We start from the raw sequence: 199,196 nt of genomic DNA, 5'->3' as shown, positions 1-199,196 counted from the left end.
GCCCGGGCCCGGCGGGCCGGCGTGGGGCGGGGTGCTAGGAGGCCACCGGGCCGGCCGGAACCCCCCCCCCGGCCCCCGGCCGCCGTCACGTACGGGCTCAGCGCCGCCCGGAGCGCCGGTCGCCCGAGCCGCCGTTGCCGCCACCGGTCAGGCCCGCCCGGCGCAGCGCGTCCGCCATGGCGCTGTTGGCCGGCACACCGCCGCCGGAGCCACCCCGGTCGCCACCGCGCCGGTCCTGCCCGCCGCGGCCGCCCTGGCCGCCTTGGCCGCCTTGGCCGCCGCCCTGACCGCCCTGACCGCCGCGCCGCTCCTGGCGCGGCGGGCGGGCCTGCCGGTCGCCACGGTCCCCGCGATCCCCGCGGTCGCCGCCGCGCTCGCGCCCGACCTCGTCGTCCAGCCGCAGGGTGAGCCCGATCCGCTTGCGCGGCACGTCCACCGTGAGCACCCGGACCTTGACGATGTCGCCGGGCTTGACCACCTCGCGCGGGTCCTTGACGAAGTTCTTCGACAGCGCCGAGACGTGCACCAGCCCGTCCTGGTGGACGCCCACGTCCACGAACGCGCCGAAGGCGGCGACGTTGGTGACCACGCCCTCCAGCACCATGCCGACCTCCAGGTCGCCGATCTTGTCGACGCCCTCCTTGAAGGTCGCGGTGCGGAAGGCCGGACGCGGGTCGCGGCCCGGCTTGTCCAGCTCGCCGAGGATGTCGGTGACGGTCGGGACGCCGAAGGTGTCGTCGGCGAAGTCCGCCGGGCGCAGCGCGCGCAGCCGCCCGCCGTTGCCGATCAGCTCGCGCAGCTCCCCGCCGGTCGCGGCGAGGATGCGGCGCACCACCGGGTAGGCCTCGGGGTGCACGCTGGAGGCGTCCAGCGGGTCGTCGCCGCCGGGGATGCGCAGGAAGCCGGCGCACTGCTCGAAGGCCTTGGGGCCGAGCCTGGAGACGTCCTTGAGCTGCCTGCGGGTGCGGAACGGGCCGTTGGCGTCGCGGTGCGCCACGATGTTGTCGGCCAGCGTGCCGGTGACCCCGGAGACCCGGGTGAGCAGCGGCGCCGAGGCGGTGTTGACGTCCACGCCGACGGCGTTGACGCAGTCCTCGACCACGGCGTCCAGCGAGCGGGAGAGCTTCACCTCGCTCAGGTCGTGCTGGTACTGGCCGACGCCGATCGACTTGGGGTCGATCTTGACCAGCTCGGCCAGCGGGTCCTGGAGCCGGCGGGCGATCGAGACCGCGCCGCGGATCGAGACGTCCAGGTCCGGCAGTTCCTGCGAGGCGAACGCGGAGGCCGAGTAGACCGAGGCGCCGGCCTCGCTGACCATCGCCTTGGTGAGCTTCAGCTCGGGGTGGCGCGCGATCAGGTCCTCGGCGAGCTTGTCGGTCTCCCTGGAGGCGGTGCCGTTGCCGATCGCGACCAGGTCGACGTCGTGCTTCTTCGCCAGCGCGGCCAGGGTGGCCAGCGCCGCGTCCCACTTGTTGGCGGGCTGGTGCGGGTAGATCGTGTCGTACGCGACGACCTTGCCGGTGGCGTCCACCACCGCGACCTTCACCCCGGTGCGGAAGCCCGGGTCCAGGCCCATGGTGGCGCGGGTGCCGGCCGGGGCGGCCAGCAGCAGGTCGCGCAGGTTGGCGGCGAAGACCCGCACCGCCTCCTCCTCGGCCTCGACGCGCAGCCGGGAGCGCAGGTCGATGCCGAGCCGGACCAGGACGCGGGTGCGCCAGGCCCAGCGGACCGTGTCGCCCAGCCACTTGTCGGCCGGGCGGCCGTGGTCGGCGATGCCGAAGCGGGCGGCGATCCGCTGCTCGTAGTCGCTCTCGCCGGGCAGGTCGCCCTCGGACTCGCCCTCGTACGGGGAGAGTTCGAGGTCGAGCACCTCCTCCTTCTCGCCGCGCAGCATCGCCAGGATGCGGTGCGAGGGGAGCCTGGTGTACGGCTCGGCGAAGTCGAAGTAGTCGGCGAACTTGGCGCCGTCGCCCTCCTTGCCGTCGCGCACCCTGGCGACCAGCCGGCCGCGGGTCCACATCCGCTCGCGCAGCGAGCCGACCAGGTCGGCGTCCTCCCCGAAGCGCTCGACCAGGATCGCCCTGGCGCCCTCCAGGGCGGCGGGACCGTCCGCGACCGACTCGTTCAGGTACTGCGCGGCCAGCGCGGCCGGGTCCTGGGACGGGTCGGCGAGCAGCGTGTCGGCCAGCGGCTCCAGCCCGGCCTCGCGGGCGATCTGCGCCTTGGTGCGCCGCTTCGGCTTGAACGGGAGGTAGATGTCCTCCAGGCGGGCCTTGGAGTCGGCCGCGAGCACCCGGGCGCGCAGCACGTCGTCCAGCTTGCCCTGGGAGTCGATCGACTCCAGGACGGCCGCCCTGCGCTCCTCCAGCTCGCGCAGGTAGCGCAGCCGTTCCTCCAGGCCGCGCAGCTGGGTGTCGTCGAGGGAGCCGGTGACCTCCTTGCGGTAGCGGGCCACGAAGGGGACGGTCGCACCGCCGTCGAGCAGGTCGACGGCAGCCTTCACCTGCCCCTCGCGGACGCCCAGTTCCTCGGCGATCTTGCGCTCGATCGCCTGCTGGGCCTGCCTGGCCGCCTGTTCGACTGGCGTGGTCACGAAGCCGGTCACCTTCTCCTTCAGTGCTTTCGCCGTACGCCCTGCATTCTGGCAGGTGCCGGGGACGGCGCCCGGCCGCCCCGGGTGCGGCCGGGCGTGGCGTGCCGCCCCCGCACCGCGCCCTCACCGCCCCGTCGCACCGCCGTCGACCGTGACCGCCAACGTGCTGCGCTTCGGCAGGGGCGGCACCATCGGGGTGCGGATCACCTTCGGCCGACCGTCCGCACGGGTGCCGCGCCCGCCGCCAACGCCCTTCGGAATCCGACCGGTTCGGGAATCCGGCTGAACGGGAACGACCGGAGCTGTACGCTGCCGGGCATGTGCGCTGCCCCCCGGATGCACCCCGACGGACCGGTGGTCGACGCGGCCCTCGTACGGCGGTTGATCTCCGCCCAGTTCCCGCGGTGGGAGCGCCTCCCGGTCACCCGGGTCTCCGCCGACGGGACGGACAACGCGATGTTCCGGCTCGGACCCGAACTCGCCGTCCGGCTGCCCCTGGTGGAGTGGGCCGCCGGAGGCCTGCGGCGGGAGCAGCAGTGGCTGCCCCGGCTGGCACCGGGGCTGCCGCGGCCGGTCCCGGCCCCGCTCGCGGTCGGCCGGCCCGCCGCCGGCTACCCGTGGGAGTGGTCGGTGCTGCACTGGCTGGACGGCGCCAACCCGGTGGCCGGCTCGCTTGCCGCGCCCGAGGGCCTGGCCCGCGACCTCGCCGGCTTCGTCAACGCCCTGCGCGCCGCCGACCCGGCCGGTGCCCCGGCCGGCCAGCGCGGCATCCCGCTCGCCTCCCGGGACGGCGCCACCCGCGCGGCCATCGCCCAGCTCTCCGGCGCGATCAACACGGCGGCCGCGACCGCCCTGTGGGACAAGGCCCTCCGGCTGCCCGGGTACGCCGGCCCGCCGGTCTGGATGCACGGCGACCTCACCCCCGGCAACCTGCTGCTCGCCCGCTCCGGCCGGCTCGCCGCCGTCCTCGACTTCGCCCTGATGGGCGTCGGCGACCCGACCGCCGACCTGATCGCCGCCTGGAACCTGCTGCCCGCCACCGCCCGTCCGGCCTTCCGCGCCGCCCTGCGCGCGGACGACGCCACCTGGGCCCGCGGCCGCGCCTGGGCGTTCTCCCTCGCTTTGGTGACGATCCCGTACTACCGCCACACCGACCAGGCCCTGACCGCCAACGCCCGTCACGTCGTCCGCGAGGTCCTGGCCGACCGCAGCGTGTAGGACGCACCCGGCGCACCCGACCCGGTCAGAAACCTGCCCCGGTCAAGGTCCGCTGTTAGCCTGGATGCCATGACCGGACTGCGTGAGCTCAAGAAGGAGCGGACCCGGCGGGCCATCTCCGAGGCGGCCATCGCGCTGTTCCTGGAGCACGGCTTCGACCGGGTGTCGGTGGCGGACGTCGCGGCGGCCGCCGAGGTCTCCAAGCCGACGCTGTTCTCCTACTTCCCCAGCAAGGAGGACCTGGTCGTCCACCGCTTCGCCGACCACCAGGAACAGGCCGCCGGGGTCGTCCGCACCCGGCTGCCCGGGGAGCAGGTGCTCGACGCGCTGCTGCGGGACTTCCTGGACGGCCTCGGCCGGCGCGACCCGGTCACCGGCCTCAACGACCACCCCGCGGTGCTCGCCTTCACCGGCCTGGTCCACGGCACCCCGAGCCTGGCCGCCCGGGTCGGCGAGTACGTGGCCCGCGCCGAGCGGTCACTGGCCGAGGCACTGCGCGAGACCCCCGGCCTCCCCGGGCCGCGGGACCTCACCGCGGCGCTGCTCGCCGCCCAGGTCACCGCCACCCAGCGGGTCCTGGCCCTGCACAACTGGCGCCGCATCCAGGACGGCCGCACCGCAGACGACCTGTACGACGAGGCCGCCGGGGACGCCACCCGCGCCTTCGGCCTGCTCGCCCACGGCTACGGGGCGCCCGCCCTTGACTCCGCTGGCTAGAGTGCGCGCATGACGACGCGTCACCACTCCTTCGATGCCCTGCACAACTTCCGCGACCTGGGCGGCTATCCGGCCGCCGGCGGACGGTCCGTCCGGTGGGGGCTGCTCTACCGCTCCGACTCGCTCGGCAAGATCGGCTCCCCCGCCGACCTCGACCGGCTCCGGGCACTGGGGATACGGACGGTGATCGACCTCCGCTACCCCTGGGAGATCGCCGCCAAGGGCCGGGTGCCCGACTTCGAGGGCCTGGAGTACCACAACCTCTCGATCGAGCACCGCCCGTACGACCAGGCCGAGATCGACCCGGAGCTCGACCCCTGGCGCTACCTCGCCGACCGCTTCGCCGAGGTCGCCGAGGACGGGGTGAAGGAGATCCGCCAGGTGCTGGACGTGATCACCGCCGCCGAGGCCCCGGTGGTCTTCCACTGCGCCTCCGGCAAGGACCGCACCGGGCTGATCGGCGCCCTGCTGCACACCCTGCTCGGCGTCGGTGAGGACGACCTCGCCGCCGACTTCGCCCTCACCGAACTCGCCACCGCGCACCTCGTCGCCGACTGGCACGCCGCCCACCCCGGCCGCACCCTGCGCTGGCCCGGCTACGGGCGCGCCCCGGAGGCCGTCATCCGGCTCACCCTCGCCGGCCTCGCCGAACGTCACGGCTCGGTCGAGGCCTACCTCACCGGCACCCTCGGCATCGACCGCGCGCAGACCGACGCCCTGCGCGCCCGCCTGCTGACCGACTGAGCCGAACGCGCTCCGGTGCGCGACAGGCCCGGTGGCCCCGGGGCGGTCACGGACGCCGCGTTCCGCGGCCTGGAGCGCGAACAGGCCGCGGAGACACCCTGTTGGCCGGCCACCAGGACCCGGGCGCGCGGATCGGCAGGGGCCGGATCGCGGTCCGGGAGCTGCCGGTGCACCGCATCGAGGAGTCCGCCCGCCACGCCGACCCGCTGCGCGCGTGCCTCGACGGCCGGGTAGGGCAGTAGCCCAGGAGCTAACGCCGGCGGGAGCCCCGGGCCGGGCGGCTGCCGCCCCTGGCGGAGCGGGGCCCGGCCCCGGCGGCCGGCGCCGGGGCGGTCTCGGGCCAGTGCGCGGGCCGGGTGAGGCCGGCCGGGAGGCGGGTGGTGGCGTCGCCGCGGGCCGCGTTGAGCTGGGCCTGGGTGAGGAACAGGGCCGTGGTGAGGTCCGCTCCGGCCAGGTTGGCGTCCCGCAGGTCGGCGCCGACCAGGTCGGCGAGGCGCAGGTCCGCGCCGGAGAGGTCGGCCGCGACGAGCAGGGCGCCGCGCAGGTTGGCCCCGTGCAGGTCGGCGCCGCGCAGGCGGGCCCCGAAGAGGTCGGCGCCGCGGTGCTCCCGACGCCGCGGGGCGGCGGCGCGGACCAGTTCGGAGGCGCGCAGCAGCAGGTCGCTGATCCGCTGCCGGTGGGCCGGCACGTCGACGGCGAGGACCTCCTCGGGCGTGCCGCCGGCCAGCCGGTCGGTCTCCGCCAGCGCCTGCCGCAGCTCGTCGTGGACGGGACGGGCGGGGTCGAAGGTGAGCGCCTCGGTGAGGTACCGGAGCAGTTCGTGCAGCTGCCGCACGATCGGGAAGACGTCGAACACCGCCCCGGCGTTCTCCGGCTCCTCGCGCCAGCTGCGGCCGCCGAAGGTCACCTGGGAGACCCGCTGGCCGGCGCCGAAGCAGTCGTAGACGGTGCAGCCCTGGAAGCCGCGGTCGCGCAGCTGCGCGTGGATGCCGCAGCCGAAGTCGGCCTGGAGGTTGTGGCAGGGCTTGCCGGCCATCTTGTTCATGGCGAAGTCGGAGCCGGCGGCGAACGGCAGGGCGACGCAGCAGAGCCCGAAGCAGCTGCCGCAGTCGGCCCGGAGCTCGGTCGGCGCGGCCGCCGTGGGGTCCTGCGGCGACTCGGTCTCGCGCACGTTCCGGGATCCTTCCAGCAGCTGGGCGCCGGGCGGCGCCGTGGACCCGGGAATCCTACTGGGCAGACGGCCTTCCATGTCGGTAAGATACGAAAGGCTATTGAGACCATTACATGCGGGGGTGGGCGACATGCGGGACCCGGACACCAGGGAACTGGTCCGGAGCTGGATCGCGGGCTGGGCGGCCTCGCGCGGCTCCGCCGAGCCGGTGGACCAGCCCTGGGGCTGGAGCATCGACGTCGGCGCGCAGGGCCGCGAGGTGGGCCGGCACGTACTGCCGGAGCCGACCGAGGCGGAGGTCCGCAAGCTCGGCGAGAGCGTCACCGCGCCGACCACCTGGCTGAAGCTGTTCGCCGAGGACGCGACCGTGCGGCCCTGGCTGGACGAGCGGTGGCGCCTGGACGAACCGGGCTTCCTGATGACCGGCCCGGTCACCGCCGAACGGCCCCGGCCGCCCGCCGGGTACACCGTGACCACCTGGAGCCGGGGCGGGGTGATCAAGACCCTCGTGCGCAGCGACGCCGGGCACCTGGCCGCGAGCGGCCAGGCCGGTCTGGCCGGTCTGGCCGGAACCGACCCCGGAACCGGCCCGGTGATCGTGCCGGACCAGATCGGCACCGTCGCCGAGCACCGCCGCCGCGGCCTGGGCGCGCTGGTGATGCGCACCCTGCTGGCCGCCGGGCACGAGGCCGGGGCCCGTACCGGCATCCTGGTCGGCACGACGGACGGCCAGGCCCTCTACCACGCGATGGACTGGACCACCCACGCGCCGATGGCGAGCCTGGTCCTGGCGCCGGAACCACGACGGGCGTAGCTACCCGTAGGGCAGCAGCTCCGGCCGCTTCGCCGGGCGGCCGTCGCCGGAGGAGCGGCCGGTGAGGCGGCGGCCGACCCACGGGCCGACGTGGGCGCCCAGCCAGCGGGCGTCCTCGCGCAGCTTCTCGGCCCGGCCGGGCGGGGCGGCGGCGGGCAGCGGGGCGCGCCAGTCGAAGGCCGCGGGGCGGCCGAGCGCCTCCAGCACGCCCTCGGCGACCCGGCGGTGCCCCTCGGGAGAGAGGTGCAGGCGGTCCTCGGCCCACAGCCGGCGGTCGTCGAAGCAGGGGGCGGAGAACAGGTCGACCACGGCGAACCCGTCCTGCCGGCCCAGCTCCTGGACGAAGGCCTTCATCCGCAGGATGGCGGGCAGCAGCCGGGCACCGCCCGCCATGCGGCGGGTGGGGTCGGTGCTGGTGAACAGCACGACGGTGGCCCCGCCGGCCCGCAGTCCGGTGGCGCAGCGGCCGAGCAGCCGCTCGACCCGCTCGATGTCGCAGCCGGGGCGCAGCACGTCGTTGAGGCCGCCTGCCAGGGTGACCAGCTCGGCGCCCATCGCGGCGGCGGGGGCGAGCTGTTCGTCGTGGATCTGGCCGATGAGCTTGCCACGGACGGCGAGGTTGGCGTACCGGAAGTCCCCGTCGGAGCGGTCACCGGCCAGCGCCTCGGCGACCCGGTCCGCCCAGCCCCGGTAGTGGCCGTCGGGCAGCAGGTCGTCGCACATGCCTTCGGTGAAGGAGTCCCCGACGGCGACGTAGCTGCGGTAGGTGGTGGGCACGGGCTGGCCTCCGCTCTCCTGAGTCCGCTGAGTCCACTGAGTCCGCTCTGCGGTCCGACGATCGTACGTGCGGGCCCGGGCGGGACGGCGCCTGACCCCGGCGCTCATCGCACGTCCACTGTTCGTTTATCGGTCCGCGCCACTCTGGGGGCACGGGGCGGCGGTCGGCGACGGGGGCCTTGCCGCCGCCCCGCCCACCGGGCACGCCCGCGGCCGTCAGCCGGCCACGGCCGCCGGCTCCTCCGCCTTCCCCGGCGTGAACCAGTGCTCGCGCACGGCGTCGGTCGGCCGCTGCTCGCCGAGCGCGGCCAGGCCCCACTCCCCCAACGCCTCGATGACCGGCCGCAGTTCACGGCCGCGCGCGGTCAGTTCGTAGACCGTCGCGTTGGCGGGCCGCTCCAGCCGTCGGCGGGTGGCCAGCCCGTCGCCCTCCAGCTGCTTGAGCCGGGCGGCCAGGATGTCGGTGGAGACTCCGGGCAGGTCGGCGTGCAGGTCGGTGTAGCGGCGCGGGCCACCGAGGAGCTCACGGACGATCAGGAGGCTCCAGCGCTCCCCCACCGCGTCCAGGGCGCGGGCGACGGCGCAGTACTGGTCGTAGCTTCGGCGTGACATGTGGATCAGCATAGCCAAGAGGTTGGACTTTCCAAGTACACACTTGGTAGAACAAAGCTGAACCAACGGCGCGGTGGTGACGGTCGGGAGGCCGCAGGTGGAGTTTCGGCAGTCCAGCAAGCTCAATGGCGTGTGCTACGAGATCCGGGGCCCGGTGGTCGACCAGGCCAACGCACTGGAGGAGGCCGGGCACAGCGTGCTGCGGCTGAACACCGGCAACCCGGCCCCGTTCGGCTTCGAGGCGCCCGAGGAGATCATCCAGGACATCATCCGCAACCTGCCCAAGGCGCACGGCTACAGCGACTCGCGCGGCATCCTGCCGGCCCGCCGCGCGGTGGTGCAGTACTACCAGCAGCGCGGGGTCCAGGGCGTCACCGTCAACGACGTCTACCTCGGCAACGGCGTCTCCGAGCTGATCCAGATGGCCGTCACCGCGCTGGTGGACGACGGCGACGAGGTGCTCGTCCCGATGCCCGACTACCCGCTCTGGACGGCCGTGGTCCGGCTGGCCGGCGGCAAGGCCGTGCACTACCTGTGCGACGAGGGGGCCGACTGGTACCCGGACCTGGACGACATCGCCGCCAAGATCACCGCCCGCACCAAGGCGATCGTCGTCATCAACCCCAACAACCCCACCGGCGCGGTCTACCCGAAGGAACTGCTGGAGGGCATCCTCGACCTGGCCCGCCGCCACCGGCTGATGGTGCTGGCCGACGAGATCTACGACAAGATCCTCTACGACGGCACCGAGCACCACTGCCTGGCCGCACTCGCCGACGACGTGCTCACCCTCACCTTCAACGGCCTCTCCAAGGCCTACCGGGTGGCCGGCTTCCGCAGCGGCTGGCTGGTCGTCTCCGGCCCCACCCAGCACGCCGGCGACTACCTGGAGGGCCTGACCATGCTCTCCGGCATGCGGCTGTGCCCCAACGTGCCCGCCCAGTACGCCGTGCAGGCGGCGCTCGGCGGCCACCAGTCCATCGCCGACCTGGTGCTGCCCTCCGGCCGGCTCACCGAGCAGCGCGACATCGCGGTCAAGGCGCTCAACGAGATCCCCGGCGTCAGCTGCGTCAAGCCCAAGGGCGCGCTGTACGCCTTCGCCAGGCTGGACCCGGCGGTGCACCGGATCGTCGACGACGAGCGGTTCGTGCTGGACCTGCTGCTGCGCGAGAAGATCCACGTCGTCCAGGGCACCGGCTTCAACTGGCCCCGCCCGGACCACTTCCGCTTCGTCACGCTGCCCCGCGCCGACGACCTGGAGACGGCCGTCAACCGGATCGGCCGCTTCCTGGCGACGTACCGGCAGGACTGAACGCGCCGGTGCCCCGGCGTCGGAGGTCCGACGCCGGGGCACCTGGGGCGCTGGGACACCTGGGGCACCGTCACGGGCGCGCGCCCCCCGTCGCGCTCCGGCGCCGTGGGGACGAGCGGGGACGAGCGGGGACTACCAGCCCCAGCCGCCGCCCTGGCCGTCGTCGTCCCGGTCCGAGTCCCAGCCCTCGCCGACCTTGCGCAGGATCGTGTAGTTGTCGATCTGCGTGCCGTCCTCGGCCAGCGCGGTGACCTTCATGACCGACTTCTGGCCCAGGTGCTTCGGGGTGACGTCGACCTTGATGAAGGAGTAGCCGGTGTAGCGCACCCGCGACCACTGGATGGTCTCGGGGGTCTTCACCCGGCCCTTGCTCCAGTAGTAGGTCTTGACCTCGTCCTGGTGGTTCTCGTGCCCCTCGTAGGTGTCCGGCACGTCGAACTTGTACAGGCTGCGGCCGGCCGCGCCCGCGGTGACGTAGACCACGCCGTCCTTGGCCGGCTCGATGGTGGCGCCGCTCGGCACCTGCTTCGAGACCTTGTTGCCGAGGATCGCGTCGGTGCGCTCGTAGATGTGGTTGTGGCCGTTGATGACCAGGTCCACCCGGTACTTCTCGAACAGCGGCACCCAGGCCTCGCGGACACCGCCCTCGGAGGCGTGCGCGACGGTGGTGGAGAAGGCGCAGTGGTGGAAGAACACGACGACGAAGTCGACGGTCTCGTCGTTGCGGAGGTCCTTGAGGGTGCGCTCCAGCCACTTGGTCTGCTTGTTCGCCGAGATGCCCAGGTTGGCCGGGATCTCGTAGGAGACGTCGTTGGCGTCCAGCGAGATGACACCGACGTTCTTGTAGCGGAACGTGTAGACGCCGGGGACCTTGCGCGGGTCCGGGCCGTTGTCCGGCAGGAAGAAGCGGGAGTTCTCGCCGCCGTAGCCGTTCGGCGAGTACCAGGCCTCGATGTCGTGGTTGCCGTACGCGACCATCCACGGGATGTCGGCGGCGACCGTCTCGGTCTGCACCAGGAAGTCGTCCCAGGTCTTCGCGTTGAAGACGGACTTGTCCGGGTCGGTGCCGGAACCGGCCGGGTCGGCGTAGCAGATGTCGCCGGCGTGCAGGTGGAAGGCAGGCTTCTGGGCCTTGATCACGTTGTCGTTGCCGGCCGCGTGCGCGCTGACGCCCTGGTCGCCGAAGGCGGTGAAGGTGAACGGCTCGTACACCTTGCCCCAGCGGTGGTCGCGGGAGGGCGCGGTGCGGAAGGTGTGCAGGGTGGAGATCTGCTGCTGGGAGGCCGGGTCGAAGCCCTCGTGGCCGACACCGTAGTAGTAGGTGGTGTCGGGGCGCAGGTCCTCCAGCGCCACGTGCAGGTAGTACTGGTCCACCGGCTGGCTGCTCGGGGTCAGCGCCGGGGTGTGCAGGGCCCGGACCTCGGCCTGGACCTTGTGGCCCAGCTCCCACGGCGTCGTGCCGAAGCGCAGGAACGGCTTCTTGACCGGGGCCGGGACCTGCCAGGAGACGCGGAACTGGGTGTCCGGCTCGGGGCCGAACTGGAGGTGACGGCCGATCGGCGCCACCAGCGAACCGTCGATGCCACTGGTCGTGCCACCGGTCAGCAGCTGCGGGCCGGCCGGGGCGGCGAAGGCCGTCCCGTTGCCCAGCGCGCCACCGACGGCGACGGCGCCGACGGTCACCGCACCGGCGCGCAGCATCCGGCGGCGGGAGAAACGGGCCCGCAGGTACTCGTGCTGCTCGGCCATGCTCATGCGGTCGGCAAGCTTGGCCGGCACGCCCATGTTGGGGATATCCATGCGCGGGACTCTGTCAGCGGCGCGTGGATCGCGCACGGACGCGGGGTGAACGCGTCGCAGCGTACCCCCCATTCGAACGCAATTGTTCGACCATGGTTCGGTAAAGGACGTGTCCGCACGGCCTCGACGCCGCATCATGACCCCCGTGAGCCCCTCGCCCTGAGCGGGCCTCGGCCGGCCGCCGGGCCCTGGAGGGGGCAGCCGCCGAGCCAGGGAGGGGCAGCCGCCGGGCCCTGGAGGGGTCAGCCGGAGGGCTCGTCCCACTGGGCCGTGGACCGGTTGCCGGTGCCGTCGCAGGTGCGGCAGATCTCGTCCCGGTAGGCGTGCTTGGCACCGATCGCGTCCACCCGGTAGCGCACGTACACCCCGGTGCCGTCGCAGAGGAAGCAGTTGCCGCCCCCGCCGCCCACCTCGGTGGTGCCGGTGCCCTGGCAGGTCCGGCAGCTGAGGCCGGCGGTCCGGCCGGTGCCCGCGCAGATGCGGCAGACCGTCGTCATCGGCTCTCTCCCTCGCGCGGAAATCCCGGCGCCGGCCGGGGACCGCCCGGCGCCACCGGTCATGGTAGTGGTGAAGCCCGCCGGACAGGCGCGGGTAGATACGATCTGACGATCAGTCAGTAGCCTCGGGAGTGCCGGCTCACTCGGGCAGCCCCTCGCGGACCCGGCGGGAGACCGAGATCAGCTGGAGGTCGAGCAGCCCCGGCGGATCGGCGAGGCCGGGACCGCCCGCCCGCACCCAGGCGGCGATGTCGTCGATCATCTCGTCCATCAGCACGAAGCCCAGCCAGACCGGCCGGCCGCCCGCCGCCCGGCCCTCGGCGGAGGGGCCGACCACCACCACGTTGGACTGGGTGCACACGTCCAGGCACTTGACCGCCCGGACCCGGCCCGCCGGGCCGACCGCCGTCCGCAGCCGCTCGTACTGGCCCGCGTGGTCCACCCCGGGGTGCTTCGCCTCGGTGCCGCAGCAGCAGCCCCGGCAGACCGTCACGGTCACGGGGGCGCCGGCGCCCCGCGCGCGCTCGCGGACACCGTCGCGGTCTCGGCGGCTCATCGGATTCCTGACCCCTCCTGGCCGGCGGCACCCTGCGCACCGGCCTCCGCACTGTACCCGTCACCCCTGAGCCGCCCCGGCCGAGGGTCGGATCCCACGTGCCGAAGCCCTCAACAGGAACCCGTCCTTCCCCTAGGATGCGCACGGTTCCGCAGCGCTACGGGGGGCGGCACGACCGGAGGAGGGCCGGTCGGACGCCGGAGCGGAGGAGCCAGGGCCATCGGCCCCGGTGGCGGCGGCCCGGCCGCGGCCGACGCCGGGGCACGGGTCCAGCAGGTGCCGATCTCGCGGACAGGGGGGGAATCCGTGGTCACCGAAACAGCGCCGGGCGGGGCCGTGACCGGACCGGTCTCGATCTACGAGGGGAACAGCATCGAGGAGCTCCGCCACGTGGTGGGCGGACGGCTCGCGCCGCACCGGCTGACGGTGCTGGGCGAGCAGCGGCTCCCGGGACGGTTCCGCTCGTTCCACGAGGGCCCGGTGGCCCTCTACGACCTCGGCTACGGGGCGCCGGTGCGCCTGCGGACCGGGGACCTGCCGGACTTCTACAACGTCATCCTGCCGTACTCGGGGGGCGGCCTGGTCGTCACCAACGGCACCGAGCTGCCGTCCGCGCTGTCCGTGGCCGGGCCGGGCGACCAGGTCACCATGGAGTGGGACGCCGAGGCCCTGAACGGGGCGCTGGCGATGTCCAGGGAGGCCGTGGAACAGGCGCTCGCCGTCCGGCTGGGCGACCTGCCGCAGGAGCCGCTGCGCTTCGACCCGGTCCTCGACCCGGCCGATCCCGCCGTCCGGTCCTGGATCGAACTGGCCGACGCCTTCCGCGCGTTCACCGTCTCGGCGCTCGGCCGCCGGTCCCGCCTCGGCCTCCAGCACTTCGAGCGGCTGCTGGTCGACGGGCTGCTGGACGCCCAGCCCCACTCACTGGGCCGGCCGGCGGACGGCCGTGGCTCCGCGCTGCTGCCGAGCGCCCTGCGCCGGGCCGCCGACTACTGCGCCGAGCACGCCGGCGAGCCGCTCTCGGTCGCCGACATCGCCCTGGCCGCCCGGGTCAGCCTGCGCGCCCTGCGGGAGGGCTTCCGGCGCCACCTGGACACCACGCCGCTGGCCTACCTGCGGCGCGTCCGGCTCGACCGCGCCCACCACGACCTGCTCGCCATCGCCGACGGCCGGGCCCTCGGCACGGTGACCGAGGTCGCCTGCCGCTGGGGCTTCACCCACCTCGGCCGGTTCAGCGCGGACTACCGCCGCGCGTACGGGCAGCCGCCCTCGCAGACCCTCGGCCGCGGCGCCTGACCGGTCCGGGGCGGTCCTGGGCGGTCCGGGGCCGGCGCGATCCGGGGTTGGTCAGGCGCCGGGGCGCGGGCTATCCGGAATGCTGCGGCGAAGCCGTCGGGAAGTGGATAGCCGCACCCGGGGCGTCCCGGGCAGGCTGGCTTCCGACCGTGCCGGTGCGCCCCGCACGGGGGAGGGGGCGCACCGGGTCGCGGGACCACGCGCACCCTTCCCCGCACGCCCCCCGCGCGGCGCTACCCGACCGCCCGCGCCGCCGCCCGCCCCGCCGTACGCCCCGAGAACAGGCAGCCGCCCAGGAACGTCCCCTCCAGCGAGCGGTACCCGTGCACGCCCCCGCCGCCGAAGCCGGCCGCCTCACCGGCCGCGTACACCCCCGCCAGCACCTCGCCGTCCGGCCGCAGCACCCGGGAGGACAGGTCCGTCTCCAGGCCGCCCAGCGACTTGCGGGTCAGGATGTTAAGCCGGACGGCGATCAGCGGGGCGGCGGCCGGGTCGAGCAGGCGGTGCGGGGCGGCGGTGCGCACCAGCCGGTCGCCGAGGTGGCGGCGGGCGCCGTGGATCGCGGTGACCTGGAGGTCCTTGGCGAAGGGGTTGGCCAGCTGCCGGTCGCGGTCCCCGACGGTGCGGCGCAGCCGGTCCGGGTCGATCAGCGGCTCGCGGGTCCTGGCGTTCATGCCCCGGGCGAGGTCGGCGAGGTTGCCCGCGACCACGAAGTCCCGCCCGTGCCGCAGGTGGCCCCGGACGGGTGCGGGGGCGCCGGGCAGCGCGCGGCCGAGCACGCCGCGCACCGACTTCCCGGTGAGGTCCGGGTTCTGCTCGGAGCCGGAGAGGGTGAACTCCTTCTCGATGATGCGCTGGTTGAGCACGAACCAGGTGTACGGGTACCCGGTGGACATGATGTGTTCGAGCGTCCCGAGGGTGTCGAAGCCGGGGAACAGCGGGGCGGGCAGCCGACTGCCGCGCGCGTCCAGCCAGAGCGAGGAGGGGCCCGGCAGGATGCGGATGCCGTGCCGGGCCCAGATCGGGTCCCAGTTCTCGATGCCCTCGGTGTAGTGCCACATCCGGTCGCCGTTGACCAGGCTGGCCCCGGCCCGGCCGGCGACGTCCAGCATCAGCCCGTCCACGTGCGCGGGCACCCCGGAGAGCAGCTTGGCGGGCGGCGTGCCGAGCCGGGCCGGCCAGGCCTTGCGGACCAGGTCGTGGTTGCCGCCGATGCCGCCGGAGGTCACGATCACGGCCTGGGCGCGCAGTTCGAAGCTCCCGGCCGGCTCGCGCGAGCTGGCCTCGCCCCGGCCCGCCGGGCTGGGCACCAGCACCTCGCCGGTGACGGTGTCGACGGCGCCCGCGGTGGCGGACAGCCCGGTGACCCGGTGCCGGAAGCGCAGGTCCACCAGCCCGCGCGCGGCGGCGGCGCGGACCCGCCGCACGAAGGGCGCCAGCAGCCCGGGCCCGGTGCCCCAGGTGATGTGGAAGCGCGGCACCGAGTTGCCGGGCCCGTCGGCGAGGAGGCCGCCGCGCTCCGCCCAGCCGACCACCGGGAAGAAGCGCACGCCCATGCCGTGCAGCCAGGAGCGCTTCTCCCCCGCCGCGAATTCCACGTACGCCTCGGCCCAGCGGCGCGGCCAGGCGTCCTCGGGGCGGTCGAAGCCGGCCGTGCCGAGCCAGTCCTGCCAGGCGAGGGCGTGCGAGTCGCGGATGCGCGTCCGGCGCTGCTCGGGCGAGTCGACCAGGAAGAGGCCGCCGAAGGACCAGTGCGCCTGGCCGCCGAAGGAGGCCGCCGGCTCCTGGTCGAGCAGGATCACCCGGCGTCCCGCGTCGGCGAGTTCGGCGGTGGCGGCGAGGCCCGCGAGGCCCGCTCCGATGACGATGACGTCGGCGTCCAGGGCCATGCGCAGTCCTCCGTCGCGGCTCGCGGTGGCGGCACGCTCCGGGGCGTGGCCGTCGCTGTGCGCCCGATACTGCGGCCCGCGGTGACGTCCGGTCAACCGCCCGGTGACGAGCGCCGGGACGAATTCCGCTCCGGGCCGTTTCGGAATTGTCTCCGGCGCTCGTGCGATACCCGGCGGAGCGGAATGCGAATTTCCGTCGCGGCCGTCTGACGGAATATCGGCGATTTCCGCGCGAACCATGGACGGCCGGGAAACCTCGCAGTAACTTACCTGCGAGTAGCTGTGGCCCGGCTCGGCACGACCCCCACCCGTCGTTTCTCTCCCCCAGGAGGAACCGTGCTCCGCCCTGCCCGGAAATCCCGGCACCTCCGGAATTCCACCGCGCTCGCCGCGGTCGCCCTCGGTGCCGCGCTCGCCCTCACTTCCACCGCCGCCCGGGCCGCCGCCCAGGCGCCGGGGCACTACGTGGCGCTCGGCGACTCCTACGCCGCCGGCGCCGGGGTGCCCGGCCAGTCGGCCGGCCTGTGCCTGCGCTCCGACCGCAACTACGGCCACCTGGTCGCCGCCGCCCTCAAGGCCGGCGCGTACCGCGACGTCACCTGCTCCGCGGCCAAGATCAAGGCGATGACGCAGCCCCAGTACGACGCCTTCATCCGGGTCAACGACCCCCAGCTGGACGCGGTGACCGCCGACACCGACCTGGTCACCCTCGGGATCGGCGGCAACGACCTGGCGGCCAGTGACCTCGGCCTCGGCGAGCTGGTCGCCACCTGCGTCGCCGGCGCCGTCGTCAACCCGCTCGGCACACCCTGCAAGGACGTCTACCACCACGGCTACTGGGACTGGAGCAGCATGTCCTGGCGGTACGGCAACGACGACCTGGCCGAGCGGATCCGCACCACCGTCGCCCCGCAGCTCGCCGACACCCTCCGGCGCATCCACGCCAAGGCCCCCGGGGCCAGGGTGCTGCTGGTCGGCTACCCGTCCGTACTGCCCGCCGACGGCTCGCGGTGCGTGCTGCGCCAGCCGGTGACCCCGGGCGACGTCGAGTACCTGCACGGCGTGCTGGACGGGCTGAACGCCGCCCTGAAGTCCACCGCGGCCGCGAACGGGGCGACGTACGTGGACACCGCGACGCCGACGCTCGGGCACGACGTCTGCTCGGACGACCGCTGGATCGAGGGCGCGCTGCCGGGCTCGCCCGCCGTGCCGTTCCACCCGAACGCGACCGGCGAGCGGGCGATGGCGCAGGCGGTGCTCGCCGCGCTGAAGTAGCCCGCCCGGCCTCGGGAAGCGCCGAGGGGCCGGCGACCCGGTCACCGGCCCCTCGGTAACGCGCCGCGCGCTACTCGGACTTCGAGTGCGCCGAACCGGCGGCCAGCCCGGCCGACCACTTCTCCTCGACGTTGCCGAGCTTCCAGAACGCGATCGCCGCGGCCCAGGCGAGCACGAACAGCCCGACGATGGCGTAGCCGACGAAGTTGAGGTCCAGCTCGCCGATCCAGGCGACCGGCCCGCTGGTGATGTCCAGTTTCTCGCCGAGCAGCCCGATCAGCTCGATCGAGCCGATCACCAGCGCGACCAGTACCGACAGCCCGGTGACGGTCAGGTTGTAGTAGATCTTGCGGACCGGCTTGGAGAACGCCCACTCGTACGCGAAGTTCATGAACGAGCCGTCGATGGTGTCCAGCAGGCTCATCCCGGCCGCGAACAGGATCGGCAGGGTGAGCAGCGCGTACCAGGGCAGCGAGAAGGCCGCCGCGCCGCCCGCCAGGACCAGCAGGGACACCTCGGTGGCGGTGTCGAAGCCGAGGCCGAACAGCAGGCCCACCGGGTACATGTGCCAGGGCTTGGTGACGGCCCTGGTGACCCGGCCGAGGACGCGGTTCATCAGCCCTCGCCGCTCCAGCTGGCGCTCCAGCTCCGCCTCGTCGTAGTCGCCCTGGCGCATCCGCCGGAAGACCTTGAGGATGCCGTTGAAGGCGCCCAGGTTGATCAGGCCGAGCAGCAGCAGGAAGGTGCCGGAGACGGCGACGCCGATCAGACCGGTCATCTCGTGCAGCGTCGAGTCGTCCGACTCCACCTGGCCGGCCAGCGAGCGGATGCCCAGGGCCAGCAGCGCGCAGAGGCCGAAGACGATCGAGGAGTGCCCGAGCGAGAACCAGAAGCCGACGGACAGCGGCCGCTTGCCCTGGCCCATCAGCTTGCGGGTGGTGTTGTCGATGGCGGCGATGTGGTCGGCGTCGAAGGCGTGCCGCATGCCGAGGGTGTAGGCGGTCAGGCCCATGCCCGCGCCGAACACCTGGCCGCCGACGTCGTAGTGCTCGGGCTCGACCACGGCGAGCAGCGTGAACCAGCCGATGACGTGCAGAGCGAGAATGAAGCCGCCCATTCCGGCCAGGCGGATCCACTCCTCACGGGTGAGCCGGTCGCGCCAGCGGGGGGCGGTCATCGTCGTGTCCTTTCGGTCGGGCGGGTCGGAGCTGGGCCATCTTTCCGCCTGGACGCGCGCAGTTGCAAGTCATGCGCAATTACGAATTCGACTCCCCCCGCTCACGGAGATCGTCACGACCCTTACAAGGCTTCGTAACCTCCGAGGACTTTCACCGTTCGCTCTACGCGCGGATACTCCCGTTCTACGCGCGAAAACCGGGCCCTGCCCCCCAACTCCCCACGGAGGAACGGCACATGACGATCCGCATTCGAACCGCCGCGGCCCTGGCCGGTACGGCGCTGCTCACGGCCGGTCTCACCACCCCCGCCGCCACGGCCGCACCCGCCGCCACCGCCCCCGCCACCAGGGCCGCCGCGGCCGGCGCCACCCCGCACCGGGTGCTGTTCGACAACAGCAAGGCCGAGACCGCGGGCAACGCCGACTGGATCATCAGCACCAGCCAGCCCGACCCGCTGGCCCAGAACGCCGGTCCCACCACCGAGAAGAGCTGGACGGGCGCCCTCTCCGCCTGGGGCGTCGCCCTCCAGAAGACCGGCCAGTACAGCCTGAAGACCCTTCCGGCCGGCTCCACCATCAGCTACGGCACCGGCGCCGCGCTCGACCTCGCCAACTTCGACACCTTCGTGATCCCGGAGCCCAACATCCGGTTCAGCGCGGGCGAGAAGACCGCGATCATGAAGTTCGTCCAGAACGGCGGCGGGCTCTTCCTGGTCTCCGACCACGTCAACAGCGACCGCAACAACGACGGCTGGGACTCCCCGAAGATCATCAACGACCTGCTGACCAGCAACGGGGTGAACAACAACGACCCGTTCGGCTTCTCGGTCGACCTGCTCAACATCACCACCGACAACCCGCGCGCGGCCGACGCCCCGGCCGACCCGGTGCTGCACGGCCCCTTCGGCACCGTCACCGGCTCCATCCTGCGCAACGGCACCACCTTCACCCTCAAGCCCGCCGACAACCCGAACGTCAAGGGCCTGGTCTACCGGACCGGCTACAGCGGCAGCACCGGCGCGTTCTTCGTCACCAGCACCTTCGGCTCCGGGCGGGTCGCGATCTGGGGCGACAGCTCCCCGATCGACGACGGCACCGGCCAGTCCGGCAACACCCTGTTCAACGGCTGGGACGACCCGGCGGGCACCGACGCCGCCCTCGCCCTCAACGCCACCGCCTGGCTGAGCAAGGCCTGACCGGCCCGGCGGGGTCCTCTCACCGGGGCCCCGCCTGCCGGGCCCGCCCGCCGGGGTCCCGCTCGTCGGGGTCCCGCTCACCAGGCCAAGGGCCGCTCCCTCCCCTAGGGTCGGAATACCGACGCCCCGGGACCGATGGGAGCGGCCATGCCGTCCTACGCCTTCCACACCACCCGCGAGGACCTGCGCATCCCGCTGCCCGACGGCACCCTGCTGGCCGCCCGGCTGTGGCGCCCGGTCGGCGACGAGCCCGCCCCCACCCTGCTGGAGTACTCCGGCGGCCGGCTCACCGACCGCACCGCCGCCGAGGACGCCCGCCGGCACCCCTGGTACGCGGGCCACGGCTACGCCACCGTCCGGGTCGACACCCGCGGGCACGGCAACTCCGAGGGCACCCCCGGCGAGCCCGGCGGCGAACAGGAGCTGGCCGACGGCGCCGCCGTGGTCGACTGGCTCGCCCACCGCCCCTGGAGCAACGGCCGGCTCGGCCTGCTCGGTGTCGGTCCGGCCGGCACCACGGCGCTGCGGGTCGCCGCCCGGGCCCCGGCCACCGTCGGCGCCGTGGTCACCGCCTGCCCCGAGGGCGGCCACCGGCTCGGCGGGGCCGTGCTCGCCGCCGACCTGCACACCAGGCTCACCGTCCTGGTCGCCGATGCCGCCCTGCCGCCGGACCCGCGGCACGTCGGCGACGCCTGGCGGGCCGCCTGGCTGGCCCGGCTGGAGGCACTCGCCCCGCCCGTCGACGCCTGGCTCGCGGCCGGCGAGAGCACCGTCCCGGTGTCCGTGCCCGCCCTCGTGGTGGCCGGCTGGGGCGACCCGTCCTGCTCCTTCGTGCTGCGACTGCTCGCCGAGTCCCCCACCGCCCGCGCCCTGATCGGCCCCTGGCCGCACGGACTGCCCGAGGCCGCCCTGCCCGACACCCTGCGCTGGTGGGACCACTGGCTGCGCGGCGCCGACACCGGCGCCCTCAAGGAGCCCGCCCTGCGCAGCTGGATCAGCACCCGGTGGACCGGCGACGAGGCCTGGCCCTCCCCCGACGTCCGCGAGATCCACTACGGCCTGGACGGACCGCTGCGCACCGCGGGCACCGCCTCCGACGACCGGTACGTCCGGGTCCGTTCCCCGCAGCACACCGGTCTCGACGCCGGCGCCTACGTCCCGCACGGCCGCCCCGCCGACCAGCCGCCCGACCAGCGCGAGGAGGACGGCCGCTCGGTCTGTTTCGACTCCCAGCCGCTGCCCGAACCGGTCGAGCTGCTCGGCGTCCCGAGCGTACGGCTGCGGCTGCGGCCCGGCCCCGAGGACGGGGCGTCCGCCCAGGTGGCGGTGCGGCTGTGCGCGGTCGGCCCGGACGGCACCTCGGAACTGGTCACCCGGGGCGTCCTGGTCACCGAGGGGCCGGACGCCGAGGTCGAACTCGCCGCCTGCGCGGTCACCGTCCCGGCCGGGCACCGGCTGCGGCTCGCCCTCTCCTCGGTCTACTGGCCGTGGCTGTGGCCCCCGGCCGAGGACACCGGGTACGGGGTCGACCCGTCCCGCTCCACACTGAGCCTGCCGGTGCGCCACCTCGCCGCCGACGTCGGCTCCCCGCCCGTCACCTTCGAGCCGCCGACGCTGCCCGAACCGCTCGCCGTCCACCTCACCGAGCCGCTCACCGCCAGGCCCGAGCACCTCACCGTGCACGACCTCGGCCGCCACGAGTGGCGCACCGAACTCTCCCCCGCCACCGACGGCACCCGCACCCACCCCGACGGCCTGGTCCGCGACGAGCACGCCGTCACCGCCTACCGCGTCCTCAGCGGCGCCCCGCTCAGCGCCCAGGCCCGCACCGACCACACCGTCCGGCTGGAGCGCCCGGACATCGGCTGGGACGTCACCGTCCAGACCCGCACCCAACTGCGCTGCGACGCCGGGCACTTCATCAGCGTCGTCCAACTGCGGGCGCTGGAGGCGGGGTCGGAGGTCTTCACCAGGGAGTGGCAGCACCGGCTGCCCAGGGAGCGCTCCTGAACCACCCCCGGGCACCGTTCGCTCCCCGCACGGGGAGCGAACGGTGGGGAAGCTCAGGCACCCCGATGGACCACCCCGCCCCGGACACCCGGGTCGGCGACGTCGACGCCGACGCCGACCCGCCGGGCCGTCGTCGGTCAGTCGCGTGCGGACGCGGCGGCGAACTCCGCCGCCACCCGGTCACGAATGTGCTCGATGGTGCGCCGCAGCTCCCCGCTGTGGACGCTGGGATTGCGGAATCCACGCCCGTTCCCCCATCGGTGCGGCAGGTAGCCGCCGCCACAGACGTTCAGCACCGGGCACTCCAGGCAGTCCGCCGGCAGGAGTTCCGCGCTGCGCAGCCCCTGGCTGAAGAGCCTGGTCGAACGCAACTCGTCGATGCTGTTCCGGGTGACGTTCAGGCCCATCTGCGTCATGCCGTTGCTACAGACGCGGAGCACGTCGAGGGGCTCCAGACTGCCGTCCGCCTCCACCACCACCTCGGCGATGGACTGCAGACCGATGGCGTCGATCCGGGGGGTGGACCCGAGCAGCATTTCGATGACCGTGGCGAACCAGCGGATCTTGATGTCCGGGTTCATCGCATCGAGCCAGGCGTCGAACAGCTCGATGTAGTAGCGGCTGAGCGCCCCGGCCGGCCACGGTGGCCTCATGTCGTGATGATGGTCGGGCCAGAGGAAGTCCATGTTCCGCACACCCAGCTCTGCCAGGTGGGAGAAGATCCGGGTGCCCGGGTAGTCCGGATTGGCGACCGTCAGCGTCCCCCACGGCAGCCCCCGGGGGTCGGCGGCCAGAAGCTCGATGGCCTGGCGCACCTTCCGGTAGGAGCCACGGCCCGCGTGGTTCACTCGAAATTGATCGTGCCAGGCCTCGGGCCCGTCGATGCTGATCCCGATCGACACCTTGTGCTCGGCGAAGATGTCCAGCCAGTCCCCGTCCAGCTCGGTGCCGTTCGTCTGCACGGACAGCGTCGCCAGCGGGCCGCCGCTCGCCCTGCGGGCCACCTCGTCCAGGAACCACGCCATCCAGCGCTTGCCGACCAGGGTCGGCTCGCCCCCGTGCAGTGCCAGCCCGACGTAGGGCAGATCGTTGCTACGGGCGTACTCGAAGATCCGATCCAGCGCCGCGCCGGCGACGGCCTTGCTCATCACCTTCGGGCGCGACTCGTACGTGGTGTCGCCGAGGTTGTAGACATAGCAGTAGGTGCAGTTCAGGTTGCAGGCACCGGCGATCTTGATGATGAAGGTCGAGGAAGGCGTCCCGGGCTCGGTAGTGCCGGTGGACGGGCCCGGGACGACTTCCTCACCCCGTGTGCTGTCGACAGATGTCATCACTGTCCGTCACATCGACAGGCTGAACGACACCTTGATGTGACTGATCGCCGCCAGTTGTTCGGGCCGGTTCTTCAAGTCCGCGAGGACCTGTCGCACCACTGGATTCAGCTTTGACGCGTCCAGTTCATCGATGTTCGCCAGCGTCCGGTCGGCGGTGAACTGGGTGGTGTCCTTGTCTGCCATTGCGCACCTCTTTCGGTCGGATTGTCGGCCACTCCGCAGCCAACATCCCTGATGTTCGCAGGCGGAGCATCCATCGACATTCGTACGTGCTCCAAACGGCTGAGGAGCGGACAGCGGACGGGCCACCCAGCCCAGGTCCCGTCGGGCGCCCAGCCTCAACGCAACACCCGCCTGCCGCCTTGCGGGCCGCTCGAGCTCCGACCCCAACCCCGGCCGACAGCGGGCCGAACGCGGCGGCCGGCACAGGACCCCGACCGCGGATCGCCTACTTCGCCCTCGACGGCACCGACCACGCCGACCACAATGAGCAGGGCATCATGATCCGCCGCTACATCATCCGGCGGAACAAACACGCCACCGACAGCCGCCCACGCGTGGTCGTCCACAGGGCCGACGTTGCCCGGCGCGGCACTATGTGGTCGCGGCGGCCGGCGGGCCGAGCCGTGCGCGCAGGGCCGCGCGGGCCCGGGCGACGCCGCCGGAGGTGGCGGTCGCGCCGGTGCCGACGGCGACGGTTCTCGTGCCGAGGCCCGCGCAGGCGCGGCAGATGCCGGGGCGGGGTACCGGGTCGTGGCAGCGGCCGCATTCGGCGTACGGGGCCGGTGGGGGCTGCGCGGCCGGCCGTTCCGGTGGCAGTTTGCGTTGCAGGCGGTCCCGGAGGATCGCGGCGGGGGAGTGCATCGGCCGGGGCAGTCCGGGGAGCAGGGCGTGGGCCAACTCGGCTTCGCCGCATCCTCGTTGCAGCCAGCGGGTGACGAGTGGTGCCAGTGCCCGGGCCTCGGCGTCGCCGAGGCGCAGGCGGGGTTCGGACCGGATCACCCGGAACAGCACGGCCACGGCGGACCTGGTCTGTTCATCAGGTTCACCCCGTTCATCCGGTCCATCCGGTTCACACTGTTCATCCGGGAGGGTGGTTTCTTTCCCCGGGTCCTTTACGGGAGGGGTGACAGGGCGGCCGGTGCCCCCTGCGCCGAAGTCCGGGGGGTGGACAGCCGGTTTGGGCTGCGGGGTGTCGAAGACGTGGGCCTCGGAACGGAGCGTCCCGTCGGGCATCCGGACCGTGTCGACCCGGTAGTACCCGGCGTCCTTCAGTTCTTTGAGTGCCCGTCGGACGGCACCGCGCCCCTGCGGGCTGCTGTCCGCCATCTGCCGCCCGTCCTCACGGCGCCCGTCGGGGCGCGAGAGGAGGTCGGCGAGCAGTCCGCGGGCGGTGTAGGAGAGCCGACGGTCCTGCAACAGGCCGTTCGGAAGGACGGTGAACGCGCGCGTCTGCGCGCTACGATGAATCCGCATCTGGAGGCTGTACTCCTGGTGCCCGACCCCGGGGTGTTCCAGCACCGCCGGGGTCTCCTGTGTTCTGTTGACGATGCGGAAAGTAGCACATCGACTACGAAGAGTGTGAACCGTTCGAGCGTGAAGCCCAGAACCTCGAATGAAGTGCGCCCCACCCCCTGCATGGAAAGTCGGCCCCGCCGACTTCTCACGCACATCACCGCGCCCGGCGGCCCCGGCCAGTAGTGGCCGGGGCCGCCGAAACCCCCGTTCCGACCGGGCTCGTGTGCGAACACACGAGCCCGGCCCGTTCCGCAAGAGCCGGTGAACAACGCAGCGTGCGACAACCCGTCCGGCGACTGCTCGCCGCAGAAGTCGAGATCGGAGAGCGAGTTCCATGCCCCCGCCACCAGCAGGGGCGCGGAGCGGAGCACGCTACTCAACTCAAGGACGGGCGCGCTCGATCGCGTCGAAGATGTCCGCATCGGTCTCCTGCTGCCAGGACGGCAGATCGGTCCGGTCGGCGACATAGCCTGCTTTCGGCTCGCCCGGGCAGTGCTTCGACACACCGGCGATCCACCGCTTCGCGGAAGATCCGCCCGTCGGACGACATGCGTTGACGATTCGTCAGGCAGCGCTGTCAAGCACCGAAATCTGCTGACGCAGGGCCGATGCCTGATCATCGGTCACGAGCGGAACCAGCGGATGTCGGCAGCGTCACGCAAGATAGACCTCCTGCCACTCCAGGGACGTCATGGTCAGCGCGGCCTCGGCGAGGGCGTGGGCCGACTCGGTCTTGAGACTGCCGAGACTGCTGTCAATCCACGGCTGGACGTTCTGGTAGCCCTGCTCGCGGTACTCCACGGCCTGGATCAGGCACTCCAGCTTGTCCGCGTCGTGGGCGACGGTGACTTCCAAGTTCGCGGCGTTCTCGTACTCCTCCACCAGGGCCTGGAGTCCGGCAACGACGGCCGGGTGAGCGGCGCTGACCTGGTCGGCGGTCACCCGCTCGTTCGACGCGGCGGTGAGGTAGCGCCGGCTGATGTGCGGGATGTCGCCGACCCGGGTCTCCTGGGTGTCATGGAAGAGGCACAGCAGGGCGACCTTGGCCGGGTCGGCACCCTCCATCATCGCGAGCACCGCACCGATGATGCCCGTCCGGAACGAGTGCTCCGCGACCGACTCGGGATCCTTGACGCCGGCGATCCACCAGCCCTGGCGCTTCGCCCGCTTGAGCATGCCCGCTTCGAACAGGTAGCTCGCGGTGCCCCTCGCCTGCTTGTCGTCCGTCATGGCTGCCCTTCGCTGCTGGATCGGTTGTCGCTGTAGCCGCCTACCCGAAGACCCGTAGTGCGCAACTCCAACTCTCGACGGGACTGTCGTGAAAGACCGTCACCATCAAGCAGGGTTAAGGCTCGTAAGGCCAGGGCACGGGCTGTACGGGGGTCCGCGTCGGCCAGGCCGCGCCGAGTGAGCATGAGTGCCTTGATCGAATGGACGTACACGGCGGAGTGTGGTGAGGCGCTACGCCTCCGGCGGCAGACTGTAGCGGCTCAGGACATCGTCAGCCGTGGACCTGTCCAACAGGCGCAGCTCCCAGGGCCCGGTGTTGACCTCGAACTCCTTGCCGAAGCCGACCCACTTGCCGGTCATGCGGCGCCCGGTGGGATCGACCAGCAGCTGAAGAGCGCCGTGGTACCTGGCCCCCTGGTAGTAGCCGGCCTGCGCGGTCTGCTCCACCCACGAGCCCGTCACGACGTTCCGGTCGACGGTCAGGTCGAACGACAGCGGTGAATCAGGATTGGACGACGCGCCGGGGAGGGACCGGCCGGTGATCCGGTTCCCGCTCTGGGACAGCACGACGTGATGCAGTCCGGTGTACGTGTTCTCCCGGCTGCTGCTGAAGAACTCGTAGTGGCTGATCCAGACCCCCGAGCAGTCCTCACCAAGGAGAGCGAGCGCGGCCTGCTGCACGGGCACGCCCGGTTCATCGCCGGTCATGTCACGGCCTCCCGGATGAGGCGGAGCCCGGGGCGCTCGCGAACCGCCGTCCGCCCGCCATGGGGCGGGCGCGTTCGAGGAGTCCGCGCACGTGGGGGTTGCGGCGGTGCGGCCGGGTCGCGGCGATCATCGAGCGGAAGCGGTCGTCGGCCCGGCCGGACTGGATCGCCGGGTAGTCGTCCAGGGCCAGGTGCCAGTTCTGGACGGCCTCCTCCAGCCGACCGGCTTCGAGCTGCCATTCGGCGAGCATCGAGCGGTGGCGCACGCGGGCCCGGCGATAGACCGCGGGTCTGATCTTCGCGGAGTGCTGGAGCGCGCGGATCGCACCATTGCGGTCGCCGAACTCGTAGTTGACCTGGGCGATGTGGTACGACAGCGTGGCGGGGTCGTAGGAGCCGTGAGCCTTGGTCTTGGACTCGGCCTGCTCCATGGCGACTTCGGTCGCGCGCAGCATGGCGAGGGCTCCGGTCTTGTCCCCGGTCTGGGCGAGGGCATGGGCCTGTTGGCCGGCGAGGAAGGCTCTCATGCGGGGGCCTGCCTGCGGGGAGGCGGACGAGGCTGCGTCCGCGAGCCGCAGGGCGGTGCTGCCGTGGCCGAGGTCGATGGCCTGGACGCTCATGCCGCGCAGGGTGGTGCAGTACGTGAGGTGGTCACCCGCGTGCCCGGCCAGTTCCAGGGCCTTCAGGTAGTACCGCTGGGCCAGCGCATCGTGGCGTTCGTCCACGGCCATGTAGCCGGTCAGGTAGCAGTGGTCGGCGGCGGCTGACAGCATCGCCTTGTGGACTTCCTCGCCGGCGTCCGCCCGCAGGTACGGGACGATCGTGTTGACCAGGAACGAGGCAGCCATCGGGCGCGCCATCCGGCCGCCGAACTGATCGTCCAGCTCGCTGATCCGCCCGGTCATCGCTGCGACCGCCTGAACCTCCGCCATGCCGATCCGCAGATGCGGGTCGGTTCGCAGTCTCTCGAAGCGGCCCATCAGATCGGGCCAGCCCGGAATGGTGAGGGCCACCGAATACAGGCCTGCCGTGAGGACTCCGCGCCGGGATGGGTCCATGTCGAGACTCCCCAGGTCGATCAGCCCTGACACGGTATCCGTCGACTGGTCGGCGGCGGTAGGCATCTCACGGAATCCGGCCTCGAAGGCGCTGATCGGCCGCCTGAGCCTCCGCGCCAGCGTCTCCAGGACCACCGGCAGGGCCCTCGTGGAGGGCGAGGTGCCGCCGAGCCAGTGGGAGACCGCCGAGGCGTCGTACTTGAGCCGCTGCCCGGTCTCGGTGCCGGTCCGGTTGACGGCCCGTGCCAACTCGCCGTTCCCCCAGGCGGCTTCGGTCATGAGCGAGGCTAGCTTGAGGTTCGGTGCACGGTCGGTTCGCACGACAGTTCCCCCTTGCGGATGGGTTTCAAGGGTTTCAACGTCCTGGCTCGCCTCGACCATAGCCGACCACAGGGCAAGTCTGTTGACTGTTCGTCATCGGTCGATCACCAGCAGTGGTGCGGCCGGCCCCCTCTCCTTTCGCCTTCAAGGTGCTCCCCCATGCTCACTTTCCGCGGCCCCCGCATGTTCGTCGCGCGTCTCGATTCGCGAGCCGAATCCGCGCCCCTCGCCCGCTACTTGCTCCGGGCCTACCTCTCCGGCCTGCCCTCCGGGGAGGACTATCGCGACACCGCCGAACTCCTCCTGAGCGAGCTCTTCGCCAACGCCGTCCAGCACTCCGACACGCCCGACGACCGGCGCATCGAGATCCGCTTCGACCTCGCCGACTCCCTCCTGCGCCTCGAAGTCCACGACGCCGACACCGCCCTCCCCGCCCTCCGAACCCCCACCCCCGACGACGAGCACGGGCGCGGGCTCCGCCTCGTCGACGAACTCGCCGAGCGCTGGGGCTGCACCTCCCGCCCCTGCGGCATCGGCAAGTTCGTCTGGGCCATCATCGCCCCCGCCACCGCCTGAAAGCCCCCCGATGAACCTCACCACCGTCGCCCGCCACGCCCTCACCCGCGGCCACACCCCCGCCGCCACCTACGCCCTCCTCGCCAAGCGCTCCGGCAAGCCGCTGCCCTCCGCCCGCGCGGTCTGCCTCGCCCTCACCATCCCCCTCGCCGAAACCACCCGCCGCCTCACCGAATGCCACGACGCCCTCCTCACCAACCCCCGCCCCGGCACCGAAGCCGACACCGGCGAAGTCCTCGAAGCCCTCGGCGTCTTCGACGTCCCCAAGTCCCTCACCCCCACCGAACTCGCCATCGTCGAACTCCTCCTCACCGCCATCGAGGCCCACGGCAGCCTCCGCCCCGGCCACCACCACGGCCTCAATCGCTGGTTCACCACCGGCAACCTCACCACCGCCTACCTCTCCCTCACCACCACCCACCCCCTCCCCCGCACCGGCAACCCCGCCCGGTACTGGACCACCCTCACCACCGCCGGCGAACTCCTCGCCACCACCCCCAACCCCGACCCCCGCATCACCTACGCCCTCACCCACTGCCGCACCCAAACCACCACCCAGCGCCAGAAGTCGGACCCGCCGACTTCCCACGCAGGTCACCCCGAGGGCAGCGGTGGCCGTTCCCGCGGTGACCGCCACCGATGATGAGGGTCGGTTCCGTGTGCGGCCTTGCAGCAGCCCGTCCACCGTCTGCGCAGGAAGTCGATGGGGCCGACTTCCCACGCAGAAAGGTGCTGCGGGCAAATTCCGTCGCCGCTTCGGCCCAGCCGAAGCGGCGACGGGACAACGGAAACAGTGAGTGTGGGCGGGCCCGCCGGTTCTCACCCGTTTCCGGCTCCCGCACGGCACGAAGGACCGGGAGATTCCCCCGTTCCGCGCAGGAAGTCGGCCGGCCCGACTTCCTGCGCGGGCGGCGGGGTGACCGGTGCCCCAGGCCGCCGGAGCTTTGGCCTGGGGCGGGCTCGCGTGCTCGCACACGAGCCCGCCCGGCACTGTCACCACTGTCCCGGTCGGTACGGCAACCGCAACAGCTCTTGGCAGCCACGCCCGGGACCGCCGAGCGGCAGGTCGAGGCCGCTCGTCCCCGTACCCGGGAGGCGGCGCTCCAGCGAGTGCGGTTGCGGTACTAGCCTGCGGTGGTGACCGGAACCGAACTGGATGAGTTGATCGTGGCTGACCGCGCGGCGCTGCGCGCGTGGCTGCTGGACAACCACACCGCCTCTCCTGGCGTGTGGCTCGCCCTGACCAGGAAGGGCGGCTCCGTCACCACGCTGACCTGGCAGCAGGCGGTCGACGAGGGACTGTGCTTCGGCTGGATCGACGGGCAGGCCCGCAAACGCGACGAGGAGAGCTCCTGGAGGCGGTTCACCCCGCGCCGGCCCCGCAGCGTCTGGTCCCGACGCAACGTCGCCAACGTGGCCCGGTTGGAGGCGGCCGGCCTGATGCTGCCCGCCGGCCGCGCCGCGGTGGACGCCGCGAAGGCCGACGGGCGGTGGACGGCCGCCTATGCGCCGCCGTCGGAAGCGGAGGTGCCGGCCGACCTGCTGGCAGCGATCGCCGCAGACCCAGCGGCGCAGGCGATGTTCGAGGTGCTCACCAGGACCAACCGCTTCGCCCTCATCAACCGGGTCAATGCCGTCAAGCGGGCCGAGACGCGCACCCGGAAGATCGCCGAGTGCGTGGCGATGCTGGTCCGGCACGAGACGATCCACCCGCAGCGAGCCAGGCCGGCGGACCCGCCGACGTCGTGACCGGGCGTCTGCCGGTGCGCGGTCAGCCGTATCGTTCGACGAACGCGTTGCCGATCGAGGCCAGGTGGTCCCGGACACCCGGAGGGCCGGTCACCTCCAGCCATTCGACCAGCCCGGAGAGTTCGCCGGCGAGCAGGTACTCGTTGTGGCCGCGGATCACGACCTCGATGCGGCCGTCGGTCGTGGCACCTCCCACGTCGAGCCGGGCTCCGAGCGCCATCCGGAGGATGCCTATCCCGTGGGGCGTGCACACCGCCTGGATCTCCAGGGGCGTTCGCCTGCGGTCGACCTCGTCGGCGATCTCGCGCCAGCTCTCGGCGAGGTCGAAGTCCTCGGGTCGGTGCACGGGATCGCCGGTCGGATCGGCGGCCGACACGCGGTCGATCCGGAAGGTCCGCCGACCGGCCTCGGTGCCGGAGACGAGGTACCACGACGGGCCTTTGGCGACGATGCCCAGCGGGTGGGTTCTCTCGGTTTCGGCGCCGTTGCGGTCGACATAGCCGAGCCGCACCCGGACGCCGCGGATCACCGCGTCCTGGAGTTCGTCGAGGAAGCGGGGCGGCCGGTGCTCGATCCGGTCCGACCCCCATCGGCGCGGGTCCGTGACCAACGCCCCCGCCGCTGCCTCGGCCTGCACCCGGAAGGGCTCCGGCAGGGCGTGGACGAGCTTGCGCAGAGCCGCTTTCACGGTCGGCGTCGCGGCCGAGGCCGGTCCGGCGACCAGGAACAGGGCGCGGGCCTCGCTCGCGGTCAGCCCGGACAGGTCGGTGCGGGCGCCGCCCACGAGGCGCCAGCCGCCGCCTCGGCCCTGCACGGAGTACACGGGCACCCCGGCCATGGCCAGGGCGTCGAGGTCGCGGCGGGCGGTGCGCTCGGAGACCTCCAGTTCCTGGGCGACCTCCGCCGCTGTGACCTGCTGGCGCCGTTGCAGCAGGAGGAGGACGGCCACCAGCCGGTCGGTTCGCATGCGACGACACTCGCGGCTCCGGGCCGGGCCGGTAGTCGGTTGACCGGCCGGCGGAGCGTGCCCGTGATCGAGTGGCCCGGCCCGCTACGCGTGCTCGGCCAGGACCTCGGCGATCACCTGGCGGGCGATCGCGGTCATCCTCGGGTCGCTGTCCCGGTAGTAGGCCACCTCCAGCAGCGCGATGGACAGGGCCCAGCCGCGGGCGCGGTCCCAGGCGGCGGCGTCGGGGGCGGCGGCCTCCCTGAAGGCCTCGCGGGCGGCGGCGGGCAGGACGTACCAGGCGGGGATCAGATCGACGGCCGGCTCGCCGAGGCCCGAGCAGCCGAAGTCGATGACGGCGCCGAGGCGGCCGTCCGGGGACACCAGGAGGTTGCCCGGCTGGAGGTCGCCGTGCAGCCACACCGGCGGGCCGGTGGGCGCGGGGGCGGCCAGGGCGTGCTCCCAGGCGGCGGTCGCGGCGGGGGCGTCGACCAGGTCCGGCACGGCCGCGATCGCCTTCCTGGTCCGGGCGTCGCGGTCCGCCAGCGACTCGCTGCGGTAGGCGGCGGGGGCGCCGGCCGGGTCGATCCCGCGCAGGGCGGTCACGAAGCCCGCCAGGTCCCCGGCCAGCAGCCCGGGCTCGGCGATCCGCCCGGTGACCGGGGTGGTGCCGTCCAGCCAGCGCAGCACCGACCACGGCCAGGGGCAGCCGTCGACCGGCCCGCCCACGGCCAGCGGGACCGGCACCGGGACCGGCAGCCGCGGGGCCAGGCTGCGCAGCCAGCGGTCCTCCTTGGCGATCTCCTCGACCACCCCCGGGATGCGCGGGACGCGCACCACCAGCTCCGTGCCGAGCCGGTACATCGCGTTGCTGGTCCCGGTCGGCTCCACCGGCGCGACCGGCAGCCCGGCCCACTGCGGGAAGTGCTCGGCGACCATCCGGCGCACCAGCGCCTCGTCGATGTCCAGCTCGTCGGGGTGCAGCTTGCGGGAGGAGGCCATGGAGCCCGACCCTGCCACCGGCGGACCGGCCCCGGCAAACGAATTGCGGGGCCGCTACCCCCGGGCGGTCGCGCCCGCGGCGATCAGCCCGGGCAGCTCCCGCATGTCGTCGAAGACCACGGTGCCCGGCCCGGCCAGCCGTTCCGCCGGGGTGATCCCGCCCGCGTAGCCGAGCGAGCGCATCCCGGCGGCGCGGGCGGCCTCGACGCCGGGCCGGCTGTCCTCGACCACCACGCAGGCGGCCGGGTCGACGCCCATCGAGCGCGCGGCGTGCAGGAAGAGGTCCGGCGCGGGCTTGCCGCGGCCGACCTCGGTGGCGCTGAAGATCCGTCCGGCGAAGCGGTCGTGGAGGCCGGTGCGGCCCAGGGTGTGGCGCATCTTCTCGTGGGTGCCGCTGGAGGCCACGCAGGTGGGCAGGGTGATCGCGGCCAGCGCCTCGGGCAGGCCGTCCACCGGGGTCAGCCCGGCGTCCACGGCCTCGGCGTGCAGTTCACGGAAGCGCCGGTCCCACACCGTGGCGGTCTCCTCGCCGAGCCGCTCGGCCACCAGCGCCTGGCAGGCCGCCTCGGAGCGCCCGACGAACCGCTCGACCGCCTCCGCCTCGGTCAGCGGCCAGCCGTACTCCTCGCCCAGCCGCACCAGCACCCGGACGGCGATCACCTCGCTGTCCACCAGGACGCCGTCGCAGTCGAATATCACCAGTTCAAGGGGCTTGATCATCCGGCCAGCATACGACCGGCCCACGGGCACCGCACCAACACCCGTACGACATACGGGTGTTGGTGCGGCATCACCGGCTCAGCCGGTCTGGATGGAGGTGTCGTCGATCACGAAGCTGGTCTGGAGCGAGGCGTCCTCGGTCCCGGCGAACTTCAGGGTGACCGTCTGGCCCGCGTAGGCCGACAGGTCGAAGGTCCGCTGCTGGTAGCCGGCCGCGGCGTCCACGTTGGAGTACGTCTTCAGCGCGGTGCCGTTCACCGTCACGGCCAGCTTGTCGTACGCCGTGCTGCCCGACTCCGCGGTGTCGATGTGCAGCCAGAAGCTCAGCGTCGCCGTGCAGCCCGCCGGGATGCTCACCGTCTGCGACAGCGAGTCCGAGTGCGTGGAACCGTAGCCGTTCAGCCACGCCTTCCACGAACCACCGTGCGCCGCCTGCGAGGTGCTGTTGTCCACCACACCGCTGGAAGTCGTCCACGGCGAGGCCGTGCCCGACTCGAAGCCCGCGTTGCCCAGCAGCTGCGCCGGCGTGCAGCCGCCGCCACCGGTCGAGACGGCCCAGGCGAACGTGGTGGAGGCCGACTTGCCCGCGGCGTCCGTCACGGTGACGGTGACGTTGGAGCTGCCCGCGGCGGAGACGGTGCCGGCGATGACGCCGGTGGAGGAGTTGATCGACAGCCCGGCGGGCAGCCCGGTGGCCGTGTAGGACAGCGGGGCGGTGCCACCGGACGCGTTGATCTGGAGGTTGACCGCGCCGCCGACGGCGGTGGACTGGTTGCCCGGGTTGGTCACCGAGACGGTGCCGCTGCCGGCCGGCTTGGTCAGCAGGCAGCCGGACACGTTGAGGTCGATCGCCCGGCTGGAGTTCAGGCAGGTGGTGAACCAGTACGTCTCCTCACCGTAACTCTGGCCCTTGTAGGCCTTGGTGGTGCCGTCGGCGGCCACCTCGCACGGGTTGTTGAGGGTGCACATGGCGCCGTCGTCGTTGCCGGTGTTGTTGATGCCGACGATCCGCCCGCTGGCGGAGTCGACGATCGGCGAGCCGGAGGTGCCGTGCGTGGTGTTGCAGCCGGAGCTGTAGCGCAGCGAGTCGTGCCAGGTCCACTCGTCCTCGCGCAGGGTCGGCACGAAGCCGTTGACGGAGCAGTTCCAGACCTGCTTCCAGTACGACGAGGGTATGTACATCGCCGCGCCGTCGGCCGGGTGGGTGTCGCTGATGGTCAGCGCGGTGACGCCGTACTTGGAACTGATCGACCCGTAGGTGTCGGTGAGCTGGTAGAGCGCGACGTCGGTGCCGGTCATGGTGGCGTAGAGCAGCTTGTCGGCCTGGACGGTGCCCAGGCCGGTGCCCGCGCCGTTCAGCAGGGTGCCGCTGCGGCTGGCACTGGCGTTCTGGATGACCTGGCCGGCCGGGGGCATGGTCGGCAGGCAGTGCCCGTTGGTGAGCATCAGCGCCCGGTCCCCGGCCACCGAGGCGGGGTAACGGACCAGCGAGGCCGAGCAGTTGCTCAGGGCGATGGTGGCGTTCAGGTCCGCCGCCTGGACGGCCTGCGCGGGAGCGGCGGCGAAGGCCAGCCCGCCCGCGACGACGGCACTCGTACCGGCCACCGCGACAAGTCTCTTGAACATGGCTCTCCTTGTGGGGGATCGCGGGGTGTACGACTGGTCGTCGACGCCCGCGCCGCACGAAAGTGCCATGACCACTTCAAAGGGGTCAACCATTGTGACCGAACTCGCCACCACCGGTCGGCCGCCGTGCCGTCCGGCGGCAACCACCTGTCCCGGTATGCCCGTTACGGGCGGGCGCGGTGGCACTCCGCGGTGCCGGCCGTGCCCGCCCGCGGGACCGCCTGTGGAACCCGCCCACGGGGCCGCCGGACGCTACGGCTGCGGGAAGGTGTTCGGGTCCACGTCGTTGGTCTTGGCGTTCCCGTCGGCCACCGGCTGGAGGGTGATCTCCCAGGAGGTCGCCGTCCTGCCGGTCTCGAACGCGAAGGTGTCCTCGAACTTGGTGAAGTGGCAGTCCTTGGTGAAGCCCTTGGCCTCGGAGTCCCAGTCCGCGCCCCCGGAGACGAAGACCTCGTACGTCCCGTCCTCCACGCCCTCGACATCGGCCTTCTGCCCCTTGGCGACGAACACCGAGTGCACCGCCTTGCCGTTCAGCGCGAGCGACACCACCGCGTCCGCCTTGCCACCGTTGTCGACCTTGAACACGCCCTCGCCGCGCAGCTTCCCCTTGCGGACCATGCTGCCGTTGTCCAGCGAGCGGTTCTGCTGCTGGGGCAGCTGCGGGGCGGCGAAGGTGGTCTGGTAGCCGGCCGTGGTCATCTTGGTGAGGGCCGCCGACACCGCCGACAGCCCCTGGGAGGCGCCCAGTTCGGCCTCGGCCGAGCTCAGCGCGCAGACCTCGTGGAACTTGATGCCGCTGCGGACCTTGCCCGCGTCGGCGGCGAGCGAGGTCAGCGCCGCCACCAGCTCGGTCTGCGCCGCCGAGACCGCGGGCGGCTCGTCCGCCTTGCCCAGCGCCTTGGCGGCGCCCTGCGCGCTGGTCGCGATGCCGCCGAGCACGGTGTCCAGATCGGTCAGGCTCTTGGCGCCCGCCACCTGGGCGAGCGCGGTGGTGACCGGGTCGACGTTCGCGCTGAGCACCGGGCCGTACGGCGCCCGGGTGGGCGTCGGCGTCGGGCTCGGCGTCGCGGACGTCCGCACCGAGACCGGCGTCCCCGGCACGGACGAGCCGCCCGCCGAACCGCCGCCCCCGCCACCGGAACAGGCCGCCAGCACCAGCGCCGAACCGACGGCCAGACCGGCCTTCCCGACGAACCCGTCGGACCCCGTGAACCTCATGCCCCACCCCCGGAATGCGGACTGCGCGCCCACCGCGCACACACGCGGCGTCACATGGTCCCGAGCACGGACGGCACCGTCAACCCGATACCCGGCGGTCACCCCCCAGGGGCCCTCAGGAGCGCCCCCGAAGGTCAACTACGATCAGGCCCGTGCTCAGTCTCACCGGACTCCCCCTCCAGATCATCACCTCGGTCCTCGCGATCGCCGTCTTCGCCGCCACCATGTGGCTCTGGCCGCGGTTCGGCGGGAAGGGCTGGAAGTCCTGGCTGGGCCGGATCGGCGCCTTCCTGGCCACCCAGCTCTCGGTGCTCGCCGCGATGGGCCTGATCGCCAACAGCTACTTCGGCTTCTACAGCTCCTGGACCGACCTGCTCGGCACCAGCGGCGGGCTCGGCACGGTGGTCGACCACCAGCCCAACGCCTCCGGGGTGTCCGTCACCGGCGAGCAGAAGTTCTACTCCTCCCAGGGCTCCGACCCGGAGCGCTCCGGCCTGATCCAGAAGGTCGACGTCAAAGGAGCCGGCAGCGGCCTGACCACCGAGGCGTACGTCTACCTGCCGCCGCAGTACTTCCAGCCGGACTACGCCAGGCAGCGCTTCCCGATGGCCCTGGTGCTCACCGGCTACCCGGGCACCCCGGAGAAGCTGATCTCGCTGATGCAGTACCCGGCGTCCACGCTGGACGCGATCGAGCAGAAGAAGCTGCCGCCGACCATCCTGGTGATGACCCGCCCCACCCTGGTCAACGACCGGGACACCGAGTGCGTGGACGTGCCGAACGGCCCCCAGGTGGAGACCTTCTTCACCAGCGACCTGCCCAAGGCCCTCGCCACCACCTACCGGATCGGCACCGACCCGGCCAACCGCGCGGTGATCGGCAACTCCACCGGCGGCTACTGCGCGCTCAAGTTCGCGCTGCGCAAGCCCGACTCCTACCGCGCGGCGGTCGCCCTCTCCGGCTACTACAGCGCGGCGCAGGACGTGACCACCGGCGACCTGTTCGGCGGCAACGCCCGGCTGAAGCAGGAGAACGACCTGCTGTGGCGACTGAAGAACCAGCCGGCGGCCCCCGTCTCGCTGCTGCTGACCACCGCGCACGACGAGAACAACTACGACGAGACCAAGGCCATGGTCGCCGCCTTCAAGGCCCCCACCAGGATGTCCACCATCACCCTGGACACCGCCGGCCACAACTTCCACACCTGGACCAGGGAGATCCCCCCGGCGCTGGAATGGCTGGGCAAGCAGATCACCATGCCGCCGTCCGTGTGACACCCGGCAGATCACACCCGGCTCACAGCCCCGTCTCACGGTTCTCTCAGCCGCGCCACCCACCGTGTGGCGCATGACCACGAGCAGCTACTCCCCTCCGGCCGGCGAACCGTGGCCCGAGGCCGCGAACTACCCGCCGCCGGAGGTGCCACGACCGGAGCGGGGCCGGCCGGCCCCGGCGCCGCTCTTCCCCGAGCAGGCCCCGCCGCCCGCCGGACCCAAGGGACCGGCCTCCTGGTCCGGCCGGCTGCGCACCCTCCCGGCCCGCACCTGGCGCGGGCGCCCGGACGACCCCCGCTGGGTGCGCCCGGCCCTGCTGGCCCTGCTGGCCACGACCGCCGTCCTCTACCTGTGGGGCCTGAGCGCCTCCGGCTGGGCCAACTCCTTCTACTCCGCCGCCGTCCAGGCCGGCTCCCGGAGCTGGAAGGCCTTCTTCTTCGGCTCCTCGGACGCCGCGAACTTCATCACCGTCGACAAGCCCCCGGCCGCCCTGTGGCCGATGGCGCTCTCGGTACGGATCTTCGGCCTCTCCTCCTGGTCGGTGCTGGCCCCGCAGGCGCTGATGGGCGCGGCCACCGTCGGCGTGCTGTACGCGACGGTGCGCCGCCGCTTCTTCCCGCTCGGCGGCCTGCTGGCGGGCGCCGCGCTGGCGCTCACCCCGGTCGCGGCGCTGATGTTCCGCTTCAACAACCCGGACGCGCTGCTGGTGCTGCTGCTGACCCTGGCCGCGTACGGGCTGGTGCGGGCGGTCGAGGCGGCGGGCACCCGGTGGCTGGTGTTCACCGGGGTGATGTTCGGCCTCGCCTTCCTCACCAAGACCCTCCAGGCCTTCCTGGTGCTGCCCGCCTTCGCGGCGATCTACCTGGTCGCCGCGCCCACCGGCCTGTGGCGGCGGGTGCGGCAGCTGCTGCTCGCGGGCGCGGCGATGGTCGTGGCCGGCGGCTGGTGGGTGGCGGTCGTCGAGCTGCTGCCCGCCTCGGCCCGCCCGTACGTCGGCGGCTCGCAGGACAACAGCTTCCTGTCGCTCACCTTCGGCTACAACGGCCTCGGCCGGATCAACGGTGACGAGACCGGCAGCGTGGGCGGCGGCCGGATGCCGGCCGGGCTGGACGCCCCGGGCGGCGCGATGCCCGGCGGCGGCCGCGGCTGGGGCACGACCGGGCTGACCCGGATGTTCGGCACCGACATCGGCGGGCAGATCGCCTGGCTGCTGCCGGCCGCGCTGATCCTGCTGCTGGTCGGCCTCTGGGCGACCCGCCGCCACGCCCGCACCGACACCGCCCGCACGGCGTTCCTGGTCTGGGGCGGCTGGCTGCTCTCCACCGGGCTGATCTTCAGCTTCATGTCCGGGATCTTCCACCAGTACTACACGGTGGCGCTGGCCCCGGCCGTCGCGGCGCTGGTCGGCATGGGCGTGGACGGGCTGTGGCGGGCCCGCCATCGGCTGCCCTGGGCGCCGGTGCTGGCCGGGACGCTCGCGGTGACGGCGGTCTGGGCGTTCGTGCTGCTCGGCCGCAGTTCGGGCTTCGTGCCGTGGCTGCGCTGGGCCGTGCTGGCCGGCGGGCTCGCGGCGGCGGCCGTGCTGGCGGCCGGGCCGTTCCTCGGCCGGGCCTCCGGCCGGACCGGCGCGCGGATCGCCTCGGTGGCGGGCCTGGTGGGCCTGGCGGCGGCACTCGGCGGTCCCGCGGCGTACGCGGTGGACACCGTGAACACCCCGCACACCGGCTCGATCGTGACCGCCGGGCCCGGCGTGCAGGGGGCGTTCGGGCCGGGCGGCGCGGGGCACAAGGGCGGCCAGGGCCTGCCGGGCGCCGGGCGCAACAACGGCAACGGGCACTGGGCCGGCGGCCAGGGCGGCAAGAGCGCCCAGAGCGGCAGGCAGGGCTTCCCCGGCGCGCAGGGCTTCCAGGGTGGCCAGGGCTTCCCCGGCGGCCAGGACGGTGGCCAGGCCTTCCCCGGCGACGGCACGGGCGACGGCACGGGCAACGACTCCGGCGGGCAGGCCCCCCAGGGCACGGACGGCGGCCCGCCCCCCGGCGGCATGGGCGGCCTGCTCGACGGCCCCCGGGTGACCGACGAGGTCGCCGCCCTGCTGAAGGAGAACGCCGGCCACTACACCTGGGCGGCCGCCGCGATCGGCGCGCAGACCGCCGCCGGCTACCAACTCGCCACCGGTGAACCGGTGATGGCCCTCGGCGGCTTCAACGGGACCGACCCCTCGCTGACCCTGGACGGCTTCCGGAAGTACGTCGAGGAGGGCAAGGTGCACTGGTTCATCGGCGGCGGCAACCGCGGCTTCGGCGGCGCCCCGAACGGTGGCTCGAACAGTGGCTCGAGCAGCGGGGAGAGCCGCGGCGGCGACGGCAGGCAGGGCAGCGAGTCCGCGCAGATCGAGTCCTGGGTGGCCGCCCACTTCACCGCGAAGACGATCGGCTCCACCAGCTTCTACGATCTGACGGCCCCCACCTCCTGACCGCGACCCCGAAGGGGGCGTGCCGCGTTCGCGCGGCACGCCCCCTCGTCCGTACCCGGCCCCCTCGTCCGTACCCCGCCCCGCTCAGTCGGACGGGCAGCGCGCCCCGGCCGCCGGGAGCCGCCCGTCCACCAGGTAGGCGGCCACCGCGTCCCGGACGCAGCCGCTCTTGTCGTACGCGGTGTGCCCGTCGCCCTCCCGGGTGAGCAGCACCCCGTGCTCCAGCCCGCCGGCCAGCCGCTGCGCCCAGGCGTACGGGGTGACCGGGTCGCCGGTGGAGCCGATCACCAGGAGCGGCGCGCTGCCCGGCGCCCGGATCGGCTGCGGCTGCTCCGGCGAGCGGTACGGCCAGCGGCGGCAGTCCGGGTCGAGCAGGGTGCCCACCGGGTCGTGTCCGCTGACCAGCGGGGCGCGGGCGGCGAGTTCGGCGAGGGCCGTCCGCAGTTCCGGCTCGGTGGGCGGCGGCGGGCCGTCCGCGCAGGAGACGGCGGCGTAGGCGTCGGCGGGGGTCCGGTAGCTGCCGTCCTCGCCGCGGCCGTCGGCACCGTCGGCGAGGGCCAGCAGGTCCTCGGCCTCGCCGCGGGCGACGGCCGGTTCGAGGGCCTCGCGCAGCCGGGGCCAGGAGCGGTGGCCGTCGGCGAGCACGTCCAGGACGGCGTCCCAGCCGAGCGCGGCGGTGAGGGCGCGGCCGTCGGCGGCGCGCAGCGGGTGGTCGCGCAGGCCGTCGAGGAAGCGGGCGAGGCGCTGCGGGGCGGCGGCCGGGTCGGTGCCGAGCGGGCAGGTGCCCTCGCCGTCGGTGGCGCAGTCGGCGGCGAAGTCCCGGAGTCCCGCTTCGGCGGCGGCGGCCTGTTCGACGCCGAGCCCGGCCACGGCGGCGCCGTGGTCGACGGCGCCGTCGAGGACGAGCCGGCCGGTGCGCTCGGGGAACTCCTCGGCGTAGCGCGCGCCGAGGTGGGTGCCGTAGGAGAAGCCGAGGAAGTCCAGCCTGCGCTCGCCGAGGGCGCCGCGCAGCACGTCGAGGTCGCGGGCGGTGTCGCGGGTGCCGAGGTGCGGGAGCAGGTCGGCGTGCCGGGCCCGGCAGGCCTCGGCGAGGGTGCTGCCGCGGTCGTAGCCGAGGTCGTCGGTGGCGTCCCACTCGTCGCGGGTGCGGTCGTCCAGGCAGTGGACGGGGGTGGTGTCCCCGGCGCCGCGCGGGTCGAAGCCGACCAGGTCGAACCGCTCGTGCAGCGGCCCCTGGTAGCTCTGCCAGCCCCACCTGACCATGCCGACACCGGAGTTGCCGGGGCCGCCCGGGTTGAGCAGCAGGGCGCCCATCCGCAGCTGCGGGTCGGCGGCGGGCACCCGGGCGAGGGCGACGTCGACGGTGCGGCCGCCCGGGTCGGCGTAGTCCAGCGGGACCTTGAGGCCGGCACACTGCACCACGGTCTGGTCCGGGTCGGCGCCGCCCTCGTCGGGGCAGGGCCGCCAGTCGATCCGCTGGTCGTAGAGCGCGCGCAGGGCCGGGGCCGCGGTGGCGGCGACCCGCTCGTCCAGCGGCGGCCGGGCGGCCGGGCCGCCGCCCGTGCAGCCGCTCGGCAGGGCGAGGGCGAGGGCGGCGGCGAGGGCGGGCAGGACGCGTCCCGTCGGCCTCCTCGACCGGCGGGGGCGAGGCGGCCTGGCCGGCCGGGGAGAGCGGGAAGGGCGGGAGATCATCGGGGCCACCACCCACGAATACCACCCGCCCTCCGCACGGAGCACACCGCATCCACTCCTCGCGGAGCGGAGTTGACGATTCGTCAGCCGCCGCACTGCTGGAGCATGGCCTTCTTGTCGGCCTCGGTGACGGGCAGCTGGTACTTCAGCGAGACCTGGGCGAAGCGCACCGCGTAGGAGCAGCGGATCTCGGTGTTGGCGGGCAGCCAGGTGGCCGGGCCCGAGTCGCCCTTGGAGGCGTTCTGCGAGCCGTCGGCGGGGATCAGGTTGAGCGGGTCGTTGGCGATCTGGACGCGCTTGGCCTTCTCCCACTTGCTGGCGCCCATCTGCCAGTCGTAGGAGAGCGGCATCACGTGGTCGATCTGGATCTTGCTCGCCTGCTGCTTGGTCCACTGGACGGACTTGCCGGTGTACGGGTCCCAGATGGTCATCGCGGTGACGGTGCAGTCCGAGCCGTCCTTGTGCTCGACGGCCGTGCCGTCCCTGGCGAGCAGGTCGTTGCGGGTGTCGCACTTGTTGCCGCCGAACGGGACGCCGTCGACGTTGTCCGTCCAGGCGGGGCCGAACTCGTTGCGGTCGTAGCCGTCCTTGGTGCCGACGGCGGCGGTGGCGACCTTCGCGATGACGTCCCGGCCGGCCTTCTGCTCCTCGGGGGTGGCCAGCGGGGCCAGGCCCGGCTTGGTGCCGTCCGGATTCTGGAGCGGGCTGGTGCCCCCGGCCGGGGCGGCGGTGCCGCCGCCGGGCTTGGGGTCGGTCGACTTGTGGTCGCGGCCGCCGAGCAGCCAGCCGACCAGCGCGAGCGCGCATATCAGGAACACGGTTGCGGCGGACAGTGTGGTGCGGCGGGCGGCCACGGGGAACTCCTGGAGTCAGGGGCGGGTTGACGGCGAACCAGCAGATCAGCCGCCCCGAGAGCAGGTCAAGCCGACGCCACGTGATGTCCCGGAGCATGTCGAAGCTCACACCCGCTCACACCGGCTCAGGCACCGCTCCGCGCCCCGCTCCCGGCCGCTCCCGGCCGCTCCTGCCGGGCGGCCGGGACCCGCGGCTCGACGTCGGACGGTGCGCGGCCCGGCCCCGACCGGGCAGGCTGGCCCCATGGAGACCGCACCGATCCCCGCCGAACCGGACCAGCCAGGCCCGGCCGCCGCCCGAGCCGCCTCCCCTGCCTCCGGACAGGCCTCCGGACCGGCCGCCGGACCGCCCGCCGCCCTGGTCCTCGCCGCCGGGGGCGGGCGGCGCCTCGGCGGGCGGCCCAAGGCACTGATCCGGTACGGGGGGCGCCCGCTGGTGGAGCACGCGGCGGCGGTGGCCCGGGCCGGCGGCTGCGCGGACGTCACGGTGGTGCTGGGCGCGCAGGCCGGGCGGGTGCGGGCCAGCGCCCACCTGCCGGGCTGCCGGCTGGTCGGCAATCCGGACTGGGCCCAGGGCATGGGCTCCTCGCTGCGGGCCGGCCTGGTCGCGCTGGCGCCGCGCACCCCGGCGGTGCTGGTGATGCTGGTCGACACCCCCGGCGTCACCCCGGCCGCGGTGGCCCGGCTGCTGGCCGCCCACCGGGCGGGCGCCGAACTGGCCGCGGCGGCCTACGGCGGGCGGCGCGGACACCCGGTGCTGATCGGCGCCCGGCACTTCGCCGAGGCGGCGGCGGGCGCCCGGGGCGACGCCGGGGCCCGCGCCCTGCTGGCGGCGCACGCGGCGGAGCTCGTCCTGGTCGAGTGCGCCGACGTCGCCGCCCCGGACGACCTCGACACCCCCGCCGACCTGGCCCGCTGGTCCGCCGGGTGAACACCCCGGCCGGGCCCGCCGATCATCCCCCTCGGGAAGGATTCCGCCCCTACCCGGGTGGTCAGGAGCCCCTGATCCGTCCCTGAGGATTGCCTCATTCCGCGCCCCGCGCCGGACATTTCGGGGAGCATGGGAATCGCCCCACCCACCGACACCGACGGACGGAGCCCGCGATGGCCGGACTGCCCGACGACTTCACCGGACACGACCCCACGCGGCCGGGGCCGGGCGGTGGCGCCCGGGCGATCCGCTGTCCCGCCTGCCGCCGGGAGCACCTCTACGAGCCGCCTTCCCTGCCCTGTCCCTGCGGCGCCTCGCTCAAGGTGCCGCTGTTGCGGGGCGGGGTGCCGGTGCAGGTGCGCTTCCGGTCCTGGGAGGACTCCTGGCTGAGCATGCGCTGTCCGCACTGCGGCCGCTCCGACCAGTGGCCGCAGCCCGAGTTCACCTGCAACTGCGGCGCCACCGTCCGGCTGCCGGTGGACCGCACCACCCGCCTGGGCACCGGCACCGCCGCCCCGCTCGCCGCCCCCGGCCCGCAGCCCGCCCGCCCGTACCCGGCCCACCCCCTGAACACCTCGGCCCCGGCCCCGGTCCCGCCCGCGCCTCCGTCCGCCGGCCGGCCCCGCCCGTTCCGCCACCGCGCGCCGTTCCGCCCGCACCCGGTGCGCACCTCGCAGGACGCGGTGTTCACCGCCGCCCGCTACCTGGAGTGGCTCGGCTTCGACGACCTGGAGCTGACCGAGGCCCAGGAGCGCGACGGGGTCACCCTGCTGGGCGGCCGGATGGTCGCCCAGGTGGACACCTGGACCGAGCCCGCCGACGTGAAGTCGGTCGAGTGCCTCTGGCTCCAGACCCTGCACACCGAGGAGATGGCCGCCGCGATGTTCACCCTCGCGGGTTATTCGCACCAGGCCACCGTGCGCGGCGAACAGCTGCTGGTCGCCCTGTTCAGCCTGGACCTGGCGGGTGTGCCGCAGCCCGCGAACGGCGCCGCCGAGGCCCTGATGGAGACCGGCTGGACCTCCTGACCGAGCGGGCCGCTCCCCCCGCGGCCCCTGGGTCCTCCTCTCGCGCCCCTCTAGATCATTTCTCCCGCGAAAGCAACAACCTTCGCTCGTGATCTGGTGCACAAGCTCCCCCCCGTGTTGAATTGCCGCCACAGCGCGGGCCTTTCGCCCTGCCGTCGTCCTGCGTACGGGTCGTGACGGCAGGGCCTCAGGGGCAGGTCCGCGTCCATGCCGGATGGCGCACACAAGGAGGTGGCGTTGTCGGAGCACGGATGGGACCCGGGCACACCGGACGGGCGGGCGGCAGCGGAGGAGCCGGGGGACACCGTGTGGCGGCTGAGGTCCAGGGCGTGCTGGCAGGAGGCCGCCGAACTGCTGCGACCGACCGCCGAGCACGATCCGGACGCGGCCCTCGGACGGGCCGAACTCCTCATCGAACAGTGCCTTTTCACCGCCGCGAACTGGACCCAGGCGGAGGGGGCGCTGCGCCTGGCGGAGGCGCTGGCCTCCGGCACCGAGCAGCGCGCGGCCGCCGCCTGCGCCCGCGGCTTCCTCGCGTACGTGGCGAGCGTGCTCGGCCCGCGGGACCGGCTGGACGAGGCACAGGCCGCGCTGGGCCGCACCTCGGCCCTGCTGCCGCCGGACGCCCCGGGCCGCCCACTGCTGGACTTCCGGCGCGGGCTGGTCGCCGAGAACCTGCTGCGCGACCGCGGCGCCGCCTGGATCGCCTACCGCCGGGCGCACGAGGGCGCCGGAGAGCGCGGGGACGAACTGCTGCGCTCGTACACCTGGCGGCACCTGGCCGCGCTGGCGCTCGCCCGAGGGGACCGGGGGAACGCCAGGGAGGGCTTCGACGCCTCACTGCGGCTGCGCGAGCAACTCGGCTTCACGGTGGGGGTGGCGCCGGCCCTCGCGGCGCTCGCCGAGGTGTCCGAGCCGCCCGAGGCCGCACGGCTTCGGGCCGAGGCGTCCCGACTGGTGGCCGCCCTGGGCGGGGTGCCGGTCTGGCTCGCGCGCCAGCTGAGCGCCACCCGCGCGCCGGGGCCTCCCCCGGACGGGCGCATCGCGAGCGAGACCGGGGGTGCGATCAGCTAAGGTGAGGCTAACCTGGCCGGGGGGAGCAGTACCCCGGCCGGGTCGCCTTGCCGTTACCCGGGCACCGCCATGCCCCGGTCCGGCCGCGCCCGGCGCGCCACCACCGCCGCGCACCGCCGGGCGGACCATGGGCGCCCCGGTCGACCCGATGGGGCCGCCCATGACCGCGAGCAGCACCCGGCCCGGCCCCGCGCCGCGCTCCCCCCGCACCACCGGGGCGCGCACCCCCGTCCCCGCGCCGGTCTCCACCGCCCCGGGCGCCCCCTCGTACCGCCGACTCGCCGGGCTCACCCCCGTCCTGACGGTGCGCTGCGCCCCACCCGGACGCGGCGGCGGCCGGCTGACCGCCGCCGACCTCGCCACCCGCCCGGGGGCGGTGCGCGAGCTGATCGCCCACGACGCCCGGCAGGGCCTCGCCCGCTACGGGCAGCCGCTGCGCCCGGACGTCGCGGCCGGCTTCGGGCTGCACCGCTTCGTCTGGCCGGTCTCGCTGCTGTTCACCCTGCCGTGGTTCCTGGAGCGCCGCGTCCCGCTGCTCGCCCTCGGGGACGTCGCGCTGCGCCGGCGCCCGGAGGCGGTCGAACTGACCGTCCGCCCGACGGAGTTCGCCTGTCTGCCGGACGACCCGGCGGCCGGCTCCGCGGCGGCCGGGCCGGTACCGGACGAGGAGGCGCTGGCCGCCGCCCTGCGCTCGGCGCTGGGCGGGTTCCTGGCCCCGGTGCTCACCGCCTTCGGCCCGGAGGCGCGGCGCGGACCCCGGGTGCTGTGGGCGATGGCCACCGACGCCGTGGTGGAGGGGCTCTGGTACGCGGGCGGGCTGCTCGGGGAGCAGGAGCGGGCACGCACCGAACTGTCCGCGCTGCTGGCGCCCGGCGATCCGCTCGCCCCGGCCCCCGCGCCCGCGCCGGGCGCCCGCCCCGCTCCGGCCCCCGCCCCCTTCACGCCGGGCGCCGGCTTCGCGCCCCCGGCGCCCGGGGACGGCCGCGCGCCGAGCCCGGACCGCTCCCGGGCCAGCTGCTGCCTCGTCTACACCGCGGACCCGGAGGACATGTGCGGAGGCTGCCCGCGCGTCACGCGACGTTGACGAAAGTCCGTACGAATTCAGGTCCGAAAAGCCCGTGATTCCGGGAAGAACCCGCCGCTCATTCCTACGACCATGCGATTTCAGTCGGGTCGGAAATCCCTCTCCTCAGCGCATTGGCGACGAATCCGCCATTCGCCCGCCCGAAATCCGCCATGATGGTCCCCGCCGTCACGACGCAGGAAATCGACGCAGGAGAGCGAGGCCGGTTCCGGCGATGAAATTGTCCGACATACCGCTCGGATGGGCGATCACCGCGGTCGTGGGGCTGCTGGTCAGCGCGCTTCTGCCGACCCTGCTCCGCAGCCGGGGGTCCGCCTCCTCCACCGCAGGACCGGATTCCTGGGAACGTTCCGAGGAACGGCGCCGCCGCAAGGAATCCCTGTACGGCGGCGCCTCCTACACCCTGTTGTTCTGCTGCGCCGGCGTCGCCGCCGCGCTCTCCTTCCACGGCCTGGTCGGCTTCGGCGTGCAGAACCTCGGCCTCTCCGGCGGCTGGGAGTACCTCGTCCCGTTCGGGCTCGACGGCGCCGCGATGTTCTGCTCGGTGCTCGCCGTCCGCGAGGCCAGCCACGGCGACGCGGCGCTCGGCTCCCGGCTGCTGGTCTGGCTCTTCGCCGGCGCCTCGGCCTGGTTCAACTGGGTGCACGCCCCGCGCGGCCTGGCCCACGCCGGCGCCCCGCAGTTCTTCTCCGGCATGTCCCTCTCGGCGGCCATCCTGTTCGACCGGGCGCTCAAGCAGACCCGCCGGGCCGCGCTGCGCGAACAGGGGCTGGTGCCGCGTCCGCTGCCGCAGATCCGCATCGTCCGCTGGCTGCGCGCCCCGCGCGAGACCTACGCGGCCTGGTCGCTGATGCTGCTGGAGAACGTCCGCAGCCTGGACGAGGCGGTGGACGAGGTCCGCGAGGACAAGCGGGAGCGCATCGACGAGAAGCAGCGCCGCAAGCTGGCCGGGCGCCGTGAACGGGCCGAGATCCGGGCGATCAACCGCTCCCACAGCGCCTGGCGGCGCGGCGGCGGATCGGCGCGGCAGCTCGGGTCAGGCTCGGAGTCCGCGATAGCCGCCGGCGTCGAGCCGGCCGGCGTCGAGCGGACCGGGAAGGAACGGGGCCCGGCGGAGCGGGCCGCCGCCGAACGGGTGGTCGCCGAACGGGTCCCCGGCGAGCGTTCCGGGGCCGGAGGCCCCGCCGCGCCGCGCGGGGTGGCACCGGCCGAGGGCGCGGCCGTCCAGCCCGGCCTGCCGGCCCGTCCGGAGCGGCGCACCATCGACCTCACCATGGAGGAGGACACCGTCACGCTGCCCCGGCTGGACTCGCTGGAGCGCAAGCTGAAGGACCTTGAGCAGCAGTTCGGCTGATCCCCTCCCCCGGCCTGCGCCCCGCCGCCCCGACACCCCGCAGCGGCCGGCCGGGCACTCGGGGCGGGGCTCGGGCTGCCGGGCCCTACACGCCTCAGGCCGCCGTCCCCGTCCCGCTGAGTTCGAACCACATCCGCTTGCCGGAGCCGCGCGGTTCCACGCCCCAGGAGTCCGCGAGCGCCTCGACCAGCATCAGCCCGCGCCCGGAGGAGGCCTGCTCCCCCGGCGTCCTGCGGGTCGGCCAGAGGTCCGACTCGTCCTCCACCTCGACCCGCAGCCTGGCCCGGCCGCCGGCCGCCTCCGGCTCCCGGTAGAGCCGGGCGGTGAACATGGCGTCCCGGTCGGTGTGCCGGATGGCGTTGGTGACCAGTTCGGAGGAGAGCAGCTCGGCGGTGTCGATGAACTCGGCGACGCCCCAGCGGCGCAGCGCGTCGCGCAGCTCCGCCCTGACCTCGGCGACCCGCGCCAGGTCGGCCTGGCCGATCCGGCGGCGCAGCTGCTGGGCGGCGAGCCCACCGGCCGGGCCGTCCCAGCGCAGGAGCAGCAGCGCTATGTCGTCCTCGCGCTCGCTGGAGTCGGCGGCCTGGGAGGCGATCCGTTCGGCCAGCTCCTCCAGCGGGTCGCGGGCGGCCTCCTTCGCGTCCGGCAGCGGGCGGGCGAGCGTCCGGGTGAGCCTGGCGATGCCCTCGTCCAGGTCCATGCCGCGCGCCTCGACCAGGCCGTCGGTACAGAGCACCACGGTCTCGCCCGGGTCCAGGCTGAACCGGGTGACCCGGTACTCCTGGTCCGGGTAGATGCCCAGCGGCAGCCCGCCGGCCACCGGCACCACGGTGGCGGTGCCGTCCGCGCGGCGCACCACCGGGTCGAGGTGGCCGGCCCGGACCGCGTAGATCACGCCGTAGTCCACGTTGACCTCGGCGTAGGTGCAGGTCGCGAAGTGGTCGGTGTCCAGGTCGGCGAGGAAGCGGGAGGCGCGGGCCATCACGGCGGCGGGCGGGTGGCCCTCGGCCGCGTAGGCGCGCAGCGCGATCCGCAGCTGGCCCATGATCCCGGCGGCGTGCACGTCGTGGCCCTGGACGTCGCCGATCACCAGGCCGACGTGCCCGCCGGGCAGCGGCACCACGTCGTACCAGTCGCCGCCGATCTGGAGGCCGGAGCCGGCCGCGAGGTAGCGCACGGCGGTGGTCACGCCCGGGACGGAGGGGACGGTGCGCGGCAGCATCACCCGCTGGAGGCTCGCCGCGAGTTCGTGCTCGGCGTCGTGCAGCCGGGCCCTGGCCAGCGACTGGGCGACCAGCCCGCCCAGCGTGGACAGCAGGGTGCGCTCGTCCGCGTCCAGCTCGCGCTCGTCGTCGAAGCTGACCACACAGACGCCGATCGCCCTGCCGCTGGCCACCAGCGGCAGGTACGCCCACGAGCCCCGGCCGGTGCGGCTGGTCTGCTCCCACACCTCGGGATAGCCGTCCCGGAACTCCTCGCGGGTCGAGACGAACACCGGCGTGCGGTGCCGCAGCGCCTCGGCGGCCGGGTGGCCGGACGGCAGCACGGTGCGGTCCCAGACCGCCAGCGAGCCGGTGCGGTAGCCGGAGGCACCCAGGATCTGCGTCCGTCCGGCCTCGAAGGAGGCCAGCAGCAGGCCGTCCGGCGGCAGCCCGGGCAGCGGCAGCTCGGTGAACACCCTGGCCACGTCACGCACGGTGACGGCTTCGGAGAGGGCGCGCGCCGCCTCCTTGATGAACCGGGAGCGCTCCTCGCGCAGCATGGCCATCCGGTCGGCGTGGTCCCGCTTGTGCAGCTCGACGGTGGCGTCCCAGACGAACCCGACCATCCGGGAGGCCCGGCCGAAGGCGTCGGCCAGCACCCGGCCGCGGAAGCGCACCGCGCGCATGGCGCCGCTCGCCCCGATGGTGCGGTAGTAGGCGCCGCACTGGCCCAGCTCGGCCACCGCGCGCTCGACCCGGCGGCGCACCACCGGTGCGTCCTCTGGGTGCAGCAGGGCCAGGAAGGAGGCGGCGGTGCGGTCGAAGCGGCCCTGGCTCAGGACGTCCAGCCCGATGATCGCGCAGGCCCGGTGATCGCCCTCCAGGACGTCGCGGCGGATGTCCCAGTCGAAGGAGCCGATGCCGTTGGCGGCCATCGCGGGCTCCAGCCAGTCCGGCATGGTGTCCGCTGAGGAGGGCGGCAGTCCGCCCGACAGCACGGGCGCCAGCCGGGCGGCGGCGAGGCTCGGCGAGGGGCGCACCGGGGAGCCGCGGCGCGAGGACTGGGCGGGCGGCCTGGCCCGGCCGGTGCCCGAGGTGGTCGGTCCGACGGCGGGCTGCCCCTGGATCCGCGGCTCCAGGGCGCCCGGCTGCTCGGCGACGCGCGGCTCGGCGGTTCTCGGCCCGGCGGTGCGCGGTCGGGCGGTTCTCGGCTGGGCGGTTCGCGGATCCACGGTGCGCGGCTCGACGGCGGGCGACGCGCCGGGCGGAAGCGCCGGCCCCGGCGACTCGGGCTCAGTGGGCATGCTGCTCCTGCCGCTGCCGTGGCGGACCGCGCCGACCGTCCGGACGGGCCGCGAGGCGGTGTGATGGGTCGTGCTGGATAGGACGGTGCGACGAACGGTGGCCAGTCGAGGTTCGGTCTCCCCGCTGCTTCCCGCACGTGGACACACATTCCCACCATCCTGGCCAATGTTCGGCCGAGCGGCAATGGCAACGGGCCGGAAATCTTCCGTTCCGCCTTCTGTTCAGGGCATCCTTCGACAGCGAATCAATCGACGGCGAACAATCCTACGGCCCTGGCGACGGCGCCGAGCGGCGGCCCCGCGGCGGTACCGGGCTCAGGGCAGGGCGAGTTCGAACCAGGTGACCTTGCCCTCGCCGCGCAGCTGCACGCCCCAGGAGTCCGCGAGCGCCTCCACCAGCAGCAGGCCGCGCCCCGAGGTCGCGTACTCGCCAGCCGGATCGCGGCGGCGCCCCGGCAGCCTGCTGGCGCCGTCCTGCACCTCGATGCGCAGCCGGTGGTCCGAGCCGAGCACCGCGTCGAAGACGGCGCCCTTTCCGGTGTGCAGCAGCGCGTTGGTGACCAGCTCGGAGGAGAGCAGCTCGGCGGTGTCGGACAGCTCCGACACCCCCCAGTGGCTCAGCGCCGAACGCAGCCGCCGCCGGACCGAGCCCACCTCGGCCAGGTCCGCCGGATCGAGTGTGAGGTGCAGCCGCCGGTGCAAGGCACAACCCGGAGCCGGCGCGCCCGGCAGGGCCGTCCCGGTGGTACCGGCCGGCCCTTTGACCGGCCCGGACCGGTAGGCGTCGCCGGAACTCGTCCGCTGCCGCGGGAATCGCGACTGACCGTCCATCAACACATGCCCCCGCCCTGGAATCCGGGCCCCCGCCTCCGGATCCCCCGCCGGTCGGGTGGCCCCCTCGTTGCTGACCACTCATCCTCATGCCCAGTTGACGGCGTTTGCAACAGTGTGCGTCCGATCACGTGGGGTGAAAGGGGCACGGGGTGGTTCGCGTGATCCAACTGCTCGCGCCGGACAGGTTTGCGAAGCGCAGAGGCCGCATTCGAGGAAGCCCCCGCCCGATCCCGCGCACACCCGGCGCCCGTACGGACCGTGCGCCCGGCCACGCGCCCCCCGGCCCGCTCCGCCGCGCGCCGGGCCCGGGCACCGGTTCACGGGGCCCGTCCCTCCCCCTCCTCCCTCCCGGCGCTTCGCTCCCATCCGGCCCCCTTTCTCGCTCCCGCCTCGCCCGTCCCCCGCCCGGCGGGCCTCACCCCCGCCCCCCGCCCGGCGAGCCGAACCTCCGCGGAGCGGCAACGCTGGACAGGGCGGCCCGGTGCGGGTTCAATGACCCGAGATGTTTGAACGGCGTTCTAACATCGCCCGAGCCGACCCCCTCCCGGCGACCGCGAGCGAGGAACCGTGCGACTGACCCCCACCGAGCGGGACCGGCTGCTGATCTTCACGGCAGCCGAACTGGCCCGCGCCCGCCGCGCCCGGGGCGTGCGCCTCAACATCCCCGAGGCCACCGCCCTGATCGCGGACACCGTCTGCGAGGCCGCCCGCGACGGCCTGCGACTGGCCGAGGCCATCGAGGCCGGCCGCTCCGTGCTGACCGCCGACGACGTGCTGCCCGGCGTGGCGGACGTGGTCACCGACGTCCAGGTCGAGGCCGTCTTCGAGGACGGCACCCGCCTCGCCGTCGTCGACGACCCGTTCAGGGGCGCCGGCTCGCTCGGCGACGAGGCCCCCGGCAGCGCGCTGCCCGGCGCCGGCACCGGCTACGACCCGGTCGAGGAGACGCTGCTGCTCCCCGTCCACAACACCTCGGGGGTGCCGATCTCGGTCACCTCGCACTTCCACTTCTTCGAGGCCAACCCCCGCCTCGCCTTCGACCGGGCCGCCGCCTACGGCACCCACCTGGCCGTCCCGGCCGGCTCCTCGGTGCGCTTCGACCCGGGCGCCACCGTCGAGGTCGGCCTGGTCCCGATCGGCGGCCGGCGGGTCGCGATCGGTTTCGCGGGGCTCGTGGACGGCCCCCTGGACGCGCCCGGCGCGAAGGAGGCCGCCCTCGCGAAGGCCCGCGCGACCGGCTACCTGACCGGCTTCGACGACTCGGAGGCGCCCTCGTGACGGCGATCTCTCCCCACGACTACATCTCCGTCCACGGCCCGCGCGCCGGGGACCGCGTCCGGCTCGGCGACAGCGGACTGATCGTCCGCGTGGAGTCCGACTCCCAGGCACCCGGCGACGAGTTCCTGGCCGGCTTCGGCAAGACCGCCCGCGACGGCCTGCACCTCAAGCCCGCCGCCGTCCGGGACACCTGCGACGTGGTGATCAGCAACGTGCTGGTGATCGACGCGGTCCAGGGCATCCGCAAGACCTCGATCGGCCTGATCGGCGGCCGGATCGCCTCGATCGGGCGGGCCGGCAACCCGGACACCCTGGACGGCGTGGACGTGGTCGTCGGCACCGGCACCACGATCGTCTCCGGCGAGGGCATGATCGCCACCGCCGGTGCCATCGACACCCACGTCCACCTGCTCTCGCCGCGGATCATGGAGGCCTCGCTGGCCTCCGGCGTCACCACGATCATCGGCCAGGAGTTCGGCCCGGTCTGGGGCGTCGGCGTGAACTCGCCCTGGGCGCTGCGCCACGCCTTCAACGCCTTCGACGCCTGGCCCGTCAACATCGGCTTCCTGGGCCGCGGTTCGTCCTCCGACGAGGCCCCGCTGATCGAGGCGCTGGCCGAGGGCGGCGCGTCCGGCTTCAAGGTGCACGAGGACATGGGCGCGCACACCCGGGCACTGGACACCGCGCTGCGGGTCGCCGAGGAGTACGACGTCCAGGTCGCCCTGCACACCGACGGCCTGAACGAGTGCCTGTCGGTCGAGGACACCCTCAAGGTGCTGGACGGGCGCACCATCCACGCCTTCCACATCGAGGGCTGCGGCGGCGGACACGTCCCCAACGTGCTGAAGATGGCGGGCGTGCCGAACGTCATCGGCTCCTCCACCAACCCGACGCTGCCGTTCGGCCGGGACGCGCTCGGCGAGCACTTCGGCATGATCGTCTCCGCGCACGGCCTCAAGACCGACCTGCCCGGCGACGCCGCGATGGCCCGCGACCGGATCCGCGCCGGCACGATGGGCGCCGAGGACGTGCTGCACGACCTCGGGGTCATCGGCATCACCTCCTCCGACGCCCAGGGCATGGGCCGGGCCGGCGAGACCGTGCGCCGCACCTTCGCCATGGCCGGGAAGATGAAGGCCGAACTCGGCCCGCTCGACGGCACCGGCTCGTACGGGACGACGGAGGGCGGCGACGACAACGAGCGCGTGCTGCGCTACATCGCGAAGCTCACCGTCAACCCGGCCATCGCGCACGGCCTCGCGCACGAGGTCGGCTCGATCGAGATCGGCAAGCTCGCCGACATCGTGCTCTGGCGCCCGGACCACTTCGGCGCCAAGCCGCAGCTGGTCCTCAAGGCCGGGTTCCCCGCGTACGGGGTGGTCGGCGACCCCAACGCCTCCACCGACCGCTGCGAACCGCTCGTCCTCGGCCCGCAGTTCGGCGCCCACGGCGCGACCGCCGCCGACATCTCGGTGGCCTTCGTCGCCCAGGCCGCCGCCGACGGCGCCTACCTCGACCGGGCCGCCGACGCGCTGCCCACCCGCCGCCGCCGGGTCGGCGTGCGGAACACCCGCGGCATCGGGCCGCGGGACATGGTGCGCAACGCCCGCGTCGGCCACGTCGAGGTCACCGAGACCGGACTGGTCTCGCTGGACGGCTCGCCGCTTCGCTCCGAACCCGCCGACAGTGTCTCGCTCAGCCGCCTCTACTTCCTCTGACCCCCTCTGACCTCCTCTGACCTTCCAGGGACTCGATGATGACCACCCCCACGCCCGCCTCGCTCGGCTACCGGATGCCCGCCGAGTGGCACCCCCACGACCGCACCTGGATGGCGTTCCCCACCGCCAACCCCACCTTCGACGGCCCCGAGCAGCTGCACGCCGCCCGCCGGGCCTGGGCCGCCGTCGCCGACACCATCGCCGGGTACGAGCCGGTGACGCTGATCGTCAACACCGGCGAGACGGAGCAGGCCCGCGGGTACGTCTCCGAGCGGGTCGAGATCGTCGAGCGCCCGCTGAACGACGCGTGGATGCGCGACATCGGCCCGTCCTTCCTGATCGACGGCAAGGGCTCGCTGGCCGCCACCGACTGGATCTTCAACGGCTGGGGCGCACAGTCCTGGGCCCGCTGGGACAAGGACCAGCACATCGCCGAGCACATCGGCGAGCTGACGAAGGTCCAGCGCTTCGCCTCCCGGCTGATCAACGAGGGCGGCGGCATCCACGTCGACGGCGAGGGCACGGTGCTGGTCACCGAGACCGTCCAGCTCGGCGAGGGCCGCAACGCGGACTGGACCAGGGAGGAGGTCGAGGCCGAGCTGCACGCCTTCCTCGGCACCACCAAGGCGATCTGGCTGCCGCGCGGACTCACCCGCGACTACGACGAGTTCGGCACCCGCGGGCACATCGACATCGTCGCCTCCTTCGTCCGCCCCGGCGTCGTGGTCGCCCACGTCCAGCCCGACCCCGCGCACCCGGACCACGAGGTCTGCCGGGAGCTGGTGGCCGTCCTGCGCGCCTCGACGGACGCCCTGGGCCGGCCGCTGGAGGTCATCGAACTGCCCGCCCCCACCGTCCTGCTGGACGAGGACGGCGAGCCGGTCGACTACTCCTACATCAACCACTACGTGGCCAACGGCGCGGTGATCCTCTGCGCCTTCGACGACCCGCGCGACCAGGAGGCCGCCGCGATCCTCGCCGACGCCTACCCGGGCCGCACCGTCGAACTCGTGGACGCCCGTGAGATCTTCGCCAACGGCGGCGGCATCCACTGCATCACCCAGCAGCAGCCGACGGCGTAGGGCCTCAGCAGGTCAGGCACCCTGACCTGCATGAATGACAAAAAGGACATGGCAATTACTGGCAATAGCTGGCAGGATCTGGTAGCTGTCACTCAAGATCATCTCCCATTCCCTCCCAGTTGATCTTGAATGCCGGAGTCGGGTCGTCGTGCGACTTGGGGGCGCCCCGTTCGACCCGACCCCGGCGGACTGTGGCGACGGATCTCGTCTCCCCCGCCACCCCCACCCCCCGATAGAGGCGGAAGCCGCGACGGGCGCCAGGCGACTCGCCTGGCGCCCGTCCGTGTCGGTCGATCAGCCCCAGGTGGAGTCCGCCAGCGTGGCGTCCGGCTCCGGCGTAGGAGTCGGGCTCGGAGCAACGACGCCCCATGTCGAGTCGGCCTGGGTGGACTGCACCGACCGACCCCACGTCGAGTCGGCCTGGGTGGATGTGGCAGCGCCGGCGCCCAGCACGGCAACGAGAGCCGCAGCCGCTCCCGCGACCCCGAGTGCTCGCTTCATGGCAACCTCCTGTCGACGGCAGTGCGACGCCGCCGAGGTGATGAGTGGTGTGCGACCAGCCTCCCCTCTGTACAGCCTTCAATCAAGCCATCTACGCTGCGATTTGTTACATCTGCCATTTCTCGCAGGAGCGACATTGAGCGGCACCGCCCTCTCCGGCTACGCAGCCGACAGCACTCTCAGCAGCGAAGCCCGCGAGCTGTATGTCCTGCTCGCCATCTCCGAGGGGATCGCCCCCGATCCGACCGCCCCGGTGCTGAACGAGTTGCTCACCTACGGCCTCATCACACCGCACCCTGACGCCCCGACCGGCGGCCGCTTCCTCGTCCTGAACCCGGCTCACGCGGCAACGCGGCGCCAGGCCGAGCTGTACAGAGCCGCCCGCGACGCCATCAGCGCAGCCGAGGCACTTCCGGACTCGCTCCGCGACCTCTCGATCTCCTACCGCAGCACCGAACGTCCGCGGGTTGGGGCTGTCGAATACCTGGAGGGCACGCAGGCCATCAACGCCAGGGTCTCCGAGATCATCGCGGACGCCACTCAAGAGCTGCTGACCGCCCAGCCGCACGGGCCTAGGCCCCGGGCGCGACTCGATATCTCCCGACACCGAGACCTCGACGCCATCCGGCGCGGCGTCTCCATGCGCACGCTCTACCGAGCCACGGTGAGAGCCGATGAAATCACCGCGTACTGGACCTCACAGATGACTGCGGCCGGCGGCCACGTCCGTACGCTCGACGGCGGGTTCGCTCGGGCCATCATCGTCGACCGACGATGGGCGGTCATCGACGATCCGGGGGCCGCACCACATCAACTGCGGGCGGTGCTTGTGGAGGACCGGTCCGTCGCCGCCTTCGCCGCCGCCCAGTTCGATCGCGACTGGGCGGCGGCGATGCCGTGGACCGGCGAGGAGCCGCGGACCGGCGAGCGGGCACTGACCGACCTACAGATCTCAATCTGCCAGCTGCTGGCAACCGGCCAGGACCAACGACAGATCGCCCGGGAAGTGGAGGTCAGCCACCGTACGGTGACGCACCAGATCGCGCAGATCAAGGAAATCGCGGGGGCCGGATCGATCTTCCAGCTCGCGGTGTGGTGGGAACGCCGCACACGCGCGCTTCAGGACTAACTGCCGCCCTTGGCGGGTGGACGGTGTCGCGCGACTCGGAGCGTGATGGCGTGGATTGCCGCGTTCGCCGCGTGCACCTCGGCGGCCTGCTCCGGGGTGCCGTTCGGATGGCGCCCGTGTCGGGCCAGTATCTGGGCCGCCTCCAGGATGTCGCGTGCGGCCAACTCCAGGTCGAACGGCTGCGTCAGGCTCCAGCCCGGCGGCGGCTTAGCGCTCATTGTGTACTCCCGGTTCAGGCCCCCCGGGCTGCGGTGGGTCGATTATATCGAACTGGTATACGATAAATGGCGGTGTATCGGTACAGACTTTTGATCATGGACCGGCCAGCGTCAAGGGGTGCCGGCTCCGTACACTCCCGATGACCAGCAGATCCGTGACCGGCGAGACGTAGGGGCGCGGATCCTATCGCTCAGGCGACAGGCCGACCTCACACAGGAGCGGCTCGGCGAGCGCGCAGGGCTGGACCGGCGGACCGTCGGCCGCATCGAGAACGGCCTCGTACCGGCCACCATCGACCAGCTGAGCGCGATCGCGCGGACCATCGGTGTCCCCCTCCGTCGCCTGTTCTGGGACGAGTAGGCCGGCCGCACCGCCGTACGGCCGGCCAGGTTCCTACCGCCCCTCGCGTTCGAGGCGGGCGGCCTCCAGGTTCGCGTTGTTCGCGTGCGTGATCGGCCGGTGGGCGCTCTCACCGCGGTCGTGCAGCTCGTGCGCCCAGTCCGTGTGGGCCTCAGCCGCGGCACGGTGCCGCTCGCTCAGCGGGGCAGGGTCGTCGGCCATGGGTGGCTCCGTTCGTCAGTGCTGATCAGAGGGGTGGGTGGGCCTACCGGCCGGGCCCGAACGTGCCGACGGGTGACGTCGGTCCGAGGCGCTCGTTCACGGCGCACGCCGGGCAGAGCATCCGGGAGGTGGTCGAGACGTCCTCGGTCGAGGCGAGGTCCTCCACCCCTCCGAATCGCGACCGGGTCCCAGCCGCACTGCCGCACCCGAGGCAGGCCCGCGTGGCCCTCGCGTGCCGGTAGCACTCCCGGCAGTGCAGCATCGTTGGGGTCTCGGCGAGGATCATGACCGGCTCGCCGATGCGCAGGTGCGGGCACGTGCTCACCGCGCCGTCACGCCACGCGCGGATCAGGGCGAGGCTGGCCGCCCACGCCCATTCCGGGGTGTCGTCCGCGGGGGGCCTGGGCGTCGTGCTGTCGAGCAGCCGCAGCCAGTCCCGCTGGGCAGCGCGGGCCTGGTCGAGGGCCGCAGCAAGCCCCGCGCGCTCGGCGTCGCTGAGGTCGGTCACCGGGGGCCCTCCTGCCTGTGGCGGCTGCGGATGCCGTCCGCCCGCACGCCCGTGCACCCGATGTGGTCGCGGATGCTGTCCGAGTGGCTGTTCAGCGTGGCCGCGTAGGTGCCGCGGCCCCACTTCCCACACACCACGCAGTACCCGCTGCACTCGTCCCGCAGCGGTCCCGGCTTGGCGCTCACGTCGCCGGGTCCTGTTCCCCCAGGCCGTGCTCGGCGTCCCACTTCCGCTGCGACCGGTCGAGCATGTCCCGCACACCAGCGACGGCATCCTGCCAGGCGTCGCTCTGCGGGTTGAACCGCGGCTTGTCGGTGCCGTCGTGCTCGTACATCAGGCCTCCTGGGCGGTGCAGCTTGGGTGCGCGACCACAGGCCAACCCAGCGGGGCGCCGGACGTGGAGGTGTACGCGTGACCAGCTGGGGACAGCGGCGCCTCGTGCCGACCGCAGACGATGCAGGCCTCCGCGCGCCGCTGCTGGTCGGTGTAGTCGGCACCCAGGGTGGTCTTCCCGAGCCAGAGTTGGCGGGACAGCAACGCCTGTTGCAGGTACTCCTCGACGTCGATCCTGCGGGCAGCGGTGTCGAGGTAGCGCTGTCCCATGAGGAGAACGATCGTGCCGCCCCTCCGCGCGAAGTCCGCCCAGCCCTCATCGGCGGCCAGCCGGAGAGCGCCGTCTACGTGCGGCAGCAGCACGAGGGCGTCCGGGCCGTCGAGAACGATGCGGATCCCGGGCGACGGGAGTGGAAGCTCGGGCGCGGACAGGCCGGCGCGCGTGGCGATCGGCCGCAGTCCGGGTGCGTCGGCGCGCGCCGGGGTGATCAGCATGAACGACACGAGCCCGTCGGGTGTCGCGTCGATCCACGTCCAGGCCGCTAACGACAGCGGAACCGTACGATCGGTGGCCGTCAACACGGGCCCCCTCCTAGGTTGCTGGGACTACCATCACCACCAAGAGTCGACCCGTGATCACCTGACCGTAAGCGCTGGAGGGGTGGCACAGGGTGGCACTTCCGCACGAGGTGGCAGACGAGGGTAGGACAGGACCATGACGACGATGCGGACGCCGAACACCCGGCTCACCGACTGGCAGGCCCGGACGGGCCTGAGCAACGCCGAACTCGCGCGGCGCGTCAAATCCGCAGCTCAACACGCTGGGCACCAGCAGATCGCACCCGATGCAACCGCCGTGCGCCGCTGGCGTGAGGGCAACCAGCCGCGCCGACCGCTCCCAGGGATCATCGCGGACGTCATCTCCGACGCACTCGGATACCGGGTCACATCGTACGAATTGGGACTCGGCGAGAGCCCGGCCGAGGACCGCTCGCTCCTTTACTCCCGCAGCTACGAGGTTACGGTGGAAACCGTCTCTGACCTGGGGAGAGCAGACGTGGACCGCCGCCGATTCCTTGCCGCCGCACCGTTCGCAGCCGTCGCCGCCACCGGACCATCCAGGGACTGGCTCCTCGCCACCCTCGACCAGGAACCCGAACCTGGCCCCCGAGTCCGCCTTGAGGACGTCACCGCCGTCAAAAACATGTTCGGTGAGTTCCAGAAGATCGACATCTTCCAGGGCGGAGGATCCGGCCGGCTGATCCTCGCCGCCTACATGAACATCCACGTCTACCCCCTCCTCCGCCGCCCGCAGGCCGACGATGTCCGCCGAGCCCTGTGCGAAGCGGCCGCCGAACAGACCTACCTCCTCGGGTGGATGGCCTACGACAACGGCGAGCACGGCACCGCCCAGCGCTACCTCATCCAGTCGCTCCGCCTCGCCCAGGAGTCCGCCAACGTGCCGCTCGGCGCGCACGTTCTGGCGGGGATGGCCGACCAAGCCACCCTCCTTGGGCACCCCGAAGAGGGGCTCCGCCTGGCCCAGTCCGGCCGTCACGGTCTCCGCGGCTCCTCCGCCGCCGCCCTGGCTGACCTGTGGGCGCTCGAAGGTCGCGCGCTCGCGACCATGGGCGACAAGGCTGGTGCCACCCGGGCCGTCGCCGAGTCCGAGGCAGCCGCCGAGCGCATCCACGCCGACGGCGAACCGGAGTGGGCTCTGTTCATCGACCCGGCTTACCTGCACGGCGAGCACGCCATGACCCTGCGGGACGTCGGCGACCACGCCGGAGCGGCCGAGCACGCCAAGAGGAGCATCGACCACGCCCGCTCACAGAGCCGGGCCCGCCGCGGTGCACTCTCCCAGGCCGCGCTCGCTACCACACACCTCCAGCGGCGTGACCTCGAACAGGCCCACGCCGCCGGCCTGCGAACGCTCTCCCTCGCCGGCAAGGTCAAGAGCAGCCGCGCCGTCGAAGCCGTTGCCGACCTACAGCGGCGGATGGAGCCGTTCGGCGGGCGCCTGGTTGCCGACTTCGCCGAGCGGGCCCGCGCACTGACTGCCGCCTGACCTGCATCGTCCGATGCCGGTCGTACGATGACGGCATGGCTGACGTCGAGATCCCCGCGGACCTGCTCCCCCTCCACATCGCCGCCCTGCGTGCCGACCGGGCGATGACGACGGCACGGGAGTCCGGAGGCGACGTCGAGGCCGCGCGCGAGCACTACCTCGCCGCCGCGGCGGTCCTTGAACGCCACCCCTTCTGGGAGGACGCCAGGCGGGCCGGCTACCGGCAGGCCGTCTGGCAGCGGTCCCTCGACGCCGCGAAGACCGCACTCGATGGTGACGACTGAGCTACTGTCAGTGCGCATGGAAGACCTCACATGCGGCCGCTGCGGCCGGACCGCCCCCGACAACCTGACCGGCGCCGACGCCGACGGCTGGAACTCCCGATGGGAGGCAGGGCGGATGGTCGAGCTGATCTGCCCCGGCTGCCAGAACCCCCTCGACGCGGCCGAGGCCGAGGCCAACGACGCCGAGCTGGCCGTCGCCCGCCAGGACGGTGGCCAATTCGTCGCCGACCCCGTGATCTGCATGACCGGCACCGTCACCGCCCCCGACGTCATCCTCTACGGCGAGGCTCACCTCCGGCGCATCATCCAGAGCGGCCGCGCCGAACCCATCCCCATCATTGAGCACCTGCCCGCCGACACCCGCTGCGTGCCCACTGCGGGCGGCGTCATCATCCACCAGGCGTGAACGCCATGGAGACGACCGTCGAGTTGCACGGCGGCCCGCTCGACGGCGAGCACGCCGTCGTAGACCTGGACGACCCGGACCCTGGGACCGCCCTGCCCAGCCCCCGCGGGCTGTACCCCGGCGGCCGGTCCTGGTACGCGCCCGACCCGGCCGGCGTGTGGCGCTGGATGCACGACAGCCCCTGAACCGCCTACCGGCCGGGCCCGGTCGCCCGGGCCGTCTCCGCCATCAGGATGTCCACCAGGGCGCATACCCCGGCCTCGGTGCCGTCGTGCATCGCAACCTCGATCGCGGCGTGGACACGCGCCCGCACGTCGGGCGTGAGGCCGCTGGCCCCGGTCGCCAGGCGGCCGAGGTGCATGGCCATGGTCGGGGTCAGGGCCGGCGCCGAGTGTGCCAGGCCGAGCGGCAGCACGACGGCAGTCGCATCGTCGCGGTACCCGCCGGAGTCCGCCGTGGCCGCAGCCACCAGGGCATCAGCCAGTGCCTGGGGGTCGAGGCCCTGGTGTTCGCGGACCAGGGCCTCGACCCTCTCGGCCGGGACCTGATCGTGGACACCGTCAGTGGTGAGGACCAGCAGCCCGCCGGCGGGCACTCCGACGTAGGGAGCGGTCGCAGGGGTGGCCCGGCCGAGCGTCACCCCGACGGAGTCGGCGAGCGCCGAGACCGGCACCTCGCCTGCGGCCAGGGCGGCCCGACTCAGGTAGGCAGCGAGGTTGTGGTCGGTCGTCAGCTGCGCGAGTTCGGTGCCGTCCCAGCGGTAGGCCCGGCAGTCGCCCGCCCACACCAGCTCGGCGCCGCTGCCATCGGCCCGGGTCACGGCGAGGACGCCGACCGCGTCCGGGTGGCCAGGGTCCGCCAGTAGCAGCCCTGCGGACAGCAGCCCGGCCAGGGCTCCACGGCCGGCGCCGACCCGCGCGGCGGTCTCCGCGAGCATCGGCGCCAGGCGCACGATGTCGTCGGCGTGGCCCATCCCGTCCACCAGGGCGGCGGCGGTCCGACCGGTGGCGTCGGAGGTGTAGGTGGCGGCGGCGTCAGCGATGGGGCCAGCGGTGCCCTCACGTCGGGCGATCCCGATGGTGATGGTGGTCATGCCCACATGATGGCCGCTCCGGAACCCCGCCGGGCCGGAACGCCGAATGCCCCCGCCCTCCCGAAGGAGAGCGGGGGCGTGGTGCAGTACTACCGGGCGAGCATCTGGGCCAGCGCGCCGCCGCCGGTGCCGAGCACCACAGCCGCACCCACAGCCATCCACACCCGCACCTCAAGGCTTCGGATCCGCTGCTCGTGGTCGGCCACAGCCTGGCGATCCTCGACCCGGTCGTCGATGATCCGGTCGAGCTTGCCCTCCATCCGGATCTGGCCGTCGGCGATCCGTCGTACCTCCTCCAGCGTCTGGGCGGGGCTGATGTACACCCCGGCGTCCGGGGGCGGGCTGGTCACTGCCGCTGCCGGGTGATCAGGGCGGCGCTGTTCGGGTCACCCACGAACGATGCCACCGCGCTCTTCAGCACGGTCAGCGCGGCCGGCAGCGCCGCCACCCCCGCCGCCTTCAGCGCGCTGATCGACGTCAGGTCGAACCCGTCCGCCAGCAGCAGGCCGAGGAACGCCACCGCGTACGTGGCGACCGTGCGCTCGACCAGGTCGATGATGAGCTTCCGCATGGTCAGGACTCCTTCGAGGTGGTGGTCAGGTGCACGGTCACGGAGCTGATCGCCTGCTCGATCCGGGCCACCAGGTCGTCCACGTCAACGGGGCCGCCGGCCGCGACCTGCTGCGCGAGCGCGGTGATCGCCGCGGACTGGGCCGCCACCTGGCCGCTCAGCGCGGCGAGCTGGGCGCCGGCCGTCTTCGCACCGTTCAGCGCCTCGCCGATCGTCGGCCGGTACCCGTCGGGCAGCACCGCGTAGTCCGGCATCGGCGTGGCCAGCAGCAGACCGGGCAGGTCGGCCCGGAGTTGGTCGAGCTGGGCGCCGGCGGTCTTCGCGCCGTTCAGCAACTCGGCCACGGTCGGCACGTAGCCGGTCGGCAGCGTCGCCAACGGCACCCGGGTGGCGAGCAGTTCGTCGGGGGTCATGTCGTCCTCCTGGACGGGGGTAGGGGCCGGTGCCGGGTCGGCCCCGGTCCAGCGGTACGAGGTCTGGGCGCGGCCACCGCGCGGGTCGCGAGGGTCGGTGGTCGGGGGGCAGACGCCGTCCGGGAAGCGCGGGGCGAAGTAGCCGACCACCCTGGCGGATCGACGCGAAGTGGCGTGCGACCAGACGCCGTTGCCCTGCCCCGCGTCCGTGGAGCCGGCCCGGACCGAGTTGCCGCCCTTGGTGTAGACGGTGTCCGCGTCGAACCCGACGACGATCTCGGTGTGCGAGCCGTTGCCGAAGTTCACCCAGGCGCCCACGCTGGGGTACTGACTGAACTGGCCGCGACGCTGAGCCCAGGCGGTGAACGCGCTGACGTTGTCGAACCGCGGGACGACCCCGGCGAGCCCGACGTCGTCGTACATGCACCAGTCCCAGATGACACACCAGGCGACACCGTTCTCTCCGAACCGGCGTCCCCACGGGTTGTCGTTGTCGTAGCCGTCGCGGGCGTTCCAGCCCTCGTACACGCCCTCGGGCACGCCCATGACGTGGTCGACCAGGCGCTTCCACTGCGCGGTCATGCGGCCTCCTAGGTGAGCGGGACGTCGGTCGACGTGCAGGTCACGGCGTACGAGGTGTAGTGGCGCATGGCCACCTGGTAGCCGGCCGCGGCCAGCGCCGCGCCGACCTGCTGCGGGTGGCGCAGGCCCCCGGTGTAGGTGCCGGTCCGGTGCGGCCAACCCGGGATGTCCTCGTCCGACGAGAGGCCGTAGATGGTCCACTCGCCCGGGTCCGCGGACACCCGCTGGACAGCCAGCAGCCACAGCTCGACCGGGATCTGCGGCTGGCCGGACGAGGACGCGGAGGGCTGGCCGGCGCGGCCGGCGAGGAACTCTGCGACGGCGAACGGCGTCATCCGCTCGGCGAGCTGGACCGGGTCGTCGGCCCGGACGGTGTTGACGAAGCGCACGGTGGGGTCTCCTAGTCGGTGGCGCGGATGAGCTGGACCTGGGCGCCGACGCTGCCCGCACCGGACGTGCGGACGGCCTCGATTGCGATGAGGTACTGGGTGCCGATCGGCGCGGAGGCGGGCAGGGGCGCGGTGACGTCCAGGAGCGTCCCGGCCGGGACCGCCGCGCCGAGCTGGACGCCGTTGACAGTGACCCGGACCTGGCCGGTGGTGCCGGAAGCGACGGTCGTGGCCGCCATGACCCGGACCCCGCGCTTCCAGGCGACGTTGTAGCAGCGGGCCACCGGCGCGTACGAGGTGCTGCTGGTCTGCGGCCACCGGGTCGTGTCCGTGTCCTGCGGGGCGAGCAGCCCGTCCGCAGCCGCCATGTCCGGCTGCTGGGCCCGTAGTTGGGCCAGGGCGGTCTTCAGGTCGGCGACCTGTTCGGCCAGCCACGAGGCGCCGCGGGGCAGTTGGTCGAGGCGGATGCTCACTGGTCCTCCAGCAGGATCGGGGACACACGGTCCGTGGACGGGTTCAGCTCCCACGCGTACGCGCGGGCGACGACCTCGACGCCGGCCGGGTGCCGCGGCGACGCGGCGACCGCGAGGCGCACGCTGTCGCCGAGCCCCCAGTCGGACCCGACCCGGGGCGCGCGGGACGCGACCGCGGTGAGCGTCCAGGACTTGCTGCCGGTGCCCATCAGCGCCAGGGCCTCGGCGGCGTGCCGTTCCAGCTGGGAGGTGTCGGTGACGCCCTGGGCGGGGCTGAAGCGGCTCTCCCACAGCGGCCAGCCACTGCTGATGAGGTCGGTCGCGGTGTGGGTGCTGCTGGTCGCCCGCACCCCGTCCGCCCGGTCGCCGCGGGCGATCACCGAAGTGGCGCCGCGACCGCGCTCGTAGGACTCGGTCAGGACGTAGTCGGCGACGGAGCCCGGCATGTCGAACACGGCCTCCGGAGACGGGCTGACGACGCCGATGGTCGGCCGGATCCGCAGCACCAGCTGCACGCGAGTCTGCGCGGCGTCCGCCCACACCGTGTCGACCGTCCACTCGGGACCGTCCCGCATCGCGGCGATCTCCTGCAGGTACGAGAGGATCGTCCGGTCGTCGGCATCCGCGACCGCGTAGTCGATCAGGGTGCCGGACGCGGTGGTGTCGAGGACGACCGGCGGGCCGCCGGTCAGCGCCGGCGCGGCCACGGCGGCCATCACGGCGACCTGGTCGGTCGCGGTGGCCGTGTAGTCGCCGGGGTAGCGGCCGTCCAGGTAGCACTCGGGCGTGGCCGCGGCGAGCTGGACCACGGGCCCGGACCCGCCCGCCCTGGGTTTCGGCAGGCCCGTCCACACCGGTACGCCGGTGGCGGTGTCGACGGCGACGAGCATGGTGCGACCCGGGTCGGTCGCCGCTTCCCAGTCGGGCGGCGCGCCGTCGAGCGCCAGGTCGAGGCTGCTGGAAGTCCCGGCGCCGAGGCGCCGGGACAGTGCCTGCGTCGGCCGCAGGGATCGGAGTTCCTCGGCGACCGCCCCCGAGCGCAGGTCACACCCGAGCCACGTCAGCTCGACCGGGCTCACGACGCGGCCTCGTAGGTGATCGACCAGTGCAGCCGGGTGTTGGAACTGGCGCCGACCGGGACGGTGTTGGAGACGCCCCCGCTGGACTGGGCGTTCGCGGTGGTCTTGACCAGGAAACCGAGCACGTACGAGCCGTTGGTGATCTGGCTCAGGCCGACATACTCGTTGTCGCCCGCGTTGACGTAGTCGCATGTCCCGACGTTCAGGATACCGTTGGCTGCGGCCTGGACGGGGACGCTCATCGACCAGAGGCCGGTGCCGCCGTTCGACGTGCTGCCGAGTTGGAGGCTGCCCATCCAGGTGATCATCCGGCCCACCCGTGTCCAGCGGGAGACCAACGTGCCGTTGCCCAGCGTCGGGTTGGTGGTCTGCGCGGTCCACGCCGGAGTGAAGCTGGTGAAGTCCCCCTGTGCGGCCCAGCTCGTGCCGTTCCAGTACTCGGGCACGTTGCGGACCGTGTTGTACCGGGCCTGGCCGACGTGGACACCGGGCAGCGCGAGGTCCGCCGCCGACGAGACGGGCAGGATGCCGCCCGGTGCCACAGTGATCTGCCGGATCGTGCTGGAGACCGTGGCCGACCCGGCGCCGCCGCCCGTGGTCGGCGGGACGGTGATGGTGGCGAGCGGGATGTAGACCTCGGTCGCGCCCGGGATTGGGACGGCCGGCGTGGCCGACGGCGCCCCGGTCAGCAGTACGGTGTCGGCCCGGCGCAGACCGGAGGCGTCGACCGCGGTGTCCCACACCCGCAGGTACACCAGGTCGATGCGGCTGAACGTTGCGTGGGCGGAGGTCAGCGTGCCGGGGCTGCTGGCGGGCAGCTGGGCCCGGTACAGGCCCTGTCCGGCCCGCCACAGGACCGCGGTGCCCGCGCTGACGTTGACGGTCAGGCTGGCAATGGTGACGGTGAGCCCCGGGTCGCCGGGCCGGATGCCGGGCCGGGCGCCGAGGGAAGTGCCGTCGCTCATCGCGAGCGCGAGGTCCATCTTGCGGAGCTCGGTCTCGTCGTAGCTCAACCCGGGGAGCCAGAGGGGGTCGGTGGGCATAGTGGCTCCTCACATCCAGGCGCTGCGGGCGGTGGCGGTCAACAGGGCGGCCGGGTCGGACCCCGGCGAGTTCCACGAGACGGTGACGGTCTGCCGGGGCGGGATCTCGGGCCACCGGCCGGACACGTACCGGCGCCTGGACACGGTCCCGTTGAGGAGCGCGGTGTGGGCGTCGGTGTCGATGACGAGGACGTCGCCGGCCCCGAGCGTGTCGCTGTAGGCGAGCTGACGGACCTCGCCGGTCGGGTACTGCACGAGCAGGTTGAAGCCGGGCACCGGCCCGACGACGGTGAACACCGGCCGGGAGGCGATGCTGCCGGCGTTGGTCAGCGTGATGCTGCCGGCGCTGCTGCCCGCCGCGATGACGAGCGGCAGCGTGATGGGCAGCGTCAGCCCGCCCGTGGAGACCGGCAGGCCGGTGGACTGCTGCTGCAGCACGGTCGCGTACCGCCGCGGGTCGGCGGCGGTCAGCAGCAGGGAGTACCGTGCGACGCGGTCGGTCTCGTAGCGCACCAACGGCTTGCCGCTCCGCCGGACCGTGACTTGCTTGGGGATGGTCTCCGCCACGGTGAGCACGGTGTCGGTCAGGCTGGCCGCCGCGAGCAGCTGCTCGACGGCGGCATCCAGCGTGGCCAGGTCCGGCGCGGTGATCGTGCCGGCCACCGTGATCGCCCGCTCGCCTAGGTACGTCGGCCCGGCCCAACTGCCGTGGTCGGCTTCGCGATTGGAGTACTGGCCGCGGGTCTCGGGCCCGGACCAGCCATCCAGGCCGTCCGAGGCCACCGTCCACGCCACCCCCGCCCCGTCTGCCGCCCCCAGCTGCAGCGTGCCGAGCGTGACCTGGCGGCCGAGCACCAGCCCCGGAGGGTATCCGGCCATCAGCGCCCCTCCTCTCAAGTGACGAACTCCATGTGCCGCTGTAGGTCGGCGAGTTGCTCGCCGAGGGACTGCCGGGCGCCGTAGAGGGTGACGTGGGTCGTGCGGTGCACCCCACCACCCGTACCGGCGGCCGCTGGCGGTGCCAGCGACCGGGCCGGGATCAGCTCGGACGCCGTCGGCCGCAGCGGGATCAACTGCTGGTCGAACATGCCGGCCACCTGGGAGAGGATCCGCATGGACCGGTTCCGCTTCGCTGCGGCGAGCGGGATGTAGGCCTCGCCGCCCGTCTCCGGCTCCGCCCACAGGCGCATCGCCCCCGGCGGCGCAATCTGGGCGACGTGCCGCTCCGACCCGGCGGCGAACGCCGTGATCCCGCCGCCGGCGAACCGGTTGACGCCGCCGTTCGCCCAGCCGACCGGCTGGTGCCGGTCCGCGTACTCGCGGTCGTAGCCGACGTTGACGGTGACGGTGCGGCCCTGGATGCCGTTGATGGCCTGCTGGATCTTGGCGGTCCCGTTGATCGCGTCGTTCGACGGGACCGTGACCCGGACGTCCTTGCCGCCGGGCAGCACGTCGACCGTGTACCCGATGGCCCGCAGGTCCTGGATCGCCTCGGCGGACGGCGCCTTGATCGTGATGGACTTCCCGGGCGGGACGTCCTCGACTTTGCGCTTCACCTCCTGGAGGTCCGCGATGGTCTGGAGCGCGCCTGGGTCGGTCACCCGGGTCGTCACCGCCGGGGGCACGGCCGCGTACGCGGCGGTCAGCGACTCGATCTGCTGCTGCGTGAACCCCGCCTGCGTCATGACCCGCTTGAGGGCTTCGACGTCCTGGCCGAACACCGCGATCGCCTGCTCACTCGACCCGGTCTGCTCCATGACGGCCTTGGCGTGCGCCTGCGCGGCCGCTGCGGCGTCCAGGATCGCCGCCTTGTTCGCCCTGCCCTTCTCGCTGTGGATGTCGAGTTCGGTGCCGCCCTCCTTGACCTTGTCCTTCAGGTCAGCGAGTGCGCTCTGCATGCCGATCGCCGCCTTCGCGGCCGAGATGTTCTTGCCGTTCAGCGTGTCCAGGCTGTCGGTCAACTTCTCGACGGCGGTGCGGGTGTCGGCGATGTCCGCCGCGGTGGTCTTCGCCGCGCCGCCCAGGTTTTTGGTGGAGTTCGCGGCGCCGCCCGCGGCCTCGGCCTCGCGCTTGGCGGCCTCCACCGATCCGGAGATCTCCGGGGTCAGGCCGCTGAGCGCGCCCTTGACGTTGTTCAGGGACTTGATCCACTCGGCTTCGCCGTGCGCGCCGTCCAGGGCCGCGCCCTCGACGCCCTCCACCTGGCGCAGGTAGCCCTCGAGGACGCCGTTGACCCGGGTGGTGGCGTCGGCGCTGCCGAGGATCGCCTCCGTCAGGTCCTGCGTGCTGATGCCGAGGTCCTTGGCGGCCTTGAGGGCCCCGGTCGTCTCCAACTTATGGGCCAGCCAGGCGCGCACGTTCGCGCCGATGGCGTTGGAGTCGGCCTGGACTGCCTCGGTCAGGCCCTGGACCTCCTCCTTCGCGCTGACCGAGCTGAGGCCGAACACGGCCAGGGCGGCGGACGCGAGGCTCAGTACGGCCCCCCAGGGGCCCAGGAGCCAGGTGAACCGGGACACCGCGCCGGCGACGCGGGGCATCGTCACGGACAGGTCGATCAGCGACGCCTTGAACGCGCTGATCTTCGGCAGGACCAGCATCAGGCCGCCCGCGAGGAGCGCCAGTGCGCCGCCGATCCCGAACAGGGCCACCGAGGAGGTCTGAAGCCAACCAGGCAGGCTGGACCAGGCGTTGACCATGCGGGTGATCCACTGGACCATGTCGCGCAGGACCTCGTTGGCCGCCGTGCCACCCTGGATCAGCGCGACCTCCAGAGCACCCCGAAGCTGTTCCAGGTCCCCGGACAGGTTGTCCATCTGGACCGCAGCCATGCGGCTCGCGGCCCCCTGGTCGTTGACGGCGGTGCGGTAGCGGTCCACTCCGTCGGCGCCGAGCTCGTAGAGGATGGTCGCCGCGCGCACCGAGTCGGAGCCGAAGATCGTCGCCATCGCCGCGTTGCGAGCCTCGGGCGTCAGGTTCGAGAAGCTGCTCTTCAGGTTGCCGGCGAGCTTGGTCAGGCCGACGAAGTTCCCGGCCGCGTCGTATGCACTGAAGCCGAGCTGGTTCATGATGCCGCGGGCCTCGTCGGACTGCGGGACCAGGCGCTGGAGCATCGTCTTGAGAGAGGTACCGGCGTCCGAGCCGATGAGCGCCCTGTCAGCGAAGGCGCTGAGCACGCCGACGGTGTCCTCGAGGGAGAGTCCGGTCTGCTGGGCGAGGAGACCGCCCATGCGCAGGGACTCGCCGAGCCCGTGCACGTCGGCCGCCGACTTATTTGCGCCGGCGGCGAGGACGTCGGCGATGTGCGACACGTCGGCGCCCTTGAGCTTGAACGTGTTCATCGCCTGGGCCGAGATCGTCGCGGCCTCGGCGAGGTCCAACTGCCCTGCTGCGGCGAGTGAAAGGGACCCCTTCAACGCGCCGCTCAGGATGTCGTCCACGGAAACGCCCGCCTTGGCCAACTCGGCTTCGGCCTGGGCGGCTTCGGAGGCGCTGAACGCGGTGTCGCGCCCGGCGATGAGCGCCGCCTCGCGCAGCTGATTCATCTGCTGCTCGGTCGCGTCCGCCACCGCGGCCACACCCGACATCGCCTTCTCGAAGCGCGCGGCGGTGACGACGGCGGCCGCGAACATGCCCAGCATCAGCAAGCCGGCCGTGCGGACACCGCCGAAGACCTTCTCGGCCCGGTCCGCCGAGGATGCGGCGCGCGTGAACGCGCCGGCCTGCTGCGAGGAAGCGGCGGCCGAGGCGGTGGTCGCCGAGGCCATCGCCGCCTCCTGGACCACGACGGCCTCGGCAGCGGCCAGCCGCATCGCCAGCGACCCGCGGATGCCGGCGGCCGATGCGGCGGTCGCCTCGGACATGCGGGTCTCCGCGGCGGCCACCGTGGTCGCGGTGGCCTGCGCCGAGGTGGCCATCTCACCCATCGCGCGGGTGGAGATCGTGGCGGCCGACGCGAACGTCGCCGGGACCTGCTCGGCGGCGGCGGCCAGGCGCCCCACGCTGACGGTGGTGGCGGCCATGGCCTCCTGGGTGGCCCGCCCGGACGCGCGCGCCACGGCGGCCGTCCGCTCGAAGGACGCCTGCTCGGCCCCGGCGGCCCGCTGAAAGGCGTTCTGCTGCTCGGTGGCCGAGGCAGTCGCTGCCTGGGCGACCCGCCGGAAGTCCTGCTCGGACTGGGCAGTGGCCCGGCGCGCGGCCGAGTTGTCCACGCCCAGACGGACGGTGACGCTACGGTCGACCACGGCGGTCCTCCTTCCGGTGGACGTGGACGTGGACGCCCGCGGTGTCCCCGCCGTCCTGCTGGAAGCGGGCGCTGGTCGTGGCGGCGGTGGTGCAGGCGTGGCAGCGGATCAGCTCGGCGGAGTACTGGTCTTCCGTGTCGGGGCTGGTGGCCTCCCCGACCGGCTGGCCGCAGCCGCGACAGGTCTCGTCCTCCACCGCGGCCAGGGCCAGGGCCCACGCCCGGTCGGCGTCGGTCCACAACGGCTCACCCGGGCCGGGCACCCGGCCGAGGAAGACGCTGCGGGGAACTCCCCACGCCCGGGCGGTCTCTAGCTCTCGCCGCCACGGCCCGCGACGGTCGCGGAGGCGAGCAGCGAGAAAGGGACGGCGCGCGCCACCTGGTTGTTCAGCTGCCACACGGCGTCGAGGAGCGCCTCCTGCTGGCCGAAGCTGAGCTTCTTGGCCAGCCGCCCGTACTGATCGACCGTCATGGCCGGATTCACGGCGCACGCCGCGACGGCGGCCGGGCCGAACGTCGCCGGGTCGAAGGCCTGGCCGTCGCCGCCCGGGTGGGCGGCCAGCAGGCTGGACCACTCCTCGTGCGGCAGGGCCCGCAGCCGGAACTCCACCAGGTGCTCGGCCATCTCGGCGCGCAGTTCCTCCATACGGGAGGCGATCGCCGTCCGGGAGCTGCCCGCGAGGGAGTCGCCGAACTGGGCGGCCGGGTCGGCGAGCTGCTGCTCCAGGGCCTCGTACTCGCCCTGCAGAGCGCCGGCCAGGCACAGCGGCACCGTGCTCTCGCGCAGCGTCGTGCCCTTGATGATGTCCTCGATGTCGGTCATCAGGCCACCAGCGCGTTCGTCGCGGGCTCCGAGGTGACGAACATCGGTGTGGTGAACTTCATGACCTCGTTGGCAGTGGTCGCCTTGTTCTGGCGCTCGCCGCACACCGTCGGGTAGACCTCGACCTGCTGGCCGACGGCCCACGCGGTGTCGTAGGGCAGCCCGCGGCGCACGACCATGAAACCGCGGGCGCCCTTCACGAAGGTGCCGTACGGCAGATCCTCGGCCGGGGTCGAACCCCGCTTGAGCACCAGCTCGTTGCCGAACTTCGTGCGGCCGGCCTCCTCGGTGTCGAAGGTGCTGGCGAGGCTGCCGGTGTCGACCGCGGCCGTCGTCGGATCGGTCTTCAGGCCGTCCGGCGTGATGCGCTGGGTGAGGTCCTGGGCCGCGGTCAGTTCGGCGACCGCGGGCGCGTTGATGTTGGCGATGGATACGGCCCAGGCCACGCGGACCTTGCCGTCGCCGATGAGGTCGGACACGAGCCCTCCCGGGGCGTGAGAATGCCCCGGCCGTCTCGGCGCGGGGCAGGGGATAAGCGGGTCAGGTCAGATACGGAGCAGGGCCACGGTGACGCTGGCGGTGGAGGAGTAGGTGACCGCGCAGGATCCGTCGGTGCCTCCGGCGAGCAGGCCGGCCAGGATCGGGCCGATCATCTTGTCGCCAGTCGTGGCGGGGACGGTGACGACGACGTCGGCGGCCGGCTGGCCGGCGACCTTGGCGGTCGACGTCAGTGTGACGGTCATGCTGGACCCGGCCGTGTTCTTCACGTGCAGGAAGAGGCGGTCGCCGCAGGGCACGGTCGTGGACGCCGCGGCAGGACTGTAGGTCGGTGTGAGGCCGGTCAGGGACACGGCCTGAGGGGCGAGCAGGGGCACGGGGGGCTCCTCATGCGGGGATGGAGTGGAACCGGTACTGCACCGGCAGGTACCACAGGGGCGGGGTGACGTCGTCGTCGCGCTGCAGCGGCGGGCCGCCGACGGACTCGGGCCGCCAGCACACCCGGCCGTCCACCACCAGGCCGACGGCGAACGCCCGCCGGACCCGGCCGGCCGTGCCGATCGCACCGTCCGGGGTGGTGGCGACGGCCGTGGCCTGCAGCGGCAGGTCAAGGTCGGTGCGGTCGTCGGCGAGCGAGGCCGCCGCCTCGATGCCCGGCGACGGGTACAGCACCACGTACGCCTTCGGCAGGACGGTCGCCGCGGGGGCGCCGCCGAGGTAGACGGTGACGCCCGTGGCCTCGATCGCGGCCTTCGCGGCCAGGACGTGTGGCAGGTCCTCGGGCACCGCCGCGTTCACAGCAGCCCCTGGGCGAGTTGCTCGATCGCGGCGAGGAACCGCGGCTCCTCGGCGGCCAGCGCGCGGCCGCCGTCGTTGTGGGGCGGGTTCTTGCTGCTGCCGTACTCCAGCAGGTTGCCGAGCGCGCCCTGTGTCGCCCCCTTGTCGGGGCCGATCACCACGAAGGCGCCGGCGGGGCCGACGGTCGGCGGGTCGTAGCTGATCGAGCGGGGGTAGTGCGGAGCGTACCGGCCGCTGCTGGCACGCGCGTTGGCCGCCCAGTCGCGTTTGATGTTCAGCGCACCCTTGGCGAGGACCTGGCGGGTCTTGCGGTCCATCTCGGCGCCGGCGCGGGCGAGGTAGTCCGCGAGGGCCTCGAGGCCGCTGACGTCTGCGGTCATGAGCGGGCCTCCGCACTGATTCGCCAGGCGGTGGCCGTGGCGGAGTAGTTGACGCCGGTCACGTGCAAGACGAGACCGGGCATCCGGGCATCGGGGCTGGTGTCGACGGTGAAGGTGTCGCCGGGCTGGATCCGGCTCGCCGGGACGGCGGCGAAGGGCAGCGCGATGTCGTAGCGGGTGAGAGAGACTTCGCGCTGCCCCGCCTGGACGCCCTCCGGTACCGTCTGGGCGGGCTTGACCCGTGCCTTGCCGGTGTAGAGCAGGGTCGAGGACGTGGTGGTCTCGCCGGTGGCCGGGTCGTAGACGTCCGGGCCCGGCCGGGTGAGACGGCCGCTCTCCCGCATCCGAGCCTCGGCCATGACACGGCCGGCCGTCAGGGCCGCGGCTTCGGTGGTCATCCCGTCACCCCCCAGCCCGGCCCGGCGAACGCGACCTGGATGGTGTCGGCCTCCCCGGCGAGGAGGGAGGCGCGGGCGTCCGCCAGGGTCTCGGAGAAGTCGTCCACCGCGTGCTGCCTGATCATGGTGGGGTTGAGGAGGGTCCGCTTCACGGCGTCGCAGGCCACCGACCGGGCCACCTGGTACGCGGGTTCGTCCTCGTCCAGGCCGTGGGAGTAGACGAGGGTGATGGCGCCTCGCCAGTCGTGGCCGTCGAGTCGGGTGAGCGTGTCGCCGCCGTCCCACTCCCACTGGTCGGCCGTGAGCCCGGCCACGGAGGTGACCGCGCGGACCGGGCGTTGGGGCAGCTTGAGACGGGGGCTCCCGGAGCCGCGCAGGACCACGGTGTCGTTGTCGACGCGGCTGATCTGCTGGTAGCCGGCGGTCATGCGGATCAGGTGGGAGGCGTCGCCCAGGAGTTGTTCGGCCTGAGCCTGTTCCTCGGGGCTCAGCACCCGGTCGGGCGGCAGGCGGCCGATCAGGTCGGCCACCGAGGCGAACGGCCCCAGCACCATGTCAGCCCCCGTACGCCTTGATCAGCTCGGCCTTGGTGGCCTTCTCGATCCAGGCGAGCCGGTCCGTGTCGCCGTCGGCCTGGCCAGCGGCCCAGGTGCGCCAGTCGGCGACCGGGTCGGCCTGCGACGGCCTCGTGAAGTCGTCCTGATTCTCCGGGGGTTCCTCGGTCTGTGGAACGGGCGGCGGCAGGACGGTCAGGTCGGGGGCGACGACGTTCGGGCCGTGCGGATCGCCGGTACCCGCCCCGGGCGGCGCCTGGTGGTCTCCCTCGCGCGGATCGACCGCGGCGTCCCGCAGCGCGGCGCCGACGCGCCGTACCGTGACGTCCCGAACGTCCATGGCGGCGGCGGGCCGCAGGGGGTTGAGGACCTCGCCGTCGACCTCGTAGCCGGCGCCCCGGCAGTAGCCGATGACGGCCTCGTCGTCGCTCTCGGCGGCGCCGTCCAGGAAGTGGATGCCGCCGGGGCCCGGCCCGGTGTAGTCGGGCACGGGCGTGCGGATGATGGCCACGGTGTTCTCCTCGCTCAGGCGGACTTGATGTTGCGCAGGACCGCACCGGCCTTGGTGGCCTTGAGGACGACGGCGGCCGGCCCCAGCTCGACCTCGCCGGTCTTGACGGCGCCGGAGGTGGTGAAATCGGGCATCCAGCTCTTCACCAGCGGCCTGCCGGCCATGGAGACACCGTGGAAGGCATCGAGTCCGAAGCGCACGGCGAACAGGTCGCCGAGGTTGGTGATGTTGCCGCCCGTGCCGCCGGCGTCCGGGTCGCGGGTGACCAGGCCGACCACGTCGTTGTTCGATCCGGCCTTGGCGCCGAGGTCGACGAGCGGGATGTTGTTGTAGCGGTTGACCGGGCGGCCGAAGGCGTCCTGGGTCTTGTCGTACTGGTCCGTCCAGATCGCCAGGCGCTTGAAGAGCGCCAGCGTCTTCTTGTTGCCGAAGATCGCTCCGGGTTCGCCGTCCATGGTGGACAGCCACGCGTCCACGTGGGCGAGGGCGGCGAGGGCGGAGGCCTTGTCGGTGACGGCCGTCCAGTCGAGGTAGCCGGTGGCCACGCCGTTGTTCAGCGGCAGGTACTCGGTGGAGCTGCCGGTGATGATCTTCGAGAGGCCGTCGAAGCCGTTCGCGTCGACCGCGGTGTCGCCGTTGATGACGGCGTCGGCGAACTTCGCCCGGGTGGCCTTGATCTTCTGCTGCATCTGCAGCGTGGTCTCGGCCGCCGCGGCGACGCCGTCGAGGACGCGGTCGATCTGGAAGGACCCGCCGAGGGCCTTGAGGTCGACCGTGTAGCGGGCCTTGGTGACCTCGGCCGGGGTGTACTCGGAGTTGATGGCGCGGAACGCGGCGTCGGCCTGGGTGATCAGGCGGGTGTAGCCGTAGGTCAGCGTCGCGCCGGCGCCGGCCTGGTTGACGACGTCGTCGAAGGTCATGTTGTCGAGCAGGAAGGACGACTTCGCGAACTCGTCGATGACCTGGGTGTCGATGTCGTCGGTCGCGTTCAGCTTCGCCTGGGCGAGCGTGACGGGCATGGGATTCTCCTATCGGCCGGTCTGTGCGGCCAGACGGGCTGCGACCGCCTCGCCGAGGCTGGCCGCGCGCTTGGTGGTGGGCTTGCGGGCGCCGCCGTCGGCCCCGCCCTGGAACCGCCGGCCGCTGTCCTTCGCGGACTGCGCGGCCAGGTAGGGTTCGTCCTCGATCAGCTCGTCGATCAGCTCGCCGATCGCGTCGCGGTCGGGGCGGCCCTTGTCGTTCTTCGGGATGTCGGACAGGTCCAGGAGGCGGGCGGCGAGCTGCGGGTTGGCCAGGCGTCCGGCGGCGGCCGCGATCGCCGCGGCCTCGACGCGCTCGGTCCACACCTCGGCGCGGGCCTCCTCGCGGGCCTGCTCGCGCAGGGCCTGCGGGTCGGTACCGTCGCCGCCGTCGTCGTCCTTCTTCCCGGTGCCGGGCCGGGTGCCCTGGCGGAGCTGGGCCTTCAGGGCCCGGTTCTCCTTGCGCAGTTCGCGCAGGGCCTTCTTGCCGGCGTCGCCGAGATCCTTCTCGTCGTCCTTGCCGCCGGCGTCGGTGTCGTCGTCCTGGCCGTCGTCCTCCTGGCCGTCGCCGCCCTGGTCGTCGCCGGTGTCATCGTCGCCGTCCTGGTCGCCGGATCCGCCGCGGACGGGCCAGATCGGCTGCGGGCCGTCCTCGCCCGGACGCGGCTTGCGCCAGCCGACAGCCGTGAGGCCGGTCAGGGCGTGTGCGGGCAGGGTGGTGTCGAGCATCGCGCTCTCCATGGGTGTCGTGGACGGCATCGCGCCGCCCGGGGTCATCGCAGGTAGGCGTAGCGGCGAAGGAGGGCGATCGCCTCCTCGCGGGTGGCGGCCAGGCGGTAGATCTCCTCCGGCATCAGCCGCACCGGCTGCCCGGTGGTGCGTCGGCCGGCCGCGCGGGCCCGCTGCCGTTCGAGGCGCCCGAAGGTGCCGCGGCGGGTGGTGCCCTCGCGGGTGGCCTTGAAGCCGTCGCGGGTGGTGTACATCGCGCCCTTGCGGCGGGCGTTGACGATCTGGCCGGGGTCGGCGCCGTCCCGGATCGCCCGGGCACCGGCCTCGCCGAAGCGCCGGTCCTGCTCGGCCCGGCCGAGGCTGTCGAAGTAGCGGCGCGGCTCCAGGTGCGCGCCGGAGCGGCGGCCGCGGACGGTGGGTTCGTGGATGCAGTGGCAGTAGGGGTGGCGCAGGAACGCGGTGCGGCTGCCGTAGACGGCGCCGGCCAGGACGATGCACCTAGAGCAGGCCCCGCCGCTGACCACCCGCACGTAGCCGGTGCAGGTGCGGTCCCCGACGATCGCGACGCCGGTGGCCTGCCGGCCCGCGTCCGCGACCTCGGAGGTGACCATCGTCAGCAGCTGGGAGCGGCCCGCGTGCAGGGCGAGGTCGACCGGTGATCCGGCGGCGACCTGGGTCAGCGCCGTGACGGCGGGGCGTTCCAGCAGGGACACCAGGGGGCGTCCGTCGGCGGCCCGGCCGGCGAACGCCTGGGTGTTCAGGGCCCCGGCCAAGTCCGGCCGCGCACCGGCCGCCGTGACCACGGCCGTGACGTACGCCTGGGCGCCGTCGGCGCTGGCCTGCTGGGCGGCGGCCAGGGCGGCGAGCATCGGGTCGGCCAGGGCGTGCCAGGAGTCGCGGATGCGCCGCGGGTCGACCTGGGACCACAGCAGGTCAGCTGAGGCCACCGCGCGGGCGGCGACGGCGCGTTGGCGTGCCGCCCGCCGTCCGGCCGCCGGGTCCGGGCCCGTCATGCGGGCACCGGCTGGTCCTGGCCCGCGCCGGTGGTCGTGCCGAGCACGCCCGGATCGTCCACGCCGGAGAACGCCAGGGCGCGGGCGGCCCGGGTGGCGTCCTGCTCCAGCATCGCCTCCATGCGGTCGATCTGGGTCGGGGTGTAGCCGAGGTCCTCCATCAGCTGGCGCCACGGCACCCCGAGGGACTTCTTCTTCAGGACGGCGTCGACGTGCTGGGCCTCGGTGCGGTACTCGACACTGCCCCAGACCGTCTCGGCCAGCGGGTCGGTGCCGCGCTGGGTGTCGCCCTTGACGAGGAAGGCGAGCCGCATGGCCTCCTCCCAGGTCTCGCCGGTGAAGGTCGTCTTGTCCTTGGTCTTGGCGACCAGGCCGGCCGCTCCCTCGGCGAGGGTCTCGGCGTTGACGTTGACGAGCTTGCCGGTCATGTAGCTGGGCGGGGTGCGGGACAGCGCGCCCACGTGCTCGATCAGCATCTCGACGCCGGTCACGAAGTTACGCAGGTCGGCGGCCTGGAAGTTCCCGAACTTGGCGTCCGGCGAACTCGCGCGGAGCATCTTGGACACCGACAGGCGCCACATCTCCGGGTCGTCGATCTCCTGTCCGGTGCGCGGGTCCTTCGGCAGGTCGATGCCCGTGCCCCAGCGGGCAGGGAAGGCGCCGGCCTCGGCGGCGACCAGCATGTCGACGACCAGCTTGTTGACCGCCCGCTGCAGCGGCATGACCTGCTCGTGCTCGGGCGACGACGGGTCCACCAGGCGCTGGCGGTTGACGAGTTCCAGCATCGGCACGCGGCCGAGCGGATTGTCGATGACGGCCTGGTCCAGCTTGCCGGCCTCGCGTGGCGCCCAGGTGGCCACGGTGGCGCTGGAGGGCAGGATCAGCCGGGAGACGGTCGCCGAGCGGCGCCACTTCCAGATCTGGTCCGGCAAGTACAGGGTGGCGTAGCTGTAGCCGTCGTCGCCGTCCCACAATTTCAGCGCGGCCTTGCGCCGGCGCCGGTTGCCCGGCTCGTACGCCACGATGCACTGCGTGGCGTCCTCGACGGTGATCTCGGGCTCGGTCTCGTTGTCGTCCGGGTTCTCCGCCCAGACCAGCACCATCGCCCGCGATTTGACCATCATCTCGGTGTGCGCGATGCGCGCCCAGGCGTCCATGCCGTTGGCCTGCCAGATCCGCTGGGCCTCACGGTCGGCGGCTGCGGGCTCGCCGTCGACACCGGAGCCGAAGCGGAAGCCGAGCGGCGTCATCCTCTCGGCCGGCGCGTCGCACACCACCTGGCACCAGTTGTCGGAGAAGCCCGCGAACAGGCCGCCGAACGCGGCCCGGAAGCGGTCCGAGGCGTACGCCAGGCGCTCGCTCTTGCCCCGGTAGAACTCGTTCCAGACGGTGATGTCGCCCTGCCGCTGGAGGAGTTGTTCCTCCAGGACCCGGGTGATGCGCAGGGCCTCCTGTGCGGTGACGGGCATGCACACCCCCCTTGGGTCAGTAGCCGGTGAACGAGGACGATCCACCGTCGCGGGCGGCCTCGTGGCGTAGGTGGTCGGCGCGGGCCTCGACGGCCAATGCCGCGGTGACGGCGGAGTCGATCTTCCGGTCGGGCGCGGGCTTGGTGATCGCGATCAGCCCGCCCGGCCGGCGCACGGGCTTGGCGTTGCCCACGTGCTCGGCCATCGTCGGGTGCCCGTCGTGGGTCATCTCGCCCGTCAGGACCGAGGTCTTGAACCGGTCCAGGGCCGGGCACATGCGGGTCGCCACCCGGGTCTCGAAGATCAGGAAGGTCTCCATCCCGAACTCCTCGGCCCAGTCGTCGCACTCGTCGCGCCAGTCCGGCGGATCCCCGTACGCGCGCGCCACCTTGAAGGTGGTGAAGACGTGCGTCATGCCGGCCTTGACCTCGGCGCGCGGCACCCGCCAGGCGTCCGGGTCGCCGTCGTCCCACTTCGTCCAGACCATCGGACGGCCGTCCGGGAACCTGGGGGTGAAGACGTAGCCGTCGGAGACCCGGCACGCGGTGATGGCCGTGCAGTCGTCGTGGTCGCTGCCGTCGAAGCCGACCGTGACCAGCTCGCCCGGCTCGACCTCCTGCGGCAGCGCGCACCGCTCCCACAGGTGCCGGGACAGCCACGTCTCCGACAACGAGACCGGCAGGTTGAGGAAGTACCGCCTGAACTTCGCCCGGTCCTGGGTCGGCTTGTGGGCCAAGGCCACCATGCGGTCCAGGTCCATGTGCGCCGCGAACGGCCCGTACGCCGCGATCAGTCCGGCCTTCAGCTGGACCGGGTCGTCGTAGGCCTCGTCCTCCAGCAGGGCCGCGGGCGCCTGCTTGTGGTCGAAGTACAACCGTGGGGCCGCGCCGGCCTTGCTGTTGCGGTGTGTCCGTTCGGCGATGGAGTCCTCGCCGATCGCGTACATGGTCGAGGTCTGCAGGAACCACGGCTCGGCGGCCTTGCGCTTCATCGTGTTGCGCTCGACCGTCTCGTACATGTTCCGCAGCTCGGGCAGCACGTACAGGTGTGTCTCGTCGGCGACGGAGAAGGACTCCTTGCCGCCGTCCTTCGCTGCCGAGGACGACGTCGAGGGCCGGATCTCCCCGCCGTCGGGCAGGAACACGCGGGTGGAGGTCTGCCAGTCGTTGCCGATGTCGATGCCGGGGTAGTCCTCGGCGATCCGCTCGCTGTGCGCGAGCATGTACGTGATGTTCGCGTAGGTGTTGCCGACCTGGGTCTCCTCGGTCGCCAGGCAGCGGATGAACGGGTACGTCACCGGGGCGCCGACCGGCTCGCCCGGCTGGTACTCGTACCCCCAGTCGGAGACCTCGCCCGGCTCGGCCCAGTGGTCGAAGCGCACCGGCGCCAACGCCTCGGCGCACGCGATCGCCCCGGCGATCTCCGACTTCGCGCGGCCCTTCGCCCGGGACAGCAGCACCTCGTCGAAGCGCCGCCGACCGTCCGCGCCGACCGCGTACGTGCACGCCAGGAAGTGCAGGATCTCGACGTCCAGCTCGATCGGCTGACCCTGCACGTCGCCGGGGCCGTGGAGGAGGTAGTACTCGATCCAGTCGGCGACGGCGTACCCGAGGGAGCGCCGGACGCCGGGCCGCCTCATTCGTCACCGACCGCCCGGAGCCTGTCGCGCACGTCCCCGGCGGCCCGCCGCTCAACGGCCCGCTCGGCGGCCCGCGTCGACCCCTTGCCGACCTCGGCGGATCCGAGGGACCAGCGCAGCCGCATGCGGTCGGCCGCCGTGCCGCCCAGGGCCGCCTCGTTCAGCCGGATCTCCGCGAGCAGCGACTGCTTCGGCTCCTCCCAGAACGCCTCGACCAGCTGGGCCAGCATGTGCAGGCGCTGCCAGTCCGTCGCCAGGAACGTCGCGGCCTGCGGCGAGCGCTTCCAGGTGTCGTACCAGGCCAGCGTGCGTGAGTCGTAGTCGTGCCCGCCGGGAAGGCCCGGCGCCGGGCCGGTGAAGCCGCCCGCCGGCAGCACCGTGCCCTCCACCGGGTCTCCGTTGCGCCGCCGACGGGACGGGTTCGGCGTGGGGCCGACTCCAGCCATGCCGGATCACCTCCTCACAACGTCACGTTCGGTCACTGAAAGGGGCCGTTCGAAACTCCCAGACCCGTACACGTCGCGAGACACCTCCCCCGCGGGTCCCGCCGGCTCGGCGGGAGGGGGTCACCCCCCTGGGGTGGTGACGGTGGGTGATGCTCACCCTCCGAAGTCGGTCACGGATGGTGGTCACATGGGCCCCGAATGGGCACCGTGGGTGACCGGTCAGCCCTTGGGAGGCTGTTGACCACCTCGTTGACTACGGAGTGTCCGCAGATCCGGCCGCATAGTAGCTGTCCGTGTTCGGTTCGGCTGTGGTCAGGGTCTCGCTGGCCCGGCCCGGCACGTACCGTGGTCCGATGTCACTCATCGTGGTCACGTCGATGGTGCGGGCCGGCCGAGACGGCAGCACGAGCAGGCCGGACCGGACGGTGCCGCCGGTGGCGGCCAGCTTCCGCATCTCGTCGTCGCTGAGCGTGTGCTCTTCGGCGAGCACCTGGCTGCCGTCGGGCAGCGTGTAGGTCCAGGTCGTCATCGTGCTGCCCATCCTCCTGGCTGGTGCGCTGCGGTCTCGCTGGAGTGGCAGGGGTGGCAGAGGCCGCGGCCGTGCTGTGGGTCGTCGGGGTCGTGGCCGGCGGCCACCAGCTCGCGGCGGGACAGCGGGTAGTGGTCGGCGTGCCGGCTGGGCTGGCCGCAGGGGGTGCCGTGTCCGTGGTCCTGCTTGGTGCACACGCACTGCGGGTCACGGGCCAGGACCCCGGGCCTGAATCTCTGTCGGTGCTGCTGGCCGTAGCCGCGTTGGGTGCGGGTGCCACGGGCACGCTCGGCTTCGGCCCGGTGCTCGGGGCAGCGTCCGCTGTCCGTCAGCTCGGGGCAGCCGGCCACGTTGCAGACGGTGAGCGCTCGACGTCTGGCCACTGGTGATCACCTGCCCTACGCTGAGCCGCCTCACTGGGGAGGGTGCGTGGATGAGTTGACGTCGCGGGATGTCCGCGAGAGGGAGAAGCGGCGGAAGGACAACGCCAAGACGGGGCTGGGCTGCGGGGTCCTGCTGCTGTTCGGGCTGATCTGGTACTCGGCCTCGGGCGACGGCGGGGATGACGGTGCGGCGTCGTATCCGATGGTGTCGTCTACGTCCGCGCGCGGGTACGTGGCACCGGCGCAAGGAGCGCCTGCTGGCGGCGGGTCGCACGAGCGGTTCATCACGCGTACGTCGGGGCTCACCCCGTGGCCGTTCACGGTGGAGTCGGGGGTGCTGCGGTGTCGGCCTGGACAGCAGGTGACGTTCGAGGCGGGCAGCCGGGAGTACGGCGTGAACGGTCTGGCGCAGGCCAGGTATCCGAAGCCGTTCCCGGTGTGGGCTGATGACCTGGCGTTGGGCAACGGACTGAAGGTGGACATCAGCGCGGTGCTCAACGTCGGGTTGGCGTTGTGCTGAGCTGCCGGGTCTGAATGCCGAGAGCCCCGCAGCGGGTGGCCTGCGGGGCTCTCGGGTGGTCTGTGTGTTCGGGCACGCCGGACGTGGGGTCAGTGTGGATCACCTGTGGGTGATCCGTCAAGCGCGTCCCTGCGCGTCGATGCGGCGGGCCTGGCGGATGTCCGCGTTGGTGTCCACGACCTGGCGGGCGGCGAGCTGGATGTCCTGGGGCAGGGCGTCGAACGCGGTCATGTAGTCGTGGGTGTCGACTCGGTTGCGGATGTCGTCGGGCATGGCGGCGTACACCTGGGGTGGCATGGCGGTGGCCAGGTCACGCATGGTGATGGCGGCCAGGAGAAGGGCTGCCGCAGCGTCAACGGTGGTATCGCGCTCAGTGCTCATGCGCTCACCTTGGCACAGGCGGTGTCGCGGAGTTGGGCGATTCGGGACGGGTGGCGGCCGATGGTGCGGGCGAGGTCGGTGCGGGGGACGCCGCCGGCGTCGAGGCGGCGGACGAGGTGGTTGCGCTCGCGTTCGGCGGCGCGCTTCTCGGCGGCGCGCTGGGTGGCTCGGGCGAGCCACGGGAGTGCGCTCACGTCGAGGGGGCTGTCGTCGTCGGGGATGGGCTGCCAGTCCGTGAGGACGCTCACGGCGCGGGCCCGGTGGTAGGCGGCGTCGGCGGGGTCGAGGAGGCAGTCGGGTTCGGGGCTGAGGACGATGCGGTCGGGTCCGGGCTGGGGGGTGACGACCTGCGTGATCTCGATGCGGTCGTCGGTGAACACGTTCACGCACCCGTGGGCGTAGGTGTAGTGGGGCGTGTGGCTGAGGCCGCTGGGGGTGCTGATCTCGACGAGGACGTACGGGGTGCCGTCGGGGTTGGTGGTGAGGTCCCAGATGGTGGCGTGGCCGGCGACGGTCCAGGGTCCGGCGATGCCGTGGAGTTCGGCGTCGTGCCAGGCGCCGATGGTGAGGGGGCTCATGGTGGTGGTCTCCGGTGGGTAAGGGCGCTCACGGAGCGGGCGTGAGCGCCTTCACGGTGGGCGGGTTCAGGCGGCGCTGAGGCCTTCGGCGAGGGCGATCATGCTGGCGTGGGTGCCGCAGCGGTCGCACTGGATGCGGGGCTCGCCGGCGCCGGTGAGCATCTCGAGCTGACCGCCGCAGCCGCAGGTGACGTGGACGCGGGTGCGGGTGGTCTCGTGGTCGCCGAGGGTTCGGTCGAGGCGGCGGCGGGCGGCGGTGGCCACGCTGGCGATGCGGGCGCGCTGCTGGTCGGACAGGGGGCGGAACGGGCCGGCTGCACCAGCGATCCGTGCGGCGAGCCAGGCCGCGGCGGTCTCGCCGGACCGGCGGGCCATGTTGAACCGCCAGCGGCGGCTGTCCTGCTGGTCCTTGAGTCCTGCGAGGGCGAGGGACCGGGCGACGTCGTCCAGGGGGCTGGCCGAGCGGAACGTCGTGGTGAACGCGGGCCGCTGCACCGCGCCGGCGATCTCGTCGGCCAGGGCGAGGAGTTCGCCCTCGAGTTCGGTCAGGGTGTCCAGGATCGCTACGCGGAGCGGGGCGGGTCGCTCGCCGGGGGCGAGGGCGGTGCGCTCGGCGCGCTCGGCGGCGGCCTGCTGGGCGAGCACCTCGGCGTCGTCGGGGGCGTCGTCGAGGTCGCGCTGGTGGTCGGCCATCCGTCCGGCCGGCGGCCAGGTCCGCGGGGTACGGGCCTCGAGGAGCTCGCGGAGCGTCGGCCACTGGTCGGCGATGTGGGTGAGGTCGGTGTGGGTGGTGCTGGTCATGGCGGGCTCCTCGGTGCGCTGTGCGGGGTGGTTGATCAGGCGGTGGCGCGCGCGGCTGGCGGCCCGTTCGGTCCTCAGCGGGTGGCGTGACCGCGCAGTCCGCTGAACGTCATCTCGCGGATGGTCTGGTACTTCTGGTCGGTGGTGTGGCCGTCCCACTGGGCGCGCGGGTCTTCGGCGGGGACGTGCTCGACGTGGTGGTAGAGGTCGGCATCGTTGGGGTGGATGTGCCAGGAGAACTGTCGGCCGCTGACGGTGAGGTAGAGGATCTGCCATCCGTCTTCGTCGATGTCGACCGCAGGGGCGATGACGGCGGGGTGGATGGTGGCGAGCCAGGCGGTGAGGTGCGCACGTTCGCGGTAGGCGCCATCGCGTTCGGCCTCGGCCTGCTCGGCGCGGGCGATCAGCGTCTCGATGGAGGGTGCGATGGCGGGCCAGGCGTCGCCGTGGCCGCCCCAGGGTTCGAGGAGGTCGCGTGGGTCGTCGCGGTCGTGGGTGGTGGTGGCGTGTTGGTCGGCGATGGTGCCGATCCACCAGAGGGCTACGAGCGAGGCGGGACCGCAGAGGGCGAGGACGATGGCGTTCATGTGCGGCCTCGGGGGTGGAGTGCGCAGAGGGTGGCTGTGAGGCCGGCGCCGAGGAGGGCGCCGGCCAGGACCAGCCAGGGGCTGACGGTCACGGGGTCTCGCTGGTCGGCTGGTTGATGATCTGGATGGCCTGGTCGAGGGTGCGGGCGCCGAGGGCCCGGACGGCGCGGAGGCGAGCGTTGTGGACGTCTCGCTCCCACAGGTTGAGGGCGCGAGCGATCTCGTGGTCCTTGTAGCCGTTGGCGCGGTGGCGGAGGACGTCTGCCTCGAATGGGGTGAGGGGTCGGGTCACTTCTGGTCTCCGTCCTGGCCGAGCACCGCGCGGGCGACGGCGAGAGCGTGCTCGGAGTCCTCGGGGCCGGCAGCGGCGTGCCGCTGGAAATCAGCCTCGCTGTCGAGGAGGTCGGCGATCAGCAGACCGATGGCCGGGTCCATGGTGGCGATCCACTCGCCGTACGGGCGGATGATCGCGGGTACTCGGGTGTGGCCGCCGATGGACGCCCGTGTACCCGCGATGGTCCGGCCGTCCTGGGTGCGGACGGCGCCGGACCCGCCGTGCTCGGGGTGGTCGCGGTGCTGGATGTAGGTCCAGTCGGGGGCGCCGTGGGCGGTAGCCGTGGTGGCGAGGGTGCGGAGCCGGTGGGCTGCGGTGGTGAGCAGGTCGGCGGGGTTCTGGTTGGTCACGGGTGCTCCTCGGTCGGGTGGCGGGGCCTGCCGCGGGGTGCGGCAGGCCGGGGGCGGGTCAGGTCTGCTGGGCGCGCTGGATGGCGGTGGCGATGCTGGCGGCGAGGTCGGGGATCTCCATGTCGTCAAGGTCGACCTCGGCGTCGATGGCGATCAAGGCGGTCTCGATGACCTCGGTGAGCTGCTCGTGGTCCACGGTGTCTCCTCGGGTTGGGTCGTCTGCGGGTTGCGGGCGGCGGTGACGGGCGTCAGCTGGTCGTGGTGCGGGCGGCGAGGGCGCGGATCTCCTTGGCGTCCATGCGGACGTGCCCGGCGGAGCCGGGGCCGATGCCGGAGGCCGGGCCGTAGTACGCAGCGACCCGGGCCTCGACCTCGTCGGCGATGCGGTCGAGGTGGTCAGCGGCCTCCGTGAGAGCGGCCGTGCGGGCAGCGGCCAGCTCGGCACGGAGCCGTGTGGTCTCGGCCTCGGCCTGCTGGCGGGCTTCGTGCGGGGTGAGCGCACCCGGCGTGTGGCGCTGGACGACGAGGGTGTAGGTCTCCGGGGACTCGGCGATTTTGACGTCGAACATCAGCTTCGTCTCGCTGTAGTTCGGGGCGTCGCCGAGCAGGGCCCGGGCGGCGGCCACGTAGGCGGCGGCGAAGTCGCGGCCGGCGGCGAGGTCCATCTCCCAGCGGCCGGCGCGGAAGTCGGCCCACTTGATGCCGAGCTGGTTCTCCTGGCTGCGGATCCAGCGCTCGCCGGCCTCGGAGGTGAGTTCCTCGTCTCGGTAGGCGTCGACCATGCGCTCCAGGCGGGCCCGGGTCTCGGTGTAGTGGTCGGCGGCCGGGTCTTCGCCGTCGAGGAGTTCGGCGAGGAGGGCGTCTCGGGCGGTGGCCATGTGGGTCTCCGTGGTGGGTGCGTGTGGCGGGGCTGTGGGGGCGCGTGGCGGGCTCAGCGCGCCCCCGTGGTGTTCCGTGGTCCGGTGTGGGGCTGTGCGGCCGTCAGGCGGCCGTCTGCGGGCCGCTGGGGGCGGGCTCCGGGTGGCGGGCGGTGGGGAGTTCGCAGGGGCAGTGCCAGATCCGGGCGCCGGAGGTGCACTCGTGGGTGCCGGCCGGGTCGTGGGCGGAGTCGAGGTAGCTGCATCCCGTCCACCTGCACGGGAGTTGGGCGTGCCTCAGGTCGTCCCGCAGCTGGTTGACCTCGGCCTCCAGTGTCCGGATCCACTCGTCCTGGGTGCGGGCGTGCTCGGTCGCGGTGACGGTGAGGCGCCATGTGCCGTTCTCGTTGCGGAGGTTGCGGCCCCGGCGGCGGGCGGAGTGCCAGGCGGTGCGGTAGCGGTCGCGCTCGGCCTCCAGGTCCCGGACCCGGGCGAGCAGGGTGGCGGTGCCGGAGCTGACGTCGACCGCAGCCGCGTGGAGGCCCGACAGCTTCGCCTTGACGCGGGTCCAGGGGCTCTGGTCGGGCGCGTTGGTGAACGGGCGGTCGAGGAGGTGTGCGCTGGTGATCAGTTCGGACTGGAGACGGCGGCACGCCTGCGTCAAGGCGGCGCCGGCCTGGGCCTGGATGGCGTTGAGGTCGAGGGGCTCGGTCATGGCTCAGGCCTCCTGGAAGGTGCGGACGGGGGTCGCGTCGACCACGACACCGGTGTCGGTGCCGTCATCCGTGAGCCGCCAGGACTTGCGGTGCGGGTTCGGGAGCCAGGCGAGGACGCCCGGACGGGGAGTGTCGGGCTCGTCCTGGTAGCCGTATTCGTGGTCGGCGTAGTCGGCGGCGGCGGCCTGGAGGGCGTCCGGGAGGATGGCGTAGAGGCCCCATCCGTCCCACGTGTCGGAGTCCTCCATGTACGCGAGGTAGACGGTGCTGGCGTCGGTGAGTCGGCAGGTGTTCGCGAGGTCGATCACGATCGGGTCGGCCGCGGCCACCGGCGTGGTGCTGCTGGCGTGGGCTTCCTCAAGGGCCGTGGCGAGGTCGGCGGGTTCGGGCCGGGTCGGCGGGGTGTCCTCGGTGTGGGGGTCGATGTGTTCGAGGCTGATGCCGCCGGCGTAGCCGTCGACGGCGACGACCGGGGTGCCGTGACCGAGGTTCCAGGCGACGGAGCGGGTACGGGTCTCCAGGCGCGGGTAGTCGGTTGCGCCGATCTGGGTGGCGTACTCGGGGCGGATGTCGGGGTAGGCGGTCACCGGGGTGCCGATCGGGTAGCGGGCGTTCCAGGCCTCGGCGGTGAGGGTCATCGGGTGGTCTCCTCGGTGGTGGTCGGGGTGGGCTGGTGGAGGCGTATCGACTGGGTGCCGGTGCGGGCGGTGAGGAGCAGGCCGGTGCCGTCGGCGAGGTGGGCGGTGCCGATGCGGACGTGCGCGGCGGGGGTGAGGCGGGCGAGCCAGGCGCGGAGGGCGGGAACGTCGGCGGCGGGGATGGTGTGCCGCCAGGGGCCGCCGGTGGCCGGGGTGGTGCGCGGGGGCTGGGCGGGGACGGTGGCCCGGAGGACGTGTTGGTGGGTCAGGTCGCTGTGGCCGGTGGTGAGGGTGATCGGGCCGGGTCGCTGAAGGAGCCAGTCGAGCAGGGCGGCGGTGAGGGTGACGCGGCCGGGGGTGTGGGTCATGGGGGCCTCTCAGGCGGCGGGGCGGGTGTGGTGGGCGCATTCGCCGAGCAGGCAGGCTCGGACGGTGGCGTGCCACTGGTCGGGGCTGACGAGGCGGTAGCGGACGCCGCGGCGGTGTTCGCGCTCGCGGTCACGCCGGGTGCTGGTGAACGTCGTGGCGGCGGTCTCGGGGCTGGTGGCCTCGTCGCCGAGCATGCTGCCGGTGGCGCAGCCGTTGGGGGCGTAGCGGACCCAGCGGCAGGCGGCGAGGGGGTGATTGACGCCGTCGAGGGTGACGGTCAGGAGCAGGGGGCTGGACATGGTGGATCCGTTCAGGCGGCGGGGCGGTGGGCGTGGGCGTCGCGGCGGCTGCTGTGCGTGTCGTCCCGGATCGTCTTGCCGCTCGGCCGGCGGCAGGGCTTGCCGGGCTCGGCGCCGCACTGCGGGCACCGAGTGGCGATCTCGGGGAAACGGCCGCGGGGGGTGGTGATGCCTCGTCCCGCGAGTTCCTCGCGGAGGTGGGCCGGCATCCGGCCGATACCGGCGAGGGCGTCGGCGACGGACGGGTGGGGTCCGCCCTTGATCTGCCGGATCGGTTCGGCAGCGAGGTGCCCGTCGGCGATGGCGGTGAGCTGCTGGCGGCGGCGGGCGACGAACTCGGCGCCGGTCTCGCCGGGCTGGCCGGGGTAGGTGCACGCGCCGTCGGGGATGCGGCTGTCGCGGACCTCCTGACGGATGGTGCGTACGTGGTGGGGCTCCAGCCACTTCCGTCGGGCGCTGTTCTCGGGCGGGGTGGAGTAGTAGCGGGTGACGGAAGCGAAGGTGTCGGGGTCGGCGGGGACATCGGCGAGGGCTTCGGCCCAGAGCCGGGCCGCAGCTTCGCTTTCGGCGTCACGGCCGTCGAACACGGCGGCGGCTGCGAGGAGCTTGGCGGCTTCGGACGGGGTCATCGTGCGTTCTCCTCGGCGGCGAGGCGGGCGGCGAGGGACAGGCCGCCTGCGACCTTCTGATCGGTGCGGGAGGGGGTTGAAGGGAGACCGACTACAGCGGGCAGGTAGGTCACGCCGTTCTCGGGCGTGGCTTCCAGCGAGGTCCAGCCGTCGACCCAGGCGCTGGCCCCGTTCGGCACCCCCTTCAGCTGGGCGGAACGGACGGCGTAGGCGACCATCGCGGGAATGCCGACGCGCTCGACGGCCTGGCGGGTGTACTCCCACTGCGATTCGCGCAGCCGCCACTCGATGCCGGCGATGCCGGCGGCGGCGATGGCCTTCTTCAGATCGGTCAGACGATCCGGGTAGGCCGCTGCCCGCTCCGTAGTAGGAGGGGCCCCGTTCTCTCCGAAGGAGAGAACGGGGTAAGGCGTGGTAGTGGCATGGGCATCCGCAGCACTGCTAGCAGGCGTGCGGTGTGACGACCCCTTCTGACCTGCTGCGGAGTCCTGAAAGTGCGGTTCTTTCCGTCCGCGATTCGTTTCGTTTTCGTCGGCGAAACGAGAACGATTCGAAGCGTTTTCGCTGGCGTTTTGGTTCGCGTTTCGTGCGGCGCGGCTCTTCGCGGCCCGACCGGCGGCGGCCTTCTTGTTCGCCTCGTCCTTGGCCTTGGTGACGTTCCGCCCGTCCTCGAAGAAGTCGTGGATGACGAAGTCACCGGCGGCGGCCTGGGGGCAGCGGGGGCAGTCATGCGAGCTGTCGTGCCACAGGCCGACCTTGACGAGCTTGGCGGCCTGCGGGGCGGTGCCGTACAGCTGGGCAACCGCCCCCGGCACGATGCCCTCGGTGAGGTGCTGGGCCGAGTAGGAGCCGGCACGGACGAAGAGGCCGATCGCCGCGTTGCCGGCCTTCAACCACTTGGGGTGGCTGTGGGCCTTGTCGTCGATCTTGAACCACGGCATGTGGCGGGCCTCTCGGGCAGTTCAGTGGTGGTGGTTGGTGGCCTGGGGCGGGGGACTGTGTCGCCCCGCCCCAGGCGGTCAGGCGGGTCAGTCCGTCGGCTCCAGGACCTCGGCCACCGCCGCGTCCTCCAGTCGGTCAGCGACCTGGCGCAGGATGTACGCGGCCCGGGCCTTGGTGAGGCCACTGCCGCCGTGCTCCAGGACGACGCCGGACCCGCTGGGACCCGGGGTGCCGGGGCGGACGATCAGGAAGAACAGGGCGTCGCGGCCGTCGATGGCGACGATGTTGGTCTCGGGGGTGCTCATCACATCTCCAGGGGGTCGGGTTTGGGGAAGGGAGTCGGCAGTGACGTTTCTGCGCCGGCGACCAGGGCCGTCACGCCGCCGCCTTGGTGGTGCCGGTGGTGGCGAGACGCCGGTCCGCGGCCGCGTTCGCGGCCCTGCACGGGTCGCAGGCCTCCTGGCCATCCCTGCGGTGGCGCTGGTAGCCCCCGCGGGTCCCACACTCGGCCGGCTCACGCCGTGCGACGGCCCGCGCGGCCCGCTCACGCTCGGCGGCACTGCACGCCTCGCACGGGGTCGTCCCGGCGCGCCGGTGCCGCTGGTAGCCGGCCGCGTCCCCGCACCCCTCGACCGGGACACCAGGCTCGGCGGGGCGGCGGGTCCGGGCGTAGAGGCGTGCCCGGGCCACGGGGGTCAGTCCGCCGCGGATGCCGTGCCTGCCGGTCTCGCCGCGGTTGCCCTCGATGGCCATGGCGTCGGCCAGGCACTGCGTCCGGACGGGGCAGGAGTGGCAGATCGACGTGGCGTACGCGGTCTGGGCGATGCCGGTGGCGTCGCTGTAGCTGACGGGGAACCAGGTCTCGGGGTCCTGGCCGGTGCCGGGGCCACAGGCGGCCCGGACGCGCCATCCGTCCGTCGGGTCCACGGTCACCGCTCCGTTCCCCGGTTGATCCGCTCGACGATGGCGGGGGTGTAGCCGAGCGCGTTCTCCAACTGCCGGGCGAGACCCCGGATGGTGGTGTCGCGCTGGTCGATGACGGCGCGGAGCCGGGCGTGCTCGTCGTGCTGGCCGCGGTGGGCCGCGCGCACCGCGAAGGCGGCGCCGGCGTTCGCGGCCTCCGCGGCGACGGCCCGGGCGGCGAGGCGCCCGTTCGCGCGACCCTGCTCCGCCAGGTCCTCACGCAGCTCGGCGATCTGGCCGCGGAGGCGGGTCATCGCGGCGGCCTGCTCGGCCGACGCGCGGCGGGACATCCACGGCATCACGCCACCCCCGCCCGAAACTCGGCCTGCGCGGTCGGGCAGCACCACGGGTACCCGACCGGCGCGTCCCACTCCGGGTGCCGTTCGGCGTCCTCGGCGGTGTGCTCGTCCCACCCGTAGATGCAGTGCGTGCACTCCTCGCGGGTGCCGGCGTCATCGGTGATGGTGCGCTTGGCCATCAGGAGGCCCTCCTCTGCCGGGACACCGTCGGACCGACCAGCGACAGCAGCGTCTCGGCCAGCACGTAGCCGGTGGAGCAGACGCGCGCGTTGCCGAGGCGCCCGCCGCTGACCTCGACCGCCGCAAGCACCTCACCAGAGTCGGTGACCGTGAACTCGCGGACCTCAGCGCCGAGCACCGCTGCCACCGTCCGGACGGTGGCGTGGCTCCCCTCGGCGAGGTACAGCGGGTTGCCCGTCAGGGAGCCGTCCGGCGCGACCGTCCAATGGATCGGCAGGGCCGCCAGGTCGGGCCGCTCGGTCAGCAGGTTGTGCAGCGCGGCGATCGTCGCCAGCGCGGGGGGAATGGTCATCGGGTTCCACCGTTCTGGGAGTTGAGGCGGGCGGCCCTGCGGGCCTGCATCCGCGCGAGGATCTGGGCGGTCGAGGGCTGCACCCAGGCGTGCCAGCCGCACTGCGGCGTCCACCGTCGGAAGTGCTCGCGGAGCGCGATGTCGCAGTGCGCGCAGCCGTTCGGCTCGGTCACCGAACCTCACCCCGCAGCCACCGTTCCCGCAGAGCCGCGACCTCGGCCGCGTACCGGAACACCACGGCCTGCGGCCAGTCGTGCGGGTCGTCGCCGTGCTCGTCCATGAACCGCATGGTCAGCTCGACCTGCGCCCGCATCTCGGTGCGCACCGGCAACCCGTCGGCCGTCACGCCGCACCCGTCCGCGCCTCGTACTCGGCGACCAGGGCGACCGTCTCCGGCGACCACACCGGCAGCGAGGCGTCCGCCCGGCCGTTCAGCACGTCGTAGAACCGGTCCAGCCACGCGTCCTCGACCACCAGCTGTCCGGCCGGCACCGCCAACCCGGCGAGCACACCGTCCAACCGCGCGTTCAGCTCCAACTCTGTCATCGGTCGCCGCCCCGGCTGCAGTGCTTCGCGTCGGCGAGGAAGTGACGGGCGTCGTTCTTGCGGTCGAAGGACTTCGAGTACTGCCGACCGGAGGCGTCACGCCACCGGACCCGCCACTTGCCGGACGAAGCCCCGGCCACCGAACCCGACACCGCCGCCGGGCCCTGCTCGGCCTCCTCGGGCCCAAACCGCTCTCGCAGGCTCTCGACCTCGTCCTCCGAGGCGCGCAGCGCATCATCCAGAGCGTCGACCTCGTCGAGCAGGTCGTGGATGATCCGGCCCTCGTGGCTTTCACCCCTGGTGTAGGAGAGCCGCAGCTCGTCGAGGTACTTCCTACTCAGGCCCGTGTCACTCACGCCGCACCACCGGTGAGGCTCAGCTGGGCCGGGGCCTGCGGGTACTGGGCCGCGTAGTGCCGCTCCCAGACCTCCTCGAACACCGGCAGCGCCGCGTACGTCCACGCCACCGTCTCCCGCACCGACCCGCGGGCCGTCTCCTCCGTACGCATCCCCGGCCGCCGGCCGTGCACGTCTTCGTACAGGGACGCCGCACGCCGACCGAACCACGACTGGACGCTGAGGATGGTGCCGCGCTTCAGTCCCTTGGCCTTCAGGAACTCCGGTACGTACAGCGGCCGGTCTGCGGGGTCGACCTCCGGCTCCTCGCCCAGCGCCCGCGCCGCCACGTGGCGAGCCTTCAGCTCCAGCCACTTCGCGTCCACGATCCCACCGGCCGCCGCCAACACCCGCATCTGCAGGGCCGCGAGCTCCGCCCGGTCCGCCGCGTCCGTCCGGGCCGCGGTCGACGCGGACTCCTCGACGTTCAGCAGGTACTCACGCACCCGGTGCGCAACGTCCGAACCCGTCAGCAGCTGGCCGACGTTCAGGACCGTCCGCCGAGTGAACAGCGTGAAGTTCCGGGCGCCGGTGAGGGACAAGGTGTCCCTCACCGCAGTGAGCTCGGTGCCACGCAGAACGCGCAGCCCGTTCTCGATCAGCTCGTCACGGTTGCGCTGGACGAGCTTCTTGATGGTCTCGACGTCGACCTCGTAGAAGCTGGCGACCAGCTCCGTCGTCGCGTGCACACCGTCCGGGAGCAGCGCGAGCGCCTTCACCTTCGTGAGGACATCCGTCCGCTCGACCGTCGCCGCGCGCATCGTGCGGGACTCGGTCAACACCTGCTCGGTGTTCTCTGCCAAGATGGACACAGTCCACCTCTCTTTCGTTGAGTTCAGTGCTGGTGGGCAAGGGCCGTCGTCCGGGTGCCACCGGGGGCGGCCCGACCCATGTCCGGGGTCGGTCAGGCGGAGCGGCGGCGACCGCGGGTGGCCGCCTTGGAGACCGCCCGGTACAGGGCGTAGATCTCGTGCAAGTCGTCGCCGGACAAAACCAGGCGTCGGCCGATGCGGCTGTGCGGCCACCCGTGGTGGTTGATGCCGTCCCGGATGATGCGCTGGCCGAGCCGCAGGGCGGCGGCCGCCTCCTCGACGGTGTAGAACCGGCCGCGCTCAACGACGGCCTGCGGAGCGGGAGCAATGGCGGTAGCCATCTCAGGTCCTCTGGGTGCGGGCCTCGCTCGGGGCGAGGATTTCGTCAGGGTTGACGCCGAGGTGCTGGCGGAGCGCGGCATAGACGCTCGGCCGCACCCGGCGACGCGTGCCCGTTTCGATCCGCGACAGGTAGTTGGTGGTGATACCGACCTGGTTCGCGAGCGTGTTCATGTCCAGGCCTCGCCGCTTCCGGATTGTGCGGATGGCCGGGCCGTCAACCTCGACAGTGGATCGCTGGGGCATGAGAGGAAACTATCAGCTTCCATCAGCTTCCGCTAGCGATAGCGCGCAACTAGTAGCTATTCCTGGCCCATTCCGCGCCCCTGCGGCTGGCAGAACGTGGGCGAAAACAAGCCCAGATGACATCCCGCCCTGACAGTGACCAGACGGTCCTGTCATGATGTGTTCCATGCCTGGACACGCTGATGGCCTGCACCGACTGGCTGAGACGGTCGCGCACCGACGCGCCGAACTTCGCCTTTCTCGGGACGCGTGCGCACGTCAGGCGAAGATGAGCATCACCACCTGGCGCCGGGTGGAAGAGGGGCAATCCGTCCGCGACGTCACCTACGCTCGCGTCGATGAGGTGCTCGGCTGGCCGCTCGGCACCAGCGCCCGAGTAATCGACGATCCGGACTACACGCCCATGGCGTCCGAGGTAGTCAAGGGGGCCCGCTTCTCGAAGGCACCTCTGAGTAGCGACGCACTGCGACAGGCGATTCAGAACGCGACCATCGCGACGGCCCCCGGTCTGACTGGTGCCCAGATTCAGGAGCTACAGGAGCGGGCGATCGAGGAGTTGCGCCGACAGGGCCTGTTGCCGAGGGACTGACCGGCATACCCGGCCGCGTGGGGCGGTAAACGGCTAGTCACGGCTAGTCATTTTGTGGAATCATTACCGCCACTTGGGGGCGCCATCTCTCACACAGGGATGGGCCAATGCACGTCTGCACCACCGCCGACCTCGGACCCTCATTCATCGCCTGGGCCGGCGCAGTTCACGGAACCATCACCGCGCTCGTCACCGAGCGCGCTCAACACGACGACGCCGCCGCCCTGCAGGCGATCGAACTCCTGCGACGCGCGGGCCTCGACTGCGGTACCTGCACGTCCTGCCCGCTAGGCCTCAACCGGCAGGTGAACTGACGTGGGATGGTCCGAGAAGCGCGGTAGCACCTGGCGCGCGCGATTCAAGCTGCCCAACGGCAAGTACGACTCCGAGCCCGGTTTCCTGACCAAGGCCCAGGCCGACGCCTACTGGCAGGCCCAGGAGACCGACGTACGCCGCGGCGACTGGTTCGACCCCTCCGCTGGCGAGTCCATGACGTTCGCCGAGTGGGCTGACCGCTGGCTGGCGACGATCGACGTCTCCCCCGACACCGAGTACAACTACGCCAAACGCATCCGCCGACTGAACTTGCGGTGGGGTGATGTCCCTCTGTCCCACATCACCACCAGCGCCTACCTCGTATGGGAGAAGGCCACGCGGAAGGAGTTGTCCGTCAACTTCTCGTCAGTCGTCATCCAATTGTTCCGGATGATCGTCGATGATGCAGTAGCGCACCGGCCGCCACTGTTGAAGGTCTCGCCGCTCCCGGACGTGAACCGGCGCCGGGGCCGGTACGTGGCGCCGGTGCGGCCGGAGATCCCCACACTCACCCCCAGGCAGGTGCAGCAGATTGCCGAAAACGCTCGCGCCGTCTGGGGTCTGCCCGGATACGCGGCGATGCTGACGAAGGCGTACTGCGGCCTGCGCCAGGGCGAGCTGTACGGGCTCCGCAGGGAGTGGTGCTACCCGAACTGGCCGGCCTCCGACCCGGGGTGGCCCGACAACCCAGCAGGGAAGGCCGCGGAGCGGAAACGGGTGAAGGCCGCCCAGGAGCGCTACGCCGAGTTGCCGGCGTTGCGCGTGCAGTGGCAGCACCAGTACGTGCGGCCCCCAGAGGGCGGCAAGCGCCGGCCCGAGCTGACGTTGCCGAAGTACGGGTCCGTGCGGGATCTCGTTCTGCCGCCGTTCCTGGCCGAGTTGCTGGCCGAGCTCCTGGCGTCCCACGACAGCGAGTGGGCGTTCCCGTCGCTCACAGGTGGGCCGTTGCTCCTCACCGACTTCTCAACCTACATCTGGAAACCCGTGATCCAGGGTTCGGAGGAACGGACCGCGCGGGCCGACTTCCACCGCCCCGCGATCGAGCCGCTCGACGGCCTGGAGGACACGGTCCCGCACTGGCTTCGGCACGCGATGAAGCGATGGCTCGACGAGGACGGCCACCACTCTCGGGTCGCCGTAGAGACGCGCATGGGCCACCGGATGCAGGGGGTCGAGGATGTGTACGCTGCTGTTACTCCTGCCATGGAGCAGAGCATCGCCAAGTCGCTACAGGAACGGTGGGAGAAGGCTCGGAAATGATCTCCCAAATGACTCCCAGTTGATCTTGAGTGGCTGACTGGACCCCTGGTCAGAGACCACGGCGAGGGTAGTGCGGCGGCATCCACTGCATCACCCAGCAGCAGCCGACGGCGATCTGACCCGCTGATCCGGCCACCGGAGCGGACGGTTCTTCCGCCCGCTCCGGTAGCCTGCTGAACTCCGTTCCACCGAGGGAGAGCACGAGAGATGGCCGACCCCCGCCCGCGCCGGCCGGCCCGCCCCCGCGAGGAGGTGTTCGCCACCGCCCGGGCCGCGATCGCCGAACACGGGCTCGCCGGGCTCACCATGGCCGGGCTCGGCAACCAGCTCGGGATGAGCGCCGGGCACCTGCTCTACTACTTCGGCAGCAAGGACCAGCTGCTGCTGGAGACCCTCCGCTGGAGCGAGGACCAGCTCGGCGCCCGCCGCCGCGTGGCCCTCGCCGACACCGCCCTCGACCCCTGGCAGCGCCTCGACGCCTACCTGCGCCTCTACCTGCCGGAAGGGGCGGGCGACCCGCGCTGGATCCTCTGGGTCGAGGTCTGGGGCCGCTCCCCCGCCAGCGCCGAGATCCGCCGGGGCCAGCAGGAGATCGAGGCCCCCTGGCAGGCCGACCTGGTCGCCCTGATCGAGGGGGGCGCCGGCACCGGCCACTTCACCCCGGGCCCGGCCGCCGACCGCGCGCTACAGATCCGCGCCCTGCTCGACGGCCTCGCCGTCCCGATCGCCATCGGCCTCCCGGACGCCCACCGCCCCACCGCCCTCACCCAGGCCACCGCCGTCACCGGCATCCTCCTGCGCACCTGAGGCGCGAGAAGTCGGCCCGGCCGACTTCCGGCGCGTCGGCGGGCGGCAGCGGGATCGCCTCAGGCCCGTGTGCGAGAAGTCCGACGGGGCCGACCTCTCGTGCGGGCAGCGGCGGCAGGGGACGGATTCCGCGGACCGGCCCGCCTTCACTCGGTCCAGACGGCGGCGGCCGTGCGGTCGTCCGCGTAGCCCTTGGCGCGGACCTGGACCTGCCGCAGGAAGTCGACGGTGCCCGGCGGGTGGGGGTGGGCCCAGTGGGTCGCGAGGAAGTGGGCGACGGCCGGCTCGTCGGCGACGGGACGGGCGAGACCCGGGGCGCAGAGGAGGAGGATGTCGCCCGGTGTCGCCGGGACGAGCCGGAAGCGGAACGGGCGCGGCCCGGGGACGGGGACGTCGGGGACCGGCGACGGGCCGTCCGGGTGGTGCAGCAGCCGCGCCGCGTAGGCGTCGATCCAGTGGCCGGAGCGCAGCAGGTAGAGCCCGCCGGGGCCGACCCCGAAGGCCACCCGGTAGCCGGCCTCCGGGTCCAGCGACACCAGCAGGCAGTGCAGCGACGCCGGGGACGGGGTGTCGTCCCCCTCCCCCCGGGGCGACAGGGCGCGCAGCGGGGCGACGGCACCGGTGGCCAGGCGCTGGAGGCCGTAGCGGAGCCGGTCGCGGGCGCCGTCGCGCAGGTCGGCGGCCAGACCGGCCCGGCTGCGTCCGATCGCGGCGGCGAGCTGGTGGCACGCCTCCCCGGTGGCGGCCGCGACCGCCTCCGGGGCGACCGCCTCGTCCTCGGCGACGCCCGTACGGTCGAAGCCGCCGAGGACGGCGAGCAGCAGTCCGTCGGGGCCGTCGCCGAACCGGGTGACCAGCAGGGTGTCGCGGCGCGACTCGCCCCGGTAGCGCGCGGAGTCGCCCCGGACGGAGGCGGCGCGCAGCACGGACGACCCGTACTGCGCGCCCTCCAGCACGGTGTCCGGCACCAGTGCGCGCAGTGCGCCGGGGTCCGCCTCGGGTACGGCCGTCGGCTCGGGTCCGTACGTCGGGGGGCGTTCGCCGACGTGCGGGACCGCGGCGCCGCCGTCGGCGAGCGGCGCGCGGAGGGCCAGCCGGGGGTCGGGGACGGTCGCGGCGGGGAGTGCGGGCTCCGGGTCGGGCTCCGGGGTGTGGACGGGTTCCGGCTCGGGTCCCGGGGGTTCCTCGGCGGCAGCGGGCTCGGGTTCGGCCTCAGGTTCGGGCTCGGGCTCGGGCTCGACGATCGGCTCCGGCTCGGGAGCGGGAGCCGGTACGGACTTCTCCAGCGGGACCGGTACGGCCTCCGGCTCCGGTTCCGGCTCAGGCGACGGCTTCGGCTCCGGCTCCGGCTCCGGCTCCGGCTCCCGCGACGCCTTCGGAGCGTCGTCGGCGAAGGCCGGGGCCGGGAACTGGTGGGTCTCCGTGGAGGTCCGCTGACGCCCGATCCCCGCCGCCCCGCCGATCACCCCGACCGCGGTGTCGAACCAGTCGTCGATGCTGTCCCGGGTGTCCGCTCCGCCGCCCCGGCTCCCCGGAGCCGCCGTCGGTACCTCCTCCGCCGCAGCCGCCACCGCCGGCTCCAGAACCGACTCCGGCTCCGATACCGGTTCCGGCTCCAGCACCGGTTCCGCCGAACGCTGCTGCCCGATCAGGCCGGCCGCCGTGTCGAACCAGTCGTCCACGCTGCCGTCCCCCGGGTCGGCGTGCGGGGTGTCCGGGAGGGTGCCCGCCGGACCGTCGTAGACGGCGTCCCACCAGCCGTCGTCCGGCCGGTGCGGCTCTGCGGGTGCACCCTGCTTGCTCATCTGGCGGCTCCTGGTCGTTCCGTGGTCGCGCCGCCCCCGGCGGGCCGGGCTGGACGACATTGTTCTCCACCTGCGAGGACCCTGTCCGGGTTTCGGCGACAACCGGTCACCCACCGGAACATCCCGGCCACCGCGTTCACCAGCCGGTTCGCCGGCCCGCACCGGGCTCGTCACCGGTTCGTCCGCATCCGTTCCGTCCGTGCTTGCCGGATGTGTCCGGAGCGGGGCGTTTCCTGGTCATCCGGGCGCGCGGGCCTCCGAAAATGAGGGCCGATGGGGGGCATCGCATCACTCGTTCGGCTGATTAAATGTGCGCATGACCGCGTCGGCCCCCAGCCTGCCCCGACCGGGGAGGGCCGCGTTCGCGGGCCGCCCGGCGGGTGCGCTGTTGGTCCTGCTGCTCGCCGCCCTGCTGACCCTGCTGCCCTGTGCGGGCCAGGCGAAGGCGGTGGACGGCCCCGGCCATCCGGCGCCGCCCCAGGCCCCGGTCAGCGCCGTCACCGTGCTCAACGTGGTCAGCGTCCAGGTCGCCACCGGGCAGGCCAGTCGCACCGGTCACGCCGCGAAGGTCACCAAGGCCGGGAAGTCCTCCGACCACCACCGGACGGCCGAGGAGCAGGGGCACTGGATCCTCTGCACCGCGGACGGCGAGCCGCCGCGCAACAACGGCTGCTCCAGCCACCCGTTCTGTCCACAGGACGCCCAGCTGCCGAACCCGCCGCCGCAGCCGCAGCCCGCCGTGTCGCCACTGACCCCGGCCGCGCCCGAGGCGCCGCCCCGGGTGGTGGCCACCGGTCTGCTGGACGGCTCGCACCCGGTTCCCGACCTGCACGAACTCCAGGTCCACCGGTCCTGAGCGGAACCCGCCGTCGGCACAGTCGCCGACGGATCCGCCCCTCCTCCCACTCCAGCTGACCGCCGCCACCGACCGGTGCGGCGGGGACAAGGACGACCACCATGGGTTCCGCCTCCAAGCAGTCCAACAAGCCCGGCGCCAAGCAGGGCAGCTCCGACCGTCGCGCCCGCATCGCCGAGCTGCGCGCCATCGAGCAGCGCCGCGAGCGCCGCAACAAGATCGTCGCTTCGGTGGCGGCCGGCGTGCTGGTGATCGGTGCGATAGCCACCGGTACCTGGATCGTCATGGACCAGAACCAGAAGAAGAAGGACAAGGAGACCGCCGCCAGCGCGGACATCCCCGGCGTGAAGACCTTCGGCGAGCTGAGCCGCACCCACGTCAAGGAGAAGGTCACCTACCCGATGACCCCGCCGGTCGGCGGCGACCACAACGCGATCTGGGCGGACTGCATGGGCCACGTCTACGACCAGCCGGTCGAGAACGAGCGCGCCGTCCACTCGCTGGAGCACGGCGCGGTCTGGGTCACCTACAACGGCAAGGCCACGCCGGACGACATCAAGACCCTCTCCGACAAGGTCAAGAAGACCCCGTACTCGCTGATGAGCCCGTACATGGAGGAAGAGGGCACCATCACCCTGAACGCCTGGAGCACCCAGCTGATCGTGGACAGCGCCGGCGACCCGCGGGTGGAGCAGTTCTTCACCAAGTACGTCCAGGGCAAGCAGACCCAGGAGCCCGGCGCCTCCTGCACCATGGGGCAGATGTGACCGCCGACGCGGGCCACCCCGACGGGAGCGTGCCGGAGGACACGGCGGACGCGGCCGACGCGGCCGACGCCGCCGGGGAGGCCGGGGTCCAGGCCCCGCGCCGGCGGCGGATGTGGTGGCCGGCCGCGCTGGCCGCCGCCGTGGCGCTGGCGCTCGGGGTGCCGGCCCTGGTGGCGAGCGGGACCTCGGCGTCCGGTTCGTCCACGCTGTCCGTCCCGGCGGACGACTCGCCCGAGGCCGGGTTCGCCCGCGACATGGCGACCCACCACCAGCAGGCGGTGGACCTGTCGTTCGTCGTCCGGGACCGCACCGGCGACGAGCCGACCCGCACCCTGGCCTTCGACATCATCAACACCCAGGCCAACCAGCGCGGGATGATGATGGGCTGGCTGGACCAGTGGGGGCTGACCCAGCACTCGACCGCCACGCCGATGGCGTGGATGAAGATGGGCCACGAGTACCAGGCCCACGACGGTTCGCTGATGCCCGGCATGGCCACCAACACCCAGATCGCGAAGCTGCGCACGCTCAGCGGGCGGGATGCCGAGGTCTACTACCTCCAGCTGATGATCGAGCACCACAAGGGCGGCGTCGAGATGGCCCAGGGTTACGTCGACCTGGCCAGGAACGACACCGAGAAGCGGCTCGCGCAGTCGATGGTGGTCGCGCAGAACTCCGAGCTCCAGCTGATGACCGACATGCTCCAGGAACGCGGCGCCGCCCCCGGCGCGCCCGCCTCCTGAGCGGTCCCGCCCGGAGCCCGGCCCGCGTGGTCCGCACGTCCCGTGCGGCCGGTGCGGCCGGTACGTCGTGCGTGTTCCCCGGCCGGGCGGGGGGGCCGGGGGGGGGGGGGCCCGCCCCCCCCCCCCCGCCCCCCCGCCCCCCCCGCCCGCCCCCCCCCCCCCCCCCCCCCCCACCACCCATAGCCCCCCCCCCCCCCGCCGGGTGGGCGCCCCCGCCGGGCGCGGCCCGGGGGGGGGCCGCCGGCCCGGGGGGGGGGGGGGGCCGGGGCGGGGGGGGGGGCCCCCCGGCCGTCCGTCGTCCTTCCTCCCCGCCTCTTCCGGAGAACTCCGCATGACCCCCGACGCCCCCTGGCTGATCGCCGGACTGGGCAACCCCGGCCCGTGGTTCCGGCTGACCCGGCACAACGCGGGCTTCCTGGCCGTGGACCGGCTGGCCGAGCGGCACGGCGCCCGGTTCCGCCGCCGGGGGATCGCCACGCTGGTGGCCGAGATCGGCGTCGACGGCCGACGGGTGCTGCTGGCCAAGCCGCTGTGGTCCATCAACCTGTCCGGTCGCCCGGTGGCCGCGCTGCTGCGCCGCCACGGCGTCCCGGTCGAACGGCTGGTGGTGGTGCAGGACGACCTGGACTTCCCGCCCGGCTCAAGCGCGGCGGCGGCCCCGGCGGCCACAACGGGGTGCGTTCGGTGGGCGAGAGGCTCGGCACCCGGGACTTCGTCCGGCTGCGGTTCGGGATCGGCCGGCCGCCGAAGGGGCAGAGCGTCGGGGACTTCGTGCTGAAACGGTTCTCGGACGACGAACTCGCCGCCATGCCCGGCGAGTTGGACCGGTGTGCGGACGCCCCGGAAGCGCTGGTGCGGCGTGGCCCGAACCGGGCCCAGGACGCCCTGAACTCCCCCGGCACCGGCAGCACTGTCGGCAGCGGCAACACTGCCGGCACCGCGAACGCCCGTACCGAAGTCTGAGGTGCGGCCCTGGCCTCAGGGCCGGGCGGACCGGACCAGCCGGGTGCGCCCGGCGGCCCGGGCGGATCGGGCGGGCCTGGTGAGCAGCGCGGCCGCCGCCGCGACGGCGGAGAGGACGAACAGCACCGTCCGCCCACCGGACTCGGCGCCCGCCAGATGGACACCGAGGACCGACAGCGCCATGCCGAGCGCGGTACCGAGGCTGCGCGCCATGTTCACCATGCCGCCGCCGACCGCCGAGCACTCCGCCGGTATCGCCCGCATCACCAGCGCGTTGTTGGCGGGCAGCAGCAGGCCCAGCCCGTAGCCGGCGACCAGCAGCGGGGCTGCCGCCGCACCCGAGGCCGGCAGCAGTGCGAACAGCAGCAGTCCGGCAGCCGCGAGCAACGCGCCGAAGCGGCACCTGGCCACGTCCGACCAGCCCCGGGGCAGCAGCCCGCCGCCGACCGTGGCGGCGAACGCGAACGCGGCGGGCAGCAGGGTCACCACCAGGCCGGCGAGGGCCGTCGACATGCCGGCGCCGGTGAGCAGCACCGGGCCCAGTACCAGCGGGCAGAACAGCAGCAGGTAGCCGATCAGGGCGACCAGCAGGCCCGAGCGCACGCCCGGGGTGTTGACCAGCCCGGGCGCCAGGATCGGCCGGGCGGCCCGCCGCTCCTGGCGCACCAGCGCCACGGCCAGGACGGCGGAAGCGAGCAGCAGCGCGGCGGTCGCCCAGCCGGGCAGCGGCAGACCGGAGGCGGTGGACAGGGCGAGCAGCAGCGCGGTGGTCGCCCCGGTGAGCAGCAGCATGCCGGGCAGGTCGAAGCGGGCGTCCTCACGAGGTGCGGTCCGCTGGACCGCCGGTCGGCGGACTGCGGGCCGACGGGCCCCGTCCCGGTCGGCCGCGGCGCGGCGCCGGGGCCCGGGCACGACGGCCGCGACGCCCGCCGTACGGGTGCGCGGCAGCAGGTACCAGCCGGCCAGGATGCCGAACACGGCGATCGGCACGTTGACCCAGAACACCCAGCGCCACGAGGCGTGCTCCACCAGCAGCCCGCCGAGGCTGGGGCCGAGCGCCAGGCCGAGCCCCTGGGCGGAGGCCTGGATGCCGAGGGCCCGCCGCATCGCGTGTTCCGGGACCCCGCGCGCGACCAGGGCGACGCTGTTGGCCTGCATCATCGCGGCGCCGACCGCCTGGACGGCGCGGCAGCCGACCAGCACCCAGAGGCTGCCCGCGAAGCCGGCGCCGAGTGAGGAGAGCCCGAAGACCGCGAAGCCACCGATGTACATCGTCTTGCGGCCGAGCAGGTCGGAGAGCCAGCCGATCGGGGCCAGCAGGGCCACCAGGACCAGCAGGTAGGCGAGGGCGACCCACTCGACGGCGGCGAAGCTCGCGTCGAAGTGGCGGCCGAGGGCGGGGAACACCAGGGCGATGACGCTGGCGTCGAGCTGACCGAGGAAGGCACCGAGACAGACCGTGCCGACGGCCAGCCAGTGGGCGTGGCGCCAGCCGGCGATGCCGCGGGGCCGGGGCCGCTCGGCGAGCAGCCGCGAGGCAAGGGCGGTGGCGTTCATGGCACGAATATATCGGATACAGATATGTTCTCTCTACGAGCAGGTCGCCCTGCGACAGGATTCGTCTCACGGTGCGGACGGTGCCGGACGGGCGCCGGCCGATGTCGAGCGGGCCGCGGGCGGGACACCGGATGACGCCCGTGCCGGACCCCCGCACCGGAGCCCGCGCCGGAGCCCCGAACCCGGTCCTCCGAGGCCCGCGACAGACCCGCGCCACAGCCCGGACCCCGGGCCCGCACCGGCCGCCGGACCGACCCGTACCAGGCGATACGCTGTCCGCCATGCCGTCGTCACCCAACGTTCCCGACCCCGCCACCGGAGGCCCCGACCCGGCGGTCGAACACGCCCGGAGGCTGACCGACACCGTCACCCGGCTGCGTCGCGCGCTGCGCAGCAGCATCCGCACCGACTACCCGTGGGAGTCCCTGCCGATGGCTCAGGTCGAACTCCTCCAGACGCTGGCCGCCGCCCCGCTGCGGGTCGGCGAGCTGGCCGCGCGGCAGCGGCTCGCACCCAACACCGTCAGCGGACTGGTCGGGAAGCTGCTCGACGCCGGCTTCGTGGACCGCCAGGCCGACCCCGGCGACCGCCGCACCGCCCGGATCGCCCTCACCGAGGCCGGCCGGCGGCAGCTCGACGACTGGCAGCACGCCCACGAGCGCCGGATCGCCACCGCGCTCGGCACCCTCGACCCGGACGACCGCGCGGCGGTCGTCGACGCCCTGCCCGCGCTGGAACAGCTCGCCCGCGCCCTCGCCCAGCCGGGCGGCGGGACGGAGCAGGGGTCCGTGGCCGGGTAAAACCGCTGGTCGCCGAAGTGCGCCCGGAGCTACCGTCCCCGGCATGACCACCACACGGGTACGGATCGAGCCCTGGACGGACGGCGACCTCGCACTGCTGCGCCGGGTCAACACTCCGGAGATGAAGAAGCACGTCGGCGGGCCGGAGAGCGAGGAACACCTGCTCGTACGGCACCGGCGCTACCTGGACTTCGTCCCGTCCGGGCTCGGCTGCATGTACCGGATCGTGCTGCTGCCCGAGGGCGTGGCGACGGGGGCCTCGGCGGCAGGGACGGCGGCGGAGGTTGTGGCGACGGAGGCGGTGGGGACGGAGGCGGTGGGGACGGTCGGCTACGGCACCCGGACCTGGGAGGGCCGGACCGTCCACGAGATGGGGTGGAACGTGCTGCCCGGCTTCCAGGGCCGGGGCATCGCGGTCGCCGCCACCCGGGCGGCGGTCGCGGCCGCCCGCCGCGAGGCCGCGCACCGCCACCTCCACGCCTTCCCCTCGGTGGACAACCCCGCCTCCAACGCGGTCTGCGCGAAGGCCGGGTTCACCCTGCTCGGCGAGACGGACTTCGAGTTCCCGCCCGGGCGGTTCATGCGCAGCAACAACTGGCGGGTGGATCTGCGGAGTTGAGCGCTCCCGGCGCTGCTGTCCGGCGGGCGGACGCTCGGGGCTCGGGGCCCGGGCCTTCGAACTCAGGCCCGGGCCTCCGGCCCGGCCAGGACGGTCAGAACAGGGTGCCGCTCTCCAGCTCCAGCAGCCAGCGCTTGCGGTCCACCCCGGCGGCGAAGCCGGTGAGCGCACCGTTGGCGCCGAGCACCCGGTGGCAGGGGCGCACGATCAGCAGCGGGTTGGCGCCCACCGCGCCGCCGACCGCGCGGACCATCCGCGGCTCCTGCCCGGCCAGCACGGCGAGTTCGCCGTAGGTGACGGTCTTGCCGTACGGGATCTCGTCCAGCGCGGACCAGATCCTGCGGCGGAACTCGGTGCCCTCGGGCGCGAGCGGGAGGTCGAAGCCGGTGCGCTCACCGGCGAAGTAGGCGGTCAGCTGGGCCACCGGCTCGGCCAGCGACTCCGGGTCGAGGGCCCAGTCGTCGGCGGGCTCGGCCAGCGCGTACTTCTGGCCGGGCACGGTGACGGTGGCCAGCGCGGCCGGACCGCCGTCCTCGGGCAGCACACCGCTGAGCAGCAGCCGGCCGAAGGGGCTCTCCATGGTGGTGTAGACGGTGGTGCTCATGCTCGTCCGTTCTCCGTTCCGGTGCTGATGGCGCTGGTAGCGCCGGCGGCGCCGCTGGCGCTGGTGTTGCCGCTGGCGCTGATGTCGCTGATCGCGCTGGTGTCGCTGGTGTCACTGTTGCTGCTGGTGGCGCCGAGTTCGGTGCCGGTGCTCGCGGCGCTCGCCCACAACCGGTGGACGGCGTAGGAGCGCCACGGGGCCCAGGCCTCGGCGGCGAGGGCGGCGGACTTCGGGTCGCCGGGGACGCCGAGGCGCAGCAGGCCGTGCTTGACGCCCACGTCGCTCGGGAGGAAGACGTCGGGGTCGGCCATGGCCCGCATCCGCAGGTAGCCGACCGTCCAGGGACCGATGCCGGGCAGGTCCAGCAGCCGGGCGGCGGCCTCCTCCCGGTCGACCCCGCTGTCGAGGCTGACCACGCCCTCGGCCAGCGCGGCACACAGACCGGTGAGCGCGCGGCGGCGGGCGGCGGGCATCGCGAAGTCCTCCGGGTCGGCGGTGGCCAGGGCCGCGGCGGTCGGGAAGAGCAGGCGCAGGCCGCCCCTGGGCTCGGGCAGCACGGTGCCGTACTTCTCGGCGAGCCGCCCGGCCAGGGTACGGGCGGCGACGACGCTGATCTGCTGGCCGAGCACGGCGCGGACGGCGAGTTCGTGCGGGTCCACGTGGCCGGGCGAGCGCAGGCCGGGGCGCTCGCGGACCAGCGGGCCGAGCAGCGGGTCGGCGCCGAGCTGCTCGTCGACCGCGAGCGGGTCCGCGTCCAGGTCGAAGAGGATGCGCAGGCGCTGGACGGCGGTCGGCAGGTCGCGCAGGTCGGCGAGCAGCAGCCGGCAGTCCAGCCAGCCGCGGGTGCGCGGCTCGTCCCGCGCCAGGCCGTCGACCTCGGCGATGCCGTGGCCGTAGGGGAGCGCGAGGGTGCGGCGGTAGGTGCGCACACCCGGACGCGGGCCGGGGACGACCTCCTCGACGCCGGGGACGGCGCGCAGGGCCAGGAAGTCGATCAGGTGGTCGCTGTCGAGCGCGCCGCGGTAGGCGAGGCGCAGGGTGAGGCCGCCGGCCGGGGTCGCGGTGCGGCGGCCGGCGGTGACCTCGGCGCGCAGGCCGCTGGGGGTGCGGTCGTAGACCTCGCGCACGGTGTCGTTGAACTGGCGGACGGACGCGAAGCCGGCCGCGAACGCGATGTCGGTGACGGGCAGTTCGGTGGTCTGGAGGAGGAGGCGCGCGGTCTGCGCGCGGCGGGCGCGGGCCAGCGCGATCGGGCCGGCGCCGAGTTCCGCGGTGAGCTGGCGTTGCAGCTGGCGGGCGCTGTAGCCGAGGCGGCCGGCCAGGCCGTCGACGCCCTCGCGGTCCACCACGCCGTCGCCGATCAGCCGCATCGCGCGGCCGACCAGGTCGGCGCGGTGGTTCCACTCGGGCGAGCCCGGCACGGAGTCGGGGCGGCAACGGCGGCAGGCGCGGAAGCCGGCCCCCTGGGCGGCCGCGGCGCTCGGGTAGAACACGCAGTTGGTGCGCTTGGGGGTCACGGCGGGGCAGCTCGGACGGCAGTAGATGCCGGTGGAGGTGACCGCCGTGAAGAAGACCCCGTCGAAGCGGGAGTCGCGGCTGTCCACGGCTCGGTATCGGATGTCGTCGTCGATCACGTTGTCCAGTTTGCGGCACTGAGTGAGGGGTGACTGGCGGAAATCGGACATCGCCGTTGATCGCTCCTCCCGAAATTCGCGGGCCCGCCGGACGGCCCGCCGATACTCTCGCCCCATGAGCGAGCAGCACCCGTACAGCGGCCCGGACGACCCGCGCGTCGTCGCCCTGCCCCCGTCCGAGTTCGCGTTCCCCGGCCCGCTGCGGGACCAGCTGGTCGCCGCGATCCTCGACGGTGCCAAGACCAGCACCACGGGCCTGGTCGCCGACTACGAGCACGAGGACGAGCCCCTGCCGCAGGCCGGCGAGCGCTCCGCGGTCCTCGACTCGGACGGCCGCAGGGTCGCCGTGATCGAGACCACGGACGTCCGGGTGGTCCCGCTCGCGGAGGTCGACCTCCAGCACGCCCTGGACGAGGGCGAGGGCTGCACCAGCGTGGCCGAGTGGCGCGCCGTGCACGAGGGATTCTGGCGCAGCCCGGAACTCCTCGACGCCCTCGGTGACCCGGGTTTCACCGTGGACGACGCCACTCCGGTGGTCCTGCAGCGCTTCCGCCTGGTGACCGACCTCCGCTGAGCCGGGAGGGCCCGGCGGGTACCGGCCGGCGGCCCGTGCGCGGCGGCCGGCCGGTACCCGGGATCAACGCTTCACCGGACCTCCCGCGGCTCGCATCGACTTGTTGATCGTCTTCCACTTCTGCAACCGCGCCTTGGCCACCCGGGCGTCCGTGCGCGAGGCGATCCACTCGCTCTCGCGCTGGAGCTTGAGGTAGCTGTCCATCCGGCGCTGCGGCAGGGTGCCGTCGGCCAGCGCCGCCCGCACCGCGCAGCCGGGCTCGGTGTGGTGGCCGCAGTCGTGGAAGCGGCACTCCTCGGCCAGCTCGGCTATGTCGGCGAAGGCCAGGTCGACACCCTCGCCGCCGTAGAGGCCGACCTCGCGCAGCCCCGGGGTGTCGATCAGCACGCCACCGCCGGGCAGCGGGATCAGCTCGCGGGTGGTCGTGGTGTGGCGGCCCTTCTGGTCGACCGCGCGGGCCTCCTGGACGGTCATCACCTCGGTGCCGACCAGCGCGTTGGTGAGCGTGGACTTGCCGACGCCGGACTGGCCGATCACCGCCGTGGTGCCCGGAGTGCAGGCGCGGAGCACGTCCATGCCGTCACCGGTCTCGGCGCTCACCACGAGCACGGTGACCCCGGGGGCGACCGCCTCGACGTCGGCCCGGATGAAGTCGGCGTCGTCGACCAGGTCGGCCTTGGTGAGGACGACCAGCGGATCGGCGCCGGACTCCCAGGCCAGGGCGAGGAAGCGCTCGATCCGCCCGAGGTCGGGATCGGTCGCGAGGGAGGAGGCGATCAGCACGGTGTCGACGTTGGCGGCCAGCACCTGGCCGTCGGACCGCTTGCCGGCCACCTTGCGGATGATCGCGGTGGAGCGCGGCAGCAGCGCGGCGACGGAGGCCATCGGCCGGGCGTGCGGGTCGACCGCCGCCCAGTCGCCCGTGCACGGGCAGTTGATCATGTCGGCATCGCCCACCGGCCGGGTGTCGAACCGCACGGTGCGCGGCTCGCCCGTCTCCGGGTCGGCGATCACGGCGTCGCACTGGCCGCGGTCGACCCGGACGATCCGGGCCGGGAGCAGCCCGGCCTCGCCGAACGGGGTGAACAGCTCCGCGAGCTCCGCCGTCCAGCCGTAGCCGGTCAGCGCCGACGCGTCGGCGGAGGGAGCGGAGGCGGCGAGAGCGGAGGAGGCCCCGGAAGCAGAGGAGGAAGAAGAGAACGACGGAACGGAGGCAGCGTTGAACAACGCAGTGGCCCTTCGGGAGGAAATGGTCCCGGCGGGCTACGGCTGGCGCGAAGGGCTCAGCCGGCGGCCGGGAAAAGGAGGCGAACGCGAGTGCTGCCCTGGGCAGCTATCGGGGCGACAACGACCACGGGGTTCACCTCCTGCTCTCTACTCCTCGGGCGGCCCAACGGCTCCCGAACCGGACGTGTCACACGCTAGCGGAGCGGGGCATGCCGGCCAACCCATTTTTGACCTGCGGAAACGCGATGCGGAGGCTGCCAGGAGGGCCCGAGCGGAGCAAAATTGGCCCTCCACAGCATCGGCCCGCCACAGCATCGGCCCTCCACAGCATCGGCCCGCCAGCACACCGGCCCGCCACAACGGTCGCCCAGCCGTCCCCCGCACGGGCTCTAACCCCCGTACCGGCGCCCGAGATCCGGGTCGTCCAGCCACCACGGCCGCATCCCGGTCTCCTCCTCCGCCGGCCGCCCGGCCGCCCGCGCCCGCACGGCGGCCGCCTCGAAGCGGGCGTCCAGCTCGGCGTCCACCACCCTGTTCTCCTCGCGCCCCTGCACCACCATCCGCCGCACCAGCGCGGCCAGGAACGGCAGCCCGACCAGGTCCCCGAGCACCCAGAACGCGTTTCCGCCCCAGGTCTGGTCCTGCGCCGGGCTCGGCCCCCACGGCCGCCCGAGCGCCACGTAGTAGTGCCCGGCGACCAGGTGCCCGCCGTAGATCAGCACGATCCCGAGCCCCGCGTCGAAGATCACCTCGGCGAAGGTGATGAACAGCCCGACCAGGTGCGGGTACTCGTGCCCGACCGGATCGAGCTGGAGCCGCGGCCAGAAGTACGCGAGGCCCAGCAGCACCAGCGCCAGGTGCAGCACCGCGTTCCCGAGCCCGCTGGACACCGACCACGCGTACCAGGGCGTGAGGTAGAGCAGCCACGGCGGTGCCATCAGCAGTGCGGTGGAGACCGCGGGGAACATCAGCACCTTGGACGGACGGCTGCGCAGCGCCCGCAGGACGCGCTCCCGCCGGGCCGCCGGCGCCGCCGAGACCAGCAGCGAGACCGGCGCGCCGAGCGCGAGCAGCAGCGGGACGACCATCAGCAGCAGGACGACCTGCACGGCCCGGTCGGTGAAGAGGATCCGCTCGTACACACCGAGGCCGGAGCAGGTGCACCAGACCCACAGCAGCAGCCCGCCCAGGAAGGCGGCGGTCCTGGTGGGCTGCCAGCGCCCGCCGCCGTTCCGCCGGACGGTGCGCACCGCGGCCAGGTACCAGGTGCCGAGCAGCACCGACAGGACGAGCACCAGCGGTTCGGCCGTCCAGGACCCGGCCAGGTCGGACCACCGCCACGGCGGCGGCCCGCCGTACGCGAGCACCGCGGCGGGACCGCCCGCCGCACCGTGCACCGCCACGTCCATCCGTCCGCTCACCCCGCTCGTTCCGGTGGTCCCCGGCCGCTCCGGAACGCCACCGCCGGGACGCCCCGGCGCCCGGCCATGCTGCCCCTCCCCGACGGCCCCGGCGCGCGCGGGGCCCACCTCTATACCCGGGCCTGGGCAAGCCTTTGCCGAAGCCCCGCGAAGCCTTGCCCAGGCAAAGTTCTGCCCACGGACCGCTCTCCCCCGCAACCGCGTCAAAATCCCGGACGTCTGCCAGGGTGCACGTCGGCGGGACCGCCGGATGGTGGACAAGGGGACTGGAACAGGTGCGAAGCACTGCACGCCGCGAGGGCCGCCGGCCGACGACGCGCCACCGCGACATCGAACTGGGCCTGCTGGTCCTCGCGGTGGCCGTCTGTCTGGCAGGACACGTCGACGCCGACCTGGCACTGACCGGCAGGATGCCGCCCGGGCTGCTGGTGCACGGCCTGTCGCTGGGCGCGCTGGCCGGGGCGGCACACCTGGCGGTGCGCCGGTTCGCACCGTACGCCGATCCGCTGATCCTGCCGCTGGGCGTCTTCCTGACCGGCTTCGGGCTGGTGCTGCTGGACCGGCTGGACTTCAGCTACAAGGCCGCGCACGCCGCCAAGGGCGACTACCAGAAGATCCCGGCCGCGCCCTCCCAGCTGATGTGGGTGTTCGTCTCGGTCGGGGTCGCGATCGCGCTGATCGTCCTCGTCAGGCACCACCGCGTCTTCCAGCGCTACGTGTACCTGCTGATGACGGGCGCGCTGATCCTGCTGACGGCGCCGGTGTTCTCCCCCGGCGACAGCTTCGGCGCCAAGCGCTGGATCCGGCTGTTCGGGCTCTCCTTCGAACCGGACGAGTTCGTGAAGGTGGCGATCACGGTCTTCTTCGCGGGCTACCTGATGGCCGCCAGGGACGCGCTGGCGCTGGCCGGGCGGAGGGTCTGGGGGATGACCCTGCCGCGCGGGCGGCACGTCGGACCGGTGCTGGCGATCTGGGTGGTCAGCCTGCTGGTGCTGATCTTCGAACGCGACCTGGGCACCTCGCTGATCTTCTTCGGCGTCTTCGTCGTGATGCTCTACGTGGCGACCGAGCGCACCAGCTGGGTGGTGCTCGGCCTGCTGATGGCGGTCGGCGGCGCGGCGGTGGTCGGCACCGTGGAACCGCACGTGCACGGCCGCGTCGAGGCCTGGCTGCACCCGCTCGACTACTACAAGCCGGTGCACGACAAGGCGATCTCGGAACAGCCCGCCGAGGCGCTGTTCAGTCTGGGCACCGGGCACCTGACCGGGACGGGCCTGGGTTCGGGGCGGCCCTGGCTGATCGGCTTCGCCGGGCGCAGCGACTTCATCTTCACCACCATCGGCGAGGAGCTGGGCCTGGCCGGGGTGACCGCGGTGCTGCTGGTCTACGTGCTGCTCGTCCAGCGGGGCCTGCGCACCGCGATCGGCCTGACGGACCCGTTCGGCAAGCTGCTGGCCACCGGCCTGTCGGCGGCGCTGGCGCTCCAGGTGTTCGTGGTCGTCGGCGGGGTGAGCGGGCTGGTCCCGCTGACCGGCAAGGCGCTGCCGTTCCTGGCGGCCGGCGGTTCGTCCCTGCTGGCGAACTGGCTGATGGTCGCGCTGCTGATCAAGCTGAGCGACTCCGCGGGGCGCACCGCCCTGACCCCCGCCACCGCCCCGGCCCCCGCGACCGACCCTGCCCCGGACCCGGCCCCAGTCCCGGCCGCCTGACCCGCCTGACCCGCCTGACCCGCCACCAGCACACAGGGCCTCCCCCGCACCCGCGGAGGAGGCCCTGCCCGTACTGCTGTCACGCTGCCCCGGCTACCGCTGCTCCCACGGCGCCCGGGGCGGCCGCGGCGGGTGCCCCGGCACCTGCTGCCCGGACGGCCCCTGCACCGGCGGCGGCTGAGGCGGCTGCGGCGGCTGCTCCGGCCGGGGCGGCTGCCGCGACGACGGCGACGGCCCCGCCGGCCGGTCGCTGTCCGGCGGCGGCGGGGTGGGCCGGTGGTGCGGCCCGCCGCGCGCGGTGAGACGCCCGCGCACGTTGTCGGCGGCCAGCACGTCGGCCCACCGCTCCGGGTACTCGGAGGGCACGTCGGCGTCCTCGCCCTCGTCCTCGCCCCACTCCTCCTCCACGCCCTCGGCGAGCCCGAGTTCGCGGGCGCGCCGGGCCCGTTCGACGGCCCGCCGGGCGGCGACCTCGCGGACCACCGCGGCGGCCGCCTCCTCCTGGGCACGCTCGTTCTCGGCGCGCGCGTCGGCGGTCTCCAGGGTGGGCCAGCGGCGGTCTATCGCGGCGTTCATCGCGGCACCGATGAGGACCGCGAGCGCCACCACGAAGATCCACAGCAGGACGGCCACCGGCGCCGCCAGCGAGCCGTACACCGAGACGGAGGGGCCCTCGATCGAGCTGACCAGGTAGAGCCGCAGGCCGACGCTGCAGAAGACCAGCACCACCAGGGCGACCAGGGCGCCGGGGATGTCCTCGCGCCACGGGGTCGAGACCGGGACGGCCAGGTGGTAGAGGGTGGTCAGCGAGACGATCAGCAGCACGATCGCGACCGGCCAGTAGAGGGCGCCGACCAGCCCGGCGATGCCGGGCACGGCGTTCTCCACCAGCCCGGGCCCGGTCGTCAGCAGCGGCAGCACCAGCGAGCCGATCACCAGGGCGCCGAAGTAGAGGCCGAGCGACATCAGCCGGGTCTTGACGATGCCCCGCTTGCCGTCGAGCCCGTACATGACGGTGATGGTGTCGATGAAGATGTAGAGCGCCCTGGAGCCCGACCAGAGGGACAGCAGGAAGCCGATCGAGACGAGGTCGGGCCGGGCGGTGTCGAACACCTGGTTCAGCAGCGGGACCACGACGTCGTTGACGGAGGAGTCCGACAGCACCGTCCCGGAGGCCGAGACGATGTCGTGCTTGAGCCGGTCGATGGTCTCCGCGCCGAGGAACTGGTCGAGGTACCCGAGGGTGCCGGCCAGGCCGAGCAGCAGCGGTGGGATCGACAGCAGGGTGAAGAAGGCCGCCTCCGCGGCGAGCCCGGTGACCCGGTACTCGACGCAGGTGTTGGTGGTGTCCTTCACCAGGTCCCACGCCGTGCGGTGCCAGGTGGCCTGTTTGGCCGCGCGCCGGGAGCCCTTGCCCCGGCGTCGGGAGGGCCGCTCGGCGTTCGTTCTGCTCGTATCGCCTGCTGCTTGCACAGGGCCAACCGTATCGGGCCGGGGGGCCGCGGTTGATCTCCCCGGGGTGCGGGCGCGTGGCCGGGCGTCCGCCCGTGGAGCGGCGGGAACCTCCGACTGTCCCACATGACGAAACATCAGCGTCCAGTATCCGGATGTTAGTGGACCGCGAGTCCCGCGCCGTGCGAATCTCTTGCCATGCGTAGCGCCGGAACCACCCTAGTAGGTCGACTCCACGTCGATCTCCTTCGCGTGTCCAGCGCCATCTGTCCGGTGTCCTGAGCTCCCCCTCCGCCGTACCACCGCACCCGGCGCCGATCTTCCCGCCATCCCCGCCGAAGCGGATGCGCAGGCGCCCGCCCGGTCCCGGTCACTGCCCTTGAGGCCTTGAGAATCCGCAGGTCAGAGCAGCACCGCACGGCCGAGCACGCCCCGCGACCCATCCCGCGCCAGCGCCATCTGCCCAGAAGGACTTCACCATGGCCACCTCCCCCGAGACTGCCGAGCCCCCGGCCGACCGTGCCGCCGAGCGCCGGCCCGCCGCGGCCCGCAAGGTGACCCGTCACCGCGGCGAGGGTCAGTGGGGCATGGGCCACCACACCCCCCTGAACGCCAACGAGCAGTTCAAGAAGGACGACGACGGTCTCAATGTGCGGACACGTATTGAGACGATCTACGCGCACCGGGGCTTCGACTCGATCGACCCCGCCGACCTGCGCGGCCGGATGCGCTGGTGGGGTCTCTACACCCAGCGCAAGGAGGGCATCGACGGCGGCAAGACCGCGATCCTGGACCCGCACGAGCTGGACGCCGAGTTCTTCATGCTCCGGGTGCGCATCGACGGCGGCCGGCTGACCGTCCCCCAGCTGCGGGCGATCGCCGAGGTCTCCGAGCAGTACGCGCGCGGCACCGCCGACCTGACCGACCGCCAGAACATCCAGTACCACTGGATCCGGATCGAGGACGTCCCGGCGATCTGGCAGAAGCTGGAGGCCGTCGGCCTGTCCACCACCGAGGCCTGCGGCGACACCCCGCGCGTCATCCTCGGCTCCCCGGTGGCCGGCATCGCCGAGGACGAGATCATCGACGGCACCCCCGCCATCGAGGAGATCCAGCGCCGCTTCATCGGCAACCCGGACTTCTCCAACCTGCCGCGCAAGTTCAAGAGCGCCGTCTCCGGCTCCCCGCTGCTGGACGTCGCGCACGAGATCAACGACGTCTCCTTCGTCGGCGTGGTCCACCCCGAGCACGGCCCCGGCTTCGACCTGTGGGTCGGCGGCGGCCTGTCCACCAACCCCAAGCTGGGCGTGCGGCTGGGCGCGTGGGTCCCGCTCGACGAGGTGCCGGACGTCTACGGCGGGGTCATCGGCATCTTCCGCGACTACGGCTACCGGCGACTGCGCAACCGCGCCCGGCTGAAGTTCCTGGTCGCCGACTGGGGCGTGGAGAAGTTCCGCCGGGTGCTGGAGGACGAGTACCTCAAGTACCAGCTGGTCGACGGCCCCGCCCCCGCCGAACCCGCCGCCCGCTGGCGCGACCACGTCGGCGTCCACCGCCAGCAGGACGGCCGGTTCTACGTCGGCTTCGCCCCGCGCGTCGGCCGGGTCGACGGCCCGCTCCTCGGCCGCATCGCCGACCTCGCCGCCGCCCACGGCAGCGACCGGGTGCGCACCACCGCCGAGCAGAAGATGCTGATCCTCGACATCGCCGAGGAGCACGTCGAGTCCGTCGTGGCCGGCCTGGAGGCGCTCGACCTGCGGGTCACCCCCTCGCCGTTCCGCCGCGGCACCATGGCCTGCACCGGCATCGAGTACTGCAAGCTCGCCATCGTCGAGACCAAGGAGCGCGGCCGCACCCTGATCGACGAACTGGAGCGGCGCCTGCCGGAGTTCGCCGAGCCGCTGACCATCAACATCAACGGCTGCCCGAACGCCTGCGCCCGCATCCAGGTCGCCGACATCGGCCTCAAGGGCCAGCTGGTCACCGACGAGCACGGCAACCAGGTCGAGGGCTACCAGGTGCACCTCGGCGGCGCGCTCGGCCTGGAGGCCGGCTTCGGCCGCAAGGTCCGCGGCCTCAAGGTCACCAGCGAGGGCCTGCCCGACTACGTCGAGCGGGTGCTGACCCACTACCAGGCCGACCGCACCGAGGGCGAGCGTTTCGCCCAGTGGGCGGCCCGGGCGAGTGAGGAGCAGCTCTCGTGAACGAGCGGAGCGTGGGGGTCCCCCGGCCGGAGGCCGGGGGAGAACCGATCAGGCAGGGCGTTGTTCGCGAAGCGGACGCTCAGCGCAGCGAGGTGGGCGATGAGTGAGCGCGCCGCGCCGTTCTTCTGCCCGTACTGCGGGGACGAGGACCTGCGCCCCTCCGAGACCGGACACGGCGCCTGGGAATGCCACGGCTGCCGCCGCGCCTTCCAGTTGAAGTTCCTCGGCCTGCTGTCACCGACCAACCACGGGGGTACGTCACATGAGCAGCACCGTGACTGACTACGAGGCGACAGCCCTGCGGGCCGGCCGCGAGCTGGAGGAGGCCACCGCACAGGAGATCCTGGCCTGGGCGGCGGACACCTTCGGCCGGCGGCTCTGCGTCACCTCCTCGATGGAGGACGCGGTCGTCGCCCACCTGGCCTCCTCGGCGCTCCCCGGCGTGGACGTGGTGTTCCTGGACACCGGCTACCACTTCCCGGAGACCATCGGGACGCGGGACGCGGTGGCCGCGACCATGCCGGTCAACGTCATCACGCTCACCCCGCTGAGGACGGTGGCCGAGCAGGACGCCGAGCACGGGCCGGACCTGCACGACCGCGACCCGGACCTGTGCTGCGCGCTGCGCAAGGTCGAGCCGCTCAACCGGGGCCTGGCCGGCTACGACGCCTGGGCGACCGGGCTGCGCCGCGACGAGTCGCCGACCCGGGCGGGCACCCCGGTGGTGTCCTGGGACCCGAAGCGCCGCAAGGTCAAGATCGCCCCGATCGCCCGGTGGACGCAGCAGGACGTGGACGCCTACGTCGCCGCAAACGGCGTGCTGACCAACCCGCTGCTGTGGGAGGGCTACACCTCGATCGGCTGCTCCCCGCTGTCCTGCACCCGCAAGCCCGCCGAGGGCGAGGACGCCAGGGCCGGCCGCTGGTCCGGCTCCGGCAAGATCGAGTGCGGCATCCACCTCTGACCCGTCGTCCGTTTCTGACATATCGTCAACTACCGTGTGAGGAAGTTCCCGTGACAGTTCACACCCCGGCCGCCGACGGAGCCGCAGAGGCGGCCCTCCCGGCCGCCCCCTGCGAGCGCGGCGCCACCGTGTGGCTGACCGGGCTGCCCAGCGCCGGCAAGACCACGCTGGCCTTCGCGCTGGCCGAGCGGCTGCGCTCCGAGGGCCACAGGGTCGAGGTCCTGGACGGCGACGAGATCCGCGAGTTCCTCTCCAGGGGGCTGGGCTTCTCCCGCGAGGACCGCCACACCAACGTCACCCGGATCGGCTTCGTCGCCGAGAAGCTCGCCGCCAACGGCGTCAAGGTGCTCGCCCCGGTGATCGCCCCGTTCGCGGCCTCCCGCGCCGCCGTGCGCGAGCGGCACGCCGCGAACGGTACGGAGTTCCTGGAGGTGCACGTCGCCACCCCGGTCGAGCTGTGCGCCGAACGCGACGTCAAGGGCCTGTACGCCAAGCAGGCCGCCGGGGAGATCTCCGGACTGACCGGCGTCGACGACCCGTACGAGGCACCGGAGAACCCGGAGCTGCGGGTCCGGACGCAGGGCCGCGAGGTGGCCGACTCCACCGCCGAGCTGCACGCCTTCCTGACCGAGAGGGGCCTCGCATGACCACCGCGACCGACAGCCCGGGCCGTACCGACACCCCCGGCCAGAACGCGCGGAGCCCCTTCGCGCTGTCCCACCTGGACGCGCTGGAGGCCGAGTCGGTGCACATCTTCCGCGAGGTCGCGGGGGAGTTCGAGCGCCCGGTGATCCTGTTCTCCGGCGGCAAGGACTCCATCGTCATGCTGCACCTGGCGCTCAAGGCCTTCCACCCCGCCGCGGTGCCGTTCTCGCTGCTGCACGTCGACACCGGGCACAACTTCCCCGAGGTCATCGCCTACCGCGACCGCGTCGCGGAGCAGCACAACCTGCGCCTGCACGTCGCCCACGTCCAGGACTTCATCGACCGCGGGGTACTGCGCGAGCGCCCGGACGGCACCCGCAACCCGCTGCAGACCGTGCCGCTGCTGGACGCCATCGAGAAGAACCGCTTCGACGCGGTGTTCGGCGGCGGCCGCAGGGACGAGGAGAAGGCCCGCGCCAAGGAGCGCGTCTTCTCGCTGCGCGACGAGTTCGGCGCCTGGGACCCGCGCCGCCAGCGCCCCGAGCTGTGGTCGCTCTACAACGGCCGGCACGCGGTCGGCGAGCACGTGCGGGTCTTCCCGCTGTCCAACTGGACCGAGCTGGACGTGTGGCAGTACATCGAGCGCGAGGGCATCGAGCTGCCGGAGATCTACTACGCCCACGAGCGGGACGTCTTCGCCCGCAGCGGCATGTGGCTGACCGCCGGCGAGTGGGGCGGCCCCAAGGACGGCGAGCCGGTCGAGCGGCGGCTGATCCGCTACCGCACCGTCGGGGACATGTCCTGCACCGGAGCCGTCGACTCCGACGCCACCACCATCGAGGCCGTGATCGCCGAGATCGCCGCCAGCCGCCTCACCGAGCGCGGCGCGACCCGCGCCGACGACAAGCTGTCCGAGGCCGCGATGGAAGACCGCAAGCGCGAGGGGTACTTCTAACATGACCAGCACCATCCGGGAAGCCACCGCCACCTCGCTGCTGCGCTTCGCCACCGCCGGCTCCGTCGACGACGGCAAGTCCACCCTGGTCGGCCGGCTGCTGCACGACTCCAAGTCGGTGCTCGCCGACCAGTTGGAGGCCGTCGAGCACGCCTCGCGCAGCCGCGGCCAGGAGACGCCCGACCTCGCGCTGCTCACCGACGGCCTGCGCGCCGAGCGCGAGCAGGGCATCACCATCGACGTGGCGTACCGCTACTTCGCCACCCCCCGGCGCCGGTTCATCCTCGCCGACACCCCCGGGCACGTGCAGTACACCCGCAACATGGTGACCGGCGCGTCCACCGCCGAGCTCGCCGTGGTGCTGGTCGACGCCCGCCACGGCGTGGTCGAGCAGACCCGCAGGCACGCCGCGGTCGCCGCCCTGCTGCGGGTGCCGCACGTGGTGCTGGCCGTCAACAAGATGGACCTGGTCGACTACGCCGAGCCCGTCTTCGCCGCGATCGCCGAGGAGTTCACCGGTTACGCCGCCTCGCTCGGCGTCACCGACGTGCTGGCCGTCCCGATCTCGGCGCTGGCCGGGGACAACGTGGTCGAGCCGTCCGCGCACATGGACTGGTACGGCGGCCCGACCCTGCTGGAGCACCTGGAGACCGTCCCGGTCGGCAGCGACCCCGACGCCGTGCCGGCCCGCTTCCCGGTCCAGTACGTGATCCGCCCGCAGACCGAGGAGCACCCCGACTACCGCGGCTACGCGGGCCAGCTGGCCTCCGGCGTGCTGCGCGTCGGGGACGCCGTCACCGTGCTGCCCTCGGGCCACACCACCACGGTGGCCGGGATCGACGCGCTCGGCCGCGAGACCGACGTCGCCTGGGCCCCGCAGTCGGTGACCGTCCGGCTCGCCGACGACATCGACGTCTCCCGCGGCGACCTCATCGCGGCCGGCCCGGCCCCCGTGCCGGCCAAGGACATCGAGGCGACCGTCAGCCACCTCAACGAGCGGCCGCTGCGCGCCGGGGACAAGGTGCTGCTCAAGCACACCACCCGTACGGTGCGCGCGCTGGTCAAGGAGATCTCCTACCGGATCGACATCACCGCGCCGATCGGCGAAGGGGGCCTGGAACAGCGCAGCGCCCCCGAGGGGCTGAACGTCAACGACATCGGCCACGTGGTGCTGCGCACCGCCGAGCCGCTGGCCCTCGACGACTACACCGACAACCGCCGCACCGGATCGTTCCTGCTGATCGACCCGGCCGACGGCACCACCCTCACCGCCGGCATGGCGGGCGAGGCCTTCGCGACCGTACGCACCACCGGAGCACCCGACGAGGAGGACTGGGTCTGATGCCCAGCGAGGCGTTCTCGGGCATGGACAAGGAAGGCGGCCGCATCGGCAGCGGCGTCCTCGGCAGCGGCCAGGGCGGCCTGACCCGATGTGTGGGCCGACAGGGCTGAGAACGCCCTGTCACCGGGCTGTCTACCCCCACAGCCGCCCGGCTTGCCCCGGCACACCGCTGCCGCGCGCACCACCTTCCGCACCTTCCGCCCGAGACCGTCTCCTGACGGTCCGTCCGCGAACAGGACTCCTCCATGGCACCGAACCCGGCACCTTCGCATACCCTCTCCCGCCCCGACGCCGGGCGGATCAGACGCTCCGCCGCGGCCGCCGTCGCCGGCCTGACCGCGGTGGCCCTGCTGTCGGCCTGCGGCTACGGCTCCAATGCCGACAAGCCCTCCGGTACGAACAACGCCGCGGCCACCGCCGGGGATTCCGGGGTGAAGCTGTCCGCGGACACCGTGAAGATCGGCTACTTCGCCAACCTGACCCACGGCACCCCGCTGGTCGGCCTCCAGGAAGGCATATTCCAGAAGGAGCTGGGCTCCACCCAGGTCAAGACCCAGGTCTTCAACGCGGGCCCGGCGGAGATCGAGGCGCTCAACGCCGGCTCCATCGACATCGGCTGGATCGGCCCCTCCCCCGCGATCAACGGCTACACCAAGTCCGACGGCCAGTCCCTGAAGATCATCGGCGGTTCGGCCTCCGGCGGCGTCAAGCTCGTCGTCAACCCGGAGAAGATCACCTCGCTGGACGACCTCAGGGGCAAGAAGATCGCCACCCCGCAGCTCGGCAACACCCAGGACGTCGCGCTGCTCAACTACCTCGCCGAGAAGGGCTACAAGGTCGACGCGGCCTCCGGCGCCGGCGACGTCTCGGTGGTGCGCACCGACAACAAGGTCACCCCCGACGCCTTCCGGCAGGGCTCCATCGACGGCGCCTGGGTGCCCGAGCCCACCGCCTCCAAGCTGGTCACGCTCGGCGCGAAGGTCCTGCTCAACGAGAAGGACGTCTGGCCGGACAAGAAGTTCGTGATCACCAACATCATCGTCTCGCAGAAGTTCCTCAAGGAGCACCCGGACGTGGTGGAGGCCGTGCTGCGCGGCTCGGTGAAGACCAACGCCTTCATCAAGGACAACTCCGAGAAGGCCAAGGCCGACGCGAACGAGGCGATCAAGAAGGAGGCCGGCAACTCCCTGGAGCCGGCCATCCTCGACCCGGCCTGGGCGGACATCGACTTCCTCGACGACCCGCTGGCCGGCACCCTCCAGGCCGAGGCCGACCACGCCGTGACCGCCGGGCTCCTCAAGAAGCCCAGCCTGAAGGGCATCTACGACCTCACCCTGCTGAACAAGGTCCTCGCGGCCCAGGGCCGGCCCGCCGTCGCGGACGCCGGACTCGGCGCCAAGTAGCCCCGGCCGGGCGGCCCGGGTGCCGCCCACGGCCCGGCCGCCCGCCCCCCGACTCCGCGGTCCGGCCCCGCCCGCCCGGTCGATCCCCGATCGATGCCCACCGGGCGGGCGGGGCCCGGACCACGGCCCCGCCTCGCAGACCTTTCCCTCCGCGCCCGCCACCGGGCGGGAGGGGCCCATGACCACTCACGCAGGAGGTGCCCGGATGACTCCGGCACTGACCACCGAACAGGGCGCCGCCGGTGCCCCCGCCGGCGCTCCCGCCGTCCGGCTCTCGCACGTGCACAAGTCCTTCGGCCGCCCCGGCTCCCAGACCCACGTCCTGGACGACATCACCCTCGACGTCGCCCCCGGAGAGTTCGTCACCCTGCTCGGCGCCTCCGGCTGCGGCAAGTCGACCCTGCTCAACCTGGTCGCCGGCCTCGACCAGCCGACCGGCGGCACCATCGAGGTGGCCGGCGGCCGCCCCGCCCTGATGTTCCAGGAACACGCCCTGTTCCCCTGGCTCACCGCGGGCAAGAACATCGAACTCGCCCTCAAGCTGGCCGGCGTGGCCCGCCCCGAGCGCCGCCCCGAGGCCGAGCGGCTGCTCGAACTCGTCCGGCTGAACGGCTCGTACGGCAAGCGGGTGCACGAGCTGTCCGGCGGCATGCGCCAGCGCGTCGCGATGGCCCGCGCGCTCGCCCAGGGCAGCAAGGTGCTGCTGATGGACGAGCCCTTCGCCGCCCTCGACGCCATCACCCGCGACGTGCTGCACGACGAGATCACCCGGATCTGGGCCGAACGGCAGCTGACCGTCCTGTTCGTCACCCACAACGTCCGCGAGGCCGTCCGCCTGGCCGAGCGCGTCGTCCTGCTCTCCTCCCGGCCCGGGCGGGTCGCCCGCGAGTGGCACATCGACCTGCCCCAGCCGCGCCGGATCGAGTCCGCCGGCGTCGCCGACCTGTCCATCGAGATCACCGAAGAACTGCGTGGGGAGATCCGTCGCCATGTCCAGCACTGAGACCACGCTCACCAAGCCCGCCGACGGTACCGACGGCACCGGGGACTCCGCTTCCGTCGGCGCCGGACTCGACGCCCTGGACGCCGTCACCGCGCACCGCAGACCGCTCGGCGAGGCCCTGCGGTCCAAGGCCCTGCCGCCGCTGCTCGGCGTCCTGGTCGTCATCGCGCTGTGGCAGGGCGCCTACAGCCTGCACGTCACCTCGTCATACAAGCTGCCCAGCCCGGCCGACGTCTGGCGCTCCGCTCAGGACCTCTGGTACCAGGGCACCCTGCTCACGATCATCTGGACCAGCGTCTGGCGCGGCCTGTCCGGCTTCCTGCTCGCCGTCGTCATCGGCACCCCGATCGGTCTGGTGGTCGCCCGCGTCCGGCCGGTGCGCGCCGCCATCGGCCCGGTCCTCCAGGGCCTCCAGTCACTGCCCTCGGTCGCCTGGGTACCCGCCGCCGTCATCTGGCTGGGCATCAACGACTCGATGATGTACGCGGTCATCCTGCTCGGCGCCGTCCCCTCCGTCGCCAACGGCCTCGTCGCCGGCATCGACCAGGTCCCGCCGCTGTTCCTGCGGGCCGGCCGCACCCTCGGCGCGACCGGCCTCAACGGAGCCCGCCACGTCCTCATCCCGGCGGCGCTGCCCGGCTACCTGGCCGGCCTCAAGCAGGGCTGGGCGTTCTCGTGGCGCTCCCTGATGGCCGCCGAACTCGTCGCCTCCTCCCCCGACCTCGGCCGGGGACTGGGCCGGTTCCTGGAGGACTCGCGCGAGTTCTCCGACATGTCCGGCGTGCTGCTCGGCATCATCCTCATCCTGTTCGTCGGCATCGCCATCGAACTGCTGGTCTTCACCCCGGTCGAGCGCCGGGTGCTGCGCAACCGCGGCCTGCTGGCCGCGAGCAAGTGAGGCACCGCTGATGTCCGCCCTCCTCCTGATCGCCCACGGCAGCCGCGACCCGCGCCACGCCGCGACGGTGGCCGCGCTCGTGGAGGAGGTGCGGGCCCAGCGGCCCGGCACCGAGGTCGCCACCGCCTACCTGGACCACTGCGCGCCGCGGATCCCCCAGGTGGTCGGACGGCTGGCGGACGCGGACGCGGTGGCGGTACCGCTGCTGCTCAACCGGGCGTTCCACGCCAAGCACGACATCCCCGCCGCGCTGCGCGCCGCCGGCTCCGGACTGCCGGTGGCGGACGTGCTCGGCCCCTCGCCCCTGCTGCTCACCGCCCTGGACCGCCGCCTCGCCGAGGCCGGCCTGGCGGTCGGCTCACCCGCCGTCCGGGCCCGTACCGGCGTGGTGCTGGCGGCGGCCGGCTCCTCCGACCCGGCCGCCGACGCCGCGACCCGCGCGGTGGCCGCCGAGTGGCGCCGCACCCGCGGCTGGGCCACCGTCGAGGTCGCCTACGCCTCCGCCGCGGGCCCGCGCGTCCCCGACGCCCTCGCCGCCCTGCGCGCCGCCGGCGCCCGGCACACCGCCGTCGCCCCCTACCTGCTGGCCCCGGGCCTGCTGCCCGACCGCATCGCGGCCGCCGCCGACGGCGCGGACACGGTCGCGGCCGTCCTCGGCGCCACCCCCGAACTGGCGGCCCTCCTGCTGCAACGCCACGACGAGGCCCTCCGGGCCACGGCCGCCACCCGGGCCCTCACCGCCTGAGCGGAACCACGCCGGCTCCGCCGTCGTCACCGACCCCAGCCGTGCGTCATCGTCCGCCACCTGCCACCCTCCGCTCTCCGCCGCGCCCCAGCCTGCCGTCGGCACCGGGCGCACGACCAGCCGCCTTCACCCCCTCGGGTGACGGCGCCCGGAAACGCCGACGGCGCGCACGGCGAGCCGTGCGCGCCGTGCCCGGCATCGGCCTGCGGCCGAAACGGCCCGTGCCCCCGATGCCCTCGTGGCGAGGGCGTCGGGGGCACGGGCCGAACGATCAGGCCTGGCCGGACGTCAGTCGAACGTGCGGCGCTGGCGCCCGGTCCCGTAGTTGGAGCCGGACTTGGCACCGCTGCCGGGCTTGGCGCGGCCGGCGGAGCGGCCGATGAAGCCGGCCGCCTGCGGGCGCTCGCCCTGGGTGGCGGCGCCCATCCGCTGCTTGGGGCGGGGGCGGCGCGGGTTGCCGTTCATGTCGACGTCGGCGGGCAGCGCGGAGCGCTTGCCGGGCCGGCGGCGCGAGGAGCCGGACTTGGCACCGGCGGCCTTGTCCGCACCGGCCTTGCCCGCGGCGGCCTGGTCGGCGGCGACCGGCACGGCCAGCGTCACCGGGACGCCGCTCGGCGTGCGGGCGCCGGTGATCCGGGTCAGGTCGGCGTCGCCCGGGCGGATCTTGGTGACGGTCGGGCGGATGCCGGCGACCGTCATCAGCCGGTTGACCTCGCGGCGCTGCTCGGGCAGCACCAGGGTGACGACCGTCCCGGACTCGCCGGCCCGGGCGGTGCGGCCGCCGCGGTGCAGGTAGTCCTTGTGGTCGACCGGCGGGTCGACGTTGACGACCAGGTCGAGGCCTTCGATGTGGATGCCGCGGGCGGCGACGTTGGTGGCGATCAGCGCGGTGACGTGGCCGTCGCGGAACTGGTCCAGGACCCGGTTGCGCTGCGGCTGGGACTTGCCGCCGTGCAGGGCGGCGGCCATCACGCCGTTGGCCAGCAGCTGCTTGGCCAGCCGGTCGGCGCCGTGCTTGGTGTGCACGAACATGATCACCCGGCCGTCGCGGGAGGCGATGTGCGCGGTGGCGGAGGCCTTGTCCGTCGCGTCCAGCTGGAGGACGTGGTGGTCCATGGTGGTGACGGCGCCGGCCGAGGGGTCGACCGAGTGGGTCACCGGGTCGGTCAGGAAGCGCTTGACCAGCCGGTCGACGTTGCGGTCCAGGGTGGCGGAGAACAGCATCCGCTGCCCGCCCTCGGCGACCTGCTCCAGCAGCTTGCTGACCTGCGGCAGGAAGCCCATGTCGGCCATCTGGTCGGCCTCGTCGAGGACGGTGATCGCGACGTCGGAGAGGTTGACGTCACCGCGCCCGATCAGGTCGTCCAGCCGGCCGGGGGTGGCCACCAGCACCTCGGTGCCGCGGCGCACCGCGTTGGCCTGCTTGTTGATCGACATGCCGCCGACGACGGTGGTGATCCGCAGGTTGACCGCGGTCGCGTACGGGGTGAGCGCGTCGGTGACCTGCTGGGCCAGCTCGCGGGTGGGCACCAGGACGAGGGCCAGCGGGTACCGGGAGTCGGCGCGCTTGCCCGCGGTACGGGCGAGCAGCGGCAGGCCGAAGGCCAGGGTCTTGCCGGAGCCGGTGCGGCCGCGGCCGAGCACGTCGCGCCCGGCGATCGAGTCGGGCAGCGTGGCGCCCTGGATCGGGAAGGGCTCGGTGACGCCCTCGCGGGTGAGCGCGGAGAGGATCCCCTTCGGCAGCTCCAGCTCGGCGAAGGTCGCCGCCGGGGGCCGGGCCGGGGTGCCCTGGACCACGGTGAAGTCGGTGGCCTCGGGGACGGCGGCGGGGCGGTTCTGCTTGGGGGCGCCGGCGCGGTTGCGCGGCTTGCGCGGGTGGTCGCCGCCGCCGGTGCTGCGGCGGGCCTGGTCACCGCCGCGGCGGGTCTGGTCGGTGCTGCGGGAGCCGCGGTCGCGCGGCGGGCGGGCAGAGGTGGTCACGAAATCTCCGTCGGTCGGTCGTCGGCAGCCCGCGGTGCGGACTGGGTCGGCCGTCGGAGGGAAATTCGCCGCCCCGGCCGTACGGCGGCATGAGCGGGGGCCCGCACCGTGCGGTGCGGGCCCCCGCTTCGCGATGATCGCGAGTCAGCGTGGAGCTGACGTCAGCCGATGATCGAGATGTTCTCGGCCTGCGGGCCCTTCTGGCCCTGGGTCACGTCGAACTCGACCTTCTGGCCCTCGAACAGCTCACGGAAGCCCTGAGCCGAAATGTTCGAGTAGTGGGCGAACACGTCAGCGCCGCCACCATCCTGCTCGATGAAGCCGAAGCCCTTTTCGCTGTTGAACCACTTCACGGTGCCGGTAGCCATAACCGTCTCCTCTAACTGGGGCATCAGAGATCCACACCTCGTGGATCCCCAAGTAGCCGCGATCCCCATCCGGAGGCTGAAACACCGGACAAAACAAATGCGCCTGTCGGTTGGTACCAGCAGGCGCACACCACGTTCATGGGAACCAAAACTGCAACTGCTTCGACTGTAGCACGGTGCCACCCCGGTTGACCGGGGATTTTCCCGCCTCGTAGATCACGTTTGGCGGGCCGGGGAAAGGGGCAGGCCGCGCCCCGCCGAAGCGGGACGCGGCCTGGTGCCCAGGACCGGTCGGTCAGCGCCGTCCGGCCGGCTCCGGCACCCCGTGGGTGCCGGTCAGCGGGGCCGGGCCCCCGCCGTGGCCGTGGCCGTGGCCCGGGCTGTCCGCGTGGCCGGGCCACCAGGCGCGGTGGCCGAGCAGCGCGGTGAGCGCCGGGGTGAAGAACATCGCCATCACGAAGGCCGCCAGCACGATGCCGAAGGCCAGCGAGAAGCCGAGCTCCATGAAGAGCACGTTGCCCGCGAGCATGAAGGTAGCGAACGAGGCCGCCAGGATGAAGCCGGCCGCCGCGACGGTCGGGCCGCCGTGCTTGACGGCCTCGCTGGCCGCCTCGCGCGGGCTGCGGCCCTCGCGGGCCTCCTCGCGGAGGCGGGCGATGATCAGGATGTTGTAGTCCGTGCCGATCGCCACCACGAAGAGGTAGATGAAGATCGGCAGCATGAACATCAGGCCCGGCTCGCCCTTGACGTTCTGGAACAGCAGGGTGGTGGCACCGAGGGTGGCACCGAAGCCGAGGCCGACCGAGGCCATCAGGTACCAGGGCGCGACGACGCTGCGCAGCTGGAGGCCCAGGATGATCATGATGAGCAGGGCCGCGATCGGGAAGACCAGCGTGTAGTCGTGCACCATCGCGGTGTTGATGTCCTTGTACACCGCGGTGACGCCGCCGACCAGCGCCTTGCTGTCGGACGGGGCCGACGCGTGGGCGGTGTCCCTGACCTTCTGGATGGTGTCGATGGCCTTGTTGGAGGCCGGCACGTCCTTGAGCAGGACGGTGAAGTCACCGGTGGCGCCGTCGGCGCTGATCGTCTTGGCCTCGGCGGTCGGCGCGACCACGCTGGCCACCCCGGGGACGCCCTGGAGCTTGTCGGCGAAGTCCTTGATCGCCGCGTCGTTCAGCTTGGCTCCGCTGCTGGTCAGGAAGACGTGGCTCGGGTCGGCGGCGCCGGCCGAGAACGCCGTCATCAGCTTCTCCTCGACGACGATCGACTCCTTGCCCTTGGGCATCGAGCTGCCGGCCAGGTCGTAGGTGCCGTTGTAGTTGACGCCGGCCAGGGCCAGTACCAGCAGGACGCCGCCGGAGACCAGGGCGACCAGACCGGGCTTCCTGCCGGTGATCCGGCCCAGCGCGGCGAAGCGGGCGTTCTTCGGCTCCTGCATCCACTTCTTGCCCGGCCAGAACACCCCGCGGGAGGGGATGACGGCGAGCACGGCGGGGGCCAGGGTCAGCGAGACCAGGGCGGTCGCGACGACCGCGATGGCCAGCGCCGGGCCGAGCGCGGTGAACATGCCCAGGCTGGAGAGGATCAGCACGGCGAAGGCGACGGCGACGGCACCGGCGGCGGAGGCGATCGCCTCGCCGACCCGGCCGACGGCGTTGGCCACGGCCGTCTTGCGGTCCTCGCCCAGGCGCAGCCGCTCGCGGTAGCGGAAGGCCAGGAAGAGGAAGTAGTCGGTGCCGACGCCGAGGACCACGATGATCAGGATCGCCGAGGTCATCGGGGACGACTTCAGGTCGAACATCTTGATCGCGTCGGCGATCAGGCCGTTGGACACCGGCATCGCGATCGCCAGCGAGAGGATGACCGGCAGGATGCCGGCCAGGATGCTGCGGAAGATGACGCCGACGATCAGGATGACCAGCAGCAGGCTGCCGAGCATGACGATGGCGTCGGTGGCGCCGGAGGACTCCTGCTGGTCCAGGGCGCTCGCGGCCCCGCCGCCGACCTGGAACTTCAGGCCGGAGCCGTCGGCGAGCCTGGTGCCCTCGCTGCGCAGCTTCTTCGCGGCTTCGGTGTACTCCTCGCTCTGCATCTTGGTCTTGTCGATGGCGACCATGGACAGCGCGTACTTGCCGTCCTTGGACTTCGAGGTCTTCGGGTCGACGGGCACGACCGTCTCGACGGCGGGTATGTGCGCGTCGGTGAGGCCCTTGACGACCTTGTCCATCGAGGCCTGGTCGGCCTCGTTCAGCGCCTGGCCGTCGTTGCGCTCGAAGAGCAGCAGCGCGGCCGGGGTGAAGCTCGACGGGAAGGCCCGCTCCTGGAGCTGCGCCGCCTGGATGGATTCGTAGTGCTTGGGCAGGAACGCGGACTCGTCCGTCTGCGAGGTGACCTTCGGCGCCGTCATGACGATGGCGAGCATCGCGACGACCCACGCGGCGATCACCCACCACGCGCGACGAACGACGAACTGTCCTAGTCGGTGGAACATGCTCGAATGCCTCCTGGGCATGGTTCACCGCAGCCCTTGGGGGACGGGACGCTGGGCGACGGCATGACCGGTGCGGGGAATGCCCGGCGGCACTCCCTTGCCGGTCGGCAGGTAAGTAGGTCTGGGGCGTCATCCTACGAGTACTTGCTTGCCGCCCGGCAAGGAGCCCCCGTTGTGCATTCAACCCCCGTGGGGCGCCCATGGGCGGCCCGGCCCCAGTCTCCCCCGAACACGGCCCCGCTGACCTCGTGCTGCGGGTGGAGTCTTCTCCCCCTCAAGGTGGAGGCACATCCCCTACCCCCCGGGAGGAGATCTCGGGGTCCAGGGGTAGGGAAAACCCCACCCCGGCCCCGAGGAGAGCCCCAGGAGAAGGCCACCCGCCAGCCGGATTACCCGTCAACTCCCGCCTCCCTAGGGTTGATCGGGACGCCGGACGGACAGCCGGCGCACCGCAGCCGGCGGCCCCGACCAGGGCCGCCGCTCCCGTCCGGCGACACCCGCCGACGTCCGAGGGGGGAACCACCGTGAAGCCCGTGAAGTCCAGACTCGGTCTGGCGGCCGCGATGGGCGCCTGGAGCGCCCGGCACCGCAAGACCGCCGTGTTCGGCTGGCTGCTCTTCGTCGTCCTGGCCGCCGCGCTCGGCACCGCGCACGGCAGCACCAAGGTGACCGACGCCGAGTCGATACCCGGGCAGGTCTCCAGGGCCGCGGTGATCCTCGACGAGGCCGGACTGAAGACCCCGGCGGGCGAGACCGTCCTGGTCCAGAGCGCCACCCGCCTCGCCGACGACCCCGAGTTCCGCACCGCCGTCGGCCAGGTGGTCGCCGCCGTGAACGGCACCGGCCTGGCCGCCGAGGTCCGCTCGCCGTACGACACCGGGGCGGTCTCCGCCGACGGCCACTCCGCGCTCGTGACGCTGACGCTCAAGGGCGACCGGACCGAAGCCGCGGAGCACGTCCAGTCGGTGCTGGACGCGGTGGCCGGCGTGCAGGAGCGGCACCGGGACCTGACCGTGGTCCAGCTCGGCGACGCCAGCTCCGGCAAGTGGATGCAGGACCAGTTCGCGAACGACTTCGCCCGCGCCGAGTGGACGGCCGTGCCGCTCGCCCTCGGCATCCTGCTGGTCGCCTTCGGCGCGCTGGTCGCCGCCGTGCTGCCGGTGGTGCTCGCGCTCACCGCCTTCGTCGCGGCCGCCGGACTGGTCGCGCTCAGCAGCGGGTTCCTGCACACCAGCAACGACGCCAGCTCGGTGATGCTGCTGGTCGGCCTCGCCGTCGGCGTCGACTACTGCCTCTTCTACCTGCGCCGCGAGCGCGAGGAGCGGGCCGCCGGACGGGACGCGGCCACCGCGCTGGCCGTGGCCGCCGCCACCAGCGGCCGGGCGGTGCTGGTCTCCGGCGTCACCGTGGTGGTCGCCATGGCCGGCATGTTCCTCACCGGGATCGCCACCTTCCGCTCGATGGCCTTCGCCACCATCGTGGTCGTGATCACCGCCGTGCTCGGCTCGCTCACCGTGCTGCCCGCGCTGCTGTCGATGCTCGGCGACCGGGTCGAGAAGGGCCGGGTGCCGTTCCTCGCCAGGCTGCGCCGCCCGGACGCCGCGCGGACCGGCGGACGGTTCTGGAACGCGGTGCTCACCCCGGTGCTGCGCCGCCCGCTGGCCGCCACCGTGCTCGCCGGCGCCTTCCTGCTGGCCCTGGCCGCGCCGATGCTCACCATGAACACCGCCAACCTGACGTTCCAGCAGCAGCTGCCCGCGGGCAATCCCCTGGTCGCCGCCTCGCAGAAGATCGAGGCCGCCTTCCCCGGCAGCCCGGGGCCCGCCGGCGTCGTGATCAAGGCCGCCGACATCGACTCCCCCGCGATGACCGCCGCGATCGCCGACCTCAGGGCGAAGGCCCTGGCCAGCAGGCTGATGCACGGCCCGGTCGAGGTCACGGTGCACGCCGACAAGAACGTCGCCACCGTCGACATCCCGCTCAACGGCACCGGCAACGACGCCACCAGCAACGACGCCCTGCGGAGCCTGCGCGAGGACCTGGTGCCCGCCACCGTCCTCAAGGTGCCAGGCACCGAGGCCCCGGTCACCGGCCGCACCGCCGGGTCGTACGACTTCAACCACACGATGACCGGCTCGATGCCGCCGGTCTTCGCCTTCGTGGTCACCTTCGCCTTCCTGCTGATGCTCACCTCCTTCCGCTCGCTGGCCGTCGCCGTCACCGCGGTGGTGCTCAACCTGCTGTCGGTGGGCGCCGCGTACGGGGTGCTGACGCTGGTCTTCCAGCACGGCGTGGGCGCCTCGCTGCTGGGCACCGCCGGGGTCGGCGCGGTGGAGTCCTGGGTGCCGCTGTTCCTCTTCGTGATCCTCTTCGGGCTCTCGATGGACTACCACGTCTTCGTGGTCTCCCGGATCAAGGAGGGCCACGACCGCGGCCTGCCGACCAGGGCCGCGATCGCCGACGGCATCCGCTCCACGGCCGGGGTGGTCACCAGCGCCGCGGTGATCATGGTGGCGGTGTTCTCGGTCTTCGGCTCGCTGTCCATGCAGGTGATGAAGCAGATGGGCGTGGGCCTGGCGGTCGCGGTGCTGATCGACGCCACGGTGATCCGCGCGGTGCTGCTGCCCTCCGTGATGACCCTGCTGGGCGACCGCAACTGGTACCTGCCGCGCTGGCTGAACTGGCTTCCGGACCTCTCGCACGGCGAGTCCGTCCCGCCGGCCGGCGCCGAGCAGGCCCTGCCCGAGCGGCCGGCCGCCCCGGCCGAGGGGGCGCGCCACCGCAGGGCCGGGGTCTGACCCGGCACCCCCGAACCGACCGCCCCGACCCGCACCGGTGCCGGGCCCCGCAGCGCGCGGGGCCCGGCACCGGTGCGTCATGATGATCACCGTCCGGGGTCCCCCGGATGAACGTCGGCGAAACGGAACCCAGTCATGATCCCCTTCGACGAGGGCCGCGCCCGGCTGCTGCTGGCCCAGGCCTGCGAGTCCGCCGGGCTGGCCGCCCCCGACGGGGCCACGCTGCTCGCGCTCGGCGAGAACGCCGTCTTCGACCTCGGCGACCCGGCGGTGGTCGCCAAGGTCGGCCGCGGCCCCGAGCTGTACGACCGGGCCCGGCGCGAGCTGGCCCTCGCCCACTGGCTGGCCGGGCAGGACGTGCCCGTGGTGCGCCCGTACGACGCGGTCCCGCCCGAGCCGCAGCTGGCCGACGGCCACCCGGTCACCTTCTGGCACCGCCTCGCGCCCGCCGTCCGCCCCGCCCGCCCGGTCGACCTCGCCCCGCTGCTGGGGGCCCTGCACCGGCTGCCGCCGCCGCCCTTCACGCTCGGCCGGCGCGACCTGCTGGCCCCGGTCGAGCGCTGGCTGGCCTCCGCCGAGGGCCACGTCGACCCGGTGGACGTCGCCTTCCTGCGCCACCGCAGGGACGCCTTCGCGGCCGCCCTGCCCGACCTCGTCCCCCGGCTGCACCCCGGGGTGATCCACGGCGACGCGCTGCCGCGCAACGTCCACGTCGGCCCGGACGGCCCGGTGCTGCTCGACCTGGAGTTCATGGCGAACGACCTGCGCGAGCACGACCTGGTGGTCCTCGCGCTCAGTCAGGACCGGTACGGCGTACCCGTCGAGGAGTACCGCGCGTTCACCGACGCGTACGGCTGGGACGTCCGCGAGTGGCCCGGCTTCACGGTGCTGCGCGGCGCCAGGGAGACCGCCAGCGCCTCCTGGGTGGCGCAGCAGGCGGCCAGCAGCCCGGCCGCGCTGAAGGAGTTCCGGCGCCGGGTCGACTCGCTGCGGGACGGGGCCACCGAGGTGCGCTGGTACCCGTTCTGACGGCCGTCCGCGGTACCCGCGGCGGCGCGGGACCGCCACCGGGGCGAGTGTGAGAAGACTCTTACGGCGCTTCGGTCCGGTCGGCAACCGGGGCACGTACGATCGGCGTCCTATCGGACAGTCGTCCTGACCTGTAGTGATCGGCACCGTCCTTCGCACCTCAGGAGCCGCCGCCATGCACCGGACCGCCCGCCGCCCCGCCGCCCCGATCCGACCGTCCCGCTCCCGGCGCCGGCTGTTCGCCGGATGCGTCGCGGTGACCGCCGCCCTGGGGCTGGCCGCGTGCGGGACCGCCAGCGGGGCGCTCCGGCCGCCGAGCGCGGCGGCGCCGTCCGGAACCCAGTCGCCGGCCGCCGCCCAGCCGGACGGGACGGCCGCGCCCACCATCGCGCCGGCCCCCGGCTCGGACGCCGTGCCGCCGGGCGCGGGTTCCCCGGCCGCCTCCGCCCCGGCGCCGTCGAAGCCGGCCCCGCCCGCGGCCACCGGCTCCCCCGTCTCCGCCACGCCCACCGCCCCGGCCGCTCCGACGGCGCCGGCCGCCGGCCCGTCCTCGCCCGCCGCGCCGCCCCCGCACCCCGGGGCGGGCACGGTGATCGGCTCCACCGCCTCCGGCGGCCGCACCGTCGCGCTCACCTTCGACGACGGCCCGGGCCCGGCCACCGGTCAGATCCTCGACCTGCTGGCCCAGTACCACGTCAAGGCCACCTTCTGTCAGGTCGGCCAGAACGCCGCCGCCAACCCGGCCATGGTCAAGCGCGTCCTGGCCGCCGGGCACCGGCTGTGCGACCACAGCGTCCACCACCCGCAGCCGTTCGCGAAGCTCCCGCACGACAAGGCGGTGTACGAGATCACCGCCGCCCGGGACATGATCGTCCAGGCGGGCGGCCCCGGCACCGAGGTCGGCTGGTTCCGCGCCCCGGGCGGCGGCTTCACCGCCGACAACGAGCGGATCACCGCGGGCCTCGGGATGTCCTCGCTCGGCTGGTCCGTCGACCCGCGCGACTGGTCGCGGCCGGGGGTGCCGGCGATCGTCTCGGCCGTGCAGAAGCAGCTCAAGCCCGGCGGGGTGATCCTGATGCACGACGGCGGCGGCGACCGCGGCCAGACCGTGGCCGCGGTCAGGCAGCTGCTGCCCTGGCTGGTCGCCCAGGGGTACGACTTCGACTTCCCGGCCGGGTAGCGCCGTCGGGGCCCTCGCCCCGGAACGTCTCCCCCTCGGTCACCCGGCGGGCCGCCCTCCGGCCCGGTCCGTTCCGGTGCCGGCCGGGGGCCGGTCGACGCCCGAACGGTCGACGCCCAGCCGGTAGACCTGCCGGGAGCCGCCCTCCGGGCCGGGCTCCGCCGCCTCGGCCGGGGTGAAGCCCAGCCGTTCGTAGAAGACCCGCGCCCCGCTCGTCACCGCGCCCGGGTGGTCCGGTCCGAAGGTCACCACCTCGACGGTGGCCGGGCCGCGGACGTGGCGGCGCAGCACGTCCTCGACCAGCTCCCGGCCGACGCCGGTGCCCCTGGCCCGCCCGGCGACCACGAGCCAGTGCAGGTGGTGGAGCCCGGTGCCTCCGGTGCCTCCGGTGCCGAAGAGCAGGCCGCCGAGCAGCCCCCGGCCGTCCTCGGCGACGGTCGCCAGGCCTGCGTCGATGCTGTCGCGCACCGCGCGGTGGAAGCCCGGTTCGGCGACCATCGGGCCGAACCAGTGCTCGACCTCGGCGGCGAGGGCGAGGAAGCCGGGCAGGTCCGCGGGGCGGGCCGGGCGCACCTCCGTCACCGGGCGGGCCAGCGCGGGTCGACCACCGCCTGCGGGTCCTTGCCGCGGCGCAGCCAGGCCTGGAGGCCCTCGGCCCACTCCCGGTACCAGTCGACCTGCCGGCGGTGCAGCTCCGCGGGCGCCACCGCGCCCACCTCGGCCGGATAGCGCTCGGCCAGGGCGACGGCGACCCGGACGGCGGCCAGGGCGTCACTGCCCGCCTCGTGGGCGTCGGTCAGCTCCACCCCGTACAGCTCGCAGACCCGTTGCAGGGTGCGGGAGCCCTTGCGGTACTTGTCCACGGCCCGGTCGATCACCAGCGCGTCCAGCACCGGCCCGACCGGCCGGCCCAGGCGCTCGGCGAGCGTGGCCAGTCCGTGCCGGTTCAGCTCGGCGTCGAGCAGCGAGAGGTCGAACGGCGCGTTGAACGCCACCACCGGCCGGCCGGCGGCCATCCGCTCGCAGAGCGCTGCGGCTATCTCCTCCACCGCCTCCTTCGCCGGTCTGCCCTTGCCGCGCGCCACCTCGTCCCCGATCCCGTGGATCGCCTCCGCCTCGGCGGGTATCGGCACCCCGGGGTCGAGCAGCCAGTGCGCGGCGCCCACCCGGGCGGCCCCGACGGTGTCCACGAGGGCGGCCGTGACGATGCGGTCCACGGCCGGGTCGGTGCCCGTGGTCTCCAGGTCGAAGCCGACCAGTGGCTGCTGCCACCAGCTCATCAGGTGTGTCCTTCCGTCCTGTCTCCCGAAACAGCCCCTATCATCACCCGCCCCACCGACAACCCGGCCCCGGGGGGAGCCGGAGCCGGTGGGCGGGACGGCGGCAGGGCGGCGGGCTACCGTACGCCGGTGGGCAGTTCGGGCCCCCGGGCCGGACGGAGCATGGCGACGTCGACCGGGTCCTCGTGGACGACGGCGAAGCCGTGCCGTTCGTACAGCCGCTGGGCGGCGCTGCCACGGAGGACGACGAGGCGGACCGGGTCCCCGGCGGCGTCGGCGTCGGCGAGGAGGTGGCGCAGGACGGCGCTGCCCAGGCCCCGGCCCTGGAGGTGCGGGGCCAGGTAGAACAGCTCCAGGTGGCGCCCGCCCTGCTCGTCGGGGCGGACGGTGACGCAGCCCGCGAAGGCGCCGTCCACCAGGAGCACGGAGGTGTGGCGGACGGAGAAGGACTTCCGCACCCGCTCCCGGGAGCGGTCCTGGTCCCAGCGGCCGAGGCGTTCCAGGTCGGCGCGCATGACCCGGGCCTTGAGCGCGGTGACGGGTTCGAGGTCGTCGGCCGTGGCGGGGCGCAGGCTCCACCGGGGGTCACTGTTCACGGCCCGCATCCTCGCAGCCTCGTCCGCCGCCCCGACCGGCGGCCCCCGAGGTGGGCACGGCTCAGGACACCGGCCTGGAGTCGGCCCAGATGCCCTCGAACTCCTCGCGGTAGACCTCCAGCAGTCCGGACTCGGTGCCGCCCGGCTGCTGGCCGGCGCCGCCGCGCAGCACCAGGGCCGGGGACTCCATGCCGCGGGCGCGGCGCAGGTAGGGCTGGATGACGCCGAGGTCGCGGCCCTGCCGGCGGCCGCCCGCCTGGCCGGCCGTGCGGGGACCCTCGACCAGGTAGGCGGTGAAGCGCGGGGTCTCGTCGAAGACCCTGATCTCGAAGCCGCCCTGGTCCCGCAGCCGGGCCCTGACCCGCCGTACGTGCATGATGTTCATCTCGATCGAACGCGACAACTCGCTGCGCCCGAGGCCGAGTTCGCGTTCGCGGCGGCGCACCGCGCTGCTCGCCGGGTTGAGGAAGAGCAGCCGCACCCGGCAACCCTCGCCGGCCAGCCGCACCAGGCGTTTGCCGGTGTAGTTCTGGCAGAGCATGCCGAGGCCGATGCCGAGGGCGTCGAGCCGCCTGGCGCCGTCCAGCAGGTCCTCGACCGGCAGGTCGCGCTGGAGCCGGACCCGGTCGGCGTGCACCGCGACCACGTCGGCGTACCGGCCGGCCACCAGGGACTCGACCACGTCGGCGGGCACCCCGCCGGCGCCGCCGTCGAGGACGGCGAGCAGCCGGGCGGCGGCCCGCTCGGTCTGGGCCAGCACGGTCTGGGTGAGCACCCGGTTGCGGGAGACCACGTGCCTGGCCACCTCCAGCTCGTCCAGCGCCAGTTCGATCTCGCGCCGGTCGGCCAGGTACGGCTCGAAGCAGGGCCAGTGCTGGACCATCAGCTCGCGCAGCTGGGGCATGGTGAGGAAGACCAGCGGGTCGTCGTCGGCCGGGTCGAGCAGGTAGCCCTTGCGGCGGCTGATCTCCCGTACGGCCCCGGCCCGGTGCGCCCACTCCTCGCCCGCCGGACCGGCGGCGGCGGTGACCCAGTCCTCGCCGTGGGCGGGGGCGTAGATCGGGTGCAGCACCTCGTCGACGAGGGCGCGCAGCCGCTGCTCGACCAGGTTGAGCCAGACGTAGGCGCGGCCGGACAGCCGTACCCGCTGGTAGGCGTCCTCCCACTCGGCTGTCGACCAGGCCAGTGCGGGTATCTCGACCGGGCCGCCCTGCGCGGGCACCAGGGCCCGGCCGGTCAGGGTGGGGCGCATGACCACCGTGGGCGCCTCGCTGCGGGCCGCGCCCCGGTCGGGGCCGCCGGGCCCGGAGCCACGGCCGCCGGCGGGGAACACCATGCGCCACCTCATCTGGTTGCTGCGGCTGACCCCCGCAGGCGCGGGGACCGTCGAATCCCGGTCGGCCCGCCCCGGGCGGCCGGACGATCAAGGGTACTGCCCGCCGCGAGCCGCTCGCAGCCGGATGCCGGGGGCCTTCCGCACCCCCGACGCGTTCTTCACACGATTGCCCGGCGGGCGCTCGTTCGGCCCAACCCGGGCCGGATCTCCCGGCCGTCGGGGACGGGCTCGGGGAGTATGCGCTGTGCCGTGCGTCACGGCGCACGGGTCCGCACATGCCCGGCCGTCCGGCCGGGAAGAGAGCGTCCGGGGTCGGGCGGACGGCCCGGACGGTCCCGCACCCGTTGTCGGATCACACGTCAGTTTCCGTCGGCAGCAAGGAAGTTGAGGAGTCATGCAGGTCTGGCCCGGTACGCCCTACCCGCTCGGCGCCACCTACGACGGGGCCGGCACCAACTTCGCGGTGTTCTCCGAGAGCGCCGACCGGATCGAGCTGTGCCTGATCGCCGCGGACGGCTCCGAGACGGCCGTCGAACTGCGCGAGACGGACGCCTTCGTCCGGCACGCCTACCTCCCCGGCATCCAGCCGGGCCAGCGCTACGGCTTCCGCGTGCACGGCCCGTACAACCCGGGCCTGGGCCAGCGGCACAACAGCGCCAAACTGCTGCTGGACCCGTACGCCAAGGCGATGAGCGGGCACATCGACTGGGACGAGTCGGTCTACGGCTACCACTTCGGCGCCCCCGAGCGCCGCAACGACCTGGACTCCGCCCCGCACACCATGCACTCGGTGGTGATCAACCCGTACTTCGACTGGGGCACCGACCGGCCGCCGCGCACCGACTACCACCGCACCGTCATCTACGAGGCCCACGTCAAGGGGCTCACCCGGCTGCACCCCGGCATCCCCGAGGAGATCCGCGGCACCTACGCGGGCCTCGCCCACCCGGCGGTGATCGAGCACCTGGCCAAACTCGGCGTCACCGCGATCGAGCTGATGCCGGTGCACCAGTTCGTCCGCGACCACCGGCTGCGGGACCTCGGCCTGGCCAACTACTGGGGCTACAACACCGTCGGCTTCTTCGCCCCGCACTCCTCGTACTCCTCCACCGGCGACCGCGGCCAGCAGGTGCAGGAGTTCAAGTCCATGGTCAAGGCGCTGCACGCGGCCGGGATCGAGGTGATCCTGGACGTCGTCTACAACCACACCGCCGAGGGCAACCACCTGGGCCCGACGCTGTCGCTGCGCGGCCTGGACAACGTCTCCTACTACCGCCTCGCCCAGGACCAGCGCTTCTACGAGGACACCACGGGCACCGGCAACAGCCTGCTGATGCGCAGCCCGCACGTGCTCCAGCTGATCATGGACTCGCTGCGCTACTGGGTCACCGAGATGCACGTGGACGGCTTCCGCTTCGACCTCGCCGCCACCCTGGCCCGGCAGTTCCACGAAGTGGACCGGCTCTCCTCCTTCTTCGACCTGGTCCAGCAGGACCCGGTGGTCTCCCAGGCCAAGCTGATCGCCGAGCCCTGGGACCTCGGCGAGGGCGGCTACCAGGTGGGCAACTTCCCGCCGCTGTGGACGGAGTGGAACGGCAAGTACCGGGACACCGTGCGCGACCTGTGGCGCGGCGAGACCGCGGCCCTCGCCGAGTTCGGCTCCCGGCTCACCGGCTCCGCCGACCTCTACCAGGACGACGGCCGCCGCCCGATCGCCTCGATCAACTTCGTGACCTGCCACGACGGCTTCACCCTGCGCGACCTGGTCTCGTACAACGAGAAGCACAACCAGGCCAACGGCGAGGACAACCGGGACGGCGAATCCTTCAACCGCTCCTGGAACTGCGGCGTCGAGGGGCCCGCCGCCGACCCTGCTGTCGACCCGGCCACCGACCCGGCCGTCGAGGAGCTGCGGGCCCGCCAGCAGCGCAACTTCATCGCCACCCTGATGCTCTCCCAGGGCGTGCCGATGCTCTCGCACGGCGACGAGCTCGGCCGCACCCAGCTGGGCAACAACAACGCCTACTGCCAGGACAACGAACTCACCTGGGTGCACTGGCCCGAGGGGGACGGGCCACGGGCCAGACTGCTGGAGTTCACCCAGGGGATGATCTGGCTGCGCCGCGACCACCCGGTGTTCCGGCGGCGGCGGTTCTTCCACGGCCGACCGGTGTCCGGGCGTCCGCGGCCGGGCGCGCCCGGTTCGACGGCGCCGGGGCCGGCGGCGAAGGGCTCGACGGCGCCCGGCCCGACGGCACCCGGTCAAGGTCTGCCCGCCTCCGGCGGGTTCGACGACCTGACCGACATCGCCTGGTTCACCCCCGCCGGGGAGGAGATGACCAAGCGCAACTGGGGCACCAGCTACGCCAAGTCGCTGACCGTCTTCCTCAACGGCTACGCGATCTCCGAACCCGACCGGCGCGGCGGGCGGATCGTCGACGACTCCTTCCTGCTGATGTTCAACGCGCACTTCGAACCGCTGGAGTTCACCGTGCCCGCCGAACACGGGCAGGAGTGGCAGGTCGTGGTCGACACCGCCCAGCCCCGGCTGCCCGCCCCGGGAACGGGGGCCCGGGTCAAGGCCGGCGACAGCCTGTGGCTCACCGACCGCTCCCTGATGGTGCTGCAACGGCCCGCCTAGGGTCCGTCTTCAAACTCCCGTCGTCCGCCCGGAGGGCGGGCGGGGCGGCGTTGGGGTGCGTGCATCGCAAGGCGGAGGTGGGGGCACCTCCCGGCCGAAGGCTGGGGGCGGAGCCACTGCGGTGGGGGCACCTCCCGGCCGCCAGGCTGGGGGCCATTGGCGACCGACGACAACGCGGCGAGGCGCGTGCCGCGGCGTCGCCCCGCAGGCGCGAGTTTGAAGACGGACCCTAGGAGCGGCCCCAGGGCCCTGACCTGCCCGGACGGCCCGCGGCCGGACGCGCGCGGAGCGGCGCGGCGGCTCCGGACGGCCGGGGCGGTCACCTGTTCGGATCAGCAGCGGGTCTTGGCGCCGGGCTCCCCCGGGTACCTATGGAGCTATGACCCCCGCCGCCGAGCCCGCGCAGCCCCGCCCGGCCGCCACCGTCCCCTCGTCCACGTACCGCCTCCAGCTCCAGCCCGGCTTCACCCTCCGCGACGCCACCGCCGCCGTCCCGTACCTGGCCGCCCTCGGCGTCTCCCACCTGCACCTCTCCCCGCTGCTGGAGGCCGTCCCCGGCTCCACCCACGGCTACGACACCGTCGACCACACCCGGATCAGCGAGCAGCTCGGCGGCGAGCCGGCCCTGCGCGAGCTGGCCGCCGCCGCGCACCGCCACGGACTGCGGCTGATCGCCGACGTGGTGCCCAACCACATGGCCGTGCCCGCCCCCGAGCGGCTCAACCGGCCGCTGTGGCAGGTGCTGCGCGACGGGCCCGACTCGCCGTACGCGCGCTGGTTCGACATCGACTGGACCGCCCAGCCGGGCCCCGCCGACGCCCCGGCGCGCGGCCGGGTGCTGCTGCCGCTGCTCGGCGACCGGCTCGGCGCCGTGCTCCACGAGTTCACCGTGGACGCCGGCGTGCTGCGCTACCACGAGCACGAGCTGCCGCTGCGCCCCGGCACCGAGGAGCTTCCGCTGCCGGAGCTGCTCGCCCGCCAGTGGTACCGGCCGGCCTGGTGGCGGCTGGCCCGCACCGAGCTCAACTACCGGCGCTTCTTCACCGTCAACGAGCTGATCGCGCTGCGCGCCGAGGACCCCGAGGTGTTCGCCGCCACCCACGCCGTGCTGCTCGCCCTGCACGCCGACGGCGTCCTGGACGGCTTCCGGATCGACCACCCGGACGGGCTCGCCGACCCGCGCGGCTACCTGCGGCGCCTCGCCGGGGCGACCGGCGGCGCGTACGTCGTGGTCGAGAAGATCCTCACCGGCGAGGAGCGGCTGCCCGAGGACTGGCCGGTGGCCGGCACCACCGGCTACGACGCGCTGCGCCGGATCGACGGCGTGCTCACCGACCACGCGGGCGCCTGCCGGCTGGCGGGGGCGTACGAGTCCTTCCGGCACGGCGGCCCGGTCCGGGACCTCTGCGCGGACCCGCACCCCGCGATCGCCGCCGCCCGGCGGGGGCGGGCCGACATGACCGGCCCGGACGGCGAACTCGCCGCCGAGGTCGAGCGGCTGGCGCGGATCGCGCTGCGGATCGGCACCGCCGAGCCCGCGCACGCCGACCACTCCCCCGCGCGGCTGCGCGCGGCGCTCGGCCGGCTGCTCACCGGCTACCCGGCGTACCGGCCGTACACCCGGCCCGGCGAGCCGCCTCCGCCGGCCTCCGAGGACCAGCTGCGGGCCGCCCTGGACGGCTCCGCCGACCCGACCGACCGGCTGGTCGCCGCGCTCGCGCTCGGCGAGCTGGGCCGGGGCGCGGACAAGGACGAGTTCTGCGTGCGCTTCGCCCAGACCGCCGCCGCGGTGGCCGCCAAGGGCGTCGAGGACACCGCCTTCTACCGCTGGAACGCGCTGCCGGGCCTCAACGAGGTCGGCGGCGAGCCCGCCAGGCCCGGGCTGCACCCGGCGGAGTTCCACGACTGGTGCCGCCGGCAGGAGCGCGCCTGGCCGCACGGCATGACGGTGCTCTCCACCCACGACACCAAGCGCAGCGCGGACGCCAGGGCCCGCCTCTCCGTGCTCGCCGAGCGGCCGGACGCCTGGGCCGCCGAGGCCGCCGCCTGGTCCACCGCGGCCGGGCCCGGTTTCGACCGGGACGCCGACTGGCTGCTCTGGCACACCCTGGTCGCCGCCTGGCCGGTCACGCCGGACCGGCTGGTCACCGCCCTGCTCAAGGCCGCCCGCGAGGCCAAGCTGCACACCTCCTGGACCACCCCCGACGCCCGCTACGAGCGGGCCCTGGAGCAGCGGGCCCGCTCGGTCCACGGCCACCCCGGGCTGCTGCCCAGGATCGAGGGCGCCGTGCACGCCCTCGCCCCGTACGCCCGCGCCAACACCCTGGCCGCCGCGCTGCTGCACCTCACCGTGCCGGGCGTGCCCGACCTCTACCAGGGCAGCGAGGAGCCGCTGTACACCCTGGTCGACCCGGACAACCGGGGCGTGGTGGACTTCGGCGCGCTCGCCGTCCGGCTCACCGACGCGGCCGCGCCGCGCCCCGGCGACCTCGCCCGGGAGAAGCTGCACCTCACCGCCACCGCGCTGCACCTGCGCCGCTCCGGCCCGTTCGGCCGGTACCGGCCGCTGGCCGCCGTCGGCCTCTCCGCCGACCACCTGCTGGCCTTCGCCCGGGGCGAGGACGTGATCACCGCCGTCACCCGGCTGCCGTACGGGCTGGAGCGGGCGGGCGGCTGGCGCGACACCGTGCTGGAGCTGCCCGCGGGCGCGCCGTGGACGGACGGGCTGACCGGGCGGAGCTTCCCGGCGGGCGCGGTGCCGGTGGCCGAGCTGCTGGCGGCCCTGCCGGTGGCGCTGCTGACGAGGAGGGGCTGATGCCGGTCTACGAGGTGTGGGCACCCAACGCGGGTTCCCGGGTGCGGGTCGAAGTCGACGGAACGGCACACGAGTTGGCCCGCAGCGCGGACCGGGCGGGCTGGTGGTCCGGCGAGGCCCCGGCGGGCGACTACGCCTTCCGGCTCGACGAAGGGCCGCCACTGCCCGACCCGCGCTCGCCCCGGCAGCCGCACGGCCCGCACGGCCCCAGCCGCCCGGTGGACCACGCCGCGTTCCGCTGGTCGCACCCCGGCCGGCGCGGCCGGGCGCTGCCCGGCGCGGTGCTGTACGAGCTGCACGTGGGCACCTTCACGGCCGCCGGCACCTTCGACGCCGCCGCCGGACGCCTGGACCACCTGGTCGAGCTGGGCGTGGACTTCGTCGAGCTGATGCCGGTCTGCCCGTTCCCCGGCAGGCACGGCTGGGGCTACGACGGGGTCTCGCTCTGGGCCGTCCACGAGCCCTACGGCGGGCCCGAGGGGCTCAAGCGCTTCGTCGACGCCGCCCACCGCAAGGGCCTCGGGGTGGTGCTGGACGTGGTGCACAACCACCTCGGCCCTTCGGGCAACTACCTTCCCGCGTACGGCCCGTACTTCACCGACCGGCACCACACCCCGTGGGGATCCGCGGTCAACCTGGACGCGCCCGGCTCGGACGAGGTGCGCGCCTACCTGGTCGGCAGCGCGCTGGCCTGGCTGCGCGACTACCGGATCGACGGGCTGCGACTGGACGCCGTGCACGCCCTCGCGGACGACCGGGCGGTCCACTTCCTGGAGGAACTCTCCCGTGAGGTTGCGAAGTTGGCGGTCGCCACCAACCGGCCGCTGTTCCTCGTCGCCGAGTCCGACCGCAACGACCCGGCCACCACCACCCCCCGCGAGGCCGGCGGGCAGGGCCTCACCGCGCAGTGGAGCGACGACTTCCACCACGCCCTGCACTGCGCGCTCACCGGCGAATCCCAGGGCTACTACCGGGACTTCGCGCGCGAGCCGCTCGCCGCCGTCGCCAAGGCGCTCACCCGGGGGTTCTTCCACGACGGTGGCCGGTCCTCCTTCCGCGGCCGCCGCCACGGACGCCCGTTCGCCCCGCTCGGCGAAGGGCACCGGCTGCTCGGCTACCTCCAGACCCACGACCAGGTCGGCAACCGGGCACTCGGGGACCGCCTCTCCGCCGGCCTCTCCCCCGGCCGGCTCGCCTGCGGCGCCGCGCTGGTGCTCACCTCGCCGTTCACCCCGATGCTGTTCATGGGCGAGGAGTGGGGCGCCGCGACCCCCTGGCAGTACTTCACCGACCACACGGAACCGGACCTCGCCGAGGCCGTCCGGCGGGGCCGGCGGCGGGAGTTCGCCGAGCATGGCTGGGCCGCCGAGGCCGTCCCCGACCCCCAGGAGCCGGCCACCCTGCTGCGCTCGGTCCTCGACTGGACCGAGCCGCGGCGCGGACCGCACGCCGAACTGCTGCTCTGGTACCGGACGTTGATCAGGCTTCGGCGCGAACGGCCGGAGCTGTCCGACCCCGACCTCGGCGCGGTACGGGTGGCGTACGACGAGGCGGCGGGCTGGCTGGTGGTGCACCGGGGGCCGTACCGGGTCGCGGTCAACCTCGGCCCCGGCGAGGCCTCGCTGCCACTGGGGACCGCCGGGCGCGAGGTGGTGGCGGCCTTCGGTGCGGCGGCACTGGAGGGGACGGCGCCGGAGGGGATGGCGCCGGACGGGGCGGCGGTGCGACTGGCGGCGGACACGGTGGCGATCGTCGCCGTGTAGCGACCCGAGCGACTACCAGAGGAAGGTGCCGATCCGCTCCCGGAGCGACGGGGCGTCCAGGCCGTAGGCGGCCAGGTGCTCCTGGATCGAGCCGTAGTGCCGGTGCTCCTCGCGCGGCACGCCCAGCGCCAGCACCCGGTGCGGGCGGTCGGCCAGCGCCGCGTGCGCCTCGTTGGCCGAGGTGCCCGCCAGGTACGGCTCGACCAGCACCACGTCCGCCCGGTCGCCGAGCGCCGCGCGCAGTCCGGCGGCGTCGAAGGGGCGCACCGTCGCCGCGTACTGCACCGTGACGTCCAGGCCCTCGGTGGCCGCGAGCACCGCGTCCAGCATCGGCCCGACGGCGAGCACCGTGCCGCGCGAGCCCGTACGGACGGTGGTGAAACGGCCCGGCTCGACCGGCACCGGGGCTCCGTTCCGGTGCTCCGAGAGCCGGACGTACACGTTGCGGTCGCCGTCCGCGTAGGCGTGGCGCAGCAGTTGCTCGGCCTCGTCCGGGTGGCCGGGGACGTGGACCGTCCAGTCCGGCAGGGTGTCCAGCAGGGCGACGTCGCCCGGGGACATGTGGGTGCGGCCGCCGGCCGGCCAGTCGTACGAGCCCGCGGCGCTCACCAGGACGGCGCCGACGCCCTGGTGGACGAGGTCCAACTTGACCTGCTCGAAGGGGCGTTCGATCAGAAAGCTGGCGAAGGTGTGGGCGATCGGACGCATCCCGGTGAGCGCCAGGCCGCCGGCCGCGCCGATCAGCAGCTGCTCGCGGATCCCGACGTTGACCACCCGGTCGGGGTGGCGCTCCTGGGCCGGGGCGAAGGCCGCCGCGGTGATGTCGGCGAGCACCAGGGCCAGCCGGGGGTCCTCGTCCAGCAGTCGGCTGGTCACGTCCACGAAGCGGTCGCGCATGGTGTCCATCGGTGAAGTCCCTTTCGTTGTCTGCGGATCGGCAGTGATCGAGGCGCTCAGAGGCCCTTGGGCTCGACCCGGGCGACCACCACGTGCGGGCGGCCCGGGTGCTCGGCGGTGAACGCCCGGTACAGCGCCTCGTGGTCGCGCCCGTCCACCGTCTCGGCGGACCATCCCTCGGCCGCGAACCGCCGGGCGATGCCGCCCTGCCAGCCGTGCGTGGCCGAGGAGTTGTCGATCACCACCACGTGCAGCCGGTCCAGTCCGTAGGCCCCGGCGAAGGCCACCGCCTCGGCGTTGGAGCCCTCGTCGAACTCCGCGTCGCCGACCAGCACCCAGACCGCCGGGCCGGCCAGGCCCTGCGCCCGAAGCCCGAGCGCGGTGCCGACGGCCAGCGGCAGGCCGTGCCCGAGCGAACCGGAGGCGATCTCCACGCCGGGGAGCAGCGTGCGGTCCGGGTGGTGGCCGAGCGGCGAGTCGTAGCCGCCGAAGCTCGGCAGCACCTGCGGGTCGAGGAAGCCCTTGGCAGCCAGCACGGCGTAGTAGGCCATCGGGCCGTGGCCCTTGGAGAGCAGGAAGCGGTCGCGGTCCTGCGCGTCGGCGGTGTCCGGGGCCACCCGCAGCACCCGGTCGTACAGCACCCAGAGCGCGTCCAGGGTGGAGGTCGCGGCGGGGCCGTGCTTCTCGGCGCCGGTCATCAGCCCCATCAGCGCGGGCAGGTCCTCGAAGCGGGTGCCGGTCGCGGTCTTGGCGGTCGCGTTCGTCGTCATGACCACGATGGTGCAACTTAAAGCCAGCTTGAGGTCAAGCGGCTACAGTGGGCTCCCATGACCGCCCACTCCGACGGCCGCCGCACCGGCGGCCCGCACCACGGCGACCTCCTCACCATCGGCCAACTCGGCGACCGCAGCGGCCTCGCCGCCTCCGCGCTGCGCTACTACGAGAGCCTCGGGCTGATCCAGGCCACCCGCACCGCCGGCGGCCAGCGCCGCTACACCCGCGGCACGCTGCGCCGGATCGCCTTCATCCGCGCCGCCCAGCGGGTCGGCCTCTCCCTGGACGAGGCGAAGGTCGCCCTCGACCGCCTCCCCGAGCGCCCGGCCCCCAGCGGCAGCGAGTGGGACCGGGTCGCCGAGTCCTGGCAGAGCCGGATCGACGAGCAGATCACCGAACTCCGGCTGCTGAAGGCCAAGCTCACCGGCTGCATCGGCTGCGGCTGCCTCTCGCTCTCCCGCTGCGCCCTCTACAACGCCGCCGACCGCGCCGGCGAGGCCGGGCCCGGCGCCCGCTACCTGCTCACCCGCAACCCGGACGACGGCCCGGAACCGGCCTCCTCGGACGCCGACGCCCGCGGGAGCCGCTGCCCGTCCTGACGCCGAACGACCCCTGAGGGCACGGGCGTCAGCCCGTGCCCTCCACCTTGCACGCCCGCACCCCTCCACGCCCACGGCGCCCCGCCGCGCCGAAGCCGACGCGCCCTACTCGCCGTCGGCGGTCGTCCGCGCCCTGGCCCGGTAGGCGCGCTTCTTGACGAGAGCGCCGCAGGTCTTCATCGAGCACCAGCGCCGGGCGCCCGCCCGGGAGGTGTCCACGAACGGCGTGCCGCAGGCGGGGTTTCCGCAGATCCGCACGCGCGCGCGGTGTTCGGAGTCGCAGAGCGCGATCAGGTCCCGCGCGACCATGGAGAGCACCGCGCCGGCCCCGCCCCCGCGCCAGCGCACGGAGGCCGCGTCGGCCGAGAGCTCGGGCACCGAAGTGGGCTCGGCCGCGGCGCCGTTGACGAGCGCGATGTCCTCGGCGGCGGGCGGCGCCGCGTCCGCCAGGGCCCGGCCCGTCCGCTGGATCGCCTCGCGCAGCGCCCTGGCGCGCTCCAGGTCGGCTTCGGTGCAGACCGGCGCGGCCGTGGTGCAGCCGCTCTCCACGCACCAGCGGCTCAGGTCCTCCGGCAGGACCAGCCGTTCGACGTGCACGTCCGCGCCGCGGTCGGCCAGCGTGCCGGCGAAGGCGAAACACAGCCGCGCGTCGTCGAACCGGAAGTCGGTCTTGGCGCGCTGGCGCCCTTCACGTCGGCCACCCTCGTCGTTCATGTCCACCACTTTATGCGGTTGACATGAAGCTCGGCAAGCACATAGCTTCCAAGTCCACCGCTTGAATCGGTGGACATTGCGAGGGTCCGCCGCTCCGCAGCACCGACCGCGGACCGCTCGCCACACCGCTCACCAGACACGAGGAGGTCGCGCCCATGCGCGCCGCAGTCATCGAGGAACTCCACCAGCCGCTCGTCATCCGCGAGGTGCCCGACCCGGTGTGCCCGCCGGACGGCGCCGTCCTGCGCGTCGGGGCGAACGGCATCTGCCGCACCGACTGGGCCCTGTGGGCCGGGGACTTCTGGACGGGAGGGCCTCGGGTCGAGGCCCCGTTCGTGCTCGGCCACGAGTTCGCCGGCACCGTCGTGGAGGTCGGCCGGGAGGTGCGGGGCTGGCAGGAGGGCGACCGCGTCATCTTCCCGATGAACCCCGGCGAGGGGAACTGCGAGATGTGCCGCAGCGGCAACCAGCACGTCTGCGACCACGTGGACTCGCTCGTGCCCGGGGTGTCCTACTGGGGCGCCTTCGCCGAGTACGTCATGGTCCGCTTCGCCGACGTCAACCTGGTCGAGATGCCGGAGTCCGTCGGCTTCGTCGACGTCGCCGCCCTGGCCTGCCGCTACATGACCGCCTTCCACGGTGTCGTCGACCAGGCCCGGGTCCGCGGCGGGGAATGGGTCGCGGTGTACGGAGCCGGCGGCGGCATGGGCCTGTCGACGGTGGAGATCGCCGCGGCGACCGGCGCCAACGTCATCGCGATCGACATCGACGAGGAGAAGCTGGCGGCCGCGCGCGCCCTGGGCGCCGTCCACACCGTCAACGCTGCCACGGACGATCCGACGGAGGCGGTGAAGACCCTCACCAGGGGCGGCGCCCACGTGTCCGTCGACGCCGTCGGGATCGCCGAGGCCTGCCGCAACTCCGTCCTGTCCCTGCGGACGCGCGGCCGCCACCTCCAGCTCGGGCACACCACCGGCGCCGAGAAGGGTGACGTCGCGCTGCCGGTCGACGTGATGATGGTCAAGGAGCTGGAGTTCCTGAGCGCGTTCGGCATGCAGGGCCAGCGCTTCGGCACGATGCTCAACATGATCGAGGCCGGGCGCCTCAACCCCGGCCGGATCGTGACCCGCACCGTCGGCCTGCACGAGGCGAGCGGGGTCCTGGAGTCCCTGGAGACCTACGGGCCGACCGGAGTGGTCGTCATCGACGAGTTCCGGGCCTGAATCCCCCGCTCACCCACCGACAACGGCGCCGGTCCGCGGCGCCCTCCCCATGGAAAGCAGGCCCACCCATGCCCGTCTCCCGTCTGCTGATGGACCGGGAACTCGGCCAGGCCCTCGACGGCGTCCCGATGACCCCCAACGGCGCCTTCGACCTGACCGACATCGCCGCGACCCGCGAGGCACTCCGCTCCTTCGCCGAGTCGGTCGCCGCCGGCACGCCCGACGACCCGTCCGTCGTCACGGAGGAACACCGGGTGAGCCGGCCGGACGGCCCGGACGTACCCGTCCGCCTGCTGCGGCCCACCGCCGCGCCCGGACCGCTGCCGGTGATGCTCTGGTTCCACGGCGGCGGGCAGGTGCTCGGCTTCGCCGCCCAGGACGACCCGTGGCTCAAGCGGCTGAGCTCCCGGCTCGGGTGCGCCGTCGCCGCGGTCGACTACCGGCTCGCCCCGGAAACCCCCTCCCCCGGCGCCGCCGAGGACGGCTTCGCCGCCTACCGGTGGCTCGGCCGCGAAGCCGGCGTCCTGGGCCTGGACGGAGCCCGCATCGGCATCGCGGGCCAGAGCGGAGGCGGCGGCATCGCGGCGGCCACCGCGCTGCTGGTCCGGGACCGCGGCGGCGCGGCACCGCTGTTCCAGTCGCTGACGTACCCGATGCTCGACGACCGCAACCTGACCGCGTCGAGCCACGAGATCACCGACATCGGCATCTGGGACCGCTCCACCAACATCCTCGCCTGGCAGACGATCCTGGGCGACCGCGCCGGAACCGACGAGGTCTCCCCGTACTCGGCGCCCTCCCGCGCGGACGATCTGGGCTCGCTGCCGCCCACGTTCATCGCGGTCGGCGAACTCGACTGCTTCCGCGACGAGGACCTCGACTACGCGACCCGCCTGCGCGCCCACGGGGTCCCGGTCGAAATGCACCTGTACCCCGGCGCCTACCACGCCTTCGACCTGTTCGCCCCCGAGTCGCAGCTCGCGGCCACCTTCCAGCAGACCTGGTTCAGCTACCTCGCCCGGAAGTTCGGGGACGCGGCCCCGGACGGGCACCGCCCGGGGCGGGTCTAGGCCCGGGGGTCGGTGCGCAGCAGGCTGTAGCGGACGACGTCGCGCCACTCCCCGGCGCGGAAGGTCACCGCGCGCTGGACGCCCTCCCGGGTGAAGCCGAGCTTCTCCAGGACGCGCTGCTCGGCCAGGTTGCCCGCCTCCGTGTCCGCCTCCAGCCGCATCACCGGCGTGTGCGCGAACAGGTAGTCCACCAGCAGCCGTTGGGCGCGCGTGCCGATCCCCCGGCCGCGCGCCTTCGGCAGCAGCTGCACGCCGAGGGTCCAGTACGGGGCGGCCGGCCGCACCCCGGCGCGGCCGGCGGCGACGAAGCCGGCGAACCCGCCCCCGGCGACGACCGCGAACACCCACTGCTCGTCCCCGAGCAGCCCGTTCTCCGCCCACCGGCGGCGGAACCGCTGCGGGTCCTGCCAGCCGTACCACTGGAACTCGCCCAGCGCCTCGGGCTCGTTCAGCAACACGTCGATGGCGGACAGGTCGGCCTCGACGACCGGGCGCAGCGAAACGCCTTCCTCGGCTCTCTCATCACTCATGCAGGCGTCAACGCGCGTGGACGGGGTGACGGTTCCTCATACCGCCGGGGGAATGCGCGCGGATGCCCCGCGGGCCTGCGGTTCAGCGCGCCGCGGCCTCCCCCGCCGCGCCCGCGCTCCCTCCGGAGAGCGACCGCGCGAGCCGGAAGCCCACGTCGTCGATCCGCAGCGTCGGGTGGCTGCGGCGGCGGACGGAGGCGCGGCAGCTCCAGTGCTCGTCGAACCAGCCGCCGCCGCGCAGGACGCGGTAGTCCCCGTACACCGCGGGGTCGTAGCGGTCCCAGCACCACTCCCAGACGTTGCCGAGCAGGTCGTGCAGCCCGTGGGCGTTCGGGCGCAGCCCGCCGACCTCGTGCGGGCGCTCGTCCGAGTTGCCGCGGTACCAGGCGATCTCGTCCAGCGGGCCGTAGCGCGGGCCTTCGGTGCCGGCCCGGCAGGCGTGCTCCCACTCGGCCTCGGTGGGCAGCCGGTAGCCGTCGGCGGTGCGGTCCCAGGAGACGTCCTCGCCGTCCGCCGCGTAGGCGGGAGTGCGGCCCTCGCGCCGGGAGAGTTCGTTGCAGTAGTGGACGGCGTCGAGCCAGGAGACGCTGTGGGCCGGGCGGCGGTCACCGGTCGCGCCTTCGTACTGTTCGCGGGTCACCGGACAGGCCGCCAGCTCGTACGAGGCGACGTCGACGGCCCAACTCTGCTGGGTGCGACGGTCGGAGAGCGTGACGCGGCCGGACGGAACGGTGATCATCCGGCGATCCTAGGACGTGTCCTCACGCTCGCGCCCGCGGGGCGCCGAACGGCCGGGCCCTAGCTGCTGCGCGAGGCGAAGGGCCGTTCCCAGATCAGCGCCCGGACCGCGAGGTAGGTCCAGCCGATCACCGTGACCGCCGTGAACACCCAGGCGACCACGGCCGCGCGGCGGCCGCACTCGCCGCCCCTGGCCCGCTGGAACCCGGCGATCAGGCCGGCGATCGCGGTGGCCGGGAGGGCCAGGAGGGTGAGGAGGGCGAGGTAGGACAGCCAGCCGCCGACGAGCAGCGCGACCATGACGCCGAAGAGTCCCGTCGGCACCGACACCGTCGCCAGCGTCATCCCGGCGGCCGCGCAGGCGACCCGGAAGTGGTCGCGCCGCCGGAAGAACGGCGGAACGGCACACGGCACGACGCACAGCATGACGCACAGCAGTCCGAACGCGGACAGCACACCCTGCCCGGAGCCCGCCGCCACGGGGATCAGCGGCAGCAGGAACGCCCCGACCCCCAGCCCGGACATCCACCGGGCACTCACCGGCACCGCCACCATGCTCTCCCCCTGCACACCGGCTATCTGAACGCGCTCAAAACCTAGCACCCGGGGGGGCTGGATCGCCGAGCGGGCGGGCGTGACGGCGACGCCAACGGTGATGGTGACAGTGGTCAACCGCTCCCCCGACTCGGAGGAGGGCCTGTCCGCCCAGGCCCTCGACCGGGCCTACCCGCCCGCCGACCGCACGGTGACCGTGCACAGCCGCTTGGTGGCGCGGGTGAGGGCGACGTACAGGTCCCGCTCACCGGCCGGGCGGGCGGCGACGATCCCGTCCGGGTCGACCACGACGGCCTCGTCGAACTCCAGGCCGCGCGCCTGCGAGGCCGGCACCAGCCGGGCGTACCGCTCGACCCCCGCGGCGGCCAGCTCCGCCACCCTGTCGTCCGCGCACACCACCCCGAGCAGCTCGCCCGGGTGCGCCGCGCTCTGCGCCCGCAGCTCCCGGAGGAGGTCCCCCGCGAGCCGCCGCGGTTCCACCGCGACCGTACGGGGTTCCTCGCCGTGCCGGATCGACCGGACGGGCGGCTGCCCCGGGGCGATCCGGGCGAGCAACTCCCCCGTGGTGGCCAGGATCTCCTCCGTGGTCCGGTAGCTGACGGTCAGCGTCCGCAGGTCGAAGCGCCGGCCGACGTGCGGGTCGAGCGCCTCGCTCCAGTCCCGTGCGGCCGTCGCCGGGCCCGCCTGCGCGAAGTCGCCGACCAGTGTCATCGACCTGCCGGGGCAGCGGCGCACGACCGTCCGCCACTGCATGGCGGTCAGCTCCTGCGCCTCGTCGACGACGACGTGCCCGAAGGTCCGCCCGGGCGGGCCGTCGACCAGGCTCGCCGCCTCGTCGAGGAGCGGCAGGTCGGCGTCGGTCCACGGCGCTCCGGGTGAGCGCAGCAGCAACGCCCGCTCCTCGTCGGTGAGTTGCGGCAGGTGCTCGGCCAACGCGTCGGGGTCGGCCAGCAGGGCGCCGACGAGGTCGCCGGGCACCAGCCGCGGCCAGAGCCCGTCGACGGCCCGGTCGAGGTGCGGGTCGTCCAGGAGTGCGGCGCGGACGGCGTCGGCGTCGAACTCGTCGGCCCCCGTGGCGGGCGCGTCGTCGATGCCGAGGTTGCGCAGGTCCCGGGCCGCCATCCGGTCGAGGTCGACCCCGGTGAGCTGCATGACCTCGGCATCGAGCCGCTCCAGCGTCGCCGCCGTGTCCCGGGCCAGCGCGCCGGTCAGGGCGTCGACCAGCAGCTCCAGGAACACCCGGCGCGCCCGGTTGTGCGCGAGACCGCTCGCCTGGGCCGCCTGCCGCACCCCGGCGACCTCACCCTCCTCCAGCCGGACCCACTCCTGCCCGACCCTGACCGTGAAGTCCCCGTCCGGGGCCTGCCGCGAACGGACCAGCCCGGCCAGCGCGTCGGCCAGCGCGGCACCGCCCTTGAGCCGCGCCGCCCCGAACCCCTCCACCGCGCCCGGCACGACGCCCGCCAGTTCCCCGCACGTCGCCAGGACGACGTCGTTCTCCCCGAGCGAGGGCAGCACCTGGGAGATGTAGTCCAGGAACCGCGCGTTCGGGCCCAGCACCAGCACCCCGTGCTCGGCCGCCTTCGGGAACGCGTACAGCACGTACGCGGCACGGTGCAGCGCCACCACCGTCTTTCCGGTCCCGGGGCCGCCCTGCACCACCGTCACCCCCCGGTGCGAGGACCGGACGATCGCGTCCTGCTCGACCTGGAGCGTCGCGACCGCCGTCCCCATCCGCCCCGTACGCCGCGCCTGGAGTGCCGCCGCCAACGGGCCGTCGCCGACGACGTCCCCGGCGGTGGGCTCCGAGCCGTCCAGCAGTTCGTCGCTGAGCCCGACCACCGTACGGCCCGTCAGGCTCAGATGACGGCGGCGCCGCAGCCCCATCGGATGGACCGGCGTCGCCTCGTAGAAGGAGCGGGCCGCCTCCGCCCGCCAGTCCACCAGGAGCGGCAGCTCGTCCTCGTCGCGTTGCAGGCCCAGCCGCCCGATCCGCAGCACCATCCCGTCCGCCAGGTCGATCCGGCCGAACACCAGCCCGCCCTCGGCCCCCTCCAGCCGCCGCACCTCACCGGCCAGCCGCCCGGCCGCCACCTCCCGCTCGTACACCTCGCCCGCACCGTCCGCCACCGAGGCCAGCACCTGCCCCAGCGACGCCCGCGCCCCGGCGAGCCGCTCGTCGAACAGCGCGCCGATGGCGGACACCCGCGCCCGCTCCAACTCCACCTGGCGTTCGGCGTTCTCATTGATCTGCGACAAGGAAGGCCCCTCTCGGTTCGACCCGTCACTATGCAGAGGGATTCCGGAAATGTAAATGTTGACTTGCCCGGACCGAATGTGTCCCTCCATTCCCCGCATTCCATTTCCCGGACGGAATTCCACCGCCGATCGCCGGATACCGGGCGCCGCCGGAGGTTTGACCGAAGCGTTACGCCGGCCCCCGTTCCGGCCCCTCTCCCCGCCCCGCGGAAAGGCCCCTTCCCGGCTCTGGAGAAGGGCGCCGCCAAGCGCCGCTCCGGCCCCGAAGGGCCCGGCTCCGGTCTGCCGCGGAAAGCCCCGGTCACCCACCGCACAGGGGATGAGGAGCGCGCCCGCGAGGCCGGCACCGGCCTCCGGTTCCACCGGGCCGACATCTTCGACGCCGAACTCCCCCACGCCCACTACGACCTGGTCTACGACTCCGGCTGCCTGCACCACCTCGCGCCGCACCGGCGGGTCAGCTACCTCGCCCTCCTCGACCGGGTCCTGGCGCCGGGCGGACACTTCGGCGTCACCGCGTTCGCGGCCGGCGCGATGGGCTCCGAGCGGTCCGACGAGGAGCTCTACCGGCTGGGCACCCTGGAGGGCGGCCTCGCCTACTCACCGGACGAACTCCGCTCGCTCTTCCGCGAGTTCACCCCGCTGGAGATCCGCCCGATGGCCGCCCAGGCCGCGGGCTCCGGGCTGTTCGGCGCCCCCTTCCTGCTCGCCGCGCTCTTCCGGCGGGCCACCCACGGCTAGCGCGCACGGCTGACACCCGCGGCCGGCCCGCGCGTCAGTCCCGCTCCCGCCCCACCGCCGCCTCGTACGCCAGCAGCGTGTCGACCACCAGACGCCGCTGCGCCGGGCCGAGCGGTCCGAGGGCCGTGCGCCAGGCGGCGGCGCCCGGGGCGAGCCAGGCCTCGATCGCGGGCAGCTGCCCCGGGGTGACGGCGACGATGCGGCGCCGGCGGTCGGCCTCGTCCTCGCGCCGTTCGAGGATGCCCTGCCGGCTGAGGTCGCCGACCATCAGGCTGACCGTGGTGGGGGCGACCTCCAGCCGGGCGGCGAGGTCGTTGACGCCCATCGGCCCGTCCAGCAGCAGACAGGCGAGCAGCGACAGGTGACGGGGCGCCAGCGCGAAGCCGCGCAGCGGTTCGGGGACGGGGATCCGCTTGGCCCGCCCGACCAGCCGGGGCATCAGCAGCAGCATCGACCGCACCGCGTCGTCGAGCCCCTCCCCGCCGGCCGGCTGCCCGTCGCGCGGTTCTCCCCCGGGCGTTGACATCGCACACCCCTCCCCAGTTATCTTTGATAGCAAAGCTGTTTTACGTGCAAAGTGAGTCTGTCCGTCCATGGTACGAACCGAGCCGAACGGAGCTCCACCATGCCGCACCTGAGCCTGCACATCCGCGAGGAGTCGCTCGACGCCGACGTCGAGCCGAAGCTCATCGCCGCCCTCACCGGGGCCGTCGCCGCGGTCTTCGGCGAGCGGTTCCGCCCCCTGGTCGCGGTCGAGCTGATCGGGGTCCCGCAGCGCCGCCGGGGCATCGGCGGGGTGCCGACCGAGGAGGCCGCACCGGTGGTCACGCTGAGCATGCGGGAGGCGGCCTACCACCTGCCGCAGGTGCCGGACGCGCCCGCCCGCCTGGTCGCGGCGGCCACCGGGGCGATCACCGACGTGCTCGGCGAGGCCGTCGGGAAGCAGACCGTGGTCACCCTCGACGGCGTGCCGGCGGGCCGCTCCGGCGTCGGCGGCCGGGTCGGCTGACCGCGACCGCCCACCGGCCGCCGGCACTCCCGTACGGCCCGGCGCACCCGCCCCCACCAGCACGGATGCGCCGCCCGGGCCCGCGCAGGACGCGATCGCGCGCCCCCGGCACACCCCGCACCCCACCCGGCAGAGCCCCCGCGCCCGCTCACACCCGGCCCACCGGCCCCGTCGGCGCCGATCGGGAATCCGTCCCTCCGGCCGGAACCCGGCTTTGCTCCCGGCGGTCCGGTGGCATAGGTTTTCGACGCCGTCGACGCGCCACCGCTGCTGACCGCCCCTCAGTCCCCGGGCGGACGAGGGCGCGAGGAGCCCGGCGGCCGTACGCACGGGGGAGGAGCCGCCATGCCGCAGGCCCGCGACCACCGGTCGACCGGGTGGCGAGGACCGACGGACCGCACCGCCCACCGGCGGCCCGCGGCCGGCCCGCGACCGACCCCGATCCACGCCACCGGACACCCGAGGAACCGTCAGTTGCGCACCGTCAGACTCGTCACCGCCACCGCCGCAGTCCTCGTCTGCCTGGGTGCCCTGAGCGCCTGCGGCCCGGAGGACTCCGGCGAGGACGCCGGAAAGACCGCCGCCCCGGCGGCCGGCGGCACGCCCACCACCAACCCCACCAAGCCGACCGGGTCCGAGAAGGGCATACCGGACAAGGCCTGGATGGACACCAAGAGCATCCCGATGGACGAGAGCTACCACTACACGCCGCTGGCGGCCAACGCCAAGCAGCTCTCCGGCCCGGTCCAGTTCAAGGGCATGGAGCTGTGCCGCGAGGCGCTCGCCAAGGACGACGAGCCGCTGTTCACCGGCACCGCCACCGCGAAGGCCTCGGTCGGCTTCGGCGGGGACCGCTGGACCGCCCAGCAGACCCTGCTGTTCCACGGCGACCCGACCCGCAGCAGCGCCGTCAAGCAGTCCGCCAAGCTGGCCGAGGGCCGCCTGACCGAGGCGCTCAAGTCCTGCGCCAAGACCGCGCCCGGCGCCACCGTGAAGGTCGACAGCGCCCAGGACGCGCCCTACTTCGCCGCCGTCCTGACCGTCCCGCAGGCCGACGGCGGCACCGTCACCCTGCACGAGTACGTGGTCAGCGACGGCGGGGTGGTCAGCGAGCTGGCCGTCTGGGCCACCGCCAAGGCCGGCGCCCAGCCCAAGGACCCCTGGAAGGCCCCCGAGGACAAGTACGTCGGCACCGGCATGACGGCGCCGATGTGCGAGGCCCTGCCGGGCTGCGACGGGCACTGACACCCGGCGGCCGTGCGGGCGGGCGCCCGCCCGCACGGCCGGGCCCCTGGCGGCTCCTTCAGGCCCGCTCCCGGGGAGCCGGCCTCACAGCCCCAGGACGCCGAGCGCGGTGGTCCAGTCGTTCGCGATCGCGCCGCGGGCCGCGTCGAGACCGACCCGGCCGCCGCACACCGCGTTCTTGAGCTTGGTCTCGACGGAGTCCTTGCTCTGCGCCGGCTGGCTGCCGTAGCGCGGCTCGGGCCACAGGTTGGCCGGGTCGCGCGGGGCACCGCCGAGTTCCAGCGGGACGAAGTGGTCCTCCTCGTAGTCCGCCGTGCTGGTGTCCGCGTAGCCGTAGGCCGCGATCTGCTGCACCTTCAGCGCGTTGGTGTAGCTGGTCGGCGGGCGGACGGTGGCGGTCCAGCCGGAGACGCAGATGGTCTGCCCGATGGTCGCCTGGGTGACGTCCGGGTTGTACGCACCCGGGGTGCAGTTCGGGTCGGGCAGCGGCAGGTACGCCTGCGAACAGCCCGTCGCGAGCGGGGCCGGCCCGGCGACGGGTCCGGCGGCCCGCGCGGTGCCGGCGGCGAGCCCGGCGGCCGCGAGGGCGGCCGCCGAGGCGATGACGGCGAGACGGTGACGGAGCATCATGGGGGAAGCACTCCTTGACCGGCCCGGCCCCTCGCCGGGCGACTGCGTTCATGACAGCACCGTCCGGCCGGCCACCGTCAGGCCCGGGGGCGTGAACGCCTGGTGCCCGCGCCTCCACAACCGTCGTGGGGCCCGCGCGCCGGGCCCCGCGCCCCACCTCCCGTCGGCCGGTCAGCCTCGCGGGACCGCCAGTTCGGTCTCCCTGCGGGTCCGGTCGCCGGGCACCGGCAGTGCCACGCCGGTGCGCTCGAAGCCGGCCTTCAGGTACATCGCCTCGGCCCTGGCGTTGTCCTCGTGGACGAACAGCCGCACCCGCTCGATCCGGGGCTCGGTGAGCGACCACGCCCACTCCTGGACGGTCCGGATCAGCTCGCCCGCCAGCCCGGTGCCCCGCGCCCGCGGCCGGACGTAGACCCCGACCACGTGCACCTGGTCGACCTCGACGACATCGCCCTCCAGGGCCCCGTTCCCGCCGGCCCGTTCGACCACCCCGGTCATCGAGCCGAGCCAGCTCCCGTCCCCGGCCTGCGCGATGAACTGCGCCACGTGCGGGTCCGTCGCGGCCCGGGTGGTGCGCTCCTGCCAGAACTCGTCCGGCCTGGTCACGGCCTGCTCGTGCCTCTCCAGGAAGGCCACGGACGCGACCGGGTCCAGCAGCGCTTCCAGGCGGAGGTCCCTGGCCTGCGGCCAGTCCTCGATCCGTACCCGTCTGATGATGATTCCGGTGCTCATCGCGTGATCATGTCACCGGCACCGGCGGCCCACGCAACCCGGTTTTCGGCGCCGCCGGCCGGCCCTCAGGCCCTGGACCGCTCCAGCAGCAGCGCCAGCAGCGCCGCCGGCCCCTCCGGCAGGCTGCCGTGGACGAGTTCGGTGCGGTGCACCAGCCTGGGCACCGCGATCGGCGCGTACCCGACTCCGAGCGCCGCTCCGCCGCCGTGGCGCACGCGGACGCGGGCACCCCGGCCGCTCCGACCACGCCGACCGCCACGGCCACCCCGACCGTCATGACCGCTCCGTCCGCCACGGCCTGAGCGCACCTCACAGCGGCAGCGAACGCAGCCGCACCGGCCCCTCCGGCCAGCCGGCCCCCGCCACCAGCGGCGCCCACATGGTCCGCAGCGGCATCTGCGCCAGCCGCCCCTCCGGCTGTTCCACCGTCACCGCCTCCGCCACCTTCCGGAATCCGAGCTCCCGGTAGAACGCGGCCAGCGGCGGACGGCAGAACAGCAGCGCGTACCGGTGGCCGAGCGTGGCCGCGTGGTCGAGGGCGGCCCCGGCCACGGCCCGCGCGAGGCCGCCGTGGCGCCGGTGGGGCGCGACGCAGACCCCGCCGACGCCCATCGCCGCCAGGTCGGTGCCGCCCACGGTGAGCGGCAGCGGCCGCAGCCCGGCGTGGGCGACGAGCCGGCCGTCGTCGGCCCGGACCCCGAAGTGGATCTCCTTGGGCAGGAAGGTCAGCCCGGTGTACGCGACGCCGTACGGGTCGTCCGTCGGGCCGAGGATCTCCTCCTGCTCGGCGCGGCCGTACCGGGCGAGCCGTTCGACCACCGGGGCCCCGGTGAGGTGCTGCTCGGGAGAGAAACGATCATTCATTCCGCCATGCTCCCCTCCCACCAGGGCCGATAACCAGTCCCTTCCCGGCCACTCGATCCGATGATCGTCCCGGAGCCGCGCCGGCGCCCGGCCCGTCACCGCGGCGGCCCGACCGAGCCACTGAGCCCCCGAGTCGCTGAGCCGCCGAACCGCCGAACCGGCGTCAGGCCGCCGCGCGCCGCGCCAGCTCGGCCCAGACCTCCGCCACCCGCGCGTCCAGCTCCGCCAGGCCGGCGCTGTTGTCGATCACCAGGTCCGCGATCGCCAGCCGGTCCTCCCGGGAGGCCTGCGCGGCCATCCGGGCCCGGGACTCCTCCTCGGTCGTCCCGCGCAGCCGGACGAGCCGCTCCAGCCGCACCTCGTCGGCCGCGTCCACCACCACGACCAGGTCGAACAGCGGCGCCAGCCCGTTCTCGGCCAGCAGCGGCACGTCGTGCACCACGACCGCGTCCGGCGCGGCCGCCGCCTCCAGCTCGGCGGAGCGGGCCCGCACCAGCGGGTGGACGATCGCGTTCAGCGCCTTCAGCCGCTCCGGGTCGGCGAACACGACCGCTCCGAGCGCCGGACGGTCCAGCGTGCCGTCCTCCCGCAGTACCTGCGGGCCGAACTCGGCGACCACCGCCGCCAGACCGTCCGTCCCGGGGGCGACCACCTCGCGGGCGATCACGTCGGAGTCCACGATCACCGCGCCGCGCGCGGCGAACAGCCGGGACACCTCGCTCTTGCCCGCACCGATGCCGCCCGTCAGTCCGATCTTCAGCATGCCCGTCAGGCTACCGGCGCGGCACCGGAAGCGTCAGCACGGGGCGTCAGCACGGGGCGTCAGCACCGTGATCCCACACCACCGGCACCCCGGTCAGCCCAGCTCCAGGCTCTCGCCCTCGCCCAGCACCGCCAGTTCCGCCCCCGTCCCCGGCCCCTCGGGCCCGACCAGCCGGGTCTGCACGGCGAGCCCGATCGGGCTGAGCACCGCCTCGTGCACCGGCACCGCCCGGCGCGGCCCGGCCTCCCGGACGTAGTCGATCACCTCGGAGGCCTTGCTCCAGGGCGCCGCGAGCGGCAGCAGCAGGGTCTCCACGGCGTGCGGCGGCACGGTGAACGCGTCGCCGGGGTGGAACAGCCGGCCGTCGAAGAGGAAGCCGATGTTCGGCACCCGCGGGATGTCCCGGTGGATCTCCGCGTGCCACTCGCCGTGCACCGAGACGCTCAGCCCGCCGGGCCCGCCGATCTCGAAGACGTCACCCTCGCCGACCACGCCGACCCGCTGCGCCACGCCGTCCAGCCGGTCGGCGACGGCCCGGTTGGTCCACACCCGCAGCGCCGGGTCGGCCTCCAGCGCGGCGCGCAGCCGGGACTCCTCGAAGTGGTCCATGTGCTCGTGGGTGATCAGGACGGCGTCCGCCCCGGCCAGTGCGGCGGGGTCGGTGAACGCCCCCGGATCGACGACGACGGTGCTGCCGCCGTGCTCGACGCGTACGCAGGCGTGTCCGAACTTGGTGATTCGCATGCCCGAAACCCTACAGCAAAGCTGTACAGCAAGGCTGGATACATTCCGGATAGACTCCTCCCATGACCAGCGACACCCCCCGCCCGGACACCCTGGAACTCGCCGCCGACCTGCGTGCCGCGCTCGGCCGCCTGGTCCGCTCCCTGCGCGACGGCGACGAGCTGCCGCAGAACCAGGCCGCCGTCCTCGGCCGGCTGGTCCGCGACGAGCGTTCCCGCACGGTCGCCGAACTCGCCGCGCTCCAGCGGGTCCGCCACCAGTCGATGGCCCGCACCGTCACCCTGATGACCGAGGCCGGACTGGTCACCCAGCAGCCCCACCCCACCGACGGCCGCAAGCTGCTCGTCGCCGCCACCGGGGCCGGCCGCACCGCCCTGCTCGACCAGCGGGCCCGCCGCGAACACCGGATCGCCACCGCCATCGAGTCCCGCCTCAGCCCCGCCGAGCAGGACCGACTCCGCGCGGCGGTCGCCCTACTGGACCGCCTGTCCTGAGCCGACCAGGCCCTTGGCCACCGACTGCTCCGCCGACTGTTCCACCGGCTCTTCCGCCGACCGCGGCGCCGGGACCGCCGCCGCGCCGACCTCCGGCAGGTCGACGTGCTCGCTCAGCCCGAACCGCCGGTGCAGCCGCCGCAGCGGTGCGGGCGCCCACCAGTTGAACTCGCCGAACAGGCTCATCGCGGCGGGCACCAGCAGGCACCGCACCAGCGTCGCGTCCACCGCGACGGCGACGGCCAGCGCGATGCCCATCTGCTTGACCATCAGCATGTCCCCGAGCGCGAACCCGGCGAAGACGATCACCATCAGCAGCGCCGCCGAGGTGATGATCCGACCGCTGCGCTGCACGCCCAGCTCCACCGCCCGGACGCAGTCGTGCCCGCGCAGGGTCAGCTCCCTGATCCGGGAGAGCAGGAACACCTCGTAGTCCATCGACAGCCCGAAGGCGAACGCGAAGACCAGCACCGGGATGAAGGTCTCCAGCCCGCCGGTCGGACTGAACCCGAGCAGCCCGCTGAACCAGCCGTCCTGGAACACCAGGGTGAGCGCGCCGAGCGAGGCCCCCAGCGAGAGCAGGTTCATCAGCAGCGCCTTGACCGGCATCACCACCGAGCCGGTCATCAGGAACAGCAGCACCAGCGTCCCGGCCGCGACCAGACCCAGCGCCCACGGTCCGCGCGAGAGCAGCTCGTCCTGGAAGTCCACCACCGAGGCCGCGCCGCCGGTGACGTACGTGGTGAGCCCGCCCCGGTCGGCCCGCAGCTCCCGCACCACCTGCTTGGCCTGCCCGCCCTGCGGGTCCCCGTGCACCAGCACGTCGATCGTGGAGGCCGCGTCGCCCACCGGCGAGACGGCCCGCACCCCGCTCACCCCCGGCAGCTTGGCGACCACGTCGTCCGCGTACGCCTGCGCCACCTTCGCGCCGCCCTCGACCACCACCGTGACCGGCGCCTCCGAGGCCTGCGGGAAGCGCTGGTCGATCGTCTCGGCGACCTGCCGCCCCGCCGAGGAGACGGGCAGCACCGCGGCGCCGGAGCTGCGCATGTCCGCGTGGAGGAAGGGCGCCCCGGCCGCCATCAGCAGCGCCACCGAGGCGAGCGTGACCGCGACCGCCCGCTTGCGCACCCGGCGCACGGTCCGGCTGAAGAACCCCTCGTCCGCGACGGGCGCGGTGGGCGCCTTGATCCGCGCCCCGGCGAAGCCGAGCAGCGCGGGGATCAGCGTCAGCGCGGCGGCGACGGCGATCACCACCACGCTCACCCCGGCCGCCGCCACCGCGCCGAGCACCGGGCTGGTGAAGACGAAGAGGCCCGACAGCGCGACGGCCACGGTCAGTCCGGAGAAGGCGACGGTGCGCCCGGCGGTCGCCGCGGTGCGTTCGACGGCGGCGGCGATGTCGGCGCCGTGGCCGCGCTCCTCGCGGAAACGATTCACCATGAGCAGCGCGTAGTCGATCGAGAGGCCGAGCCCCAGCACCGTGGCGATCGGCAGCACGCTGGTGTCGATGTCCATGATCCGGCTGAAACCGAACATGGCCAGCAGCGCGCCACCCACCGAGGCGACCGCCCCGATCACCGGCAGCGAGGCCGCCGCCAGACCGCCGAAGACCAGCACCATGACGATCAGCGTGAGCGGCAGCGTCACCAGCTCGCCGAACCGGGTGTCCCGCTCGGTCTGCTTCTTGACCTCCTGCTGGAGCACCAGGTCCCCGCCGACCGTGACGTGGGCGCCGCCCGTCCCGTCCAGCGCCGCGAGCCGCTGGGTGACGGCGTCGGTCTGGGCGGTGCTCGCGCTGTCGGCCATCCGTACGGTGACCAGGCTCGCCGTCCCGTCGGCGGAGCGCAGCGCGGCCGGCGCCGGGCCGGGACCGTACGCGTCGAGCGCGGAGGAGACCCCGGGCAGACCGGCGATCTCGGCGGTGGCCCGTTCGACGGCGGCCCGCACAGCCGGATCGTCCACCGGCCGGCCGTCCACCACGGCGGTGACCGTTCCCTTGGCCGGGTCGGCCGCGGTGACCACCGCGCTGCCCCGGTCGGCCTCGGCGCTGGCGGAGGAGGCTCCGGCCACCGAACTCTCGAAGACCCGGCCCCCGATCAGCACGCCGACCGCCAGGACGACGGCCCAGAAGCCGAGCACCCAGCGACGGTGGCGGAAGCAGAACCGGCCGACGGCCGCGAGCCGGCCGCCGACCACGGCGGTGGGGGCGGCGGAGGAGGGGTTGCGCATGAGGAGCCTTTCGGGCAGCTCCCCTCAATCTAGGTGCAACCCGAACTCCGGCCTATAGATGGGCAATGAGCCCCATCTCACACTTTCCTTCACATGAACATCACATAAGTGAAGGCGGGATAAGCCGGGCCCGGACCGCGGGAAGAGCCACCGCGGACAACGAAATGGGCCCCACCCGGAAAGTCCGGGTGGGGCCCACCGTCTAGCTATCGGCTAGCGGGAAGCGAGAGCCTCAGCTCTGGCCGCCGGCCAGCTTCTCGCGCAGGGCGGCGAGGGCCTCGTCGGAGGCCAGGGCGCCCGAGCCCTCGTCGCTGCTGGACGAGTAGGAACCACCGGCGGCAGCGGCGACGGCGTCGCCACCCTCCTCGGCGGCCTGGGCGTCGGCCTCGCGGCTCTTGATGACCTGCGCCTGGTGCTGCTCGAAGCGGCTCTGCGCCTCGGCGTACTGGCGCTCCCACTCCTCGCGCTGCTTCTCGAAGCCGGACAGCCAGTCGTTCGCCTCGGGGTCGAAGCCCTCCGGGTAGATGTAGTTGCCCTGGTCGTCGTACGAGGCGGCCATGCCGTACAGGGTCGGGTCGAACTCGACCTCGGCCGGGTTGGCACCCAGGGCCTCGTTGGCCTGCTTGAGCGACAGGCTGATGCGGCGACGCTCGAGGTCGATGTCGATGACCTTGACGAAGATCTCGTCGCCGACCTGGACGACCTGCTCCGGGATCTCCACGTGGCGCTCGGCCAGCTCGGAGATGTGGACCAGACCCTCGATGCCCTCGTCCACGCGGACGAACGCACCGAACGGAACCAGCTTGGTGACCTTACCCGGAACGACCTGGCCGATCTGGTGGGTACGGGCGAACTGCTGCCACGGGTCCTCCTGGGTCGCCTTCAGCGACAGGGAGACACGCTCGCGGTCCATGTCGACGTCGAGAACCTCGACGGTGACCTCCTGGCCGACCTCGACAACCTCGGACGGGTGGTCGATGTGCTTCCAGGACAGCTCGGAGACGTGCACCAGGCCGTCGACGCCACCCAGGTCCACGAAGGCACCGAAGTTGACGATCGAGGAGACGACGCCGGAGCGCACCTGACCCTTCTGGAGGGTGGTGAGGAAGGTCTGGCGGACCTCGCTCTGGGTCTGCTCCAGCCAGGCACGGCGGGACAGGACCACGTTGTTGCGGTTCTTGTCCAGCTCGATGATCTTGGCCTCGAGCTCCTTGCCCACGTAGGGCTGGAGGTCGCGGACGCGGCGCATCTCGACGAGCGAGGCCGGAAGGAAGCCACGGAGGCCGATGTCGAGGATGAGACCACCCTTGACGACCTCGATGACGGTACCGGTGACGATCCCGTCCTCTTCCTTGATCTTCTCGATCGTGCCCCAGGCACGCTCGTACTGAGCGCGCTTCTTGGACAGGATGAGACGACCCTCCTTGTCCTCCTTCTGGAGAACCAGGGCCTCGATGTTGTCACCGACGGCGACGACCTCGTGCGGGTCAACGTCGTGCTTGATCGAGAGCTCGCGGGACGGGATGACGCCCTCGGTCTTGTAACCGATGTCGAGGAGGACCTCGTCACGGTCGACCTTCACGATGACGCCCTCGACGATGTCGCCATCGTTGAAGTACTTGATGGTCTCGTCGATGGCGGCGAGGAACGCCTCGGCGTCGCCGATGTCGTTGACCGCGACCTGCGGGGTGGTGCTGAGGGAGGAGTCGGTGGGGCTCGTCATTAGGAAAAGGGCTCCGGTACGGACATGAAAGTCGTAGGTAATGCCACGCGGAGGGCCCGTATCGCTCCCACCGAAAGCCGGACAGCCAAGAACACGGCGCACCGGGATTCCCGTGAACAACGAGAACCGGCGTCCGTCTTGCGACCGTGGGGTCTTCGACAGATGCGAGCGCGACCTGCTCCGTCCGAGGCGCGCAGGCCCGCAGCGCAACTTGTAGCATACGGGGACGGCCAGGCACGGTCAATGCCGAAGGACGGCAAGACGGTGGAGCCCGGTACGGATCAGGCCATATCCTCCGAATGCGCGCCTCGCGGCGGCGCCCGAAGGGGCCTTCTGTCCCCGGATGCCACCGCCAGGATCCGAGCCCTCACGGGCCGGTTCGCGGCAGCGGCGCTTCCGCACTCCATACCCTACGCGATGGGCATTGTCACCGTGGCCACCACCCCCCAGTCCGACTTCCACGATCTTGACACCTCCGTGGCCGGACCCTTCACGGACGCCGACGAGACCGAGGACGGCGACGACGCGGTGCGCCGCGAGGCCGGCACCGGGGAGAGCAGCCGGGCCAGCCGGCACTGGTGGGACCGCAACGCCGACGAGTACCAGGACGAGCACGGCGAGTTCCTCGGCGACGACCGCTTCACCTGGTGCCCCGAGGGCCTGGACGAGGCGGACGCCCGGCTGCTCGGCGAGGTGGCCGGCCGGGACGTGCTGGAGATCGGCGCCGGCGCCGCCCAGTGCTCCCGCTGGCTCGCCGCCCGGGGCGCCCGGCCGGTCGCCCTGGACATCTCCCACCGCCAGCTCCAGCACTCCCGCCGGATCGACCTCGGCCGCGGCACCGCGCCCGTCCCCGTCGTCCAGGCCGACGCCGCCGTGCTGCCGTTCGCCGACGCCTCCTTCGACCTCGCCTGCTCCGCCTACGGCGCCGTCCCGTTCAGCGCCGACACCGGCGCCCTGATGCGCGAGGTGCACCGGGTGCTGCGGCCCGGCGGGCGCTGGGTGTTCTCGGTGACCCACCCGATCCGCTGGGCCTTCCCGGACGAGCCCGGCGTCGAGGGCCTCACCGCGGCGTCCTCCTACTTCGACCGCACCCCGTACGTCGAGCAGGACGAGCAGGGCCACGCCAGCTACGTCGAGCACCACCGCACCCTCGGCGACCGGGTCCGCGAACTCGTCGCCGCCGGCTTCCGGCTGGTGGACCTGGTCGAGCCCGAGTGGCCGGCCGGCCTGGAGCAGGAGTGGGGCGGCTGGTCCCCGCTGCGCGGGCGGCTGATCCCCGGCACCGCGATCTTCGTCACCGAACGGGGCTGACGTCTTGCTGAACCCGGCCTGGCGCGAACTGCCCGTCCGCACCGCCCTGCCCGCCCTGCATGACGCGCTGGACGGGCCCGGCACCGCCGTCCTCGCCGCGCCGCCCGGCACCGGCAAGACCACCCTGGTGCCGCTCGCCCTGGCCGGACTGCTCTCCGACGGCCGGCCCGTACGGCGGGTGCTGGTCGCCGAACCGCGCCGGCTCGCCGTACGGGCCGCCGCCCGGCGGATGGCCTGGCTGCTCGGCTCGTCCGTGGGGCGCGAGGTCGGGTACACGGTGCGCGGGGACCGGCGCGTCGGGCCGGACACGGTGGTCGAGGTGGTCACCACCGGGGTGCTGCTCCAACGCCTCCAGCGCGACCAGGAGTTGCCCGGGGTGGACGTGGTCGTCCTGGACGAGTGCCACGAACGGCACCTGGACGCCGACACCGCGCTCGCCTTCCTGCTCGACGTCCGGGCGGCGCTGCGGCCCGAACTGCGGCTGGTCTGCGCCTCGGCCACCTCCGACACCGGGGCCTGGGCCGAACTGCTCGGCGGCGCACCGGTGGTGGAGGCGCACGGGACCTCCCACCCGGTCGAGGTGCTCTGGGCGCCGCCGCCCCGCGCCGTCCGGCCCGCTCACGGAACCCGGGTGGACCCGGCGCTGCTCGACCACGTCGCGGCGGTGGTACGGCGGGCCCTGGGCGAGCAGGACGGGGACGTGCTCTGCTTCCTGCCCGGCGTCGGCGAGATCGCCCGGGTGGCCGGGCAGCTGGGCGGCCTGCCCGCGGAGGTGTTGCAGCTGCACGGCCGCGCCCCGCAGGCCGTCCAGGACGCCGCGCTCACCCCGTCCTCGGCACGGCGGGTCGTGCTCACCACCGCCGTCGCCGAGTCCTCGCTCACCGTGCCGGGCGTACGGGTCGTGGTGGACGCCGGACTGGCCCGCGAACCCCGCACCGACCACGCCCGCGGACTGGCCGGGCTGGTCACCGTCCGGGCCTCCCTCGCCGCCGCCCGCCAGCGCGCCGGCCGCGCCGGGCGCGAGGCCCCCGGCACCGTCTACCGCTGCTGGAACGAGGCCGAGGACGCGCTCGCCGCCCGCTTCCCCACAGCGGAGATCGCGCTCGCCGACCTCACGTCGTTCGCCCTCCAGGCCGCCTGCTGGGGCGACCCGGACGCCACCGGCCTCGCCCTGCCCGACGCCCCGCCCGCCGGGGCGATGGCCGCCGCCCGGCAGACCCTCCAGGCCCTCGGCGCCGTCTCCCCGGACGGGCGGGCCACCGAGCGCGGCATCCGCCTCGCCCGCACGGGGCTGCACCCCCGGCTCGGCCGCGCCCTGGTCGACGGTGCTCCCGCCGTCGGCGCCCGCCGGGCGGCCGAACTCGTCGCGCTGCTCTCCGAGGAGCCGCCCCGGGCCCTCGGCGACGACCTCGGCGCGGTCTGGCGGACGGTCCGCACCTCCCGTGACCCCTACGCGGGCCGCTGGCGCGACGAAGTCCGCCGCCTGCTGCGCGCCACCTCCGACGAACCCCCCACCGGTCTGCCGGATGCCACCGCCGCCGGGCTGGTCGTCGCCCTCGCCTTCCCGGAGCGGATCGCCCGCGCCCGGGTGGAGCGGCCCGCCCCCGGCGAGCGCAGCCCGTACCTGATGGCCGGCGGAACGGCCGCCGAACTCGCGCCCGGCACGGTGCTCGGGGCGCTGCCGTGGCTCGCCGTCGCCGTCGCCGACCGCCCGGCGGGGTCGCACTCGGCCCGCATCCTGCACGCCGCGGCCCTGGACGAGGCCACCGCGTTGGTCGCCGGGGCGGCGCTGGTCGCCGCTCGCGACGAAGTCCACTGGGACACCCGGCGCGGCGAGGTCGTCTCCCGCCGAGTCGAGTCACTGGGCGCCATCGAACTCGCGGAGAAACCGCTCAACCGCCCCGACCGGGCCCTCGTCCGGGGCGCCCTCCTCGAAGGGCTGGCCCGCGAGGGCGTCAGCACGCTGCTGACGTTCCCCTCTGGCCTTCGCGAACGCCTCGCCTTCCTCCACACCGCCCTCGGCGCCCCCTGGCCCGACGTCAGCGACGAGGCTCTGCTTGAGCGCGCCGACGAGTGGCTGGAGCCCGAACTCTCCCGCGCCCGCCGCCGCTCCGACCTGACCAGGATCGATACGACGTCCGCCCTCCAGCGCCTGCTGCCGTGGGCCACCGGCGAGGCGGGCCGCCTCGACGAGTTCGCCCCGGAACGCGTCACCGTGCCGTCAGGATCAAAGATCCGCGTCGACTACAGCACCGAACGCCCGGTCCTGGCCGTCAAGTTGCAGGAACTCTTCGGCTGGAAAACCGCCCCCGCCCTGGCCGGAGGCCGCGTCCCGCTGACCATCCACCTGCTCTCCCCCGCCGGCCGCCCCGCCGCCGTCACCAGCGACCTGGAGGGCTTCTGGCACAACGGTTACCGCGCCGTCCGCGCGGACCTGAGGGGCCGTTACCCCCGCCATCCCTGGCCCGAGGACCCGACCACGGCCGAACCCACCCGCCGCGCCAACACCCGGAAGTAGCAGCGGCGCGATCCGGCCACCTGTCCGTGCGTTCACGACTGGGAAGTGGCCGGATACGTGGCCACTCCCGCCGGATGCCGGAGATCCCCAGGAGGACGGCGCGGCGATCACCCGGTGAACGGCGCATGACGGGGTGATCGCCTTCCCCGCGCCGCACGTCCCGAATCCCTCGGACGGAACGCGGCGGTCGGCAAGCCGGTTTCCGTCAGGAGAAGCACGCCGGAACTCGCACCAGCACATGGGCACCTTCAGTGAAGGAGCGGCTTCGCAACGGTTCATCGGACACTCTTCCGATGTCGCGTCCGCCATGGACACGACATGAACCAGCGAACTCCAGGGAGAAGCATGTCCAAGTGGACCGGGAACCTCGCCAAGCTGCTCGTCGCCGGCGCCGTCGCCACCACCGGCCTGGTCGTCGGCGCCGGTAGCGCCCACGCCAACGCGTCGGCCTGCCGATCGGACACCACCCACAACTACGCCTACGTCACCAACAACATCTCCATCGACTCGTGTTACTTCGTCTCCGGCGGCTACACCATGTCCGGCGCCATCGCCTTCAACAACGACCCCGGCAGCACCGTCGTGTACTGCGCGCACGCGATCAACGTCAACACCGGCGGCTGGGCCCACGACTTCGGCTGCGCTCCGGCGACTTCGGCGAACACCGGCTTCGTGAACGCGGGCACCGGCGGCGGGGCCGCCGGGTACAGCCAGTACTGGAACGCGCCGGCCGGCACGTACGTGGTCTCCGCCGGCTTCTGGCTGAACGGCACCTATTACGGCGACGTCCAGAGCCCCCGCACCACCATCGGCGCCCACTGACCGGCCACCCGGCCCGGGACCCCACTGCCCGTCGAGGGGCAGTGGGGTCCGTCGAGTCCTCCGACGAGGCCCCGCGGGCGCGGTCCCGACCCCGGTCCCGGGAAGGCCGTTCGAACGGGGAAGGACACCCGCCATGGCACCGACTGTCCTGGTTGCCAGCCGCCCCTTCGCGGCTGACGCCGCCAGTGGCGTCAGCCGCGCCGGTCCGGCCGGATCGCGGAGAAGAGGACGAGCGCCAGGATCACGACGGTGAAGACGATCAGGAGCTCCCGGAAGCCCTCGGAACTGGCGGGCAGCCAGCCCTGGAGGAGCCCGACCAGCAGCACGATGTCGAGCACCACCGCGATCGCGTACCCTGGCCGCTTCATTCGCTCCCCCTCCCGGATCCCGCTCGCGCGATACCCGCCATTTTCTGGGAGGTCGAGCGGAATTTGACGATGCGACAGCCAACGTCGGCATCCCGGAATCCGCCCCCGTCAACGCGAGTGGCAGCGACTTCGCCCCGGGAGCGTCCAGGTCGTCACGCCTGGACGCGGTCCACCACCTCCGCCGCCCGGCTTGTCACAGCAGGTGTCGGCCGTCATGAGTCCGGACACTTGGTGCGGTGTCGCCCCGAAGCCCGTCCAGGACACGCACGGCATAGACCTCGGCCATGCGCTCGGAGACCTCGGCCGGTGTGAGCCAGGCGACCTCGACCGACTCTTCCGAAAGCCGTATCTCCTTGCTCTCCGGTCGGCAGCGAAGGACGAGGGCGACGATCCCCCGGCTCACGTTCTTGTAGACGCCGGTCAGCCGCTCCACGCCGACCTTGATCCCGGTCTCCTCGTAGATCTCGCGACGCACGCCGTCCTCGATGGCCTCATCCGGTTCCAGCACGCCACCCGGGGGTTCCCAAGTTCCGTTGTCAGCCCGACGAATCGCCAGCACGCAGCCGTCCTCGCGCACCACCACTCCGGCGACGGACACCGAGTGGAGCGGCGTTGACCGGGACTTCCCGGCACTGTTACTCATGTGCAGGAGAATAGGAGCCCTGAAGGACTATGGCGAATGGTGAAGTGGCCTCGTCGGCCACAGCGAAGTACCTACAGATAGCGGCCGACCTCGCCGCACAGATCAAGTCGGGCGTTCTACCTCCCGGCGCGATCGTGCCGAGCGAGGCCGAGCTCATGCAGCGGTATGGAGTCGCATCCGGGACAGCGCGCAAGGCCGTCGCCGAACTCCGAACGGCTCAGCTCATCGAGACTCACCACGGTCGAGGCTCGTTCGTCCGCTCCCGCCCGCCGGTACAGCGGAAGTCCGCGGACCGGTTCCGCCGCGCCCATCGCAAGGCCGGCAAGGCCGCGTACCTCGCAGAGGCGGAGACCTCTGGCGGCGTCCCGTCCGTGACCGTGCTTTTCGTGGGCCCGACAGCAGCGCCTTCTGAGATCGCCGATCGACTGGGTCTTCCCACCGGCACCCAGGTACTGGCTCGCAAGCGCCGGTACTTCCGCGATGGGACACCTACCGAGGAAGCCACGTCGTACCTGCCGTGGGACGTAGTCAGGGACATCCCTGAGGTCTTCGCCGACAACCCCGGCGGCGGCGGCATCTACGCCCGCCTCGAAGACCACGGCTACTCCCTGGCCGAGTTCACCGAGTCCGTACAGGCCCGGCTCGCAACCAAGCCTGAGACCAAAGCGCTCGCACTGAGCCCCGGAGCGCCGGTGATCCATCTCATTCGCGAAGCCATCACCACGGATGGCCGGGTGGTGGAGGTGTGCGACACCGTCATGGCCGCCGACCAGTTCGTTCTCGACTACCGGTTCCCCGCTCATGACTGACTGATAATCAACTTCCTCAACCCGTCGCGAGATTCTCCTCGCGACGGGTTGACTCATGTACAGGAGTCAGGCACTCTTCTACTTGCTACTCATGTACATAAGTACATGGCTTCGTCTCACGTCCATGAGGCGGCCGAGTCGTAGCACCCGGCTACTGGATGGCGCCACAGCAGGAATGTGTGGCGCGACGAGTCTCTCCATCCGTACACACTGACCCCCTGGGGTACTTCACCATGGTCAAAACCTGCTGCCGCCCCCACCCATGCCCGCACGGGCTGCTGGGCCGCCCGTCTGGACATCCCGGGCACCGTCACCGTCCGCTCCCGCCCGCACCCGAAGGCCCCGGGTTCGCCCGCAGGGAGGACATGGAATCCACCCATGGCGCCTGGGCCGCCCGGTCGCGCTCTGGCGTAGCTCCTTGTCCACACCCACAGGCGCTCTCCCCAACTGCGGAGTGACACCGCATCACGCACGCCCGATCCAAGACGTGCTTCCTCCCCGTCCTCCCGAGGTACCCCCATGCTCACGTCCCACCGGCCCCGCATGTTCGTCGCGCGCCTCGACTCCCGGATCGGATCCACGCCCCTGGCCCGCTACTTGCTGCGGGCCTACCCGGCCGGACTCCCCACCGGCGGCCGCTACACCGACACCGCCGAACTCCTCCTCGGCGAACTGTTCGCCAACGCCGTCCAGCACTCCGACGCCCCCGACGACTGCCACATCGAGATCCACTTCGCCCTCACCCCGGATGACCTGCTGCGCCTCGAAGTCCACGACGCCGGCGCCAACACCCCCACCCTCCACACCCCAACGCCCTTCAACGAATACGGACGGACGAGGACTCCACCTCGTCAACGAGCTCGCCGAACGCTGGGGCTACTCCCCCCGCCCGGGCGGCATCGGCAAGTTCGTCTGGACCCTCATCGCCCCCGCCACCACCTGAAAGCCCCCGATGAACCTCACCACCCTCGCCCGCCACGCCCTCACCCGCGGCCACACCCCCGCCGCCACCTACGCCCTCCTTACCAAACGCTCCGGCAAACCCCTGCCCTCCGCCCGCGCCGTCTGCCTCGCCCTCACCATCCCCCTCGCCGAGACCACCCGCCGCCTCACCGAATGCCACGACGCCCTGCTCACCGACCCCCGCCCCGGCGCCGAAACCGACACCGGCGAAGTCCTCGAAGCCCTCGGCATCTTCGACGTCCCCAAGTCCCTCACCGACACCGAACTCACCTACGCCCTCACCCAAGCCCAAGCCCAAGCCGCCAAGCACCAGAAGTCGGCCCCACCGACTTCCCGCGCGCCGAACGGACGCTGACGCCGAATGGAGAGGACCGACCGTGAGCACCACACCGACCCGACAGGACGCGGCCCTGCTGCGCCGCTACCAGCACCGGATCCTCGGCGTTCCCCGGAACCTGGTGGTCCAGCCAACCGGCTTCTGCAATCTGGACTGCACGTACTGCTATCTGCCCGGCCGCGACAACAAGTCCCCCATGCCGGCAGCGGTCGCCGAGGCCGTCGCACGATCGGCAAGCGAACTGGTGGGCCGCCATCGCAAACCCCTCGGGCTGATCTGGCACGCCGGAGAGCCGCTGGCACTCGGGCGTCCGCGCTTCACGGAGCTGCTCCAACCCTTCGAGGAACTGCGCCGCAAGGGCCTGTTGGAGCACGCCGTCCAGACGAACGCCACCCTGATCGACGACGAGTGGTGCGACCTCCTGACCGAGTACGGCTTCCGGGTGGGCGTGAGCATCGACGGCCCCGCAGACCTGACCGCCCGGCGCACCGACCGCAAGGGCGCCCGGCGTTCGACCGGATCATGAAGGGAATCGGGCGGCTGCACCATCACAACGTCCCGTTCTCGTTGATCGCCGTCGTCGGACGGGAGAGCATCGCCCACCCCGACCGGCTCCTCGACTTCCTTGCCGCACTCCGGCCGGTCAGCATCGGCCTCAACACCGAGGAGTTGGAGGGCGTCAACACCGAGCGGACCCCGCCCACCCGCGAACAGGCCGTCGGGTTCTGGCGCGAGGTTCTTGACCCGGCGCACCACCCACACACCGACGACATCCGGGCCTACGTGCGCGCCGGGCATCCCTTGCGCTGCCTACGGCTGCGGCTCGATCCAGGCGAGGGATACATCGCCCCCACCGAACTGCTGCCCCATGACGGATCCACGAGCGACCTCCCCGAACCTTCCACTGCCGCGTTCTGGCTCGACCACTGGCCGATCGGGGTGTTCCCCTCCCTGATCTGACCGACAGGACGCGGTGCCCGTGTGCGGTCCGGAAGAACGACCACCGCGCGCCCGCGTGGAAACATCTGGAAACCTTCCGCATCGCGAGGCACTGTCGTGCACGGGAAGTCGACCCCGCCGACGTCCCGCGCGGCCCGGCCTCGTCCTCTCGGGGAGTCCGGGCCCGGGGCGCCGCCCGTCGGTCACTCCCAGCGCCAGCCGTTCTTGTCCTCGCAGGTGAGGACGTGCCCTGTGGCATCGGTGCCGGTGTCTCCATGGGCGCTGTTGGGGCAGAACCTCCCCCGGACGATGCAGGCGCCCTTGGAGTCGGTGGTGCACCCGGCCGCCTGGTGCTGCGTGGGCGTGGGCTGCGGCGCCGGCGGGGTGTGCGCCGGAGCCGGTTCGTGGGTGGCCGGAGCGGCCGGGGCGGGCGTCGAGGTCGGTGCCTCGTGTACTGCCTCGGTCGCACTCGCGGCCGGGGGCGGCGGCGTGATGACCGGCGGGGCGGCCGGGGCAGCCCCCGGGCAGTCCTCCTCGTTCTTCACGACGGACAGCGTCACCGTCATGTCCTTCACCGAGGGTTCCCCGGCGGCCGGCTGCTGGGAGCAGACCTTCCAGTGGCTCGGCATGAGGACCGAGCGGGTGTGGGACTCGCCCGGGTGGACGTCCTTGAAGTCCACGTTCTTGGCGACGCGGGCGTCCCGCTGCTGCAAGGCGTCCTTGGCCTTGTCCCCGTGCATGCCGACGACACTCGGAACCGGTGTGCCGTTCGTCCCGGCAACGCCCGAAGCCGACGTGCCGTCAGCCTCGGCCTTGCAGCCGGCCATCACGAGCACGGCGGCGACCGCACCCGCACCGAGGACGGTCGCCCGCGCCCTGCGGGACGGACTCGCGGGACGGACTCGGCGCGGCTGGAATATCGGCGGCTGTATCACGGCAGGAAGACACACTTTCGAGTCAGTGGCGGCGCATCGCGCCGGGTTCCGAACGCGGAGAACGCCTGAACGTACCCCAGTCGAACTCGCGGTGGCATCCGCGCCCGAAATCCGGGCCCGCGCTGGCTGCCGACGCCGCCCCGCCCCGGCGTCAGCTCAGCAGGCCCGCCGCGTGCAGGTGGTCGAAGATGAGGCGGTCGACGGGCGACGTACGGTGCCTGTCGCCGTACGCGAGCCAGACCGCCTCCTCGATCTCGCTGCTCGCCTCCAGGCGCCCCTCGTACGCCGCGGTGTAGCAGGTCATCCGGACGACAACGCCGTCCGGATGCCCGTGGGCCTGGGCCTCGAACACGCCCAGCAGTGCCGCGGACTCGGGCGCGATCGCAACGGTGAGTTCCTCGGCGATCTCCCGCACCAAGGTGTCGAGGCCGCTCTCCCCGGGCTCCCGCTTGCCACCCGGCAGGTAGTAGGCGTCCTTGCCGCGGGAACGCGTGCTCAGCACCTTCCCGCCTTCCGTGTGGATCCAGGCCACCTTGTCGATGACGGTTGCCATGTCTCTTCCCCACTCCTCGACCGGTCCGGCCGGACTCGCCCCTGGAAGCCCCGGACACCGCCCACACCGACCCGCCCACCAGCGCCGCCAACCCGGCGGGGACCACCACCCGGGGCCACGGGAACCTCCGGGCCGCCTCCGGCTCGGGACCGCGACGGGCCCGGACACTCGCGTGCCCGGGCCCGTGCGACAGCGGTGCTGTCAGTGCGCGGCGGCCTCCCAGTCGGCGCCGACGCCGACCGAGACGTCCAGCGGGGCGCGCAGCGGGTAGGCGCCCGCCATCTGCTCGCGGACCAGGGCCTCGACCGGCTCGCGCTCGCCCGGGGCCAGCTCCAGCACGATTTCGTCGTGCACCTGGAGCAGCATCCGGGAGGTGAGCCCGGCCGTGCGCAGCGCCTCGTCCACCCGGAGCATGGCGATCTTGACGATGTCGGCGGCCGAGCCCTGGATCGGGGCGTTGAGCGCCATCCGCTCGGCCATCTCGCGGCGCTGGCGGTTGTCGCTGTTGAGGTCCGGCAGGTAGCGGCGGCGGCCGAGCAGGGTCTCGGTGTAGCCCGTCGCGCGCGCTTCCTCGACGACCCGGTGCAGGTAGTCGCGCACGCCGCCGAAGCGCTCGAAGTAGGTGTCCATCAGGCCCTGCGCCTCGCCGGGCTTGATGCCGAGCTGCTGCGAGAGCCCGTACGCGGACAGCCCGTACGCCAGGCCGTAGGACATCGCCTTGATCTTGCGGCGCATCTCGGCGTCCACCGCGGCGCCGGGGACCTCGAAGACCTGGGAGGCGACGGTGGTGTGCAGGTCCTCGCCGGAGGCGAAGGCTTCGAGCAGCGCCTCGTCCTCGGACAGGTGCGCCATGATCCGCAGCTCGATCTGCGAGTAGTCGGCGGTGAGCAGGGACTCGTAGCCCTCGCCGACGATGAAGGCGCGGCGGATGGCCCGGCCCTCCTCGGTGCGGACCGGGATGTTCTGGAGGTTCGGGTCCTGGGAGGAGAGCCGGCCGGTGGCGGCGACCATCTGGTTGAAGGTGGTGTGGATGCGGCCCTTGGGCGAGACGGTCTTGAGCAGGCCCTCGACGGTGGTGCGCAGCTTGGCCTGGTCGCGGTGGCGCAGCAGGATGACCGGCAGCTCGTTGTCGGTCTGGGTGGCCAGCCAGGTGAGCGCGTCGGCGTCGGTGGTGTAGCCGGTCTTGATCTTCTTGGTCTTGGGGAGCGCGAGTTCGCCGAAGAGGATCTCCTGGAGCTGCTTGGGCGAGCCGAGGTTGAACTCGTGCCCGGCGGCGGCGTGCGCCTCCTCCACCACGCGCTGGATCTCGGCGGCGAACTGCGCCTCCAGCGTGGTGAGCCAGTCGCGGTCGGCGGCGATGCCGTAGCGCTCCATCCTGGCCAGCAGGGCGGCGATGGGCAGTTCCATGTCGTGCATCAGCCCGGCGGCGCCGACCTCGGCGAGGCGGGTGTCGAAGAGCGCGGCGAGGTCGAGCACGGCGCGGGCCTGGAGCATCAGCGCCTGGGCTGCGGCCGTCTCGTCCTCCTCCGGTGCGTCGAAGGCGAGTTGGCCGCTCTCGGTGGCGGGGGCGGGGGTGAGCGAGCGGGCCAGGTACTCCTCGGCGAGCACCTCCAGGGTGAAGGTGCGGCGGCCGGGCTTCTCCAGGTAGGCGGCGAGCGCGGTGTCGGCGACGACGCCCTCGACGGCCCAGCCGCGCTCGGCGAAGGCGCGCATGACGTGCTTGGCGATGTGCAGGGCCTTGGGGGCGGCCGGGTCGGCGAGCCAGCCGGCAAGGGCCCGCTCGTCCTCCTCGGCGAGCAGTGCCGGGTCGAACCAGGCGGCGGACTCCCCTGCGGCGAGGGCGACTTCGGTGACTTCGCCGGTGCCGAGCGCCCACTGGTAGACGGCGGCCAGCGCGACGGCGGTCTTGCCGTCGGAGGCGTGCTCGGCCAGCCAGGCGGCCAGGGTGCCCGGGTCGGTGAGGAGTTCGCCGTCCACCTCGACGCCGGGGGCGAGTTCGGCGGCCTCCTCCTCGCCGCTGGAGGGGTCGATGCCGAAGACGCGGTCGCGGAAGTTGGCGTTGCGGAACTCCAGCGACTCCATCAGGGTGCCGACGGCGGACTTGTCGAACGGCTTGCGGTCCAGGTCGGTGACACCGAGCGGGAGTTCGACGTCGCGGACCAGCTCGGTGAGCACCCGGTTGCGCTTGACCGAGTCGAGGTTGTCGCGCAGCTTCTCGCCGATCTTGCCCTTCACCTCGTCGGCGCGGGCGACGAGTTCCTCGAAGGAGCCGAACTGGTTGACCCACTTGGCGGCGGTCTTCTCGCCGACGCCGGGGATGCCGGGCAGGTTGTCGGACGGGTCGCCGCGCAGCGCGGCGAGGTCCGGGTACTGGCGCGGGGTGACGCCGTACTTCTCGGCGACCTTCTCCGGGGTGAAGCGGGTCAGCTCGGAGACGCCCTTGGTGGGGTAGAGCACGGTGACGTGGTCGGTGACCAGCTGGAGCGAGTCGCGGTCGCCGGTGACGATGTCGACGTCGTAGCCGGCCGCCTCGGCGGCGGTGGCCAGGGTGGCGATGATGTCGTCGGCCTCGAAGCCCTCGGCCGTCAGCCGGGGGACGTTCATGGCGTCGAGCAGTTCGCCGATCAGGCCGACCTGGCTGCGGAACTCGTCCGGCGTCTTGGCGCGGTTGGCCTTGTAGTCGGGGAACTCGACGGAGCGGAAGGTCTGCCGGGAGAGGTCGAAGGCGACCGCGAGGTGGGTGGGCCGCTCGTCCCGGACGGTGTTGGCGAGCATCGAGGCGAAGCCGTAGACCGCGTTGGTGGGCTGGCCGGTGGAGGTGTTGAAGTTCTCCACGGGCAGGGCGTAGAAGGCCCGGTAGGCCATCGAGTGCCCGTCGAGCAGCATCAGCCGGGGCCGCGGGCCGGCCCCGCCGCCACCCGTCGCGCCCTTGTCCGTACTCTGCGTAGCCACGTCAACGTCCGTTCCTGCCGATTCCACTACCGGCCACCGATCCTATGGCCCGGCACCGACAAAAAGGACGCCGCGCCGGTTCTGCCACAGCTGTTACCTACGAGTAGGACGGTCGTACGATCACAGTCGGCACATACCCGAGCGGCAGGAGCTCCCCGATGACCGACGCGGCCCCCGACACCGCACCCGAGACCGTCTCCGCGGCCGTCCCCGACACGGCGCCCGGCACCGCCCCCGACACCGCCCCCGTCCTGGACGTCCCGCAGGACGTGCTGGACCACTTCGCCAAGCTCGGCGTGAACCCGGAGACCTTCTCCGGCGGCCACCTCGGCGAGAAGCTCGGCATCCGGATCGTCGAGGCCTCCGGCGACCGCGTGGTCGGCACCATGCCGGTGGAGGGCAACCAGCAGCCGTACGGGCTGCTGCACGGCGGCGCCTCGGCGGCGCTGGCCGAGACGCTGGGCTCGATCGGGGCGATGCTGCACGCCGGGCCCGGCCGGTACGCGGTCGGCGTGGACCTCAACGCCACCCACCACCGCTCGGCCACCTCCGGACTGGTGACGGGGGTGGCGACGGCCGTGTTCAAGGGCCGCACCGCCGCCACCTACGAGATCGCGATCACCGACGACACCGGCCGGCGGATCACCAGCTGCCGGCTGACCTGCATGCTGCGCGACCTCTGAGCCCCCCGGCCTCCGGCCTCCGACCCCCACCCTGACCTCCGCGCCGACAACGTCCGTACCGCACCGGAGAGTTCACCCGGGACGAGATCAAGTCCCTTTCCCGCCCCCTTGTTTGACCTTCCGCCACCCTGGGCAGGCGTTGGTCCGGACAAGGGGGCGTTCACATGCCCGGGCGCAGTCGGCGCGCAACCTGCGCTTGTAACGCTGCGTAACAAGTAGGAAATCCGATCAATTGCCGGTTCCGAGGGCCCCAAAACGCCCCGGGACCGCTTCGTCGCACCCTCGGTGTCCGAAATGCGGACGCTCAAGGCCGGAGGCAGGTCATCGGACACCAGTGTCCGATATTCGGTGATGCCAGCTGCAACCCCCATTTCTGGCCCTTACATCGGCCTACCAGGAAGTAAACGCCCGTCATCGCGGGATCGATCGAGCCAGAACGACCACATGATGAGACAATTGCTCTGTGTGCTCATAACAAGAGAATCACAGCCTGCTCGCAGCACTGCCCGAGCCGCCCAACGACATCTAGAGTCACGGCCAGTCACCGCGCCATTCGATTGGGCCAGGCCCTCCGCGCACTCCGGCTCCCGCCATTAAGGCGCGGGCGCCTCCTGAACCGAAGGGGACCCTCGTGCGTCACCGTTCAGCAGTTGTCGTGAGCATTGCCGTGATCGGCGCCCTCAGCCTCAGCGCCTGCGGCTCCCGCGGAGAGAAGAAGAACGCCGACGGCGGCGGCTCCAACTCCGGCTCCACCACCGTCGTCATCGGCGTCGACGCCCCGCTCACCGGCGACCTCTCCGCCCTCGGCCTCGGCATCCGCAACTCCGTCGACCTCGCCGTCAAGAAGGCCAACGAGACCAACGAGGTCCCCGGCGTCAAGTTCGAGATCAAGGCCCTGGACGACACCGGCAAGCCCGCCCCCGGCCAGCAGAACGCCACCCAGCTGGTCGGCGACCCCAAGGTCCTCGGCGTCGTCGGACCGCTCAACTCCAGTGTGGCGCAGTCGATGCAGCAGATCTTCGACGACGCGAGCCTGGTCCAGGTCTCCCCCGCCAACACCGGCGTCGCCCTCAGCCAGGGCGAGAAGTGGGCCAGCGGCGAGAAGAAGCGGCCCTTCACGTCCTACTTCCGCACCGCCACCACCGACGCCGTCCAGGGCCCGTTCGCCGCCCAGTTCCTCTACACCGACGCCAAGAAGACCAAGGTCTTCCTGATCGACGATCAGAAGACCTACGGCGCGGGCCTGGCAGGCACCTTCAAGGGCGAGTTCACCAAGCTCGGCGGCACCCTGGCCGGCGAGGAGCACGTCAACCCCGACGACCGCGACTTCTCCGCCATCGTCACCAAGGTCAGGAGCTCCGGCGCCGAGGCCGTCTACTACGGCGGCGAGTACCCCGCGGCCGGCCCGCTCTCCCTCCAGCTCAAGGAGGCCGGCGTCAACATCCCGCTGATGGGCGGCGACGGCATCCAGAGCGGCGACTTCATCAAGCTCAACCCCAAGAGCCAGGGCGACTACGCCACCGCCGTCGGCCTGCCGGTCGAGACCCTCGACACCGCCAAGAAGTACATCGCCGACTACAAGACGGCCGGCTACAAGGACGCCTACGAGACCTACGGCGGCTACTCCTACGACAGCGCCTGGGCCATCATCGAGGGCGTCAAGAACGCCGTGAAGGACAACAGCGGCAAGGTCCCCTCCGGCCAGGCCGGCCGCAAGGCCGTCCGCGACGCCGTCCAGAAGGTCACCTTCGACGGCGTCACCGGCAAGGTCTCCTTCGACGAGTTCGGCGACACCACCAACAAGCAGCTCACCGTCTACACCGTCAAGGACGGCAAGTGGGCCGTGGAGAAGTCCGGCACCTTCAAGGGCTGACTCTCCGTCACCACCCGTTCCACCGGCTCGACTTCTCCACACCGCGCGCGGGGGCGCCACGAGTGCCCCCGCGCGCGCCCACATCCACCACCCACGCGGACACCCCCGAACGCACTACGGAGGCCCAGCGGTGCACGACCTACCGCAGCAGCTGGCCAACGGCCTGATCCTCGGCGCCCTCTACGGGCTCGTCGCGATCGGCTACACGATGGTCTACGGCATCGTCCAGCTCATCAACTTCGCCCACGGCGAGATCGTCATGGTCGGCGGCTTCGGCGCCCTGACCGCCTACCTCGCCCTCCCCGGCGGCACCACCCTCTGGCTGGCCCTGCCGCTCATGCTGATCGCCGGCATCCTGGTCTCCACCCTCACCGCCGTCGCCGCCGAGCGCTTCGCCTACCGCCCCCTGCGCAACGCCCCCCGGCTGGCCCCGCTGATCACCGCGATCGGGCTGTCCATCCTGCTCCAGCAGCTCGTCTTCTCCTTCTACCCGGACGCCAAGAAAGCCCGGGTCTTCCCCAAGCTCCCCGGCGACCCGTTCAGCCTCGGCTCCGTCACCATCCAGCGCAGCGACCTGTTCCTGATCATCGCCGCCCCCCTGTGCATGCTCGCCCTCGGCTGGTTCGTCACCCGCACCCGCTCCGGACGCGCCATGCAGGCCACCAGCCAGGACCCGGACACCGCCAAGCTGATGGGCATCGACACCGACCGCATCATCGTCATGGCCTTCGCCATCGGCGCCGCGTTCGCCGCCGTCGCCGCCGTCGCCTACGGGCTGCGCAGCGGCCAGGTCGACTTCCGGATGGGCTTCATCCTCGGCCTCAAGGCCTTCACCGCCGCCGTCCTCGGCGGCATCGGCAACATCTACGGAGCCATGCTCGGCGGCCTCGCCCTCGGCCTCGCCGAAGCCCTCGCCACCGGCTACATCCAGCACCTGCCCGGCATGCACCTCTTCGGAGGCGGTGCCTGGAAGGACGTCTGGGCCTTCGTACTCCTCATCCTCGTACTCCTGATCCGGCCCCAGGGCCTGCTCGGCGAGCGCGTCGCGGACAGGGCGTGACCACCATGACCACCACCCACACCGAGACGACCCCGGTCGTCCCGCTGCCGGCCCGCGCCGCCGCGGCCGTCACCGGCCTCGGCGCCCTCCTCACCGCCGCCTCCGCCGCCATGGCCTGGACCTGGACCTCCGACTTCCCCGGCGACCTCACCTACTACGGTTCGCCGGCCGGCCTCCAGTGGCTCGCCCTCGCCTCCGGCCTGCTCACCCTGGTCCTGCTGCTCGCCGGCCAGGGCGTCCCCGGCCTGCGCTGGGCCGCCCCCGCCCCCAGCCACAACGCCGTGCTGTACGCCGCCACCGGCGCCCTCACCCTCGCCGTCTACTCGGCCGCCGCCATCTCCGCCGACCTCGGCGGCCTCGCCAACCTCGAACCCGGCGGCTGGGCACTCCTCGCCGGCGGCCTGCTCGCCGTCCTCGGCGCCCTCGGCCTGCCGCTCGACCGCCGCACCGCCGTCCCGCTGCGGATTCTCGACAAGCGCCTCTTCCTGCTCGTCCCCGCCGCCCCCCTCGCCTGGTTCGGCGCCCACGCCATCCCCGAGGACAAGCCGGTGGCCCCGGTCATGACCGCCCTGGCCGGCGGGATCGTCATCGCCGCCGGCGCGGTCCTGCTGCTCCAGCTCGGCCACCTCGCCAACAGCGGACTGCGGCTGGGCCGGATCGACCGCCCGCTGCCCGCGCCGCGCGCCCTGCCCTCCTGGGCCGAGGTGCTGGTGATCGTCCTCGTCTTCGGGCTCGGACTGTTCGCGATCACCTTCGGCATCGACACCGAGTACGGCCAACTCTTCACCGGCTACCTGCTGTTCGTCGCCCTCGCCGTCCCCGCCCTGACCAGGGCCGGCCTGATCGCCCGGCTGCGCGCGCTGACCGTCAAGCACCGCCCGGTCACCACCGGCGCAGCCTTCGCCGCCGCCGCCAGCTTCCCGTTCACCCAGACCAGCGACCAGTACACCTCGGTCGCCACCAACATCCTGATCTTCGCCACCGTCGCCCTCGGCCTCAACATCGTCGTCGGCCTGGCCGGCCTGCTCGACCTCGGGTACGTCGCCTTCCTCGGCGTCGGCGCCTACGCCGCCGCCCTGGTCTCCGGCTCCCCCGCCTCGCCCATCCACGTCCAGTTCCCGTTCTGGGCCGCGATGCTCACCGGCGCCGTGGTCTCGATGATCTTCGGCGTGCTGATCGGCGCCCCCACCCTGCGGCTGCGCGGCGACTACCTCGCCATCGTCACCCTCGGGTTCGGCGAGATCTTCCGCATCACCATGCTCAACCTCAACGGCACCACCGGCCCCAAGGTCACCAACGGCTCCAACGGCATCCCGCGCATCCCCGACCTGGAGATCCTCGGCTTCGACCTCGGCAACCCGCACACCGTGTTCGGCGTCGAACTCGGCCGGTTCTCCAACTACTACCTGCTGATGCTGCTGGTCACCGCGCTGGTCGTGCTGGTCTTCGCCCGCGTCGGCAACTCCCGCATCGGCCGCGCCTGGGTCGCCATCCGCGAGGACGAGACCGCCGCCGAGGCCATGGGCATCAACGGCTTCCGGCTCAAGCTGCTCGCCTTCGCCCTCGGCGCCCTGCTGGCCGGCCTGGCCGGCACCGTCCAGGCCCACGTCAGCTACACCGTCACCCCCGACCAGTACACCTTCGCCGAGGCCCTCCCGCCGAACTCCGCCTTCCTGCTCGCCGCGGTCATCCTCGGCGGCATGGGCACCATCAGCGGCCCGCTGGCCGGCGCCACCCTGCTCTTCCTCATCCCGAAGAAGCTCGAGTTCCTCGCCGACTACCAGCTCCTCGCCTTCGGCGCCGCCCTCATCCTCCTGATGCGGGTGCGCCCCGAAGGGCTCATCCCCAACCGCCGCCGGCAGCTGGAGTTCCACGAGGCCGACATCCCGGCCCAGACCGCCGGCGAGCCGACCGCACTCACCAAGGCAGGGGCGTGACCGACCCGATGACCACCACCACCGCCGCACCCCTGCTCGAAGTCACCGGCGTCACCATGCGCTTCGGCGGCCTCATCGCGGTCAACGACGTCTCGCTGACCGTCGGCGAAGGCGAGATCATCGGTCTGATCGGCCCCAACGGCGCCGGCAAGACCACCTTCTTCAACTGCCTCACCGGCCTGTACGTCCCCACCGAGGGCGCCGTCCGCTTCCGCGACACCCTGCTGCCGCCCAAGCCCCACCTGGTCACCCAGGCCGGCATCGCCCGCACCTTCCAGAACATCCGGCTGTTCGCCAACATGACCGTCCTGGAGAACGTCCTGGTCGGCCGGCACACCCGCACCAGGGAGGGCATCTTCTCCGCCGTCCTGCGCGGCCCCCGCTACCACCGCGCCGAGGCCGAGAGCCGCGAGAGGGCCATGGAACTCCTGGAGTTCACCGGCCTCGCCGAGAAGGCCGACCACCTCGCCCGCAACCTCCCGTACGGCGAGCAGCGCAAGCTGGAGATCGCCCGCGCCCTCGCCTCCGAACCCGGCCTGCTGCTGCTCGACGAGCCCACCGCCGGCATGAACCCCCAGGAGACCCGCGCCGCCGAGGAACTCGTCTTCGCGATCCGCGACAGGGGCGTCTCCGTCCTCGTCATCGAGCACGACATGCGCTTCATCTTCAACCTCTGCGACCGCACCGCGGTGCTCGTCCAGGGCCAGAAGATCGTCGAGGGCGACCGCGAGACCGTCCAGAACGACGAACGCGTCATCACCGCCTACCTGGGCGCCCCGCTCGAAGGCACCACCCCGGCCGTTACGGAGTCCGACCAGTGACCGCACTTCTCGAAGTCCAGGACCTCCGCGTCGCCTACGGCAAGATCGAGGCCGTCAAGGGCATCGGCTTCACCGTCGAACAGGGCGAGGTCACCACCCTGATCGGCACCAACGGCGCCGGCAAGACCACCACCCTGCGCACCCTGTCCGGCCTGCTCAAGCCCACCGCCGGACGGATCACCTTCGACGGCCGGGACCTCTCCACCGTCCCCGCCCACAAGATCGTCGCACTCGGCCTCGCCCACTCCCCCGAGGGCCGGCACATCTTCCCGCGGATGACCATCGAGGAGAACCTCCTCCTCGGCGCCTTCCTGCGCACCGACGCCGCCGGCATCACCGCGGACGTCGAACGGGCCTACGAGCTGTTCCCGATCCTCGGCGAACGCCGGCGGCAGGCGGCCGGCACGCTCTCCGGCGGCGAGCAGCAGATGCTCGCCATGGGACGGGCTCTGATGTCCCGGCCGAAGCTGCTGATGCTGGACGAGCCCTCGATGGGGCTCTCGCCGCTGATGATGCAGAAGATCATGGCCACCATCGTGGAACTGAAGTCCTCCGGCACGACCATCCTGCTGGTCGAGCAGAACGCCCAGGCGGCGCTCTCGCTCTCCGACCGCGGCTACGTCATGGAGACCGGCCGCGTCGTCCTCTCGGGGACGGGAGCGGACCTCCTGCACGACGAGTCCGTCCGCAAGGCCTACCTCGGCGAGGACTGAGCCTTCCGCACCCGAAAAGGGCCCGGCGGTAACGTTCTGCCGGGCCCTTCGCGCATGCCCTGTCCGGACGGGTCCTATTCGGACGTGCCCTCGTCCGCCTTCTTGCGGTCCTGGGCCTCGCCCTCCTCGATGACCGCCTCGGCCACCGCCGCCATCGTCATCCGACGGTCCATCGAGGTCTTCTGGATCCACCGGAAGGCGGCCGGCTCGTTCAGCCCGAACTTGGTCTGGAGCACGCCCTTCGCCCGGTCCACCAGCTTCCGGGTCTCCAGCCGCTGGCTGAGGTCCCCGATCTCCTTCTCCAGCGCCCGCATCTCCGCGTACCGGGAGACCGCCATCTCGATCGCCGGCACCAGGTCCGACTTCGAGAACGGCTTGACGATGTACGCCATCGCCCCCGCGTCCCGCGCCCGGTCCACCAGCTCCCGCTGCGAGAACGCCGTCAGCATCAGCACCGGCGCCAGGTGCTTGTCGTGGATCTGCTCGGCCGCGGACAGCCCGTCCAGCACCGGCATCTTCACGTCGAAGATCGCCAGGTCCGGCTTCAGCTCCTCCACCAACCGCACCGCCGTCTGCCCGTCTCCGGCCTCACCGACGACGGTGTACCCCTCCTCCTCGAGCATCTCCTTGAGGTCGAGACGGATCAGCGCCTCGTCCTCGGCGATCACAATCCGTGTGATCTGGGGCGTTTCGGTCTCAAGCGGCTGCGCCTGCTCGTCGGCGGTGCTCACGGGGCTCCTAGTTCCGGCGGGGTACTGCATGCACGAGGGTACCTAGACACGGTATGTTTGAACCCAGCAGGGTCGGGGGGCAACCTTCGAAACTGTGGATGCCCCGGTAGCCCAGTGGTGAGAGGCACGGCGCTCAAACCGCCGACAGCGTGGGTTCGAATCCCACCCGGGGTACCTTTCCTTCGATTTACAAGCCACTTAGGGCAACCTGATGGTTGGCGATCTTCATCCGTTCGGGCGGTAACCATCCCATTCGCCTGCGCGTTCGGCGCAGGGCGCTCAAGATCGCCCACATGGCAGTCCGATCCACCCGTGACGAGGCCGTTCACCTGCTGCGCCGAGGCGTTCGCAATGCCGACGTGGCCCGCCGGCTCGGAGTACCTCAGGGCACGGTCGGTGCGTGGAAGCACAAGGACCGGGCAAAGCGAGGCGAACTTCCCGGACGCAGACGCTCCACCTGCCCGCACTGCTACGGCGACCAACTGAACCGCCCGATGTACGCCTATCTTCTCGGCCTCTATCTCGGTGACGGCCATATCCTGTTGCCCAACGAATACCGCAGGACCCAGAGTCTCCAAATCACCTGCGACGAGAAGTGGCCCGGCATCATCGACTCCGCCGAACAGGCCATGCGCCAGGTCCTCCCCCACAACACGCCCTGCCGAGTCCGCCGAACCGGCTGTCGCGACGTGAAGGTCTACTCGAATCATCTGACCTGTCTCTTCCCCCAGCACGGCCCCGGCAAGAAGCACGAGCGCACCATAGCCCTGGCCCGTTGGCAGCAGGAGATCGTCGACGCCCACCCCTGGGAGTTCCTGCGCGGACTGATCCACTCCGACGGCTGCCGCATCACCAACTGGACGACCCGGGACGTCGGCGGCACCAAGAAGCGCTACGAGTACCCGCGCTACTTCTTCACCAACACCTCGACCGACATCATCGGCCTCTTCACCGCCACCCTCGACGCCGTCGGCGTCCAGTGGAAGGCCGCGGTACCCCGCCCGACCGGCCGGGTCAACATCTCCGTCGCCCGCAAGGACTCCGTCGCCCTGATGGACGCCCACATCGGCCCCAAGTACTGACGGCGGCGCGGCCCCCCGGAGGGCCGCGCCGCCGAAGGGCGGTCAGACGTCCAGCGTCCCCACGTGGTGGACGCGGACGAGGTTGGTGGAGCCCGCCAGGCCGGGCGGGGAGCCTGCCGTGATGACGACGATGTCGCCCTTCTGGCAGCGGCCGAGCGACAGCAGGGCCGCGTCGACCTGCTCGACCATCTGGTCCGTGGTCGGGGCGAACGGGCCGAGGAAGGTCTCCACGCCCCAGGTGAGGGCGAGTTGGCTCCGTACGGCCGGCTCGTAGGTGAAGGCGAGCACCGGGATCGGCGAGCGGTAGCGGGTCAGCCGGCGCGCGGTGTCGCCGGACTGGGTGAAGGCGATCAGGTACTTGGCGTGCAGGAAGTCGCCGATCTCGGCGGCCGCGCGGGCGACGGCGCCGCCCTGGGTCCGCGGCTTGCTGCCGGTGGTGAGCGGCGGGAGGCCCGCGGCCAGGATGTCGTTCTCGGCGGCCTCGACGATCCGGGCCATGGTCTTGACCGTCTCGACCGGGTACTTGCCCACCGAGGTCTCCCCGGAGAGCATCACCGCGTCCGTCCCGTCCAGCACGGCGTTGGCGACGTCCGAGGCCTCGGCGCGGGTCGGCCGGGAGGTGTTGATCATCGAGTCGAGCATCTGGGTCGCCACGATGACCGGCTTGGCGTTGCGGCGGGCGAGCTTGATGGCGCGCTTCTGGACCAGCGGGACCTGTTCGAGGGGCATCTCCACGCCCAGGTCGCCGCGGGCCACCATGATCCCGTCGAAGGCGTCGACGACGGACTCCAGCTCGTCCACCGCCTGCGGCTTCTCGATCTTGGCGATGACCGGGACGTGACGCCCCTCCTCCGCCATGATCCGGTGGACGTCCTCGATGTCCCGCCCGCTGCGGACGAAGGAGAGGGCGATCAGGTCGGCCCCGGTCCGCAGCGCCCACCGCAGGTCGGCGACGTCCTTGTCGCTGAGTGCGGGGACGGAGACGGCGACGCCGGGGAGGTTGAGGCCCTTGTGGTCGGAGACCAGGCCGCCCTCGATGACCAGGCAGCGCACCCGCGGCCCGTCGACGGCGACGACCTCCAGGGTGACCCGGCCGTCGTCGACCAGGATGCGCTCGCCGCGGCTGACGTCCCCGGCGAGTCCGGCGTAGGTGGTTCCGCAGCCGTCCTTGTCCCCCACGACGCCCTTGTCGGTGGAGATGGTGAACTCGTCGCCGCGTTCGAGAAGTACCGGCCCGTGGGCGAAGGTGTCGAGCCGGATCTTCGGGCCTTGAAGGTCGGCGAGGATGCCGACGCTGCGGCCGGTCTCGTCGGCGGCCTTGCGGACGCGGCGGTAGCGTTCCTCGTGCTCGGCGTGCGAGCCGTGGCTGAGGTTCAGTCGGGCGATGTCCATCCCGGCGTCGACCAGGGACTTGATCTGGTCGTACGAGTCGGTGGCGGGCCCGAGGGTACAGACGATTTTTGCTCGGCGCATAGTGCTGAGACTAGGCATTACCGGCGCGTAACCACGACGCGGGTCCGGACTGCGGGATGACCGTTGCCGTAAGGCGAGTTGAACAATCTGACACATCCTCGGACCGCTGTGCGAGCGCCCCGTTCCACGCCCCCGCCGCACCACTCCCGCGCCGGTCCCGGAGCCGCGGTCGATGCGATTCCGTGAAGGGGTGTTCACCCCCGGTTCACCGGTGCTTCCGTCACCGCTCCCCGCCCGGCGAGACGCTCGTCACCCACGGGTGACTGCCCGGGCTCGCCGGGCGACCACCCGGACGAAGTAGCGGACGAGGGGGAAGCGTTCGGCATGAAACGCGCACTGAGCGTGGTGGCGGCCCTGGCCCTGCTGGGCGGGGTGGCCTACGCGCTGATCCCCGACCCGAAGGACACCAAGACCGTCACCGTCACCGGCCTGATCGGCTCGGAGAAGCGTGACTTCTTCGACAACCCCGACGTCAAGGCCGAGTTGAAGAGGCAGGGCCTGGTGGTCAAGGCGGTGCCGACCGGCTCCTGGACGATGGACGAGCAGGCGAGGAACACCCCGAACCTGGACTTCGCCTTCCCGGCGAGCAGCGCGCCGGCGCTGGCCATCCAGCGGGACTGGCAGCAGAAGGACTCGCCGCGGGTGCAGTTCTACTCCCCGCTGGTGATCGTCACGCACCAGTCGGTGGCGGACGTGCTGAAGGCCAACGACCTTGCCGCCGTGAACGATTCGGGCGTCTGGACGTTCAACATGGACAAGTACGTGGAGGCCCTGAAGCAGGGCGGCCGGCAGTGGGAGACGCTGACGGACGCGGCCAAGCACCCGGAGCTGGCCGGCACGATGTACGTGTCGACCACGGATCCGGAGAGCTCCTCCTCGGGCGCCCTGTACCTGGCGGTCCTGTCCTACCTCGCGAACGGCAAGAAGGTGGTGTCCGACGACGCGGGCCTGAACGCCGTCAAGGGCGTCGTGTACGACGCGAACCGGTTCCAGGGGCTGCAGAAGGTCAGCAGTGACGGGCCGTTCCGGGAGTTCGGCGCGGGGGTCAACACGATGGTCTTCGCGTACGAGTCGCAGGCGGCCGCCCTGCCGATCCAGGGCAAGGAGATCGGGGACATGGTGGTGATGTACCCGACCACCACGATCAAGACGGACCACACCCTGGTGGCCAGGACGCCCGACGGCCAGAAACTGGCCGACGCGCTGGTGAACAGCCCTGAGCTGCGCAAGCTGGAGGCCAGGTTCGGCCTGCACCCGGACACCGAGCCCGACCTGTTCTGGAACGAGGTGCGGGGCAAGCAGCCGAAGTTCGTCCAGGACGTCCGGTCCGCGGGGCTGGCCCTGGCTCCGGTGCCCTCGCTCGAGTACATGAAGAAGCTCACCACCGCGGCGAAGACCGGGAGTGTGAAGTGACCCTCCGCACCAAGCGCCACAGCCGGCTCGCCGTGGCCCTGACGGCCGCTCTCGCCGCCGTGACCGCCTGCACCTCCGGCGGCGACGACCCCCGCCCCGGCCCCAGCGACCCGCCGGCCCCGACGGCCCGCGCCGGGGTGCTGCGCGTCCTGGCCGGCAGTGAACTCCAGGACCTGGCACCGGTCCTGGAGGACGCCAGGAAGGCCACCGGGGTGACGGTGCAGTTCTCCTGGACGGGCTCCGTCGACGGCGCCGACACCGTCTCCTCGGGCCGGGCCGACGGCAAGTACGACGCCGTGTGGTTCCCGTCCAACCAGTACCTGCGGCTCGATCCGGCCGGCCGGTCCAAGGTGGTCTCCGAGACCCCGGTGATGGTCTCGCCGGTGGCGATCGGGGTGCGCTCCTCGGTGCTCGGGGAACTCGGCTGGGGCGACGGCTCCAAGGTCACCTGGGCGCAGGTCGGCGAGGCGGCCGCGGCCGGCAAGCTGCCGTACGGGATGGCCGACCCGTCGCGTTCCAACTCGGGCTTCTCCACCCTGGTCGCGGTGGCCTCGGCCTTCTCCGGCGCCGGCGCGGCGCTGTCCGACGCGGACGTGCAGAAGGCCACGCCGCAGCTGAAGGAGTTCTTCAAGGGCCAGAAGCTGACCTCGGGCTCCTCCGGCTGGCTGGCGCAGGCGTACACCCGGGCCGAGTCGGGCGTGGTGGGCGCGCTGGTGAACTACGAGTCGGTGCTGCTGTCGCTGAACAGGACGCTGCCGCCGCAGCAGCAGCTGACGGTGGTGCGGCCGCTGGACGGCGTGGTGTCCGCGGACTACCCGCTCTCGCTGATGTCCGCCGCGTCGGCGGACCAGCGCGACGCGTTCCAGCGGCTGACCTCGTACCTGCTCAAGGAGGACGTGCAGAAACGCATCTCCGAGACCACGCTGCGCCGCCCCGCGACGGCGGGCGTCGCCCCCGCCGCCGGGCTGCCCTCGGACCGCCGCAGGGAACTGCCGTTCCCCGGCACCAGGCAGGTCGCGGACGGGCTGCTGGCCGCGTACCAGAACGAGCTGCGCCGCCCGTCCAGGACGGTGTACGTGCTGGACACCTCGGGCTCGATGGAGGGCTCGCGGATCGCCGCCCTGAAGTCGGCCCTGGGCCGGCTGACCGGGGCGGACGACACCCGCGGGGTGCGCCGCTTCCGGGACCGCGAGGAGATCACGCTGCTCTCCTTCGCCTCCGCGGTGAAGTGGACCAAGACCCACGTGGTGCCGCCCTCGGGCAGCCGGCCGGGCCCGGAGGCGGAGCTGGCGTCCATCGACGCGGACGTGCAGTCGCTGGCCGCCTCGGGCGGGACGGCGGTGTACTCCTCGCTGGAGGAGGCGTACCGGGTGATCGAGCGCCAGCAGGCGGCGGCCGGTGACGACCGGTTCACCTCGATCGTGCTGATGACCGACGGGGAGAGCAACGCCGGTGCCTCGGACGGCGACTTCAAGCGCTTCCACGACGCGCTGCCGGCCGCGGAGAAGCGGATCCCGGTGTTCCCGATCAAGTTCGGGGAGGCGGCGGTGGGCCAGCTCCAGGGGATCGCGGACCTGAGCGGCGGCAAGCTGTTCGACGGGACGGGCTCGCTGGACGGGGTGTTCGAGGAGATCCGTGGCTACCAGTGACGGATTCGGCTCCCGGCTGCTGCGCTACCTGGAGTCGCCCAAGAACCTGGTCGGCTGCGCGGGTGGCGCGGCCGGGCTGGGGCTGCACTTCGCCGGCCTGGGCGGGGCCTGGTGGCCGGGGGTGGTGGCCGCGCTGTACGGGGCGGGCGCGCTGCTGACGCCAGGCCCGACGCCCCCGCGGCCGCTCCCGGCCGGGCGGCCCGAGCCGCCCGAGGCCCCCGTACCGCCCGTACGGGAACCCGTGGAGCCCCCGCCTCCTGCGCCCGTTCCCGTGCCGGCCCCGGAGCTGGAGGCGCTGGCCGCCTACCTGGAGACCGTGCCGCTGCCGCCCTCCGCCGGGGTGGACGCCCTGGTGGCGGCGCTGCGCGCGGCCGGCCCCGGGCCGGTGGCCGAGCGGATCGTCCGGCACCGGCTGCCGGTCGCGGTGGCCGGCTACCTGCGGGCGCGGACCTGGCAGCCCTGGGCGGGCCCGGGCACGCCGGACCCGGCGGCCGAACTGGCCGCGGAGGTCGGCCGGCTGGTGGGCGACCTGTCCTGATCCGTCGCCGGCGGGCCGGCCCATTACCACCGCGCACCTCCCCCGCCCCCGTCACGAACGAGTCGCCAAGATCTCACCTCCTGGACACGTTCGGGGGCTACCCAGCGGCCCGGCCCGCACGGCACACTTCTACGCGCGTCCTTCTACGCGCGTCGACGCGTCGCCGCGTGCACGCGTGCAAGCTCACGCGCACCTGCTCACGAACACCAGTTGACGGCCCATCCGCCGTCGCCCCACTCGGGAGAGTCGTCCATGCCCCTGAACCGCCGTGACTTCGTCACCCGGTCCGCCGCCACCGCCGCCGGCGCCGCCCTGGCCGGTGGCGCCGCCCTGGCCGCCGCCCCCTCCGCCGCGGCCGCCCAGCCGGACACGGCGGCCGCCAAGGGTCCGCAGCGCAAGCCGCGCACCCAGGCCTTCACCGTCATGGGCACCACCGACCTGCACGGCCGGGTGCTCAACTGGGACTACTTCACCGACGCCGAGTACACCGACAAGGCCCACAACGCGGTCGGCCTCGCCAAGATCTCCACCCTGGCCAACCAGGTGCGCGAGGAGAAGGGCTGGAACCGCTGCCTGCTCATCGACTCCGGTGACACCATCCAGGGCACCCAGCTGTCCTACTACTACGCCCGGATCGAGTCGATCGACACCGAGGCCGACACCGTGCCGGACCACCCGATGGCCGTCGCCATGAACCTCATGGAGTACGACGCCGCCGCGCTCGGCAACCACGAGTTCAACTACGGCATCCCGCTCCTGAAGGCCTACCAGGACCAGCTGGAGTTCCCGCTGCTGGGCGCCAACGCGCTGAACGCGAAGAACGAGAAGCCGGCCTTCAAGCCGTACGTGATCAAGGAGCTGCGGCTGGGCGAGGGCCGGCCGCTGAGGGTCGGCATCCTCGGCCTCACCAACCCGGGCATCGCGATCTGGGACAAGGCCAACGTCAGCGGCAAGATGGTCTTCCCCGGCATCGTCGAGACCGCCGCCACCTGGGTGCCGCGGATGAAGGCTGCGGGCGCGGACGTCATCGTGGTCTCCTCGCACTCGGGCTGCGACGAGGCGACCACCTGGGGCGACCAGCTGCCCTGGGCCGAGAACGCCTCGGTGGCCCTGGCGGAGACCGTCCCCGACATCGACGCGGTGCTGGTCGGCCACGCCCACAAGGAGATCGCCCAGCGCCTGGTCGTCAACAAGAAGACCGGCAGGACGGTCGTGCTCTCCGAGCCGCTCTGCTACGGCCAGCGGCTGACCTGCTTCGACTTCGAGGCCGAGTTCGCGGGCGGTGCCTGGAAGGTCTCCTCGGTCTCCTCCCGGCTGCTGAACTCCAACACCGTGCCGGAGAACCCGGAGATCACCGACGCGATCGCCGGGCAGCACAAGAAGGTCGTCGCGTACGTCAACCAGAACATCGGCAGCAGCAAGATCGCGCTGTCGATCGCCGAAGCCCCCTTCAAGGCCACCCCGATCATCGACCTGATCGGCAGGGTCCAGGCCGACGCCGTCAAGACGGCACTGGCGGGCGGGCAGTACGCCGGCCTCCCGGTGCTGGCCCAGGCCGCCCCGTTCAACCGCACCGCCCTGATCCCGTCCGGCCAGGTGAAGCTGCGCGACGCCGCGGGCCTGTACATCTACGAGAACACCCTGGAGGCCCGCATCCTGACGGGCGCCCAGCTCAAGGACTACCTTGAGTACTCGGTGAAGTACTACAACCAGCTCGCCCCGGGCGCCCCGGTCGACAAGGACACCCTGACCGGCGCCGAGGCCACCCCGGACTACAACTACGACTCGGTCTACGGCCTGAGCTACGACATCGACATCGCCCAGCCGAAGGGCCGGCGGATCGTCAACCTGTCCTTCCAGGGCAAGCCGATCGACCCGGCCGCCGAGTTCGTCCTCGCCGTCAACAACTACCGCGCCAACGGCGGCGGCAACTTCCCGCACGTCGCCAAGGCCAAGATGATCTGGTCGGACTCCGACGAGATCCGCAACACCATGATCGCCTGGGTGAAGGCCAAGGGCACCATCGACCCCGCCGACTTCTTCACCGACTCCTGGCGCCTCGTCCGCGCCGGCCAGCCGGTCTTCTGACCGACGCTCCCACCGGAAGGCCGTCGCCCCCGTCGGGGCGGCGGCCTTCCGGCCTGTCCGGTGGAAGAATGGCTCCATGAGCGAGTTGCAGATCCCGGAGCGCCACGCGCGGCTGCTGGCCTACGCGCAGAGTCTGACGCCTCCCAGCGGTTGGAAGATCGAGATCTCCGGCGACGAGATCATCATGATGGCCGGCCCATCGGTGATCCATCAACGCAACCTGCTGCTTGTGCGCGAGCAGTTCGACGCCCACCGCCCCGCCGACCTGATGCCCAGCGAGAACACCGACCTCGCCTCCCCGAACGTCGGCAAGCTGCGCAACCCCGACCTGACCTACATCCCGCTTTCGGCGCTCGAGGAGGGCGGCAACCAGGTCCCCGCCGAACAGGCCGCCATCGCCGTGGAGATCGTCTCCCCGTCGAACCCGGAGAACGACCTGGTCGGCAAGGTCCGCGACTATCCGCTGATGGCCATCCCGCTGTACCTGCTGATCGACCCTCGCGAGGGCGAGCTGACGCTCTACTCCGAGCCGTCCGGCAGCGGCTACCACCGTCAGTGGAGCGGCAGGTTCGGGGACCCGGTCCCGGTCCCGGCCCCCTTCGACTTCACGCTCGCCACCGACGCCCTGGTCCGCTACCCGGCCTGAACGGTCGAGTGCCACGGGCCTCCCGGCGGCAGCCGCCGGGAGGCCCGCACATTCGACGTCCCCGGATCGGAACCGGATCGGAACCGGATCAGAAGGGGAAGACCGCGCGCTCGTGCTGGACGGAGATCCACTTCACGGTGGTGAAGGCGTCCACCGTGGCCTCGCCGTTGAGGCGGCCGACGCCGGAGTTCTTCTCGCCGCCGAAGGGCACGCCCGGCTCGTCGGCGATGGTGCCGCCGTTGACGTGGATCATGCCGGTCTCGACCCGCTGGGCGACCTTCACGCCGCGCTCGACGTTGCCGGTGTGCACCGCCCCGCTGAGCCCGAACGGCGAGTCGTTGGCGAGCCGCACGGCCTCGTCCTCGCCGTCGAAGGGCACCAGCAGCACGATCGGGCCGAAGAGTTCGTTGCGCAGGATCGGCGCGTCCTCCGCGAGGCCGGTGAGCACCGTCGGCGCCATCAGGCTGCCGACCGTGGTGCCGCGCAGCAGCGCGGTGGCGCCGGCCGCGACGGCCTGGTCGACCTGGGCGTCGAGGGCGTCGGCCTGGACGGGGTTGATCAGCGGGCCGATGTGGGTGGCCGGGTCCCTCGGGTCGCCGACGACGAGCGAGGCCACCTTGGCGACGAACTTCTCGGTGAACTCGGCCTCGACGGCGCGGTCCACCAGCACCCGGTTCGCCGACATGCAGACCTGCCCCTGGTGGACGAAGCGGCTGAACACCGCCGCGTCCACGGCGTGGTCCACGTCCGCGTCGTCCAGCACGATCAGCGCGCTGTTGCCGCCGAGCTCCAGGACCGTCCGCTTGAAGTGGCCTGCGGCGACGGTGGCGACGTGCCGGCCGACCTTGTCGGAGCCGGTGAACGAGATCACCTTGGGCACCGGGTGCTCCAGGAAGGCGTCGCCGACCTCGGCGATGTCCGTGATCACCACGTTCAGCAGGCCGGGCGGCAGGCCCGCCTCCTCGAAGAGCTTGGCGATCAGCCCGCCGCCGACCACCGGGGTCTCCTGGTGCGGCTTGAGGACGACGCCGTTGCCGAGCGCGAGCGCCGGGGCGACGGCCTTGAGCGCCAGGTACAGCGGGAAGTTGAACGGGCTGATCACGCCGACCACGCCGACCGGCAGCCGGTAGAGCCGGTTCTCCCGGCCCTGGGCGGGCGAGGTCAGCAGCCGGCCCTCGGGGGCCACGGACTGGTACAGGCAGTCCCGCAGCAGGTCCTTGACCAGCGACAGTTCGAAGCCCGCCTTCAGCGCGGTGCCGCCGAGCTCCGCCATGATCGCCCCGACGATCTCCGGCTCCCACTCCTCCAGAAGCCGCAGCGCCCGCTCGAAGACCAGCCGCCGCTGGTACGGGTTGGTGGCGGCCCACTCCTTCTGGGCGCGCTGGGCCGCGCGGTAGGCCAGGTCGACCTCGGCGACGGTGGCGACGGTGATGGTGGCGAGCTTGTCCCCGGTGTAGGGATCGACGTCGACGATGTCCCAGGAGCCGCTGCCCGTGCGCCACTCGCCGTCGATGTACTGCAGCGCCAACTCGGAGAAGTACGACATCTGATCCCTCTCATGCACCGACCTGATGAGACATCATCGTACTGACGTATTACAGCTCCTGGCGCACCGCGTACAGAAGATCGCGGGTCAGTTCCGGGCTCAGGCTGTCGGCGACCAGGTCGTCCATCGCCTGCCGGTACTCGGCCACCTCGGTCGGCTTGTCGAGGTAGAGCGCGGTGGTGAACTGCTCCAGGTACACCACGTCCGCCAGCTCGGCCTCGGCGAAGCCCAGGACGGTGAACGCGCCGCTCTCCGCGCTCAGTCCGGCGTTGCCCAGCGGCAGCACCTGGAGCCGGACGTTGGGCAGCTCGCCGAGCTCCAGCAGCCGGTCCAGCTGGCCGCGCATCAACCCGGGACCGCCCCAGGGCCGGCGCAGCGCGGCCTCGTCCAGCACGGCGACCAGCCGCGGCGCCCGCTCCCCGGTGAGCACCCCCTGCCGCTTGAGGCGTACGTCGACCCTGCGCTCGATCTCCTCCGGACCGTTGGCGTGGCAGCCGGCGGTGACCACGGCCCGGGCGTAGTCGGCGGTCTGCAACAGCCCGTGGACGAACTGGACCTCGTAGCTGCGGATCTCGGCCGCGGCCTCCTCCAGCCCGAGGTAGTTCTGGAACCAGCCGGGCAGCACGTCCCCGTACTCGTGCCACCAGGAGCTGGCGTTGGCGTCGCGCAGCAGCCCGAGCACGGTGGCCCGCTCCGGCTCGGCCTCGACCCCGTACAGGGTCAGCAGGTCGGCCACGTCACGCTCCTTGAAGCCGACCCGGCCGAGTTCCATCCGGCTGATCTTCGACTCGGAGGCCCGGATCGAGTACCCGGCCTCCTCCCGGCTGACGCCTCTGGCCTCGCGGAGCTTGCGCAGCTGGGTGCCGAGCAGCAGACGCCGTACGGTGGCGCCCCCGCCTGCCTGAGTCGTGCCCATCGAAGTCACCCTCCGCACTCGCCCAGCCCCCCGGCCGTCGGCCGCAGTCTGCCACCTGGCACCGACGAACAACAGCCCGCTGCCGGGGAACCGCCGGGGCCACGGACGACTCCGGCCACTGCCGGCCACCGTACGTCCGGGCCCCGCAGCTCAGGGCCCCGAAAGTTCCCGGCCCCGAAGTTCCGGGCCTCGAAGTCCCGGACCCCGAGGTGCTCGACCGCTCCCGGCGCCGCCACCGTCAGGGCACGCGACGGCGCCCGCCCTCCAACTGGTCGGGGAAGAGGGCAGGCGCCAGGAGACCGCGTTGGCCCGGCGACACTGGCGGGGGCAGCGGGTTGAGCTCCCGGCGATGCGGCGCCGGGGGTTCGGTGGGGCCGGTCGGACCGTCGGCCGTCAGACCACCAGGGGGCGGTCCGTGGGTCGGATCGGAGCGGGAAGCGGGGTCTTGCCGCCCAGGTACGAGTCCACCGCGGCAGCGGCCGAACGGCCCTCCGCGATGGCCCAGACGATCAGTGACTGGCCACGGCCGGCGTCTCCGCAGACGTACACGCCATCGACATTGGTGGCGAACCGGCCATCGCGGGCAATGTTACCGCGCGCGTCGAGGTCCGCTCCCAGCTGCTCGACCAGCCCGTTGCGCACGTCCGTCCCGGTGAAGCCCATGGCCAGGGTGACGAGCTGGGCGGGGACGGCCCGCTCGGTGCCCGGGACGGGCTCGAACCGGCCGTCCCTGAACTCGACCTCGACCAGGTGCAGTTCCTGGACGTTGCCGTCCTCGTCGCCGGCGAAGTGGGTGGTGCTGACGGAGTAGATCCGCTCGCCGCCCTCCTCGTGCGCGGAGGTGACCTTGTACGTCATCGGCATGGTCGGCCACGGCTGGTTCCCGGGCCGGTCCTCGCCGGGCCGCGGCATGATCTCCAGCTGGGTGACGGAGGCCGCCCCCTGCCGGTGGGCGGTGCCGACGCAGTCCGCGCCGGTGTCGCCGCCGCCGATCACGACCACGTGCTTGCCCTTGGCGCTGATCGGCGACTCCACGAAGTCGCCCTCCTGCACCTTGTTGGCCAGCGGCAGGTACTCCATGGCCTGGTACACGCCCTTGAGCTCGCGCCCGGGCACCGGCAGGTCGCGGGCCGTCGTGGCGCCGGCCGCGACCACCACGGCGTCGAAGCGCTCGCGCAGCTGCTGCCCGGTGATGTCCTCGCCGACGTGCACGCCGGTGCGGAACCGGGTGCCCTCCGCCCGCATCTGCTCGACGCGGCGGTTGATGTGGCGCTTCTCCATCTTGAACTCGGGGATGCCGTAGCGCAGCAGCCCGCCGATCCGGTCGGCCCGCTCGTACACCACCACGGTGTGCCCGGCCCTGGTGAGCTGCTGGGCGGCGGCGAGGCCGGCCGGTCCCGAGCCCACCACGGCGACGGTCTTGCCGGACAGCCGTTCCGGCACCTGCGGGATGACCCCGCCCCGGTCCCAGGCCTTGTCGATGATGGTGACCTCGACGTTCTTGATGGTCACCGCGTCCTGGTTGATGCCGAGGACGCACGCGGACTCGCAGGGAGCCGGGCACAGGCGGCCGGTGAACTCCGGGAAGTTGTTGGTGGCGTGCAGCCGCTCGATGGCACCGGTGAAGTCGTCCCGGTAGGCCAGGTCGTTCCACTCGGGGATGAGGTTCCCGAGCGGGCAGCCGTTGTGGCAGAACGGGATGCCGCAGTCCATGCAGCGGCCGGCCTGCTTGGTGATGATCGGCAGGAGGCTGCGCTCGACGTAGACCTCGTTCCAGTCCTTGATCCGCACGTCGACCGGGCGGCGCTCGGCCAGCTGCTTGGGCGTGGTCAGGAAGCCCTTGGGGTCAGCCATTTGCCGCCTCCATCATCTTGCGCGTGGTCTCGGCCTCGGAGAGGCCGTCGCGCTCGGCGGCGTCCTTGGCGGCGAGCACTGCCTTGTAGTCGGTCGGCATGATCTTGGAGAAGCGGGAGACCCCGCTGCCCCAGTCCGCCAGGAGCTCGGCGGCGACGGTGGAGCCGGTCTCCTCGTAGTGCTGCTGCACGGTCTCGCGCAGCCAGTCGCGGTCAGCGGCGGTGGGGGCCTCGATGCCCACCATCCCGTCGTTGACGTTCGCCGGGCGCAGGTCCAGGACGTACGCGATGC

General features: G+C 72.9%; 206 protein-coding genes, 1 tRNA gene and 5 pseudogenes (1 of these 212 cut by a window edge). 87 read left to right on the top strand and 125 right to left on the bottom strand.

Annotated elements, in window-relative coordinates:
* Positions 1-97: 97 nt before the first annotated feature.
* Positions 98-2,593, bottom strand: a complete 2,496-nt coding sequence (locus ACIQOW_RS04080; protein WP_401079507.1) for a Tex family protein — start codon at positions 2,591-2,593, stop codon at positions 98-100.
* A 318-nt stretch (positions 2,594-2,911) separates the two neighbouring features.
* Here ACIQOW_RS04080 and ACIQOW_RS04075 point away from each other — a divergent pair, with 318 nt between their 5' ends.
* From ACIQOW_RS04075 to ACIQOW_RS04060, 4 genes and pseudogenes are all read left to right on the top strand, one after another.
* Positions 2,912-3,811 (top strand): aminoglycoside phosphotransferase family protein, encoded by a 900-nt coding sequence (locus ACIQOW_RS04075; RefSeq protein ID WP_401079505.1) that lies wholly within the window; start codon positions 2,912-2,914, stop codon positions 3,809-3,811.
* Between the two features lie 69 nt (positions 3,812-3,880).
* A complete protein-coding gene (locus tag ACIQOW_RS04070; RefSeq protein ID WP_401079503.1) occupies positions 3,881-4,528 on the top strand; it encodes a TetR/AcrR family transcriptional regulator in 648 nt (215 codons plus the stop codon).
* Between the two features lie 9 nt (positions 4,529-4,537).
* Positions 4,538-5,272 carry a tyrosine-protein phosphatase gene (locus ACIQOW_RS04065; protein WP_401079501.1) on the top strand — a complete coding sequence of 245 codons (735 nt, stop codon included), beginning with the start codon at positions 4,538-4,540 and terminating at the stop codon, positions 5,270-5,272.
* A 42-nt stretch (positions 5,273-5,314) separates the two neighbouring features.
* A pseudogene (locus ACIQOW_RS04060) lies at positions 5,315-5,514 on the top strand (hypothetical protein); the annotation flags it as partial.
* 8 nt (positions 5,515-5,522) lie between these two features.
* On the opposite strand, the gene ACIQOW_RS04055 reads toward ACIQOW_RS04060, so the two are convergent.
* Positions 5,523-6,443, bottom strand: a complete 921-nt coding sequence (locus ACIQOW_RS04055; protein WP_401079499.1) for a pentapeptide repeat-containing protein — start codon at positions 6,441-6,443, stop codon at positions 5,523-5,525.
* A 130-nt stretch (positions 6,444-6,573) separates the two neighbouring features.
* On the opposite strand from ACIQOW_RS04055, the gene ACIQOW_RS04050 reads away from it, so the two are divergent.
* Positions 6,574-7,257: a GNAT family N-acetyltransferase gene (locus ACIQOW_RS04050; protein WP_401079497.1), complete on the top strand. Its 684-nt coding sequence runs from the start codon at positions 6,574-6,576 to the stop codon at positions 7,255-7,257.
* Here ACIQOW_RS04050 and ACIQOW_RS04045 read toward each other — a convergent pair whose 3' ends face one another.
* Both ACIQOW_RS04045 and ACIQOW_RS04040 read right to left on the bottom strand, forming a co-directional pair.
* On the bottom strand, positions 7,258-8,034 hold the full coding sequence (locus ACIQOW_RS04045; protein ID WP_401079495.1) for an SGNH/GDSL hydrolase family protein: 777 nt from the start codon (positions 8,032-8,034) through the stop codon (positions 7,258-7,260). It lies immediately after the preceding gene.
* A 258-nt stretch (positions 8,035-8,292) separates the two neighbouring features.
* Positions 8,293-8,646 (bottom strand): annotated as a pseudogene (locus tag ACIQOW_RS04040) (winged helix-turn-helix transcriptional regulator); the annotation flags it as partial.
* Positions 8,647-8,743: 97 nt separating this feature from the next.
* Between ACIQOW_RS04040 and ACIQOW_RS04035 the strand changes: the two are divergent.
* The gene (locus ACIQOW_RS04035) at positions 8,744-9,958 is read left to right on the top strand and encodes a pyridoxal phosphate-dependent aminotransferase (RefSeq protein WP_188295607.1); all 1,215 of its coding nucleotides are present in this window, start codon (positions 8,744-8,746) and stop codon (positions 9,956-9,958) included.
* A gap of 132 nt (positions 9,959-10,090) precedes the next feature.
* On the opposite strand, the gene ACIQOW_RS04030 is transcribed toward ACIQOW_RS04035, so the two are convergent.
* From ACIQOW_RS04030 to ACIQOW_RS04020, 3 genes are all read right to left on the bottom strand, one after another.
* Positions 10,091-11,758: a fibronectin type III domain-containing protein gene (locus ACIQOW_RS04030; protein ID WP_401079492.1), complete on the bottom strand. Its 1,668-nt coding sequence runs from the start codon at positions 11,756-11,758 to the stop codon at positions 10,091-10,093.
* 242 nt (positions 11,759-12,000) lie between these two features.
* Complete coding sequence (locus ACIQOW_RS04025; RefSeq protein WP_188295609.1) at positions 12,001-12,255, bottom strand: hypothetical protein; 255 nt, start codon at positions 12,253-12,255, stop codon at positions 12,001-12,003.
* Between the two features lie 139 nt (positions 12,256-12,394).
* Entirely contained in the window at positions 12,395-12,811 is a 417-nt protein-coding gene (locus ACIQOW_RS04020) for a (2Fe-2S) ferredoxin domain-containing protein (protein WP_188295610.1), read from the bottom strand.
* A gap of 306 nt (positions 12,812-13,117) precedes the next feature.
* Between ACIQOW_RS04020 and ACIQOW_RS04015 the strand changes: the two genes are divergently transcribed.
* Positions 13,118-14,107, top strand: a complete 990-nt coding sequence (locus tag ACIQOW_RS04015; RefSeq protein WP_401079489.1) for an AraC family transcriptional regulator — start codon at positions 13,118-13,120, stop codon at positions 14,105-14,107.
* 233 nt (positions 14,108-14,340) lie between these two features.
* Here the strand turns inward: ACIQOW_RS04015 and ACIQOW_RS04010 are convergent, their stop codons facing one another.
* Positions 14,341-15,996: an FAD-binding dehydrogenase gene (locus ACIQOW_RS04010; RefSeq protein WP_401079487.1), complete on the bottom strand. Its 1,656-nt coding sequence runs from the start codon at positions 15,994-15,996 to the stop codon at positions 14,341-14,343.
* 336 nt (positions 15,997-16,332) lie between these two features.
* Here ACIQOW_RS04010 and ACIQOW_RS04005 point away from each other — a divergent pair, with 336 nt between their 5' ends.
* Entirely contained in the window at positions 16,333-17,271 is a 939-nt protein-coding gene (locus ACIQOW_RS04005) for an SGNH/GDSL hydrolase family protein (protein ID WP_401079485.1), read from the top strand.
* Between the two features lie 70 nt (positions 17,272-17,341).
* Here ACIQOW_RS04005 and ACIQOW_RS04000 read toward each other — a convergent pair whose 3' ends face one another.
* The gene (locus ACIQOW_RS04000) at positions 17,342-18,448 is read right to left on the bottom strand and encodes a HoxN/HupN/NixA family nickel/cobalt transporter (RefSeq protein ID WP_401079483.1); all 1,107 of its coding nucleotides are present in this window, start codon (positions 18,446-18,448) and stop codon (positions 17,342-17,344) included.
* 236 nt (positions 18,449-18,684) lie between these two features.
* Between ACIQOW_RS04000 and ACIQOW_RS03995 the strand changes: the two genes are divergently transcribed.
* Positions 18,685-19,644 carry a hydrolase gene (locus tag ACIQOW_RS03995; RefSeq protein WP_401079481.1) on the top strand — a complete coding sequence of 320 codons (960 nt, stop codon included), beginning with the start codon at positions 18,685-18,687 and terminating at the stop codon, positions 19,642-19,644.
* A 147-nt stretch (positions 19,645-19,791) separates the two neighbouring features.
* A complete protein-coding gene (locus ACIQOW_RS03990; RefSeq protein WP_401079479.1) occupies positions 19,792-21,654 on the top strand; it encodes a CocE/NonD family hydrolase in 1,863 nt (620 codons plus the stop codon).
* A 137-nt stretch (positions 21,655-21,791) separates the two neighbouring features.
* On the opposite strand, the gene ACIQOW_RS03985 is transcribed toward ACIQOW_RS03990, so the two are convergent.
* A complete protein-coding gene (locus ACIQOW_RS03985) occupies positions 21,792-22,985 on the bottom strand; it encodes a radical SAM protein (RefSeq protein ID WP_401079477.1) in 1,194 nt (397 codons plus the stop codon).
* A 9-nt stretch (positions 22,986-22,994) separates the two neighbouring features.
* On the bottom strand, positions 22,995-23,171 hold the full coding sequence (locus ACIQOW_RS03980) for a hypothetical protein (protein ID WP_401079475.1): 177 nt from the start codon (positions 23,169-23,171) through the stop codon (positions 22,995-22,997).
* A 260-nt stretch (positions 23,172-23,431) separates the two neighbouring features.
* On the opposite strand from ACIQOW_RS03980, the pseudogene ACIQOW_RS03975 reads away from it, so the two are divergent.
* Positions 23,432-23,572 (top strand): annotated as a pseudogene (locus ACIQOW_RS03975) (transposase); the annotation flags it as partial.
* 10 nt (positions 23,573-23,582) lie between these two features.
* Here the strand turns inward: ACIQOW_RS03975 and ACIQOW_RS03970 are convergent.
* From ACIQOW_RS03970 to ACIQOW_RS03950, 5 genes and pseudogenes are all read right to left on the bottom strand, one after another.
* The gene (locus ACIQOW_RS03970) at positions 23,583-24,008 is read right to left on the bottom strand and encodes a hypothetical protein (protein WP_401079828.1); all 426 of its coding nucleotides are present in this window, start codon (positions 24,006-24,008) and stop codon (positions 23,583-23,585) included.
* An 879-nt stretch (positions 24,009-24,887) separates the two neighbouring features.
* Positions 24,888-25,010: a hypothetical protein gene (locus tag ACIQOW_RS03965; protein ID WP_262987037.1), complete on the bottom strand. Its 123-nt coding sequence runs from the start codon at positions 25,008-25,010 to the stop codon at positions 24,888-24,890.
* Positions 25,011-25,160: 150 nt separating this feature from the next.
* Positions 25,161-25,736: an HD family hydrolase gene (locus ACIQOW_RS03960; protein WP_401079473.1), complete on the bottom strand. Its 576-nt coding sequence runs from the start codon at positions 25,734-25,736 to the stop codon at positions 25,161-25,163.
* A 231-nt stretch (positions 25,737-25,967) separates the two neighbouring features.
* Positions 25,968-26,456: pseudogene (locus ACIQOW_RS03955) on the bottom strand (XRE family transcriptional regulator); the annotation flags it as partial.
* Positions 26,446-27,780: a tetratricopeptide repeat protein gene (locus ACIQOW_RS03950; protein WP_401079471.1), complete on the bottom strand. Its 1,335-nt coding sequence runs from the start codon at positions 27,778-27,780 to the stop codon at positions 26,446-26,448. The gene ACIQOW_RS03950 and the pseudogene ACIQOW_RS03955, both read right to left, overlap by 11 nt.
* Positions 27,781-27,981: 201 nt before the next feature.
* Here ACIQOW_RS03950 and ACIQOW_RS03945 point away from each other — a divergent pair, with 201 nt between their 5' ends.
* The 3 genes from ACIQOW_RS03945 to ACIQOW_RS03935 all read left to right on the top strand — a co-directional run bounded on the left by ACIQOW_RS03945 (position 27,982) and on the right by ACIQOW_RS03935 (position 30,147).
* Positions 27,982-28,398: an ATP-binding protein gene (locus tag ACIQOW_RS03945; RefSeq protein WP_401079469.1), complete on the top strand. Its 417-nt coding sequence runs from the start codon at positions 27,982-27,984 to the stop codon at positions 28,396-28,398.
* Between the two features lie 10 nt (positions 28,399-28,408).
* Positions 28,409-29,041, top strand: a complete 633-nt coding sequence (locus tag ACIQOW_RS03940; RefSeq protein ID WP_401079467.1) for a hypothetical protein — start codon at positions 28,409-28,411, stop codon at positions 29,039-29,041.
* 491 nt (positions 29,042-29,532) lie between these two features.
* Positions 29,533-30,147, top strand: a complete 615-nt coding sequence (locus ACIQOW_RS03935; protein ID WP_401079465.1) for a YdeI family protein — start codon at positions 29,533-29,535, stop codon at positions 30,145-30,147.
* 22 nt (positions 30,148-30,169) lie between these two features.
* Here the strand turns inward: ACIQOW_RS03935 and ACIQOW_RS03930 are convergent, their stop codons facing one another.
* The 5 genes from ACIQOW_RS03930 to ACIQOW_RS03910 form a co-directional block, all read right to left on the bottom strand.
* Entirely contained in the window at positions 30,170-31,114 is a 945-nt protein-coding gene (locus tag ACIQOW_RS03930) for a helix-turn-helix transcriptional regulator (RefSeq protein ID WP_401079463.1), read from the bottom strand.
* Between the two features lie 84 nt (positions 31,115-31,198).
* Positions 31,199-32,095 carry an aminoglycoside phosphotransferase family protein gene (locus ACIQOW_RS03925; RefSeq protein ID WP_401079461.1) on the bottom strand — a complete coding sequence of 299 codons (897 nt, stop codon included), beginning with the start codon at positions 32,093-32,095 and terminating at the stop codon, positions 31,199-31,201.
* Between the two features lie 54 nt (positions 32,096-32,149).
* Positions 32,150-32,815, bottom strand: coding sequence for an HAD family hydrolase (locus ACIQOW_RS03920; protein WP_401079459.1), 666 nt, complete (start codon positions 32,813-32,815; stop codon positions 32,150-32,152).
* Positions 32,816-32,893: 78 nt separating this feature from the next.
* On the bottom strand, positions 32,894-34,441 hold the full coding sequence (locus ACIQOW_RS03915; RefSeq protein ID WP_401079457.1) for a putative Ig domain-containing protein: 1,548 nt from the start codon (positions 34,439-34,441) through the stop codon (positions 32,894-32,896).
* A 252-nt stretch (positions 34,442-34,693) separates the two neighbouring features.
* The gene (locus tag ACIQOW_RS03910) at positions 34,694-35,659 is read right to left on the bottom strand and encodes a hypothetical protein (RefSeq protein ID WP_401079455.1); all 966 of its coding nucleotides are present in this window, start codon (positions 35,657-35,659) and stop codon (positions 34,694-34,696) included.
* Between the two features lie 152 nt (positions 35,660-35,811).
* On the opposite strand from ACIQOW_RS03910, the gene ACIQOW_RS03905 reads away from it, so the two are divergent.
* Together ACIQOW_RS03905 and ACIQOW_RS03900 are read left to right on the top strand one after the other, a co-directional pair.
* A complete protein-coding gene (locus ACIQOW_RS03905; protein WP_401079453.1) occupies positions 35,812-36,933 on the top strand; it encodes an alpha/beta hydrolase in 1,122 nt (373 codons plus the stop codon).
* A gap of 73 nt (positions 36,934-37,006) precedes the next feature.
* Entirely contained in the window at positions 37,007-39,406 is a 2,400-nt protein-coding gene (locus ACIQOW_RS03900; protein ID WP_401079451.1) for a glycosyltransferase family 39 protein, read from the top strand.
* Positions 39,407-39,490: 84 nt separating this feature from the next.
* Here ACIQOW_RS03900 and ACIQOW_RS03895 read toward each other — a convergent pair whose 3' ends face one another.
* Positions 39,491-41,098 (bottom strand): alpha/beta hydrolase, encoded by a 1,608-nt coding sequence (locus ACIQOW_RS03895; protein WP_401079449.1) that lies wholly within the window; start codon positions 41,096-41,098, stop codon positions 39,491-39,493.
* 83 nt (positions 41,099-41,181) lie between these two features.
* Entirely contained in the window at positions 41,182-41,952 is a 771-nt protein-coding gene (locus ACIQOW_RS03890; protein WP_401079447.1) for an HNH endonuclease family protein, read from the bottom strand.
* 358 nt (positions 41,953-42,310) lie between these two features.
* On the opposite strand from ACIQOW_RS03890, the gene ACIQOW_RS03885 reads away from it, so the two are divergent.
* The 5 genes from ACIQOW_RS03885 (at position 42,311) to ACIQOW_RS03865 (ending at position 47,423) form a co-directional block, all read left to right on the top strand.
* Entirely contained in the window at positions 42,311-42,883 is a 573-nt protein-coding gene (locus ACIQOW_RS03885; protein WP_401079805.1) for an NTP transferase domain-containing protein, read from the top strand.
* Positions 42,884-43,056: 173 nt separating this feature from the next.
* Positions 43,057-43,911 carry a hypothetical protein gene (locus ACIQOW_RS03880; RefSeq protein ID WP_401079445.1) on the top strand — a complete coding sequence of 285 codons (855 nt, stop codon included), beginning with the start codon at positions 43,057-43,059 and terminating at the stop codon, positions 43,909-43,911.
* A 207-nt stretch (positions 43,912-44,118) separates the two neighbouring features.
* Positions 44,119-44,985, top strand: a complete 867-nt coding sequence (locus tag ACIQOW_RS03875; protein WP_401079443.1) for a hypothetical protein — start codon at positions 44,119-44,121, stop codon at positions 44,983-44,985.
* Between the two features lie 160 nt (positions 44,986-45,145).
* Entirely contained in the window at positions 45,146-46,069 is a 924-nt protein-coding gene (locus ACIQOW_RS03870; RefSeq protein WP_401079441.1) for a (2Fe-2S)-binding protein, read from the top strand.
* Between the two features lie 214 nt (positions 46,070-46,283).
* Complete coding sequence (locus tag ACIQOW_RS03865; protein ID WP_401079439.1) at positions 46,284-47,423, top strand: DUF2637 domain-containing protein; 1,140 nt, start codon at positions 46,284-46,286, stop codon at positions 47,421-47,423.
* 94 nt (positions 47,424-47,517) lie between these two features.
* On the opposite strand, the gene ACIQOW_RS03860 is transcribed toward ACIQOW_RS03865, so the two are convergent.
* Positions 47,518-49,929 carry a SpoIIE family protein phosphatase gene (locus ACIQOW_RS03860; RefSeq protein ID WP_401079437.1) on the bottom strand — a complete coding sequence of 804 codons (2,412 nt, stop codon included), beginning with the start codon at positions 49,927-49,929 and terminating at the stop codon, positions 47,518-47,520.
* 315 nt (positions 49,930-50,244) lie between these two features.
* Complete coding sequence (locus ACIQOW_RS03855) at positions 50,245-50,631, bottom strand: ATP-binding protein (RefSeq protein ID WP_401079435.1); 387 nt, start codon at positions 50,629-50,631, stop codon at positions 50,245-50,247.
* Between the two features lie 699 nt (positions 50,632-51,330).
* Here ACIQOW_RS03855 and ACIQOW_RS03850 point away from each other — a divergent pair.
* The 4 genes from ACIQOW_RS03850 (at position 51,331) to ACIQOW_RS03835 (ending at position 56,471) form a co-directional block, all read left to right on the top strand.
* A complete protein-coding gene (locus ACIQOW_RS03850; protein WP_401079433.1) occupies positions 51,331-52,041 on the top strand; it encodes an urease subunit gamma in 711 nt (236 codons plus the stop codon).
* On the top strand, positions 52,038-53,759 hold the full coding sequence (locus ACIQOW_RS03845; protein ID WP_401079431.1) for an urease subunit alpha: 1,722 nt from the start codon (positions 52,038-52,040) through the stop codon (positions 53,757-53,759). The genes ACIQOW_RS03850 and ACIQOW_RS03845 overlap by 4 nt, the downstream gene beginning before the upstream one ends.
* Positions 53,760-53,794: 35 nt before the next feature.
* The gene (locus ACIQOW_RS03840) at positions 53,795-54,841 is read left to right on the top strand and encodes an agmatine/peptidylarginine deiminase (protein ID WP_401079429.1); all 1,047 of its coding nucleotides are present in this window, start codon (positions 53,795-53,797) and stop codon (positions 54,839-54,841) included.
* Positions 54,842-55,478: 637 nt separating this feature from the next.
* A complete protein-coding gene (locus ACIQOW_RS03835) occupies positions 55,479-56,471 on the top strand; it encodes a LuxR C-terminal-related transcriptional regulator (RefSeq protein ID WP_401079427.1) in 993 nt (330 codons plus the stop codon).
* Here the strand turns inward: ACIQOW_RS03835 and ACIQOW_RS03830 are convergent.
* Positions 56,468-56,689: a hypothetical protein gene (locus tag ACIQOW_RS03830; protein WP_401079425.1), complete on the bottom strand. Its 222-nt coding sequence runs from the start codon at positions 56,687-56,689 to the stop codon at positions 56,468-56,470. The genes ACIQOW_RS03835 and ACIQOW_RS03830 overlap by 4 nt on opposite strands.
* 118 nt (positions 56,690-56,807) lie before the next feature.
* On the opposite strand from ACIQOW_RS03830, the gene ACIQOW_RS03825 reads away from it, so the two are divergent.
* Complete coding sequence (locus tag ACIQOW_RS03825) at positions 56,808-57,050, top strand: helix-turn-helix transcriptional regulator (protein WP_401079423.1); 243 nt, start codon at positions 56,808-56,810, stop codon at positions 57,048-57,050.
* A 33-nt stretch (positions 57,051-57,083) separates the two neighbouring features.
* Here ACIQOW_RS03825 and ACIQOW_RS03820 read toward each other — a convergent pair whose 3' ends face one another.
* Genes ACIQOW_RS03820 through ACIQOW_RS03800 form a run of 5 tightly spaced genes read right to left on the bottom strand, consistent with a single transcriptional unit; the run spans position 57,084 to position 58,674 of the window.
* Positions 57,084-57,251, bottom strand: coding sequence for a hypothetical protein (locus tag ACIQOW_RS03820; protein ID WP_401079421.1), 168 nt, complete (start codon positions 57,249-57,251; stop codon positions 57,084-57,086).
* 43 nt (positions 57,252-57,294) lie between these two features.
* The gene (locus ACIQOW_RS03815; RefSeq protein ID WP_401079419.1) at positions 57,295-57,759 is read right to left on the bottom strand and encodes a hypothetical protein; all 465 of its coding nucleotides are present in this window, start codon (positions 57,757-57,759) and stop codon (positions 57,295-57,297) included.
* The gene (locus ACIQOW_RS03810; protein WP_401079417.1) at positions 57,756-57,944 is read right to left on the bottom strand and encodes a hypothetical protein; all 189 of its coding nucleotides are present in this window, start codon (positions 57,942-57,944) and stop codon (positions 57,756-57,758) included. Before ACIQOW_RS03810 ends, ACIQOW_RS03815 begins: the two co-directional genes overlap by 4 nt.
* Positions 57,941-58,093, bottom strand: a complete 153-nt coding sequence (locus tag ACIQOW_RS03805; RefSeq protein ID WP_401079415.1) for a hypothetical protein — start codon at positions 58,091-58,093, stop codon at positions 57,941-57,943. The genes ACIQOW_RS03810 and ACIQOW_RS03805 overlap by 4 nt, the downstream gene beginning before the upstream one ends.
* Positions 58,093-58,674 (bottom strand): hypothetical protein, encoded by a 582-nt coding sequence (locus tag ACIQOW_RS03800; protein ID WP_401079413.1) that lies wholly within the window; start codon positions 58,672-58,674, stop codon positions 58,093-58,095. The genes ACIQOW_RS03805 and ACIQOW_RS03800 overlap by 1 nt, the downstream gene beginning before the upstream one ends.
* Before the next feature lie 142 nt (positions 58,675-58,816).
* Here ACIQOW_RS03800 and ACIQOW_RS03795 point away from each other — a divergent pair, with 142 nt between their 5' ends.
* The 4 genes from ACIQOW_RS03795 to ACIQOW_RS03780 are packed head-to-tail and all read left to right on the top strand — an operon-like array spanning position 58,817 to position 61,035.
* Positions 58,817-60,160, top strand: coding sequence for a transcriptional regulator (locus tag ACIQOW_RS03795; RefSeq protein ID WP_401079803.1), 1,344 nt, complete (start codon positions 58,817-58,819; stop codon positions 60,158-60,160).
* 35 nt (positions 60,161-60,195) lie between these two features.
* On the top strand, positions 60,196-60,444 hold the full coding sequence (locus ACIQOW_RS03790) for a hypothetical protein (RefSeq protein WP_401079411.1): 249 nt from the start codon (positions 60,196-60,198) through the stop codon (positions 60,442-60,444).
* A 16-nt stretch (positions 60,445-60,460) separates the two neighbouring features.
* Entirely contained in the window at positions 60,461-60,850 is a 390-nt protein-coding gene (locus ACIQOW_RS03785) for a hypothetical protein (protein ID WP_401079409.1), read from the top strand.
* Between the two features lie 5 nt (positions 60,851-60,855).
* Positions 60,856-61,035 carry a hypothetical protein gene (locus ACIQOW_RS03780; protein ID WP_401079801.1) on the top strand — a complete coding sequence of 60 codons (180 nt, stop codon included), beginning with the start codon at positions 60,856-60,858 and terminating at the stop codon, positions 61,033-61,035.
* Between the two features lie 5 nt (positions 61,036-61,040).
* Here ACIQOW_RS03780 and ACIQOW_RS03775 read toward each other — a convergent pair whose 3' ends face one another.
* The 27 genes from ACIQOW_RS03775 to ACIQOW_RS03645 form a co-directional block, all read right to left on the bottom strand.
* Complete coding sequence (locus ACIQOW_RS03775; protein ID WP_401079407.1) at positions 61,041-61,943, bottom strand: SpoIIE family protein phosphatase; 903 nt, start codon at positions 61,941-61,943, stop codon at positions 61,041-61,043.
* An 89-nt stretch (positions 61,944-62,032) separates the two neighbouring features.
* The gene (locus ACIQOW_RS03770) at positions 62,033-62,293 is read right to left on the bottom strand and encodes a hypothetical protein (protein ID WP_401079405.1); all 261 of its coding nucleotides are present in this window, start codon (positions 62,291-62,293) and stop codon (positions 62,033-62,035) included.
* Positions 62,290-62,514, bottom strand: coding sequence for a holin (locus ACIQOW_RS03765; protein ID WP_401079403.1), 225 nt, complete (start codon positions 62,512-62,514; stop codon positions 62,290-62,292). The genes ACIQOW_RS03770 and ACIQOW_RS03765 overlap by 4 nt, the downstream gene beginning before the upstream one ends.
* 2 nt (positions 62,515-62,516) lie before the next feature.
* On the bottom strand, positions 62,517-63,509 hold the full coding sequence (locus ACIQOW_RS03760; protein ID WP_401079401.1) for a hypothetical protein: 993 nt from the start codon (positions 63,507-63,509) through the stop codon (positions 62,517-62,519).
* Between the two features lie 8 nt (positions 63,510-63,517).
* The gene (locus ACIQOW_RS03755; RefSeq protein WP_401079399.1) at positions 63,518-63,898 is read right to left on the bottom strand and encodes a hypothetical protein; all 381 of its coding nucleotides are present in this window, start codon (positions 63,896-63,898) and stop codon (positions 63,518-63,520) included.
* 11 nt (positions 63,899-63,909) lie between these two features.
* The gene (locus ACIQOW_RS03750) at positions 63,910-64,371 is read right to left on the bottom strand and encodes a hypothetical protein (RefSeq protein WP_401079397.1); all 462 of its coding nucleotides are present in this window, start codon (positions 64,369-64,371) and stop codon (positions 63,910-63,912) included.
* Positions 64,368-65,450 carry a hypothetical protein gene (locus ACIQOW_RS03745; protein ID WP_401079395.1) on the bottom strand — a complete coding sequence of 361 codons (1,083 nt, stop codon included), beginning with the start codon at positions 65,448-65,450 and terminating at the stop codon, positions 64,368-64,370. Before ACIQOW_RS03745 ends, ACIQOW_RS03750 begins: the two co-directional genes overlap by 4 nt.
* Positions 65,447-66,493, bottom strand: a complete 1,047-nt coding sequence (locus ACIQOW_RS03740; RefSeq protein ID WP_401079393.1) for a hypothetical protein — start codon at positions 66,491-66,493, stop codon at positions 65,447-65,449. Before ACIQOW_RS03740 ends, ACIQOW_RS03745 begins: the two co-directional genes overlap by 4 nt.
* Before the next feature lie 9 nt (positions 66,494-66,502).
* Positions 66,503-67,372, bottom strand: a complete 870-nt coding sequence (locus ACIQOW_RS03735; RefSeq protein ID WP_401079391.1) for a hypothetical protein — start codon at positions 67,370-67,372, stop codon at positions 66,503-66,505.
* Positions 67,373-67,386: 14 nt separating this feature from the next.
* A complete protein-coding gene (locus ACIQOW_RS03730; protein WP_401079389.1) occupies positions 67,387-70,734 on the bottom strand; it encodes a phage tail tape measure protein in 3,348 nt (1,115 codons plus the stop codon).
* A complete protein-coding gene (locus ACIQOW_RS03725) occupies positions 70,721-70,996 on the bottom strand; it encodes a hypothetical protein (RefSeq protein ID WP_401079387.1) in 276 nt (91 codons plus the stop codon). Before ACIQOW_RS03725 ends, ACIQOW_RS03730 begins: the two co-directional genes overlap by 14 nt.
* A gap of 47 nt (positions 70,997-71,043) precedes the next feature.
* Positions 71,044-71,556, bottom strand: a complete 513-nt coding sequence (locus tag ACIQOW_RS03720) for a hypothetical protein (protein WP_401079385.1) — start codon at positions 71,554-71,556, stop codon at positions 71,044-71,046.
* Positions 71,556-72,035 (bottom strand): hypothetical protein, encoded by a 480-nt coding sequence (locus tag ACIQOW_RS03715; protein WP_401079383.1) that lies wholly within the window; start codon positions 72,033-72,035, stop codon positions 71,556-71,558. The genes ACIQOW_RS03720 and ACIQOW_RS03715 overlap by 1 nt, the downstream gene beginning before the upstream one ends.
* A gap of 66 nt (positions 72,036-72,101) precedes the next feature.
* Complete coding sequence (locus ACIQOW_RS03710; RefSeq protein ID WP_401079381.1) at positions 72,102-72,431, bottom strand: hypothetical protein; 330 nt, start codon at positions 72,429-72,431, stop codon at positions 72,102-72,104.
* A gap of 10 nt (positions 72,432-72,441) precedes the next feature.
* The gene (locus tag ACIQOW_RS03705) at positions 72,442-72,852 is read right to left on the bottom strand and encodes a hypothetical protein (RefSeq protein ID WP_401079379.1); all 411 of its coding nucleotides are present in this window, start codon (positions 72,850-72,852) and stop codon (positions 72,442-72,444) included.
* Entirely contained in the window at positions 72,849-73,232 is a 384-nt protein-coding gene (locus ACIQOW_RS03700; RefSeq protein ID WP_401079377.1) for a hypothetical protein, read from the bottom strand. Before ACIQOW_RS03700 ends, ACIQOW_RS03705 begins: the two co-directional genes overlap by 4 nt.
* Positions 73,229-73,630: a DUF6093 family protein gene (locus ACIQOW_RS03695; protein WP_401079375.1), complete on the bottom strand. Its 402-nt coding sequence runs from the start codon at positions 73,628-73,630 to the stop codon at positions 73,229-73,231. The genes ACIQOW_RS03700 and ACIQOW_RS03695 overlap by 4 nt, the downstream gene beginning before the upstream one ends.
* The gene (locus tag ACIQOW_RS03690; protein ID WP_401079373.1) at positions 73,627-74,184 is read right to left on the bottom strand and encodes a hypothetical protein; all 558 of its coding nucleotides are present in this window, start codon (positions 74,182-74,184) and stop codon (positions 73,627-73,629) included. Before ACIQOW_RS03690 ends, ACIQOW_RS03695 begins: the two co-directional genes overlap by 4 nt.
* Position 74,185: 1 nt before the next feature.
* Complete coding sequence (locus tag ACIQOW_RS03685) at positions 74,186-74,695, bottom strand: hypothetical protein (protein ID WP_401079371.1); 510 nt, start codon at positions 74,693-74,695, stop codon at positions 74,186-74,188.
* 14 nt (positions 74,696-74,709) lie between these two features.
* Entirely contained in the window at positions 74,710-75,714 is a 1,005-nt protein-coding gene (locus tag ACIQOW_RS03680; RefSeq protein WP_401079369.1) for a major capsid protein, read from the bottom strand.
* A gap of 9 nt (positions 75,715-75,723) precedes the next feature.
* Positions 75,724-76,443 (bottom strand): hypothetical protein, encoded by a 720-nt coding sequence (locus ACIQOW_RS03675; RefSeq protein ID WP_401079367.1) that lies wholly within the window; start codon positions 76,441-76,443, stop codon positions 75,724-75,726.
* Between the two features lie 44 nt (positions 76,444-76,487).
* Positions 76,488-77,456: a hypothetical protein gene (locus ACIQOW_RS03670; protein ID WP_401079365.1), complete on the bottom strand. Its 969-nt coding sequence runs from the start codon at positions 77,454-77,456 to the stop codon at positions 76,488-76,490.
* Positions 77,453-78,925 (bottom strand): phage portal protein, encoded by a 1,473-nt coding sequence (locus tag ACIQOW_RS03665; protein ID WP_401079363.1) that lies wholly within the window; start codon positions 78,923-78,925, stop codon positions 77,453-77,455. The genes ACIQOW_RS03670 and ACIQOW_RS03665 overlap by 4 nt, the downstream gene beginning before the upstream one ends.
* Before the next feature lie 16 nt (positions 78,926-78,941).
* Entirely contained in the window at positions 78,942-80,564 is a 1,623-nt protein-coding gene (locus ACIQOW_RS03660) for a terminase TerL endonuclease subunit (RefSeq protein WP_401079361.1), read from the bottom strand.
* Positions 80,561-81,010, bottom strand: a complete 450-nt coding sequence (locus ACIQOW_RS03655) for a hypothetical protein (protein ID WP_401079359.1) — start codon at positions 81,008-81,010, stop codon at positions 80,561-80,563. The genes ACIQOW_RS03660 and ACIQOW_RS03655 overlap by 4 nt, the downstream gene beginning before the upstream one ends.
* 253 nt (positions 81,011-81,263) lie before the next feature.
* On the bottom strand, positions 81,264-81,539 hold the full coding sequence (locus ACIQOW_RS03650; protein ID WP_401079357.1) for a hypothetical protein: 276 nt from the start codon (positions 81,537-81,539) through the stop codon (positions 81,264-81,266).
* Positions 81,536-81,922, bottom strand: coding sequence for a holin (locus tag ACIQOW_RS03645; RefSeq protein WP_401079355.1), 387 nt, complete (start codon positions 81,920-81,922; stop codon positions 81,536-81,538). Before ACIQOW_RS03645 ends, ACIQOW_RS03650 begins: the two co-directional genes overlap by 4 nt.
* A 46-nt stretch (positions 81,923-81,968) precedes the next feature.
* Between ACIQOW_RS03645 and ACIQOW_RS03640 the strand changes: the two genes are divergently transcribed.
* On the top strand, positions 81,969-82,442 hold the full coding sequence (locus tag ACIQOW_RS03640) for a hypothetical protein (RefSeq protein ID WP_401079353.1): 474 nt from the start codon (positions 81,969-81,971) through the stop codon (positions 82,440-82,442).
* 117 nt (positions 82,443-82,559) lie between these two features.
* Here the strand turns inward: ACIQOW_RS03640 and ACIQOW_RS03635 are convergent, their stop codons facing one another.
* From ACIQOW_RS03635 to ACIQOW_RS03510, 26 genes are all read right to left on the bottom strand, one after another.
* A complete protein-coding gene (locus tag ACIQOW_RS03635) occupies positions 82,560-82,823 on the bottom strand; it encodes a hypothetical protein (protein ID WP_401079351.1) in 264 nt (87 codons plus the stop codon).
* Entirely contained in the window at positions 82,820-83,401 is a 582-nt protein-coding gene (locus ACIQOW_RS03630; protein ID WP_401079349.1) for a hypothetical protein, read from the bottom strand. The genes ACIQOW_RS03635 and ACIQOW_RS03630 overlap by 4 nt, the downstream gene beginning before the upstream one ends.
* A 66-nt stretch (positions 83,402-83,467) precedes the next feature.
* Positions 83,468-84,202 (bottom strand): hypothetical protein, encoded by a 735-nt coding sequence (locus ACIQOW_RS03625; RefSeq protein WP_401079347.1) that lies wholly within the window; start codon positions 84,200-84,202, stop codon positions 83,468-83,470.
* Between the two features lie 74 nt (positions 84,203-84,276).
* Positions 84,277-84,789: a hypothetical protein gene (locus ACIQOW_RS03620; RefSeq protein WP_401079345.1), complete on the bottom strand. Its 513-nt coding sequence runs from the start codon at positions 84,787-84,789 to the stop codon at positions 84,277-84,279.
* Between the two features lie 88 nt (positions 84,790-84,877).
* Positions 84,878-85,081 (bottom strand): LuxR C-terminal-related transcriptional regulator, encoded by a 204-nt coding sequence (locus ACIQOW_RS03615; RefSeq protein WP_401079343.1) that lies wholly within the window; start codon positions 85,079-85,081, stop codon positions 84,878-84,880.
* Positions 85,078-85,473, bottom strand: a complete 396-nt coding sequence (locus ACIQOW_RS03610) for a hypothetical protein (RefSeq protein ID WP_401079341.1) — start codon at positions 85,471-85,473, stop codon at positions 85,078-85,080. Before ACIQOW_RS03610 ends, ACIQOW_RS03615 begins: the two co-directional genes overlap by 4 nt.
* A gap of 58 nt (positions 85,474-85,531) precedes the next feature.
* Positions 85,532-85,669 carry a hypothetical protein gene (locus ACIQOW_RS03605; protein WP_401079339.1) on the bottom strand — a complete coding sequence of 46 codons (138 nt, stop codon included), beginning with the start codon at positions 85,667-85,669 and terminating at the stop codon, positions 85,532-85,534.
* A 52-nt stretch (positions 85,670-85,721) separates the two neighbouring features.
* Positions 85,722-86,351 (bottom strand): hypothetical protein, encoded by a 630-nt coding sequence (locus tag ACIQOW_RS03600; protein ID WP_401079337.1) that lies wholly within the window; start codon positions 86,349-86,351, stop codon positions 85,722-85,724.
* Positions 86,352-86,454: 103 nt separating this feature from the next.
* Positions 86,455-87,045, bottom strand: coding sequence for a hypothetical protein (locus ACIQOW_RS03595; RefSeq protein WP_401079335.1), 591 nt, complete (start codon positions 87,043-87,045; stop codon positions 86,455-86,457).
* A gap of 3 nt (positions 87,046-87,048) precedes the next feature.
* The gene (locus tag ACIQOW_RS03590) at positions 87,049-87,684 is read right to left on the bottom strand and encodes a hypothetical protein (RefSeq protein WP_401079333.1); all 636 of its coding nucleotides are present in this window, start codon (positions 87,682-87,684) and stop codon (positions 87,049-87,051) included.
* Positions 87,681-88,052 carry a hypothetical protein gene (locus tag ACIQOW_RS03585; RefSeq protein WP_401079331.1) on the bottom strand — a complete coding sequence of 124 codons (372 nt, stop codon included), beginning with the start codon at positions 88,050-88,052 and terminating at the stop codon, positions 87,681-87,683. Before ACIQOW_RS03585 ends, ACIQOW_RS03590 begins: the two co-directional genes overlap by 4 nt.
* Positions 88,053-88,061: 9 nt before the next feature.
* Complete coding sequence (locus ACIQOW_RS03580; RefSeq protein ID WP_401079329.1) at positions 88,062-88,352, bottom strand: hypothetical protein; 291 nt, start codon at positions 88,350-88,352, stop codon at positions 88,062-88,064.
* 11 nt (positions 88,353-88,363) lie between these two features.
* Positions 88,364-88,981, bottom strand: a complete 618-nt coding sequence (locus ACIQOW_RS03575; RefSeq protein ID WP_401079327.1) for a hypothetical protein — start codon at positions 88,979-88,981, stop codon at positions 88,364-88,366.
* On the bottom strand, positions 88,978-89,922 hold the full coding sequence (locus tag ACIQOW_RS03570) for a hypothetical protein (protein ID WP_401079325.1): 945 nt from the start codon (positions 89,920-89,922) through the stop codon (positions 88,978-88,980). The genes ACIQOW_RS03575 and ACIQOW_RS03570 overlap by 4 nt, the downstream gene beginning before the upstream one ends.
* An 87-nt stretch (positions 89,923-90,009) precedes the next feature.
* Complete coding sequence (locus tag ACIQOW_RS03565; protein ID WP_401079322.1) at positions 90,010-90,228, bottom strand: hypothetical protein; 219 nt, start codon at positions 90,226-90,228, stop codon at positions 90,010-90,012.
* A 70-nt stretch (positions 90,229-90,298) separates the two neighbouring features.
* Entirely contained in the window at positions 90,299-90,850 is a 552-nt protein-coding gene (locus ACIQOW_RS03560) for a WhiB family transcriptional regulator (RefSeq protein ID WP_401079320.1), read from the bottom strand.
* Between the two features lie 2 nt (positions 90,851-90,852).
* Complete coding sequence (locus ACIQOW_RS03555; protein ID WP_401079318.1) at positions 90,853-91,176, bottom strand: hypothetical protein; 324 nt, start codon at positions 91,174-91,176, stop codon at positions 90,853-90,855.
* An 8-nt stretch (positions 91,177-91,184) separates the two neighbouring features.
* Positions 91,185-91,364, bottom strand: a complete 180-nt coding sequence (locus ACIQOW_RS03550) for a hypothetical protein (RefSeq protein WP_401079316.1) — start codon at positions 91,362-91,364, stop codon at positions 91,185-91,187.
* The gene (locus tag ACIQOW_RS03545; RefSeq protein WP_401079314.1) at positions 91,364-91,717 is read right to left on the bottom strand and encodes a hypothetical protein; all 354 of its coding nucleotides are present in this window, start codon (positions 91,715-91,717) and stop codon (positions 91,364-91,366) included. Before ACIQOW_RS03545 ends, ACIQOW_RS03550 begins: the two co-directional genes overlap by 1 nt.
* On the bottom strand, positions 91,714-91,890 hold the full coding sequence (locus tag ACIQOW_RS03540) for a hypothetical protein (protein WP_401079312.1): 177 nt from the start codon (positions 91,888-91,890) through the stop codon (positions 91,714-91,716). The genes ACIQOW_RS03545 and ACIQOW_RS03540 overlap by 4 nt, the downstream gene beginning before the upstream one ends.
* Positions 91,887-92,063 (bottom strand): hypothetical protein, encoded by a 177-nt coding sequence (locus tag ACIQOW_RS03535; protein ID WP_401079310.1) that lies wholly within the window; start codon positions 92,061-92,063, stop codon positions 91,887-91,889. Before ACIQOW_RS03535 ends, ACIQOW_RS03540 begins: the two co-directional genes overlap by 4 nt.
* A complete protein-coding gene (locus tag ACIQOW_RS03530) occupies positions 92,060-92,263 on the bottom strand; it encodes a hypothetical protein (RefSeq protein WP_401079308.1) in 204 nt (67 codons plus the stop codon). The genes ACIQOW_RS03535 and ACIQOW_RS03530 overlap by 4 nt, the downstream gene beginning before the upstream one ends.
* A complete protein-coding gene (locus ACIQOW_RS03525; protein WP_401079306.1) occupies positions 92,260-92,619 on the bottom strand; it encodes a hypothetical protein in 360 nt (119 codons plus the stop codon). Before ACIQOW_RS03525 ends, ACIQOW_RS03530 begins: the two co-directional genes overlap by 4 nt.
* Positions 92,616-93,461 (bottom strand): hypothetical protein, encoded by an 846-nt coding sequence (locus ACIQOW_RS03520; RefSeq protein ID WP_401079304.1) that lies wholly within the window; start codon positions 93,459-93,461, stop codon positions 92,616-92,618. The genes ACIQOW_RS03525 and ACIQOW_RS03520 overlap by 4 nt, the downstream gene beginning before the upstream one ends.
* A gap of 101 nt (positions 93,462-93,562) precedes the next feature.
* A complete protein-coding gene (locus tag ACIQOW_RS03515; protein WP_401079302.1) occupies positions 93,563-93,811 on the bottom strand; it encodes a hypothetical protein in 249 nt (82 codons plus the stop codon).
* Between the two features lies 1 nt (position 93,812).
* Positions 93,813-94,055: a helix-turn-helix domain-containing protein gene (locus tag ACIQOW_RS03510; protein WP_401079300.1), complete on the bottom strand. Its 243-nt coding sequence runs from the start codon at positions 94,053-94,055 to the stop codon at positions 93,813-93,815.
* 268 nt (positions 94,056-94,323) lie between these two features.
* Here ACIQOW_RS03510 and ACIQOW_RS03505 point away from each other — a divergent pair, with 268 nt between their 5' ends.
* The 4 genes from ACIQOW_RS03505 to ACIQOW_RS03490 all read left to right on the top strand — a co-directional run bounded on the left by ACIQOW_RS03505 (position 94,324) and on the right by ACIQOW_RS03490 (position 97,026).
* Positions 94,324-94,644 (top strand): hypothetical protein, encoded by a 321-nt coding sequence (locus ACIQOW_RS03505; RefSeq protein WP_401079298.1) that lies wholly within the window; start codon positions 94,324-94,326, stop codon positions 94,642-94,644.
* 107 nt (positions 94,645-94,751) lie between these two features.
* Entirely contained in the window at positions 94,752-94,958 is a 207-nt protein-coding gene (locus tag ACIQOW_RS03500) for a hypothetical protein (protein ID WP_401079296.1), read from the top strand.
* 1 nt (position 94,959) lies between these two features.
* A complete protein-coding gene (locus ACIQOW_RS03495; protein ID WP_401079294.1) occupies positions 94,960-96,219 on the top strand; it encodes a hypothetical protein in 1,260 nt (419 codons plus the stop codon).
* A 207-nt stretch (positions 96,220-96,426) separates the two neighbouring features.
* Positions 96,427-97,026 carry a TetR/AcrR family transcriptional regulator gene (locus ACIQOW_RS03490; protein ID WP_401079292.1) on the top strand — a complete coding sequence of 200 codons (600 nt, stop codon included), beginning with the start codon at positions 96,427-96,429 and terminating at the stop codon, positions 97,024-97,026.
* A 146-nt stretch (positions 97,027-97,172) separates the two neighbouring features.
* Here ACIQOW_RS03490 and ACIQOW_RS03485 read toward each other — a convergent pair whose 3' ends face one another.
* On the bottom strand, positions 97,173-98,831 hold the full coding sequence (locus tag ACIQOW_RS03485; protein ID WP_401079290.1) for a hypothetical protein: 1,659 nt from the start codon (positions 98,829-98,831) through the stop codon (positions 97,173-97,175).
* 316 nt (positions 98,832-99,147) lie between these two features.
* Here ACIQOW_RS03485 and ACIQOW_RS03480 point away from each other — a divergent pair, with 316 nt between their 5' ends.
* The 4 genes and pseudogenes from ACIQOW_RS03480 to pth all read left to right on the top strand — a co-directional run.
* Complete coding sequence (locus ACIQOW_RS03480) at positions 99,148-99,687, top strand: hypothetical protein (RefSeq protein WP_401079288.1); 540 nt, start codon at positions 99,148-99,150, stop codon at positions 99,685-99,687.
* Positions 99,688-99,788: 101 nt separating this feature from the next.
* Positions 99,789-100,454: a DUF3105 domain-containing protein gene (locus ACIQOW_RS03475; RefSeq protein WP_401079286.1), complete on the top strand. Its 666-nt coding sequence runs from the start codon at positions 99,789-99,791 to the stop codon at positions 100,452-100,454.
* Between the two features lie 110 nt (positions 100,455-100,564).
* Positions 100,565-101,197 carry a DUF305 domain-containing protein gene (locus ACIQOW_RS03470; RefSeq protein ID WP_188295458.1) on the top strand — a complete coding sequence of 211 codons (633 nt, stop codon included), beginning with the start codon at positions 100,565-100,567 and terminating at the stop codon, positions 101,195-101,197.
* A 331-nt stretch (positions 101,198-101,528) separates the two neighbouring features.
* Positions 101,529-102,091, top strand: a pseudogene (gene pth, locus ACIQOW_RS03465) (aminoacyl-tRNA hydrolase); the annotation flags it as partial.
* 84 nt (positions 102,092-102,175) lie between these two features.
* Here pth and ACIQOW_RS03460 read toward each other — a convergent pair.
* On the bottom strand, positions 102,176-103,717 hold the full coding sequence (locus ACIQOW_RS03460) for an MFS transporter (RefSeq protein ID WP_401079284.1): 1,542 nt from the start codon (positions 103,715-103,717) through the stop codon (positions 102,176-102,178).
* Between the two features lie 281 nt (positions 103,718-103,998).
* On the opposite strand from ACIQOW_RS03460, the gene ACIQOW_RS03455 reads away from it, so the two are divergent.
* Both ACIQOW_RS03455 and ACIQOW_RS03450 read left to right on the top strand, forming a co-directional pair.
* Complete coding sequence (locus ACIQOW_RS03455) at positions 103,999-104,517, top strand: MarR family winged helix-turn-helix transcriptional regulator (RefSeq protein ID WP_401079282.1); 519 nt, start codon at positions 103,999-104,001, stop codon at positions 104,515-104,517.
* Positions 104,518-104,560: 43 nt separating this feature from the next.
* Positions 104,561-105,136: a GNAT family N-acetyltransferase gene (locus ACIQOW_RS03450; protein WP_401079280.1), complete on the top strand. Its 576-nt coding sequence runs from the start codon at positions 104,561-104,563 to the stop codon at positions 105,134-105,136.
* A gap of 94 nt (positions 105,137-105,230) precedes the next feature.
* Here ACIQOW_RS03450 and ACIQOW_RS03445 read toward each other — a convergent pair whose 3' ends face one another.
* Both ACIQOW_RS03445 and ACIQOW_RS03440 read right to left on the bottom strand, forming a co-directional pair.
* Positions 105,231-105,740, bottom strand: coding sequence for a methylated-DNA--[protein]-cysteine S-methyltransferase (locus ACIQOW_RS03445; RefSeq protein WP_401079278.1), 510 nt, complete (start codon positions 105,738-105,740; stop codon positions 105,231-105,233).
* Positions 105,737-107,425 carry a DNA-3-methyladenine glycosylase 2 family protein gene (locus ACIQOW_RS03440; protein WP_401079276.1) on the bottom strand — a complete coding sequence of 563 codons (1,689 nt, stop codon included), beginning with the start codon at positions 107,423-107,425 and terminating at the stop codon, positions 105,737-105,739. The genes ACIQOW_RS03445 and ACIQOW_RS03440 overlap by 4 nt, the downstream gene beginning before the upstream one ends.
* Positions 107,426-107,489: 64 nt before the next feature.
* Between ACIQOW_RS03440 and ACIQOW_RS03435 the strand changes: the two genes are divergently transcribed.
* Positions 107,490-107,948 (top strand): ASCH domain-containing protein, encoded by a 459-nt coding sequence (locus tag ACIQOW_RS03435; protein ID WP_401079274.1) that lies wholly within the window; start codon positions 107,490-107,492, stop codon positions 107,946-107,948.
* A gap of 63 nt (positions 107,949-108,011) precedes the next feature.
* Here ACIQOW_RS03435 and rsgA read toward each other — a convergent pair whose 3' ends face one another.
* Complete coding sequence (gene rsgA / locus ACIQOW_RS03430) at positions 108,012-109,175, bottom strand: ribosome small subunit-dependent GTPase A (protein WP_401079272.1); 1,164 nt, start codon at positions 109,173-109,175, stop codon at positions 108,012-108,014.
* A 389-nt stretch (positions 109,176-109,564) separates the two neighbouring features.
* A complete protein-coding gene (locus ACIQOW_RS03425) occupies positions 109,565-110,596 on the bottom strand; it encodes a cytochrome c oxidase assembly protein (RefSeq protein WP_401079270.1) in 1,032 nt (343 codons plus the stop codon).
* Positions 110,597-110,871: 275 nt separating this feature from the next.
* On the opposite strand from ACIQOW_RS03425, the gene ACIQOW_RS03420 reads away from it, so the two are divergent.
* A complete protein-coding gene (locus tag ACIQOW_RS03420; protein WP_401079268.1) occupies positions 110,872-112,305 on the top strand; it encodes an FtsW/RodA/SpoVE family cell cycle protein in 1,434 nt (477 codons plus the stop codon).
* A 93-nt stretch (positions 112,306-112,398) separates the two neighbouring features.
* Here the strand turns inward: ACIQOW_RS03420 and ACIQOW_RS03415 are convergent, their stop codons facing one another.
* On the bottom strand, positions 112,399-113,778 hold the full coding sequence (locus tag ACIQOW_RS03415) for a YihY/virulence factor BrkB family protein (RefSeq protein WP_401079266.1): 1,380 nt from the start codon (positions 113,776-113,778) through the stop codon (positions 112,399-112,401).
* 177 nt (positions 113,779-113,955) lie between these two features.
* Between ACIQOW_RS03415 and ACIQOW_RS03410 the strand changes: the two genes are divergently transcribed.
* From ACIQOW_RS03410 to ACIQOW_RS03360, 11 genes are all read left to right on the top strand, one after another.
* Positions 113,956-114,039, top strand: coding sequence for a putative leader peptide (locus ACIQOW_RS03410; RefSeq protein ID WP_401079798.1), 84 nt, complete (start codon positions 113,956-113,958; stop codon positions 114,037-114,039).
* A gap of 197 nt (positions 114,040-114,236) precedes the next feature.
* Positions 114,237-115,961 carry a nitrite/sulfite reductase gene (locus ACIQOW_RS03405; RefSeq protein WP_401079264.1) on the top strand — a complete coding sequence of 575 codons (1,725 nt, stop codon included), beginning with the start codon at positions 114,237-114,239 and terminating at the stop codon, positions 115,959-115,961.
* A 99-nt stretch (positions 115,962-116,060) separates the two neighbouring features.
* Positions 116,061-116,243 carry a hypothetical protein gene (locus ACIQOW_RS03400; RefSeq protein ID WP_188296662.1) on the top strand — a complete coding sequence of 61 codons (183 nt, stop codon included), beginning with the start codon at positions 116,061-116,063 and terminating at the stop codon, positions 116,241-116,243.
* On the top strand, positions 116,224-116,925 hold the full coding sequence (locus ACIQOW_RS03395; RefSeq protein ID WP_401079261.1) for a phosphoadenylyl-sulfate reductase: 702 nt from the start codon (positions 116,224-116,226) through the stop codon (positions 116,923-116,925). Before ACIQOW_RS03400 ends, ACIQOW_RS03395 begins: the two co-directional genes overlap by 20 nt.
* A gap of 50 nt (positions 116,926-116,975) precedes the next feature.
* Entirely contained in the window at positions 116,976-117,572 is a 597-nt protein-coding gene (gene cysC, locus ACIQOW_RS03390) for an adenylyl-sulfate kinase (RefSeq protein WP_401079259.1), read from the top strand.
* On the top strand, positions 117,569-118,525 hold the full coding sequence (cysD, locus tag ACIQOW_RS03385; RefSeq protein WP_401079257.1) for a sulfate adenylyltransferase subunit CysD: 957 nt from the start codon (positions 117,569-117,571) through the stop codon (positions 118,523-118,525). The genes cysC and cysD overlap by 4 nt, the downstream gene beginning before the upstream one ends.
* A 1-nt stretch (position 118,526) precedes the next feature.
* A complete protein-coding gene (locus ACIQOW_RS03380) occupies positions 118,527-119,867 on the top strand; it encodes a sulfate adenylyltransferase subunit 1 (RefSeq protein ID WP_401079255.1) in 1,341 nt (446 codons plus the stop codon).
* Between the two features lie 245 nt (positions 119,868-120,112).
* The gene (locus ACIQOW_RS03375) at positions 120,113-121,270 is read left to right on the top strand and encodes an aliphatic sulfonate ABC transporter substrate-binding protein (protein ID WP_401079253.1); all 1,158 of its coding nucleotides are present in this window, start codon (positions 120,113-120,115) and stop codon (positions 121,268-121,270) included.
* A gap of 205 nt (positions 121,271-121,475) precedes the next feature.
* On the top strand, positions 121,476-122,273 hold the full coding sequence (locus tag ACIQOW_RS03370; protein ID WP_401079251.1) for an ABC transporter ATP-binding protein: 798 nt from the start codon (positions 121,476-121,478) through the stop codon (positions 122,271-122,273).
* On the top strand, positions 122,260-123,171 hold the full coding sequence (locus tag ACIQOW_RS03365; protein ID WP_401079249.1) for an ABC transporter permease: 912 nt from the start codon (positions 122,260-122,262) through the stop codon (positions 123,169-123,171). The genes ACIQOW_RS03370 and ACIQOW_RS03365 overlap by 14 nt, the downstream gene beginning before the upstream one ends.
* Positions 123,172-123,181: 10 nt before the next feature.
* Positions 123,182-123,916 carry a sirohydrochlorin chelatase gene (locus ACIQOW_RS03360; protein WP_401079247.1) on the top strand — a complete coding sequence of 245 codons (735 nt, stop codon included), beginning with the start codon at positions 123,182-123,184 and terminating at the stop codon, positions 123,914-123,916.
* 288 nt (positions 123,917-124,204) lie between these two features.
* Here the strand turns inward: ACIQOW_RS03360 and ACIQOW_RS03355 are convergent, their stop codons facing one another.
* From ACIQOW_RS03355 to ACIQOW_RS03345, 3 genes are all read right to left on the bottom strand, one after another.
* Complete coding sequence (locus ACIQOW_RS03355) at positions 124,205-125,896, bottom strand: DEAD/DEAH box helicase (RefSeq protein WP_401079245.1); 1,692 nt, start codon at positions 125,894-125,896, stop codon at positions 124,205-124,207.
* 161 nt (positions 125,897-126,057) lie between these two features.
* Positions 126,058-126,264 (bottom strand): cold-shock protein, encoded by a 207-nt coding sequence (locus ACIQOW_RS03350; RefSeq protein ID WP_188296458.1) that lies wholly within the window; start codon positions 126,262-126,264, stop codon positions 126,058-126,060.
* A 295-nt stretch (positions 126,265-126,559) separates the two neighbouring features.
* The gene (locus tag ACIQOW_RS03345; protein ID WP_401079243.1) at positions 126,560-128,758 is read right to left on the bottom strand and encodes an MMPL family transporter; all 2,199 of its coding nucleotides are present in this window, start codon (positions 128,756-128,758) and stop codon (positions 126,560-126,562) included.
* A gap of 563 nt (positions 128,759-129,321) precedes the next feature.
* Here ACIQOW_RS03345 and ACIQOW_RS03340 point away from each other — a divergent pair.
* From ACIQOW_RS03340 to ACIQOW_RS03330, 3 genes are all read left to right on the top strand, one after another.
* Positions 129,322-131,556 (top strand): MMPL family transporter, encoded by a 2,235-nt coding sequence (locus tag ACIQOW_RS03340; protein WP_401079796.1) that lies wholly within the window; start codon positions 129,322-129,324, stop codon positions 131,554-131,556.
* 135 nt (positions 131,557-131,691) lie between these two features.
* A complete protein-coding gene (locus ACIQOW_RS03335; protein WP_401079241.1) occupies positions 131,692-132,585 on the top strand; it encodes a phosphotransferase enzyme family protein in 894 nt (297 codons plus the stop codon).
* A gap of 175 nt (positions 132,586-132,760) precedes the next feature.
* Positions 132,761-133,765 (top strand): polysaccharide deacetylase family protein, encoded by a 1,005-nt coding sequence (locus ACIQOW_RS03330; RefSeq protein WP_401079239.1) that lies wholly within the window; start codon positions 132,761-132,763, stop codon positions 133,763-133,765.
* 39 nt (positions 133,766-133,804) lie between these two features.
* Here ACIQOW_RS03330 and ACIQOW_RS03325 read toward each other — a convergent pair whose 3' ends face one another.
* The 4 genes from ACIQOW_RS03325 to ACIQOW_RS03310 all read right to left on the bottom strand — a co-directional run bounded on the left by ACIQOW_RS03325 (position 133,805) and on the right by ACIQOW_RS03310 (position 136,893).
* Positions 133,805-134,347, bottom strand: coding sequence for a GNAT family N-acetyltransferase (locus tag ACIQOW_RS03325; RefSeq protein WP_401079237.1), 543 nt, complete (start codon positions 134,345-134,347; stop codon positions 133,805-133,807).
* A complete protein-coding gene (locus ACIQOW_RS03320; RefSeq protein WP_188301225.1) occupies positions 134,344-135,045 on the bottom strand; it encodes an exonuclease domain-containing protein in 702 nt (233 codons plus the stop codon). Before ACIQOW_RS03320 ends, ACIQOW_RS03325 begins: the two co-directional genes overlap by 4 nt.
* Before the next feature lie 116 nt (positions 135,046-135,161).
* The gene (locus tag ACIQOW_RS03315) at positions 135,162-135,641 is read right to left on the bottom strand and encodes a GNAT family N-acetyltransferase (protein WP_401079234.1); all 480 of its coding nucleotides are present in this window, start codon (positions 135,639-135,641) and stop codon (positions 135,162-135,164) included.
* 61 nt (positions 135,642-135,702) lie between these two features.
* Positions 135,703-136,893 carry an SAV2148 family HEPN domain-containing protein gene (locus ACIQOW_RS03310; RefSeq protein WP_188301226.1) on the bottom strand — a complete coding sequence of 397 codons (1,191 nt, stop codon included), beginning with the start codon at positions 136,891-136,893 and terminating at the stop codon, positions 135,703-135,705.
* A 478-nt stretch (positions 136,894-137,371) separates the two neighbouring features.
* Here ACIQOW_RS03310 and glgX point away from each other — a divergent pair, with 478 nt between their 5' ends.
* From glgX to treZ, 3 genes are all read left to right on the top strand, one after another.
* Positions 137,372-139,618: a glycogen debranching protein GlgX gene (gene glgX / locus ACIQOW_RS03305; protein ID WP_401079232.1), complete on the top strand. Its 2,247-nt coding sequence runs from the start codon at positions 137,372-137,374 to the stop codon at positions 139,616-139,618.
* A 379-nt stretch (positions 139,619-139,997) separates the two neighbouring features.
* Complete coding sequence (gene treY, locus ACIQOW_RS03300) at positions 139,998-142,433, top strand: malto-oligosyltrehalose synthase (protein ID WP_401079230.1); 2,436 nt, start codon at positions 139,998-140,000, stop codon at positions 142,431-142,433.
* On the top strand, positions 142,433-144,196 hold the full coding sequence (gene treZ, locus ACIQOW_RS03295; RefSeq protein ID WP_401079228.1) for a malto-oligosyltrehalose trehalohydrolase: 1,764 nt from the start codon (positions 142,433-142,435) through the stop codon (positions 144,194-144,196). Before treY ends, treZ begins: the two co-directional genes overlap by 1 nt.
* A gap of 12 nt (positions 144,197-144,208) precedes the next feature.
* Here the strand turns inward: treZ and ACIQOW_RS03290 are convergent, their stop codons facing one another.
* Together ACIQOW_RS03290 and ACIQOW_RS03285 are read right to left on the bottom strand one after the other, a co-directional pair.
* The gene (locus tag ACIQOW_RS03290; RefSeq protein WP_401079226.1) at positions 144,209-145,102 is read right to left on the bottom strand and encodes a transketolase family protein; all 894 of its coding nucleotides are present in this window, start codon (positions 145,100-145,102) and stop codon (positions 144,209-144,211) included.
* 47 nt (positions 145,103-145,149) lie between these two features.
* Positions 145,150-145,863 carry a thiamine pyrophosphate-dependent enzyme gene (locus ACIQOW_RS03285; RefSeq protein ID WP_401079224.1) on the bottom strand — a complete coding sequence of 238 codons (714 nt, stop codon included), beginning with the start codon at positions 145,861-145,863 and terminating at the stop codon, positions 145,150-145,152.
* 57 nt (positions 145,864-145,920) lie between these two features.
* On the opposite strand from ACIQOW_RS03285, the gene soxR reads away from it, so the two are divergent.
* Positions 145,921-146,466 (top strand): redox-sensitive transcriptional activator SoxR, encoded by a 546-nt coding sequence (gene soxR, locus ACIQOW_RS03280; RefSeq protein WP_401079222.1) that lies wholly within the window; start codon positions 145,921-145,923, stop codon positions 146,464-146,466.
* Between the two features lie 105 nt (positions 146,467-146,571).
* Here soxR and ACIQOW_RS03275 read toward each other — a convergent pair whose 3' ends face one another.
* A complete protein-coding gene (locus ACIQOW_RS03275) occupies positions 146,572-147,180 on the bottom strand; it encodes a CGNR zinc finger domain-containing protein (protein ID WP_401079220.1) in 609 nt (202 codons plus the stop codon).
* A gap of 155 nt (positions 147,181-147,335) precedes the next feature.
* Here ACIQOW_RS03275 and ACIQOW_RS03270 point away from each other — a divergent pair, with 155 nt between their 5' ends.
* Together ACIQOW_RS03270 and ACIQOW_RS03265 are read left to right on the top strand one after the other, a co-directional pair.
* Complete coding sequence (locus ACIQOW_RS03270) at positions 147,336-148,403, top strand: alcohol dehydrogenase catalytic domain-containing protein (RefSeq protein WP_401079218.1); 1,068 nt, start codon at positions 147,336-147,338, stop codon at positions 148,401-148,403.
* A gap of 68 nt (positions 148,404-148,471) precedes the next feature.
* A complete protein-coding gene (locus ACIQOW_RS03265; protein ID WP_401079216.1) occupies positions 148,472-149,473 on the top strand; it encodes an alpha/beta hydrolase in 1,002 nt (333 codons plus the stop codon).
* On the opposite strand, the gene ACIQOW_RS03260 is transcribed toward ACIQOW_RS03265, so the two are convergent.
* The 4 genes from ACIQOW_RS03260 to ACIQOW_RS03245 form a co-directional block, all read right to left on the bottom strand.
* Positions 149,470-150,003: a GNAT family N-acetyltransferase gene (locus tag ACIQOW_RS03260; RefSeq protein WP_401079214.1), complete on the bottom strand. Its 534-nt coding sequence runs from the start codon at positions 150,001-150,003 to the stop codon at positions 149,470-149,472. The genes ACIQOW_RS03265 and ACIQOW_RS03260 overlap by 4 nt on opposite strands.
* A gap of 82 nt (positions 150,004-150,085) precedes the next feature.
* Positions 150,086-150,742, bottom strand: a complete 657-nt coding sequence (locus tag ACIQOW_RS03255; protein WP_401079212.1) for a formylglycine-generating enzyme family protein — start codon at positions 150,740-150,742, stop codon at positions 150,086-150,088.
* A 59-nt stretch (positions 150,743-150,801) separates the two neighbouring features.
* Positions 150,802-151,311, bottom strand: coding sequence for a hypothetical protein (locus ACIQOW_RS03250; RefSeq protein WP_401079210.1), 510 nt, complete (start codon positions 151,309-151,311; stop codon positions 150,802-150,804).
* Positions 151,312-151,464: 153 nt separating this feature from the next.
* Entirely contained in the window at positions 151,465-153,555 is a 2,091-nt protein-coding gene (locus ACIQOW_RS03245; protein ID WP_401079208.1) for a HelD family protein, read from the bottom strand.
* Positions 153,556-153,633: 78 nt separating this feature from the next.
* On the opposite strand from ACIQOW_RS03245, the gene ACIQOW_RS03240 reads away from it, so the two are divergent.
* Positions 153,634-154,296, top strand: a complete 663-nt coding sequence (locus tag ACIQOW_RS03240) for a class I SAM-dependent methyltransferase (protein ID WP_401079206.1) — start codon at positions 153,634-153,636, stop codon at positions 154,294-154,296.
* Positions 154,297-154,330: 34 nt separating this feature from the next.
* On the opposite strand, the gene ACIQOW_RS03235 is transcribed toward ACIQOW_RS03240, so the two are convergent.
* Complete coding sequence (locus tag ACIQOW_RS03235; protein ID WP_401079204.1) at positions 154,331-154,822, bottom strand: MarR family transcriptional regulator; 492 nt, start codon at positions 154,820-154,822, stop codon at positions 154,331-154,333.
* Between the two features lie 99 nt (positions 154,823-154,921).
* On the opposite strand from ACIQOW_RS03235, the gene ACIQOW_RS03230 reads away from it, so the two are divergent.
* Positions 154,922-155,305, top strand: coding sequence for a hypothetical protein (locus ACIQOW_RS03230; protein WP_401079202.1), 384 nt, complete (start codon positions 154,922-154,924; stop codon positions 155,303-155,305).
* Between the two features lie 474 nt (positions 155,306-155,779).
* Complete coding sequence (locus ACIQOW_RS03225; protein WP_401079200.1) at positions 155,780-156,550, top strand: hypothetical protein; 771 nt, start codon at positions 155,780-155,782, stop codon at positions 156,548-156,550.
* 84 nt (positions 156,551-156,634) lie between these two features.
* Here the strand turns inward: ACIQOW_RS03225 and ACIQOW_RS03220 are convergent, their stop codons facing one another.
* From ACIQOW_RS03220 to ACIQOW_RS03195, 6 genes are all read right to left on the bottom strand, one after another.
* On the bottom strand, positions 156,635-157,180 hold the full coding sequence (locus tag ACIQOW_RS03220) for a hypothetical protein (RefSeq protein ID WP_401079198.1): 546 nt from the start codon (positions 157,178-157,180) through the stop codon (positions 156,635-156,637).
* Positions 157,181-157,351: 171 nt separating this feature from the next.
* The gene (locus ACIQOW_RS03215) at positions 157,352-157,912 is read right to left on the bottom strand and encodes a GNAT family N-acetyltransferase (RefSeq protein ID WP_401079196.1); all 561 of its coding nucleotides are present in this window, start codon (positions 157,910-157,912) and stop codon (positions 157,352-157,354) included.
* Between the two features lie 65 nt (positions 157,913-157,977).
* A complete protein-coding gene (locus ACIQOW_RS03210) occupies positions 157,978-158,127 on the bottom strand; it encodes a hypothetical protein (RefSeq protein ID WP_401079194.1) in 150 nt (49 codons plus the stop codon).
* 94 nt (positions 158,128-158,221) lie between these two features.
* Positions 158,222-158,776, bottom strand: coding sequence for a GNAT family N-acetyltransferase (locus ACIQOW_RS03205; RefSeq protein WP_401079192.1), 555 nt, complete (start codon positions 158,774-158,776; stop codon positions 158,222-158,224).
* A gap of 163 nt (positions 158,777-158,939) precedes the next feature.
* Positions 158,940-159,539, bottom strand: coding sequence for a dephospho-CoA kinase (gene coaE / locus ACIQOW_RS03200; RefSeq protein WP_401079190.1), 600 nt, complete (start codon positions 159,537-159,539; stop codon positions 158,940-158,942).
* Positions 159,540-159,632: 93 nt separating this feature from the next.
* Positions 159,633-160,283 (bottom strand): MBL fold metallo-hydrolase, encoded by a 651-nt coding sequence (locus tag ACIQOW_RS03195; RefSeq protein ID WP_401079188.1) that lies wholly within the window; start codon positions 160,281-160,283, stop codon positions 159,633-159,635.
* 62 nt (positions 160,284-160,345) lie between these two features.
* On the opposite strand from ACIQOW_RS03195, the gene ACIQOW_RS03190 reads away from it, so the two are divergent.
* Positions 160,346-160,777, top strand: a complete 432-nt coding sequence (locus tag ACIQOW_RS03190; RefSeq protein ID WP_401079186.1) for a MarR family winged helix-turn-helix transcriptional regulator — start codon at positions 160,346-160,348, stop codon at positions 160,775-160,777.
* Here ACIQOW_RS03190 and ACIQOW_RS03185 read toward each other — a convergent pair.
* Together ACIQOW_RS03185 and rpsA are read right to left on the bottom strand one after the other, a co-directional pair.
* A complete protein-coding gene (locus ACIQOW_RS03185; protein ID WP_401079184.1) occupies positions 160,757-163,009 on the bottom strand; it encodes an MMPL family transporter in 2,253 nt (750 codons plus the stop codon). The two genes, ACIQOW_RS03190 and ACIQOW_RS03185, sit on opposite strands and share 21 nt — an antisense overlap.
* Positions 163,010-163,241: 232 nt before the next feature.
* Positions 163,242-164,732 carry a 30S ribosomal protein S1 gene (gene rpsA / locus ACIQOW_RS03180; RefSeq protein WP_188296733.1) on the bottom strand — a complete coding sequence of 497 codons (1,491 nt, stop codon included), beginning with the start codon at positions 164,730-164,732 and terminating at the stop codon, positions 163,242-163,244.
* A 417-nt stretch (positions 164,733-165,149) separates the two neighbouring features.
* Here rpsA and ACIQOW_RS03175 point away from each other — a divergent pair, with 417 nt between their 5' ends.
* The 3 genes from ACIQOW_RS03175 to ACIQOW_RS03165 all read left to right on the top strand — a co-directional run bounded on the left by ACIQOW_RS03175 (position 165,150) and on the right by ACIQOW_RS03165 (position 169,383).
* A complete protein-coding gene (locus ACIQOW_RS03175) occupies positions 165,150-166,043 on the top strand; it encodes a class I SAM-dependent methyltransferase (RefSeq protein ID WP_401079181.1) in 894 nt (297 codons plus the stop codon).
* Between the two features lie 4 nt (positions 166,044-166,047).
* Positions 166,048-168,561: an ATP-dependent helicase HrpB gene (gene hrpB / locus ACIQOW_RS03170; RefSeq protein ID WP_401079179.1), complete on the top strand. Its 2,514-nt coding sequence runs from the start codon at positions 166,048-166,050 to the stop codon at positions 168,559-168,561.
* 345 nt (positions 168,562-168,906) lie between these two features.
* Entirely contained in the window at positions 168,907-169,383 is a 477-nt protein-coding gene (locus tag ACIQOW_RS03165; protein ID WP_401079177.1) for a hypothetical protein, read from the top strand.
* A 191-nt stretch (positions 169,384-169,574) separates the two neighbouring features.
* Here ACIQOW_RS03165 and ACIQOW_RS03160 read toward each other — a convergent pair whose 3' ends face one another.
* Both ACIQOW_RS03160 and ACIQOW_RS03155 read right to left on the bottom strand, forming a co-directional pair.
* Complete coding sequence (locus ACIQOW_RS03160) at positions 169,575-169,751, bottom strand: hypothetical protein (RefSeq protein WP_401079175.1); 177 nt, start codon at positions 169,749-169,751, stop codon at positions 169,575-169,577.
* A 193-nt stretch (positions 169,752-169,944) separates the two neighbouring features.
* Positions 169,945-170,406, bottom strand: coding sequence for an NUDIX hydrolase (locus ACIQOW_RS03155; RefSeq protein ID WP_401079794.1), 462 nt, complete (start codon positions 170,404-170,406; stop codon positions 169,945-169,947).
* 17 nt (positions 170,407-170,423) lie between these two features.
* On the opposite strand from ACIQOW_RS03155, the gene ACIQOW_RS03150 reads away from it, so the two are divergent.
* The 4 genes from ACIQOW_RS03150 (at position 170,424) to ACIQOW_RS03135 (ending at position 173,463) form a co-directional block, all read left to right on the top strand.
* Positions 170,424-171,203: a GntR family transcriptional regulator gene (locus tag ACIQOW_RS03150; protein WP_401079173.1), complete on the top strand. Its 780-nt coding sequence runs from the start codon at positions 170,424-170,426 to the stop codon at positions 171,201-171,203.
* Between the two features lie 952 nt (positions 171,204-172,155).
* Positions 172,156-172,521: a hypothetical protein gene (locus ACIQOW_RS03145; protein ID WP_401079171.1), complete on the top strand. Its 366-nt coding sequence runs from the start codon at positions 172,156-172,158 to the stop codon at positions 172,519-172,521.
* A gap of 22 nt (positions 172,522-172,543) precedes the next feature.
* On the top strand, positions 172,544-173,029 hold the full coding sequence (locus ACIQOW_RS03140; protein WP_401079169.1) for a radical SAM protein: 486 nt from the start codon (positions 172,544-172,546) through the stop codon (positions 173,027-173,029).
* Positions 173,026-173,463: a hypothetical protein gene (locus ACIQOW_RS03135; RefSeq protein WP_401079167.1), complete on the top strand. Its 438-nt coding sequence runs from the start codon at positions 173,026-173,028 to the stop codon at positions 173,461-173,463. The genes ACIQOW_RS03140 and ACIQOW_RS03135 overlap by 4 nt, the downstream gene beginning before the upstream one ends.
* Before the next feature lie 182 nt (positions 173,464-173,645).
* Here the strand turns inward: ACIQOW_RS03135 and ACIQOW_RS03130 are convergent, their stop codons facing one another.
* The 3 genes from ACIQOW_RS03130 to polA all read right to left on the bottom strand — a co-directional run bounded on the left by ACIQOW_RS03130 (position 173,646) and on the right by polA (position 177,816).
* Positions 173,646-174,182: a hypothetical protein gene (locus tag ACIQOW_RS03130; protein WP_401079165.1), complete on the bottom strand. Its 537-nt coding sequence runs from the start codon at positions 174,180-174,182 to the stop codon at positions 173,646-173,648.
* A 346-nt stretch (positions 174,183-174,528) separates the two neighbouring features.
* Positions 174,529-174,930, bottom strand: coding sequence for an NUDIX domain-containing protein (locus ACIQOW_RS03125; protein WP_401079163.1), 402 nt, complete (start codon positions 174,928-174,930; stop codon positions 174,529-174,531).
* A gap of 201 nt (positions 174,931-175,131) precedes the next feature.
* The gene (gene polA / locus ACIQOW_RS03120; protein ID WP_401079792.1) at positions 175,132-177,816 is read right to left on the bottom strand and encodes a DNA polymerase I; all 2,685 of its coding nucleotides are present in this window, start codon (positions 177,814-177,816) and stop codon (positions 175,132-175,134) included.
* 224 nt (positions 177,817-178,040) lie between these two features.
* Here polA and ACIQOW_RS03115 point away from each other — a divergent pair, with 224 nt between their 5' ends.
* From ACIQOW_RS03115 to ACIQOW_RS03090, 6 genes are all read left to right on the top strand, one after another.
* A complete protein-coding gene (locus ACIQOW_RS03115; protein ID WP_401079161.1) occupies positions 178,041-178,565 on the top strand; it encodes a PaaI family thioesterase in 525 nt (174 codons plus the stop codon).
* A gap of 631 nt (positions 178,566-179,196) precedes the next feature.
* Positions 179,197-180,438: a branched-chain amino acid ABC transporter substrate-binding protein gene (locus tag ACIQOW_RS03110; RefSeq protein ID WP_401079159.1), complete on the top strand. Its 1,242-nt coding sequence runs from the start codon at positions 179,197-179,199 to the stop codon at positions 180,436-180,438.
* Positions 180,439-180,568: 130 nt separating this feature from the next.
* On the top strand, positions 180,569-181,498 hold the full coding sequence (locus tag ACIQOW_RS03105) for a branched-chain amino acid ABC transporter permease (RefSeq protein ID WP_380660567.1): 930 nt from the start codon (positions 180,569-180,571) through the stop codon (positions 181,496-181,498).
* 5 nt (positions 181,499-181,503) lie between these two features.
* Positions 181,504-183,435, top strand: a complete 1,932-nt coding sequence (locus ACIQOW_RS03100; protein ID WP_401079789.1) for a branched-chain amino acid ABC transporter permease — start codon at positions 181,504-181,506, stop codon at positions 183,433-183,435.
* A gap of 8 nt (positions 183,436-183,443) precedes the next feature.
* A complete protein-coding gene (locus tag ACIQOW_RS03095; RefSeq protein WP_401079787.1) occupies positions 183,444-184,256 on the top strand; it encodes an ABC transporter ATP-binding protein in 813 nt (270 codons plus the stop codon).
* Positions 184,253-184,969 (top strand): ABC transporter ATP-binding protein, encoded by a 717-nt coding sequence (locus tag ACIQOW_RS03090; RefSeq protein ID WP_401079156.1) that lies wholly within the window; start codon positions 184,253-184,255, stop codon positions 184,967-184,969. Before ACIQOW_RS03095 ends, ACIQOW_RS03090 begins: the two co-directional genes overlap by 4 nt.
* A gap of 74 nt (positions 184,970-185,043) precedes the next feature.
* Here the strand turns inward: ACIQOW_RS03090 and ACIQOW_RS03085 are convergent, their stop codons facing one another.
* Positions 185,044-185,730 (bottom strand): ANTAR domain-containing response regulator, encoded by a 687-nt coding sequence (locus ACIQOW_RS03085; protein WP_401079154.1) that lies wholly within the window; start codon positions 185,728-185,730, stop codon positions 185,044-185,046.
* A gap of 70 nt (positions 185,731-185,800) precedes the next feature.
* Here ACIQOW_RS03085 and ACIQOW_RS03080 point away from each other — a divergent pair.
* Together ACIQOW_RS03080 and ACIQOW_RS03075 are read left to right on the top strand one after the other, a co-directional pair.
* Positions 185,801-185,874: transfer RNA gene (locus ACIQOW_RS03080), tRNA-Leu, on the top strand.
* A gap of 119 nt (positions 185,875-185,993) precedes the next feature.
* Positions 185,994-186,782: a helix-turn-helix domain-containing protein gene (locus ACIQOW_RS03075; RefSeq protein WP_401079152.1), complete on the top strand. Its 789-nt coding sequence runs from the start codon at positions 185,994-185,996 to the stop codon at positions 186,780-186,782.
* A 42-nt stretch (positions 186,783-186,824) separates the two neighbouring features.
* Here ACIQOW_RS03075 and pyk read toward each other — a convergent pair whose 3' ends face one another.
* Positions 186,825-188,255, bottom strand: a complete 1,431-nt coding sequence (pyk, locus tag ACIQOW_RS03070; RefSeq protein ID WP_401079150.1) for a pyruvate kinase — start codon at positions 188,253-188,255, stop codon at positions 186,825-186,827.
* A 324-nt stretch (positions 188,256-188,579) separates the two neighbouring features.
* On the opposite strand from pyk, the gene ACIQOW_RS03065 reads away from it, so the two are divergent.
* The 5 genes from ACIQOW_RS03065 to ACIQOW_RS03045 all read left to right on the top strand — a co-directional run bounded on the left by ACIQOW_RS03065 (position 188,580) and on the right by ACIQOW_RS03045 (position 194,589).
* Positions 188,580-189,668: a substrate-binding domain-containing protein gene (locus ACIQOW_RS03065; RefSeq protein ID WP_401079148.1), complete on the top strand. Its 1,089-nt coding sequence runs from the start codon at positions 188,580-188,582 to the stop codon at positions 189,666-189,668.
* Positions 189,665-191,317 carry an extracellular solute-binding protein gene (locus ACIQOW_RS03060; RefSeq protein ID WP_401079146.1) on the top strand — a complete coding sequence of 551 codons (1,653 nt, stop codon included), beginning with the start codon at positions 189,665-189,667 and terminating at the stop codon, positions 191,315-191,317. Before ACIQOW_RS03065 ends, ACIQOW_RS03060 begins: the two co-directional genes overlap by 4 nt.
* The gene (locus tag ACIQOW_RS03055) at positions 191,304-191,855 is read left to right on the top strand and encodes a hypothetical protein (protein WP_401079144.1); all 552 of its coding nucleotides are present in this window, start codon (positions 191,304-191,306) and stop codon (positions 191,853-191,855) included. Before ACIQOW_RS03060 ends, ACIQOW_RS03055 begins: the two co-directional genes overlap by 14 nt.
* A gap of 252 nt (positions 191,856-192,107) precedes the next feature.
* Positions 192,108-193,943, top strand: coding sequence for a bifunctional metallophosphatase/5'-nucleotidase (locus ACIQOW_RS03050; RefSeq protein ID WP_401079142.1), 1,836 nt, complete (start codon positions 192,108-192,110; stop codon positions 193,941-193,943).
* Between the two features lie 76 nt (positions 193,944-194,019).
* On the top strand, positions 194,020-194,589 hold the full coding sequence (locus ACIQOW_RS03045; RefSeq protein ID WP_401079140.1) for a Uma2 family endonuclease: 570 nt from the start codon (positions 194,020-194,022) through the stop codon (positions 194,587-194,589).
* Between the two features lie 88 nt (positions 194,590-194,677).
* On the opposite strand, the gene ACIQOW_RS03040 is transcribed toward ACIQOW_RS03045, so the two are convergent.
* The 4 genes from ACIQOW_RS03040 to gltB form a co-directional block, all read right to left on the bottom strand.
* The gene (locus ACIQOW_RS03040; protein WP_188296925.1) at positions 194,678-196,135 is read right to left on the bottom strand and encodes an aldehyde dehydrogenase family protein; all 1,458 of its coding nucleotides are present in this window, start codon (positions 196,133-196,135) and stop codon (positions 194,678-194,680) included.
* 49 nt (positions 196,136-196,184) lie between these two features.
* Positions 196,185-197,051: a helix-turn-helix domain-containing protein gene (locus ACIQOW_RS03035; protein WP_401079138.1), complete on the bottom strand. Its 867-nt coding sequence runs from the start codon at positions 197,049-197,051 to the stop codon at positions 196,185-196,187.
* 393 nt (positions 197,052-197,444) lie between these two features.
* Positions 197,445-198,905, bottom strand: coding sequence for a glutamate synthase subunit beta (locus tag ACIQOW_RS03030; protein WP_188296917.1), 1,461 nt, complete (start codon positions 198,903-198,905; stop codon positions 197,445-197,447).
* Positions 198,898-199,196, bottom strand: partial view of a glutamate synthase large subunit gene (gene gltB, locus ACIQOW_RS03025; RefSeq protein WP_401079785.1) — the final stretch only. Its footprint extends 4,303 nt past the window's final position; the window shows 299 of its 4,602 coding nt (coding positions 4,304-4,602); its start codon lies off the right edge, out of view — the gene reads right to left on this strand; it ends in the stop codon at positions 198,898-198,900. The genes ACIQOW_RS03030 and gltB overlap by 8 nt, the downstream gene beginning before the upstream one ends.

The sequence above is a fragment of the Kitasatospora sp. NPDC091335 genome (genome assembly GCF_044757205.1).
Classification (GTDB): domain Bacteria; phylum Actinomycetota; class Actinomycetes; order Streptomycetales; family Streptomycetaceae; genus Kitasatospora.
Note: the sequence above shows the minus strand (reverse complement) of the source record. Positions and strands in the feature narration are given on the sequence as shown.

Bases quoted from the DNA above. Each gene is read 5' to 3' on its own strand.
- ACIQOW_RS04075 (WP_401079505.1), top strand. From the start codon at position 2,912: ATGTGCGCTGCCCCCCGGATGCACCCCGACGGACCGGTGGTCGACGCG.
- ACIQOW_RS04070 (WP_401079503.1), top strand. From the start codon at position 3,881: ATGACCGGACTGCGTGAGCTCAAGAAGGAGCGGACCCGGCGGGCCATC.
- ACIQOW_RS04065 (WP_401079501.1), top strand. From the start codon at position 4,538: ATGACGACGCGTCACCACTCCTTCGATGCCCTGCACAACTTCCGCGAC.
- ACIQOW_RS04050 (WP_401079497.1), top strand. From the start codon at position 6,574: ATGCGGGACCCGGACACCAGGGAACTGGTCCGGAGCTGGATCGCGGGC.
- ACIQOW_RS04030 (WP_401079492.1), bottom strand. From the start codon at position 11,758: ATGGATATCCCCAACATGGGCGTGCCGGCCAAGCTTGCCGACCGCATG.
- ACIQOW_RS04025 (WP_188295609.1), bottom strand. From the start codon at position 12,255: ATGACGACGGTCTGCCGCATCTGCGCGGGCACCGGCCGGACCGCCGGC.
- ACIQOW_RS04020 (WP_188295610.1), bottom strand. From the start codon at position 12,811: ATGAGCCGCCGAGACCGCGACGGTGTCCGCGAGCGCGCGCGGGGCGCC.
- ACIQOW_RS04010 (WP_401079487.1), bottom strand. From the start codon at position 15,996: ATGGCCCTGGACGCCGACGTCATCGTCATCGGAGCGGGCCTCGCGGGC.
- ACIQOW_RS04000 (WP_401079483.1), bottom strand. From the start codon at position 18,448: ATGACCGCCCCCCGCTGGCGCGACCGGCTCACCCGTGAGGAGTGGATC.
- ACIQOW_RS03995 (WP_401079481.1), top strand. From the start codon at position 18,685: ATGACGATCCGCATTCGAACCGCCGCGGCCCTGGCCGGTACGGCGCTG.
- ACIQOW_RS03990 (WP_401079479.1), top strand. From the start codon at position 19,792: ATGCCGTCCTACGCCTTCCACACCACCCGCGAGGACCTGCGCATCCCG.
- ACIQOW_RS03985 (WP_401079477.1), bottom strand. From the start codon at position 22,985: ATGACATCTGTCGACAGCACACGGGGTGAGGAAGTCGTCCCGGGCCCG.
- ACIQOW_RS03980 (WP_401079475.1), bottom strand. From the start codon at position 23,171: ATGGCAGACAAGGACACCACCCAGTTCACCGCCGACCGGACGCTGGCG.
- ACIQOW_RS03960 (WP_401079473.1), bottom strand. From the start codon at position 25,736: ATGACGGACGACAAGCAGGCGAGGGGCACCGCGAGCTACCTGTTCGAA.
- ACIQOW_RS03950 (WP_401079471.1), bottom strand. From the start codon at position 27,780: ATGACCGAAGCCGCCTGGGGGAACGGCGAGTTGGCACGGGCCGTCAAC.
- ACIQOW_RS03945 (WP_401079469.1), top strand. From the start codon at position 27,982: ATGCTCACTTTCCGCGGCCCCCGCATGTTCGTCGCGCGTCTCGATTCG.
- ACIQOW_RS03940 (WP_401079467.1), top strand. From the start codon at position 28,409: ATGAACCTCACCACCGTCGCCCGCCACGCCCTCACCCGCGGCCACACC.
- ACIQOW_RS03930 (WP_401079463.1), bottom strand. From the start codon at position 31,114: ATGCGAACCGACCGGCTGGTGGCCGTCCTCCTCCTGCTGCAACGGCGC.
- ACIQOW_RS03925 (WP_401079461.1), bottom strand. From the start codon at position 32,095: ATGGCCTCCTCCCGCAAGCTGCACCCCGACGAGCTGGACATCGACGAG.
- ACIQOW_RS03920 (WP_401079459.1), bottom strand. From the start codon at position 32,815: ATGATCAAGCCCCTTGAACTGGTGATATTCGACTGCGACGGCGTCCTG.
- ACIQOW_RS03915 (WP_401079457.1), bottom strand. From the start codon at position 34,441: ATGTTCAAGAGACTTGTCGCGGTGGCCGGTACGAGTGCCGTCGTCGCG.
- ACIQOW_RS03910 (WP_401079455.1), bottom strand. From the start codon at position 35,659: ATGAGGTTCACGGGGTCCGACGGGTTCGTCGGGAAGGCCGGTCTGGCC.
- ACIQOW_RS03900 (WP_401079451.1), top strand. From the start codon at position 37,007: ATGACCACGAGCAGCTACTCCCCTCCGGCCGGCGAACCGTGGCCCGAG.
- ACIQOW_RS03895 (WP_401079449.1), bottom strand. From the start codon at position 41,098: ATGATCTCCCGCCCTTCCCGCTCTCCCCGGCCGGCCAGGCCGCCTCGC.
- ACIQOW_RS03880 (WP_401079445.1), top strand. From the start codon at position 43,057: ATGGCCGGACTGCCCGACGACTTCACCGGACACGACCCCACGCGGCCG.
- ACIQOW_RS03875 (WP_401079443.1), top strand. From the start codon at position 44,119: ATGCCGGATGGCGCACACAAGGAGGTGGCGTTGTCGGAGCACGGATGG.
- ACIQOW_RS03870 (WP_401079441.1), top strand. From the start codon at position 45,146: ATGACCGCGAGCAGCACCCGGCCCGGCCCCGCGCCGCGCTCCCCCCGC.
- ACIQOW_RS03865 (WP_401079439.1), top strand. From the start codon at position 46,284: ATGAAATTGTCCGACATACCGCTCGGATGGGCGATCACCGCGGTCGTG.
- ACIQOW_RS03860 (WP_401079437.1), bottom strand. From the start codon at position 49,929: ATGCCCACTGAGCCCGAGTCGCCGGGGCCGGCGCTTCCGCCCGGCGCG.
- ACIQOW_RS03840 (WP_401079429.1), top strand. From the start codon at position 53,795: ATGATGACCACCCCCACGCCCGCCTCGCTCGGCTACCGGATGCCCGCC.
- ACIQOW_RS03830 (WP_401079425.1), bottom strand. From the start codon at position 56,689: ATGAGCGCTAAGCCGCCGCCGGGCTGGAGCCTGACGCAGCCGTTCGAC.
- ACIQOW_RS03820 (WP_401079421.1), bottom strand. From the start codon at position 57,251: ATGGCCGACGACCCTGCCCCGCTGAGCGAGCGGCACCGTGCCGCGGCT.
- ACIQOW_RS03805 (WP_401079415.1), bottom strand. From the start codon at position 58,093: ATGTACGAGCACGACGGCACCGACAAGCCGCGGTTCAACCCGCAGAGC.
- ACIQOW_RS03795 (WP_401079803.1), top strand. From the start codon at position 58,817: ATGCGGACGCCGAACACCCGGCTCACCGACTGGCAGGCCCGGACGGGC.
- ACIQOW_RS03790 (WP_401079411.1), top strand. From the start codon at position 60,196: ATGGCTGACGTCGAGATCCCCGCGGACCTGCTCCCCCTCCACATCGCC.
- ACIQOW_RS03785 (WP_401079409.1), top strand. From the start codon at position 60,461: ATGGAAGACCTCACATGCGGCCGCTGCGGCCGGACCGCCCCCGACAAC.
- ACIQOW_RS03780 (WP_401079801.1), top strand. From the start codon at position 60,856: ATGGAGACGACCGTCGAGTTGCACGGCGGCCCGCTCGACGGCGAGCAC.
- ACIQOW_RS03775 (WP_401079407.1), bottom strand. From the start codon at position 61,943: ATGACCACCATCACCATCGGGATCGCCCGACGTGAGGGCACCGCTGGC.
- ACIQOW_RS03765 (WP_401079403.1), bottom strand. From the start codon at position 62,514: ATGCGGAAGCTCATCATCGACCTGGTCGAGCGCACGGTCGCCACGTAC.
- ACIQOW_RS03760 (WP_401079401.1), bottom strand. From the start codon at position 63,509: ATGACCGCGCAGTGGAAGCGCCTGGTCGACCACGTCATGGGCGTGCCC.
- ACIQOW_RS03740 (WP_401079393.1), bottom strand. From the start codon at position 66,493: ATGCCCACCGACCCCCTCTGGCTCCCCGGGTTGAGCTACGACGAGACC.
- ACIQOW_RS03735 (WP_401079391.1), bottom strand. From the start codon at position 67,372: ATGGCCGGATACCCTCCGGGGCTGGTGCTCGGCCGCCAGGTCACGCTC.
- ACIQOW_RS03720 (WP_401079385.1), bottom strand. From the start codon at position 71,556: ATGACCGACATCGAGGACATCATCAAGGGCACGACGCTGCGCGAGAGC.
- ACIQOW_RS03700 (WP_401079377.1), bottom strand. From the start codon at position 73,232: ATGACCGCAGACGTCAGCGGCCTCGAGGCCCTCGCGGACTACCTCGCC.
- ACIQOW_RS03695 (WP_401079375.1), bottom strand. From the start codon at position 73,630: ATGACCACCGAAGCCGCGGCCCTGACGGCCGGCCGTGTCATGGCCGAG.
- ACIQOW_RS03690 (WP_401079373.1), bottom strand. From the start codon at position 74,184: ATGGTGCTGGGGCCGTTCGCCTCGGTGGCCGACCTGATCGGCCGCCTG.
- ACIQOW_RS03680 (WP_401079369.1), bottom strand. From the start codon at position 75,714: ATGCCCGTCACGCTCGCCCAGGCGAAGCTGAACGCGACCGACGACATC.
- ACIQOW_RS03675 (WP_401079367.1), bottom strand. From the start codon at position 76,443: ATGCTCGACACCACCCTGCCCGCACACGCCCTGACCGGCCTCACGGCT.
- ACIQOW_RS03670 (WP_401079365.1), bottom strand. From the start codon at position 77,456: ATGACGGGCCCGGACCCGGCGGCCGGACGGCGGGCGGCACGCCAACGC.
- ACIQOW_RS03665 (WP_401079363.1), bottom strand. From the start codon at position 78,925: ATGCCCGTCACCGCACAGGAGGCCCTGCGCATCACCCGGGTCCTGGAG.
- ACIQOW_RS03660 (WP_401079361.1), bottom strand. From the start codon at position 80,564: ATGAGGCGGCCCGGCGTCCGGCGCTCCCTCGGGTACGCCGTCGCCGAC.
- ACIQOW_RS03655 (WP_401079359.1), bottom strand. From the start codon at position 81,010: ATGGCTGGAGTCGGCCCCACGCCGAACCCGTCCCGTCGGCGGCGCAAC.
- ACIQOW_RS03650 (WP_401079357.1), bottom strand. From the start codon at position 81,539: ATGACGACCTGGACCTACACGCTGCCCGACGGCAGCCAGGTGCTCGCC.
- ACIQOW_RS03635 (WP_401079351.1), bottom strand. From the start codon at position 82,823: ATGAGCACTGAGCGCGATACCACCGTTGACGCTGCGGCAGCCCTTCTC.
- ACIQOW_RS03630 (WP_401079349.1), bottom strand. From the start codon at position 83,401: ATGAGCCCCCTCACCATCGGCGCCTGGCACGACGCCGAACTCCACGGC.
- ACIQOW_RS03625 (WP_401079347.1), bottom strand. From the start codon at position 84,202: ATGACCAGCACCACCCACACCGACCTCACCCACATCGCCGACCAGTGG.
- ACIQOW_RS03620 (WP_401079345.1), bottom strand. From the start codon at position 84,789: ATGAACGCCATCGTCCTCGCCCTCTGCGGTCCCGCCTCGCTCGTAGCC.
- ACIQOW_RS03600 (WP_401079337.1), bottom strand. From the start codon at position 86,351: ATGGCCACCGCCCGAGACGCCCTCCTCGCCGAACTCCTCGACGGCGAA.
- ACIQOW_RS03595 (WP_401079335.1), bottom strand. From the start codon at position 87,045: ATGACCGAGCCCCTCGACCTCAACGCCATCCAGGCCCAGGCCGGCGCC.
- ACIQOW_RS03590 (WP_401079333.1), bottom strand. From the start codon at position 87,684: ATGACCCTCACCGCCGAGGCCTGGAACGCCCGCTACCCGATCGGCACC.
- ACIQOW_RS03585 (WP_401079331.1), bottom strand. From the start codon at position 88,052: ATGACCCACACCCCCGGCCGCGTCACCCTCACCGCCGCCCTGCTCGAC.
- ACIQOW_RS03580 (WP_401079329.1), bottom strand. From the start codon at position 88,352: ATGTCCAGCCCCCTGCTCCTGACCGTCACCCTCGACGGCGTCAATCAC.
- ACIQOW_RS03575 (WP_401079327.1), bottom strand. From the start codon at position 88,981: ATGACCCCGTCCGAAGCCGCCAAGCTCCTCGCAGCCGCCGCCGTGTTC.
- ACIQOW_RS03570 (WP_401079325.1), bottom strand. From the start codon at position 89,922: ATGCCGTGGTTCAAGATCGACGACAAGGCCCACAGCCACCCCAAGTGG.
- ACIQOW_RS03565 (WP_401079322.1), bottom strand. From the start codon at position 90,228: ATGAGCACCCCCGAGACCAACATCGTCGCCATCGACGGCCGCGACGCC.
- ACIQOW_RS03555 (WP_401079318.1), bottom strand. From the start codon at position 91,176: ATGTCCCGCCGCGCGTCGGCCGAGCAGGCCGCCGCGATGACCCGCCTC.
- ACIQOW_RS03550 (WP_401079316.1), bottom strand. From the start codon at position 91,364: ATGGCCAAGCGCACCATCACCGATGACGCCGGCACCCGCGAGGAGTGC.
- ACIQOW_RS03545 (WP_401079314.1), bottom strand. From the start codon at position 91,717: ATGACCATTCCCCCCGCGCTGGCGACGATCGCCGCGCTGCACAACCTG.
- ACIQOW_RS03530 (WP_401079308.1), bottom strand. From the start codon at position 92,263: ATGACAGAGTTGGAGCTGAACGCGCGGTTGGACGGTGTGCTCGCCGGG.
- ACIQOW_RS03515 (WP_401079302.1), bottom strand. From the start codon at position 93,811: ATGGCTACCGCCATTGCTCCCGCTCCGCAGGCCGTCGTTGAGCGCGGC.
- ACIQOW_RS03510 (WP_401079300.1), bottom strand. From the start codon at position 94,055: ATGCCCCAGCGATCCACTGTCGAGGTTGACGGCCCGGCCATCCGCACA.
- ACIQOW_RS03505 (WP_401079298.1), top strand. From the start codon at position 94,324: ATGAGCATCACCACCTGGCGCCGGGTGGAAGAGGGGCAATCCGTCCGC.
- ACIQOW_RS03500 (WP_401079296.1), top strand. From the start codon at position 94,752: ATGCACGTCTGCACCACCGCCGACCTCGGACCCTCATTCATCGCCTGG.
- ACIQOW_RS03490 (WP_401079292.1), top strand. From the start codon at position 96,427: ATGGCCGACCCCCGCCCGCGCCGGCCGGCCCGCCCCCGCGAGGAGGTG.
- ACIQOW_RS03485 (WP_401079290.1), bottom strand. From the start codon at position 98,831: ATGAGCAAGCAGGGTGCACCCGCAGAGCCGCACCGGCCGGACGACGGC.
- ACIQOW_RS03480 (WP_401079288.1), top strand. From the start codon at position 99,148: ATGACCGCGTCGGCCCCCAGCCTGCCCCGACCGGGGAGGGCCGCGTTC.
- ACIQOW_RS03475 (WP_401079286.1), top strand. From the start codon at position 99,789: ATGGGTTCCGCCTCCAAGCAGTCCAACAAGCCCGGCGCCAAGCAGGGC.
- ACIQOW_RS03470 (WP_188295458.1), top strand. From the start codon at position 100,565: ATGTGGTGGCCGGCCGCGCTGGCCGCCGCCGTGGCGCTGGCGCTCGGG.
- ACIQOW_RS03460 (WP_401079284.1), bottom strand. From the start codon at position 103,717: ATGAACGCCACCGCCCTTGCCTCGCGGCTGCTCGCCGAGCGGCCCCGG.
- ACIQOW_RS03455 (WP_401079282.1), top strand. From the start codon at position 103,999: ATGCCGTCGTCACCCAACGTTCCCGACCCCGCCACCGGAGGCCCCGAC.
- ACIQOW_RS03450 (WP_401079280.1), top strand. From the start codon at position 104,561: ATGACCACCACACGGGTACGGATCGAGCCCTGGACGGACGGCGACCTC.
- ACIQOW_RS03445 (WP_401079278.1), bottom strand. From the start codon at position 105,740: ATGAGCACCACCGTCTACACCACCATGGAGAGCCCCTTCGGCCGGCTG.
- ACIQOW_RS03440 (WP_401079276.1), bottom strand. From the start codon at position 107,425: ATGTCCGATTTCCGCCAGTCACCCCTCACTCAGTGCCGCAAACTGGAC.
- ACIQOW_RS03435 (WP_401079274.1), top strand. From the start codon at position 107,490: ATGAGCGAGCAGCACCCGTACAGCGGCCCGGACGACCCGCGCGTCGTC.
- ACIQOW_RS03410 (WP_401079798.1), top strand. From the start codon at position 113,956: ATGCGTAGCGCCGGAACCACCCTAGTAGGTCGACTCCACGTCGATCTC.
- ACIQOW_RS03405 (WP_401079264.1), top strand. From the start codon at position 114,237: ATGGCCACCTCCCCCGAGACTGCCGAGCCCCCGGCCGACCGTGCCGCC.
- ACIQOW_RS03400 (WP_188296662.1), top strand. From the start codon at position 116,061: ATGAGTGAGCGCGCCGCGCCGTTCTTCTGCCCGTACTGCGGGGACGAG.
- ACIQOW_RS03395 (WP_401079261.1), top strand. From the start codon at position 116,224: ATGAGCAGCACCGTGACTGACTACGAGGCGACAGCCCTGCGGGCCGGC.
- cysD (WP_401079257.1), top strand. From the start codon at position 117,569: ATGACCACCGCGACCGACAGCCCGGGCCGTACCGACACCCCCGGCCAG.
- ACIQOW_RS03380 (WP_401079255.1), top strand. From the start codon at position 118,527: ATGACCAGCACCATCCGGGAAGCCACCGCCACCTCGCTGCTGCGCTTC.
- ACIQOW_RS03375 (WP_401079253.1), top strand. From the start codon at position 120,113: ATGGCACCGAACCCGGCACCTTCGCATACCCTCTCCCGCCCCGACGCC.
- ACIQOW_RS03370 (WP_401079251.1), top strand. From the start codon at position 121,476: ATGACTCCGGCACTGACCACCGAACAGGGCGCCGCCGGTGCCCCCGCC.
- ACIQOW_RS03365 (WP_401079249.1), top strand. From the start codon at position 122,260: ATGTCCAGCACTGAGACCACGCTCACCAAGCCCGCCGACGGTACCGAC.
- ACIQOW_RS03360 (WP_401079247.1), top strand. From the start codon at position 123,182: ATGTCCGCCCTCCTCCTGATCGCCCACGGCAGCCGCGACCCGCGCCAC.
- ACIQOW_RS03350 (WP_188296458.1), bottom strand. From the start codon at position 126,264: ATGGCTACCGGCACCGTGAAGTGGTTCAACAGCGAAAAGGGCTTCGGC.
- ACIQOW_RS03345 (WP_401079243.1), bottom strand. From the start codon at position 128,758: ATGTTCCACCGACTAGGACAGTTCGTCGTTCGTCGCGCGTGGTGGGTG.
- ACIQOW_RS03340 (WP_401079796.1), top strand. From the start codon at position 129,322: ATGGGCGCCTGGAGCGCCCGGCACCGCAAGACCGCCGTGTTCGGCTGG.
- ACIQOW_RS03335 (WP_401079241.1), top strand. From the start codon at position 131,692: ATGATCCCCTTCGACGAGGGCCGCGCCCGGCTGCTGCTGGCCCAGGCC.
- ACIQOW_RS03330 (WP_401079239.1), top strand. From the start codon at position 132,761: ATGCACCGGACCGCCCGCCGCCCCGCCGCCCCGATCCGACCGTCCCGC.
- ACIQOW_RS03320 (WP_188301225.1), bottom strand. From the start codon at position 135,045: ATGAGCTGGTGGCAGCAGCCACTGGTCGGCTTCGACCTGGAGACCACG.
- ACIQOW_RS03310 (WP_188301226.1), bottom strand. From the start codon at position 136,893: ATGCGCCCCACCCTGACCGGCCGGGCCCTGGTGCCCGCGCAGGGCGGC.
- glgX (WP_401079232.1), top strand. From the start codon at position 137,372: ATGCAGGTCTGGCCCGGTACGCCCTACCCGCTCGGCGCCACCTACGAC.
- treY (WP_401079230.1), top strand. From the start codon at position 139,998: ATGACCCCCGCCGCCGAGCCCGCGCAGCCCCGCCCGGCCGCCACCGTC.
- treZ (WP_401079228.1), top strand. From the start codon at position 142,433: ATGCCGGTCTACGAGGTGTGGGCACCCAACGCGGGTTCCCGGGTGCGG.
- ACIQOW_RS03290 (WP_401079226.1), bottom strand. From the start codon at position 145,102: ATGGACACCATGCGCGACCGCTTCGTGGACGTGACCAGCCGACTGCTG.
- ACIQOW_RS03285 (WP_401079224.1), bottom strand. From the start codon at position 145,863: ATGACGACGAACGCGACCGCCAAGACCGCGACCGGCACCCGCTTCGAG.
- soxR (WP_401079222.1), top strand. From the start codon at position 145,921: ATGACCGCCCACTCCGACGGCCGCCGCACCGGCGGCCCGCACCACGGC.
- ACIQOW_RS03275 (WP_401079220.1), bottom strand. From the start codon at position 147,180: ATGAACGACGAGGGTGGCCGACGTGAAGGGCGCCAGCGCGCCAAGACC.
- ACIQOW_RS03270 (WP_401079218.1), top strand. From the start codon at position 147,336: ATGCGCGCCGCAGTCATCGAGGAACTCCACCAGCCGCTCGTCATCCGC.
- ACIQOW_RS03265 (WP_401079216.1), top strand. From the start codon at position 148,472: ATGCCCGTCTCCCGTCTGCTGATGGACCGGGAACTCGGCCAGGCCCTC.
- ACIQOW_RS03260 (WP_401079214.1), bottom strand. From the start codon at position 150,003: ATGAGTGATGAGAGAGCCGAGGAAGGCGTTTCGCTGCGCCCGGTCGTC.
- ACIQOW_RS03255 (WP_401079212.1), bottom strand. From the start codon at position 150,742: ATGATCACCGTTCCGTCCGGCCGCGTCACGCTCTCCGACCGTCGCACC.
- ACIQOW_RS03235 (WP_401079204.1), bottom strand. From the start codon at position 154,822: ATGTCAACGCCCGGGGGAGAACCGCGCGACGGGCAGCCGGCCGGCGGG.
- ACIQOW_RS03230 (WP_401079202.1), top strand. From the start codon at position 154,922: ATGCCGCACCTGAGCCTGCACATCCGCGAGGAGTCGCTCGACGCCGAC.
- ACIQOW_RS03220 (WP_401079198.1), bottom strand. From the start codon at position 157,180: ATGATGCTCCGTCACCGTCTCGCCGTCATCGCCTCGGCGGCCGCCCTC.
- ACIQOW_RS03215 (WP_401079196.1), bottom strand. From the start codon at position 157,912: ATGAGCACCGGAATCATCATCAGACGGGTACGGATCGAGGACTGGCCG.
- ACIQOW_RS03205 (WP_401079192.1), bottom strand. From the start codon at position 158,776: ATGAATGATCGTTTCTCTCCCGAGCAGCACCTCACCGGGGCCCCGGTG.
- coaE (WP_401079190.1), bottom strand. From the start codon at position 159,539: ATGCTGAAGATCGGACTGACGGGCGGCATCGGTGCGGGCAAGAGCGAG.
- ACIQOW_RS03195 (WP_401079188.1), bottom strand. From the start codon at position 160,283: ATGCGAATCACCAAGTTCGGACACGCCTGCGTACGCGTCGAGCACGGC.
- ACIQOW_RS03190 (WP_401079186.1), top strand. From the start codon at position 160,346: ATGACCAGCGACACCCCCCGCCCGGACACCCTGGAACTCGCCGCCGAC.
- ACIQOW_RS03185 (WP_401079184.1), bottom strand. From the start codon at position 163,009: ATGCGCAACCCCTCCTCCGCCGCCCCCACCGCCGTGGTCGGCGGCCGG.
- rpsA (WP_188296733.1), bottom strand. From the start codon at position 164,732: ATGACGAGCCCCACCGACTCCTCCCTCAGCACCACCCCGCAGGTCGCG.
- ACIQOW_RS03175 (WP_401079181.1), top strand. From the start codon at position 165,150: ATGGGCATTGTCACCGTGGCCACCACCCCCCAGTCCGACTTCCACGAT.
- ACIQOW_RS03165 (WP_401079177.1), top strand. From the start codon at position 168,907: ATGTCCAAGTGGACCGGGAACCTCGCCAAGCTGCTCGTCGCCGGCGCC.
- ACIQOW_RS03160 (WP_401079175.1), bottom strand. From the start codon at position 169,751: ATGAAGCGGCCAGGGTACGCGATCGCGGTGGTGCTCGACATCGTGCTG.
- ACIQOW_RS03150 (WP_401079173.1), top strand. From the start codon at position 170,424: ATGGCGAATGGTGAAGTGGCCTCGTCGGCCACAGCGAAGTACCTACAG.
- ACIQOW_RS03145 (WP_401079171.1), top strand. From the start codon at position 172,156: ATGAACCTCACCACCCTCGCCCGCCACGCCCTCACCCGCGGCCACACC.
- ACIQOW_RS03135 (WP_401079167.1), top strand. From the start codon at position 173,026: ATGAAGGGAATCGGGCGGCTGCACCATCACAACGTCCCGTTCTCGTTG.
- ACIQOW_RS03130 (WP_401079165.1), bottom strand. From the start codon at position 174,182: ATGCACGGGGACAAGGCCAAGGACGCCTTGCAGCAGCGGGACGCCCGC.
- ACIQOW_RS03125 (WP_401079163.1), bottom strand. From the start codon at position 174,930: ATGGCAACCGTCATCGACAAGGTGGCCTGGATCCACACGGAAGGCGGG.
- polA (WP_401079792.1), bottom strand. From the start codon at position 177,816: ATGCTGCTCGACGGGCACTCGATGGCCTACCGGGCCTTCTACGCCCTG.
- ACIQOW_RS03115 (WP_401079161.1), top strand. From the start codon at position 178,041: ATGACCGACGCGGCCCCCGACACCGCACCCGAGACCGTCTCCGCGGCC.
- ACIQOW_RS03100 (WP_401079789.1), top strand. From the start codon at position 181,504: ATGACCACCACCCACACCGAGACGACCCCGGTCGTCCCGCTGCCGGCC.
- ACIQOW_RS03095 (WP_401079787.1), top strand. From the start codon at position 183,444: ATGACCACCACCACCGCCGCACCCCTGCTCGAAGTCACCGGCGTCACC.
- ACIQOW_RS03085 (WP_401079154.1), bottom strand. From the start codon at position 185,730: ATGCAGTACCCCGCCGGAACTAGGAGCCCCGTGAGCACCGCCGACGAG.
- ACIQOW_RS03075 (WP_401079152.1), top strand. From the start codon at position 185,994: ATGGCAGTCCGATCCACCCGTGACGAGGCCGTTCACCTGCTGCGCCGA.
- pyk (WP_401079150.1), bottom strand. From the start codon at position 188,255: ATGCGCCGAGCAAAAATCGTCTGTACCCTCGGGCCCGCCACCGACTCG.
- ACIQOW_RS03065 (WP_401079148.1), top strand. From the start codon at position 188,580: ATGAAACGCGCACTGAGCGTGGTGGCGGCCCTGGCCCTGCTGGGCGGG.
- ACIQOW_RS03050 (WP_401079142.1), top strand. From the start codon at position 192,108: ATGCCCCTGAACCGCCGTGACTTCGTCACCCGGTCCGCCGCCACCGCC.
- ACIQOW_RS03045 (WP_401079140.1), top strand. From the start codon at position 194,020: ATGAGCGAGTTGCAGATCCCGGAGCGCCACGCGCGGCTGCTGGCCTAC.
- ACIQOW_RS03040 (WP_188296925.1), bottom strand. From the start codon at position 196,135: ATGTCGTACTTCTCCGAGTTGGCGCTGCAGTACATCGACGGCGAGTGG.
- ACIQOW_RS03035 (WP_401079138.1), bottom strand. From the start codon at position 197,051: ATGGGCACGACTCAGGCAGGCGGGGGCGCCACCGTACGGCGTCTGCTG.
- ACIQOW_RS03030 (WP_188296917.1), bottom strand. From the start codon at position 198,905: ATGGCTGACCCCAAGGGCTTCCTGACCACGCCCAAGCAGCTGGCCGAG.